The sequence below is a fragment of the Microbulbifer mixtoriginis (SeqCode) genome (genome assembly GCF_052467945.1).
In genome coordinates this window covers 2,537,708-2,768,393 of sequence record NZ_CP174328.1, presented here as the reverse complement: position 1 = coordinate 2,768,393, position 230,686 = coordinate 2,537,708, and the positions used below count along the sequence as shown (strand labels likewise).

Here is a 230,686-nt window from a genome sequence, read left to right as displayed (position 1 = left end):
GCAGATAATGAGTTCTTCACTGCCTTGGGTTTTCAAGAAAATGATGTATTACTGAGAGTGAATGATAGTTGGGTACATAGCGGTCAAAATAAATTGTGGGATGCGCTTTCTAGTGGCCAGCTTATTGATGTGGTCTTTATGAGAAAGGGACTACCACAACGTATACAGTATGTAGTTGAAGAGCTTAGCTACTTTGAGAAAAATTCAAATACAGAAAGAGAATAGTTTAGGCTGTGAGATAAACTTGGGCTCTCATGAAAGCTCTAGTCAGAGAGCCCAATGTTCACCGATTAGGGAAGTTATTTACTTATCGGGATTACCCTGCCAAAAGATATCGGCAACGATATTTTGGCCTTGTACGCTGGGATGGAAACAGTCTCCACCACCCACATCATCCTTTCCAAACTGGAAAGTCCCAGCATTTACCTCATCTTCACCAGTGTATTCCGCTATAACCTCAACACCATTAACACCATTGTAACTTTCGGCTTCTTCGGCAAGAATCTCGTTGTAACGCCGCTGGGCTGCAGTAATCGCATTATAGCGGGTGGTGAAATCCTCTCCGTTCATGATACCGCCGTTGGTTGCAATTCGGCAGATACCAAATGTTGACCAAACATTTTCACAGTCTACTCGGGAGTTTTCCGCCTGCTTCTCCAGGCCTGCTCCACGAAGATCCTGTACCCTAGGTACAGATCCGAGCAGAATGGTGGAACCATTGGGAAGGCCGTCGACGAGTTTATCCAAGCCGGCTTGAACAGCTGAGCGCCATTCATTGTCGGTATATAGTGGGTTATTGCAGTTGGCTGGATCGGCACAATCTCGGTTGCAGATGTCATTCCCGCCAAGAACGATTTCAACATGATCTGCCACATTGGTTTGAGCCAAAATTCGATCGGCCTGTACTGCAAAATTCTTATTACCTCCACGCATCTCGGCACCGGATTCAGCCGCTTTTTTATTTGCAGCGATATTGGGTGAAATAATTTTATATCTATCGTAAATACTTTCTACAGAATAATTGTCACCATCAAACCAAGAGTGTTCCGGTTGATCTCCACCCAGAAGACAAAATAGGTCCCAAAAATACTTATTGCGTGTACAGTCTGCACCGAATGCCATGGTAATACTGTCTCCTGCAGCGACGGATTTTGAAGGGGCTGCCACCACTGATGGCAGCGACATAACACTTAAAAAAAAGACTGCTATAACTCCGTATCTTTTCCACATTGTGATTTCTCCCACACCGACTTTCGTCGTAGATAGTTATTGTTTTAAAGCTATATCGGTGAACCTGAGGAGTTTAGGTTGGTGGGTGAGAGGTGCTACTGTGAATGCGCTAGACTAGCTGGTCAGATTTTAATAAGTTGAAGCATGTTGAAATTCTGTCGTCGAGAACATTAAGTGATTTTGGTTTCACTTCAAATGATGATTGTTGTCAGACCTAGATACGCCTCTTTGATAGACCACCTATTCATATTCGATGGCTTCCTCTATACTGCGCATTACTTGTCGGAGTGCCTGTGGGCTGAGATCGCTGTTGCGAGATCCGTTGAACCTGATCGGGGTAACCCCCGCGTAGGGAACAAGATCTGAAGTCGCCTGTTTTTTTACATTTTGGCGTCTTTTCTCTTTGTATGTGCCCTGGATGCTGCGACCTTTAAATTCCCAAGTTTTAAGGTTACGCATGTCTGAGATCATTGAACAATCCGGTAAAGCCGGAAAGTCCTCCCGCGCTGCCAGTCGCGATTCCGCTAAAGAATTTCTTGAGAATCTCACGGTTCAGTCTTTTCCCAATTCGCGCAAGGTGTTTTTGCCTAGTGAAACCCCTGGTATCCAGGTTGGCGCTCGCCAGATTTGTCTTGGGGATAGTGTGGTAGGTGGGGATGCCGATAATCCTATTCTAGAACCCAACGCGCCTCTCACCGTATACGATACCTCCGGGCCATATTCAGAGCCCAATTTTAAAGTCGATGTACGCCAAGGTCTGCCCAAGCTACGCAAAGGCTGGATAGAGACACGAGGAGATACTGAACAGCTGGACTCCCGCCAAGCGGCCTACAGTCAACAGCGTATGGCGGCCCAGGGGCTGGACCACATTCGCTTCGAAAAGCTTCCCAGTCCGCGCCGAGCCAAGCAGGGACGTAATGTATCGCAAATGCACTATGCCCGCCGTGGCGTTATCACGCCGGAGATGGAGTTTGTTGCAGTCCGTGAAAATATGGGACGCATAAAGTTAGCGGCGGAGATGAGTGAGAGTGAATACCAAAAAGCGCGTGATGGTATTTACATTCCGGAACAAATCACGCCGGAATTTGTTCGTAGGGAAGTTGCAGAAGGACGCGCAATTATCCCAACGAATATCAATCACCCGGAAGTGGAGCCGATGATTATCGGGCGCAACTTTCTGTGTAAGGTGAATGCAAATATCGGCAATTCCGCTGTGACCTCTTCCATTGAAGAGGAAGTGGAAAAACTGGTTTGGTCTACCAAGTGGGGGGCAGATACGGTGATGGATCTGTCTACCGGAGCCAATATCCACGAAACTCGCGAGTGGATTCTGCGCAACTCACCAGTCCCCATTGGTACCGTACCCATTTACCAAGCATTGGAAAAAGTAAATGGAATTGCCGAAGACCTCAACTGGGATGTTTTCCGAGATACCTTGATTGAGCAAGCGGAACAGGGAGTGGATTATTTCACTATTCATGCCGGCGTGCTCTTGCGCTATGTACCACTCACAGCCAAAAGAATGACCGGGATAGTGTCTCGTGGTGGTTCCATCATGGCGAAGTGGTGTCTCGCTCATCACAAGGAGAATTTCCTCTATACCCACTTTGAGGAAATCTGCGAGATTATGAAAGCTTATGATGTGAGCTTTAGCCTTGGTGATGGCCTGCGTCCGGGCTCTATTGCCGATGCCAATGATGAAGCTCAGTTCGGTGAGCTGTATACGCTTGGTGAATTAACCGAAGTTGCCTGGAAGCACGATATACAAACTATGATCGAAGGCCCTGGTCATGTGGCTATCCATAAGATCAAAGAAAATATGGATGAGCAGTTGAAGCACTGCCACGGTGCTCCCTTCTATACTCTTGGCCCATTAACGACAGATATTGCTCCCGGTTATGACCACATCACTTCCGGCATCGGTGCAGCGCTTATCGGCACCTATGGTTGCGCCATGCTCTGCTATGTGACACCCAAAGAGCACCTGGGCCTACCCAATAAAGAGGATGTTAAAGAGGGTCTGATGGCTTATAAGATTGCGGCCCATGCCGCAGACCTGGCCAAGGGGCATCCATGGGCACAGAAGCGCGATGACGCTCTGTCAAAAGCCCGCTTTGAATTTCGCTGGGAAGACCAATTCAATCTCGGTTTGGACCCGGAGCGCGCACGCTCTTATCACGATGAAACCCTGCCGAAGGAATCCGGCAAGGTAGCGCATTTCTGCTCCATGTGTGGGCCTAAATTCTGTTCTATGAAGATTACTCAGGACGTGCGTGATTACGCAGCCAAACAGGAGGCGGAACGCGGGATGGAAGAGATGGCAGTTAAATTTAAGGATATGGGCAGCGAGATTTATCACAAGGGCTGATAGGGTGTTGGGGGAGGGTAACTCCCCCAGCATATTAGAAATACAGTGATGTAAAAGGAGCTTGCTATCGCTGGTATCCAATTGGAATTGTGAAGATAGGTAAGCTGTGTCAAACGAAACCAAAGCCAAAGTGGCTATTGCCGGTGGCGGCCTGTTGGGGCGATTACTCGCCTGGAGGCTCTGTCAGCTTGATGTAGATATTACCCTGTTTGAGGCCGGTAACTTATCGGAATCAAAAGGTGGAGCCTGTTGGACAGCTGCGGGAATGATCTCGCCTTTATCGGAGCTGGTACATAGTAATAAACACATTTATAGCCTGGGGTTAAAAAGCCTTGAGCTTTGGTCTGAGTGGGTCCGGCAGTTGGAGGAGCAGAGCGGGCAGGACGTGGAATACCGCCGAGCGGGCTCAGTCCTGGTGGCGCATGGCAAGGATAAAAGCGAGCTGCTGCAATTTCTGCGGGAACTACAGGGTAAGCTTGGCGAGTCTGCCAGGGGGCAGCTGGAGCCACTAGATAGCAATACTTTAGCGAAATTAGAGCCCTCCTTACATGGCTTTGAGCAGGGGCTTTACCTGCGGGGTGAGGCGGATATCAATAATCACCGCCTATTGCCTGCGTTACTCAGGGTGTTGCACCGAGGTGCTGTCACTCTGCGAGAGCACAGCAAGGTAAATTGCGAAGCCGGGTATATCTCTGTGAACTCGGAGCGCGAACAATTTGATTGCGTGATCGACTGCCGTGGTCTCGGTGCCAAGGGACAGATTGAAGGCTTGCGCGGTGTCCGTGGTGAGGTGATGGTGGTGGAATCCCGGGAAGTGGTTTTGCAGCGTCCAGTGCGCCTGCTCCACCCACGCTATAAGCTCTACGCTGTACCCCGTAGCGATGGACGCACCGTGATTGGTGCCACGGAAATTGAGAGCGAAGACCAGTCGCCCATTTCCGTGCGCTCCAGTATGGAATTGTCTTCTGCGCTTTACTCCCTCAACCCGGCTTTTGCCGAGGCTCGTATTGTTGAGACCCGCGTAAATTGTCGCCCCGCCACTATGGATAATATGCCTTATATCCACAGCGAGGATGGGCTGATTAGGGTGAATGGCCTTTACCGTCACGGTTATCTTTTAGCGCCGGCAGTCGTGGAGCAAGTGGAGAATCAAGTGGCACAACAACTGTTACAGGTGGCTTGATGCAGGTACTAATTAATGGGGAAACACAGAGCCTTGAATCCCCGCTAAAACTCTCTGCGCTTTTACAGCAGCTCGGCTATCGCGGAGAAACGTTTGCCGTTGCGATCAACGGTGGATTTATTCCCCGTACGGAATATAGCAATACACAGATAAATAACGGCGATAGCCTGGATATTGTTGCTCCGGTAGTGGGGGGGTAAAGGTGAGCGATCTATTAACACTTTACGGAAAAACATTTAACAGCCGGCTTTTGGTGGGCACCGCTCTGTATCCCTCCCCAGCGATTATGCGCGAATCCGTGCAAGCCTCAGCTTCGGAAATTATTACTTTGTCTCTTCGCCGGCAAAATCCGGCACAGCAGCAGGACAATCGATTTTGGGATTATATTCGCGAGTCCGGTTGTCAGTTGTTGCCCAATACCGCCGGTTGTAAATCGCCGCGAGAAGCGGTGGAGCTGGCAAAAATGTCCCAGGAAATTTTCCAGACCGATTGGCTCAAGCTGGAAGTGATTGGTGATGATTACAATTTGCAGCCAGACCCCTTTGGTCTGGTAGAAACTGCGCGGGAATTAATTCAGTTAGGCTTCAAGGTTTTGCCTTATTGCACAGATGACCTGGTTCTGTGTCGAAAACTTTTGGATGTGGGTTGCGAGGTATTAATGCCCTGGGGGGCTCCCATCGGTACTGGGCAGGGACTACTCAATAAATATAACCTGCAAACACTGCGCGAGCGCCTGAGTGATGTACCGCTTATTATTGACGCGGGAATCGGTGCGCCATCACAGGCGGCAGAAGCACTGGAGATGGGCTTTGATGCGGTGTTATTGAATACCGCGATTGCAAAAGCCCAGGATCCGGTACTGATGGCTAATGCTTTTAAACTGGCTGTGGAATCCGGGCGCGCCGCCTTTAATGCCGGCTTGATGCTCAGGCGTCAAACTGCCAGCCCCAGCACCCCCACCCTTGATATGCCTTTCTGGCAGCAGGCAGAGAGCATATTGCAGGATTAGTATTTTTATGCGCGATCAACTCCAATTGAAAAAGCCAATTGTCTGGACCATTGCCGGCAGTGACTCCGGCGGTGGCGCCGGCATTCAGGCGGACCTGCTGACTTTTGCCGACCTCGGCTGCTATGGTTGCAGTGCTATCACGGCCAATACTGCACAGAATACGGTGGAAGTTACTGCAATTAATGCAGTTTCCCTAGAGGTCTTGGGTTCTCAGTTACAGGCTTTACGGCGGGATCTATTTCCTGCCGCAATTAAAATCGGTCTGCTAGCGAATGCTGAACAAGTTGTTGCGGTGGCAGATTTCCTGCGCCAGCTGCAAGCGGTGCAGCCGGTTCCGGTTATTTACGACCCGGTTGCTGTTGCTACCAATGGAGCCGGGCTCACTGAAGGAAGTATTACCGCAACGGTGTTGGCTCAGTTGATGCCACAGTGTGATCTGGTCACTCCCAATTTACATGAATTGGAATGGCTTACCGGAGCCAGTGTCACGGGTGCGGAATCTATTGTGCAGGCTGCGCGTCAGTTGCACGCCCACGGCGGTACCGCAATTTTAGTTACCGGCGGCCATACGCAATTGCGTGCGGGAGAAGTTGCCGACTTACTGTGGGATGGTGAAAAAGCCGATTGGTTTATTGGCCGGGAAGTGTCCAGTACAGGCACACATGGCACTGGCTGCACCCTGTCCTCCGCTATTGCCGCTTGCCGCGCTTTGGGCTACCCGTTGAGAGATGCCTGCGTTGTGGGTAAAGCCTATGTTCAGCGGGGTTTGCGCCGGGGAAATAATGCACACATCGGCGCTGGTGCCGGCCCTGTAGGCCACTGTGGCTGGCCCCTGGATTTAATCGACTTCCCGGAAATTTTGGTGCCGGGAGAAGAGCGTGCGCTGGATTATGGTTTTGGTGTGGCCCAGCCTCTTGTTCAAGGGTTTGCCCAAACAGACTCTCAAGCATTGGGTTTATATCCGGTAGTGGATACAGTGGAGTGGTTGCAGCGCCTGGCTGAGCTGGGGGTGCGTACTTTACAGCTGCGAATAAAGAATCCGGGTGGGGACCTGCGCGCACAGATTGAGCGGGCAGTGGCTATTGGCAGGACGTATAACCTGCGCCTGTTTATCAATGATTACTGGCAGTTGGCGATTGAGTGCGGTGCCTATGGCGTGCATTTGGGCCAGGAGGATTTGCAGTCTGCTGATCTGAGGGCAATTCAAGCGGCAGGATTGAAGTTGGGTATCAGTACCCACGGCTTCTATGAATTACTGTTGGCCTACCGTTATCGCCCCAGTTACCTGGCGATTGGTGCAATTTATGCGACCAACACCAAGGATATGTCGGATCAGTTGCAGGGTGTGCAGAAACTTGCGCGAATGGCCGCGCTATTGCCCGAATATCCACTCGTGGCAATTGGTGGTATTAATATGCAACGGGCCAGTGAGGTTATCGCTAGTGGCGTTGGTAGTATCGCCCTGGTCAGCGCTATTACTAAAGCAAAAGATTACAAGCAGGCGGTTGCCGATTTTAATGTCCTGTTTAAAGGTAAGCATGCGGAAGTAGAGCCATGTTAAGTAGTAAGGAATTACAGCGTTACAGTCGCCAGATAATGTTGCCCCAGGTGGGTGAAGATGGGCAGAAAAAACTGTCTTCTGCTCGAATTATGATTGTTGGTCTAGGTGGGCTCGGCAGCCCGGCAGCGATGTATCTGGCCGCAGCCGGTATTGGAGAGCTGCACCTGGTAGACGGTGATCATATCGATCTCTCCAATTTACAGCGCCAGGTTTTGTACAAAACCAATCACCAGGGAAAATCCAAAGCCATGGTGGCTGCACAACAATTGGCTGCAGCCAATCCAACTATTCGCATTCACCCCCACAACCAAATGGCGAATGAATCCTGGCTGCGTGAGCAGGTAAAACAGGTGGATCTGGTGTTGGACTGCACCGATAACCTGGAAATCCGCCATACGATCAACCGGGTTTGTTATCAGGCCGGGTGTCCGGTGGTAATGGCATCGGTGCAGGGTTTTTCCGGCCAGCTGATTAGTTTTGATTTTTCTGAAGGAAAAGGTCCCTGTTATGCCTGCCTGTTTCCGCCCCAGGAGCAGGCTGAAGTGCAGAACTGCTCTACAGCAGGTGTGATCGGTCCGGCGCTGGGTGTAGTCGGTAGCATGCAGGCTCTGGAGGCCATGAAATACCTGATGGATTTGCCGGTATCGAGCTTGAATAAATTGCACTTAATCGAGACAGAAAGCTTAGCCCTGCAAACTTTGCAGCTGCCGAGCCATAGTAATTGCCCGGTTTGTAATACCTAGCTAACTTTGTTTTCTCTTAAATTTTTCTTTCCGTAGATTGATACAGTGTTAGCACTATAAGTGTATGCATAACCAACATGTTTTATTTATTTTTCTTTTTTGGCGGATTAATTAACTTTTCAGTTTGGACACACAGTTGTTCCAGGGCAGGATACCGCTAGATTCAAGGCATGTTCCGAGTTAGTTGCCAGGATAAATATGTTTGTCTTTTTAGTGTCTTATAAACTTGGCTCGGCTATATAGATAAGCTATCAACCCGATAGCTTGTGGTAAAACCATAAAACTATCAGAATGGCAGTGAAACCATTTCGGTGGCAAAGTCTTGGAAGAAGGATTTGTTTAATGAAAAAAATTGATATTGGTATTAGTGAAAAGGATAGGGAAAAGATTGCTGGCGGCCTCAAGCACTTGCTGGCGGATAGCTACACTCTATACCTGCAAACGCACAACTTCCATTGGAATGTTACCGGGCCATTTTTTCGTGAACTGCACCTGATGTTTGAGGAGCAGTACAACGAACTGGCTACGGCGGTAGATGACATTGCAGAGCGAATTCGCACTTTGGGTGTTTCTGCACCGGGCACCTATCAGGCTTTTGGACAGCTGAGTTCTATTGAAGAAGTTGTAGAAGTTCCCGCAGCAGAAGATATGGTGAAAATTCTCACCAAGGGCCATGAGCAGGTAATAAAAACTTGTCGTGATGTATTAAAGGCCGCGCAAAAGGGCGAGGATGAATCGACTATTGCCCTGGTATCTGATCGTATGCGTGTGCATGAAAAAACTGCCTGGATGCTGCGCGCTACCAGTAGTAAATAGTTACTGGCACTCTGGGTAAATTACTATTCCTGTAGTGACTACTGCCCGGTGAGTAACTCCAGGAAAGCGCTGGCGGGTGCAGAGAGGTTACCGCGGCTTTTAAATAGTGCGCCAACTTCTTGCATTACCGCCGGCGCGGTAAGAGGCAAGCAGATTAAACCGTACTCTCGCATTTGTGCCTCACAAAGGCTTGGTACAGCACTGATTCCCAAGCCCGCTCTGACCAGCTGCCCGATAGTACTGAGCTGATTAGCTTCACAAATATATTGAGCAGCTTGTCCACACTGGTCAAAGGCAGTATCCGTCCAGCGTCGCACTGCCGATCCACGGTTCATCGATATAAAAGGATGAGCGGCCAAGTCGCGCCAGCGTACGGCCTTCTTTTCCGCCAATATGTGGTCTTCGGGCATTATTGCGATAAAACGGTCGTGTTCAATGGGTGCGAACTCCATTCCACCCAGTTCGTCCGGGCGAAAGCTAATGCCCAGCTCCGCGCGTCCCTCCTGTACAGATTCTACAACCCGCTCCATAACCACATCTTCCAGCACAACATTGATTTGTGGATATGTCAGGTGAAAGTTAGCTAATAGAGCGGGTACTCGGTTTAAGGCGAAAGCGGGGATAACTGCCAGTTGCAGTTGTCCACGTTCCAGGCGGAAGCGCTGCTGTATAGCATCCAGTGATTGATCCCAGCTGTTAAGTAGTTGCTCCGCACGAACCAGGAACTCACGCCCTTCTGGGGTCAAGACCAGTTGGCGGCTATCGCGACTAAATAGAGGCCCTCCAGCGGCCTCTTCCAGATTGCGGATAGCCACGGAGAGCGCCGGCTGGGAAGTGTGTAACTGGGCACTGGCCTGCGCCAGACTGTGGCTTCGGGCTACAACAACGAAGGCGCGAAGCTGTTTAATGGTGGCGCTCACTATGGCTCCGGATGCATTCTATGAATGTTAAGTTTTATTTAATAAACCATCGAAAGATTAAAATAGTTTAAAGTTGTCGGGCAAGGCATGATTGCCGCTTTCGCCCTGGCGAAGGTCAAACAATCACCGAGAATAATGAACCTAAAAGGTCTGCTGAGATGAAGGACAACGCACAAGCCCTTTGGCAACCGAGCCCCAAGGCCGTAGCCGCCACCCAGATGGATGAGTTCCGTCGCCTGGTTAATGTGAAACACCAGCTGCAGCTTGAAGACTACAGTGCGCTTTACCAGTGGTCTGTAGAAGAGCGTGAGGTCTTCTGGAGCGACTTATGGGATTTCTGTGAAGTGCGGGCCAGTGCGCGTGGAGAAGAGATCTTGGGCCGCGACAACATGCCGGGTGCTGAGTGGTTCCCCGATGCACGACTCAATTTTGCCGAAAACCTGCTGCGCTACCGCGACGATAAGACGGCTTTGGTTGAGCGCCTGGAGAATGGCAGCCGTCGCCAGCTCAGCTACGCGCAGCTATATGGTCGGGTAGAACGCTTGGCTTCAGCCCTGGCCAATCAGGGCATATCCGAAGGGGATCGTGTAGCTGGCTTTATGCCGAATGTGATGGATACCGTAGTGGCCATGCTGGCAACCACCAGTCTTGGCGCTATATGGACTTCCTGTTCGCCGGATTTTGGTATCAATGGCGTGTTTGATCGTTTCGGCCAGGTAGAACCGAAGGTGCTGATCGCCTGCGAGGGTTACTTCTACAACGGCAAAGTGATCGATTCCCTGCCGCGATTGCGCGAGATAGTGGCCCGTATCGACTCGATCGAGAAACTGGTGGTAGTGCCAGTTGCCCGCTCGCAGGAGAAAGTGGCTCAGGTACTAGCAGCAGAGCCGCTGGATAAAGCGGTGTTGCTACAGGAGTTCGAAGCCACAGCACCTGAGCGCGAGCTTACCTTTGTTCAGACCGCTTTCGATCACCCCCTATACATCATGTACTCCTCAGGAACTACTGGGGTGCCGAAGTGCATTGTGCATGGGGTGGGTGGCACCTTGCTTCAACACCTGAAGGAGCATCGCCTGCATTGCGACTTGCGTCGTGAGGATTCCTTATTCTACTTCACTACTTGCGGCTGGATGATGTGGAACTGGCTGGTAAGTGGCTTGGCTTGTGGTGCAACCCTGGTGTTGTTCGATGGCTCTCCCTTCTATCCAGAGGCTAGGAGCTTGTGGGATATGGCGGATGAGGAGGGTATCAGCGTATTTGGCACCAGTGCCAAGTATATCGCCGCCTTGGAAAAGAGCGGCTGTAAGCCCCGCGAAAGCCACAAATTGGAGAAGCTGCGCGCGGTACTGTCTACAGGCTCGCCACTGGCTCATGAGGGCTTTCTATATGTCTACCGAGATATAAAGGAGGATCTGTGCCTGTCTTCTATTTCTGGAGGCACGGATATTATTTCCTGCTTTGCCTTGGGTAACCCTGCGTTGCCAGTTTATGCGGGAGAACTTCAGTGTCGAGGATTGGGCATGGCTGTGGAAGTCTGGAATGACGATGGCAAGCCGGTAACTTCAGAGAAGGGGGAGCTCGTGTGTGCCAAATCTTTCCCTTGTATGCCGATCGGTTTCTGGAATGATCCCAATGGGGCGAAATATAACAGCGCCTACTTCGAAAATTGGCCGGGAGTTTGGGCACACGGCGACTATGCAGAAATTACTACCCATGGAGGAGTGATTATTTACGGTCGTTCCGATGCGGTACTGAATCCCGGTGGCGTGCGTATTGGTACTGCCGAGATCTATCGCCAGGTAGAGAAAGTTGAGGAGGTGCTTGATAGCATCTGTATCGGTCAGCAGTGGCAAGACGATGTGCGGGTTGTACTGTTTGTGGTGTTGCGCGAGGGCGTAGAGCTGAATGATGATCTGGTGCAGAGAATCCGCTCTACCATTCGCGCTAATACGACCCCGCGCCACGTACCCGCCAAGGTGATTCAGGTGGCCGATGTTCCGCGTACTATTAGTGGAAAAATTGTTGAGTTGGCGGTTCGCAATGTCGTGCACGGTAAGGCGGTTAAGAATAAAGAAGCCCTCGCCAACCCAGAGGCTCTGGCACTCTATGAAAATTTGCCAGCCTTGGCGGAAGACTAAAGAGATTAAGGGGGGAGGGTGCGTAGACGGACGTCATTTTGTTTGACTCGGTTCTGCGCTACCCTTGCCCTGTAGTAATACCAATAAATTCAAGGCAGAAGAGCAAGTATGGTTACCTATCTCTACTGGGCAGCGGTTATCGCTCTGGTTATTCTCTCCCTCTTTGCTGGCAGCCGCATGGGCAGCTTGAAAATTGGCGCCATTGTGGCTGCAGTTTTCTTCTTTGCAGGCTGGCTGGCTTATTACTTCCACTATGAACAGGTCTTTGTAAAACGCTTCGGTGGTGTGATGCGTATTTCTGTACCTGACGGTTACCGGCATATTGGCGCCACCTGGAAAGAGGATAACCTCTGGATCGAGAACTACGACCCCAAAACCAATCAATGTATTTTTACTGAATACTCCAAGGGCAATATTCTCGAGGGGCGGGTGATTATCAAAGACTGTAATCCGTTACTTGGCAGCCCGAGCACTAGCAGCCAGCCATAAACCATTTGCTTTCTCTCCGCCGGCGATTAAAACGGGACTATTAGCTATATCGTCTCTCGTCGGCAAACTCTACCCGGGCAATATCTGTACCGGGTCATTATCAGGTGTGAAGGGATGGATACCCGGGAGTATACGGACTAGCCGCCGTAGTCAACGGATTAATATTTTGCGAGTTCTCTTTGCCTTCCTGCTTGTCGGTTTTGTATTACTGCCCTTCCAGCAGGCTGTAGCCATTCCTTTTTTTTCCAAACTTCCAGCTTTTTCACTGTATGTGCAGGGCGACCCGCAATTGCAGGAAAAATTGACTAAAGAGCTCAATGAGTTGCGTAAGAATAGTAGCGCCCTTGAGAGTTATGAAAACCTGCGGGATATCGCTCATTATGAGCGTGGAAATCTGGAAAAATTACTGCGCGCTGAGGGGTATTACGATGCTACTGTACGGGAATCGGTGCAGGGTAGTGAAATTATTTACCAAGTATTTCCCGGTCCTCAGTATTTGATTAAGAGCCTGGATATTGAAATGCCCGCGAATCTGCGGGCGGGCTTTCCCGGCTTGCCTATTTCTATCGGCGATCCATTACAGGCAGATGAGGTACTCGAAGGTGTGCAAACCATCACCAGATACCTTAATGAAAATGCCTGTCTGCTCAATGTCGATGTTACCTATCAAGCTACAGTGATTCACCAGGAGGCAGCTGCACGTTTGGTGTACCGTGTGGCACCCAGTCCAGAGGTGTTGGTGGGTGAGGTAGAAATCCTTGGTGCCACTTCTGTTGAAGATGACTATTTGCGCAGTAAGTTGAATATTAGCCCTGGAGATTGTTTCAGCCGCAGTAAGCTGGATGCGGCTCAATTGCGTTTATTGCGCACTAATTTAATTTCCAATGTAACTCACCAGATATCAGAGCCCTATAACGGGTTGGTTGATGTCATCTTTATTGTGCAGGAGCGCAACCACCGCACTATTACTTTGGGGGTGGGGTACACCTCTGATGAGGGTCCCGGTGTATCTGCCAGCTGGGAACATCGCAATATTTTTCACCGTGGCGAAAAGCTGGAAGTGGAGAGTAAAGTGAATAAGGTCAAGCAAACTCTGGAGAGTAAGTTGACCATACCGCGTTTTTTTAGGGATAAACAGCGCTTTACTGCGAGTGTGGCCTTAACCGGTGAGGATGTAGACTCCTACAGTTCCAAGGCCTTGACCCTTAAGGGGCTGGTATCGCGCAAGCTGAGTAAGCACCGTACCATCAGTGGCGGGGCTGAACTGAAGTTCAGCCGTGTGGATGAAAAAGTAGATGGTGCTGTGGAGGATGGGGACCCGGATGAGAATTATCATTTATTGGCGTTCCCGTTGGGATTTAAGTTAAACACAACAGATAAGCCCCTGGATGCCCGTCGTGGCGCTACCACAGCACTGGAGATTAAGCCCTATGTGGATCTTAAAAATAACAGTACTTCTTTTGTCAAAAATATCCTGCAGTTGACCGCTTATAAAACGGTGCAATCGGCGCGCTACGAACCAACTTTAGCATTGCGTATCAAGGCCGGCGCCATTACTGGCGCACCCAATTTGGAACTGCCGGCGGATGAACGCTTTTATGCAGGTGGGGGTGGTTCAGTACGAGGCTATGGGTACCAGGAGTTGGGTCCTCGTATTGTTGAAATTAATGAGGACGGCCAGGAATCCCTGTCTGATGCGATCGGTGGGCGCGGCCTCAGCGAAATATCAATCGAAGGGCGTTTCCGCTTTAGTAAAACTTGGGGCGGAGTCCTGTTTCTCGATGGAGGAAATGCCTATGAGAATCCACGCCCTAACTTCTCTAACCTCTTCTGGGGGGCGGGATTTGGTGTTCGCTACAATACCTCCTTCGCTCCTATCCGCTTTGACTTAGCCTTTCCTCTGGATAGGCGCGACGGAGTAGATGATCACTACCAGGTCTATGTCAGCCTGGGGCAGGCATTTTGATGTCCAGATGGAGTGTATTGGCTCTGGGCTTTGCTGGCGCACTGCTAGGTTTTTTGCGAAGCTTTTTGCGGGGGTTGTGGCGTTCCCTCGGAGCCGGGGGCTACCTGATCACGGGTCTGTTGCTATTTATTCTGCTTTCATTAATTTACTTTCTAGGCACAGAGCAGGGGCGGGTTAATTTGACCCGCACGGCTTTTTACGGTGCAGAACAGGTAATCGACGGCCTTACGATTGAAGCTGAAGGGATTGGCAGCGAGCGCCTCGGGGCCTGGTTTTTCGAACGTCTTCGGGTCGATTTTGAGAGCAATACCCTGGCAGAGGGAAGCCAGCTGGAGTTTCAGCTACAGAGTTTTTCCAGTAATCCGGTCAATATTGAGCGTATCGCTGCCAAAGATTTTCTGCTGAATCTCGATGTGCTGGATGAATTACTTAAATCCTTGACTGAAGCTGAACAAGAAACTGCACAAGTAGTAGAGGATGAGACGGACACAGTAAAAACTTCCAGCTGGGAAGCCCTGTTGCCGAGTTTTCGCTTAGGAGAGTTAAAGCTTGAGCGATTGCAGTTAATTAGCAGCAAAGTCAGCGATATTCCAGCGCTCTCTGTATCCGCTAATAGCCTGTATCGCTGGGAGGGGCAGCCCACTCAGTTGCAGCTGGAAGTTCGCGAGTTAAAAGGTGGTGATCTGCAGTTTATTGCCGAGGGGCGGGAGCAGCAGCCGGGGCGGTTTGTTCTGGACTTTTCGGCCAGTGAAACAGCTCAGGGCTTTGTGGGTCGCCAGCTACACCTGCCGAAAGGGCAGGCGTTGGATGCACGTGGCAAAATTGCTCTGCGCCGTCGCGATGAGCAGGTACAGATCGATATAGAGTCTATTTCCATTCCACTTTCCCAGCATCAATTGGCATTGACCGGTAGCTTGCTAATTGACCTTTTTCCCTGGCGCATTCACTCCGAAGGTATTTGGTTGCAGGTGGATGGGCGGCGCAGCACTGTTTCAGGCAGTATTGGTGCAAATGAGATCAGTGCTGAGCTTCACCTCAACCGCCTGCCAATTACCCTCTCCCGCCCTTGGCAAGATCTATTACACAGCGGCTGGTTTAGTGCTGATTTAACCCTATCCGGTACACTGCCACTACCCAGTATCTCTGGTCAGATTGAGCTGAATAGTCACTATCGGGAGCAGCCACTGAGTCTGCTGGGTGAGGTGAATACTGATCAGGGGGTTATTCTGTTGGAGTCCCTTCGACTGGCGTTTGCCGGTGCGCAAATTCGTACGGCGGGCGCTATTGATACCGACAACAAGTCCCTGGACATCAATGTAGCGGCGCAAGAGCTGGGGGTTGAAGAGATTCGTCGATTGCTATCTGCTTTACCGCAAACAGAAGCACTAAAAATCCCCGATGACTTCTCTGGGACTCTGCATCAACTTCAGCTACAGATAAAAGGGCCCTGGGATAAACCGGTTTTTGATGGGGATGTGAGTGCTGTTACCGCTTACCGAGGCCTACAAAATGAGTTGACGGGCAAGGTGAAGGGTAATTTACAGGGGCTGACAATTACTGATCTGAGCTTGGTGGGGGAAAAGCTGAATGTATTCGGTGGCGGCTCGGTGGATATCGAGGCAAAAACACTGAATTTGCAGCTGCATTTGGATATTCGCAACCTCAGCCCTTACGAAGATCTCGGATTTGTCTCTGCACAGGGGGTTAGCCTGGGTTTAAAGGGGCTGCTGGGTGTCGAGGGCCCTTGGTCTAATCCCTACTTGAATGCCAGCCTGGAATCCGATGGTCTGGTTCAAGAATACCGCTATAACCTGAAAGGTGATGCCAGCGGAAACCTGGAAAAAATTGACCTGCAAGGCTTGCGACTGGAACTCTTTGCCAACGGCACCATGAACTACTTTGGTTCACGACAGTTTCAGGGCCCGCAATCGCCAGTGATTATCCCCGGTATCGCCAAGGGCGCGGTACAGCCTGAGCAGAGCGCGAGTCGCCTGACAGCCCTGGCCGAGGAAGCACAGCGTCTGGGGAAGCAGGGCGTCGTATTGGTGGAGGCGCAGGGAGTAATTGAGCCTAAACGGGACCAGCTCCAGGTGGGAGTGAATGTGCGTAACTTACCCTTGAGCTTGGTGGAAGTGTTTGGAGCAGTATTGCCCAGTACTATGGAGGGTGAGCTGAGCCTGGATGGAGAAATTAGTGGATCGCTTACTAACCCGGAGGTAAGGGCCAGTGTGCTGGCGCAGGGTGGTTACCGCTATGAGCCCTGGGTGCTGCAGGGCGCTCTGGATTATGCCGATAAGAGTTTGATTGTTGAAGGACTGGAGTTTTTGTGGGCGGGACGCAACCAATTGTCGGTCCATGGCAGCCTCAATGAACAACGTCTGGACCTGCAAGTTTTAGGTAGGGCTTCCCTGGAGGATCTCTCCCGTGAGGTAGCTTTTAATATCCCCGATCAAGGGGATATCTCCCTGCATGCGAGTATTACCGGTAGCCCACGTCAGCCACAGTTTGAGGGCGATCTGCGTCTCAGCGGCTATATGCCAGGCAGGGAAAAAGGGCGGGTTCAGGTACAGCCGCTCTCTATGGCCCTGGAGTGGTATACCGAGGGCGGTGAGTTGCAAGTGTCTCTGGTAGCTGATCATGGCAATCGACGCGCAGTAGATAGCAGCGCAAGTCTGCTTATTACACCCATAATGGAGCGATTGTTCGCAGATAACCCATCTGGACCAATAAGTGATGTTCCCCTGCAGTTGGTCAGTGATGGTACTGCAGACTTGTCTGTGGTTGCGGAGTTTATGGACCCGAGGGTGAATGTTATGCGGGGCCTGTTGAGTTTCTCTGCTGATGGTGCAGGCACGCTTGGCGAGCCCCGGCTCAATGGTGCGATAGAACTCAGCGGGGCCAGCTATGAGCACCGGCCCAGTCACACGCGCATTGCCGATATCGATTTTTATATGCGCCTTACACCAGAGGAATGGCGTATTGAGCGTGGCAGTGCCACTGTTGTGGATGGCGGTACGATTAACCTGGGAGGAGCGGTGTTCTTCCCTGAGCAGTCGCCACTACAGATGAGCCTCAATTTAAACCTGAATAGAGCACACTTGTTAAATACTCCGGGGGTGCGCGGTGCCATCTCGGGAGAGGCAATTCTGTCCGGCTCCAGCCAGGATGCGGAAATTACTGGGCGCTTTACTTTACGTCCATTAGCGGTACAGATTGAACAATGGATCGGTAGCAGTGTTCCGGAAATCCAGGTGGTAGAAGTCCAGGTGGATGGCCCACAAGTGGAGCGCGCTCCACCGCTACTCAGTAAGATTAGCCTGGGAGTGGAAATGGTTTTAGACCAGCAATCTTATGTGCGTGGTCTGGGGCTCAACTCCCAGCTGCGTGGTCAGGTGGATATTCGTGGAACTGCGGCTAAACCCGAGGCTTCAGGAAAGCTGACCATTGTGAGAGGTAGCTTTGATTTACTAGGTAAGAAATTTAATTTACAGGAAGGGGAGATACGCTTTGAAAATAACGAAGTGGCTGTATTTGTCGAAGGCGTTTACAAATATAGCGACGGTGAAATCACAGCAAATATTTCTGGTTCTGCAACAGATATGGATATTACTTTCAGCTCTGATCCCTCAGCTTCCCAGGATGAAATCTTAGCTCAGCTGCTGTTTGGTAAGTCCTTGTCAGATATTTCTCCGTTGCAGGCGGTACGTTTAGTGAGTGTGGTTCGCAGCTTGCAAACCGGACGCGCTGTGTTAGACCCGGTAGCCAAAACCCGGGAATTGTTGCGGCTGGATACTCTGAATATTGAGCAAGAGGAGGGTGATGAGGGGGATGAGTATGCTCTGAGCCTGGGAAAATATATTACCAACCGTATCTATGTAGAGTTGCAACGTAGTACTGATCCCCTAAGCCCCTGGCAGGCAGAAATGCAGATAGAGATAGGCGAAGACCTTAATCTGGAGTTTAAAACAGCGGACGAGGGCGATAGTGGCTCCGGAAGTGTGGAATTGCAGTGGAAGAAGGATTATTAATTTGCAATTATTAAAAGTTATCAATAAGAATGAAAAGGCTTGCTTTCGACTTGGCAGCTGATAACTCGCTTTATTTAATTCATTTCGTTAAAAGAACTTTTGGCTGGATCATAGATTTATTCAATTATTTAATCAGTTTTTTGAGATTTTGATATTCTCAAAGACTATATATAAGTAAATGGCTGAATTACTCTCTTTTTTTTGGAAAATGGTAAGAGTGTTCAGAATTTTGCCTACTCTTTAGATGACCTCAAGTGTTTAGTGATTAGCATATTTGTAACCTCTAAAGTGCAGCCCTCTTTTGGTGGGTGATCAACTCCCCAGTTGTCAATAACGATCATCATCGACTCATCAAAAATAGTTGGGCCTTTCTCACGGTAAGCATGCCAGAGTTGATTAGTGTTTTCACACTTTGTCGCCGAAGGGGCACACACTCGAATGTCCCATTGATAAGTGCCGCTTTTGGGTCCTGAGAGAACTTGGCTGGAAGTAAAAGTGATATGCTGGCTAGTGCCACTATCGACCCTGATGGCGCCATGTTGGTTAATCCACTCTGCCTGCTTGGGATGGCCTCCCCAATTGGAGGCTAGGTCACCGGGGCCATTGAGGCCCATTGTTTCTACAAAGTCCACTTCTCGTTCCCCGCCGCTCCAACATCCCCCAGATTCTCCACACCAGGGGAACATGTAAACAGCAATCCACTCGGTTGGGTTACATTTGCCCGCAGGAATAGAGATCTTGAAATCTATCGCAGCAATTTCCTCCATCTGTAGGTTTTTATTGCCACATTGGACAGCTGTGGTATAGGCACAAGCCCCTTTGCTATTGCGCCGCATTATGATCGTTGCCGATCCGTCGATACTACTGGGTTGGAAGTCAATTTGGGTGCACCTATTGTATTGAGCAACCTTATCATCCTGATGGTTAAATAAGGGTTGGCACTTAATAGGCGAATTGGCTGATGCGGTGTGAAGCAAAAAAAGAATAAAGGCTCCGAGGATTGGCAGGGCTACTTTTGGCACGATTTATATTCCAGAAGGAGTTGGAAACTATTCAGATATTGGTAGCAATCAAGGGAAGCTATACAAGAATGGTATTGATTGTAGAACAGACTAAGGTGGTTGAGCATTATCCTGTGGGAAGTTCATGGCTCAAATTTATATGCTTGATTCTATTCAAGTAAGCCCTTACTTGAGGATGCCATCTTTGATTGCTCCCTCTAGCATGCTGCTAATCTCAGACCAAAGTTCTTCACTACCCTTTCCAATACGTGCGTTTAAAGAAAATATTTGATCCTTGGTGATGCCGTATTGTTTCCAACTGTGTCCCTCACCATAAATGTTATGTAGTAGGGGAGGGATTCGGTCAATGGCCTTGGCAAATCGGGCGTCAGCCGTTTCTCCAGACTCGAATTCCTCCCATAATTTCATCAATTCTATATTCATACTTCCAGGTAATAATGATAATAATCGTTCTAACCCTTTCTTTTCTTTAGTCTTTACCTCGTTTGTTTCACTTGAGTAGATTATGGTATCCCCTGCATCAATTTCCCCAAGATCATGTATTAGTAGCATTTTTAAAACCCGGTTTATATTAATTGGGTCATTTGAATAATCCTTCAAAATTAGCGCGCATAGACAGACATGCCAGCTGTGCTCTGCGGAGTTTTCGAAGCGATTCAATCCCACTGGTTTTGTTTTCCGTTGAACGTCTTTGAGCTTCTCTATTTCGATAATAAAGCTAAGCGCTTTCTCAATTGCTTCCATTGATACTTCCTGGTATTAGTTTTCTGGAATTATGTTCGATATCATTTTTCTTTTATAAGCTGCCATTAGCTTATTGTATTTCTATGTTGATTTTAAAGAGAAAGAGTTATAGCCCTGGAGAACTATCTGCTTTTCCTCCGACCAGTGTTGCTGGGTCCAGTCGATAGAAGCGGCTCAGTTCCCTGTAGAGCTCTGGATGTAGGGAGCGCATAGCAATGGGGATGGTGTAAAAGCTCTCAGTGGCTACAGCAAAAAATTCAGCGGGCGATTGGGCTCCATATAAATCCAGCACGGAAGGGCTGTCACCGGGGAGCTGGCCAAATTCAGCTTTTTGGCGCAAGCGATGGAATTCCTGGCTCATTACTGCAGCCCAGTTGTCGCCATCGTTGGACTTCTCAAAGAGTGGGCGGCCATCAAAGTAGCCATCTTCCTCATCTACTTTATGGGCAAATTCATGTAGAGCGACATTGTGTCCTCGCTGAGGGAACTCTAAATCTTCCTCCAAATCACCCCAGGAGAGTACTACGGGGCCGCGATAGTGTGCCTCGCCTTCCCGTGCGCTGTGCTTGTGGGTCTCTATATAACCCTCTCGGTGAGTTTCCTGGGCAACGTAAGTGTCCGGATAGAGTAGTAAGGTGTAGAGGTTGGGGTAACACTCGTTTTTACGACCTAGCAGTAGAAGGCATGCATGGGCGGCGATCGTGACTTTCATTTTTTCATTCACTTGTAAGCCTTCGCAGCCGACAAATTCTTTGTCATGAAGAAAAAGTGCGATATTCCCACGTAGTTCTTTCTGCTGGCCACTATTTAGATCGTGATATAGAGGAAGCGCTTCCTTGAGAAGCTGTAACTGCTCCTGAGTCAGTACTTGTGCACGTCGATAGTTGATGCGCCAGCGGCGATAAAGAATCGGTATTAACCAAATTGCCAGGGCGAGCAGGATAATTGCAATAAAAGCGCTCATAGATTATGTGCCTGCTGTTTGGCTGAATTATTCTCGTCTATTGAAAAAGTTTCACAGGTCGTACCTTGGTGGTACTTTATTTGTTTCTGCCGTTTATTGAATATCCAAATAGAGGGTAGCTTGCAGAACTGATAGGGGTTTTCCTGCTGATCGTTGTGTGCGGTCCGAAAAAGACGTAACCGAAATGGTTCAGAGAGTGTTATGTATTTATGATCTTGACTGTGAGCTATCCACTTGCTGTTTTTCTCCATCTGCACCATTGAGGCTATCGAGTTAACATTAAAGCTGCGACCAGGCTTTCTTACTTCTCGAAACTCAGTGCTCAATAGTGAGTCTAGGATTGTCAGATTATTGCGATTATCTGTATTGTGTAGAGTTCTTTTATATTTAGTGAGTTGTTTCTGAATCGATACCATACTGGCTGGCCTTTGCTTCAGTCTCTTTGGAATTCTAGCGGGGTGTATAAACCTGGTTGAGCAAAATACAAGTTTGACTTTGCAGTTCTCAGGAAAAAGATTGATGTTGAGAGTTTTCCAATAGGGGTCTATAGCCATACCGCTTTACTATTTTCTGAGTTGGGGGGATTACGTGCCGTTTTCAAGTTCTTTGGCTAGAAAATATGTCTGGCATAGGGGGTGGCTGAGTATAAGTCTGTTTCTATGGTGGAAAGATGCGACTTGATAAATAGCTATTCGGTGTCAACACTTAGGGCGTCTGGGTGATTTTTCTGTCGCTTTGGAGATGGTTATGCGTATGCGCTCCGTTGTTGTTTTTCTCGGGTTGATGTTCGGTGTTCTTGTTCAGGCGGTTGCCCAATCGGGCGGCACACCCTTAAAGGTGGCAATAGCTGGCGATGCTCCCCCCTATGTGATCAACAATGCTACCAGTGGCCTGGAGGTCGATATTGTACGGGAAGCGCTGCCTGGGTATTCGGTGCAGTTTGAACAGATGGGTTTTGCAGAGACAGCCCCAGCACTTGAGCAGGGTAAAGTACAGGCAGCTGTTAATGTGATGAAGAAAGATGATGGTCTTTTTTACTCTAATAACATGATCAGTTTTGCCAATTACGCGATTACCAAAGCTACCGATAAAATGAAAATTGATAGCATTGCTGATTTGGCCGGTAAGAAGGTGATTACTTGGCAGGGAGGGCCTATGGATTTAGGGCCGGAATTTGAAAAGATGTATGGACCCAATGGTACGCAGCGCCAGAATATTATTCAGGCTCCAACAGCCCCCGATCTTGTCGCTCAATTTTGGAAAATGAAAGACGTGGTGGCGGTTGTAGATATGGAGCTGTTTAAGCATTTGAGTAATAAAATGGGACATAAAATGGATCAGGTTAATCTTTTCCCGATCTTCGTTCCAATGACCGATTTCCGTGTAGGGTTCCGTGATCAGAAGGTGCGCGATGATTTCAATAGTGGGCTTGCCAAGCTGTGCAGCAGTGGCCGCTATCAGGAGTTGTTGAAGAAATATGATGTTGTACAGAAGGAGAACATCTGCAAGTAAGCAGGTGTGAGAATCTCCGTATTGTACGGCGAGTGAAGAGGCCTCGGTTGTTATCAAGGCCTTTTCAATTTTTCAGGGACTAACCAAGCTTGGCTATCTTGCCAGCTAACTTAGCTGAAGGTTGTTAGCTATAAGGTAGGTAAAAAGTCAGAAAAATAAAAAGGGCCTGTAACTTGCGTTACAGGCCCTTTTTGTATGGCGCGCTCGGGAGGATTCGAACCTCCGACCGCCTGGTTCGTAGCCAGGTACTCTATCCAGCTGAGCTACGAGCGCGTTATGGGTGCGAACTATAGTCAGTTGATTTGCTTAAGTCAACTGCTTTTAAGGAAAATCCTTTAAAAATCCGCAACTTATCGAACTTTTTCGTCCCTTGGCGCAGGGCCAGAGAGTTCGATAGGGCGCGAATTTTGCCGCGTGGAACGAGAGTTTGCAAGTTCTTTTTAACAATAGTTGCCACAGGCCTTTAGGTGGGGTTGATTGGGACCGCAGAGCGTCGCCCTCATTCGTTAGCCCGAGGCTTTATGAGCCTATACATATGCCGGCTCTGCATAGTTGGCGGAGAACTATACTGATTGTTCCAGCATAAAGGGATTGCGCTTCAATTTGTGGATAGTAGGCTCCCCCAATATCAGTGAGATCTTATGGCAATGGCGGATGACGATGAGAAGGGGAAGAAGTTACCTGCCGAGGAACCAGGTTCCCCTCTCTCTGGCCAGTCTCAGCAGAGCCCACTTGGTTGGCTGCAGTATGTCGTACTCCTTTTCCTGGTGATCCTCACTCTTCAATACTGTTCGAATGGGCAGTTTGGTTCAGAAAGAGAGGTTTTATCTTACAGTGACTTTAAGAGTGCGCTAAGCAAGGGGGAAATTGCCAGTGTACTTTTTGAAGGACAACGTATCACCGGAGTCTTCAAACAAGTAGCCAGTAAGCAGCCCGAGGGAAAGAGTGAGACTAAAGATAAAGCCCAGAAGCCAGAAGAAAAACGCTTTGAGACGACCATACCCCCGGTGCAGGACCCAGAGTTAATGCCCTTACTGGAAAAGCAGCAGGTAATAATTGAAGCGGAATCATCCCAGGGCGGATTTTGGCAAAGGATGGCGATCTTGCTGTTGCCGTGGGTTTTGATAATTGCCTTGCTGGTTTGGTTGGGGCGCCGGATGCAGGCCCGAATGGGCGCCATGACCCCAGGCAATCCATTCAGTTTTGCCCGGTCACCGGCCAAACGCTATGAACGCAGTGAATCCGAAGTGACTTTTGCTGATGTGGCTGGCCTTGCCAATGCCAAGAGGGACTTGCAAGAAATAGCCGGCTACCTAAAAGACCCTGAACACTACCGTAAACTCGGGGCAAAGATTCCTCGCGGTATTCTGCTGATGGGCCCCCCAGGTACAGGCAAAACATTGATGGCCAAGGCTTTGGCAGGAGAGAGTGATGCTCCCTTCTTCAGTATCAGTGGTTCGGAGTTTATAGAGATGTTTGTCGGTGTCGGGGCATCGCGGGTGCGGGATATGTTTGCTGAAGCCAAGAAAGAGGCTCCAGCGATCATTTTTATCGATGAAATTGATTCAGTAGGGCGGGCGCGGGGCACGGGTCTGGGAGGGGGACACGATGAGCGTGAGCAAACCCTGAATCAGATTCTCGGCGAGATGGACGGCTTTGATCCCCAGGAGGCGGTGGTTGTGATAGCGGCAACCAACCGTCCCGATGTGTTGGATGCGGCACTGCTTCGCCCTGGACGCTTTGATCGCAAAATCACCCTGGATTTACCGGATAGGCCTGCTCGAAGGGACATCCTAAGTATTCACACTAAGAATGTCCCACTACATGGGGAAGTCGATCTGGAGCGCTTGGCTGCCTTAACGGCGGGTTTCGCCGGGGCGGACTTGGAAAACCTGATTAATGAAGCCGCGTTGTTGGCGGGCAGGCAAAATAGGACAGCCGTGGATATGGATTGTCTGCTACAGGCCAGGGACAAAGTAGTACTTGGTGGCGAGCGGGAAGTGATAATGGGTGAGGAAGATCGAAAGACGGTTGCCTATCACGAGGCTGGCCACGCCCTCACTGCGATGCTACTACCCCATGCCGATCCGTTGGAGAAAGCCACTATTATTCCCAGGGGACACAGCCTCGGGGCAACAGAACAGATTCCACTAGAAAATCACCACAACATGAAAGTGAGCTACCTGCGTGATCGCATCGGTGTGATGTTGGGGGGTAGGGTGGCTGAGCAGGTCGTGTTTAATGAAGTCAGCAGTGGGGCAGAGTCCGATTTGAAGCAGGCCACCCGCTTGGCCCAGCATATGGTAACGCACTGGGGTATGAGTCAGAAACTTGGACCCGTGGCCTTTCGCCGAGGGGAGGAGCATATCTTTCTTGGTAAGGAAATGGCGCAGCAAAAAGATTTCAGTGAGCATACTTCTGAGATTATTGATGACGAAGTCATCGCCCTGGTCAGCGCAATAGAGGCGGAAGTCCAGAATCTTCTACAGGGCCATCGCAAGGAACTCGATGCCCTGGCACAAGCGCTACTAGAAAAAGAAACCCTCGATGCTTCTGAGATGCATCAAGTAATCACACTTGGGGGCAAAGCAGACTCTTGATCTGCAAGCGGTTAAGGGATCGGATGCATCCTAGCGCTGAATTTGCAGTTGACGAATTGATAAGGAATTGCTCGGCCAGCTTACCGGTGAGTCGTTTGCTATGTACTAATAAGGTGAAAATAATTTGTTACTTCTGGCAATAAAGTGGCTGGACTTAATGGTCAAATCTATTTTTTTATCAAGTGGAGAAATTTGTAATTAGTGTCACACCTTTTTAACAGAATATTCATAAGTACCATTTCTCAGTATCCACACCCAGAAAAATCTAGTCTATTAACCGAGTAATTTTGCTGACTGCTAGGTCTTTTATGTTGAAGATAACGAAGTTTGAGCCTGTATTTCGCCGTTACTGCATTTTTTAAATTCATCAAGCTAGATTTAACTCACGTCTTGGCTGCTCTTAACAAAAATAAATTTTGATTCCTTACTTTTTAAAGGGAATATTGGGTGTGGGCGAGTAAAAAGTTCGCACTCAAATAGTGCATGTTTAGTTCTATTTTTTTAGTCAGGATTTAGTTTTTCCTCTTCCAACGAACTTTCCAGACTAATTGAGTTATTTTTATCGTTATCCGCGATAAATAGACTTCCACCGGGCGTGGCTAGCCTGTAATCTGTTTGAGTCACAGAAAACATGCGAATTCTGTGCCTCTTTATCAGCGCGGTCTTGGATCGGAATCCCGCAAAGTCGGAACCTCCACAGAGAGAGTAGAGCGGCGGGATAAGGCAGTACCGATTGCGATAAGTCCGTTGTTGTAGATAAAAACAATAAAACAATGGAGAGAAAACATGGGAAGTCCGTCAAAACTTAAGCAGCACTCCGCTCTGCTTTCCGCCTGTTCTGTAGCGACTCTTTGGTTGGCCAGTGGTGCGATCCCCAGCTTTGCCGCTGAGGGTTCGGTAGGTACTCTAATGGAGGAGGTGCAAGTCACCGCCCGCAAACGTGCCGATGCAGAAATCCTGCAGGAGGTTCCCGTAGCGGCCACCGCCTATTCTGGCGATCAGTTAGAGGCTCTGCACACCAAGGATCTGCAAAGCCTTTCCTTCAAAATGCCCAATGTTCAATTGGAAGATGTGGGCACGGTAAAAAATACCGCAAACTTCACGGTACGCGGCCTGGGTATCAATAGTTCTATTCCCTCTATTGATCCTACCGTCGGTGTGTTTGTGGACGGTATGTATCTGGGTGTGAACGCCGGTGTGGTGACCGACCTGTTCGACCTGGAAGGTGTTGAAGTCTTGCGGGGTCCACAGGGCCTGCTATTTGGCCGCAATGTAACTGGTGGTGCAGTGGTCATAAAGACTGCCCGCCCCACGGATGAATTTTCTACACGCTTTAAAATATCCACCACTGACAATCTCGATACTGTCGCAGCCGGCTCCATTAACGGCGCCATTTCCGATACGGTCAACGGCCGTTTAACGGTTTATTACAACGATGACCGCGGATGGTTCGAAAACGTTGCCACTAACAACGACAATGCCGGTGCTTCCGACAGCTGGTTTATTCGGCCAAGCTTTAGTATCCAGCTGAGCGATACAGCGGAGCTATTGGTGCGTATGGAGCACGGCCGCATGGATTCTGATGGTGTGGTGGCTCAGAACCGCGGTTATGAATCGACTTATGTTCAGACTAGGGAAGGTTTGCAATTTGCTCCAAGTGCCCCACTGATTGCTGCGTCAATTGGCATTGATGATTGGGATAACGGCAGAGATTCTTTTGAGGTGGCACAAAATGAGGAAGGCTACCAGAAAGATGAGTGGAGCCAGATTATTACCGAGTTCAATAAAGATGTTGCCTTTGGTGATGGCACCATCACCAATATTCTCGCCTGGAGGGAATATGAGGCTCACGGGCTGGGTGATATCGACTCTCTACCGGTTACGCTGTTCCATGCTGATTCCAGTGTGGATCAGAGCCAGCTTAGTAATGAGCTGCGCTACTCTGGGCGTTTTGGTCGCACTGCTCTGACTACTGGTGTTTACTGGTTTAGCCAGGATGTCACCTACTTGGAGAATCGTCTTTTAAGTTTCGGGACAATTGACTGGACGGGAGGCGGTGAACAGGATCACAGCACTTATGGCGTATTTGCCCAGGCGGATATTGACTTAAATGAAGCTTGGGTTTTGACCTTGGGGGGGCGCTACTCCAGTGAGAAAAAAGATGCCAAGATAGCCTCTATTCCCCTGAATCTCTGCTCTTTAGACGGCTGTGCAGGCTACGACTATAAAGATAGCGAGAGTTGGAATGCCTTTACGCCCAAGGTGGGCCTGCAGTGGTCCGTCTCCGATGATACTCAGTTGTATACCTTCTGGACCAAGGGCTTCCGCAGCGGCGGTTACAATTTCCGCAATGCAGGAATTAATCCTTTAACTGAAAGGCCCTATTCTCCACAGGTTACCGATCAAGAGGAGCAGAGCAGCTTCGAGATTGGCGCCAAAGTGGATTGGCTGGATGGGCGTCTACGCACCAATATGGCGGTATTCCACAATACTATCGATGATATGCAACGTGAGGAAAACCTTCCTGATGCGGTAACAGGGGTTGCACAAATCATCCGCAATACTGCCGATGCCACCATCCGCGGGGCCGAGTTGGAGGCTATGGCGGCCCTTAGTGAAAATCTGCTGTTTACCTTTAATGTTGGCTATGTTGACGGTGACTACGATAAGGTGCTGGGTGATCTAAATGGCGATGGACTTGTAGATAGTACCGATCTCGGTCTTGAGATTCCGCGTCTGGCCCCCTGGACCTACGGCATGGGCTTTATCCACGACTTGCAGTTAGGCGCCTTCGGCACCCTAACTTCTCGTGTGAATTTTAATCATAGAGATGAAGCTCCTTACACCGATGACAATCGCGGCATGTTGTCAGAAGTGGATATGCTGGATTTCAGCATCGGCTATACACCGGATAATGGAAGCTATACGGTTTCGTTGTTCGGCAAGAATATGCTGGATGAAATGGCGGAGGGTAACAATACCCAGTTACCTCCTGTTATGGGAGGAATTGGCGCCAGTTTCACACCACTGAATAAAGGCCGTGTAATGGGAGTGGAGTTCTTATACGAGCTTTAAATCGTAACTCACTTTTGGAATTAATTGAGATATTGGTTCTCAGTTAATGCATTTCTTGGCCGGGCCACTTGCTTACAGGATCTTTCGGTGATTTGTGCAAGTGTTCCCGGCCACATTGCTTTTACCCTCCTGTAATTCCCTCCTATTAGCGGTACAGTAGTGCTCAATATCTCTCTGATGGTTTCAGGGTTTGTCGCCATCACTGAATAGTGTCGTGAAGAATTTAAAGGATAAAGGAGCGAATAATGCGTGCTGTTGATCTACCGGAATATGGAGGCCCCGAGGTCATGCAGTTGGCGGACTTGCCCAGACCGGAGGTCGCCCCAGGTGAAGTGTTGGTTGAGGTAGCTGCCGCTGGTGTCAATCGTCCCGATATCGTTCAGCGCAATGGTCATTACCCACCGCCTCCAGGTGCCTCCCCTATTCTTGGGCTTGAAGTTTCCGGTCGGGTGGCCGCTGTGGGTGAAGGCGTTGAACGCTGGCAAGTTGACGATAGGATCTGTGCCCTAACTAATGGTGGCGGATATGCGGATTTTGTGGCGGTTCCAGAAGGGCAGTGCCTACCAATACCCGGTTCTTTATCTATGGTGGAGGCTGCGACATTACCGGAGACTTTCTTCACGGTTTGGGCCAATGTATTTGATCGGGCTCGTTTGAAAAGTGGAGAGATTTTCTTAGTACATGGCGGTAGCTCGGGTATTGGCACTACCGCTATTCAGTTGGCACACCAGCTGGGGGCCAGGGTTTTCGTCACAGCTGGTTCCGCAGAAAAATGTGCGGCTTGTGTGCAACTCGGCGCCGAGCGAGCAATAAATTACCGGGAAGAAGATTTTGTACAGGCAGTAAAAGAAGCTACTTCAGGACATGGAGCGGATGTGATTCTGGATATGGTGGGTGGTAGCTATATTGATCGTAATATTCAAGTGGCTGCGAATGATGGCCGTATCGTGAATATCGCCTATCTGCAGGGAGCCAGAGTCGAAGTGAATATGTTACCGGTGATGTTAAAGCGGCTTTCCCTTACCGGATCGACCTTAAGGCCAAGATCCACACAGGTTAAGGCCAGTATTGCACACTCTTTGGAATCACAAGTTTGGCCATTAATAAAAACTGGTAAAATCCACCCTCAGATTGCTGCACGTTTCCCTTTGGAGGAGGTTGCCGAAGCACATCGGCTTCTTGAGTCTGGCAAGATCGTTGGGAAAATTGTGCTCACCTTGTGATCTTTGGAGAATCTACGTTGGTAGCCTACGGAGCGGAGTAATTGGGTATCTGCTGGATAACCCCCTCTGGGGTGTGGAGTGGTGAGCAATAGCTGATACCCGGTGCTTTCTGTAGGGGCACAGCTACACTGGCATCGTCGCTCATCATTTCTACATAGGCCTTGTAGAGATTGCTGATGTTACGCACATATTGCACGGGCTCCGATCCCCGTACATAGCCATAACGCGCACGCTTAAAATACTGGGGCTGGGCCAGCTTTAACATCGCTACTTCTACATTGTCGAACCAGACGTTGGGGTCTAGGCCCAACTGTTTGGCGAGGCGCTGTGCATCGAGAAGGTGGCCATAACCAGCGTTGTATGAGGCTAGAGTGAACCAGAGCTTGTTTACCGTGGGCAGGGAGGGGTTAAACCGGTCTCTGACCCAGTCCATATATTTTACACCGGCTTTAATGGCGCGCTCAGGTTCAAACAGCGGGGGTGGAAAGCCCATTTCCTCTGCGGTTGCCGGCATTACCTGCATCAAACCTTGCGCACCAACCGGTGAAACCGCTTTCGGATTGAAATTACTTTCCTGCCACATTTGTGCAACGATCATGCGCCAGTCAAAATCATATTTATAAGCCGATTCTTTTACCAGGTCATCATAAGGGGAGAGGTTTTCCCCTGGTATTATTCGGGTGCTAACCCTCTGCATAAAGCGTTTGTTGGGCTCAAAGTAGGCCGCATACTGTTTTTTATACTTCGCAGTTTTTCTATAGCCCTCGATAAATTTATTGAGGTTCTTCAGTAGATGCCAGTTCTGGCGTAGAACCAGCCAGCCTTGGGGCTGGGGGTCTCCGAGTAACGTACCTAGTACCAAATTGGGCTGTACTGAAGCCTCAATTTTTGCGCGCCCAGAATTTGAAATGGTGGCATCGATTAGACCGTCCGAGATCAAAGAGAAAATTTGTGATTGGGACATATCCGGCGGTGCAACCTGAACTTCTACGTCAATACCTGCGTCTCGCAGAGTTTTAGCTGTGTCAATAAAAGAAGAGTAGGCACGTAGAGTGAGTTTTCGGCCGCTCAAGTCCTGAATTTTTTCGATTGGGGGTTTATTTTTGCTACTTATGATTTGCTCTGCCGACTCTACATAGGGCTTGGTGAATACCATCCCTTGTGGCTCATAGGATGGGGTGATATTGAGTTCCGATCCGGCAAAATCCCCGCGTCCGGCCCTGAGCCAGTCCGCTAAGCTCTCTTCATACGGCACCACAATAATTTGTAACTGCAGTTTGTGTTTGTCTGCGAAGGCTTTTGCCAACTCATAGTCAAACCCCATTAACAGACCTTTCCAAATAAAGTAGGTCGTGGGGCCGTTATAAGTAAGCAAGCGAATAACGCCAGATTTTTTAATGCCCTTCCAGTCGGTGATGCGCTCTTCCTGGGCTTTCACCAGATTGCGAGTAATAAAGTTATCCACGGTGGAGTTGAGTCGCTTAGTGTCTTTGCGCATTCCCCAGGCGATATTCTGCATCTCGCTAACATAAGCCCCTAGGCGTAAGTCGTCCCTATAGTTGCGTAAATCCTCCGCAGAAAAGTTTTCGAGAATCGCGACCCGATTATTTTTCATATTGAGCATATCAATCAAACCATCGCGATTACCGTGAATAACAAATTCACGCACAGAAAGTTTTGCATCAGGATATTTGGCAATTAATTGCTGCGCAGCTTCTATATTGGCAGAGCCCTGCGGAACAATTAATTCAACATCGTTAAGTTTGCTCGGGTCGCTAATATCTGGTCCGGAAGGGCCTGTAACTAGCTGCAGGCGGGATTGACGCATGGGGACGCTGAAATCAATGATTTTCTTGCGCGCATCGGTCACTGTTAGGTTATAGGCAATGACATCAGCTTCACCGGCAATTAGCATTTCTACTGCTTTGTCGGGGGTTGGGGCCTTAATCCACTTGGCCTCCAGCTTTAATTGGTCGGCGAGTTTATTTCCCAGCTCGAAGTGACGTAGGCTGACTACTCCGTCTCTAGGTAATAGGTTTTCCGCTGCTCCGGTCAAGTTCACGAAGCGGATGGTGCCGTGTTTTTTTATTTCCCTGAGGTCCCCGGTTTCAATGTAATTGACCTGTTGTTCTTTTGCAGGAATAACAGTAGGACTTTTTTTCTCCCCGGTTGGGGTATTTGCCTGAGGGCTACTTTCTGAAGGGGCCGTAGGTTGTAAAGTACCTGACTTCTCTGAATCTTCGGGTACTTTGGGGGAGCATCCGGCAAGTGCGAGAATTAGTATAAAAAAGTATAAAAAAATCCAGCAATAGGGGCTGATAGCTTTATAACGACACCTCATAGATAGCTCCAAAAGCTCTCTATGTGTGGATTATAGTGTCGTGCCTCTTCAGCCCATTTTCTGGTTTTAGTGACTGATGTTCTCTACCTTGGCGGAAAAGTGACCCCGGGCCAATTGAACTTCAATTTCCTGGTTTATTTCGAGCGTGTGGCTGTCTTTTAGAGGTTTACCTTGGGAATCCTTGGCAATAGCATAGCCGCGCTGTAAAACAGCCAGTGGGCTCACATTGTGAAGTAACTGTGCTTGGTGGTTGAGCCTGTCCGCTTTTTGCTGCAAAAGGCGCTCAGCCGCGCGTTGCAAAGTGCTTTGCGCAAATTTCAGCTGTTCTCCTTTTTTCTGTAATTGCCTCTGGGGTTGGTAGTGGGTAAAGGCCCGCTGAGCTGCTGCCAATTGGTTGCGGCGCTGCTGAATTTGCTGCTGGCCTGCGGCCAATAGGCGCATCTCCAGGTGGTCCAGGCGTTGCGAGCGGTTTTGCAGTTGTTCGCGAGGGTGGCGTAAACGATTACGGCTCAACATAATTTTCTGCTGTAAGTGGCGAACCTGCTGCTGTATGGCCCTATATAATCGAAGCCTGCTATTTTCCAGCTGTTGATATAACTCAGCGGCATTTGCACTGGCAATTTCCGCTGCTGCTGAGGGGGTGGGTGCGCGTAGATCGGCAGCCAGATCGGAAACGGTCGTGTCTGTTTCGTGGCCTACCGCAGAAATTGTGGGAATGGGGCAGGTGGCCAAGGCTCGCGCAACAACCTCCTCATTGAAAGGCCAGAGATCCTCCAAAGAGCCGCCGCCACGCCCCACGATAAGTAGGTCGTGGCGACCGCTGCGGCCAGCTTTTTCAATAGCGCCGGCGATTTGTTGCGCCGCTCCCTGGCCTTGTACAGCCACTGGCCAGAGTTCAATTCGCGCTCCAGGGTGGCGTCGACCCAATACATGGATCATATCGCGAATCGCGGCACCAGTCGGGGAAGTGATAATGCCAATATTGGTGGGCAAATAGGGCAGGGCGCGTTTTCGGGCGCTGTCGAATAGCCCTTCGGCCTGTAATTTGGCTTTGAGTTGTTCCAGTTGGCGCATCAGGGCACCGAAGCCGGCTTCCTCCATATGTTCCACGATCAACTGGAATTCACCGCGGCCCTCATAGAGGCTAACCCGTGCGCGGATCAGCACTTCTCGGCCGTTTTGTGGGCGAAAAGCCACACTGCGGTTGCGCCCGCGAAACATGGCACAGCGCACCTGAGCGCGGGCATCTTTCAAACTAAAATACCAGTGGCCGGAGCTGGGCACAGTAAAATTGGAGATTTCCCCGCTGATCCACAGTAGTGGAATGCTGCCCTCCAGCAGCTGTTTCACCTCCCGGTTCAAATCGCTTACCGACAGGACACTGCGTTTGCTGTTGGGAGTTGCTGGGCTGGATTGCATCTGTGCCTCTCAAGTGAAAACTGGCGGAGCAATATTGCAGTATCCCCCTTATAGGTAAAGTGCTTTACTCGTTAAATCCGATTTTCTATGAAATGCCATTTGCGCTTTTATTCCTGAGAGGTATAATCGCGCCGATACCCAATCCCGCCTATTCGAGGTTTGAGTGTCAACAATGTCTGAATCCAATCTGCGCATCGCGCGCGAAGCCCTCACTTTCGACGACGTCCTACTTGTGCCCGGTTATTCCGAGGTGACCGCCAAGGATGTCAGCCTTAAAACCCAGCTGTCCCGCAATATCACCCTGAATATTCCCATTGTCTCCGCTGCTATGGATACAGTAACGGAAGCGCGCCTGGCAATTGCCCTGGCGCAGGAAGGTGGTATCGGCATTATCCACAAGAGCATGTCCATTGAAGAGCAGGCTCTTGCGGTGCGTGCGGTGAAGAAATTTGAAGCCGGTGTGGTAAAAGACCCGATTACGATCGAGTCGGATGCCACCGTGCGTGAATTGATCGCCCTGACAACCCATCACAATATTTCCGGTGTTCCGGTAATGGATAAAGGAGATCTGGTGGGTATTGTTACCAGCCGCGATGTTCGCTTCCTTACCGATCTGGATGTGAGTGTTGCCAGTGTCATGACGCCAAAGGAGCGCCTGGTAACTGCACACGAAGATGCTTCTTCTGATCATGTGCGCGAATTGCTGCACAAGCACCGCATCGAGAAAGTACTCGTTGTGAACGATGATTTTGAGTTGCGCGGCCTGATTACCGTTAAAGACTTTAATAAGGCAGAGCAGTACCCGAACTCCTGTAAAGATTCCGATGGCCGCCTGCGTGTTGGCGCATCAGTGGGCACCAGTCCTGACACCGATGACCGCGTAGCGGCTCTGGTAGAGGCCGGTGTGGATGTGTTGGTTGTGGATACTGCCCACGGCCATTCCCGCAACGTAATTGATCGCGTGCGTCGCATTAAGGAAATGCATCCTCAAGTGGATGTAATTGGCGGCAATATTGCCACTGGCGACGCCGCGCGCGCATTGGTTGAAGCTGGTGCGGATGCGGTGAAGGTAGGTATTGGCCCCGGCTCTATTTGCACCACCCGAATCGTGACGGGTATCGGTGTGCCCCAGGTAACGGCAATTGCTGAGGTTTCCACTGCGCTTAAAGGAACAGGGGTACCTATGATCGCCGATGGTGGTATCCGCTACTCCGGTGATATTTCCAAGGCAATTGTTGCGGGTGCATCTTCCGTAATGATGGGCTCTATGTTTGCCGGTACCGAAGAGGCGCCGGGTGAGGTGGAGCTATACCAGGGGCGTACTTACAAGTCCTATCGCGGTATGGGCTCCCTCGGTGCCATGGCGCGGACCCAGGGCTCCTCCGATCGCTACTTCCAGGATGCCAGCAAGGGCGCTGAAAAACTGGTCCCGGAAGGTATTGAAGGGCGCGTCCCTTATAAAGGCCCTCTGTCTGCCATTGTGCACCAGATGCTTGGTGGCCTGCGCTCTGCTATGGGGTATACCGGTAGTGTGGATATTGAAACCATGCGCACCCGTCCAGAATTTGTGCGGGTAACTGCCGCCGGCATGGGTGAGTCCCATGTACACGATGTGCAGATTACCAAAGAGGCGCCCAACTACCCGGTGGGCGGACGCTAAGCCTCTCGGTGAACAACTTTCAGTACCAAGCCGCAAACGGACCTTTCAGGTCCGTTTGCCGTTATTTATTCTGTTAATGAGTCAATCATGAGCCAAGATATCCACTCCAGTCGAATTCTGATCCTCGACTTTGGGTCCCAGTACACTCAATTGATCGCCCGCCGAGTGCGCGAGCTGGGTGTTTTTTCCGAAATTCGCGCCTTCGACATGAGCGAGGAAGAGATCCGCGAATATAACCCGAAAGGTATTATCCTGGCCGGTGGGCCCGAATCTGTACCGGAAGAGGGCTCTCCCCGCGCGCCAGAAGTGGTTTACAGCTTGGGCGTGCCTGTTCTGGGGATTTGCTATGGCATGCAGACCATGGCACACCAGCTAGGTGGTGCCGTACAGGGAAGTAACGTCCGCGAGTTTGGCTACGCCCAGGTAAAAGTAGAGGGCACTTCCAATCTGCTGCGCGATATCAAAGATCACCTCAACGATGAAGGTGAGGCGCTGCTGGATGTATGGATGAGCCACGGCGACAAAGTCGTGCAAATGCCGGAAGGCTTTGAGCTGATGGCCTCCACCGATTCCTGCCCCATTGCTGGTATGTACTCCGCCGACAAGAACTTCTTTGGGGTACAGTTCCACCCGGAAGTGACACATACCCTGCAGGGTATGCGCATCTATGAACACTTTGTCATCGACATCTGCGGTTGTGAAAAGCTCTGGACCCCGGCCAATATTATCGAGGACTCCATTGCCAAAGTGCGCGAACAGGTAGGTGATGGCAAAGTGTTGCTGGGTCTCTCCGGGGGAGTCGACAGCTCTGTGGTGGCGGCACTGCTGCACAAGGCTATTGGCGATCAGCTGACCTGTGTTTTTGTGGACAACGGCCTGTTGCGCAAAAATGAGGGCGATCAGGTGATGCAAATGTTTGCCGACAATATGGGCGTGCGGGTTGTTCGCGCCGATGCGGAAGAGGATTTCCTCTCACGTCTGGCAGGTGTGGATGAGCCTGAAGCCAAGCGCAAAATTATCGGCAATACCTTTATCGAGATTTTCGATCGAGAAGCGTCCAAATTGCAGGATGTGAGGTTCCTGGCTCAGGGTACTATTTATCCAGATGTGATTGAGTCTGCCGCCGCCAAAACGGGCAAAGCCCATGTAATCAAGTCTCACCACAACGTGGGCGGCTTGCCGGAAGATATGCAGTTTGAACTGGTGGAACCACTGCGTGAGCTGTTTAAAGATGAAGTGCGCAAAATCGGCCTGGAGTTGGGCCTGCCTTACGATATGGTTTACCGCCACCCCTTCCCGGGACCGGGCCTGGGCGTTCGCATTCTCGGCGAGGTAAAGAGAGAGTACGCCGATATCTTACGCGAGGCAGACGCCATCTTTATCGAGGAGTTGCACAAGGCTGATTGGTACCACAAAACCAGTCAGGCATTTGTGGTATTCCTGCCGGTGAAATCGGTTGGTGTGGTGGGCGATGGCCGCCGCTATGAATATGTAGTGGCGCTTCGAGCCGTGGAAACCGTGGACTTTATGACGGCGCGTTGGGCGCATTTGCCCTACGAGTTGATTGAGAAAGTCTCCAACCGCATTATTAATGAGATAGAGCATATCTCCCGCGTGGCTTACGATGTATCGAGCAAGCCACCGGCTACCATCGAGTGGGAGTAAGCGCTTAATCTCACTTCTTTAATGGGGCGCTTGGCGCCCCATTTCTCTATTTTCCCCGCCAAGCGTGCCACTTTCCACAGCTGAGCCCTTTACTTCAAATGGCGCTTAACTGGTGCGCACGTCTCTTGCTTTTATCTTGTAATTCACTGTAACTCGTTGATTTTTTGGGCGTTTCAAAAGCTGGTCATTTTTTCTTCAGATTGTCACATTGGCGCAACCATGGGCCTTTGCGACAGGGAAAGAATAGTTATCCTCAGAGATATCCACAGAATCTGTGGGTAGCCAATCTTCGAGAGGGGTGTAGTTGGTAATTAGGGAGCTGAAAGTGAAAGAAGGGGCACCTTTTGCACAGAGATGCCCTGGGCGGATTAAACTTGGCGCCGGAAGCTGATCAGTGCCGCAGTAACCGCTACGTTGAGGCTCTCCACACCATTTTGCATGGGGATACGCACTAGCTCGTTACACTGCTTGGTGACCGCATCGCTAACCCCGCGGGTTTCATTGCCCAGAACAAAAATAGTTGGTTTGTTACCGGGAACCTCTGCAAGGGTCATTGAGGCATGGGAGGACAGGCCACAGATACGTGCGCCGGAATCGCGAAAATCGCTTAGTGCATCGGCCAGGGTGTCGCACCGTAGTATCTGGGTTTTAAACAGAGTGCCGGTGCTGGCTTTGATCACCAGTGGGTCAATCTGTGCGCAGCCCTTTCTCGGCAGGAGAATACCATCCACACCGCCGGCACAGGCTGATCGGATAATCATGCCGAGATTTTGTGGATTGGTAATACCGTCCAGCGCTAAAAGTTCGTAGGTCTTAGCCTCATTCTTGGGCAGGAAGGCTTTGTAGTTGCCGTAGTTGGGTAGGGCCAGATCCAGCGCTACACCCTGGTCCTGGCGAGAATTTTTCGAGATGCGGGAGAGTTCTTTCCGATCCAAGTAGGAGATTTCTATCTGGCGCTCCTCGGCCAGAGACTCCATTCGACTGATCAGCTGGTCGCGTCGGTTGCTGCTAGCCAGGTGCAGCTTGTGTACCGGAAGTTCAGGGTCTTCCAGTGCTTCGAGCACCGGCTTGCGTCCATAAATAGTCAGAAGGCTGTCGAAAAAGGCCCTTTTTTTTAGGTATTCAGAGGAGTCTTTCACCGCATTGGCTCGCTCAGTAGTTCGATTAATTTGGCCGCGCTCTCATCGGATAGCTGGCCCCGCCGCGCCAACTCTACACAGGCGAGGCCCAGTTGGCGATAGTGGTGCGCGAGTTCCGGGGCTGTCGAGGTTAAGTCTTTCAGCTGGTTGGCTACCGTTTCCAGGTCGCCCCGGGCGATCGGGCCGGTGAGAGAATTCTCCGGTCCAAGAGCCATATTATTCTGTGCAGTCTGCAGAACAATTGGCTCCAGTAACTTGAGGGCACTATCGCGGTCGATACCCGCCGCAGCGAAACTGCTCAGGCTGAGATCTATGAGTACGGTGAGATAGTTGCACGCGATCACCGAACCGGCATGGTATAGAGACTTGTGCTGGGCTTCGATGTTGAGTATTTCACAGCCTATGGTAGTGAAAGCTTCTGCTAAAGCCTTTGTTGCAGAGCTTTCGCCCTCTAGGGCGACGCTACAGCCGGCGAAACTGTCGAGGGAGCGCAGCGGGTCGGCAAAGCTGTGCACCGGGTGGGCGCTGGCGATAGCGGCAGGGCGCAGCACTTCGAGCACTTGTGAGCTCAGGGCGCCACTGCAGTGGAAGGCAGCTATGTTTTCGCGTTCGCCAAGGTGGTTGGCGAGGCGTTCAGCTGTTGCGGCAATCTCGCTATCGCTGCAAGCGATTAGCCAGAAGTCTGCGGGCTTCATCAATTCCAGCGCGGCTACTGCGTGCCCGGCGCCGATAAACTCGGCGGCAGCCTGTGCGCTTTCCAGGCTGCGGTTAAAAATCGATTGAACTTGAAAAAAACCGGTCTGTTGCCACAAGCGCCCGAGAGTTTTCCCCAGGCGCCCGGCACCAATAATGTTGAGTGTCTTCATCAGTTGCCGGCGAGGCAGTCCAGGTAAGCTTTAACAGCATTCTCCAGCCCCATACCGATGGCGTCTACGGTGAGGGCGTGGCCGATTGAGACTTCCTGTAATTCTGGCAGGGTGCGGTAGCGGGGCAGGTTGACCAGGTTCAGGTCGTGGCCCGCATTTACCCCCAGTCCCAATTGGCGTGCATGCTCGGCGGCGGCGCAGTGAGCGCTGAAGATTTCTTCCAGCTCCGCGCTCTGTTTTGCGGCTGCATCTGCATAGGGGCCTGTATACAGCTCAATGCGATCAGCACCCACATCTTTGGCCAGGCTGATCTGCTCTAGATCTGGATCCATAAACAAGCTAACTCGGACACCGGCGCCCTTGAGTCTGGCGATCAGGGGGACCAGGCGCGGGCCATCGAGCTTGAGGTTGAAGCCGTGATCGGAGGTTAGCTGGTCGTTGCTATCGGGGACCAGGGTGCACTGATCTGGTTGGGTTTCCAGTACTAACGGCATCAGGCCGGGATAGTCCCCCTGGTGCAGGGCAAAGGGATTGCCCTCAATATTGAACTCAATACCCTGGCGATCGCGGCACAGTGCAGCCAATTCGCGTACGTCATTGGGGCGGATATGGCGCTGATCTGGGCGTGGGTGTACGGTGATACCCTGCGCACCAGCGTCTAGGCATATCCGACCGTGGGCAGTGACATCGGGGAAGTTACCCTCGCGGGAATTGCGGATCAGGGCGATCTTGTTGAGATTAACACTGAGAGCGATCACAGCTTATTCTCCCTTGCTGTTGGTGGCGACGGCGTTGTCACCGGTGTCTATACGTTTGGCCTCAAGGATGCGGATGGGCGTGTTGGGGGCACTTGGGTGCTGTCGATAGAGGCCCCTTGGCTGCTCTACCATCTTTTCCACAATATCCATGCCGGCAATCACCCGGCCAAAAACGGCGTAGCCGGGCTTGTCTTCTTGGGCGTCGAGCCTGGTGTTATCGACCAGATTGATAAAAAACTGAGAGGTAGCGCTGTCTGGGTCGTTGGTTCTTGCCATGGAGAGGGTGCCGCGCAGGTTTTGCAGGCCGTTGGCGGATTCGTTGACGATGGGGTCTTGGGTTTCCTTTCTCTGGAAATCGAAAGTAAATCCGCCACCCTGAACAACGAAGCCCGGTACTATCCGGTGGAAGATGATCCCATTGTAAAAGCCGTTATCGGTATAAGTAAGGAAGTTCTGTACGGTGACCGGAGCTTCTTTGGCGAAGAGTTCGATCTGAATAATGCCCAAGTCGGTTTTAAGTTCCACGCGCGGGTTTTTGGCCAATGCGGGAAGGGCAAGGGTTGCACAGAGTAGCATTGCAAATAGTTTACGCATCATCCTAAGTCCTTTAGGTTTTACGGCAGTGTTTCGACACAGCCGCTTTTGAGTTGGATGTAGGGCCTGGGGGGATATCACTTCCCCCGGGGCTCAATAGTATGCGATTTCGACGAGAGTGGGCGAAATCAGTTCGCCCACTCTGAGTGGCGCTTGCGCGGGCGTAGGTGCGGGGCAATCATTGCAAGGAGGGCGCCCAGTAGTACAGACAGAGCGCCATACATATACCACTTGTGGCTTTCACTGCCGGATAAGCGCTGAATTTCCGCTTCTGCCATGGTCTTCTCCTGCTTGAGTAGTTCGTGCTGGTGCAAGAGTTTTTGGTGGCGCTCATTGAGTGCTAGGGCATCTGCTGATAACGCCTTTAGGGTTTTCAGCTCGGCTGCGAGCGTCTGGCTCTGTTGCTGGGCGGACTCCAGGGAGCTACTCAGCTTGCTATTTTCTTCCTCCAGGCGGCGGACTTCCCCACCGAGGTTGCCTTCCATTTTCTCAAAGCGTGCCAGGTTCGCTTCCGCTTGTTCCAGCTTGAGTTTGGCCACTGGGTCGGAGACCAGGTATTGGCGCCTCACCCACCCCTCTGTGCCACCCTCGGTGCGCACACGGGTCCACCCCTCTTGCGGGGCATCTTCGAGAACACTGAGCTGGGTGCCGCTGGGCAAGCCGCGGTGCAGGATACGAAATCCATTGCCTTTACCGGCGCGCATGGGCACATGTAGCTGGTCGGTGATATAGCGAGTTTCGGCGGCGGCAGTTGCCGGGACTGCGTTGAGCAGTGTGGCGGCGATCAGGCCGCACAATAATTTCTTCATTGCGATACAGCTTGTGCTTGTTGTTATTAGGGCAGTACTAACTTGAATGGCTTGACAGAAGTTGAAGCGTAGACACCAGCAGCCACATAGGGGTCGCTGTCGGCCCAGGCCTGAGCCTCCTCAAACGAGGGAAACTCGGCAACCACTAGGCTGCCGCTAAAGCCAGCCTCACCGGGTTCTTCGCTATCAACGGCAGGGTGTGGGCCTGCAACCAGCAGGCGCCCCTCGTCTTTAAGGCGGTTGAGTCGGGCTAAATGGTCTGGACGCGCTTTTTTGCGCAAGGGGAGACTATCGCTAACATCTTCACTGATGATTGCGTACCACATTGTGAATTTTGCTCTTGTTAGTTGATCAGGAAATTTTGTTATTGGGCAACCATGACTTCTTCCAGCTTCAGCCCGGTAAGCTTGCCGATACGGGAAAAGAGGAAAAAGAGAACCAGCATTAAAATAATGGTGGCCGGCAGGGCGATCACCGGATAGCTGAGTGCGGTCATTTTACCCAGCTCCTCATTGAAGGCTTCCGTACCCGGAGGGCTCTGTAAAATAACTTTCGCCAGTACGTAGTTGAGTACTGAGGAGAGGAAAAAAGAGGCGGCGATCATCCAGGACGCCTGTTGCAAGGTGCGCTCAAAGGCACCCTGGTTGCCTTTGTTGGCGAGACTTTGGGCGATCTTGGCGGTATCCAGTATCTGGTCGTTGTACAAAAGCGTCTTTACCAGTGGCCAGCGGGTGTAGAGGGAGGCAACGGTGGCGATACCCAGCAGGCCTGGAATGGCGGCTTCTTTAATGGCGATATACTGCGGATCCAATTCCAGCAGGCTGATGCCACCGGTGAGCAGGATGCTGATAGTTCCCAGGGCGGAGAAGAAGTTGACCTTGCCAGAGCGAATGAGGTCGCGCAGTCCGTAGCCGAGAGGGAAAGCCAGTGCGACCACTAGGGCCCATTTGGTGCCGAGCCATTCGTCCCCGGAGAGTTTGGTCAGGACCAGGGTGGGGATAACGATGTTGAGAAGTAGGTTGCCGAGCAGGCCCTCTTTCTTCTTGGGCTTCTGTTGGGCTACTGGGGTGGTCGAATTCGTTTCGGTCATACTCAATTCCGGTGATAATGCCCGCGGGAAGCTGGTTGAGAGGTCATATTGCTATGGCCCTCAAGGAAAATCGCTTCCCCACTGACAATACTGCTGTCAGACTCCGGTTCCTCGTGGCCGCCAAGGGAGACCTATGGTCCGGGCCCTATCCTTGAAAACACCGGTTGCGAGTAGGACAGCGCCACCGGATGATTGTTCCAAATAATAGATACTGCGACTTTTAACCCCTAGAGAGAGTGAGAGCCTGCTGTTGAGTTTCCTGCCAGAAGATCTGAATACAGACCTTGTAGACCTTCACTGCCACAGTACCGCTTCCGACGGTATTTTAAGTCCTGCTGAGCTGGTGTCGAGGGCGAAATCTCAAGGTGTGACACTGATGGCACTCACTGACCACGATACGGTGGATGGTGTAGCTGAGGCACAGGCGGTTGGTGACCAATTAGGCATCACCGTGATGACGGGGATCGAATTCTCCAGCCTTTGGGGGCGGCGCTCCGTCCATGTAGTTGGATTGAATGTTGACCCGGCAGCCGAGTGCTTGCGGCAGGCAATTGCCCTGCGCGAGCGATTGCGCCAAGAGCGCGCCGAGCGGATTGCCGAACGTCTAGAGAAGCGCGGTTTTCAGGGTGCTTTGCAGGGGGGGCGTGCGATTGCCGGTGATTCCGTACTGGGGCGGCCGCACTTCGCCCGTTGGCTGGTGCAAGCCGGGCACGTTGAGGACACAGCGCGGGCATTCAAACGTTATCTGGGCGCCGGCAAGATCGGCGATGTGCGCGTGGAGTGGCCACAATTGCAAGAGACAGTAGAAACTATACAGTCTGCTGGTGGTGCGGCAGTGTTGGCACACCCTCTCAAGTACAGTCTCACTCGAACCCAATTACTGCGTCTGATGACAGAGTTCTACCGCAGTGGCGGGAATGCTATAGAGCTGCTCTGCGGTCGGCAGAACCCCACGCAGACCAGAGAACTGCGCACCCTCATGGCGTTGGCCGTTGGCGATTCCTGCAAAGCTCCATTGTTGAGCTCTTTGGGGAGTGATTTCCACCAGCCGGAGCAGCCCTGGAGGGAACTGGGCTGTGTGCGTTTACCCGAAGACGTCGAGCCGGTGTGGAATCTGTGGCACACTCTGCACCGGGATCGACCCGGGGAAGCAGTATCTGCCTGACGGTGTGAATTTTCACATCACACCAGAGGGGGAGTCGGTATTGGTCGAACCCTAATCCCCGGCGGGTATCAGAGCCCGCCGCAAGAGGTTTCAATTGATTAAAGCTTGGGGGCTTTGTGGCGCAGTTCTTTCAAATTCATCCGGACAATCCTCAAGGGCGGCTGATCAGTCAGGCCGCAGATATAGTGACTAGTGGGGGGGTGATTGTTTATCCCACTGATTCTGCCTACGCGATAGGCTGCCGGTTAGGGGAAAAGCTAGCGGTTGAGCGGATTCGCGCCCTGCGTCAGCTGGATAAAAATCACAACTTTACCCTGATGTGTCGCGATCTTTCCGAGTTAGCCACTTACGCCAAGGTGGATAACCAGATGTTCCGCCTGCTAAAGAACCACACCCCAGGCTCCTATACCTTTATTATGCCGGCCACCTCAGAGGTGCCTCGCCGTCTAATCCACCCCAAGCGCAAAACCATTGGCATTCGCGTGCCCGACAACCCCATTGCTTTGGAGTTGATTGAGGCGGTGGGTGAGCCGTTGATGAGCTGCAGCCTGATTATGCCTGGCGATACGCAGCCGCTGACCGACCCCTATGATATTCGCGACACCCTCGAGCACCAGGTGGAGCTGGTGATTGATGGTGGCTTTTGTGGAATGGAAGCGACTACGGTAATTGACCTGACAGGCGATGAGCCTGAGCTAATTCGCCAGGGCTGTGGCGCCACAGATGAAATACTGGGCTGATTAGCGCCTCACTGGTGTATAATCGGCCGTTTGCGATTTTGAGGGTGGGGCAGGGTGTCCAGTGAAGAACTAATAGCCGAGGTGGAGGAACAGGTACTCGCCGATGTTGCAGCTACCGAATCTGCCGCCCCTGCTGATTCGCCCACGGAAAACCCGCTCACCGAGGAGAGCGAAGAGAGCGAAGAGGGCGAAGGCCCTCTCGCACTCGTGTTGGGGGAGGCATTTACCGACCTGCCCCCAGATCTCTTTATTCCACCAGATGCTCTGGAAGTTATCCTGGAAGCCTTCGAAGGCCCACTGGATCTGCTGCTTTACTTAATCCGCCGCCAGAACCTGGATATTTTGGAAATTAACGTCTCGGACATCACCCGCCAGTATATGGCTTATGTGGAGATGATGACGTCGATGCGTTTTGAGTTGGCGGCGGAATACTTGGTGATGGCGGCAATGCTCGCCGAGATCAAGTCGCGCATGCTGTTGCCGCGCCCGCCAGCAGCGGAAGAAGAAGAGGGTGAGGACCCTCGCGCTGCACTGATTCGCCGTCTGCAGGAATACGAGCGCTTCAAAACTGCCGCCGAGGATCTCGATGAAATACCGCGCATGGGCCGCGATATCCATCAGGCCAGTGCCGAAGGACCGGACCGTAATATTACCCGGCCCGACCCAGAGGTGGATCTCAAGGAGGTATTGGTTGCGCTGGCGGATGTGTTGCGCCGCGCCGATATGTTTGAGAGCCACCAAGTGGAACGCGAAAAGCTCTCTACCCGCGAGCGTATGACTCAGGTGCTAGATCAGATCCGCCACGGTCAGTTTGTGCCGTTCGTGAGTCTGTTCACTGCGGAAGAGGGGCGCCTTGGCGTGGTGGTGACTTTCCTAGCGGTGATGGAGCTGGTCAAGGAGTCCCTGGTCGAGCTGGTGCAAAATGAAGCTTTTGGGCCCATTCATGTGCGTGCAGCTAGCCAGGGTAATGAAGCCGGTGATGATGAACTTGACGAAAGTACAGATGACTCCTACGCAGAAGAGCCGGGGGAAGCACCCCAGTTTTCCGATGCCGAGAGTGCCTTGAGTCAAGACTTGAGAGATCAGGAGTCACATTCTGAAGGGCAGGTGGAGCCCAGAGAAGAAGAGTTGGAACAATAAGATGACAATCGCTCCGGAATTACTGCGCAGAATCCTGGAGGGTGCCTTGTTAGCTTCGGCTCAGCCCCTCAGTGAGGAAAAATTGTTGTCCTTGTTGGACGAGGAGGAGCGCCCCTCCGCCACAACCCTACGGGATGTGCTCGGTGAGATTGCCGAGAGTTGTGCTGGGCGCGGTTTTGAGCTGAAAAAAGTTGCCAGTGGTTGGCGCTTCCAGGTGCCGGAAGATCTGGCCCCCTGGGTGAACCGCCTATGGGAGGAAAAAGCGCAAAGGTATTCCCGCGCAACTCTGGAAACATTGGCGATTATTGCCTACCGTCAGCCGGTCACCCGTGGGGATATTGAGGAGATCCGCGGGGTTGCGGTCAGCTCCCAGATAGTGAGAACCCTGTTGGATAGAGGTTGGATCAAGGTGGTTGGTCACCGAGATGTGCCCGGTAAGCCCTCCCTCTACGCGACCACCAGGGATTTCCTAGATTATTTCAATCTGTCCTCCCTGGATGACTTGCCCACTTTGGCTGAAATCCGTGATATCGAGAGCTTGAATAAGATTCTCGAATCAGAGGGGCTCCCCCCCGAGGAAATCGCGGCTGCACTCGCCGCTGAGGGAGAGGAACTTTCAGAGGGCGAGCAGGCGAGTGTGGAAACGGAAGAGGAGGCCGGCGCACTGGAAAGTGAGGAGCAGCAGGAATCTGAAGATACGGAAACGGATACCGATGCTGAGGAGGACGCCCGGGTCGCTGCAGCGCTTGAGGAAATCGCTGCGGAGGCCAATATACAGCTAGAGAACGATGCCGAGAAGCCCGAGATAGAGACCGAAGCTGCCGAAAGTGATGATGTGGCAGTAGCTGAGTTATCCACAGAGGCGCAAGAAGAGATCAAGGATGAGGCGCCGGAAGATGAATGGGAGTTGGCGCAGACGCAGTCTGAAAGCCCAGAGGCTTGTGAGCCTTTGAGTGTTGACGCCGAGGAGGAGTCAACTCCGGAAAAAGAACATGAAAGCGAAATTGAACAGGACGACGACGTTGGGGAGCCACAAGCCCCTATCGCGGCAACACTGCCCAAAAGCAGCCTGTTTGGTGATATCGACAATGAGGCTGCAATCGATCAAGAGGAGCCGGGAAGTAGCGATGTCGATGAAGATTCCCAAGAAGTAGTGCAAGCGGAAAACACCACCCCATGAGTGATGGCACCTCGCCAGCAGGCGAAAAATTGCAAAAAGTATTAGCGCGCAGCGGCCTGGGGTCGCGGCGTGAGATGGAGCGCGCGATCGATGCGGGTCGCGTGACCGTTAACGGAAAAGTAGCGGAACTCGGCGAACGGGTGACCGGCGCGGATCATATTGAATTTGATGGCCAGGGCTTGCCCTCCAGCGGGGAAAACCGCTGCCGGGTAATCCTATACAACAAACCCGTCGGCGAAATTTGTTCGCGACACGATCCGGAAGGGCGCCCCACGGTTTACGATCGCCTGCCCCGGCTGAAAACCGGCCGCTGGATATCCGTTGGCCGCCTGGATTTCAACACCAGTGGTCTGCTGCTGTTTACCAATAGTGGCGAGCTGGCCAATAAGTTGATGCACCCCTCATCGGTGATCGATCGCGAATACCTTGTGCGCATCCAGGGAGATGTGGATGAGGAGATGAAGCGACGCCTGCTTAAAGGGGTGCTATTGGATGACGGCTCAGCGCGCTTTACCGATATTGTCGAAAGCGGCGGCGAGGGTAGAAACCGCTGGTTTTACTGCGTGGTGATGGAGGGGCGCAATCGCGAGGTGCGCCGTTTGTGGGAGTCCCAGGGGGTGCGCGTGAGCCGCCTGAAGCGGGTGCGCTATGGCAGTGTATTTATTCCATCCCACGTGCGTGTGGGCCAGTGGATTGAGATGGAGCCCAGGGAAATTGACGACCTCTGTATCACCGCCGGTCTGCCCAAGCTGGGCCAGCGACCGCTAACCCAGGGGGAGAAACAGAACCTGGAGCGCCAGAGGCGCAAACTGCGTAAGTCACCGGTACCGGCGCAGCGTCGTAATAAGTCCTGATACAGTTACGTTTTTTTACGAAAAAGCCCGCATCCTGCGGGCTTTTTCGTGCTTGGGTGCTAGCTTTAGCCTACGGCTGGTTCTCCTTTTGCTCTTCATTTTCAGGAGTTTCTCCAGCCTCTTCCTGCTGTTGATTCTGCATCTCAGCCTGTACGCCCTGCGGGCCACCACCCATGGCGTCGTCGACATCGGAGGGAATATCGGACACCGAATTACTGGTGTCTTTAGTCTCCTCCTTATTGGCTCCCTCGGTTTTGGTACTGGACTCCATCAGTTGCTTGAGCTTTGCCAGTCCTTGTTCGTAGGACTCCCCCACCATTTTCTTGATAGCCAGCCCCATCCAGCGCTCCCTTGGGCCGCCACCGGTGTCGGTATTAAAGCTCCAGACAACCTGGGTGCCGCCGTTTTGGGGCATTAACCTGAACTCCGCGGAGGCTTCACTGCCGTCACCAAAATTAAGCTTGTTGAGTACTGTTGAGTCCGGCGTGCTGGCGATGATGGTCTGGGTTCCGCTGCCCTCATTGGAGTTTTCGCCATGCCAACTCATGGTTGCCCCCACCCCCGTTTCTGGACCGCTGTATTTATATTCCATGGCGGGATCTATATGCCGCCAGGGGGACCAGCTGTTGAATTTTCGATAGTCGTTGACGTAGGGGAATATGGTTTGGGGTGGTTTGTCGATGTAGATACTGCGCTCCAAGGAGACTTCACGGGGAAACAGATAACCGGCTAGGAGCAGTAATATTAGAAATACGAAGATATAGAGTATCCAGCGCATAGCGGGGCCCTTTGCTATTTTCGGGATCGCTGACCCCGATTGCCGGCGAATAGCCGGCACTAGTCAAGGTTATAGCAGTTCCTCTGCGGTTTAATCGTCGCTGAGATGGATAAGTGGCAGCTTGATCTCGACACAGAGGCCGGCACCGGGGTGATTGCGTGCGGTAATGCTGCCACCGTGATGCAATATCGTGCGCTGCGCGATAGCCAGCCCCAGGCCAAAACCACCACTTTCACGAGTTCGGGCGCTGTCCGTGCGGTAGAAGGGACGGAAAATGGCTTCTAGGTCGGATTCTTCCACGCCGGAGCCAGAGTCGATTACAGAGATACTGCAATTGTCTGTGGACTCCTGCACCAGTACCCGCACCAGTCCGTGGCTGGGGCTGTATTTGATCGCATTGCGCAAGATATTCTCCAGCGCTGCGGTCAGGGAGCTGCCGCGAGTAGCGACTAGCAGTTCTTCGCCACTGGCGCTCATATCAAAGCCGAGATGTTTATCCGTCGCTTCGATCTGTAGGTCGTCGATCAGCGCTGAGAGCAAACTGTTGAGCTCGACCACATCATCCAGTGGGCGCTGCTCCTGGTTGCTGACCGGCAGGGAGAGAACGTCGGCGATAATATCTTCGAGATAGTCCGCCGCTTTGCCGATTTTATCTAGTTCAGTATCGAGCCCTACAACTTGCTTCTGGCGGGCGATGGCAAGGGCTACCTGCAGTCGCGCCAGGGGCGAGCGCAATTCGTGGGACACATCTTTAATCAGGCGGCGCTGTTCGGACATGGACTCCTGAAGCTGGGCGGTCATGGAGTCAAAGTCCAGTGCCAAGTCGGTCAATTCATCGTTGCGGGTGCGCAGGCTGGGGGCGACCCGGTAATCCAATCCTCCGGCGGCAACACGCTTGGTAGCGGCGCGCAGTTGTTCTAAAGGTCGGCTCAGGTAGCTGGCCAGCCAATAACAGGCAATGCCTGAGGCAATCATCGAGAGCAGCAGCATGGGCCAGAAGTTGCGCCAAAGGAATCGCAGTAGCAGCCCCTCTTTACTATCTCCGGCAACCAGGGCAATACGCAGAGGGTCGCCTGTGCGCAGTGGCAGGAAGAAGCCCACGGTAGGTTTGTTATCCACCAGCATATGGGCCTCGCGATTGCGGTAGTCGAGGCTGTTGATCAGCGGCGCCATGTTCTGCGGCAACGGTCGCCCCAGCAGGTCGTTGCCTTCGCTATCTATTGCGTAAACCCGCCGCTTAACCTTCTTCGGCGCGCGTTCCAGCCAGTGCTGAAATTGCTCGGGCCCGTGGCGGCGAGCGATACGCATATTGCGCATGACCTCTCGAAACAGTGCGGGCCCCTCCCAGCGCTCTTCCTGGCGGGGGTCACCAAACTCGCCAAAATGGGTAATGTAAATGGCGGCAACCACCATCACCATGGCGGTGATCCATGCGCCAAAAAACATTTTCCAGAAGAGGCTGCGCATTTTGATACTACCTACTGCTTGGCCTGGGTGAGCATATAACCGGCGCCGCGTATATTGATAATCAGATCACGGCTGGCGCCTTTGTCCGCGAGCTTCTTGCGAATGTTGCTGACATGTACATCAATGGAGCGGTCGTAGGGCATCAGTTTACGCCCCAGGGCATTCTCGGTGAGTACCTCTTTGCCCACTACATCCCCAGCACTTTGCACTAACACCTTGAGCACAGAAAATTCGGCCCCTGTCAGGGATAGGGCTTGGTCACTCCAATAGGCCTGATGCTCGGTTGGTAGCAGGCGCAACGGGCCGCTGCTAAGGCTGTCGTCGTTATTTTCTACCTCAACCCGACCGCGACGCAAGATTGCGCGCAGGCGCGCTGCCAACTCGCGGGGATTACAGGGTTTGGGTAAGTAGTCGTCGGCACCCATTTCCAGGCCCACGATTCGGTCTACGGTGTCCCCTTTGGCGGTCAGCATAATAACCGGCAGGGAGCGGCTGGTGGGAGAGGCCTCCTCGCGCAGCTTGCGCAGTACATCAAAGCCATTGTGCACCGGTAGCATCACATCTAACACCAGGGCATCAAAGTGCTGGCTTTGGGCCAATTCCAATCCGCGGCCACCGTCGTTGGCGGCAGTTACATCAAAGCCCTCTCCGGTGAGGTACTCCCTCAGCAGATCAGTTAATTCTGTGTCGTCGTCGATTAGAAGGATGCGGCTCATGATGTTCTCTCAATTGCTGTGGGGCCATTATATGCAAAGCGTTGGCGCTAGTTATCACAGCTCTGCGGCCTTTTTACCGTTCTTAACAAATGTTTACCGGGGTTTGCCCCTGTTTACACAGGCCCGACTTACTATGAAATCACTGAATACAAACGTGAGGACGGAGTGATGAAAAACTGGAAGCTGGTGCTGAGTAGCCTGGCCTTGGCCGGAGTAATGGCTGCCCCTGTAGCTACTATGGCGTTTGGCGCTGAGGACGGCCATCACAAGCGCGGATTTGAGTATATGGCGCGCAAGCTGGAACTGACTGAGGGCCAGAAAGCGCAGTTGAAGGCTAACAGAGATAGCAATAGCGAAAGCAGGAATGCCCAGCGGCAGCAGTTACAAGAGCTGCGCAAGCAAATCCATACGGCTCTGGAGACTGGTGCAGACCAAGCCACCCTAGACCAGCTCGGGGCAGAATTAGGCAAGTTGCAGGTGCAAAAAATGCAGAGCCACTTCCAACTGCGCCAGCAGTTCGAGGCGTTACTCACAGATGAGCAGAAAGCAAAATTTGAAGAGTTGAAAGAGCAGCGCAAAGAGCGCCGCATGAAGTGGCGTGAAGAGCGCCTTGAGCGCCCCGCTACCGAGAGCTGATATCCCCAAATCGCAGACTCCTTGTGCGATCCACCGGGCGCACCCTTCCCCAGAGGCCCGGTCGGTTCATAACCCTTTGCCCCCACAATTATGGGGGCTTTTTTGTGCCGAGGTACAGCCTTGGTCAGCTTGCCGTGCCCCGCCTTTGCTGGGAGAATACGCCGCCCCGCCAATAGGTATCTAGTGTGGCCCGGATTGGGCGAAGAGGAATGACTGTGAGCAAAATCGGCTTGTTTTATGGCAGTGACGAAGGCAATACCGAATCTATAGCCCTGCGCATCCGTGCCCGCCTGGGTGAGGAGCGGGTAGACCTGTTTGATATAGCCGATGTCACACAGTTGGACATTGCCAACTACGAGCAGCTGATTTTTGGTATTCCCACCTGGGATTTCGGCCAGATCCAATCCGACTGGGAGGAGTTCTGGGAGGATGTGCAGGAAATCGACTTCAGCGGCAAGACGGTGGCCCTGTTTGGCCTGGGCGACCAGTTTGGTTATGGCGATTATTTCTTAGACGCTATGGGCATGTTGCACGATGTGATTGTCGGTCGGGGAGCGGCCATTGTCGGTTTGTGGTCGATCGAAGGCTATGAGTTTGAGGCCTCCAAAGCGGAGATCGAGGGCGAGGGCAAATTTATGGGGCTCGCTATTGATGAAGACCAACAGGAAGAGATGACTGCTGAGCGTCTCAACCTCTGGTGCAAACAAATCGCTGATGAGTTCACTCTCGCTGGCGGTGCCGCCAGTGTCGTCGAGCTGGATGACTAAATCTTCATGCCACAGACGATCCCCTTTAAAGATTTCTGGCCCTGGCTGGCCGAGCATCCCAACTGCATTCTCCGAGCTGGTACTCCAGAGAGCGTTGTTTACGATGATGATGACTACTACTGGCGCTTTGCAGAGGAGGATACCCGCACACTGCTTGTACAAGTGATGCGCGGCAAACGCCCGGTAGCGGAGTTCTTTATTGAGCCCTCACATATTGCTTCTGTACAGGTGGGCCCAGGGGAAAGGGGAGAGTATAACTTCGACCTGATGACAGAAATCCATGGGCAGATGCAGGTGATTTATTATTTTGTACTGTCACATGGCTTAGACGAGCCAGTGAGTCCCGTCGAGGAGCCCTCCCAGGCTTCAGGACAGCTCCACTAAAAGGTCGTTTCTTTGTGAAAGCACCAGTTGATAGCTCAACTGGTGCTGGAAAGTCCGGGGTGGTATTAGCTTACTACTAGTTTACAGCCGGCTGTTTTTCTACTGACCCAACACCGATATGCTTATCAATAAAGGCTAAAAGATCTGTATAAGATTTCATATTCTTCTCCTCAATGTAAAAGCTATGGCCTTGTTATCATAAGCGGAAATAAGGTTTTTCTAGCTTTTCTTTTCTCTCAAGTGGTACCAAGTTTAAATCGGAGAGTGATTCTTCCAGTTTATTCGAGACCCCCGACCTCTTGAGGTTGCTTCTTTGTGGGTCGTCTAATGGGTAATTTTAAATTTTATTTAACTTTAATAAGGCCTTTAAGGGATCTAAATGAGCGCCAAAATATTTCACAAGTTCTTATTTTTTAAACCTTTCCCTGTATTTCTTTTCTTTCTTGTTTGGAGGGTGTTCTGCTTCTCAAAAATTAATAAGCTCGAATTGGTATGAGGTGGAGACCGAGCATTTTCGCATTGTCACCAATGGGAAGCCGGACAAGGTAGAGAAGTTGGCTGATGATCTTGAAAGACTTAGAGTAGCAGCTACAAAGCATATTAATTTTATTCCAGATCAGCAAAAGTTAACTGTATATGCTCTTTCAGATAGATTGAGTTTTAAAGGAGTTACTGGTAGGGATGATACCCAGAGAGTTGTAGGTTTATTTCAAAATACCTCTCATGGTAGCTTTGCTTTAGTGAACCTATCTGGAAACCAATATTACCCTGGTAACCCGGCACGCCAGATTTTATTTCACGAATATATACATTTCCTTACTTATGGGCGTAACTCATCGAATCTTCCTTATTGGTTTAGTGAGGGTGTGGCGGAAGTCTTTTCAACTGTTAGTTTTCATGGGGAAGAATATGAGCTGGGGATGATACCAGTAAGTCGAGCAATTACTTTAAGTCATTTGGATGAGTTATCTTTAAAGGAACTCCTTACAGCAAAGAATGGCTCTTTAAGTAATAATGAGAGAGAAGCCTTATATGCTAACGGTTGGATGCTGGCGCATTGGCTGCTTTTTGATCCGCATCGTGTTAAAGCTTTGCAGCGGTATTTAGAAGGATATAGTAAGAGCTCAGATGAGGCGCGACCACTTTGGGATGAGTTGGGTATGAGTTTTGAAGAGTTAGAATCCCAATATCTTCGATTATCAAAGTCTGATTTTGGGTACTATACAATGCGCATGCCTAAAATGAATATGGCTAATTTTGCTAAGAGCGTAAGGCAGCTTTCCCAAGAAGATGCAATTTTAGAGATTGCGCAATTTATGGCGGTTTCAGGGCAGAAGTCTAACAAATTAAAAGAATTCATTGATTATGCCAAAGAGCAGGGTGTTCATAGTTATCAGTTAAATTCAGCGATGGCTTCTGCAGAGTTTCAGAGTGGAGATTATCTTCGGGCAAGAGAGTGGTTAAGCTCTATTCCCGCTGAATTTCACGATGAAAAATGGTTCCTGGAAGTTCAGACACGCATAAGGCTAGCTGAAGAACTCTCGAAAGCAGAGGGTCTCAATTTAAGCGTAGTAGCCGATATACGAGATGAGTATATTAAGCTTGTTAATTCCCATGATGATGTGCCTGTTTATTGGTATGAACTTGCAATTGCAATGCAGGTACTAGGGTATCCAAGAGAAAGTTATCTAGAAATGCTGGAGCAGGCTTATTTACGTGCGCCAAGGCACACAGGTATAGCATGGTGGTATGCCCATGAGCTTTATATTAGCCGTGAGAAAGAATATTTCTCTCAGGTTGTCAGCCCCCTAATGGTACAGCTATCCAATTTGGAAAGGGAGGCTCGCCTAAGTTCAATGCGCAGGGAAATTGAAAATGTTAGCAGCCCTCGTTTATCCGCTAAACCTGTGAAAGAAGGTCTGGGAGAAGGCATTACTAAATACCAGGGTATGTCAGGGGAAAAAGCCTTCGCGTTGGCTTTAGATTTTAGGGGGGCTTTTGTTGTGGGCTTTTCTGAGAAGAATGTTAATCAGGAATCTGCAAATGATGATGCCCTTAATCTCTGCGAGAAATCTCGGCAGCGTTATAAGGTTTATGGAAAATGCCGCCTTTATGCAGAGGGGAATAAAATTGTAGACTCAGGGGTGGCTAATAGGCAACTTTGATTCACCCTTAATTTTGTATTAGATGCATTGGTAGGAAAAGTGTGGGCTTTTAGCCCACACTTTTAGTTTAAGAATATTGGCTATTTACTAGCTAAGTTCTCATTTACTCTTTCTCTATCCGACTTATGCTGATCAAACCAGTACAAAATAGAAGCCACTTTCGCAATCATCTGGCTGGGTCTTGCGGCAATACTGTGAGAGGCGCCTGGAATTCGTACCATTGCAGCTTCCACATCGTTCAACTTCAGTGCCTGGTAAAACTGCTCTGTTTCAGACATGGGTGTGCGGTAGTCCTCCTCTCCGGTAAGCAGCATAGTTGGCGTAGTGACATTGCCCACATAAGTCAGCGGTGAGCGGCGGCGATACTCCTCCGGTTTTTCCCAGGGCATACCCGAGAACCAGTATTTGGTAAAGAACCTGGAGTAATCTGCAGTTAAAACGAAGCTCTCCCAGTTGATTACCGGTTTGGCAACTACTGCTGCACGGAATCGGTCAGTTTTACCGATAATCCAGGCTGTTAGGGTGCCGCCGCCGCTGCCGCCGGTAACGAATAATTGCCCCTCATCGATATAACCCTGGTCGATTACTGCATCGACGCCGGCCATTAAATCGTCGTAATCCTGGCTCGGGTAATTGTGATGAATCAGGTTGGCAAATTCATGCCCGTAGCTGGTGGAGCCCCGTGGGTTTGTGTAGAGAACTACATAGCCGGCGGCAGCAAAAAGTTGCACCTCGGCGGCAAACCGGGGGCCATAGTTAGAGAAGGGCCCGCCGTGAATTTCCAACAGCAGGGGATATTTTTTCTTCGGGTCGAAATTGGGCGGGTAGGCGACCCAGCCTTGTATATCACGGCCATCAAAACTGGACTTGTAATTGATCTCCTCCACGCGGGCCATATTGCGCAGCGGCATCACATCGTTATTGAGGCTGGTCAGCGCTTTTACTTTGCCGTTGTGAGCCAAAGCCAGCTCTGCCGGATGTTGCGGATTGGTTTGCGTGTAAGCAATAGCTCCGCGTTTGGATGTGGCAAAGTGAGTGCCCGAGTAGGGTCGCCCAAGCGATAGACCGCCAGCATCACTGGCGACTACAGTATCACTGCCACCAATTTTTTTAATGGCAATTTTTGTGGAGCCCCGATCGTCGTAGCTGTAAGCGATACGTTTGCTGTCGCCGAGCCAGTCGAAGCTGGAGATGCTGCGGTCTTTAGCGGTTTGGACTTTGCGGGACTTGCCGCTGTCGAGATCGATGATACGCAGGCTGTGTTGTTGGTACCCGAGCCGTTGATCCTCGAATCCCAGGTAGGCGAGCTTTTTACCATCGGGGGAAATCTGCGGATGGTGATCGGGCCCGAATCTTTCGGTGATCTGCTCGATGTTGCCATCCTTGAGATTTACTCTATAAATTTCAGAGTTCATCAATTCGATCTCGTGATCGGGGTGGCGGTTTGCAGAAAAGTAAATAGCGTCGTTGTTTTTACTCCAGGCGAGACTACTGCCGTGATCGAACTCACCGCTGGTAAGCTGACGCGGCGTGCCGCCCTCACGGGGGATGACAAATACCTGGGTGTGCCCCTGCTTGAGATAACCCATGCCGTCCGCACGATAAATACTGCGGTCGATAAACTGGGGTGGTTTTGCCCACTCTGCGCCCTCGGGGGCACCGGGTAGTTCAACCGGGAGCGGTTTGCTCTCGGGCACAAACATGGTGAAGGCAATTTGTTTGCCGTCTCGTGACCACTGAATATTTGAAGGAGATTTTGGCAGGTGGGAGATCTGCAGATTTTGGCCGTTTTCGAGCCACAATAGGTGTATCTGGGGGCTGCCACTGCGGGAACTGATAAAGGCAATTGTTTTACCGTCCGGGGATAGGCGTGGCGAAGAATCAGAGTAATCTCCTGAGGTCAGTGGACGGTGGTCCTTGCCGTCGGCACTGATGCGCCACAGGTTTGCCCGCTTGTTGTCCGCCATTTTGTTCATGGAGTTGCGGACGTAGTAAATACTCTTTCCGTCGTTACTGAACTGAGGGTCGCTGGCATACTCGAGATTGAATACATCCTCATAGCTGAAGTTAGTGGGTTGCTCTTCAGCGAGGGCAGGACTGGCGATTAATATCGCCGCGGCTATTTTCAATAGTCTGTTCATTATCTGCGGACTCCTCCATTTTGTTATCGGAAGGAGCATACCGCAGAGGCAGTTGGTTAGGAGGCGAATAAGCCGATCCGTGTATTTAGTGGGATAGTCCGTGCAATTAATAAATAATTATCGTCTGGGGCAGTAAGCTCAGGTTAGAAGCTCCCTAAGTACTTCCCGATAGATTTCCTTAAGTATATCCAAATCGTCGGCTTTGACTCTCTCATCAACTTTGTGAATAGTGGCATTGACCGGCCCCAGTTCCACTACCTGCGCTCCTGTTGGAGCGATAAAACGGCCATCGGAAGTGCCCCCGGCCGTCGATAATTCTGTTTCCTTTCCTGTGATTTTTTGAATCGCTTGCTCTACAGCGTGGACCAGTGGGCCCTCGGCAGTGAGGAAGGGGTGCCCGGACAAAATAAAGTTCGCTTCATATTTTAAGTTGTACTTATCCAGGGTTGCTCGGGCACGGGCCTCCAGTTCTTCGGCGGTGGATTCTGTAGAAAAGCGCCAGTTACAGAGTAGACCCACCTCACCGGGAATCACATTGGTTGCTCCTGTACCTCCGCTGATGTTGGAAACTTGGAAGCTGGTGGCTGGGAAAAATTGGTTGCCCTGATCCCACTCTTCTGCGGCCAGTTCAGCGAGAGCTGGGGCCAAATTATGAATTGGGTTTTCCGCCAGATGTGGATAGGCCACATGTCCCTGTACACCGAAGACTTTTAATTCAAGGCCCAGGGAGCCGCGTCTTCCATTCTTGATAATATCGCCGACGCGCTCGCTGCTGGAGGGCTCACCGACAATACAGCAGTCTATTTTTTCTCCCTGCTCCTCAAGCCACTCAACGACTTTGACTGTGCCGTTGATTGCCGGCCCCTCTTCGTCGCTGGTGATCAAAAAGGCGATGCGACCTCTGTGATCAGAGTGTTGCTGGATAAGCTCCTCGCAGGCCACCACCATTGCTGCCAGTGAACCCTTCATATCGGCCGCGCCGCGACCATACAGAAAGCCATCGCGGATTTCGGGTTCGAAGGGTGGGCTGCTCCAGTTTTCCTCCGGCCCGCTCGGCACGACATCGGTGTGACCGGCAAAGGCAAGTAGAGGGCCTTTGCTTTGCCCGTTGCGCACCGCCCAAAAATTATCGGTATCGCCACGGCGCAACTTTGTCACCTTGAACCCAATTTTTTCCAGCCGCTCAATCATCTGATCCATACAGCCTGCGTCCTCGGGGGTTACGGAGCGACGGCGGATAAGGTCAAAGGCCAGTTGCAGTGTAGGGGTCACGGAATAATCCTTTTAGTTGATCAGGTGCGTTGTTATCGGAATTTATGCAGATGGAGAGCGGGCGGGGCCGGGGCCCCGCAGGGTCAGGTTTTAATTGCTGTGCAGAGCTGCATTCAACTCAATGGCACTCTTATTCGTTAAACATTCAACGGCGCCATTGGTGGAATTTCTGCGGAACAGGAGGTCGGATTTTCCGGCCAATTCGCGTGCTTTGATGTATTCGACCAGTTTGCCGCTGTCGTCCAGTAGGGCCACTTTGGTCCCAGCGGTGATATATAAACCCGCTTCCACGGTGCAGCGATTCCCCAGGGGGATGCCGATACCGGCGTTGGCACCCAGCAGGCAGTTGTCGCCCACGGAAATCACTATGTTTCCGCCGCCGGAGAGAGTACCCATGGTGGAGCTGCTGCCACCCAGATCGGAGCCAGCACCGACAAAAACGCCGGCCGAGATGCGGCCTTCGATCATGCCTGGTCCCTCGGTGCCCGCGTTAAAGTTGACGAAGCCCTCGTGCATGATCGTGGTGCCCTCACCGAGATAGGCGCCGAGGCGCACACGTGCGGTGTGGGCGATGCGCACGCCCGTGGGCACCACGTAATTGGTCATCTTGGGAAATTTGTCGACACAGGCAACTTCCAGATGCTCTCCGTTCAGGCGCGCTTCCAGTTGGCGCTGTGGCAGTTCTTCCAGGTCGATCGCGCCCTGATTGGTCCAGGCCACATTCACCAGTTTGCCGAAGATACCTTCGAGATTCGTTTCGTGGGGTTTCACCAGCCGGTGGGAAAGCAAATGTAATTTTAAATAGGCTTCAGGTACTGTCTGTGGCGCCTCGTCGCTGGAAAGTACGGCCACTACCAGAGGTCGGTGGCTGTTGGCGAACTGCTGTAGGATCTCCGCCTGTTCGCCCGCCCCGGCGCTGTGCAGTTTTTCAGTGAGGCTGTGGAGCAGGGTCGCGTCGAGAGGCAGGCTGTGGTTGCCGCTTTCGATATGTAGGGTCTCGGTCACCGCTTTGGCTATTTCTGCGCTGGGTTTGAACAGCGGTTTTGGATAGAAGACTTCAAGCCAGTCGCCCTTGCTATTACAGGTGCCAACGCCGAATCCAATGCTATAGATATCGCTCATATTTTTCTCCTAGTTGGCTTGGCCGGTAAGTGCGGCGAATTCTTGCTCTTTAAAACCGAAGTGGGTAGTGCCGCCTGAGCTGGTCACTGGACGCTTGATCAGGGTGGGGGTCTCGATGGCCAGGGTCAAAGCGCTAGCGTTGTCCATTGTGTTTTTCTGCGCTTCGCTTAGGGCGCGCCAACTGGTGGAGCGGCGATTCAGCACTTCCTGCCAGCCAAATTTATTCAGCCAGGCTTTTAGGGGCACATTGTCCATGCCGTCTTCACGGAAATCGTGAAACTGATAGTCGACCCCATTCTTTTCCAGCCATTTGCGGGCTTTTTTTACGGTGTCGCAGTTTTTAATGCCGTACAGAGTAATCACAGTTACGCCTTTTTGGTTTTCTTGGGGTTTTTGCGGTTGGGATAGCAGGTGGTGCAGATTTCGCAAACTGTGCCGTCGCAGCCGCGTGCCGAGCAGTACTCGCGGCCATAAAAAATAATCTGCAGGTGCAATTTATTCCACTTTTCTCTGGGGAATAGCCTTTTTAGATCTTTCTCGGTCTGGGTGACATTTTTACCGCTGGTGAGTCCCCAGCGCTGCGCCAGGCGGTGAATATGGGTGTCCACAGGGAAGGCTGGGTGACCAAATGCCTGGGACATTACCACACTTGCGGTCTTGTGGCCGACGCCGGGCAGGGTTTCCAGGGCGGCCATATTTTCCGGCACTTTACTGTGGTATTCGTTGACGAGAATTTGTGACAGCTTGCTGATGGCTTTGGATTTTTGCGGTGATAAACCGCAGGGGCGGATAACCGCTTGAATTTCCTCCACGGGTACTAGAGCCATATCCTCCGGGTTGTCGGCCAACTGCCAGAGGGCGGGGGTGATCTGGTTTACGCGCTCATCGGTACACTGCGCTGAGAGTAGTACGGCGACTAACAAGGTGTAGGAGTCTTTGTGATCGAGCGGAATCGGGGTCTGCGGATAGAGTTCTTCCAGGCGCTGTAGAATAAAATCCACGCGCTCTTGCTTGAGTAAATTTTTTACTGCCATTCTCGTCTGTGCCTGGGTGGGGCTCCTGGGTTACGGTGTCTGTTGGATTAGTTCGCCTGTCAGGTTTGCCGGCAAAATTCCTTGATGCGCTCTGCAGCCTCTATGCATTTTTCCAATGTGGCCACTAGGGCCATGCGTACATACTCGCTGCCTGGATTTACTCCCTCGCTATTGCGGGCGAGGAAAGAGCCCGGCAAAACCGTGATGTTTTGCTGGCGGTATAGCTCTCTGGCGAACTCCTCCCCGTTGCCGACTCGCGGCCACAGGTAAAAGCTGGCCTGTGGTTTTTGTACTTCTAAGCAGCCGTCGAGAATATCGAGCACCGCGTCGAACTTTTGTCGGTAGAGTGCGCGATTTTCGCGTACGTGCTCTTCATCCTGCCAGGCGGCAATAGAGGCGTATTGGTTGGGTAGCGGCATTGCGCAGCCGTGGTAGGTGCGATAGAGGAGGAATTTCTCCAGCAGCTGAGCGTCGCCGGCAACAAACCCGGAGCGCAGCCCAGCCAAATTGGAGCGCTTCGACAGGCTGTGAAAAACCACACAGCGGTGATAGTTGCTGCGGCCCATTTGCTCGCAGGCTTGCAGCAGCCCGGCCGGCGGCGCGCTCTCATCGAAATAGAGTTCCGAGTAGCACTCATCTGAGGCGATGGTGAAGTTGAAGCGGTCTGCAAGCTTGATGAGTGATTGCAAATCGTCGATCCCTAGCAGGGCGCCTGTGGGATTGCCCGGTGAGCACAGGTAGAGCAGTTCACACTGCTGCCACACCGATTCGGATACCGAGCTGAAGTCTGGCTTAAAACTATTGTCGGCGAGACAGTTGATAAAGTGCGGCTCGGCGCCGGCGAGCAGGGCCGCCCCCTCGTAAATCTGGTAGAAGGGGTTGGGCATCAGTACTTTACTGCCCGGCGTGACTGTGGCCTGTGCGAAGGCGAATAACGCTTCGCGGGTGCCGTTTACTGGCAGCACCTGGGAATCGGCACTCACCTGTTTGAGTTGGAAGCGGGCGCCCAGCCAGTCGGCAATCGCCTGGCGCAGGGGTTCGAGGCCTATGGTGAGCGGGTAGGCAGCGATCTTGTCCAGGTGCGCGACCAGCGCTCTCTGTGCGAATTTGGGCGGCTCGTGTTTCGGTTCGCCGATGGAGAGGGCGATATGGGGTTTGTTCGCCGGCTGCAGGCCCGCTTTCAGTGCCTGTAACTTGGAAAAAGGGTAGGGCTGCAGCTTGTCCAGGTTTGGATTCATGGCGTTCTTATCCGCTCGTCATTGGTGATATTACGGCGCTGTGTGGTCATCCAGCTCCCGGCAAATGGCCTGCTCCAGAGCGCGGTTGGTCTCGGCATTGCAGAGCGCGCGCCCCTCGGCGTCGGTGATATGGAAAATATCCTCCACCCTCTCCCCAAGAGTGGAGATCTTGGCATTGTGCAGGCGCAGATCGTGTGTGACAAAGGTGCGTGCAATCAGGGCCAGCAGGCCCGGTCTATCAGCACTGGTGATTTCCAGCGTGCTGTACTGATCTCCCGGTTCTGTGGATAGGTGCGCGCGGCTCTCCAGTGAAAACATCTTTAGGCGCCTCGGGGTGCGCCGTTGGATCACCTTGGAGTAATCCTCCACCAGTTGCAGCTCCTCTTGTAGGGTTTCGCGAATTTGCTGCAGGCGCTGGGGTTCGTCGAGCAGGGGTTGTCCAGATTCATCCAGTACATAAAAAGTATCCAGGGTATAACCTGAGGCCGAACTGTAAAGGCGCGCGTCGTGCACGTTCAGGTTGAGCATATCGAGTCCGGTGACTGCGGCGGCGAACACATTGGCGCGGTCGGGGGTATAGACGAAAACCTGGGTGGCGCCATCGTGCTCACCGGGGCCCGAGTTGCGCGTTAGTACCAGGGTGTCGCTCGGCAGCAGCGGGCTGTTGCTGTGCAGCTCATGGATGGCTGCTGTGTGCCAAACGATGTTGTCGGCGCTCTCGCGCACAAAGTAGTCCTCGCCCATTTGCGCCCAGATATTTTCTATGGAGGCCTCTGGCAGACCGAGGGCGCTCAGCTTTTCCAGTGCCAGGCTGCGGGTCTCCTCGATGATTTCCTCCCGATCGACGGGATTCTCCAAACCACGGCGCAGGGCGTGTTGGGTGGCCTGGTAGAGTTGGCGCATCAGGCTGGCGCGCCAGCTGTTCCAAAGCTCTGGGTTGGTGGCGTTGATATCGGCTACTGTGAGGGCGTAGAGGTAATCCAGGTGTTCGCGGTCGCCTACCTCGCGGGCGAAGGCGTGCACCACCTCCGGGTCGCTGATGTCCTGTTTTTGAGATACCTGGCTCATCAATAGATGCTTTTCCACCAGCCAGCACACCAGGCGGCGGTCGCGTGCCGGCAGTTGGTGGCGCAGGCAGAATTCGGCGGCGTCCACCACGCCCAGCTTCGAGTGGTCGCCGCCGCGACCCTTGGCGATATCGTGGTAGAGACCGGCAATATACAGCAGCTCGGGCTGGCGCAACCGCTCGAGGATCTCCGCGGCGATCGGGAATTTCTCGCGTGCTTCGGGGCCGCGAAAACTGCGCATATTGCGCACCACCTGCAGGGTGTGGGCGTCCACAGTGTAGATATGGAAGAGATCGTGCTGCATTTGCCCGGTAACGCGGCCGAATTCTGGCAGGTAGCGCCCGAGAATACCGTAGCGGGTCATGCGCGACAGCTGTGTGGAGAGTCCGCGTGCAGAACGCAGCAGTTCCATAAACAGCTCGCTGTTGGCGGAGTCCGCGCGAAAGCGCTCATCGATCAAGTGGCGGTGTTCCCGGATCAGGCGGATAGTTGAGGCACGTACCCGGGTAATCTGCGGGTGCCTGGCCATCAGCACAAAGATTTCCAATAGCGCAGAGGGGTGCTGATTAAACACCTGCGGATAGGCGGCTTCAATCGCGCCGCCGCGCAGTTGGAAGCGCTCATTGATGGGGGTGATAGCCTGTTCACCCCCCTGTTGGATCACCTCGCCCAAATACTGCAGCAATACATCGTTAAGCTCGCGTAGGGCCATTACGATGCGATAGTAGTTGTGCATAAATTGCTCAACTGCCAGCTGGGTGTCGCTGTCTTCATAGCCAAATTGTTTGGCTAGCTCCCTCTGGTAGTCGAACAGCAGTCGCTCCTCGGCGCGTCCGGCGAGGAGGTGAAGGCCGAAGCGCACACGCCAAAGGAAACTTTCGCCGGATTGTAGGATGGCGAATTCTTCCTCAGTGAAGAAGGCCTTGCCCTGCAATTGTCTGAGCGTGCGTACGCGAAAAAAGTACTTCGCGACCCAAGAGATAGTCTGGATATCGCGCAGCCCGCCGGGTGCGTTTTTGATATTGGGCTCGAGAATATATTCCGCTGCCTGCTGGCGGTTGTGGCGCTCATCCTGTTCCGCCAGTTTGGCCTTGAAGAAGTCCTCGGTGGACCAGAGCTTGCCCCCCTCCATTCCGGCCGCAAGCCGTTCGCCGGGTTTGCTATCACCCACCACAGTACGGGACTCGGTGAGATTGGTGATGACAGTGATGTCCTCGGCGGCCAGCGCCAGGCACTCTTTTACGTTGCGCACTGAGTGACCGATCTCCAAGCCCAAATCCCAGAGGAAAGTAATGAGGCGCTCTATGTTGTCGACTGTTTCATCATCGGCGCGTTCCTCGGTGAGGATCAGCAGGTCGATATCGGAATGGGGGTGCAGCTCCCCGCGCCCATAGCCTCCGACGGCCAGCAAGCTGGCGCCCGGTCTCCAGCTGTACTGATGCCAGGCGTAGTGCAACAGGCAGTCGATGAATAAGGCGCGCTCATGCACGAGGGTGGCCACATCTTCCCCCTCGCGAAAACGTTCAGCCATCTGGTGCTCGGCAGCGCCAATCGCATCTTTAAATACTTGCAAGGGCGGTTTTTCACGGGAAGCCAAGTCCCGGCGAAAGCGGGTTTGATCGAAGAAGAACAGGGGGCGCTCGAAGTAAGGGATATTGGCCGGCTGCATGACTGAAGTCCGTTTGGCAGTGTCCCGCCGCGCGGCAGCGGGACTGTGCATCTTTAATTGGAGCGGGGAGAGTTTGCGATTAAAACTTTTCCTCACCGCGTGCGGTCAGTACCTCAACCCCGTTGCTGGTGACCACCATGGTGTGCTCCCACTGCGCCGATAGGCGGCGGTCCTTGGTGACTGCCGTCCAGCCGTCGCCGAGAACGCGGGTTGCGGCTTTGCCGGCATTGATCATCGGCTCAATAGTGAAGGTCATGCCCTCCTGCAAAACTTCGCCAGTTCCGGGCTGGCCGTAGTGCAATATCTGAGGTTCTTCGTGGAAGACATCGCCGATACCGTGACCGCAGAAGTCGCGTACGACGGAGTAGTAATTCTTTTCGGCATGCTGCTGGATCACATGGCCAATATCACCGAGGCTGGTACCCGGGCGCACTATCTCAATAGCCTTGTACATGCATTCTTGGGTTACGCGCACCAGTCGCTCGGCGTGTGCAGCGGGCTTGCCGACAAAGAACATCTTGCTGGTGTCGCCGTACCATCCATCCTTGATCACGGTGACGTCAATATTAATGATGTCACCCTTTTTGAGGACTTTGCTTTCAGAGGGTATTCCGTGGCAGACCACTTCATTGACCGAGGTGCAAATGGACTTTGGGAAGCCTCGATAGCCGAGGCAGGCGGGAATGGCTTTCTGCACATTGACAATATGGTCGTGGCAGCGGCGGTCCAGTTCTTCCGTTGTGACACCAGGGACCACATATTCGCCAATCATTTCCAGGACCTCTGCGGCGAGGCGGCCCGCGGTGCGCATTTTGGCAATTTGTTCCGGCGTCTTTATGGCTGAGGTCATGCGTGTCCTTAAGTCTATCTGTGAAGGCGGGCATTGTAGCGGATTGCCGGTGGTGGGGCATAGCGTCAGGGCTTGACACTATTCAGCGAGCGAATCGGCGCACTCATTCGCACCATATTTGTCCGCGTCCTTCACTCAGCTGTGCGATTGTGGTATAAAGCGCGCCGCTCCGGAATGCTTCCGGGGTGAAAATGCCGCACACGCATCGACACATGTGTCTGGGTGCCTCGATAGGGGTTGACGCATGGGATGTGTGGAGGACTAACCCGTATATATAGAGGTTTATTATGCCGCAAGTAAGCATGCGCGATATGCTGCAGGCTGGTGTTCACTTTGGTCACCAGACCCGCTACTGGAACCCGAAGATGGGTCAATTCATCTTTGGTGCCCGCAACAAGATTCACATCATCAACCTGGAGCACACTGTACCGGCCTTCAACGAAGCCCTGCAGGTGATCAAGGGGATGGCTGCTCAAAAGAAAAAGATTCTGTTCGTTGGCACCAAGCGTGCTGCACAGAAATCTATCAAAGAGCAGGCTGAGCGCTGTGGCCAGCCCTTCGTCAGCAACCGCTGGCTGGGCGGTATGCTCACCAACTACAAAACCATCCGCGCGTCCATCAAGCGTTTCCGTGAGCTGGAAGCCCAGTCTCAAGATGGTACTTTCGAAAAGCTGACCAAAAAAGAAGCTCTGATGCGCACCCGTATGATGGAAAAGCTTGACCGCTCCATCGGTGGTATCAAAGACATGGGCGGCCTGCCCGACGCGATTTTCGTAATCGACGTTGAGCACGAGCGCATCGCCATCCAGGAAGCTAACAAGCTTGGTATTCCGGTAATCGGTGTTGTCGATACTAATAGCGATCCCGCTGGTGTTGACTATGTAATTCCCGGTAACGACGACGCTATCCGTGCAATCAAGCTGTACACCACTGTTGCAGCTGACGCGGTGCTCGCCGGTGCAGCGGAAGCTGGCAGCGCGGTGAACAAAGACGAGTACGTCGAAGCTAGCGATGACGAAGCTGCTGCAGAGTAATTTGCAGGGCTAAGTGGTGTGACGGAGTAGCGTTACATTGCGAACTTAAAAAGGGGCCCGAATTACGGCCCCTTTTTTCTAATTTTTAGTGACAGAACCCCGAGGAAAAAATCATGGCGATTACCGCGTCAATGGTAAAAGAACTGCGCGAGCGTACTGGCCTGCCGATGATGGAGTGTAAGAAAGCACTTACCGCAGCGGATGGCGATATCGAGAAAGCGATCGAAGACCTGCGCAAAGCCTCCGGCCTGAAGGCTGCTAAAAAAGCTGGCCGCACCGCTGCAGACGGCGTTGTCGCTGCAAAAGTAGCCGAGGACGGCAGCTACGGTGTGTTGGTTGAAGTGAACTCTGAGACTGACTTCGTTGCCCGCGATGAAAACTTCCAGGCTTTTGTTGCCAAGGTTGTCGATAAGGCATTTGCTGAGCGACAGCAGGACGTAGCCGCCCTGATGGAAGGTGATCTGGAAACTGCTCGCGAAGCACTGGTTCAGAAAATCGGTGAGAACATCGGCGTGCGTCGAATCCAGCTGGTTGAGGCTCCGGTTGTAGGTGCCTACGTACACTCCAATAATCGTATCGCCGCCCTGGTAGCTCTGAGCGCTGGTGAGGTTGAGCTGGCGAAAGACGTTGCTATGCACGTAACCGCGGTAAATCCCCAGGTGAATAAGCCTGAAGATATGCCTGCTGATGTTCTGGAAAAAGAGAAGGACATCATCAAGGCGCAGCCGGATATGGAAGGCAAGCCCGCTGAGATCGTTGAGAAAATGATGGGTGGCCGTATCAAGAAGTTCCTGAAAGAGAACAGCTTGGTCGAGCAGCCTTTCGTTAAGAATCCTGACGTGAGCATTGGCAAGCTGGTTAAAGATGCCGGCGCTGACGTAACTTCTTTCGTTCGTTTTGAAGTGGGCGAAGGTATCGAGAAAGAAGAGGTGGACTTCGCTGCAGAAGTGGCTGCACAGGTTAAGTCCTCTTCTTAATTGATAATAGTGGGTGCCCTGTGCGCTCACTCGCGGTGGGGTGCCTTCGCTGGAGCCTATGTGCTTACAGCGGGGCACCCCTCTGTGTAAATGACTGAAAGTGTTGTAATGTTCGGCGGCAATACTTGGCCACTAAACAGGTACATTTGAGAGGACCGAAGAATGCCCGGTATTAAAGACCGCAAATATAAAAGAATTCTGTTGAAACTCAGCGGCGAAGAGCTGATGGGTGATCAGGGTTTTGGTATCAGCCCTAAAGTGCTGGACAAAATGGCCCTGGAGATTGGCCAGCTGGTAGGTATCGGCGTTCAGGTTGGATTAGTTGTGGGCGGCGGCAATTTGTTTCGCGGCGCGGCCCTGAGTGCAGCTGGACTCGATCGCGTGACCGGCGATCATATGGGAATGCTGGCTACGGTAATGAATGCCCTGGCCCTGCGAGATGCGCTGGAAAGGTCCAATATCTCCTCGCGGGTCATGTCCTCTATTCAGATGAGCGGAATTGTGGACCACTATGACCGCCGCGCGGCCATTCGCTACTTGGAGCGCGGTGAGGTACTGATTTTTGCCGCGGGTACCGGCAACCCATTTTTTACCACAGATTCTGCAGCCTGCCTGCGCGGTATTGAAATTGAGGCTGAGTTGGTGCTAAAAGCCACCAAGGTAGACGGTGTTTACTCGGCTGATCCGGTACTGGACCCTACCGCAACCCGCTATGACCAGCTGACTTATGACGAAGTGCTCGATAAAAAACTTGGCGTGATGGATTTGACTGCGATCTGCCTCTGCCGCGAGCACAATATGCCCGTTCGGGTGTTCCGTATGGATAAAACCGGTGCGCTGCTCAATATTGTCGTGGGCGGCGAGGAAGGCACGCTAATCGAAGAGGAAGTGAAATCGTGATTGAAGATATCAAAAAAGACGCTAAGACTCGCATGAGCAAGGCGCTCGACGCACTGGCCAATAATTTCAATAAAATTCGCACCGGCCGTGCGCATCCGAGTATTCTCGACGGTATTCATGTTTCCTATTACGGTTCAGATACTCCACTATCTCAGGTTGCCAATGTCACAGTTGAGGATGCGCGCACCTTATCGGTGACTCCCTGGGAGAAAAACCTGGTTCCAGACATCGAAAAGGCGATTATGAAATCGGATCTAGGCCTCAACCCAAGCACAGCGGGTGCGGTTATTCGTATACCGATGCCCATGCTGACCGAAGAGACTCGCAAGAACTTTATTCGTCAGGCTCGCGGTGAGGCTGAGACTGCGCGTGTGTCTATCCGAAATATTCGTCGCGATGCGCTGGCTGAGGTGAAATCTTTGGTCAAGGACAAGGAGATCTCCGAGGACGATGAGCGTCGTGCAGGTGATGATGTTCAGAAAATTACAGATCAGTTTGTAGCGGATGTCGATAAGGCGCTCACAGCTAAAGAAAAAGATCTGATGGAAATTTAATGGGTAATAGTGGTACCAGCTTGAGCTCCCCAGTCCCCCGACATATCGCCATTATTATGGATGGTAATGGGCGCTGGGCCGCCCGCAGAGGGCTCTCGCCCTCGGCTGGGCACAAGGCTGGAGTTGAGCGCATACGCGATCTCCTGTCTGCGTGTAGGAGTCGCGGTGTAGAGGTGCTGACATTGTTCGCTTTTTCTAGCGAAAATTGGCAGCGCCCTCCTAAGGAAGTGGAGCTGCTAATGACGCTGTTTCACTCCTATCTGCGCAAAGAAGCTAGGCGTATGCGTGATGAAGGCGTGCGCCTGAGAGTGGTAGGGCGCAGGGATCGTTTTTCGCCTCGCTTGCAGCGTGCCATTGCGGAAGCGGAAGAGATTACCCGAGGCTGTACTCAGGGCGACCTGGTTATTGCTGCGGACTATGGAGGTCGCTGGGATATTGCCCAGGCGGCAAAGCAGCTTGCCGAAGAGGTGGTCAATGGCCAGCGGTCCCTCGACTCCATTGATGAGGATGCGGTTGAAAGCCATATACAGCTCGCGGATTTGCCATCGGTGGATCTATTGATAAGATCCAGTGGCGAGCAGCGTATAAGTAACTTTATTCTCTGGCAGGCCGCCTATAGCGAGTTATTTTTTACCGATACGCTCTGGCCGGATTTTGATGAAAGCGCCCTTGATGAGGCGATAAAAGCATTTCAACAGCGCGACCGGCGATTCGGTGGGCGCGCTGAAGGTGATGGCACGGCTGTGCAGGCCTGACGGGGATCGGGCCAAATGCGCGGCCATTTTTTTGTCCGCGAATAATTTTTAGGAATATTACACCGGGGCGTTCAGGCTTGCTGTGCGATAGTAGGCTGAGTGTAGGTCCAGATGAAAGGGGTTTTCGGTGCTTAAACAAAGAATAATTACTGCGCTGGTATTGCTGGTACTTTTCGCTGGAGTTTTGTTCCTGCTACCAATTCAATGGTACACACTGATTTTCGTAGCCGTGATTTTGCTCGGTGGTTGGGAGTGGGCCAATCTTTCCAACCTCAATCGCGCACTGCGTTTTGTCTTTCTCGCCGCACTGGGCGGAACCCTGGTATTCACCGCGGAATATGTTTTTTCCATGGATTTCGGATCCCCGGATATTGATCGGGCCCGTCAAATCCTAGCAGTAGCCTGCGGTTGGTGGGCGCTCGCTTTTCACTGGGTCCAGAGCTACCCCGCCAGTGCCTCGCTGTGGGGCAATCGTTGGGTACGTGGACTGATTGGGCTAGTGGTTCTGGTACCCAGCTGGTTGTCGCTGGTGGTTTTGCGTGGGCTCGATCACGGGGCCTGGCTGGTATTGTATGTCGTCGCTATTGTTGTCGCTGCCGATGTGGGCGCTTATTTTGTCGGGCGCAAGTTCGGAAAGCGCAAGTTGGCCCGCGAAGTGAGTCCCGGCAAATCCTGGGAGGGTTTTTTTGGCGGTTTGGGAGCCTGCTTGATACTCGCACTGGTTACTTCCTATCTGTTTGATCTTCCTCTGAAAAATACTGTGCTGTTCTCTTTTGGTGTACTGGTAACTGCGCTTGCTTCAGTCATTGGCGACCTGCTGGAGAGTATGTTCAAGCGGCACCGGGGTATCAAAGACAGTAGTCATATTCTGCCAGGGCATGGCGGTGTTATGGATCGGCTGGATAGTCTCACTGCGGCTTTACCGGTTTTCACCATGGCGGCCCTCGCTAGTGAGCTGCCTAAGTACTTATAACGGGTACGCCACACTCCACTTTATATCCAGTGCTTGTGACCAGCGCCGCCATTGTCTGTCGGTGCTTTGGTCGAGGTACAAGAAGTTTCGTAGGTAAGTCGAGCACTTATGCAAAGGCAATCTCCACAAGTCGTCACTGTCCTAGGTTCTACGGGCTCTATTGGTGTAAGCACTCTCGATGTGCTTGCCCGCCACCCCCAGCGCTATACCATCTATGCCCTGACAGCTCGCGAGCGTATCGCTGAGCTGGCCCAGCAGTGTCGTCAATATAACCCTCGCTTTGCGGTGGTGGCTGGTGAAGAGGGGGCCGATCAATTGCGCAGTATGCTGGGGGAGGAAGTTTCTACTGAAGTCCTTTGGGGTTTGGAAGGGCTATGCCAAGTTGCTTCTGCGAATGAAGTGGATGTGGTTATGGCAGCAATTGTCGGTGCAGCTGGGCTGCGTCCAACTTTAGCAGCAGTTGAAGCTGGGAAGAAAGTGTTGCTTGCGAATAAAGAGGCTCTGGTGATGGCCGGCCCAGTTTTCCTGCAAGCTTTGCGTGCAGGAGGTGCCCAATTATTGCCAATTGACAGCGAGCACAATGCCATTTTCCAGTGTCTGCCCCAGCCGTTTGGCAGCTTGGAGGGGGCGGGAGTGGAAAAAATCTTGCTAACCGGTTCCGGCGGCCCTTTCCGCACACGCCTAGCCGGTGATTTACATCGAGTGACCCCCGAGGAAGCTTGCGCACACCCCAATTGGTCGATGGGACGGAAAATTTCAGTAGATTCGGCCACCATGATGAATAAGGGGTTGGAGTTTATTGAGGCCTGTTATTTGTTCAGCGCCAGCCCAGAGCAAATAGAAGTGGTCGTGCACCCACAGAGTATTGTGCATTCCATGGTGCAATATCGGGATGGCTCCCTGTTGGCACAGATGGGTAATCCAGATATGCGCACCCCCATCGCTCACGCACTGGCCTTTCCCACCCGCATAGATGCTGGGGTTCCTGCACTCGACCTGATAGCGCAGGGCCGCCTGGATTTTGAAGCGCCAAATTATCAGCGATTCCCCTGCCTGCGTCTGGCACGCGAAGCTATGAATGCCGGCGGCAGTGCTCCCACGGTATTGAATGCGGCCAATGAGGTGGCTGTAGAGGCGTTTTTACAAGGACGGTTGGCATTTACTAGTATTGCTGCGGCTATAGAAAAAGTAATGAATAGCACTCCCACCGTTGAACTGACAGGGCTGGACGTAGTCGAAGCCATTGATCTCAATGCGCGGGAGCTGGCCCAACAAGCTGTTGGGGCCCTTTAATTTTGCTGCTGGGCATATAATGCCGGTGTTTGCGCATGAAAAGAGACTGTAACTGAGTATGGATCTGATTCAGACGGTAATCTGGGCCTTGGTAGCCCTCGGTATACTGGTTTCCTTCCACGAGTTTGGACACTTTCTCGTAGCACGGCTCTGTGGGGTCAAGGTGCTGCGCTTTTCTGTCGGCTTTGGCCGCCGCCTTTTCTCTCGCTATGACCGGCACGGCACTGAGTTTGCTATCTCGGCAATTCCCCTTGGTGGCTATGTCAAAATGCTAGATGAGCGGGAGGGACCTGTCGCCGCTCACGAGCTGAATCAGGCATTTAACCGAAAGAGTGTTTGGGCGCGTATGGCGATTGCTGCAGCGGGTCCCGCAGCTAACTTCCTGTTGGCAATTGTACTGTTTTGGATTGTCTTTATGGGGGGCACGGCGGGTCCGGTGCCTGTCGTAGATTCCGTCAAGCCTGGAAGTATTGCTGAAGCTGCGGGATTGGAGTCCGGGCAGGAAATTATCGCGGTGGATGGCGAAGCTACACCCACTTGGCAAGCCCTCAACTGGCGCTTGGCTAACCGTTTGGGGGACAGTGGCTCTATAGAATTCTCAGTGCGCTACCCGGACTCTAACCTCGAATATCATATGGCGGCTGATATCGACCGTTGGCTCGCAGGGCAGGAAGTCCCTGACCCATTGGGGGAGATTGGCCTCGGTCTCTGGACGCCGCCCATTAGTATGACGTTGCATAAGGTTGTGGAGGGTAGCGCTGCTAGTGCAGCGGGGCTGCGTGCGGGCGATAAGATTGTGGCTACCGACGGGCGAATTTTTTCCGGTTGGGAAGAGTGGAGTCAGTATGTGCGCGCTCGTGCAGGCGAGCCCCTTCAGGTGGAAGTTGAACGACAGGGGCAACGGTTGACCCTGCCGGTTACGCCGGCGCAGGTGACGCTCGACAGTGGTGAGCGTGTCGGCCAGATCGGCGTACAGCCCGTCACCGAGCGCTGGCCCGAGGATCGCGTACGAGTTTTCCACTACGGTGTAGCTGGCGCTCTTTCTCAGGGGGTGCAAGAGACTTGGGACAAAACACTGTTCACTCTGAACAGCTTGAAGAAATTGATTTTTGGTCAACTTTCGACCAAAAACTTGAGTGGCCCCATCACCATTGCTAAAGTGGCGGGTACTTCCGCAGAGAGGGGGTGGCAGTCTTTCCTGTCGCTTTTAGCTCTGCTTAGTATCAGTCTCGGTGTACTCAATCTGTTACCCATTCCGGTACTCGATGGTGGTCACCTTCTCTACTACGGTATTGAGGCGGTCAAGGGTTCTCCTGTGTCTGAGAGAGTGCAGGTGATCGGTTTACAAGTAGGTATGGCCTTAGTGCTTTGTATTATGGGGTTGGCGCTTTATAACGATATTTTACGTTTGTAGCCTCCTGGAGTGCATTTTCCTATGGCGTTTGGGGTGAGTAGATTTTAAGAGTGAGCGCGGTGCCGGTTACCTTGGGAACCTCTGCTCTTATCAGAAGCGGTTCGGAATTAGTATGAAGTATTGGCTGTTAGCGATATCCCTGGGCTTGGTGCTGCCTCTCAGCGCTTTAGCTCAGTCATTCGTTCTCAGCGATATTCGTGTAGAAGGTTTGCAGCGTGTTTCTGCAGGCACCGTTTTTTCAGCTCTTCCGGTGCGGGTTGGCGATGAAATTGAGCTTGCGGATATTCAGGGGGCGACCCGAGAACTGTTTCAAACCGGTTATTTTGAGGATATTCAGATCGGTCGTGAAAGTAGCGTTTTAGTTGTTAACGTGAGAGAGCGGCCAGCCATATCTAAGATAGATATATCAGGAAACAAGGCGATTGCCTCGGAAGATCTGCTAAAGGCGCTGAAGGATTACGGTCTGGCCGAGGGACAGATTTTAAAGCGCTCGACCCTCAAAGGGTTGACCCGGGAGTTTGAGCGCCAGTATGTGGCACAGGGGCGCTATGGCGCTAGCGTCCAAGCAGAAGTTAAAGAGTTACCACGCAATCAGGTTGAATTGAAGGTTATTGTCGAGGAAGGGACCGTTGCTGCGATTAAACATATCAACATCGTAGGGAATCGCGTCTTTTCAGATCAAGAGCTCGGAGAAATTTTTGAGCTTAAAACCACTGGCTGGCTCTCTTGGTTGCGCAGTGATGATAAGTACTCCCGTGAGAAGCTCACTGGTGACCTGGAGCGTCTTGAATCTTATTATCTCGATCGCGGATATCTCGACTTCCAGATCGACTCTACCCAAGTATCTCTTGGGCCGGACAAGAAGAGCGTTTTCATCACTGTTAACGTGATTGAGGGTGATGTTTACACTGTTAGTGAAGTAGAACTTGCTGGAGACCCAGTCGTTCCAGAGGAAGAAATTAAGCGCTTGCTGCTAGTGCGTGAAGGGCAGACGTTCTCCCAGGTCAGGATGACAACGACTTCAGACTATATTTCCAAGCGTTTGGGCAATAAGGGTTACGCTTTTGCCGAAGTAAACGGTATTCCAGAAGCCAATAAAGAAGAGAACACGGTAAAAATCACTTTCTTTATTGACCCTGGCAAGCGCACCTACGTTAGGCGTATTACTTTTCGTGGAAACACTCGCACGGCAGATGAAGTTTTGCGGCGAGAGTTGCGCCAAATGGAGTCCGCTTTAGCTTCTTCGGCTCTTATTGAGCAATCTAAAGTTCGCCTTGAGCGACTTGGTTACTTGAAGGTGGTGAAAGTTGAAACGGTCAAGGTACCCGGGAACTCAGAACGGGTTGATGTCGATTACAAGGTAGAGGGGCAACCCTCAGGTTCCGGGGGAGCTGGGCGCTGAATAAAGCGCTGTAACTCCTGGATTGCGAATAAAAACACTCGGAATTAGTAGATGAAAGATTTCCTCAAAGCGGCCTCCCTCGGCCTGATGTTGCCTTTAAGTGCAATAGCGCAGTCGTTCGTGGTCAATGATATTCGCGTGGAAGGATTGCAACGCGTCTCTGCCGGTACAGTCTTCTCTGCCCTTCCCGTGCGAGTGGGTGATGAAATTGAATCCGTGGAAATCCAGAGCGCTACCCGGGCACTGTTCCGCACCGGCTACTTTGAAGATATCCAAATCGGCCGTGAAAATGGTGTTCTGGTGGTCACTGTTCGCGAGCGTCCAGCAATTTCCAAGATTGAGATCAGCGGTAATAAGGCCATCGCCACCGAAGATTTGCTCAAGGGCATGAAGGATAACGGTTTATCCGAGGGGCAGATCTTTAAGCGTGCAACCCTGGAGGGGCTCGCCCAGGAGCTTGAGCGGCAATATGTGGCACAGGGGCGCTATGGTGCAAGTGTTAAGACCGAAGTGAAAGAATTGCCACGCAACCAGGTCGAGCTGCGGGTTATCGTCGACGAGGGCTCTGTTGCGGCTATCAAGCACATCAATGTTGTGGGTAACGAGGCATTTTCCGACGAAGAATTGGCAGAAATTTTCGAGCTGCAGACCACAGGTTGGTTGTCCTGGCTGCGCAGCGATGACAAATATTCCCGTGAGAAACTCACTGGTGACCTGGAGCGCCTAGAGTCCTACTATCTCGACCGCGGCTATCTGGATTTTCAAATAGAATCCACTCAGGTTTCCCTTAGCCCAGACAAGCAGAGTGTTTTTATCACAGTCAATGTGAGAGAGGGGAATGTTTACACCGTCAGTGAGGTGGATCTCGCCGGCGACCCGGTGGTTTCGGAAGAGGAAATCAAGCGCTTACTGTTGGTGCGTGAAGGGCAGACTTTCTCCCAGATTCGGATGACCACCACGTCTGACTATATTACTAAGCGTCTGGGCAATGAAGGTTATACCTTTGCCGAGGTGAATGGCATTCCCGAACCCAATAAAGAAGAGAATACGGTAAAAATTACCTTCTTTATCAACCCGGGTAAGCGCGCCTATGTGCGCCGAATCAATTTCCGTGGTAACACCCGTACTGCCGATGAGGTGTTGCGCCGTGAAATGCGTCAGATGGAATCTGCCTCGGCCTCCTCCGCAAGAATTGAGCAATCCAAGGTGCGCCTGGAACGCCTCGGTTACTTTAAAGAGGTGGAAGTAGAAACTGCAGAGGTACCTGGTACTTCCGACCAGATCGATGTGGAATATACCGTAGAGGAGCAACCTTCAGGCTCTATTGGTGGCACTATCGGCTGGGCACAGAGTAGCGGTTTGGTACTCGGCGGTAATATCCAGGAAAATAACTGGCTGGGTACCGGCAAGCAGGTAGGTATAGGTTTAAACGTGTCTACCTACCAGACCGCACTGAACTTTTCCTATCTTGACCCTTACTTTACCCCTGACGGTGTGAGCCGCGGGTTTAACGTTTTTTATAGGGAAAATGACTACTCTGAGGTTAACCTGTCGGACTACAACACGACTAGTTATGGTGGTGGTGTTAGCTTTGGCTACCCGGTTTCAGAAATTTCCCGTGTGGGACTGAATGTTAATTTCAGTCATTTGGAGCTCTCGGCCTCGAGTGGTTCTGTACAGGAAATCCAATCCAGCCCATCTCTTTTGGATGACACCGCTCGTGAGGGGGTGACACTCATTGATGCCGAGACGATTGTTGCAGATCTCAATAATGACGTGGCCAATGATCTTGCAATGATGATTGATCAGAACCAGTTTAATACTTCGGCAGATGGTTTTATCGATCGTTACGGTGATGCGTTTAATAACTTGGCTTTGACAGCTTCTTATGCCCGCTCCACTTTGAACCGCGGTATATTGGCGACTCGCGGGGCATCCCAGAATTTCTCCGCAGAATTTACCGTGCCCGGCAGTGATCTTGAATACTACAAATTTATTTATACTGGTCAGTATTTCCGCCCCCTAACGAAGAGTTTGACGCTACGTCTGCGTACGCGCCTGGGTTACGGGGATGGCTACGGTGATCTCGATCAACTGCCTTTCTTTGAAAATTTCTATGCCGGTGGTTTTGGCTCTGTGCGCGGTTTCAAGCGTAATACACTGGGCCCCCGTTCCACTCCTGCAGAGTTTTATACTCAACTTCCTTGTGCAACCGATGGTGAAAGCATTACAAAAAACTGCTATCAGATAGATGAGAATGGGAACCTGGATATCCGTCAGAACGGTGATGCCGATCCATTTGGTGGAAACATCCTAGTCGAGGGTAGTGCCGAGGTTATTTTCCCGTTGCCGTTTATCAAAGATCAGCGCTCTCTGCAGTCTGCCTTCTTTGTTGATGCAGGTAACGTCTTTGATACCAGTTGTGATGAAACCCAGATCAACTGTTACGATGTGGACTTCGGTAAAATGAATGTTTCCGCGGGCATTGGCTTGACATGGGTTACCGGTTTTGGACCATTGACTTTCAGTTTGGCTAAAGCCTTGAAGGAAAACGAGGATGATGAGACGGAAGTGTTCCAGTTTACCCTGGGTAATAGCTTTTAACTTTATCGAATATAAATGGATTGAGTGCAGCTGCTGCGCATAAAAAATAAAACCAATTGGAGAGACTAAAGTGCTTAAGAATGTAAAGATTTTCGCAATCCTGCTGGCTGGCATAACCCTGTCTGGCGCCGCGCTGGCGCAGACCAAGGTTGCGGTATTTAACCTGCAGGCTGCGATTATGAGCACCGATGTGGCCAAGACCAAGGTCAATTCATTGAAGACCAGTTCCGAGTACTCCAAGCTGCAAAGTAGTGCCGAGTCTATTCGTTCAGAACTACAAAAAATGGCAGAAGATGCGCAGAAAAATAGCGTTACCTGGTCCGATGAGCAGAAAACAGAATATCAGCGTAAGATGAACTTCAAGCGTTCAGACTTTGAAACTACCGTTAAAAAACTGCGCGCAATGGAGGCTCAGGTAGGCCAGGAAATTCAAACTTCTCTGGGGCCCAAGGCTAAAACAGCGCTGGAAGCGATCATTAAAGAGCAAAACCTGGACTTAGTGTTGGATGCTTCTACTGCTTACTTTGCAAATCCTTCGGTCAATCTGACTGAGGCTGTCGTAAAGCGTATGAATGCTGATAAGTAATCGATAGCCTGTATGAGTGACAATTTGTCGTTAACCCAGCTTGCGAATGCTCTGGGTGCTGAGCTGCGTCTGGCCCCCGGGGTAGACGCAGACTATGTAATTTCTGGTCTTAGCACTTTGCAAGATGCTGGGCCCGAGCAGTTGACCTTCCTGGCAAACCCTAATTATCGCCGCTTCCTCAAGACCACGTCAGCGGGCGCTGTATTGGTGACTGCCGAGTTTGTTGAGGAGACACCTGTTAGCGCACTTTGTGTGGATAACCCTTACTTGGCTTTTGCCAGGGCGAGTGCTTTGTTCAATACGGCTCCAACGATTGAGGCGGGTATTCACCCGAGCGCTGTAGTTCATCCAGACGCAGAAGTGGCCTCTAGTGCCTCTATTGCAGCTGGTGCGGTGATAGAGGCGTTTGCGAAAATTGGACCTCGGGCATCGGTTGGCGCCAACTGCTTTGTGGGAGAGGGCAGTACCCTTGGAGAAGGGAGCTGCCTTTATGCGGGTGCAATACTGCATCACGGTTGTCAGGTCGGGCGCGATGTTATCATCCACAGTCACGCGGTTATTGGTGCAGACGGCTTTGGTTTTGCGCTGCATCAGCGTGAATGGATTAAGATTTACCAGCTGGGTGGCGTGCAGGTTGGCGATGAGGTTGAAATAGGCGCCAATACTTGTGTGGATCGTGGGGCACTTGGTGACACTGTGATTGGTCGTGGTGTCAAGATCGACAATTTGGTCCAAATCGCGCACAATGTGCAGATTGGTGACTACTCAGCCATTGCTGCATGCACAGGAATTGCGGGCAGCGCAGTAATCGGTAAGCACTGTGCTTTGGGTGGCAGCTCCCGTATTGCCGGGCATGTAACCATTGCCGATGGCTGCCAAGTTACCGCTAATACTTTTGTGACCAAATCTATCGACAAGCCGGGAATTTACTCCGGCGCTTTACCCTTTGCCGATAGCCAGTCCTGGCGTCGCAACGCGGTGCGTTTCGGGCAGTTGGATAAGGTGGCGCGAAGGGTGAAAGATTTGGAGAAGCAACTTAAAGCCCTGTCCCTCGATCGGGATAAATAGCTCACAGCTGCTTTAAGAAAAACAATTTTGATTTGATGTTTTCGGGGCGTTTAACGCCCCGAAGTGGTTTCTGGGGGCATTTGGAATGATGGATGTAACTGAGATTCGCGAGTACCTGCCACATCGCTATCCGTTTTTATTGGTCGATCGTGTCGTTGAACTCGAGGAAGGGAAGTTTATTAAGGGGTATAAAAATATCTCTATTAATGAGGAGCTGTTTAACGGTCACTTTCCACAGATGCCGATTTTCCCCGGTGTTATGATCGTTGAGGCTCTGGCCCAGGTTTCAGGAATTCTCGGCTTCAAAACATTTGGAAAGAAGCCTGAGGATGGCTACCTGTACCTGTTTGGTGGTGTCGACAAGGCGCGCTTTAAGCGTCAGGTGGTCCCTGGGGACAGGCTGGACCTGATGTCTGAAGCAGTTTCAGTGCGCCGTAATATCTGGAAGTTTTCCTGTAAAGCCAGTGTCGATGGTGAGCTTGCGGCCTCTGCAGATCTTCTGTGTGCGGTGAAGCAGGTTTAATGCGCTTATTCGTCACTTGATGTGGCTGCTAAGGTGCTTTTGATAACTCTTCCAGTTGTTGTTTATTTGAAGTTGTAGTGTCCGAAGTGTCGCTACCTGAGGAGTAGATTCCAGAATGCAGACAAATATCCACCCCACAGCTATTATCGATCCGACGGCGGTTATCGGTTCCGGGGTGAGTATCGGAGCCTATTCCATAGTTGGCGCCGATGTGGAACTCGGTGATGGCTGTGAAATTGCTTCACATGTTGTATTGAGTGGGCCCACTAAGCTCGGAAAAAATAACCGTATTTACCAGTTTGCCTCGATAGGTCAAGATACGCCGGACAAAAAATATCAAGGCGAGCAGACCACCCTGGTAATTGGCGATAACAATGTTATTCGTGAGGGCGTAACCATCCACCGGGGCACTGTGCAGGATCGTGGGGAAACCACTATCGGCAGTGATAACCTGATTATGGCCTATGCCCATATTGGTCATGATAGTGTTGTCGGTAATCACACCATTCTCGTTAATAATGTGGGACTCGCCGGCCACGTAATAGTAAAAGATTGGGCGATCCTCAGCGGGTACAGTCTTGTACATCAGCATTGCACCATTGGTGAGCACGCTTTCCTGGGGATGGGCGCAGCGATTGGCAAAGATGTGCCGGCTTATGTCATGGTGGCTGGGAATCCGGCAGAGGCCAAGACTATTAATGCGGAGGGGTTGCGTCGTAGAGGTTTTTCCCGCGAGGATATCTCTCTAATCAACAAGGCATACAAAACGGTCTACCGGCGTGGCCTCACTCTGCAAGAGGCTGTCCAGGCCCTTACGGAACTGCGTGAGCAGTCCCCTGTAATTCAGCCTTGGATTGATTCCCTGCAGACTTCCTCTCGCGGAATTGTCCGCTAAGCACAACCATTTGCGGGAAGTGCTGTTATTGTGCACTTCCTGATTTAGTCTTTTCATATCTTAATCGGTATCTATGAAAATTGAGCCATTTCCACTCTGGGGGAATTGTTAGGCGTGTCAGAAAATAATAAGCCGGTTCGTATTGGTATTGTTGTCGGTGAGGCCTCTGGAGATATCCTCGGTGCAGGTCTTATTGACTCCCTGCAAAAGCGCCTCCCGGGAATTCAGTTTGAAGGGATTGCCGGTCCGCGTATGCAGGCTTTGGGGGCGAAATCCCTTTTTCCAATGGAGCGCCTCTCGGTGATGGGATTGGTTGAGCCGCTAAAACGATTGCCAGAATTATTAAAAATTCGCCGCACTCTGCGCGAGCACTTCACTGAAAATCCGCCGGACCTTTTTATCGGCATCGACTCACCAGATTTTAACTTGTCTTTGGAGGAGTCCCTCAAGGCCGAAGGGGTTCGCACTGTGCACTATGTCAGCCCTTCAGTGTGGGCGTGGCGGCAGGGGCGAATAAAAAAGATTGCTCGTGCTATTGACCATATGCTCACCTTGCTGCCTTTTGAGGCTGCTTTTTATCGTGAAAACCACGTGCCGGTGACTTTTGTGGGGCATCCGTTAGCGGATGATATTCCTCTGCAGGTTAGCAATGTTGCAGAGCGCAAAGAGCTGGGTCTCACAGTTGATGACCGTGTTATTGCGCTGTTACCGGGTAGCCGAGGTGGGGAAGTGCGTTTGCTTGGGCCACTATTTTTGCAGACGGCTCGCTGGTGTTACCAACGCCATCCCGATCTCAAATTTGTATTGCCGGCAGCAAATGAGCAGCGTTTAGCCGAATTGCGGGAGCAGCTAAAGGATTTTCCGGAACTGCCTGTCACGATATTAGAGGGAGATTCACACAAGGCGCTCAGTGTGTCGGATGCTGTGTTAATTGCTTCAGGAACGGCAACGTTAGAAACCATGCTATTGAAAAAGCCTATGGTGGTTGCCTATAAACTGGGCAAAATTACTTACGCTATCGTCTCTCGTATGCTGCACACGCCCTGGGTTTCTCTGCCCAACTTGCTGGCACAAAGGGAGCTGGTGCCGGAAATTCTGCAGAGTGATGCGACCCCGGAGAATCTCGGAGCGGCGTTGATGCGCTATTTTGAAGATCCACTACTGGGTGATCAGTTGCAGCGCGAATTTGACGATCTTCACCAGCAATTGCGTCGAAATGCCTCTGAGCGGGCAGCCGATGCTATCTGTGCTCTTTTGAAGTAATCGGGTTTTATAAACCATGAGTGTTAAAAAAGAATTACCTCCGTACATCTGTCCTTATAAAGGTGATCTTCTCGCTGGAGTCGATGAAGTTGGCCGTGGCCCATTGGCTGGAGATGTAGTGGCGGCTGCAGTAATTCTCGATCCAGCAGAGCCCATTTTGGGGCTGGCTGACTCCAAAAAACTTAGTGAGAAAAAACGAGAGTCGCTCTTTGAGGAAATTTGTGAGCGTGCGTTGAGTTTTTCTATTGCTCGTGCAACCGTCGAAGAAATTGATCAGATCAATATTCTGCAGGCGAGTTTATTAGCAATGCGCCGTGCAGTGGAGCAGTTGCCACTACAGCCTGAGTTTGTGTTAGTAGATGGTAATAAAAGACCGGACTGGTCTTATCCCTGCGATACTGTGATTAAGGGGGATGGTCGCGTTGCCGCCATTGCTGCGGCCTCAATTTTGGCCAAAGTGACCCGTGATCGAGAGATGGTGGAGTTGGATGCACGCTACCCAGGTTATGGATTGGCTGGCCACAAAGGTTATCCCACTAAAGCTCATATGCAGGCCCTGGAAGAATTGGGTCCCAGCCCACTGCACCGGGTGAGTTTTGCCCCGGTAAGGAAACTCTTAGAGGATATTGCTTAAACCCAAGGTTGTAGAGCGCTTGACTAGCGCTCAATTTTTTTGATCCTGGCTCTGATAATCATTTTGTCGGACACCTCTTCAATTTCCACTTGGTAATTATTGAGGATGAATAAACTGATATTGCCATCTGGGATGCTTTCAAGATGCTCCATAAGGAGACCGTTGAAGGTCTTTGGTCCGTCGGTGGTCAGGTCCCAATTTAGCGTGCGGTTGATATCCCGGATAGAGGTTCCACCCTCAATCATATACCAGCCGCCTTCCATGGCGACAATTTCCTCATCGTCGCTGGGAACTGGGCTCGCGGTGAAGTCGCCGACAATTTCCTCCAGTAGATCTTCTAAAGTTACGATCCCCATAACCTCCCCGTATTCGTCCACAACCAAGCCCATGCGGCGCTTGGTTTTCTGGAAGTTCATTAGCAGGGTGGGCAGTGGGGTCGCCTCGGGTACAAAGTAAGGTTCACCGGTAAAGGACTTGAGACGTTCAGCTGTGAGCTTGTCTGGGCCGTCTCGCAGTATCTGTGCGGCGCGACGCAGGTGCAAAATACCCACTACCTGATTGATATCTCCCCGGTATACCGGCAGGCGGGTGTAAGTACTCTCTGCCAGTTGTTGGAGAATCTGATCGGCGCTGTTTTCCAGGTCGATTCCCATGACCTCGTTGCGCGGGATCATAATGTCTTCCACTGTGGCCTGGTCCAGGTCCAGCACATTGAGAAGCATGCCTTTGTGCTTGCTGGGAAGCAGGGCGCCAGATTCGAACACCACTGTTCTAAGTTCCTCGGGCGCTAGGTGTTCTGCCTCGTTGCCAGCAGTTGCTTCAACGCCTACCAGGCGCGCAAGTCCATTGGATATGCTGCCGACGAGTAATACAAACGGTGTCAGAAGCCATTGCAGTGGGCGTAAAATTAGCGATGCAGGAAATGCCACTCTCTCCGGGTGAAGAGCGGCAATGGTTTTTGGGGTGACTTCCGCAAAAATAAGAATAACGATTGTGAGAGCGCCGGTAGCGTAGAAGAGGCCGGCATCGCCGTACAGTTGAGTAAAGACAGCACCGGCAATTACTGAGGCCAGGATATTGACCAGATTATTGCCAATCAGGATAACGCCGATCAGCTTGTCCGGTCGGGCAAGCAGTTCCATGGCCCGCTTGGCGCCGCGGTGACCGCTCTTGGCCTGGTGGCGCAGGCGGTAGCGGTTCAGCGCCATCATGCTGGTTTCGGAGCTGGAAAAGAAAGCCGATATCACAATCAGCAGGGCAAGCAGGCTAAACAGCAGGCCCGGGGGCATCTCGTTCAAGGGAGAACTCTTTTTATTTCTGAGCGGAGATATTGAAACAGAACGGCTACCTCCGCAAGTTTTCCGGTCACTTATAAACCTAAATAAACCCGGTAAAGGCTATAGGGGCGGTTGAGGAGATCAAGGGGTGTTTGGTCTCCTCCCTGAAAATGGCACTTGTGAGCGAATGTCAGTGCCGTTTGCTTATACTCGACTTTAAACGGCTCCTCTTTAGTATTCTTAGCCGCGCTGAAGGATAACCTCAATAACCAACTTACTACCAAAGTAGGCCAGCATTAGTGCAGCAAAGGCACACAGAGTCCAACGCACGGCAGTGTTACCGCGCCAACCCCACTGCCAATGCCCCCAAAGAAGAATACTGTAAAGCACCCAGGCGAGCAGGGAGAGCACTGTCTTGTGTAGGGGGCCCTGCTCAAAAAGGTTACCCACAAAGATAAATCCGGTAATCAGGGAGGCAGTTAACAGTAATTGGCCGAAAGCAATTAACCCAAAGAGTAATGACTCCATGCTTTGCAGGGGGGGGAGCAGGCGCATGGCACCCACTGGCCGATGGTTGTGTAGCTGCTGGTTCAGGTAATAAAGGTAGATGGCCTGTAGGGTTGCAAGAGTAAGTAGGGAGTAGGCGGAGATTGATAGCAGCGCGTGTATGGCAATCCCAGAAGATAACTGTTGGTGTGGTGCAACGCCTCCCCAGGTGTGGGACACGGTCAGTTCGGTGAGTGCTCCTAACGGGGCAAAAATCAGTATCAACAAGGTTAGTGGTCGATTCACCGCTAGGATAAGCAGCAATAAGTTCACCACCCAGGTGATTAATGACAGCATTGCTAACAGATCAAAGCGATAGCCTGCTGAGGAAAACAGTGTCTGCGCAAGGGATATTGCGTGGGTGGCCAGGGCTCCGGCGAGCAGGCCCAGGAGCAGTTTACGATCGGGCTGTTGGGCGCGGGCAAGGGCCCTGGCCGCGACAATGGTGGTAGCTATATATAGCGCGATGGCCGTCCAGTGGGCGAATGCCGCCATTGGTTAGATCCGTATCTTCTAAGCAGTGGAGGAGGAGTGTGTCACAGCACGCTTTAACAGGGAAGATCTGGTGATATTTCGGCTGTGACGGGACCTGAGCTATACTGCCGCGCCTCAGAGTGGGAGTTTGGAGATACTCCCCAAAAAAATTTCGCGGCCCTCCGCACCGGGGTCCTGTCCGCAATCGGAGAAATCGAGACGAATTTATGTTCGATAACCTGAGTGACCGCTTATCGGCGGCCCTAAAAAAAGTCACCGGCAAGGCCCGTCTGACCGATGACAATATCCGCGATACCCTGCGTGAAGTGCGCAAAGCGCTGCTTGAGGCGGATGTCGCTCTGCCAGTCGTGAAGGCCTTTGTACAGCAAGTGCGCACAGCCGCTGTTGGGCAGAAGGTTAGCAAGGCCCTGAACCCAGGGCAGCAGTTCGTCAAGATTGTTCAGGATGAGCTGGTTAAGGTGATGGGTGCTGCTGCAGAGCCGCTCAACCTTGCAGTTCAGCCCCCCGCTGTGATTTTGATGGCGGGCCTTCAGGGGGCCGGTAAAACCACCAGTGTTGCCAAGCTAGCCAAATACCTGCAGGAGCGGGAAAAGAAGAAAGTTATGGTGGTGAGTGCGGACGTGTATCGCCCCGCAGCCATCAAGCAGCTGGAAACTCTGGCAGGTGAAGTGGGCGCACTGTTCCATGCTTCAACTCCTGATCAGAAGCCCCTGGATATTGCCAAGGGTGCAGTGGATGCGGCGCGAAAGCAATTTGCCGATGTACTGATTGTCGATACCGCGGGTCGTCTGCATATTGACAGTCAGCTGATGGATGAAATCCGCGAGCTGCACAGTGAGTTGGATCCCGCAGAAACCCTGTTTGTTATCGACGCAATGATCGGTCAGGATGCGGTAAATACCGCCAGCGCCTTCAATGAGGCCCTGCCACTGACCGGGGTTATTCTGACTAAGGCAGATGGTGATGCACGCGGTGGTGCGGCACTCTCTGTGCGCCATGTTACTGGCAAGCCGATCAAGTTTATCGGTGTTGGTGAAAAGACCGACGCCCTGGAAACCTTCCACCCGGACCGTATCGCCTCCCGTATCCTGGGTATGGGCGACATTCTGTCTCTGATTGAAGAAGCAGAGCAGAAGATCGATAAAGAGAAAGCCGAAAAGCTGGTTAAGAAGGTCCAGAAAGGTAAAGGCTTTGACCTGGAAGACTTGCGCGACCAGTTGCAGCAAATGCAAAACATGGGTGGCTTTGGCTCCCTGTTGGAGAAAATGCCCGGCATGGGTGGTGTGGCGCAGGCCGCACAACAGGCCGACATGGGTAAAGAATTTAAGCGTATGGACGCCCTGATTTCCTCCATGACGCCGGCCGAACGCCGCAATCCTGACCTTCTTAACGGTTCGCGCAAGCGCCGTATCGTCGCCGGCTCCGGCACCCAGCTGCAAGACCTCAATCGCTTGCTTAAACAGCATAAGCAGATGGGCAAGATGATGAAAAAGCTCAAGGGCGGCGGTATGGGCAAGATGATGCGCGGCCTCGGTGGAATGACCGGGGGTGGTGGTCTGCCCGGAGGTCTCGGCGGAATGGGCGGTATGCCCGGTGGTCTGCCCCCCGGATTCAAGAAAAAGTAAGGGTTTTCGGGGCTCTGAGGGCCCTAGGAATCGCTATACAAATCTCTGGCGGTACATTAGAATACGCCGCCTTTCAGCCGGGTGAGCTGCCGGCAGAGATGTTTGGGTGACAGCTTATTGCTGTCGCCAAGTGTTAAAAAATACAGGAAAGTTACATGGTAACCATTCGTTTGGCTCGTGGCGGTGCTAAAAAACGCCCGTTCTATCACCTGACCGTAACCGACAGCCGCAAGTCTCGCGACGGTCGATTCATTGAGCGTGTTGGCTTCTTCAACCCGGTTGCCCGTGGCCAGGAAGAGCGTCTGCGCATTGATCGTGAGCGTGTTGACTACTGGCTGGGTCACGGTGCTCAGGTTTCTGATCGCGTCAGCAAGCTGCTGAAAGAATCTGCTTAATTTGCGCGTAAGTGGTGCTCCTGTGACAGATAACGGAAAACCTTCCGAAGAGTTGGTCACGGTTGGGCGCGTTACTACCGTTTATGGTGTGCGCGGCTGGGTCAAGGTTCACTCCTATACCGAGCCGATGGACAACATCCTGCAGTTCCCTAATTGGCGCTTGCAGGGGCCGAAAGGTTGGGAAGCTCTCGAAATTGACGCTGGTAAGCGTCACGGTAAGGGCTTAATAGTACATGTGAAAGGCATTGATGACCGCGATTTGGCGGCTCGACTTTGCCAGCGCGATATAGCTGTAGCTCGTGAACTGATGCCTGAGCTTGAGCGGGGTGAGTATTACTGGCACCAGCTCGAGGGATTAAAGGTTGTCAGCCATTTCGATGGCGAAGATCACGACTTTGGTATCGTCGCTCGCATGATGGAAACTGGCGCCAACGATGTAATGGTGGTGCGCGGTGGAGCGGATAAGCGCGAGCGCTTGATTCCCTATCTGCCGGATCAGTTTATAACCAATATTGACCTGGAAGCCGGTGTAATAACCGTCGACTGGGACCCAGCTTTTTAAGGCGCTGAGCGATGACTAAAAAAATCGCTCTGGTAAGCATTTTTCCGGAGATGTTTGCTGCATTGACCGAGTATGGTGTCAGCGGTCGGGCCGTCAAAGATGGCCTGTTGGAAGTACGCTGCTGGAACCCTCGGGATTTCACCAGTGACAAGCATCGCACTGTGGATGATCGCCCTTATGGCGGTGGTCCCGGAATGGTGATGATGGCTGAACCCCTTTATCAGTCCCTGCAGGCCGCGCGCGCCTGGGCTGGGGAAGAGGGCGAAGCTGTACGCACTATCTACCTGTCTCCGCAGGGACAGCAACTGGATCAGCGCGGGGTCGAAAACCTCTCTGGCGCTGGCAATCTGGTTTTGTTGGCCGGGCGTTACGAAGGGGTAGATGAGCGTATCGTCGAATCAATGATCGACGAGGAGTGGTCCATTGGTGACTATGTCCTAAGTGGTGGTGAACTGGCTGCTATGGTGTTGGTGGATACCATTACACGGCTGATTCCCGGCGCGCTAGGGCACGACCAGTCGGCGGTTGAGGATTCATTCTCCTCGGGTTTGCTCGACTGTCCCCACTATACCCGGCCCGAACAGTACCGGGGTGTGGCGGTACCGGAAGTGTTGCTCTCGGGCAACCACGAAAGAATACGCCGCTGGCGCCTGAAGCAGGCACTGGCGCGCACACAGCAGCGTCGACCCGACCTTTTGGATGGGCTGGAGCTGAACAAGGAGCAGAAGCAACTGTTGGAAGAAATTCGACAGGAGTGGAAATCCGATAAAACTTGATGCCGGATTCGCCGGGAGGCGGGAGTAGTTCGGTGAACTAGCTGAGAAGCTACATAAACTCTATTTGGGAGCAAATCCAAATGACTAACAAAATTATCCAGCAGCTGGAGCAGGAACAGCTGAAGAGCGAAGTACCTCCCTTCGCGCCGGGCGACACTGTAATCGTTCAAGTGAAAGTAAAAGAAGGTAACCGCGAGCGTCTGCAGGCGTTCGAAGGTGTGGTAATCGGCAAGCGCAACCGCGGCCTGAACTCCTCCTTTACCGTGCGTAAAATCTCCCACGGTGTTGGTGTTGAGCGTACTTTCCAGACTCACAGCCCGCTGGTTGACAGCATCAAGGTTAAGCGTCGTGGTGACGTACGCCAGGCTAAACTCTACTACCTGCGCAGCCTGACTGGTAAAGCCGCACGTATTAAAGAGAAGCTTAACTAAGCACCTCTCATACAGCTCGCAGAAAAGCCGGGGTTATTCTCCGGCTTTTTTGTATCCGTAGTCTTCCCTTTATGGCCAGTCATGTGCCAAGCCCGAAAGGCTGAATCGCTCATGGAAGTGCATTTGAACTTCTGGCATCACGCTTCTCCCTTTGTCCCCGACAGTTACGCTATCTACCCCTGTATCCTTTAGATCAGCGCACAACTTGGGAGTTTGTACGTAGTGTCCAGTGCCTGAATATGTTAAAACGCGCCATGTGGATCTGAAATGGCATATAGCTGCCATACTGGCTGGAACTGAAGGCCGACGTTTGAGTCGAACCTCATTGAGAATTTAAGGAGCAATCGGTAATGATGCTTATCAAGAAGCCGCTGGCGCTCGCTGGAGTGCTGCTCGGTCTGCTTGGCCCAGCGGCCCTTGCAGAGGTCGACGCAAACGTTGCGAAGACAATCAAAGCCCGCCTTGAGGCAAGTAACCCCAAGCCTACTTATGGTGAAGTGCGTGAGACCCCGATCGAGGGGCTCTACGAAGTAGAGCTTGACGGTGGTAGCAGTACTCTGTTTGTCTCAGCCGATGGCAACCATTTTATTCTGGGGGACCTGTTCCAGGCTAAGACTGGCGGAGGTTTTGCGAACCTCTCTGAGGGGCGCCGGGCAACTCGCCGGGCCAAGGTGATGGAAACCCAAAGCATCGACGATATGATCGTCTTCTCGCCCAAAGGCGAGACCAAAGCGCGTATCTATGTTTTCACCGATGTCGACTGTGGCTATTGCCGCAAGTTGCACCAGGATGTTCCTGAGCTGAACAAGCGCGGGATCGAAGTAAGATATTTGGCATTCCCGCGCGGCGGCCTGCAATCTCTGGGTTATCGCAAGCTCGCTACTGCCTGGTGTGCCGATGACACCAATAAAACGCTCACCGCATTGAAGAACCGCGAAAACGTGCCTTTGCAGGTCTGCAATAACAACCCGGTTGCCGCCCAATATAAATTGGGTAACGAGGTGATCGATGTACGCGGCACGCCCACTATTGTGATGGAGGATGGCAGGGTTGTGCCCGGTTATCTGCCTCCAGCCACTCTAATTAAAGAGCTGGGTATTTAAGATCAGCGGAAGAAAGCGGCCTCTCTAAAGCGGCCGCTTTTTTATCTAAGTCGGGCTCTTCAATGCTACTTTACGTGGCTGAGTCATATTCTCTGGAGCGAGAATATCATTTAACTCCTCCTCACTTAGTAACCCCTCATCCAAAATCAACTGCTTGACGCTCGCGCCCGTCATCAATGCTTGCTGGGCAATACGAGTGGCATTTTCGTAGCCGATAAACGGATTTACCGCGGTGATCAGGCCGATACTGTTTTCTACCAACTGCCGGGAATGCTCTTCATTCGCGCTGATGCCATTGACACAGCGTTGAGCCAAGGTATGCATGGCTTGGGTCATTAAGCGCATAGACTGTAGCAAGTTGAAGGCGATAACTGGTTCCATGACATTTAACTGCAGCTGGCCCGATTCCGCTGCCAAGGTGATTGTCAGGTCGTTACCGATTACTTGGTAGGCCACCTGGTTGACCACCTCGGGAATTACTGGATTTACCTTACCAGGCATAATGGAGGAGCCTGGCTGCATCGGTGGCAGATTGATTTCATTGAGACCTGCGCGAGGGCCGCTGGAGAGAAGGCGTAGGTCGCTGCAGATCTTTGAAATTTTTACTGCGATACGTTTCATTACCCCGGAAAACATGACGAAGGCACCCATATCAGAAGTGGCCTCTACTAGATTTTCCGCGCAGACAAAGTCGATGCTGGAAATTTCAGACAGTGCCGATACAACCAGTTGACGATATTGCGGGTCGGTATTAATACCTGTACCGATTGCGGTGCCGCCCATATTGATTTCTTTAAACAGGGCTACTAGCTCTTTAACCCGAGCGACATCTTCACGAATGGTTGCAGCAAAAGCGGCAAACTCCTGCCCCAGGGTCATGGGTACTGCATCCTGTAGCTGGGTGCGGCCCATTTTAATAACCTGTGCAAATTCCTTGGCTTTGCCATCAAATTCGATACACAGCTCCTCCATAGACTGCACCAGGTCGTTGTAGCTGAGCAGGACTGCTAGGTTGATGGAGGAGGGGTAAACATCGTTGGTGGATTGCGATAGGTTTACATGGTTGTTGGGGTGAGCGTTTTTGTATTCACCCTTATTGTGGCCGAGCAATTCCAGCGCGCGATTGGCAATTACTTCATTGGCGTTCATATTGGTGGAGGTGCCGGCACCGCCTTGAATCATGTCCACCAGGAATTGATCGTGCAGCTTGCCTTCAATAATTTCATCGCAGGCTTTGGCAATTGCCACTTCCAGGTTCTTTTCTAAGTAGCCGAGTTCGCAGTTGGCATGAGCCGCAGCCTTCTTCACCATGGCCAGCGCTTTGACCAAGTTAGGGAAGTGGTTGAGGGTGATACCAGTAATTTGGAAGTTTTCCAGGGCGCGCAGGGTTTGAATGCCAAAATAGACATCGGCCGGTACTTCGCGCTCTCCGAGCAAATCTTTTTCGATGCGGTATTCACTACTGGTAGTGAATACCGGCATGGGTTTTAGGGTGTGGAAATCGTTTGTCATGGTACTTCTGCTTTCTCTTCATCTGCATAGGGGCAAGTGCACCAATAACCAGGATTAACCTGGGTTACGGGGTGCCCGTGGTTGTTATCATTTGGGCCTCTTGGTTGGGCCTTAATAGAAATTCATGCTTAAAGTGGAGTGGCAAAAAAACTCTGTGGACCTTCAGTGTTTGAGGCTCGGATATTTTCGCGAATACTGCGATTGATCTCATCGGAATCCGGGCCAAATACCCCGCACAGTTTTAATGCGTTTTTGATGCTGATATTACGTCCAAGAGATTCCAGCAATACTTTTGTACATACGGGTTCGCGCCGGTCACTGGCAGAGGCGCCCAGCTTGAGGCCGGATAAATAACTCACTCGGCTTTTATAGGTGGGATAGAGGATTGTCTGGGCGATTTCGTTGCGTGTCAGCGCTTCGTAGCCAATCAAAAATATACGCTCCGAGAGAAAAAGCAGCATGCCTTTGTAGCGGGACTTGTACCACTCCTCCCTATCTGGATAGCGCATGCGCTCGAAGCGCTGGAAGTAATATCCTTCCCCATCGGACTCGATATGCAGCAGGCTGCGAATAATATGATCGGGAAAAGTCATCGAGTAGTGATATTCAAAGTAAAAGCCCAGGTATTTATCAGCGCGCCCCTGTGACTCCCGCATTAGCAAGTCAATATCCATAGAGTAGGGGCGGGAGGGTTCGACAGTCGTAGCGGTGCGGCGTACCCGAACAATTTGCTCAAACTGTTCGGCGGGCATCAGAATTTCATGGGGTTCAACACCAAAGAAGTGGCAGATTTTACTGAGAGTGTACTGTGAGGGCTGAGTATTACCGCTGAGGTATTTATTAAATTGTGCTCGGTTCACACCCATGCGCCGACACACCTCGGCGATGGAGCGATAGAAACTGCACAGCAGGCGTAAGTTTTGTGAAAAATTATTGCTCATCAAGGAGTATCTGCTTCTGGTCTAAATGCCCAGTATTTTCCTATAAACTAATACCTGGCCACATTTGGTCGCCCGATAAAAAACCGTCGGGATTTATATCTGAAACGATAGGCTGGCAGAATTTCTTCTGCGCATTGCTCAATAAATCCCGTTTGATTTTGTTAGGGGGTGCATTCCCCGCATAAGGGTGTTTCCATTAAGTCTTTAACTTCACTGTTGGTATAGTTCATGGCTAGCAGATGATTCAATTTGGCATAGCAGGCTTCGCTGGTCATATCCAGGCCACCGATCACACCGGCGCGCAGTAGTGCCGAGCCGGCAGCGTACTTACCGAGATCCACATGGTTTTCCAGGCATTGTGATACCGCCACACAAATAATTCCCAGCTCTGTAGCTCTGGTAAGCTGCTCGGTAAATGCCTGATTGTCGGTGGGGGCATTGCCGGTACCGTAGGTTTCAATCACTATACCGCGTGGGCGTGCTTCAATAACTTTACTGAGAAACAGCGGAGTAATTCCGGGGAATAGTTTCACCAATACAACGCTGCCATCGGCGTTATCGGGGATTTCAAACTGCGGTGTGTCTCCGTGCATCAATAAAGCATTAGGATCGATATGCACCTGGATGCCCACTTCGCCGAGGCTCGGATAATTGGGGCTGGAGAAGGCATCCAGTGAGCCGGAGCTAACTTTTACCGCACGGTTGCCGCGTAACAGCTTGCCGTTAAAGTAGAGGCAGACCTCTCCGATACTATCGGAACCGCTCAACAGCAAGGCGGCGATTAAATTGTTATAAGCGTCGCTGCGCATTTCCCGCAAGGGGATCTGAGAGCCGGTTACCACTACCGGTTTGGCCAGTCCCTGTAGGGCGAAGGACAGCGCGGAGGCGGTATAAGCCATAGTATCGGTGCCGTGCAGCACAACGAAGCCTGTGTAGTGGCTATAGTTGTCGCGTATCAGGGCGGCGATGCGGTACCAGTCCTGGGGTTGCATATTGGCGCTGTCGAGGAGCGGGTCGAGGGCCTGGAAGTCATAGCTCGGTAGTTGGCCGATCACATCCTGTAGCAGGCGCTGCAGGGCACCTTCAAGATCGGCGTCCGGCACATAGCCGGATTCACTGCGGCGCATTCCCAGGGTTCCGCCAGTATAAAGGATAAGGGTTTTTTTCATCACTCGACCGCTATCTGAGTCCGTTTTTCAGTGCGCCCATTTTTTGGAAAAGGCGCGGTGGATGCAATTTCGCAGGTTGCTGGTACCTGATGCTAGTAGATGCACTTATAGCATCTACTGAGGATGGCTCCTATTTCAAGGAGTTCTTTTGGGTGACAAAAGTTTCGTTTACCCCATCGTTGAGGGTGGAGTCTAGCTGGCGCAATTTTATTGACTTTTTTGCTTTCAGCTCGGTAAGGTTGTCGATATTTTGTTAATTTTATTTGTTTTTATTGCGTCTTCTCCTGGTGTGGCATTTTAGGTTGGGATGCATTGCCGGGGGCCTACGCGCGGAGGGAATTTGTGAGCGCAACAATTGAAGACGTCGCAGAGGCGGCGGATCAGATGCCTGCGGTAGAGCCGCAGCGTGCAGTGCGTATTGGTGTTTGCGGTTTGGGCACGGTGGGCAGCGGAACAATCAATGTCCTGGCGCGCAATGGAAACGAAGTGGCCGCGCGTTGTGGCCGTTCGGTAGTGATTGAGCAGGTCGGGGCCCGCCGCGACAACCCTGATTGCGATACCAGCGAGCTGGATGTTACCCGCGATATCTTCGATGTCGCCAACAACCCCAATGTTGATATTTTGGTGGAGCTGATTGGCGGCACCACGGTAGCGCGCGAGCTGGTCCTGGTGGCAATTGAAAACGGCAAGCATGTGGTGACCGCGAACAAGGCACTGATCGCCGAGCACGGTAATGAGCTGTTTGAACTGGCCGCACAAAAGGGGGTCACCATTGCCTATGAAGCGGCTGTGGCCGGTGGCATCCCTATTATTAAATCTCTGCGCGAGGGCCTGGTAGGCAACCGTATCGAGTGGCTCGCCGGTATTATTAATGGCACCGGAAATTATATCCTCACTGAAATGCGCGAGAAGGGGCGCAGTTTTGATGAGGCTCTGGTTCAGGCACAGGCTCTGGGATATGCAGAAGCAGACCCGACCTTCGATGTAGAAGGCATCGATGCTGCGCACAAGCTGGTAATTATGGCCTCCCTGGCTTTCACTATCCCGCTTGCCTTCGACAAGGTATATACCGAGGGTATCAGCCGCATTTGTCCGGAGGATATCCGCTATGCCGATGAACTCGGCTATCGCATTAAACATCTGGGCATCGCGCGCCGCACAGAGCAGGGGGTGGAACTGCGGGTACATCCAACCTTGATTCCCCAGCGTCGCCTGATCGCGAATGTAAATGGTGTGATGAATGCGGTGCTGGTCAACGGCGATGCGGTAGGCCCAACGCTGTATTACGGCGCAGGCGCCGGTGCCGAAGCTACAGCCTCGGCAGTGATTGCCGATATTGCCGATGTGGCGCGCACCCTGGATGCCAAACCGGATCAGCGGGTACCGGCTGCCGGGGTTGCCTTGGCAGAGCAGGGCGATACCCTGGTGTTGCCGGAGGAAGAAGTGGTCACCAGCTATTACCTGCGTATTTCCGCTCACGACAAGCCCGGAGTTATGTCCAAAGTGGCAACCATTTGCAGCGATCAGGGCATCAGCATTGAGGCCCTGATTCAGCACGAACCGGTGGATGGGGAAGAGCTGGTTCCTGTGGTTATCCTCACCAGCCGTGCTAGGGAGGCCTGCCTCCGCGAGGCGGTTGCGCAAATTGAGGCCCTGGATACGGTTGAAGGGGAAGTGGTGCGTATTCGCGTGGAGAGCCTCGGCTGACGCCTTCCCCCTATTGCTACATGGCGCCACTCTCTAATTGAATTGGCGCCAATTTTCTTTATTGCCCACGAGATCCAAGAGCGAAACAACACCGTGAAATTTGTCAGCACCCGCGGCCGCGCGCCGTCTCTTTCTTTTGCCGATACCGTCCTCACCGGGCTTGCCAGCGATGGCGGTCTCTATGTGCCCGAGTCACTGCCGCAATTTTCCCGTGAGGAAATCGCGGCTATGGCGGGTATGGATTACCAGCAGTTGGCTTTTGAAATTATCCGGCCGTTTGTGGGAGAGGATCTTAGTGAGCGGGAGCTGCGCAATATTATTGAGCGCTCCTATGGTCTGGGGCAGGGTCAGTTTCGTCACAGGGCGGTGGCGCCCTTGGTACAGACCGATACCAACGAATGGATTCTGGAGCTTTTCCACGGCCCGACTCTGGCCTTTAAAGATTTTGCCCTGCAGTTTCTCGGTCAGTTGTTCGACCACCTGCTGAAAAAGCGCGGTGAGCGCGTAGTGGTGATGGGGGCTACTTCCGGGGATACCGGTTCGGCGGCGATTGAAGGCTGCCGCCACTGCGACAATATCGATATTTTTATTTTGCACCCCCACAACCGGGTCTCAGAGGTGCAGCGCCGGCAGATGACCACGGTGCTGTCAGACAATGTGTTCAATATCGCCATGGAAGGTAATTTCGACGATTGCCAGAATATGGTGAAGGCCAGCTTTGCCAACCAGTCCTTTTTGCCCGATGGGCGCCGCTTGGTGGCGGTGAACTCCATTAATTGGGCGCGTATTATGGCGCAGATTGTCTACTACTTTTACGCGGCCTTGCGCCTGGGCGCACCAGATAAAACGGTAAATTTCTCCGTGCCCACCGGCAACTTCGGCGATATTTTTGCCGGTTACCTGGCGAAGCAGATGGGTTTGCCAATCGACCAATTGGTGATCGCTACCAATGCCAACGATATTCTGCACCGCTGCATCAGTGATAACGACCACACGCCCAAACCACTGATACACAGCCTGTCGCCCAGCATGGATATCATGGTGTCGAGCAATTTTGAGCGCCTGCTGTTTGATCTCTACGGCCGCGATGGTGCCGCAGTGGCGAAGTTGCTGGCAGATCGCAGTGTACCTATGCACTTGAGCGAATCGGCCCTGGCGCAGGCCCAAAAGACATTTTCCAGCTGCCGGGTCGATGATGCGCGTACTATTGAGGTGATTCGTGAGCAGTACCAGGCGACCGGCTATCTGCTCGATCCCCATACCGCTATTGGTGTCGAGGCCGCAAGAAGGGTGCGCCGCTCTGCTGAGCAGCCAATGGTTTGCTTATCCACTGCACACCCGGCAAAATTCCCCGATGCTGTGGCGCAAGCACTGCCACAAACTAAAATTCCCTTACCGGCCCATATGCAGGACCTCTGGCAACGCGAAGAGCGATTCAAGGTGCTGCCCAACGACTTGTCCCAGGTGCACGACTATATGGCGACCATGCTGTCCGAAGGGCACTAGCTGGCGCAGCGAGGGACTTGGCGGCCGGATTAAAAATAGCTGAGAGAGAATGAATACAACAATTCAGCGGCGGCCAGTGGATTTTTCCACTGGCCGTTTTGCTTCTGAAACCCCAAAAATTTTGCAGAGAGTGTTGCTCGGTCGCGGGATCGTCAGCGAGGAGGCCCTGGACCACAGTCTCGCCAAGTTGCAGCAACCCCAGTCGATGCGGGGGCTGGATACAGCGGTGACACTGCTGGTGGAAGCCGTGCGAGTGCAACAGAAGATCTTGATCGTCGGTGACTTCGATGCCGATGGTGCCACGAGCAGCACGCTTGCCGTACTGGCACTGGGGGCCATGGGAGCGCCGGGCGTGGACTTCCTGGTGCCGAACCGCTTCGATTTTGGTTACGGCCTCACCCCGGAAATCGTAGAGGTAGCCAAGGATTACGCCCCGGATATGCTGATTACCGTGGATAACGGCATCAGTAGTATTGATGGGGTGGCGGCGGCCAAGGCCGCAGGTATGACAGTGATCGTAACCGATCACCACCTGCCCGGCAGCGAGCTGCCGGATGCCGATGCCATTGTGAACCCGAACCAGCCGAACTGTGATTTCCCCAGTAAGAATCTCGCCGGTGTGGGAGTTATCTTTTACCTTTTGAGTCGTCTACGCAGTGCCCTGCAGGAATGCGGTTGGTTTGCGCAGAGCGGTATCGCTCCGCCGAATATGGCTGAATATCTCGATTTGGTAGCGCTCGGCACTGTCGCTGACCTGGTGCCGCTGGATCACAACAACCGCATTCTGGTGCACCAGGGTATCGCCCGTATTCGTTCCGGGCGCTGCCGACCCGGTATTTCCGCTTTATTAGAGGTGGCCGGGCGAGACCAACGCAGGCTTTCCACCACCGATATTGGTTTTATCCTGGGGCCGCGTATCAATGCGGCCGGGCGCCTGGATGATATTGGCACAGGCATCCGCTGCCTCCTGACCCGCGATCCCAGTGAAGCCCGTGAGTTGGCGGGGGAGCTGGATATGCTCAACCGGGACCGCAAGGCCATAGAGCAGGGTATGCAGCGGGAAGCTCTAGCGGCGTTGGAAGAACTGCAGCTGGAGGGGGAAATTCCCTGGAGCCTGTGTCTCTACGATGCCAATTGGCATCAAGGGGTGGTGGGTATTCTTGCCAGTCGTATCAAGGAGAAATTCCACCGCCCGGTAATTGCCTTTGCCGAAGGGGATAACGACCTGGTAAAAGGCTCGGCGCGTTCCATACCCGGCTTGCATATCCGCGATGCCCTGAGCGATGTGGCCGCAGCCAATCCTGAGCTGATCAGTAAATTCGGCGGTCATGCCATGGCCGCAGGGTTGAGTCTGCCTGCACAAAACCTCGATGCTTTCCGGGCGGAGTTTGAACGAGTGGTGCGCAAGCGCCTGGATGAGAATCAATTGCAGGCCGTGATCGATTCCGATGGTGAATTGGATATTGCAGACTACACCCTGCAAATCGCGGCCCTGTTGCGTGCCTGTGCCCCCTGGGGGCAGGCGTTTCCCGAGCCGGTCTTCGATGGCGAGTTTCTATTGCTTCAGCAACGCATTGTCGGCGAGCGGCACCTGAAAATGGTGGTCGCTCCGCTGCAGGCGCCACAGCTGGCCCTTGATGCCATTGCTTTTAATATAGATACAGACCAGTGGCCGCAGCCCACCGAGCGAGTGCGCCTGGCTTACAAGTTAGACGTCAATGAATTTCGTGGGCGCGAATCCCTGCAATTAATGGTGAGCCTGCTGGAGGCTATATAGGAGCACCTTTCGGAAAGTTGTGAATTGCTTGGAGCTTGTTCACAGCAGTAATAAAACGTGGTTGGAAGTAAAAAGTAGTGAAACGTAAACAAGTCCAGGCCGAAGTCCTGCTGTTATTAGCCGCTCTTTTCTGGGGCGTCGCCTTTGTGCCACAAAAGATCGCCATGGCAGATATTGAGCCGTTGGCGTTCAATGCCTGGCGCTTTATCCTCGGCGGCCTTATTTTAGTGCCCATCGTTTATTGGCTATCTTCGCGCAGAGATGCCCAACCTGGCGAGGCGAACGGGCATACCGTTAGCCACCGCTGGAGAGCCTGTTTACCCGGCGGTGCTCTACTCGGTTTTTGGTTGTTCCTAGGTGCGGCGCTGCAACAGATCAGCCTGCTCTACACCACTGCTGGCCGCGCTGGTTTTATCACCGGGTTTTACCTCTTGTTGGTGCCGGTTATCGGTTTGTCCCTCGGGCATAAAACCAATCGCTGGACTTGGGGCGGTATTGGCCTGGCTTTATTTGGCCTCTACTGGCTGGCGGACTTCAGTGAAGAATCTCAGTTAGTTGGCGACCTGATGGTATTTGCCAGTGCTTTTGTCTTTGCCATTCAGGTGCTCTCTGCGGATCGCTTGGTGAAACGCTACGATGCACTGCGTCTGGCCTGTATTCAGTTTCTGGTCTGTGGTCTGTTGTCGGCCCTGGCGTCGCTCTTCACCGAGCAGGCAACGATACAGTCCGCTATGGATGCGGCCTGGCCGATCGCCTACATGATGATTTTCTCCACTGCGCTGGCATTTACTTTCCAGTTGTTGGCTCAGCGCCATGCGGCACCATCCCACGCCACGGTGATTATGAGCCTGGAGGCGGTGTTTGCTCTAGCGGCAGGCTGGTTATTCCTTAATGAGATGCTTAACACCACAGAATTGATTGGCTGTGGCCTGATGCTGGCTGGGATGCTGGTAAGCCATTATGGGAACCACAGTGGTACCCATCACTAGGAAAATACAATGGAATTGTCTGTACTCGCGCTTTTTGTCCCCGCCAGCTTTTTTGCCTCGGTAACCCCGGGACTGTGCATGATGCTGGCCCTAAGCCTTGGTATTACGGTGGGGGTGCGCCACACTCTGTGGATGATGGTTGGCGAGCTGGTAGGAGTAGCGCTAGTGGCCTTGGCTACGGTGCTCGGTGCGGCGGTGGTAATGGTGCAGTATCCCACTGTATTTCAGCTATTTAAATACTGCGGCGGTGCCTACCTCGCCTGGATGGGCATACAGATGTGGCGTTCCCGGGGGCAGCTGGCTTCTCTTGATGCGGCACAGGGGCGCGCCCGGCCCTCCGCAAAAGCGCTGATTGTTCAGGGGTTTATTACTGCGGTTGCAAATCCTAAGGGGTGGGCCTTCTTTATTGCTCTGTTGCCGCCCTTCATCAACCAAAGCAAGCCCTTGGCACCGCAGCTCTCTGTGTTGATCGCCACCATACTGTTGCTGGAAACCTTGTGTTTGCTGATTTACGCTGGGGGTGGTCAGGCCCTCAGTCGCCTGCTGGAACGCGCTGAAAATGTACGTTTAATTAACCGTATTTCCGGTACTTTGTTGTTATTGGTGGGAGCCTGGCTGGCGCTGTCTTAAGCTGGGTGGCCATTGCTTTATGGAGGAAGTGTAATGGTGAAAATAAAATTGTCTGCTCTGCTGGTGCTGACTTTACTGGCTGTGGCGGCCTGCGGTGGAGCCAAGGAGGAAAAGGCTATGGAAAATCAGGTAGAGAATACCCCGGGCTCCAGTCAGCCAGAGGTGACGTCCAACCCTCCCGCAGCTAGGTCGGGTGAACTGGTTTGGGTCTATCGCAAGAGTGGCCGCAAGCAGTGTGAGGGCGGTGGCATGACTTTACAGCAGAGTCAGGCCAAGTTACGGGAAAATGGTTTGATGGTGCAGGAATCCCGCTGCGGTGTGCGCACAGATCGAATGTTTCCGGCTGTCTGTGGTGCGCCCACAGGGGATATATTGTTGCACTTGATCAGTATGGATGCTCTGGATGCCGCCCTGGAGCTGGGTTACGACCCCGCCGAAAAGATGCAGTATCAATTTTCCCAGTGCCGGGATAACAGCGCTTAAGGGTAAACTCTAGTGGTCAATAGGTTGGGAGTTGGCAGTGAATATTTCTCAGGCGGCACAGCATTCGGGGCTCAGTAGTAAGGCCCTGCGCCACTATGAATCGATCGGTTTGGTGTCTCCCGCGCGCAAGGCCAATGGCTACCGCCATTACACCGAGGACAATCTGGAGACCTTGCGCTTTATCCAGCGCGCTCGCGCCTGCGGCTTCTCCATAGAGGAGGTACGCACTCTGTTGGGGCTTAAGGGTAATCCCGAGCGACACAGCCGTGAAACCAAGCAGTTGGTGCACGAAAAACTCTCCATGCTAGAAACCCAGTTGCGCGATATGCTGGCGATGCGTGAAACCCTACATTCGTTTGTCGACAGTTGTGCCGGTGATGACTCACCGGACTGCGCGATTTTGCAGCAGTTATCCGGCCAGTTTGGCAAATAGGGATTTTGCGCAATTTACAGCGGCTGGCTGACTGGAAGGACCCCCGCGCGCTGCGGTAGAATGCGCGCCGCTTTTTATTTTGTCCGGACACCGAAAGTTCATGGAAATCAATCCCCTCCTCAATCAATTAAAAGACCTCGAAGAGCGCACTGACGTTCTTAGGGGGTATCTTTGACTACGCCAGCAAGAAAGAACGCCTTACCGAAGTAGAGTTGGAGCTGGCCGAGCCGAGCGTTTGGGACGACCCCAACCGCGCACAGGAACTTGGGCGCGAGCGTTCCTCCCTGGAAACGGTGGTGAACACCATCGAAAACCTCGACTCCGGCATCGCCGATTGCCGCGAACTACTGGAAATGGCGGTCGAGGAAAATGACGAGGACTCCGTAGGGGAGGTCTCCACCGAGATCGAAGGTCTCCAGCAGCAGTTGGGAGTTCTGGAATTCCGCCGTATGTTCTCCGGCGAGAACGACGAGAATAATGCCTACCTGGATATTCAGGCCGGCTCCGGTGGCACCGAAGCCCAGGATTGGGCGGAAATGATTTTACGTATGTACCTGCGCTGGGGTGAAGCCCACGGCTTCAAGACCACCCTGGAAGAGGTCTCCGCAGGGGAAGTGGCCGGCATCAAGAGTGCCACCATACATTTTGCCGGCGACCACGCTTTCGGCTGGTTGCGCACAGAAACCGGCGTACACCGCCTGGTGCGCAAGTCGCCGTTTGATTCCGGCAACCGCCGTCACACTTCTTTCAGCTCGGTATTTGTGTCGCCGGAGATCGATGACAATATCGAGATTGAAATCGACAAATCCCAGGTGCGTGAAGATACCTACCGCGCCTCCGGCGCCGGTGGTCAGCACGTGAACAAAACCGATTCTGCCGTGCGTTTGACCCACACAGAATCCGGCATCGTCGTGCAGTGCCAGAGCGAGCGCTCCCAGCACCAGAACCGCGATAAAGCCTGGAAAATGCTGCGCGCAAAAATGTACGAGCAGGAAATGCTCAAGCGCAACGCAGAGAAGCAGGCCATGGAAGATAGCAAGGCCGACATTGGCTGGGGCAGCCAGATCCGCTCCTACGTGTTGGACGACCAGCGTATCAAGGACCTGCGCACCAGCGTCCAGACCAGCAACTGCCAGGCAGTACTGGACGGAGACCTGGACCAGTTTATCGAAGCCAGCCTCAAAGCCGGCCTCTGATTTAAAGTCTCCACGCTCATCGCGCCCCTCGTCTCTCACTAATGGGACGAGGGGCAATATCACTCACAAAACTGATAGATCACCATGACTGATATCCAGCAAGACGAAAACAAACTGATCGCCGAGCGCCGCACCAAGCTTTCCGCTCTGCGCGAGAAGGGCAATGCTTTCCCCAACAGTTTTCGCCGCGAGAACCTCGCTGCCGACCTGCAAGCTGAGTTCGGCGATAAACAGAAAGAGGAGCTGGAAGAACTGGGTAAACGGGCGTGCGTAGCGGGGCGAATCCTGGCGAAACGCGGCCCCTTTATGGTGATCCAGGATGTGTCTGACCGAATCCAGCTCTATGCTGATAAAGCCGCGCAAAAAGATATTAAAGAACGCTTCGGTGCCTGGGATATCGGCGATATCGTCGGCGTAAAAGGTACACTGCACAAATCCGGCAAGGGTGACCTCTACGTAAATTGTGAAGAGTACAGCCTGCTGACCAAAGCGCTGCGTCCGTTGCCGGAAAAATTCCACGGCATCGCCGACCAGGAAATGCGTTATCGCCAGCGCTACGTGGACCTGATCGCCACGCCGGAAGCCCGCGAAGTGTTCCGTGTGCGCTCCAAGGTTATCGAGTACATCCGCAACTTCCTCAACGGCCAGCAGTTTATGGAAGTGGAAACGCCCATGCTGCAGGTGATTCCCGGTGGTGCCAGCGCGCGTCCGTTCGTCACCCACCACAATGCGCTGGATATTGATATGTATCTGCGTATTGCCCCGGAGCTGTACCTGAAGCGTTTGGTTGTGGGAGGTTTTGAGCGGGTTTACGAGATCAACCGCAACTTCCGCAACGAGGGCCTGTCCACGCGCCACAACCCCGAGTTCACCATGCTCGAGTTCTACCAGGCGTACGCGGACTACAACGATCTGATGGATCTCACCGAGAAGATGCTGCGTGGTATCTGTGAAGATGTGCTGGGCTCCACCACTGTGGATTACCAGGAAAGCAGCTACGACTTCTCCAAGCCGTTCGCCCGTTTGTCTGTGTTCGACTCCATCCTGCACTACAACCCGGAACTGACTGCGGCCGATATCGACAACATCGAATCCGCCCGCGCCGTTGCCGAGAAACTGGACATCCCGCTGAAAGACAGCTGGGGCCTGGGTAAGGTACAGATCGAGATCTTCGAAAAGACCGTAGAGCACCGCCTCGACCAGCCGACTTTTATCACTGAGTACCCAACCGAAGTGTCACCGCTGGCTCGCCGCAACGATAACAACCCGTTTGTCACCGACCGCTTCGAATTCTTCGTTGGCGGCCGCGAGATTGCCAATGGTTTCTCCGAGTTGAACGACGCAGAAGACCAGGCCGAGCGCTTTAAAGCCCAGGTTGCCGAGAAAGATGCCGGTGACGACGAAGCCATGCACTACGACGCTGACTATATCCGTGCACTGGAATACGGCCTGCCGCCCACCGCTGGTGAAGGTATCGGCATCGACCGCCTGGTAATGCTGTTCACCAATTCTCCCTCGATTCGCGACGTACTGCTGTTCCCGCATATGCGCCCGGAAGCGAACGACTAAGCGAACAAAAACGTAAACCCTGCGTACTATCCCAAGTGCCTACAGCTGCCGCGCCATTTCCGGCGCGGTGCTTTCCCTTCGGTCAATTCCCCGCCTGACTGTCGCTATCTATTCTTAATGGATGCTTATTGAGATTGAACCTCGGTAAAACCATTAAATGGAGATGCTCTTGTCAGTAATAAGGGCGGTGGCAATTATTTCTGGATTAATAGCGCTTTTTTTTTCGTGTGCAATTTCAGCCCAATATGCGCCTCAGAGCCGCCCCCCTGCGACAACCGTAGATGACTGGCGCTTTGCGGCCACCCCCTACATTTTTCTGCCACTTCGCACCAAAGGAAAGGCCACAGTGGCGGATACCACTGTGGATGTAGATCTGAACTTAAGAAAAACCCTAGAGCTCCTGAATGCGGCTTTTTCTGTACGTCTGGAAGCTTGGAGAGGACGCTTTGGCCTGGTTTCGGACCTCTATTATGTACACCTCAATTTAAATGAGGGCACAACGATTGCGCCACCCCAAAATCCCCAGTTGGATATAGATGTTGATATCGATGTGAATGTGGATGTTCATCAGGCGTGGGTGGCTGCATTTGGCGCTTACCGGGTACTGCAAGGCTATTTTGGCGAAAGCGAGCGGCGCTATTTTTGGGATATGGGCGTGGGTGTACGTTGGAATCGCCTGAGGCAGGAAGTGAAAGCCCGCGTGGGTATTGATATCGGCAGAATGCCAGAAATCCAAAATCGTTTGGGCGGCCGCAAAAGTTGGTGGGAGCCGACTATTGGTACCCGTGTGGGCTTTGCTGTGAATGACTGCCTGACCCTGGGGGCGCGTACCGAAATCGGCGGTTTTGGAGCTGGTGGTGATGATTTGCAGTGGAATCTATTGGCAGGATTAGACTGGCGCGCCTGGAAAACTACCTCATTGCGCCTGGGCTACCAATATTACAGTATTAATTATTCCGATCGACTTTCTGATGGTCGCTTTGCCTATGATATTACCCAGCATGGACCCTATCTGGCGGTGACTTGGCGCTGGTAAATGGAATAGTTTTTTGTTTCTGCGCTGAGCTTGGTTTCCCTTTATAAATACCTCTTATTAGTGATTAATATCTGTTAAAAAATTTTTCTGTGATCAATTTTTTAAGGTGGGCGCTGGTAAGGAGGTGAAAATATAATAATGATTCTATTTGGTTCTAATGTTCTATTTTTGTGGTTTGTTGTCTTGCTGGAAAGTTTGAGTCAGGAGCGAATTTCCATTTTAAATGGCAGTTATGATAATGATGGTTGAAGTTATCACTTTATGAGTTTGCAGAGATATATGGAATCATAGTGCGTAAGGCTATTAGAGATAATGCAGACGCGTTTTTTATGTTGTGGCAGTTCTATCAATATTATCAGAGCTCCTTTAATGTGGAAGATATTGATAGTAGAGGTCGGTACGATGTAGATGAAGAGCATCCAAGTGATGTGATATCTGGTAATGAAGAATGTGATGCATATATATTCTGTTTGAAAGCGGGTTGCTGGTTTTGTAGCTATGGAGCAAGCCGAAATTATTGGTGTCGAAATGCCGAAATTAACTGATATCTTTATTCTTCCAAAATATCGCAGTCAAGGGGTGGCAGGTAAAATAGCTAGGGGTTTTATGCTTAAAGAAATCGGTCAGTTGTATGCGGAAATCTATCAGGGGGATACTCTTGCTCTTCAGTTTTGGCAGGGTGTTTTATAAAGAATTAATGTAGCAGAAATCAGTAAAGTTGATTCTCCTGAAAATCTAGCATTTCATGATTATGTGGTAGCAAATATCTAGTAGATGGAGGTATTTTTAAATGTAAGTTTTTGTTGCAGTAATATTTTGATAAAGTTTATTTTCTGTGCGTGATAAATGGAGTTGGGGGTTTGGTTTCTGTGGGGTAAGTGATAGGATTATTGAGGTGTTGCTTATTGCGCTTGAGTTGAGAGTGGGTGAGGCCGGTACCCTTGCTGTTAGATATTCGATAAAAGTTAGGCGTAACAGAAAAATAACGATGAATATAGAGGTCAATCCCTGGGTTTTTAAGAAGGTTAGACGTTACTGTTGTTGAATCGCAGTTGGATGGTTGAGGGAATCCGTATCTGCTATTGCATGTTGAGTTAGATTAAGTTTGAAAGCTTTGGCTTGGTGGGTGAGGTGATATAATTTAATCTTCGTAATTTTGCTTCCCTAAAGGTTCAGTGCATTATTGGAAAATTAAAATTTAACTATTGGAAATAAGATGAATTCAACGGTTCAATTAATTCAGCCGGTGGTGGCTTTGCTGGTTTGGTCAATGGTTATGTGGTTTTGGATGTATGCAACAAGATTGCCGGCGATTGCATCTATGAAAATGAAGTTGGACTCTGAAGTGCCATCCGGAGTCCAAATGTCACAGCTTCCGGCAAGGGTTAGATGGAAGGCGGATAATTATAATCATTTAATGGAGCAGCCTACTCTATTTTACGCAGCAGTTTTCTCATTGGCTTTTCTAGGCACAGTCACGGAGCTTATCGTTTATACTGCTTGGGTATATGTGGGTTTAAGAGTGATTCATAGTCTTGTTCAGGCTTTAGTGAATAAAATAGAATTTCGCTTTGTTGTCTTCGCTTTATCCAATATTCCCTTGGCAATCTTAATATATAAAGCAGCGATTCAAGCTTTTAAATAGTGGTTAAATAAAAGTAAAACTATTCGTTATATTTTGGTGCTTGTTATTGGTTAAGGTGATATTACCTTGGCAAAGCTAATCTGACTTGGTATGTGGCCACTGGCCCAGTTTTGCCGTCGTAGAAAGAGTACTTTACCAACCCATCTGCTAAGGATGATCATGTCCTCCGAGATTGAATGTATGTAAGTTGTAAATGGAGGGGAAGCATCTTTTTGGCTGCTAGTATTTGTTCTAGATTGACCTGGCCTAAGAGCAGGCCCTCTTGTTTGTGGGGTAGGTGGTCTTAATTCTGAGTAACTAGGGGGGGTAGAATCCCCATTTTTTCTGTGTAAGTTTCCTGTTATTTGTTTTTAGTCCGTTTAATGAAAGCAGTATTGTCGATTAATGGATGGGTAGATAATACAAGGAGCTGCTCTTCTAGGGTATAGATTTGGTAGTCATGCATACTAAGAGACCTCCAGTGGGGCTGTAGCGAAGTGGATTTATTTATCCCGGCTTATGCAGTGCAAAATACATGAAAGGCTGTAAGTGATTCCAGTATTAGAGGGCATTCAGGTGTCCGTGCATAACCCCTGATTCAATTGGGTAAATGCAATCTGTCTCGAAAAATGCGCAAAGTTATTTATGGGGGGTTAATTTATGATGATATCGGTGATTTTCTCCTTTAGGCTTAAAGATACCATTCGTTCTGATATGACTATATGTTATATGGATGCTGTTTTTATTCTGCTCTAAGCAGGGTGTGGTCGAATTTGTTTTTGGCTATTAGGCAGGGGGAAGGTGGCTAATAGTGTGTAGAATACACTTCGCTGGTGAGTTTAATAAGATCCCTTGTGGGCGAATAGCGATGGTTATAAAAAATAATACCTTTTTGTTCGCCTGTTCCATTGAATCTATAGGGGTGGTTGTCTTTTCGGTTTCTGATTGCAAAACCAGTAAATAGAGTGCTGCTTGATTTGTGACTGTCTTTAACTTTAAATCGTTAGATTTATTGTTCGATATAATGAAGTTTATAACTTCCTCTTTGGTAAAATCATGAATTAGATTTTACTGTTGTTGATTGTAATATTGGTTCTGGGTTGGTTTTCTTGCTGTATGGCGTTCACCAATTCATGCCCCCTCTCAAAAGTCCAGAGTAAGGCAATGGCGCAGCATATAGTGGCAATTGTGTAGCGTAGGTTAGGCTCCCAGTTTTTCTGTCGACGTCTGGCCAAATAAAGTAGAGGCCAGATTGCTAAAATTATTAAAATTTGACCAGCCTCTACGCCGAGATTAAATGCTAACAAGCTCTGCCAAATATTAGGTGAGTTGATGTTGAGTATTTCGTGTAGTACAAAGGAAAATCCTAGTCCATGCAGTAAGCCCAACATCAAGGAAGTCAAAAGAATTGTACGCTCGGTGGATATAGAGGCGATCGATTTTTGTCTCATTGAAAGCCAAGCAATATAGATTATGGAAATGGCGATTCCGGTTTCAATCAGTGGGACAAACCAGACAGTGCTAGGAATAAAACCAAAGAAACCTACGGATAGGGTAATACTGTGGCCGATAGTGAAGGCCGTGACACGCCAGAATAATAAGGGGAGAGCGAGGGCACCAAGACTAAGACAAAGTACAAAAAGGACATGATCTAGCCCCTGAATAATATGTACCATGCCCTCCTTTAGAAAGGTATTGATGACATCTATACTGGAATAACGGATTTGAACAGGCTCTCGCATTAGCCCCCTAGAGCGGAAAATCTGGATTTTCCCAGGGTTATAACTGAGGATTAAATTTGCAGTATTTTCTTGATCGGGAAGCCCTGGATTCAGGGAACTAAAGAGTTGATATTCTTCCAGCTGTTGCTGAGTAGGGTAATGGATGTGGATATCAACCAGTGTGTCACTGACATGGAGCGAGTTGTTAAGTGCCATCTGTGCAAAGTTATTAGAAAGGGCTCGTTTTGCCTCTGCAAGTGTGGCAAAAGCAGGCTCGTTGCCAATAGGATAAAGGCGTACTGACTTTACATACCCTTTAAGCTCCTGATCAGTAGAGAGGATATGTGTCGCTGCTGCGGCAATATTGCCCAGCCCCTCAGGGTGGATCGTGATCTCTTCGACATCCACATAGTGAACCAGTCGATCATTTTCCAGGCTGTTACGAGTATATGGTACTTGATATGGAATTTTCCCCGAGTAGGGATCAATACCATGTTGCGCCTTATCCGCCAGTAAATAGGAAAGAGGCAGTCTCATATAGAGGCTGGCTCCATTGACGCTGTGCTCAATATGTAGAATTCTTATATTTAGGTTTAGTGAAAAGTGGGCTTCAGAGATTTGAGATATTACAGATAGGTGGAGAGCCAGAGCAAAAGAAAGAAAATTAATTAAATTTGAGTTACTTTTTTTCATAGCACTTGGTTACCAACTCTAGTGGCAAGCTTATCGTATAGATAGTGGTGTAAAGGCGGATATCTTCCAATACTTGTCTGATTGGGTTATTTCTATACTTGCACGAGTTTCTCGCGGTAATTGCTCCATATGTCCCCAGCTGTAATCTTCAATCATTGAATGCCACTTCCCAACAATTCTAAAAGTTTTATTTCCGTTCAGGATCATTTGATCTGCATGCTCAATTTCCAGGTCACGGATAGATCTAATAGAACCCTTATTTCCGCTGTTGGTTAGAGGTTGGTAAACTTGTGACAAGTTTGCGACGGTAAAATCAAATTTTTCGCTGCTTACTAGATTGGCAAGCTGGTCGTTTAATTTTTCACTTTGAGGTTCTTCATAGGCAGCGGAAAGGCGATCAAGTATTGTCTCGGTAATTTCTTTTATTTCTTGCTTGTTTATGGTGCCGGGCAGGGGGATGCGCAGTTCACTTGGAAGGGTGTAATAAATGGGTACGGCACAAATAATCACAATGCCGTAAAAGAGTATCGGATGTTTGTTTTTTGTCTCAACCTTTTTGCTTCGCAAGGTGAGAATGAAAAATACTGCAAAGCAGAAGGAGAAAAGCACCGCCATGGGTATGGCCGCTATGGTATTCTCAATGGGGATTGGATCACTATTGGGAGCACGGTAATCATATAAATAATTGCGCCATTGAATGTCGGGAAAGTCCGGCATAACATGTGTTGGGAAAGGACCAGCCGGATCTTGTATGAGTGTGGGAACTGATTTGATAGACTCTGTAAAGAGGTTCCAGTCGATAGTAACACTTTGTGGTAGCTCCTTAACATGATATTTTTCCCGGTAACCGATCAGTAATGAACCTATCTCGATCCGCTCATGCTCTCCTATTGTGGTAAAGCCTGTATCGTTTGCCTTGAGAAAAACTGTTTCCGTGCTGATAGGTTCAACCAGCGTTTGGTTGATGCTAGTGGGATTTTTTTTCTGTAGGAATTCCTCTGTAGTTACTCTTAACTCTTTTCTTCGCTTGGCTGTAAGGGGCTTCCAGGCATCAAAGGGTTGGTCGGTCCATTGTAATAAATCTCTTGGGCGCAATAAAATTTCGTGGCGAACCTGACGAGGTTCCACATAGAGGAAAGATCTAAGGGGATAGCGATTGTGCCGATTTATAGCTTGGTTTTCAAAGCGAGTATTCCAAGGATCTCCCCAATCAATTTTCAGCTTTTCTATTTGAGACAAATATTGAAAACTGCTTACTGATGTGTGGCCGTGTTGACTAGTAAATCCTATTGTGGCTAAGACAGCCCCATCGGAATCCAGTGGTGGACGTATTTCCAGATTGCTCAAGCCTTTAATTGGAAACTCGATATCTGCCAACAGTATGGTTTTGTCGGCTGGAAAATTCGGCCTTAGCAGGCCTGTCCTTGGATCTATTCTTCCCGCAAAAGGTGAGTTTCTCGGTTTTCTCTCGGCAATTCTGACAGAGGTTATAGTCGGCTCAATTTTACCCTCTGGGGAGTGCACCTCAATGGCGATCTCTTTTTGTGCAAGAGCAAGTCTAGCTATTTCATAAATACTCTTTGTAGGTGGTATTCCCGGCCAAAACGCGTTCGCATCAGCTGCAGAAACCTCTAGGCTGATGTAAAGATTGTTATTGAGTATCTCTATTTCTGCAATATTTGGTGCAGTCTCCGCACCGGTGAGATTGATATAATCGGCGCAGATAGTGGAGGACAGTGAAGCCGATATGAATAGCCAAATTGTAATTAAGATCTTTCTCATTAGGTTTTCTAGTTTTTTGGTTGCGAGGGATCACCGTAGTTACAGGCGTAACTAGTATTTGGCGCTGGACTTTTTTGTGAGCTGGATGCTTTCATGCGGATATTGAGGTTTTTATTTGGCATTCTTTAAGCTTAATATTAATTGCCAAGCCCTGTTAAATTGGCGTGGCTGACTTTGTTTTTATCTGGTTTAGTTTTCACTTTTAATGGTTTTTATACGTGCATAATCACCATAAGCTTTAATTTTTCATGGGGATTATTACTCCTTTACAGCAGCTTAGTAGAAGGAGTTGTTAAAGCGTAGGTATAGAAGTATTGTGGCGTTAAAATCACGTCTGAAGGGTAAGTAGGGCAGTAAATTAGGTTAGTTAATTAGAATCAGGTGGTTGGGTAACTCATCTTTCACAGCACTACAGGGGGCTGCATCTTTTAATAAGTCTCCACATTGGGAAATACAGAGTAACAGTGCTTCCCCAGCCTTACCGCGCTTAATTTCCCGTACAAATTGCTCGATAATAACCTGCCAGTTGTCGTTGGATACATGCTGAGCCAAGCCGCGATCTGCCAGAATTTCTACATAGTGCTCCGCTTCACAAATAAAAATCAACAGACCCAGTCGATCTTTGGTGCTATGCAGCTCTTGTTCAAGAAATTGACGGCGGGCTAGGTTTGAGGCGCGCCAGTATTTGATCTTTTTGGGTACAAGGCGCATGGTTATCGGCCGCCAGCGAAACAGTAATGCCAGCGCGATAAAGAGAACCCACTGTAGCAGAAAGGCTTGCTGAAAGCTGAGCCACCAGGGTAGGAATTGGAATAGTGGCGATAACAGCAGGGTCAAGAAGGCAGCCCAAAGGGTGGAGATATACAAATAGTTATCGGCTTCCCGCGCGATAATAGCTACCAACTCCGCGTCGGTTTGGGTCTCCACTTCTTTGATGGCCTCCGCCACCTGGCGTTGATAGCTATTACTAAGCATTACCATCCTCCCGAAGCACCTCCTCCGCCAAATCCGCCACCTCCTCCACTAAATCCACCGCCTGTGCCAGTCCCGGATAAGCCTCCTCTAGGGTGCCCCGCACCAAAGCCTCCGCTACCATAGTAGCCGCCAAAGCGACCGCGTTTATAATTACGCCCATGAATTGGTGAGCTGAGGACCGAGCTACCAAACAGATGCAGCATTACCAGTAAGAGAAATAGCCCAACTACAAAGGCCAGGCGTCGGCCCTCCTTGGTCTCGATCGGTTCGGCCACATATTCGTTCTTGGTGGCGGCAATAATTGAGTTCACGCCGGCATTAATTCCACCGGCATAACTCCCTTTCTGGAATTCCGGCAGAACCTTGGTTTGAATAATATTGGCAGATAGCGCATCGGTGAGAGCACCTTCGAGGCCGTAGCCAACCTCAATTCGGAGCTTGCGCTCTTTGGGAGCTATCAAGAAGAGAATTCCATTGTTTTTCTTCTTGTGGCCCAGCTTCCACTCCCTTGCCAGTTGATTGGCGTATTCCTCTATGGTGATACCCTGGAGCTCTGGGAGGGTGGCCACCACCAGTTGGTTACTGCTCTCAGATTCGTATTGCTGAATCAATTCTGTAAGTTTGTATCTCTCTTCAGCAGTTAGTAGCTCAGCTTTATCCACCACCCTCCCGGATAGAGGAGGGAGCTGTACCTCGGCCCATAGAGCCAAAGCCAGTAATGCTGTAATGAGCGTCAACAAGGTCAGAAGGGAGCGTGTCATAAGGGTTTCCCGGCGGCCTACTGGAAATTGACTTCCGGAGCCTTCTCGGCCTCTTCGCTGGTGGCCTGGAAGGTCTCCCTCAAAGACATATCTCGATATAGGAGTGCGTGCCAAATACGACCGGGAAAAGTGCGAATCTCACGGTTGTAGCGCTGCACTGCCTGGATATAATCCCGGCGCGAGACACTGATGCGGTTTTCGGTGCCTTCTAGCTGGGATTGCAAGCTGAGAAAGTTTTGATTGGCTTTGAGGTTGGGGTAGCGCTCGACCACAAGCAGCAGCCGTGACAAGGCGCTGGAGAGTTGTGCCTGTGCGGCTTCGAACTGTTGTAATTTGACCGGATCGTTGAGCAGGTTGCTGTCCAGCTGAAGTGAGTTCACCTTGGCGCGCGCCTCGGTTACGGCCTGAAGGGTTTCCCGTTCATGCCCGGCATAGGCTTGAACGGTTTTCACCAGGTTAGGCACTAGGTCTGCGCGACGCTGGTACTGGTTTTCCACCTGAGCCCAGGCGGCTTTTACCTGTTCGTCATAGGTGGGGATATTGTTTACGCCGCAGCCACTGATGAGACTTGCCATCAGACACAGCATGGTGCAGCGCCAAATTGGCAGGCTGTTGCCGGTAGCAGAGGTCATGCGGAATATCCTTATTCTTCCGTAAACCAACCAAGAATAGTCCGCCTCAGTTGTAGTGCTGAAGGTGGCGTAGAGATGGAGCCGAAATGGCACTAAAAGCAACAATTTTCAAAGCCAAGGTGCAAATAGCCGATATGGACCGTGACTACTACGGGGAACATCAGCTGACCTTGGCGCGCCACCCTTCAGAAACAGATGAGCGTATGATGGTGCGCTTATTGGCGTTTGCACACAATGCATCCGATTTATTGGAGTTTACCCGAGGCCTCTCATCTGATGAGGAGGCGGATTTATGGCAAAAGAGCCTCAGTGGAGAAATCGACCTATGGATAGAAGTGGGTCTTCCAGCCGAGGAGCGCTTGCGCAAGGCCTGTAACCGTGCCGGGCGGGTTTTGGTATACAGTTACGGGCGTCGTGCCGCACCGATCTGGTGGCAAAAGCTGGAGAATCAGCTCGAACGTTTTGACAACCTTAGGATTTTCCATCTCGCTGCGGACACCACTGAGCAATTGGCACAGATGGTTGAGCGCAATATGGATTTCAGTATCACCATTCAAGACGGCCATATTTGGTTGGCCGATAACGATCACAATACGGAGATTACTCCGCAAATCTGGAAATAGGAGCCGAGAATTTAATGCCTTCTTTTGACATTGTATCTGAAGTAGACAAGCACCAGCTGACTAACGCAGTGGATCAGGTAAACCGCACTGTTACCAATCGCTTTGACTTTAAAGGCGTGGATGCGGAAGTGGAGATGAGTGATTTCTCTCTGGTAGTCCGTGCCGAGGTGGATATGCAAGTAGATCAAATGGTGGATATGCTGCGTGGTGCCTTGATCAAGTGTGATATCGATCCGCTGGCTATGGATGTAGGTGAAAAAGAGCAGTCTGGTAAGCTGGTTAAAGTGGGAGTGACCCTAAAGAATGGCCTGGACAAAGAATTGTCAAAAAAAATCGTTAAGCTGATCAAAGATGAAAAGCTCAAGGTGCAAGCGGCTATTCAGGGTGAACAGGTGCGGGTTACCGGGAAAAAGCGCGATGATCTGCAACAGGTAATAGCCTTACTTCGTGGTAAGGAACTGGAACAGCCACTGCAATTTAATAACTTCCGCGATTAAATGGTTACACAGTGATCAAAAATTATCTCTCTGGCATTGCTATCGTGCTGTTCTCCCCCTTGCTGGCGGCAGTGGAGATTTCTCCCGCCAAGCTGCAAGCCAGCTATTGGGTGGATAATAGCGAAGGTCTGGATATTTCTGGCCTAAGCTTTTGTGCTGGCAAGTTGCTGGCAGTTTCCGATAAGAATTCTGGAGAGATTTACTCATTAGAGCTCAGCGAAGGTTCCGCCGATCTGGTGTCCTTTTTGCGTTTGAGTGGTCTAGGAGTGCCGGAACGTGACGAGCCTGTTAATGTCTGGGAGAGCTTTAAAGCGTTTTTCCGCCCCGCGGAAGATCTGGACTTTGAGGGCGTTAGTTGTGGTGAGAATCAGATCTTTCTGGTCAGTGAGCATTACAATCGCATTGCCGTGGTGGACCCAAAGGGGAATGCGCGCTGGCAAGAGCATATCTGGTCGGGTGAAGCCAAATCTCAAGGTTTCTTACAAAAGAGCAACGCTTCCAGTGAGGGCCTGGTAAAAGCTGGTGATACTTTCTGGGTGGCGATGGAGCGTGAGCCAAGGGGCCTGTTGAAGCTGGATTCAGATGGAGAAGCCAGCGCATTCACTTTGCCACAGGTAGAGGGTTTAAATTTTGCTGATCGCTCTGAGGATTTAGCCGGCCTGGACTTCTTTAACGGCGCCCTCTATACCTTGGAGCGCAATGCGCACGCAGTTTGTCGCAGAGTATTGCCCAGTCTACGGGCGGAGTGGTGTCTGGATTATCGCTCGCTTGAAGAGTCTCCAGAGCGTGTTTATGAGGAAACGCGCTATGGAAAAGGTGAGGGATTGGCTGTGGGCGAGAAGGGCATTTTTGTGGTGTTGGACAATAACAATGTTGGCCGTGCGCAAGAGCCTGAAGATAAGCGCGCGTTACTGCTACACCTTGCAATGCCGGAAATGGCAAATTAATTGCAGCTCTATTGGCACTATGCCGATAAATTTCGGCGTCACGTTTATTGCGCTCGGCGTCGAACTCTTTTCATTTCCTCTCCTTTTATTTGCCAACTTTTGGCTTGGGTTTAGTCTGCCTCCTAAATCGGGTATCGTATTATCCTCCTTGTAGCGCAAAAATTGTCGATGGGTATTATGGTGGCTATGCTATTTCCTAGTGATTAGCGATCTAGAGTATGTTGGCAGCGGCTTTATGGAGAGAGACTTTTCCATTTCTCTGAAAGGTAAACGGTGAATTAGAAGATCTAAGAATGCGCCAAATCACTAATTATCCTTTTAGTTCATTCATTTCTCGATGGATTGGAAAAATCGTGATCAAGCGAATTTTATTTTTCTTTATCAGTTTGTTGGTGCCTTCAGCGATGGCTGCTGACATTATTCCCGCTAAAAAAGTACAGCATTATTGGGTAAATGCCAGCGCAGGATTGAGCCTCTCTGGTTTAACTTTTTGTGATGGCAGACTTCTTACTATCTCAGATAAAAAGTCAGAGAAAGTTTATCAGATCGTTTTAAAGGGTGTTCATGCCAAGCTGGAGCCCTTTGTCACACTCTCTGGTTTGAATGTTCCAAAGAAAGATCGGCCGACAAACGTATGGTACTTTTTATTGGATCTTACCCGACCGGCAGCGGCAATGGATTTTGAAGCCATCAGCTGTGTAGATAATAATTTGTATTTATTGAGTGAGCGCTACAACCGCATTGCCGAAGTTGATATGCAGGGGCAGGGCCGTTGGCTGGAAAATATGTGGTCGACCACAGCTAAGGCTCAGGGCTATATGCAGGGGTACAATCTATCAGGCGTAGGCTTACAGAAAGTTGGCGATGATTTTTGGATGGTGCTAGAGCGTGATCCCCGTGCTTTAGTTAAGCTTGGCCCTAAGGGGGGAGTGCAAATTTTTACACCGCCGGCTGTAGAGGGGCTAAATTTTCGCGGACAATCAGAGAACCTGGCGGGTTTGTCCTATTATGATGGCGCGCTGTTTACTCTGGAGCCCAATGCGTCTGCGGTATGTCGGAGAGAATTACCTAGCTTGAAGGCGCAGTGGTGCCTGGATTATTGGGAGCAAGAGAACTCCTCTGAATTGGGCTATGAAGTATCCCGCACTGGGGGCAAAGGCGATGGGTTGGCAGTGGGCGATACGGGCATTTTTATAGTATTTGACAACGACAATATCAGTCGTATACATGACCCTCAAGATCGCAGGGCGCTTCTGTTACATCTAGCTTATCCCGAAGGGGCGCAATAGGTGGTCGTCGAGAAGTTACCAACCTTATTGGAGGAGATACGCGCTTGTCGTCTATGTGAGGATCACCTGCCACTGGGAGCTAATCCGGTGCTGCGAGCGGCAGAATCTGCTCGTTTGTTGATCATTGGTCAGGCGCCGGGAACTAAGGTTCATGCCACTAGTATCCCATGGAATGACCCCTCTGGTGATCGTCTGCGCGAGTGGCTGTCGATCGATAGGGATATCTTTTACGATGAATCCCAGATTGCCATTATTCCCATGGGCTTCTGTTATCCGGGGCGAGGTAAAGGAGGTGATTTGCCTCCGCGCCCGGAGTGTGCTGTCACCTGGCATAAGCGCTTGCTGCAACAGCTACCTCACTTGCAACTCACGCTGTTGGTGGGACAATACGCCCAGCGACACTACCTGCCGCATTGGTATGGCAATATTACAGAGAATGTGCGCCATTACCGCGATGCCCTGCCCGCAGGGTATTTCCCTTTGCCCCACCCGAGCCCGCGAAACACACTTTGGCTGCGGCGAAGACCTTGGTTTGAAGAGGCTGTGGTGCCCGAGTTGCAAAAGTACGTAAAAAAGATTCTGAAGGTTTGATAATGCCGGTTCCGGAAAAAGTTAAGATTCACCCCTCCTGGTACGATGTGCTGAGCGAGGAGTTCAAGAAGCCTTATATGGCGGAATTACGTCAGTTTCTGCGGGGAGAAAAAGAGGCTGGTAAGCGCATCTATCCACCCGGTGGGCAGATCTTTAACGCTTTCAACTCCACCCCATTTGATCAGGTGAAAGTGGTGATTTTGGGGCAGGACCCCTATCACGGGATAGGCCAGGCGCACGGTTTATGCTTTTCTGTGATGCCCGGCGTACGAATCCCGCCATCGTTACAAAATATTTACAAAGAATTGCACTCTGATATGGGGATACTTCCAGCGCACCACGGTTGCCTACAACCCTGGGCAGAACAAGGAGTGCTGCTACTCAATGCCACCCTCACTGTAGAGGACAGTAAAGCTGGTGCCCATCAGGGGCGCGGTTGGGAGCAGTTTACCGATGCCGCTATCCATAAGCTGGCGGAGCAGCGTGAAGGCCTAGTGTTTATACTCTGGGGTAGTTACGCACAGAAGAAAGGCGGTTTTATTGACCGCAATAAGCACTTGGTACTACGCGCCCCTCATCCATCCCCTCTCTCAGCGCACCGTGGCTTTTTTGGCACTAAGCCGTTCTCTCAAGCTAACCACTGGTTGCAGCAGAGAGGTGAAAAGCCCATTGAATGGGCCCTGCCAGAAGAAAATCAGTTAAAAAGAGTTGCTGTAGAAGTCTAATAGCTGCCCCCCTTCGATAAAAATCATTTCTAAAAATAAAAACCCAGCTTACGATTGTTAAATGTAGGCTGGGCATATTAGGTCAATTAAGTTGAGCAGTATTTGTAAGTGTTTAAGGTTATTCCTAGTAAAACCTTTGCGTTGGTGTATTTAAGTGCCTGAAGGGCTCTCTCGCACAGATGGGGGTTATCTGCTTTTTTATAAACTGTCTATAATGATTTTGGCTGAAATGTTGCAGTTTTTTATCAGGGCTTATGAGAAGTTTAATCTCATATGTATGGCTAGTGCTGCGTGAAAGCTTTATGAATCTGACGACTTAATTGGGGGGAGCCAGTGCCGCTAATGCTGACCGACTTAGTCGATTCTATTTTGGATTTTCTCTCAGCGCCATTTGTGGAGGCCTTCCTCACTACAATTTTTATTGGTTCTGGGGCGGCTCTAAAGAAAACAATTGATACGAGTGCTTTTAGAAAGTTATGGGCTGATTTTTTTGGTGAGTCTGACTCTGAGATTCATGTGGTGCTTCCTCTAATAAAACAAAAAACACTTTTTTCTGATTTTGCCAATAGGCAAAGCCAGATTCCGGATAATGTGTTGTTTTTGCCTTATGATGAGGCTGTTGGGATGCAGCTTCTAAAAGAAGCTATTGAAAAAGCCTTTCCAAGGAAAAAAGTAATATGTCATGACTCTAGAAACTTCACTGGTGATCAAAAAAGTTTTATTTGTATCGGGGGGCCAGCTGTAAATTCTGTGAGTCGTGATTTGTTGCTTACCAGGAAGTTAGATGCAAAATTCAAGATGGATTTTTTGGGTCGATCTGCTTTTGATGAGGTTGATGAGAGTGTTTATAGGTCGAATACATTAAAAGGATCAATTACCGAAGATTACGGATTTATCTTTTTTGCAGAAAATCCTTACCATAAAAATAGCTGTATATGCTTAGTTTTTGGTATATGGTCTCATGGGACTTATTCGGCTGTGCAGGCTTTGTGCCAGAAGGGGAAACCTTTAAAAGAGTTAGTCAGACACCTTAAAAACAATAAATCTTTATTTGCTGTCACAAAATCTACGGTTAGGGGGTTGGTGACAGGCTTTCCAACTGTGGAGAAGGTGAGAAGGATAGAGTCTTCCTGTCAGATCTAGGTATGTTGTATTTGGTTGATTTTGTTACTTGTTTTTAGAGAGGTAGGGTTACTGGGTATTTCCCTGAAAAATCCTAAATGCAAAGAATTTTGCCTATTGGGATTATGATTTTGGGCGGAGCCCTTTGAGGACTTTTGTTGTTGTAATGTTGTTTGAGATAAGGTTAAAAATTCAGCCCAAAATACTCTTAGGGAATACTCTGGTGGCGATAAAGGTGAGGGGCGATTGGTGGTTGACCGTATAGGTTTCCCTTCATGCTGCTAGATACTCCAATTAAATAAATTTTTTTCCTCTTTAAGAAAGTCTAACAATGCAGCGAGTTTCTTGGGTTTATTGAGTCCCTGGCGGTAAACGGCATGAATGTCCATTGGTGGAACATGCCAGTCTGGAAGAATATTAACGAGTGAGCCTTTGCCTAACTCTTCCATAATATTGTTGATTGGTAATTGCGCAATTCCCAGCCCATTGACTGCCGCATTTTTCAGGGCTGAAATATTAGCACAAAAGAAATTCCCATTAACGGGTAAAGTCATTGTCGATTGTTTAGAGGTTAGCGCCCACTCGGTATCTCCAGGGTTAAATTGAAATCTCAGGCAGTTATGGCTTATTAGGTCGCTGGGCTGCTGTGGTTTTCCCTGTGTGGTGAGATATTCAGGGCTGGCTACGAGAATTCGCGTTGAACTGCCAAGCTTTCTGGAAATCAGGCGCTCATCATGTATGTCGCCAACACGAAACGCGAGGTCAATGCCTTGGGAGAAGAGGTCTTCAAAGTCGTAAGTGAGGTTTAGGGAGACGGTAATTTTTGGCCAGCGCTTCAAAAAAGTGGGTAAAACTCTCTTGGAGAGAAATTCACCCAGGGCTGGCGGGGCTGAGATTCGCAATAAGCCTTGGACCTGCTGATCCATTACCAGCACATCATTTTGCATGGTTTTAAAGTCTTCTATCAAATGCAGAGCCCGGTCATAGGCAATAGCCCCCACTTCTGTCAGTGCAACACGCCGGGTGGTACGATCCAATAGTTTGGCTTTCAGGTGGGATTCCAGTCTTGAAACCTCCTTACTAACTGTTGACTTAGGAAGTTCTAGCTGATCTGCAGCCAGCGATAGGTTTAATGTCCTACAGACATGGACAAAAACAGATAAAGTTCTAAGGCTGATTGTTTCCAATTCGCGAACATTCATTTTCTTTTTATATAATTGTTTCTATTTGCTCGAATAATAGAATGCTCCTGTGTTTGAAGCAACCTAACTCACAGGAGATTTACCATGTCTAACGATCGAATTGCATTGATCACCGGTTCAAATCGAGGAATTGGTCTTGAGGCTGCCAAGCAGCTTTCTAACCAGGGAGTCAAAGTAATCCTGTCTGGTCGAGATAAAGCGAAATTAGAGGCCGTTCAAGCTACTTGGAATGGTGAGGTGGCACCAATTGATATTATTGAGCTGGATATTACCAAAGCTGAAGATAGGGCACGAGCTGCTCAAAAGATTGCGGAACAATATGGTCGGCTGGATATTCTGGTGAATAATGCCGGTGTTATCGTTGAGGGGGAGTGGGGCCAGAACAATAGTGAAACAGTTTCGCAGGAGGATCTGAACACCACTTTTAGCATTAACGTATTCGCTCAAATTGGTCTAACGCAAGATCTTCTGTCACTGCTAAAGAAGAGTAAAGCTGGCCGTATCGTGAATGTGAGTAGTATTCTGGGTTCTTTAGCTGTGAATGCTGACCAGAACTCTGGTTGGAGTGCAGTGAAGCCCTTCGCTTACAATGCGTCAAAGGCTGCGCTTAATATGTTTACAGTTTCTTTGAGCCAAAGTCTTGCAGATACTGGTATTAAGGTAAACAGCGCACACCCGGGTTGGGTTAAAACCGATTTGGGTACCAGCGCGGCGCCAATGGATGTGACCGAAGGGGCGAGAACTGTTGTGGAGCTTGCCTTGATTGATAGTGACGGCCCTAACGGTCAGTTTATTCACCTTGGTGAAGAGCAGCCCTGGTAAATAGTTGAAGTTACAGCTGGGTAGTTCCCATAGATCCCGTATCTATCAATTGAAAAGTAGGTATGGGGTCCTTGGTTCTTCAAATAGCTGTTGATTTTACTGTGAAGCAGATTCCTTAAGATCTTGGATCTACTAAAAAATATTTTTTCATGAATTATTCAGAGGCTTCCCGGTGTGGTTAACGGCGCCTCCTTGCACGCTCGCTATGAGGCTGGCTGGCTTCTTTCTTTTCAACGGACTTCCATAAAGGCCGCATTAAGAGCCTGGCAAAGGCGAAGCCGACAAAAAACAAATTACATATGTAAGCAAGAAAATACGGCCCAAACTCTCTTTCAAAAACTATCCCGGCTGCATTTAGAGTGCTTATGATGACAATGGAAGAAGCTATGCCAAAAAGTCCGTAGTAGGTGAATTTCATTATGGGGGAGACAAACTTAAAATGTCTTTTCTTCCACAAATAAGCAATAAACCCCATGGTGGCTATTCCCATAAGGCTGCTGCTGATAGACCAGACATGCTTAGCCTCGACATGAAAATTTAAAAGGATAAGTGAAAAAGCGGAGAGTAAGGCGCTACACAAGCTGATATAGACAATCATGGCGAGAGAGACGACATGCCCTCTGGAGATACTTTCCATTTTTCTTGACTGAAAAGTTGCAACCATAGCTGCAAAACCTGCCAGGATAATGGAGACTTCGATAATATGTAGCAGTTGTTCAATTTGTCCCGGCAGTGTATCCATCTTCCGCTGTTGCCCTGGGCAGAGATGTTATGTTGTGAGGGGGGTATCGGTGTGTAAAGGATAGTTTATGTTTTTTAGTAGCTTGCAGACTTTATAGGGTTTCATTCGTTTCTGTTACATGCCGAAACTTTCTATTGAGGGCTCTTGGTAAGGTAGGTACTTCTCGGTGGATGAAGTACGCTTGGTTGTTAAGGGCAATTTATATGCCCTTGAGAGTCGGGTGTGATTCTTATCTGTTTTGGTAGAGCTACCTTGTGCCGGCTTGACTCTTTCTTGCATGTTGTTGTTCGTTTTCTATTACTACTGCCCAAAGAGGTCGCATAAGCAGTCTAGTGAAGGCATAACCAACAATAAACAAATTAAAAACAAATGATAGGAAGTAGGGTCCGTATTCTTTGTTAAAGCCAAGTCCAAAGGCATTTAAGAGGTTGATAATTACCATGCACCCTGCGCCTCCAAAGAGCGCAAAGTAAATAATTTTCGCTACTTTGGAAACTGTCCTAAGGCGCTTTTTTATCCATAAATAAGTAATGGAGAAAGCGGTAGCCAAACTCATGGCAAAGCTGCTTGCAGACCATAAGGTTTGATCACTAATGCCAAAGTTTGCAAGTATTAGGGTGAAAGCGGCGAGGAGAGCATTAACTAGACTGATATAAATTATCATGGCGAGGGAGACAATTCTTCCCTTGGTGATTCTCCTGGTTTTTTTTGGCTGAAGGGTGCCTACGATTGCCGCGAAACCTGCCAGCACAACACAGGATTCAAGAGTAACGATAATCTGGCTCATCTCTTTCAGTGGAGTCATCCCTTTGCCTGTGTAAGTTTTGGGTATAGCAGAATAAGATTAGCGGAAAAAGGCAAAATATTTTTGTGGAAATAGCTGTAATTATTTGGTGTAAAAGTTACATGTCGTATTAGGAAAGCGCTTATTAATTAGTGGCCTGAATGTGGAAGCGGCGACGGGGAATATCACTTTGTGAATATTTCGCCTAATATCTGAGTGGATTATCAGGCCTATGGAGGCAATGGTTATCAATATTGCCTAAAGGCAGTGTGGGAAGGTGTTTCCTGCCTGAGACCGGTATGAACTGTATACCGGTCTATCTGCCAAAAGTGTATCAGCTGGGTAATTAGCTTTATGCTAAGGGGTCGGCATCAGCATCGTAGGGTAAATCTTGAATCTCCAGGGCGCGGCCATCTTTCAACTTTAAGGTTTCGCCAGCGGCAATTTTGGCGATTGTCAGTACGGCGAGCAATTCTATGCCTTCTTCGCTGTGGCAGGCTTCAAGCAGATTGCCGATGCTTTGTTGTCCGTCGGCAAAAATTTCCAGTCCACTGGCTGGAAGATCACCACCTTCACATTTTGCACGGTATAGGCGACGCTTGGCGGCGCCACGGAACTGCATGCGGGCAACAACTTCCTGGCCGGTATAACATCCCTTTTTAAAGCTCACACCGCCAAGTAGGTGCAGGTTAGTCATCTGTGGGATAAACATCTCAGAAGTGGTGGCATCAACCTGGGGGATGCCGGCTTCGATCTGCCCCTTTTGCCACTGGTCGTAACCTGTGGCTTCACTATGGGGAGAGAGTTTTTGCCAGAGTTGTTGTGTTTTATCGCTGGGGCTAAGCAGAGCCAATTGGAACTCATTGACCGATTGGGCGATACAGCGCTCGCCACTGAAATCGAAAGTCACTACCTGGCCTGGAGAAGGGGCCTCGAAGCCCAGTAGTTGTGCCGCCTGCTCCGCAACACCCTCTCCCTGTAGGCCTAGCCAATGGGAGTTATCGCTAGTGTCGCTAAGTTCCGCCTTGAAAAATACGGCATACTTCGCCAGCGCCTGCTGGGCGATTGGGGCGAGATTGCGGGGTAGGCGGAGTATAAATTCGCTCTGGGAGAGTTTAAGGGCACTAAAGGCACTGATCATGCGTCCCTTGGGGTTGCAGTGAGCACCCAGTGTGCTATGCCCGTCGGGTAGATTTACAAGGTCGCAAGTGAGCTGGCCTTGCAGAAACTTCTGACTATCGGGGCCTACTACTGAAACGGCGCCCACGGGGCCGAGGTCGATAAGATGTAAGCCCTGGCGGTCATCATTGCTGGTAAGGGGGAAGTGGGCCCTGCCGCCTTCCCAAATGGCGCCTTCGCTACTGAGAAAATCCTGCCACTGTTGCTGGTCCATAGTGTTGCCACCTCCGGTTGTCTTGGTGGCATTAATTGGGGATTACAGCGCCCCTTTTCAAGTTTGCTCAGCTAGCAGGTATACTGCGCACTTTAATCTGGTTGGAAATGAAGTATGGATCGCAACCGCCTGTTTTGGGCCAGCCGCCGCGGCATGTTGGAGTTAGATCTGGTGCTGCTGCCGTTTCTGGACAATATCTACGAGACCCTGGAGCCCGAAGATCAACAGCGTTATGTGCGACTGATGGACGAGCAGGACCAGGATCTGTTTGCCTGGTTCATGCGCCGTGAAGATCCGGCCGACCCGGAGCTATTGCGCATAGTACAGATCATCCGTGACAACACCGGTTTACAGCAGTAGACCGCCGCCTCAAATTTTTGAGCGCAGCGCACGCTTGAGCTGCGTGGTTGCGCGATCGCCTCTCCTTCTTCTCTTTTTATTACTTGCCACAGGGCAGGCGGTAATGCTGTTGTGGTTGAGTGACCTCCCTTCCTGGCTTTTCTGGTCGGCAGTGCTGCTTGTGTGCCTCTATGCCTTTGTCGAAAAGCGTCGTCTGGAGCGGATGAGCGGAATCTTATCAACCCGAGACCGCCGCTGGTTTTGGCGTACTGAAAGTGGAGTGGAACGAGAATTTGAGTTTTGTGGTGAGCTGGTAGTGTGGCAGTGGTTGCTGGTAATCCGTGGGCGTGATCAGATGGGCGCCTCTCTTTGCTTGGTTTTGGCGCGGGACGCGCTCAATCGGGACGACTGGCGCAGATTGCAGGTGGCTTTGCGCTATTCGCGCTAGGGTGGGCTCTGCCCACCCATACCCCTGTGTTCAGATAAATTGCCTCTGATTGGCGTAGTTTTCCGGTACCAGCACCGTATCCATGGCAAGCTCTCTGAGATCTGGATAGTCGAGAGAGTAGTGCAGGCCCCGACTCTCGCGGCGGTCCAGAGCCGAGCGGATGATCAAATCGGAAACCAAGGCCAGATTGCGTAGTTCCACTAGATCATTCGTGATGCGGTAATTGGCATAAAACTCGCGAATTTCCCGCTGCAGGAGTTTTACTCTGTGCTGAGCGCGCAGAAGGCGCTTGCGGGTGCGCACGATTCCCACGTAGTCCCACATAAAGCGCCGCAGCTCATCCCAGTTGTGGGATATCACAACGTCTTCATCGGAGTCCGTAACTCGCGAGGCGTCCCACTCCGGCGCCTTGCGCGGTGCTTGCACCGAGTCGAGATGTTCGTCGATATGCAGGGCGGCAGAACGGGCGTATACCAGGCATTCCAATAGGGAGTTACTAGCTAGGCGATTGGCGCCATGAAGGCCGGTAAAAGTGGTTTCCCCGATGGCATAGAGTTGGTCCAGGTCGGTGCAACCGTGTTGATCTACCATAATTCCACCGCAGGTATAGTGGGCGGCAGGCACCACCGGGATGGGCTCTTTGGTGATATCAATGCCGTACTTCAGGCAGTTGCTATACACGGTGGGGAAGTGCTCACGTACAAAGGTGGAATCTTTGTGGGAGATATCCAAATAGAGGCAGTCGGCACCAAGGCGTTTCATTTCATGGTCAATGGCACGGGCGACGATGTCCCTGGGGGCTAGTTCACCGCGCTTATCAAAGCGTTCCATAAAGCGGCTGCCATCGGGCAGTTTCAACTGTGCTCCCTCGCCGCGCAGGGCTTCTGTAACCAGCAGGGCTTTAGCCTTGGGGTGGTAGAGGCAGGTGGGGTGGAATTGGTTGAATTCCATATTGGCCACCCGGCAGCCGGCGCGCCAAGCCATGGCAATGCCGTCGCCGCTGGCACCATCTGGATTACTGGTATACAGATAGGCCTTGCTGGCACCACCGGTGGCGAGGATCACCGCCTTGGCCTGCAATAGCTCGACTTCTTCAGTATTTTTATTCAGCACATAGGCGCCAGCACAGCGAAAACGCCCTTTCTCGGGGTCCGGTTGGCGGATTAAATCAATGGCGACGTGATGTTCAAAGCAGTCAATATTGGGGCTGTTGAGTACTTTCACCAGCAAGGTGCTATGTACGGCTTTGCCCGTGGCGTCGGCGCTGTGAATGATACGGCGATGGCTGTGCCCACCTTCTTTTGTCAGGTGGTAGTCCTCGCCCTCGCGGGTGAAACTCACGCCCTGGTCAATCAGCCAGCGAATGGCTGCGGTGCTCTCTTCTACCGTAAAGCGGACAGACGATGGGTGGCAGAGTCCGGCACCCGCGTCTAATGTGTCTGCAATATGTGACTCCACCGAATCCATATCGTCTAACACTGCCGCGATGCCCCCCTGGGCGAACCAGGTGGAACCGTCCTGCAGACGCTGCTTGGAAAGCAAGGCTACGCGGTATTTGGCGGAGAGATGCAGGGCCAGGGTGAGGCCAGCGGCGCCGCTGCCGATGACGAGAACGTCGTAGTTTACCGGGGCATTCATAGATTTCATTTATCTTTAAGGGTCGCGTAGTATAGCGCCTCCTGATTATTCGTCGATTTGACGTGGAACTTATGTCCTATTGTCAGTGTCTTCAACACAGTAAAAGAAACGCCTGCGCCGGCAGCCCCTCATTAAATCGTTGTGGTGCCCGCAGTGTGGCTGGATATGGGAGTTGGGGATGACAGCGCATCAGGCGTCAACGAGTGACCGTGAGCTGGTGGAGCGGGTTCAAAAGGGAGATAAACGCGCTTTTGACCTGTTAGTACTCAAGTATCAACACAAAATTGTTGCTGTGGTCAGCAGATTTATCAAGGACCACAGTGAGGTACAGGATGTCACTCAGGAGGCTTTTATTAAGGCCTACAGGGCGCTCGCCAATTTCCGTGGCGACAGCGCTTTTTACACATGGATGTACCGGATTGCGATTAATACCGCTAAAAATCATTTGGTTTCCCGTAGCCGCAGGCCCCCGTCTTCCGATGTGGATCTTGAGGATGCCGAGTTCTACTCCGGCGCCGATCTGTTGCGGGATAACGAAACACCTGAGAACCAGATGTTTCGTGACCAGCTTGAATCTGCGGTGCATCGCGCCATTCGCGCACTGCCAGAGGATCTGCGTTCAGCGGTTACGCTGAGAGAGCTTGAGGGACTGAGCTATGAGGAGATCGCCGAGGTCATGGGATGCCCGGTAGGCACAGTGCGTTCGAGAATTTTTCGTGCACGGGAAGCTATTGACCGGACAGTCCAGGCCGTGATGGCCGGTGAGCCGGAAACACTGGGTGACCGGGGTTAAAATTGCGGAAAATTTTCCCAACTGGGGAAACCAACCGCCGAGAGCCCGGTCTTATCTCATACCAACTATGGTGCGTGTGGGCACCGAATAAATGATTGCACAAGAGGGTTAACCCCTATGTCCCACGGGAATCATCAGGAACGTCTCAACGAGTCGCTCTCGGCGCTTATGGATGGCGAAGTCAGCGAGTTGGAGTTGCAGCGGCTGTTAAAAGCCTCTTCGGCTTCTGAAGAGTTGGGTGAGCGCTGGTCACGCTACCAACTTGCGGCGAGTGTAATGCGCCGCGAACAGGTTGCCCCTGTGAACAGCAGTCTCGCTGCGAACATCTCTGCGGCAATTGATCTCGAAGAGCCCTTGTCGCAAACGGGGAGTGGTGGTGCCGTGGCGGCCAATGGGTTGATCAATAACCGTTGGTGGCGTCCGCTTTCACGCGGTGCGGTAGCGGCCACTGTAGCATTTGCTGCAATTCTTGGGGTTCAACAGATTACCGATACACAGCAGAGCCCAGTGCAGGGCCAGGGTGTGGAATTGATGGCGGAGGTTGAGCGCCCGGCACAGCCGGTAGTGCAATCTGCCCCGCAGCCATCCGGTTTTTATGTGCCGGCACCATCTACTCGCTCAGTGAGCACAGCCACTCCGAGCTTTGTACCCGAGCAGCGCGGTGTGGTTGGCCAGCAGGTGATTCAGCAGGTGCCTACGCCGGAGCTGATGCGCCATCTGAACCGCGTAATGATGCAACACTCAGAACAGGCCGCGCATGTCGGCAGCCAGGGCATGGTGCCTTTTGCCCGCGCGACCTACGGCGAACAAGTTGGTATGTAGCGTGACGAAAGCTGTTTTCAGGGGGAGTCTTATCCGTATTGGAATTCGCAGGGCCAGTAATCTCTTACTGGCCACCTCACTGCTGGCGCCACTGGCGATCGCTCAGGAGACAGCCAGCACCGATAATGCTATCCAACCCAGTGCGCCGAGTATCGTAAACCTCGATATGGCCAGCACCCAGGCGGCAGCTTCTGCTGCTGAGGTGACAAACCCGAGCAGTGAACAGGATGCCCTGACTACCGCCAACTCGGAGCCTCCGGCTGTCGACCCCACAGTGCTCTCTGCAGAAGCTCTGGCCAGTCCTGGTGCTGTGTCGGTAGCGGTTGCCGGTAATGAGGTAGAGCAGTGGCTGGCCAAGCTTGCCAAGGCGGTTGCCGAGCTGGAATACAGCGGGCTGGTCACCTTTGAGCACGCCGGCATGCTTGAAACCCTGCAGGTGGTACACGCGGTCCGCGACGGAGAACAGGTAGAGCGTGTGCGCTACCTCAGTGGCGAGCCGCGAGAATTGATTAGCCACGGTAGCAGCAGCAATTGTGACTACGGTGTTTCGCCCAGTGCTCGGGCTACCCTATGGAATGCGGTGGGACAGCAGCAAGTTCAGCGCGCCTACCAGTTTATTTTGCGTGGCGAGGAGCGTATTGCCGATCGCGATGCAGTAGTGATCGAGGCCAGGCCGCGGGATCGCTACCGGCTCGGGCTGGTGGTCAGCTTAGACCGGGAAACCGGCCTGCCCCTTAAAACTATGTTGGTGAGCACCCAGGGTCGAGTGTTGGAGCGCTACCAGTTTGTACAGCTAGACTTGTCGCCGGTAGAGGATGGTGCCCTGGAGGCGGTCTCCAATAATGCGCGACGGGTTGATAATCGAACTAGCTGCGAATCCTCCCAGAGTCGCTGGCAAGTACGCTGGCTGCCGGAAGGTTTCAAGGTGGTATCGGTAAAACCCCTTTCCGATGGCGATATGATGGTCTTTAGTGATGGGCTAGGCGTATTTACCGTGTTTGTGCAACGCCTTGGACCTGAGCTAAAGGATTTTAAAGGCCGAGCCATACGCGGTGCGACAGTGGCCTATATGGACCGAATGGAAGTCAATGGCGTCGCTTATACCGTTACTGTCGTTGGGGAAATCCCCGATGCCACGGCGCGCAGAGTAGCCAGTTCTATTGCTGAAAAAGGCTGAGTGCCGTGCTTGAAGAGCGCGGCCGTATTGTCGCCATAGAATCCGACGCTGTCTGGGTTGAAACAATCCAGCGCAGCGCCTGCAATGGCTGTGAGGCCAAGTCTGGCTGCGGCACTGGTCTACTTGGTGACTTTTTTTCTTCTTCCACGCGAGTGAGAGCAGTTCTGAACGGCTACCCGGCCGATAAAATTTCCCTGAATGATACCGCCGTAATCGGCATTACTGAGAGTGCCCTTACCAGCAGTACCCTGCTGGTTTATTTGTTACCCCTGGTTTCCCTGGTGCTTGTCGCACTATTGGGGGACTATTTTTTCGCTGAGGCTGGCGCCGTTATAGGCGCGCTAATGGGCCTGCTGGGCGGTGCTCTCGGCGTGCGTTGGTACAGTCGCCGCCAAGCTGCCAATCCCACTTTTACCCCGGTGCTGTTGCGCATAGAGCCCAGCAGCGGGCATTCATAACAGAACCTAAACTGATAACTCCAAGGTTTAATCGGAGTCTTTCCATGTTGGCCCGCTGCTATATAGAGCGCTGGCCCCTGCGCACGGCCTTTGTTATCTCCCGCGGAGCTCGCACTGAAGCAGAAGTCGTCGTTGTAGAGGTAAAGCTGGAAGGCCGCGTGGGTATTGGAGAGTGCACCCCTTATGCCCGCTATGGCGAAAGCCCTGAATCGGTTGTGCAGCAGCTGGAACCCTTGCTTTCCGAGCTGGCTGCCGGTTTGAAGCGGAGTGCTTTGGCGTCGCGATTGCCCGCTGGTGCCGCGCGCAATGCCCTCGACTGCGCGCTGGCTGACTGGGAGGCGAAGTACAATAATGTGCCCTTTGCCGGTCCCGATTCCCTGCCCACCGTACAGACTTTGGGGATCGATAGCCCGGAGGCCATGGCTATGGCCGCGGACAATGCGGTATCCCATGGAGTGCAAGTGTTAAAGCTCAAGCTGGATGATCATCTGGTCTGTGAGCGGGTGGCGGCCGTACGTGCCGCTGCGCCCAGTGCCCAGTTGGTGATTGATGCCAATGAAGCCTGGCAGAGCATCACTCTGATCGAACGCTGTCAGCAGTTGGCGGAGTTGGGAGTTGCCATGCTGGAGCAACCCTTGCCTGCGGACGACGATAAATTTCTCTCCACATTTCCCCATCCACTTCCTATCTGTGCCGATGAGAGCTGCCATACCCGAGCTGACCTGCCGCGCCTGAAGGGGCGCTATGAGATGGTCAATATTAAGCTCGATAAGACCGGGGGGATTCGTGAGGCTGAGGCTCTGGCGAAGGAGGCATCCGCGCAGGGTTTTGAGCTGATGCTCGGTTGTATGTTGTGTACCTCGCGGGCAATACGTGCAGCTTGGCCTCTGGGGTCAAAGGCGCGCTACCTGGATTTGGATGGCCCCACCTGGCTGGCGAGGGATGCCGAGCCCCCACTGCGCTTTACTGCTGGCAGGGTTTATTGGTCGTAAGTAATCAGGTCGATCAGTATATCCAGATATTCTTCACTGGCTGCATCAGCGGAGATTGGTGGAAACTCCACGGTGATACAGGGCAGGGCGCGCTCGGCGCACCAGGTACCGAAAGAGCCCGGTGTTTGGTAGCCTAGCTGTTCGACCAGTGGCAGCTGCATACCTTCGGCCAACCAGGCTCCCAGAGCAGTTTTGTCGGGGTCTTCCACGCAGCCCAGGGGCTCGTGGATGGATACCGTCCAAGGGGGCGCCAGTTTGGTAATCAACTGGGATAACGCGGAAGTTTCGCTCTCGGAGGCGGGCCTGTTGCCGGTACCGAGTTGGACATCGCGGGCATCTGCTGTGCTATTCCAGCGGTAAACATTGCCGCCGCCGTCCCAGTTCTCTGTGGCAAAGTTGCGATTCAGATCCACGCCGTGTGCATTGCAGCGGGTACCCAACTGGCAACCATCGGGATTTACCGCCAGTATCACATGGTGTTTGAGCTGGTTCGTCGCGAGTGAGCGCAATGCACAAGAGAGTGCTACCACTGCTGCGACTTCATCGCCGTGGGTGCCGGCCATCACCAGGCCCGGTTTGTGGCCGGATTGAGCGGGAAAATAAAAAAGTGGTGCGCCCAGGGCACTGTATCCGTACAGTTCTTTGGGGAGGTGGAATTGGCCTCGCTGTGGGCGTGGGCGCAGTTTGGACATCGCTGGCCTTTACACAGATTTACATTAGGCGGCAGAACTTTCGTGGCTATACAGCCACTAAATCGTTACTGAATGTCCCTAAAGGGGCCGGAGCCATTCCGTCGAGGCATGCCCTGGAAGGGATTCAAATTCCAATGGTTTCATATTAGAAGGGAACACTAGGGGTAACAAACCTATGGTTAAACGCTGTACACAATATCTCTTGGTACTCTGTCTCTTGGTTTCCGGCGCTGCTAGTGCGCGCGGACTGCCAGAACTTACCGAACTGATAGAGGAAAACTCTCCTGCGGTGGTTAAGATCAACACGGTGGATCGCAGCCGAGTGGCTCGCGGCAACAACTCGCCGCAGTATCAGCAGGAAATCCCCGATATTTTCCGTCACCTGATCGAGCCACGCCGTCGTCAGCGCCCAGTGGCCAGCATGGGCTCAGGTTTCATCATTTCTGAAGATGGTTATATCGTGACCAACAACCATGTGGTCGATGGTGCAGATGAGGTGAGAGTTACGCTAACCGATCGCCGCGAATACGAGGCGAAGGTGATAGGCACCGATGAGCGCTCGGATCTTGCCCTGCTCAAGATCGAAGCCGATGACCTGTCGGCAGTGCGCTGGGGGGACTCAGAGGAGCTGCAGGTGGGTGAATGGGTGGTCGCGATCGGCTCGCCATTCGGCCTCGACTACTCCGCCAGTGCCGGTATCGTGAGTGCTATGGGGCGCAGTATCCCCAATGAAAGTCGCGAAAACTATGTGCCATTCATTCAGACCGATGTAGCGATCAACCCTGGCAACTCCGGTGGGCCGTTGTTTAATCTCGATGGGCGGGTAGTGGGGATCAACTCCCAGATTTATACCCGTAGCGGCGGATCTATAGGCCTGTCTTTCGCTATCCCAGCGAGTCTGGCCCAGGATGTGGTTGCCCAGTTGAAAGAGAAGGGCCGTGTGGATCGCGGCTGGCTCGGCGTTGGTATCCGCAATGTGGACCGTGATATGGCTGAAGCCATGGGGCTCGGTAAACCTTCTGGTGCGCTAGTGGAGCAGGTGAGTCCAGGTACTCCTGCGGCTGAGGCCGGTATTAAACCTGGAGATGTAATTATCCGTTTTGATGGTCGCAAGATTGGTGTACATGGAGACCTGCCACATGTAGTAGGTCAGGTTCGCCCCGGCACCGAGGTGCCCGTGGAGCTGATGCGCAAGGGCAGAACCGAAAAGCTACAAGTGGTTGTCGGTTCTCTTCCTGGTTCTGATGAAGGGCGCAGCCAGGCGTCCAATCAGCCAGTATCCAGGATGGGTGGCCCCCTCGGTGTGGTTGTCGAGGAAATCCCGGAGGGTATGAAGCAGCGCTGGAATGTAGATACTGGCGTGCTTGTGCGCCAGGTTATTCCCGGCAAGCCAGGTGCTAAGGCGGGTCTGCGTAGCGGTGATATCATCGCCCAGCTGGGCTTTGAGGAAGTGACTGATATCAGCGACTACGAAACGGTGGTCGATGACCTCCCCAAAGATGAGCTGTTGCCGATCCGCTTTTTCCGAGCTGGCCAGTCAACTTTCCGCACAATTAAGATCGAAAGCTAAGTACAAGAGGCAAATGGTGGCCCATTGGGTCACCTGCCTCTCACCTCTGCTCGGGAGTTCTGTTAGACTTGCGCCACACAGCTGGCAGCTCCGCCAGCTAATCATTTGATTTTTCAAGGGTTTTTATTCCGCAGTGGCCACAGATCTCTCACATATCCGCAATTTCTCCATTATTGCCCATATCGACCACGGGAAATCTACCCTGGCGGACCGCTTTATTCAGGATTGCGGTGGGCTCTCAGACCGCGAAATGGAAGCCCAGGTGCTCGACAGCATGGAGTTGGAGCGCGAGCGCGGTATTACCATCAAGGCGCAGAGTGTAACGCTCGACTACAAAGCGCGGGATGGTAAGACCTACCAGTTGAACTTTATCGATACCCCGGGACACGTGGACTTCTCCTACGAGGTATCCCGCTCCCTGGCAGCCTGTGAAGGGGCGCTGTTGGTAGTGGATGCCGCACAAGGTGTCGAGGCCCAGTCAGTGGCCAACTGTTATACGGCGATTGAGCAGGGCCTGGAGGTTATCCCGGTACTAAACAAGATGGACTTGCCCCAAGCGGACCCGGATAAAGTCGCTGAGGAAATTGAGGAAATCATCGGCATCGATGCAGCTGATGCGACCCGTTGCAGCGCCAAGTCCGGTCTGGGTGTAGAGGATGTCCTTGAGGATCTGGTGCGTCAGGTTCCACCACCCGAGGGTGATGTGGATGCGCCGCTACAGGCCCTGATCATCGACTCCTGGTTCGATAGCTATTTGGGCGTTGTGTCCCTGGTACGAGTGGTGCAGGGCACCCTGAAAACCAAAGACAAGATTGTCACCAAGTCGATTGGTCGCCCCCATGTGGTGGATAACGTCGGTATCTTTACCCCCAAGCGCAAAGAAACTGGCGTGCTGCGTGCCGGTGAAGTGGGTTTTGTTGTGGCTGGCATCAAGGATATCCATGGCGCGCCAGTGGGCGATACCCTGACCCACGCTAAGGGTGCCGATGAAATCGAAATGCTGCCGGGCTTCCAGAAGGTCAAACCACAGGTTTACGCGGGTTTGTTCCCGGTTAGCTCCGACGATTACGAAGGCTTCCGCGATGCGCTGGAGAAGCTTTCTCTTAACGATGCCTCTTTGTTCTATGAGCCTGAGACCTCTGATGCGCTCGGCTTTGGTTTCCGCTGCGGCTTCCTCGGTATGCTGCACATGGAGATTATCCAGGAGCGTTTGGAGCGCGAGTATGATCTCGACTTGATCACCACCGCGCCAACCGTGGTGTATGAGGTTGAGCAGACCGACGGCGAAGTGGTGATGGTGGATAACCCATCGCGCCTGCCGGATGTGGGTAACATTGAGGAGATGCGTGAGCCTATTGCCGAGGTGAATATCCTGGTACCGCAGGAATATCTGGGCAACGTGATTACTCTCTGCGTGGAGAAGCGCGGTATTCAGAAAGATATGCAGTACGTGGGCTCCCAGGTATCCCTGCGCTATGAGCTACCCATGAGTGAAGTGGTGATGGATTTCTTCGACCGCCTCAAGTCGGTGAGCCGTGGCTTTGCTTCCCTGGATTACAGCTTTGTACGCTTCGAAGCGGCAAAACTGGTGCGTCTGGATATCCTCATTAACGGGGATCGAGTCGATGCCCTGGCGCTGATCGTGCACCGTGAGAATGCCCAGCAGAAGGGGCGTGCCATGGCGGAAAAAATGAAAGAATTGATTCCCCGGCAGATGTTCGATGTGGCAATTCAGGCGGCTATTGGTGGTCAAGTGGTGGCCCGTACCACCGTAAAGGCTCTGCGTAAGAATGTGACTGCAAAATGTTATGGTGGCGATGTCACCCGTAAGAAAAAACTGCTTGAAAAGCAGAAAGCGGGTAAGCGCCGTATGAAACAGCTCGGTCGAGTGGAAGTGCCACAAGAGGCCTTCCTGGCCGTGCTGAAGGTGGATCAATAGCGGCTAGGTCCGCTATTGGCTTCAAGGAAAATAGAGATACATAATGGATATTAATTTACCTCTGATTCTGCTCTGGTTAGTCGTTATCAGTGGCGGTATCTGGCTGGTAGACAGCCTGTTTTTTGCCCGTCGCCGCAAAAAAGAAGGCGGGGGCAAGCAAGAGGATCCAGTGGTTGTGGAGTACGCAAAGTCGTTCTTCCCAATCCTGGCAATCGTTTTTGTGTTGCGCTCTTTTATTGTCGAGCCTTTCCAGATTCCCTCTGGCTCCATGATCCCAACCCTTCAGGTTGGTGATTTTATTCTGGTCAATAAGTATGAGTACGGCTTGCGCTTGCCGGTCTCCCGTAAAAAAGTAGTAGATGTCGGCGAGCCTCAGCGCGGCGACGTGATGGTGTTTTTCCCACCGCACATGAATGATACCTACTTTATCAAGCGGGTTATTGGCCTTCCCGGTGACAAAATTGAGCTGAAAAACAATGTGCTCTATGTCAACGGTGAGCTGGCACCGCAGGAGCTGATTCAGGCGATGCCCCCGGTAAATCCGAGACAGGAAATATTGTGGGAAAATCTCTATGGCAAGCGCCATTTAATGCAAAAAAATATCCCTGCCAGTCAGTACGGTAACTTTAGTGGTGTAGTTCCGGAAGGCCATTACTTTATGATGGGTGACAACCGCGATAACAGCCTCGACAGCCGTGCATGGGGCTTTGTACCTGAGCGTGACGTAGTGGGTAAAGCCTTTGCTATTTGGATGCACTGGGACAACTGGCTCAGTTTGCCCAGCTTTAAACGTGTAGGCTCTATCCAATAACGAAAATGGCCGGCGTTGTGCCGGCGATATGGATTGAGGGCAAAGGTAATGAGTAGTGTTATCCGGGTTTCACTAAAGCGTCAGCGCGGCATGAGTTACTGGGGTTGGTTGTTGGTTATTGCGGTGTTGGGCTTTGCCCTTACCTGTGTTTCTAAAATGGCCCCAGCCTACGTGGATGCGCGTTATGTGAGTGAGGCCCTGAGAACTCTGGGTGAGAACCCGGAGCTGGAAAATATGTCGACCGGCCAGATCAAGAAAGAGCTGGGCCGTTTCTTTCTGATCAATAATGTGCGTGGAGAGCCCACTAAAGCATTGCAGGTGGTGCGTGGCGCGAAAAGTACTGTGGTCAGTATTAATTACGAGTTGCGCCAGCCGCTGATTTATAACGTGGATGTCGTGATGAAATTTAACAAACAGCTCAATACGGCCAAGCCTGAGCTTTGTTGTGATCCTTTGATAGATCTGGAGCAATTCCGCAAACGTGACTGACCTTTTACTGGAGCGCCTCTGCCAGCGCCTTGGCCACAAATTTGAACAAGGCACTCTTTTGGAGTTGGCGCTTACACACCGATCCCACGGTAGCCGTAACAACGAGCGTTTGGAATTTCTCGGCGATTCCATTCTCGGCTTTACTATTGGTGCCGCACTCTATGAGCAATTTCCCCAGGGCCGCGAGGGCCAGCTGAGCCGTTTGCGCGCGCAACTGGTCAGTGGTGAAACCCTAGCCAAGCTGGCGCGAGAGCTGGATATTGGCGACTGCTTACGCCTGGGCGAGGGGGAGATGAAAAGCGGCGGCTTTCGCCGTGCCTCTATCCTGGCTGATGCGGTGGAGGCCCTGATCGGTGCTATCTACCTTGATGCCGGTCTGGAGGCAGCGCGCGCTAGAGTGCTGGCATGGTTTGCACCACGGCTGCAGGAGCTGTCACTGGAGACGGTGAAAGACCCCAAAACCCGCTTGCAGGAATGGCTCCAGGCCCGTAAAAAGCCACTGCCTGAGTATTCAGTCGTGGATGTGTCCGGTGCTGAGCACGCCCAGCACTTTATCGTAGAATGCCGGGTTAGTGGTTTGGCCCAGCCGGTTCGCGGCGAGGCCAATAGTCGCCGCGCCGCAGAGAAAACTGCTGCGATAGAGGCTTATAAGCGCCTCACTGGGCAGGACTAACCTTACAATTAGAGCGCAGCGGTTTATCGCCCGGCTCGGACAGATAGCCCCTGTGTGCGGGGGCGAGCACAGCCCGGTTTCGCTGGGCACTTCAACCCTTTCGGAGAAACTTCTTGAGCGAACAACCCTCTCGCTGCGGCTATGTAGCGATCGTCGGCCGCCCCAATGTGGGAAAGTCCACGCTGCTTAACCATTTGCTGGGCCAGAAGCTGGCGATTACTTCACGCAAGCCCCAGACAACCCGCCACAACATGCTCGGTATTAAAACCGATGGCCCCAATCAGGTTATTTTTGTGGACACACCCGGCCTGCATTCGGATCAGGAAAAGGCCATCAACCGCTATATGAACCGCGCCGCTTCCAGTGCAGCGCGGGATGTAGATGTGGTGGTGTTTGTCGTGGAGCGCACCCGCTGGAGTGAGGGTGACCAGCTGGTGGCCGACAAGTTGCGCGGTCTCAAGTGTCCGCTGATTATCGCCGTCAATAAAGTCGATCAGCTGGAGGATAAGAGTGATCTGCTGCCTCAGCTGCAGGCTTTGGCGGAACAGCACCCTAAGGCTGAAATTGTGCCGATCTCGGCACTGCGCAACGTCAACCTCGATTCCTTAGAAGAGGTAATCCTCAAGCATTTGCCAGAGGGGCAACACTTCTTCCCAGAGGATCAAGTTACTGATCGCAGTTCACGCTTCCTCGCCGCAGAGATTGTGCGTGAAAAAATTATGCGTCAGCTGGGTGCGGAAGTGCCCTACCAAGTCACTGTTGAGGTTGAGGAGTTCAAACAGGAAGGGAAGATTCTGCATATCAGTGCGGCGATCCTGGTGGAGAGATCTGGGCAGAAGCGCATTATCATCGGCAACAAGGGTGAGCGTATCAAGCAGATTGGCAGCCAGGCTCGTGAAGATATGGAGCGCCTGTTCGATTGCAAGATAATGCTGAATTTGTGGGTTAAGGTGAAGTCCGGCTGGTCTGATGACGAGCGTGCCCTACGCAGTCTCGGTTATCGGGACGAGTAACCCTCTTCCCCTGACTCGTCCGCCATGAAGACACCACCGCCGGCGCAGCCGGCGTACATTCTCCACGCCCGGCCCTATCGCGACTCCAGCCTGATTCTTGAGTTATTCACTCCAAACCATGGCCGTATTGGTTGTGTTGCCCGCGGTGCGCGGAGGGACAAGCAGCGGCGCCAGCAGGCGCTGCAACCTTTTACGCCTCTATTAGTTACTCTGCTCGGTGCTGGATCTCTGAAAACCCTCGGGCCCGTGGAGAATGTTGGAGTTCCACTCTGGCTTAAGGGACGTGCTGTCTATGGCGGGCTCTACGCCAATGAGTTGATGGTGCGCTTGCTACCGGAGGGCGAGGCGCACATAGGTCTTTTTGCCACCTATCAGCGTCTATTGCAGGAGCTATCAGATCTGGGAGGTACGGACAGTGCAGAGTTGGAAGGACCACTGCGCAGTTTCGAATTACAGCTGCTCGCGGAGTTGGGTAGTTGCCCACCGTTGGATTATTGTGTGCAGAGTCAGGGCGTTGTGAGTGAGGCCGGCAGCTACAGGTTGGAATTGGAGGTGGGCTTTGTGCCGGTGCACAGGCAGGGTGCCACTGCTCTGCGTGAGTGGGAGTTTTTTGGTTCAGAGCTGCTGGGGATACTGCGGGCTAAAGAGTCTGGCAAGTGGCCGGCAGAAGTATTGGGCCCGGCAAAGCGTTTAACCCGTATTTTGTTGCGCACATTACTGGGGGAGAAGCCCTTGCAGAGCCGCGAGTTATTTAAACAGGTTTACGGGAAATGATTGTTAGCATCGGTACCGACATTTGCAATTACAGCCGTATCGAGTCAGTTTGGCGCCGCCATGGTGATCGTTTCGTGGAGCGTATATTGAGTGGTGGCGAACGCTGTGATTTTGCCGATCTTGCCGAGGCCAATAGAGCGGCCTATTTGTGCAAACGCTTTGCAGCTAAAGAAGCGGTGGGTAAAGCCCTAGGTACTGGTATTGGAGAAGGTGTTTCCTGGCAGGATATTGAAGTGCGCCGGCGCCAGGGTGCAGCTCCGCAGGTGCTGCTGCGGGGTGGAGCGCAGAGGCGGGCTCAGGCGATGGGAGTGGAGGTGATACACCTCTCCCTTTCCGATGAAAAGGATGCAGCCCTGGCGTTCGTGATTTTTGAAGCTCGCAGTTAGGCCGGAGCATCTCCCCGGCCTTAATTCACTGCGAGTCAGGCAACCTCCAACCCAAACAGTGTGTCGAGATCCTGCTCGGAGGCCCATTCTCGCAGGGCGCGAATTTCCCTGAGTGCCCTATCCAATTTGCGGCGGTCGAGCTGGGGATTCTCCTGATTTTGCTGGATACGTAACTCCTCCTGTAACACACAAGTGGCCTCTCGTAGGCGTGATACGCCACAATAACAACAGCCGCCGTGCATGCGGTGGGTCAACTCAAACATGCCTTTTATGTCGCCTAGACCCTGTAGTCGCTCCAGTTCCCGTTCATCGGTTATCAACCCATCCACGAGCATTTGCAGCATATCCCTGGCCAGTTTTGCATCGCCATTTGCCAGGTTGAGACTCTCTCCGATATCCACCAGGCGCATCTGGTTTGGGTTCAATTTTTCTACCACTTGTGGAGTGATAATTTTGAGCCAGCGTTTGATCATATGGGACAACTGGGCTTCGCTTACTGGTTTGCTCAGGTAGTCGTCTAGCCCTGCGGACAGTAGCCTCGCCTTCTCCTCGGCTCCCACATGGGCAGTGAGTGCAATAATGGGCGTGCGGCGGCCGGTCTCTCGTTCGCGGATGCAGCGGGTGACTTCAATACCGTCCATACCGGGCATCTGGATATCCATAAAGACCAAGTCGAACGTGCTTTGCTGCCAATGTAGTAAGGCTTCTTCACCACTGGCGGCGATCACCACCTCTACACCCTGGGCGCGCAGTAACTCGCCGACCAGGCGCCGGTTAGCGGCGTGATCATCCACGGCCAGGACACGCGGTGGCGCGGGCCAGGGGAGGGCGGGTACGGCACCATTACTGGGGCGAGGCTGGCTCTGTTGGGGGACGGCTCTTTTCAGGGCGCGAAGCAGGTTCTCGCGGGTTACCGGCTTGCCAAGGAAAGTTAAGGTGCGGGTGCGCAACTGCTCATAGCAGCGGCGCAGCTCTGCTGGGGCACCGAGTACGATTACCCGGCATTGATAGGCATCGACCAGGGACTGTACCTTCATGCTGAAGCTGTCAAAGTCTCCCTTGGCGATGGCGGTATCGATAATCACTGCATCTGGCAGCGCATCGTGCCGCCACATTTGTTCAATTGCTGGCTGCAGAGTATCGGTATCGGCAAGTTCAATGGGTTCAACCTGCCACTGTTTAAGCAGTTGAGCAACCTGGGAGCGGGTCAATTCGTTGGGGTCGGCAATCAGTATGCGGCAGTCTGGGAAAAGCACCCGTGGCGGGATGCCGCGGTTGCGTTCCGGTACCAGGGTCAGTTCCACCCAGCAGGTGCTGGCACCATTTGCAGCTACTTCCATACCCGTGCAACCGCGCATGCGCTCGACGAGGCTGCGAGCGATAGAGATTCCGAGCCCGTTGGCGCTGATCTGCTGCGAATGTTGTGGTGTTTTGGCGTTGAGAATTTGTTCCAGCTCGCGGCGACCGGGCTCATCAATGCGATTGCCAAGGTCGGTAACACTGATTCGCAATACCAGTTCAGAGTCCTTATTGCTCTGTACAGTGAGGCGTACCGGGATATTACCATTCTCGGAACTGCGCACGGCGTTACCGAGCAGGTTGGTAAATATTTGCTTTGTACGTAGAGGATCGCCCACCAGGGTGACAGGCAGTTGTGGGTCAATCAGTGGCACCAGTTCCAGGTGATGCTCATAGGCATAAGGGGCAAGAATTTGCAGGGTCTCCTCAAGCAGCTGCCCCAGGTCCATAGGGATATGGTCGAGCACCAAATTGCCGGACTCGATTCGAGAAAAATCCAGGATATCGTTAATTGTGGTGAGCAGGTTTTCTGAGGAGCGTAGAATGGTTTGCAGGTAGTCCTGTTGTAGCTCATCGATCTCGGTTTTAAGCAATAAATTAGTAAACCCGATAATGCCGTTTAATGGTGTGCGGATTTCATGGCTGGTATTGGCAAGGAAGGTCGACTTGATACGGCTCGCCTCCTGGGCCCTTTTGCGTGCCAGGTCCAACTCGATATTTTGCTCTTCCATACTGTCGAGAGACTGACGTAGATCGTCCATGCTCTGCAGCATGTTCGATTTATAGTCCCGCTGGTAATTGGCAAGACTTTCACCCATCTCGTTAATCTGATCGGCCAGTTGTGCGAGTTCGCGGTTCTCTATCTCGTGAATGCGGCGGTCAAACTCACCGCGCCCCATGGCTTGTAATACCTGTCCCATACGTACCAGGCTGTGAGCAAAACGCTCAGATAAAATCACCGACCAAGCTAGGGCGGCCAAGGTGCAAATAATTAAGCCCACCAAGCCCACGAGTAATACTTGGTAGGTGCCCACAAGAAAATAGGGCCGGTGTAGCTCGATACTAATCCAGCAGGTGGTGATGTCCCCCTTTAATGGCTGTAATACCTGTAGGGTTTCATCATCTTCAAAAATAAAAGCTTCGCGCTGATTGAGTTGGTGGTTTGTAAGCGGAGTGCGTGGTCGTGGGCCCACACTGGCCAGAAGCCCCAGCCCAGTGGATCTATCCAGTGAGATTTTTTTACTTTCCTCAGTGGAATAAATATGTACCGAGCGCACCATGTCCTTTTCCAGCATCAGTGCCAACAGGCTCTTGCGTAACCATTCCATACGCAGATCGAAAGGGTGACCGCCACTCATTTCAATTAACTCGGCCAGTTGCTCGGCACTTGCCCGTCCGTGGCTGAGTAAGAGCTGACGGCGATCATGCATTTGTTGCAGTGTGAACACCAGGGCCAGAGTCATGGCCAAAATCAGCGCTGGTGCAACCGTGAAGCGAAACATAGTTGAACGCAACGAGCGGAGCTCTGAAGGAGCCGGCATGGAAGGGTCGGTATTATTTGGGGCCATGAGAAATCAAGGGTCTTGTGCGATTATTTTTTCCCCATTTTACCCCTATGCGAGAGGAGGCGCACTCCTATACGGGCTGCTCTGGGTAAATGTTTCTGCTTTGCGATTTTTTGATATTTGTAATAACTCGACTATATAGTCCACCAAAATAGTCGGTATTTAGCCCGGGAGGGAGCATCGGGTACACTGTGCGGCCGCAATATGTCTGGACTCAAGGTACTATGGATTACCCAACGATTGCTGACTGCGTAGGTAATACGCCACTGATCAAGCTGCAACGCCTCCCCGGTAATACCAGCAATACGATTTTGCTTAAGCTGGAAGGTAATAATCCGGCCGGTTCTGTAAAAGATCGCCCGGCGCTATCAATGATCAACCGCGCCGAGGCAAGAGGACAGATTAAACCAGGGGATACCTTGATAGAAGCTACCAGCGGCAATACGGGTATCGCACTGGCAATGGCAGCTGCCATTAAAGGTTATCGTATGATCCTGATTATGCCGGACAGTGCTACCGCAGAACGTAAGGCCTCTATGACAGCATACGGTGCCGAGCTGATTTTGGTCAGCGCGGAGGAGGGAATGGAAGGTGCTCGGGATCTGGCTCTTCAAATGCAGACCGAAGGTCGTGGCCTTGTGCTCAATCAGTTTGCCAATACGGATAACCCTCTGGCCCATTACGAGGGTACCGGACCCGAAATTTGGCAGCAGACCGCTGGGGAAATTACTCATTTTGTCTCTTCTATGGGGACCACAGGTACCATAATGGGCTGCGGCCGCTTTCTGAAAGAGCAGAAGCCGGAGGTTCAGGTTGTGGGTCTGCAGCCAACCGATGGTTCCAGTATTCCCGGAATTCGCCGATGGCCACAGGCTTACCTACCAAAAATTTTTGTCCCAGAGGAAGTGGATCTCGTTATCGATATGGATCAGCGGGAAGCGGAGGAAATGACACGTAGGCTGGCGCGTGAAGAGGGCATCTTCTGTGGTGTTTCTTCCGGCGGAGCGGTTGCCGGAGCACTGCGCCTTTCCAGTCAAGTGGAGAATGCCATAATTGTGGCAATCATCTGTGACCGCGGTGATCGCTATTTATCCTCTGGATTGTTCAATCAGTAAGGCTGGGAAAAAAGGCACAGTCGGGTGTGCAGATTTTTTGTTGCCCCCGACTTTAGTGTGAATTTTTATATGCCTGCTAATCTATCTGCGTATATTTGATATTTTTTCTCTCCGACTTTTATTTTTATTTTTTTGATGCTCTGATTTTAAGCGTGTCCTCAGTTTAAGATTGTCAGTGCGTAGATTGTTCTATTAAAACAAAGACTATTACTTAGCTGTGGGCGGCAGGTGAGGGCTTAAAACTCTCTTTATGTGGCTAATGAATAGGCTTTCACTAAAAAGGCTGTAATAGAAGCTGATTTTCTCAGTTTTCCAGTGTCACCGCAGAGATGTCGAAAATGAGCGGGTCTCTTTGTAAAAGCCCTTCAACCCGGCAAGCCTTCCTTTAGTCGCATTCTCCTTGGTAAAAATCCTCGCTACTCAATGTGGTTGACCAATTGGTATTGTCGTTTGCAGTTTCCAGTATCAAGCCATATCCACTGGGGTGAGTTATCGCTAAATTTCACGCAGCTTGTTGAAAACATAAAGAAAATCGTGGACTTTAGTCTGACCAAACCTATGATAGAAGCGTCCCTAATTTGGGAAGTTATTCTTTTTGCTTGGTTTTGCCATCATGCAAGCCACTGAGCAATGCTAGTAAGCTTACAAATTCCTGTTTCGGCCCGGTTAAAACATGGTTCAAGTCAGAAAACATCATTCCTTTGGAGGTGAGAGAGAGCACGACCTGGAAGCCTGGTTGCGCCATGTGCAAAAACTGGCTGGGCTGGATGGGGCTGCCATAGTGACCTTGCGCCGTGCAGCAGAAGTAAGTGCTGAAGCCGAACAACAGGCTATTGCCGCGGAAAATATTTGGGCAGAGGGTGCCAGCAGTTTTGCCACCGGCCTTGAAATGGCGGAAATCCTGGCGGACTTGCAAATTGATTCTGAAGCACTGGTGGCTGCAGTGCTCTACCGAGCAGTACGAGAGAAGCGCCTCGCGCTAAAAAGCGTTGAAGAGGAGTTTGGGTCGGTTGTAGCCAAGCTTATTCGCGGGGTACTGCGGATGGCGGCGATTCGCAGTCGCAGTGCCGATACTGGTGAGGAAAGCAAAAGCGGTGCGGTAGAGGAACACTCGGAAAATATTCGCCGTATGTTGGTGGCGCTCGTTGATGATGTTCGCGTTGCGCTGATCAAACTTGCCGAGCGGACCTGTGCAATTCGTGCGGCCAAGAATGCTGAGCCCACAAAGCGCCAGCGGGTCGCTCGCGAGGTGGCCGATGTCTATGCACCACTGGCGCATCGCCTCGGTATAGGGCATATCAAGTGGGAGTTGGAGGACTTGTCCTTCCGTTACCTCGAGCCTGAAGACTACAAGCAGATAGCGCGCCTTTTAGATGAAAAGCGGATGGCGCGACAAGAATATATCGATGAGGTGCTGGAGCTTCTTCGCACTGAACTGGCGCGGGCGGATATAGAGGGTGATGTCTATGGCCGTGCAAAGCATATCTACAGTATCTGGCGCAAGATGCGCCGCAAGAATATCGGCTTTTCCCAGGTTTATGACATTCGTGCTGTACGCATACTGGTGCCTACCGTGCGGGATTGTTACGCGGTGCTGGGGATTGTACATAACCTCTGGCGCAATATTCCCAACGAGTTTGATGACTATATTGCCTCTCCGAAGGAGAATGGCTACCGCTCCCTACACACTGCGGTGATCGGCCCCGAACGCAAGGTGCTGGAAGTGCAAATCCGTACTTTTGCCATGCACGAGGAGGCTGAATATGGGGTCTGTGCTCACTGGCGGTATAAGGGCACCGACCTGAAAACAGAGAGCCAAGATAGCTATGAGCAAAAGATCTCCTGGCTGCGGCAAGTGCTCGACTGGCATGAAGAAGTGGGTGGTAATCCCTTACAAGAAGATCTTCAAACCGGGGAAGGGGACTCCCGTATCTATGTTTTTACTCCCGATGGCCATGTAGTCGATTTGCCCCGCGGAGCCACACCGCTGGATTTTGCCTATAAAATCCACACCGAGATTGGTCATCGCTGTCGCGGCGCTAAGGTGGATGGCCGCATAGTGCCATTAAACCACGAGCTGGAAACCGCCAATCAGGTGGAGATTCTCACTGGTAAACGTGAAGCCCCCAGTCGCGATTGGCTTTCGTCCGGTATGGGCTATATAACAACCTCGCGGGCGCGGGCCAAGATTATCCACTGGTTTAAGCAGCAGGCCCGAGATCAAAATATTGCCGATGGTCGCAGTATTTTAGATGGTGAGTTCAAACAGCTTGCTCTGAGTGATTTTAATTTTGAACAGCTTGCCGCCAAGCTGAATATGCACTCGTTGGATGATCTCTATGCGGCAGTGGGAGCTGGGGATATCGGTGTGGGGCAGGTGCTGAACACCGCCCAGCGTATGGTAAAGGTCGACAACGCGGAGCGTGTGCCTTCACTTACTGCCCCGGTGGCCACGGGAGCGGGCAAAGCCGATGTTTATATCGAAGGGGTTGGCAATTTACTGACGCATATTGCGGGTTGTTGTAACCCTGTTCCCGGTGATGAAATTATGGGTTACATCACTCTTGGTCGCGGGGTATCGATACATCGTAAAGACTGCACGAATATGCTGCGTATGCAGGCAGAGGAGTCTGAGCGAGTACTAGAAGTTAATTGGGCGGCAAAACCGAGGGAGCTCTATGCGGTGGAAATCGTTATCGAAGCCTATGACCGCCTGGGGCTGTTGCGCGATGTCACCGCTATGCTCGATAGTCAGAAAATCAATATTACGGCGATGCAGACGCACAGTAATAAGCATAAGCATACTGTAGAGATGGTACTTACCGCCGAGATTCATAATTTTGAAGAGTTGAGTTACGTGTTGCACCGCATTAATCGCCTGCCCAATGTCGCATCGGCGAAGCGGCGTATGCTGCGCTGAGGGGGACCCTTGCAAGACCAATACTCGGTGGAGGACTTACTCCACCTAATGTCCCAGTTGCGTAACCCAAACGGTGGTTGCCCCTGGGATTTGAAACAGACATTTTCCAGTATTGTTCCTTCAACGATTGAAGAGGCCTATGAAGTGGCCGAGGCAATTGAGCTTGAAGATTTCGAACATCTACATGAAGAGCTTGGGGACTTATTGTTCCAGGTGATCTTCTATTCCCAGCTCGGCCGTGAGCAGGGGCATTTCGACTTTTCCCGTATTGTGGACACCCTGGTACGCAAGTTGGTGCGACGCCATCCTCATGTATTCCCCAGCGGAAAGCTCTATGGCGAGAATGGCTCCTCTGCAGTGGATGAAGCGCAAGTAAAGCAAAACTGGGAAGCCATTAAAGCTGAAGAGCGCAACGCAAAGGGTGAGAGTGGAGTCCTGGCTGGTGTTACCGCGGGCTTACCCGCGCTGACGCGTGCGGCCAAATTGCAAAAGCGTGCCTCACAGGTGGGTTTTGATTGGCCAGATATTACCGGTGTGCTGGACAAAATAGAGGAAGAGGTAGCCGAATTGCGCGAGGCTATTGCAACCGGTGATCGTGAGCATGCTGGGGAGGAGCTCGGCGACCTGTTGTTCTCCTGTGTAAACGCGGCCAGGCATTTGAAAGTTGATCCTGAGTCTGCACTGCGACAGTGTAATCGTAAGTTCGAGCGTCGTTTTGGCGCTGTTGAGGCAGCCCTCAGGACAGATGGACGTGGGCCAGAAGATGCCAGCCTGCAAGAGCTTGATCGACTCTGGGAACGCGCGAAAGACATAGAAAGACAGGATTCAGACAGATAAGTAGCCGTATTGGCCGCAGTTTATTCTGCGGTAATAGCGGTACCACAGTCATAATCTTGCCCAATTTGGGGTGGACGTGTAAGGTAGCGCTCTTTTGGCGCGGCGGCTCTTAGTGCGTCGATAGTTTTGGAGGCTTACTGAACATGCGAATTATTCTCTTGGGGGCACCGGGGGCCGGTAAAGGCACTCAGGCACAATTCATAACAGAGAAGTTCGGCATTCCGCAGATCTCCACCGGCGATATGCTTCGCGCTGCGGTGAAAGCGGGCACACCTCTCGGCTTGCAGGCAAAAGACATCATGGAGGCCGGCAAACTGGTTTCCGACGACCTGATTATTGCCCTGGTGAAAGAGCGCATCGCAGAGGCAGATTGTGCAAATGGATTCCTTTTCGATGGTTTCCCCCGCACTATTCCCCAAGCGCAAGCACTGCTGGATGCCGATGTGCATATCGATCATGTGCTGGAAATTGCTGTGGACGATGAAGAAATCGTCAAGCGCTTGTCTGGGCGTCGCGTGCACGAGGGTTCAGGCCGCGTCTATCACGTTGTGTACAACCCGCCCAAGAGCGAAGGTGTGGATGATGTGACTGGTGAGGCACTGGTACAGCGCAGTGATGATACCGAAGAGACCGTGCGCAAGCGTTTGGCGGTTTATCACGAGCAGACAGCGCCGCTGGTTGGCTTCTACCGAGAGCTGGAAGTGCGCTCCCCTGAAGCAGCTCCGAAATACAGTAAAGTGATGGGAGTTGGCAGCATGGATGAGATCCGCGATAAGGTCATCGAAGCATTGAGCTGATCGCACTGAACATTGTTAAAAAAAGCCCCCGTTTGGGGGCTTTTTTGTATCTTCTCCGATGGGTTCCTTTTTAGTTTCGCAAGCGCTTACCTTGTAGTTGACTGACCAATCATTAAGATGGCCGGCAGGTTATTCCTGGCAAAATTGTATTTCAGACGGGTCTTTGTATGTCCACAGCGATAGTTTTGATGAATCTGGGTACCCCTGCGCAGCCCACGCCGTCCGCCGTAAGAGATTTCTTGCGAGACTTTCTCTCCGACCCCAGGGTAGTGGAAATACCCCGACCACTGTGGCTTACAATACTAAACGGTTTGATATTACCTTTTCGCCCCAAGAGAATTGCTCCGGCTTATGCGGAAATCTGGAATTGCAGCGCGGACGATGCGCAAGTTGAAGGTTCACCACTTCTCTACTATACCCGCCATCAAGCGCAGCTACTGCAAAAGCATTTAAAGGATAAAGGGCGGAATATCGCGGTAGAGTATGCCATGACTTACGGTGAACCGCGCCTCGATAAAGTTATTGAAAGCTTGCGATCAAAAGGCTATGAGTCCTTTGTTGTTTTCCCTTTATATCCGCAGTATTCGGCTACCACTACTGCTGCAATATATGATCAAGTGGCGCAAATTTTCCGAAAGAGTCGTGATATTCCGGATATTTCCCTGGTTCGTGATTATTACCACAACCCTCTATATATTAAATCTCTCGCCAACTCTGTCAGGGAACACTGGCAGAAACACGGTCAAGCTGAAAAATTAATGCTTTCTTTTCACGGTATCCCCAAAGCAAATGTTGATAAAGGGGACCCCTATTTACGCCACTGTCAGGAAACCGCGAGGCTGCTTGCGGAAGAATTACAAATTTCCCCGGAGCGTTGGCAAGTTACTTTTCAGTCACGCTTTGGTAAGGCTGAGTGGTTGCAACCTTATACCGATAAAACTCTGATTGAATGGGGCAAAGGCGGTATCAAGAGTGTTGATGTGATTTGCCCAGCATTTTCGGCCGATTGTTTAGAGACATTGGAAGAAATTTCGGTAGAGAATCGCGCTAATTTTATCGAAGCGGGTGGAAGTGAATACCATTATATTCCCGCGCTAAATTTACGTGCGGATCATATCGAAGCTCTTGCTGCGGTTGTTGAAGATAAGTTGCCAGGCCCAAAATAATTTTTACTTTTAGGTGTTTTGCCTCTTCAAAAGGCAATTTGTTAAGGAAAAGAGACTTATTTGCTGAAAAATTTCTCATTTTTCGCTTTTTTACTTGCAATGCCGTGTATTTTTATTAACTTTGATAAAGTTGTATTGAAATAGGCAGCGCACCGCTCTGTATAAGCAATAAAATAACCCCCGGGTTTTATTCGATAGCTAACAGGCCGCGTTGCCAGCACACTTTTGGAAGTACTTCTTCTTTTTAATGAGGAGACAAGGGATGGCAAGAGTAGTAAAAAAGAGTACACGTGCTAAAAAGGCAACTACATCGACCAAAGCGTCGCCGGTAGTCGTAAAAGCACAGAAAGCCGTGGATGCAGCAAGTAAGTCGCTGGATGCACAAATGGATCGTGTGGCAAAGGCAAAAGCGCGGGCACAAAAAAGTAGTACGGCAGCGGCCAAGGCTTCCTTGACCAGCGCCAATGGTAAAGCAAAAGATTTACGCGCCAAGCTGGCGATGGCAAAAATGGAGCTTGCCAAGGCCAAGACCATGGATGCCGTGCGTCATGCAGAAGAAGCGGCTAAGGAGAAGGTGGCCACCCTTTCTGAAAGCCTTTCTGCCAAGGCAGATAAAGACCTGGCGGCGGCATTGAAGGCGTTCGAAGCGCGCTGGATGAAGTCTCGTGTTAAGGCTCATGCCAAGAAGATCAAAGCCGCCGAGAAAAAAGCTGAGGCTAAGATAAAAGCTGCAGCAAAGAAGGCTGCGACAAAAGCCAAGGAGCTAGAGAAGAAAGCAGCTGCGAAGCTAAAAGCTGATGCTCAAAAAGCTAAAAAGGCGGCGACTAAAAAGACTACTACGGCCAAGAAAGTAGGCCGCCCCAAAAAGGCTGCTTCTGAAACTAAAGCCACCAAGCGTGTAGGGCGCCCCAAGAAGGCCACCTCCGCAGCAAAGCCAGCGAAAAGAGTAGGGCGTCCGAAGAAGTCTGCTAGCAAAGCGGAGGCGGCCAAGAAAACGCCAACTCGTCGAGGGCGCCCACCTAAGGCCGGTACCGCTCGCCGTGGTCGACCACCCAAGAGTGCGGCTTAATTAAACCTCCTCTAGTTCACAGCATGCCTTAGTGGCATGACTAACTCTTCATTAACCCCGGTTAATACCGGGGTTTTCTCTTTCCTCAATATCGCTAATCTACATGACTAGACCTTGTGACCGTGCCACAATTCACTCCCTTCGATAACCCGGTTTGAAATAGTTGTGAAGATTCTTGCCCTGGATACCACGTCAGGTGCCTGCTCAGTGGCACTTTATAGTAATGGCCAGATTACCGAACGCTTTGTGCAAGCAGAGCGAGACCATACACGGCGCCTGCTACCAATGGTGGATGAGGTATTGGCTGAGGCCCAGTTGAGCCTTCCCGACCTGGATGCCTTTGCTGTAAGCAGGGGGCCCGGTTCATTTACGGGCCTGCGTATCGCTATCAGTTGTGTACAGGGGCTGGCCTTTTCCGCCGATAAGCCAGTAGTGCCGGTTTCCAGCCTAGCCGCTTTGGCCCTAGGTGCCAGAAGGGCGCACCCGCAGTGGGGGGGAGATTCTATTGTCGCTATGCTCGACGCTCGTATGCAGCAGGTGTACTGGGGTATTTACGGCACCGAGATGCCTAATGACAGCTTGATACCTGAGGCAGTACAGAATCCAGAGCAGGTTCTACTGTCATTGAGTGAGGCTAAGCTGACAAACACATATTACGGTGCCGGTCCCGGTTGGCACTATGAGGCTTTTGGCAAGGCTCGGGCGGCAGAGCTAGATCTGAATGCCTTAATCCATGCACGGGATATTGCTGAGCTGGCGGTTCCTCTCTACCGAGCTGGTGAAATGGTATCTGCTGAAGCTTTGGAGCCCGTTTATCTTCGCAATGAAGTTACCTGGCAAAAACGTCAAAAAATTCGATCCTGATAATTCATGGAAATATTTCAGATTGTTGTACTGGCCCTGATCCAGGGCTTGACTGAATTTCTCCCTATTTCAAGCTCAGCACACCTGATCTTGCCTGCAGAAGTTTTAGGGTGGCAGGATCAAGGGCTTGCTTTCGATGTGGCTGTACATTTTGGATCACTGATCGCGGTAGTCACCTATTTTCGAAAAGATATTTGGCTACTCCTGCGCGATGGTTTAGGGGGACTTAAATCGAGGCAATTTAGCGATGAAGGGCGTTTGGCTTGGCTGATTGTGCTGGCTACGATTCCTGTCGGTTTGGTAGGATTAATTTTTAAAGGCTATATAGAAACGCATTTACGCTCAGCAGCAGTTATAGCGGCCACCACAATCGGTTTTGGTCTGTTGCTTTGGTGGGCTGATGTGCGTGGTGCCAGGGTGCAAACCCTAGCGCAACTTAACTGGAAAAAAGCCCTAGTTATTGGTGGTGCGCAAGTATTGGCGCTTATTCCAGGTACTTCCCGCTCGGGTATCACCATGACCGCAGGGCTGATGCTCGGAATGAAGCGCGAAGCTGCTGCGCGCTTTTCTTTCTTGTTATCCATACCGGCCATAGCCCTGCCGGCCATGTTACTGACCTATGATTTACTCGCCCTAGAGTCGGTACCCTGGGGGGATATTTTATTGGGTACTTTGCTTTCTTTTATTAGTGCCTATCTATGTATTCATTTTTTCCTGCAATTTATTAGTCGCATCGGCATGGCGCCATTTGCGATTTACCGCCTGATTTTAGGGACGGCTCTTATTTGGATGATATGGGGGTAATCAATATGGCAACGGTAGCGTTTATTGGCTTGGGAGTAATGGGTTACCCAATGGCGGGTTACCTGGCAAAAGCGGGTCACTCAGTGCGGGTATATAACCGCACCGCCAGCCGTGCAGAAAAATGGCTGGGCGAGTATGAGGGGGAGAGCTTCGAAACACCCGCTGAGGCCGCAAAAGGTGCAGAGGTGGTGTTTGCCTGTGTGGGTAATGATAACGATTTGCGCCAGGTGGTTGCTGGAGAGCAGGGCGCCTTCGCCACTATGGAAAAGGGCACCCTGTTCGTCGATCATACTACTGCCTCGGCAGATGTCGCGCGTGAACTGGCAGCAAATGGCAAAGAGAAAGGTATCGGCTTTCTCGATGCCCCAGTATCTGGTGGCCAGGCCGGTGCGGAAAATGGGGTTCTCACCGTAATGGTTGGTGGTGAAGAGACAGATTTTGAACGTGTAAAGCCGTTGATAGATACTTTTGCCCGTGCTGTTACCTTATTGGGCCCGGTGGGCAGTGGCCAGCTTTGTAAAATGGTCAACCAAATCTGCATTGCCGGTGTGGTGCAGGGGCTGGCAGAGGGGCTGCATTTTGCTAAAGCGGCAGGGCTGGATGGCGAACAGGTCGTGGATGTAATTTCCAAGGGCGCGGCACAAAGCTGGCAGATGGAAAACCGCTCAAAAACAATGCTGGCCGGTGAATATGATCACGGCTTTGCCGTGGACTGGATGCGGAAGGATTTGGCCATCGTTTTACAGGAAGCCCAGCATAATGGCGCCCTGTTACCGGTGACGGCACTGGTGGATCAATTTTATAGTGAGGTGCAGGCGATCGGCGGTTCTCGCTGGGATACCTCTAGTCTGTTTGCTCGCCTGATGAATATGCGCTCTTTCGACTGATCTTACTCTTCCTTGAGCCCATGGCAGAGTTGGATACTCCTGTTTCCAGCTCTGATTGCCACTCTTTGTTGTTTCAGATTCCCCCATGAAAGTTTTATTGCTCTCGGCCTATGATGCCGACAGTCACAAGCGTTGGCGTAAAGGCCTAGTCGCCGCCTTCCCCGAGTGGCAGTGGACAGTCTTGACACTGCCCCCGCGCTATTTCAGCTGGCGTATACGTGGCAACAGCCTTTCTTGGGCCAGGGGAGAGACGGCGCAAATACTAAAGCAACAGTGGGACCTAATTGTTGCCACGTCTATGACCGATCTCAGTGCGTTGCGCGGCTTAGTGCCTGAGATAGTGGGGGTGCCCACAGTGGTCTACTTCCACGAGAATCAGTTTGCCTATCCAGTAAGTTCAGGTGCGTTCCGGTCTATAGAGCCACAGCTACTCAATATCTATACTGCGCTAGCCGGTGACCTGTTGCTGTTTAATTCGGAATACAACCGCCGCACCCTGATTGAGGGCGCAGCCAAGCTTTTAAAGCGCTTCCCGGACTGTGTACCGATGGGAATTTGTGAAGAAATTACAAGTAAGTCGAAGGTGCTGCCAGTACCACTAGAGGATGCACTCTTTACTCAAGAGTACACACAAGCTGATTTTTGCTGGGATCACCGCTGGGGGCAGGGTTATCAGGGTGAAGTAAGCGAGGATACGCTAATCATCAGTTGGGCCGCCCGCTGGGAATATGACAAAGGCGCTGACCGTCTGCTGCAAATCCTTCGGGGCCTAAAAGAGAAAAAGGTAAAATTCTTACTCAACCTGATGGGGCAATCCTTTCGTAATAGCCCAAAAGAGTTTGAGCAGATACAACGGGAGTTTAGTGAAAATCTGCTAGTGGTGGGGTACGTGGAGAGTGAATCTCTATACCGACAAACCTTGCATAACAGTCATGTATTTCTATCTACCGCATACCACGAATTTCAGGGATTGGCGGTAATGGAGGCTGCCGTAGCAGGTTGTACGCCATTAGTGCCTGATGAACAGTGCTACCCGGAGTTTTATCCTGAGTGGTTTCGTTATTCTGAGGTTGAGGATGCAATTTGCAAGCTAAAAAATTTGGCCGCGATTGCCAATTTTGGTACAAGCAGGCAGGTCGATTTAACAAGGTTATCTTGGGGGAGGATTAAGAACGAGTATTATCATTCGCTTTCTGAAGAAAGACTTTACATAGATAAATGAGAAATCAATCTTCAATATATAGTTGTAGATATTTGAGATAGAGATTACAGCTTTCAAGTAGCGTGATTATCTCGGCGCAATCTGCGCTAATTACTGATTGAGATGCTATGCTTATCGCTTTAGGTTTTGGAGCGCTATAAGGTGACTTCAGGTTTTTTTATCAGGTTAGGATTTTTTTTTATATTCGCAGTAATAGTTGTGGCGAATTCTGTTGCGGAAACTATTGAGAAGAAACGAAGTGGGGCTGAGAAATTAATCCAACGGCTTGAAAATAAATATCTTAGTAATGAAGTTCCTGCCATTCTCCAAAAACTGGAAAAGAATGAGTTGTCAATGTCAGTTATAAACGCTTTTGCACTGGAGCAGCGTTTGATTATTCAATCTGACCTTCGCAATAACGCACTCTCATTGCATCGATTCGGTGATTCTTCAAGTAAGGTGAGTAACAAATTTTTTTATCGTTTAGTTGTTAATGAGATGTCAGCCAGTGAGCAATTACCGGCTCTAATTCAGGCACTTAATATCTCGGAAAGTCAAATTACTAAATATCGTCCGCTAGCTAGGGCACAGGCGTATCCAGCTTATACAACATGGTTGGCAAATTATGCACAACCTGCAGAGATTGCGGCAGCTCTTTTAATCAACTTTCAAAGTTTTGGTAAAAATGTTGGCCGTATGGCAAAAGCACTTAAACAATATAGGGGGTTGTCTGATAGTCAGTTGGAGTTCTTAATCAATTTTAGCACTTTACACTCTGATTTTAGGGAGCAGGCTATAGCTATAGTGGCAAAAGGCTTGGCCTCCGGAGTAAGTGAGTCGGATATTGAAACTCGCGTAAGGCTTATTCAAGCTTATGAGGCTGATTTTTGGGGTGCACTTTCAAGTGTTGATAGACAGTAAATTCTTATTATGTAATGTTGTTTGACGTTGATTTTTGCTAATCTTTAATTTAAAGCGTCAATACTTGGCGGTTAGTCGATTATTCATATGGAATAAATCACTTTGTCTTTATAGATGCTTTATCCTCCTGGAGCGGTGTTTATAGGCTGATGCATTGTCTTGAAGTGAGTTGTTCCAATAATAATATCAGTTGATTCAATATGCCCCGTCCCACCTTTTTGGCGCAATAATCTCTTTTAGGTCTGTTTCTGGACCTTGTCCATATTTATTTCTATGCTTAATGATTGGTATATGTAGAGATAATAAGGAAGGTTGAGCTATCAAGTTTGGCTTTATTGCTAAGATAGCTTGCTTTGTCATACAACACTTACCCTTGAGTGCGATAAAATTTTAAGTCGGATTTTCCTATTAAAGGAATAAATGGAAATGATGAATCGTGTAATAGCTCAGAGAATTTCTTTGGTCATGCTTTTTGCTATGTGGAGCTTTGAGGGGTTAGCTAAAGAGGTGGTCAGCCCCGTAGGCCGTAATTCAATGTCCTTCGAAGAATCACAAAGATTTGGTTGTGTACAGCAGTATCCGGTGGCTGATTCTAGCTGGCATGGCTTTAAACTGCCTAAATTCAAGCAGCATCTTTCTACCATTCCATTTGAGGCTGCAGGGGTAGCTGTTTCCACTTTAGCGATTGGTTTAGTGGATTGGGACTGGGGATCTAGTAGTTTTGGTACAACTAGTGAGGGTTTCTTTGAGGATGATACTGCCAATGGTGGTATGGATAAGCTCGGTCATGTCTATGGGAGCTATCTTCTCAGTGAATTCTTTACAGATGCCATTCACTGCAAGGCTGATAATGCTGTAGGGGCGGAGGCTAGTGCAGTTACTCTAGCTTGGTTGAGTATGTTATTTGTGGAGTTAGGCGATGGTTACTCTAAGGAGCATGGCTTTGCCTGGGAGGACGTTGTTGCCAATACTGCAGGAGTAGGAATCTCTTACCTAAGACGGAATATCCCCGGGCTTAGGGAAAAGCTGGATTTTCGTCTAGAATATCTTCCATCGGGTAATCGCTCTGGCTTTAAGCCACACTCAGATTACTCGGGGCAAAAATATCTACTGGCCTTAAAGTTAAGTGGTTTTGGCTTATCACGGAGAAATCCTCTTAATTATCTGGAGTTACATGGGGGTTACTTTGCTCGGGGTTTCACTTTGAAAGAAAAAGAACGAGACGACCCTTTGCGTAGAGAGCTCTATGTTGGGGTTGGAGTGAATATAGGGGAGCTGCTTTTTGGCAGATCTGGAGTTAGAGAGAGTACTGGAGGCCGATTTGGGCGAAAGTTTTTTGAATATATTCAGCTTCCTCATACTTATGTTGCTAGTGAGAATGATTAAAGCGGATCCGACTTTATAATTACTTACCCAGTAGACTTATGTACCTAATTGCCAGGCCCCCGGAGAAGATTCTCCTGGAGCCTGTAAGCACTTAATCTATCCACACCCTTGTATATATACGTTTTTGCTCGGGTGTGTCTATAAATTCATCGCGATCGTGCAAGACTCTAGTATTGTCAATAAAAATCATATCGCCAGAATTCATATAAAAGCTAACAACATTTTCTTTGTTGTTTAGTTCTCCATCAAGAAGATCCAGTGCTTGAAGTACCTCTGCCGTTAAGGGATTATTGACTCGTTGATGGCCTTTCTCTATCCAGTAGCGCATATAGCGGATAGAAATTTTGCCATTGGCATAGCTGAAAATCGGGAAATGATTGTTCAGAATATTCTGGATATCTTTATCGCTCCCTGGTGTGACAAGATCTCGAATGTAATTCTTGTAGAGCAGCTCTAGCTTTTTAGGTGCCTGTTTCTTGAGATTTTGATGTACCTGGGCTGCAGAAACTACTTTAGATTTACCACCTTGAATCGCGGGGGTAATACAGCAGAGCCCTAAAATATTTGGTTGTATGGCTCGTTGTGAGCTATCTGTATGTACACCAGTTGCTGCGTTAGTTTGTGAAACAGGAATGGCTTCGTCTTTATAGCTTTTGCCCGTATCTAAAATGCCGTAGAGTCTACCGTAGGTATCAATAGTCTGCCCCATTGCCAGGCTGATTTTGAGAAACAGAAGATTTAGTGTTGTTTGATCAAAGCCTTTTACTCCTCGAATCCAAGTAACACCATTGCCTTCATGGATTTCACTTTTGATTTTTTGGGCGAGCTGATCAAACTGAGGAGTGGCAACAGAATCTGCTTGCAAAGCCCGAATAGGGTTGTCCTGCTCTTTAGACCATTCTTGCAGGGCTTTGATTTCATTTGGCCAGTCATTAGGCCAATTAAATTTCCAGTTGGGTTTAGCTTCCAACTCTGCGGCTGTCCATGCCTGTGCACGGATAGTCTCGTCAGGTGCTATATCAATCATTTACCTTCACCTTAAATAACACATGCAATGGATAGCCTTTTAGTGGACCAAAAAATTCAGGGTCAAATGCCAGATGTTCATCCGTTACAGCTAATTCTTTGACTTCGGGTAGGCTGTTAAAGCCGGCTTTAGCAAGGGCTTCGAAGTAGTGTGCAAAGGTTTTATGTACACAGCGAACAGAGACCGGTACACCATCTCTACGCCAGATTTTCCCCTCAAAGGTCTTATTTATACCGTCGAGATAAGATTTTTCACCATGTTCAAAGTAAAACGGTGGGCTTTCTTCCCTCATAAAGGGGAGGCATGGATGGGGTACGGTAAAGACAAAAGTACCACCTGCTACCAGCAAAGAACGTACTTTACTCATTACCTGAGTCATTTCTTCGATAGTCAGGTAATTGAAAAGGAATACGGCAATGGCCTTGTCGAATCTGGTTTGTGGAAATTGATTAAATGAAACTGCATTGCCTACGGTATAAGTTGCATTAGATAGCTTGAGTTCCTTAGCCATCGATTGTGCTTGAGCTATCATTTCAGCAGAAGAGTCAACTCCAAAAATTGACTTGACACCAGCCTCTATCAGCATGCGTGATACATAGCCCTCTCCACAGCCAAAGTCTAGGATATCTTGGTCTTTGATTTTGCCCAGAGCCTCTAAAACACGAGGTCTTGCCGTGAAGTCGCTCAACAGTATTTTTTCTGATCTAAGCCAATTCGTGGCTTGTGCATTATAAATTGATTCAGTTGATATAGGTTGGTTCATCCTGAGCCACTCCTGATACTTGTGTGGTTGTCGAGTTATAATTGTTGTCGATGATTTTTGTATTGTTGTATGCTCGTGCAAGCATGCCATCCCAAAAAGCAGCTCTTAAATTCAGAGCCTTAGTTGCACCCTGGCGAAGACGCCTCCTTCCTTCCTCTGTCTCGGCAAAAGTTAATGCGATCTGCTTGAGACTTTCAGCATGATCATCGTCGATTAGAGTGTGAACGGAAAAGAAGCAGTAGTCCTTGGGCTGAATTTCAGGTAAATGCTTCAACCCCTTTTCAATATATGGATAAATTGTACTCACTACATGCTCTGTTCCTATCCCTAAAGCTCCTATTGCTTCCTCGGTAGAGCCATAAAGTAATACCATTGAAAGCATGTCATACCAGATGATCGCATCATCCGAAAGAGGTGTTTCTTGTTTACCCTGTGTGACCTTTTCTTTAAAGCGGGTAAAAAGATCAGCATGGGGGATATTTTTTATCCACCTTGGATCTATTCCATGGTGATTTAGTATTCGGAGTTCATCCTCCTCATAATTACCAGATTCTTCGTTCAGGTTTTCCAAGAGTATATTTCGGTGCTCCGGAATGGTCAGCTTGGAGATGGCTGCACTTAATAAGTTAATAAATCGGGATGTGTATAGGCTGTATTGTTGTGCAAAATCAGCCACAACATAAGGAAAGTTTGGCAGGGATGCCTCACTAAACCGTATTAAATAGGTATGATTTACAGCCCTATGGTTAAGTGCTTCCTCGGATAGATCTTCCAGCCAAACTCGGCTTGTGTTGCTCGTTTTAATGTTAAAATTCCTTTTCTAGATGTTGACGGTATAGCTTGTTTGCTTTTCAGGTTGTCAATGCACATCCTGTGCCCACTAGCTTTAAGTTTATTGTTTTTTGATAGAATTTCAGTATACGAAGTTGGATTTTTATTGGCAATTGTTAAATTGTAATTGATTTCCCATGGGCGCTTCTTATTTTATGGTTTTTTGTTAGCTGTGATTCTTGGTGGTTAGATCTCTATACCTATTTGGGAGTATTTGATTTTTTTAAGAGAGAGTTGATGCAGGTTTAGTGTTTGTTTTGTTTTCTTTTGAATAGTGAATGATTTTTTTTGTGCTCAAAAATATTTCAGGAGCATGCTTTTTATTTTGTGCTTTATCGTTTTTGATTGATGCAGTTGTAGGCTTTCTGGTTGTTAATGACTTCATTTTTGATATTTTTATATTTTTTGATTCCCTGTCTTGAGATGCGGGTTATTGATCTAAATCAATGATTTCAATATCTTATTGGGTTAAAGGGGGTTGCTCTTGTGTTGGTCGATGTGTGAGAAGGGTATAGTTGTCGCACTTGTAAGTCTCACTGGTAATATTTTTGTGTGATCTAGGTGCTTTAACGTTGTTGTCTTTAGGGTTTCCCAAAAAGGATTTAGTGGCGGCTTGCCCTAGGTGGTTATAGAGTACGTAGTTTATTTTTTCAGTCAGTAACATTAAAGATTATTTAAGAATTTGTGGGTGTTTGTAGTCAGGTTCTTGAGGGGATGTTCTTATAGAACCAATTACACTAATAGGAATGGTTCGACATAACTATAGTAGATTTCATGGATTTTCATGTTTTATATGCCAAAATTATAGTTCCTTGAGCGGTAATTGGACCAATGATGAAATTGGAAGAAGATGTAGTTGATGCAATTGAAAGTGGCCAAATGATTCAAGCTATGAAGCTTCTGCGTGAATACAAGAATATTAATCTTAAAGAAGCAAGAATAATTGTTAACACCTATGTACGTGAAAAAAACATACAGTCATCACCTGCAGAATTACCTGGTCGTGCGGGATTAATTGGGCTTCTGCTCCTGTTAGCTATTACCGGATACTTAGCATTTGGCCTAGGTGCTGGTTAGCGCCGAATATCTCAACTTTGCTTCAATTTGATTACATAGTTTCTTAATTTGACCCGGTTAAGTTTACCAGCTATGGATCATACCAATGTCTCTGAAAGTTGGGACTATTGTCTACTCTTTAAAGAAAATGTGGCATATGCACACTGATGCTTGTATTTGCCTCATTTTATGCTCTTCTTGATTATTACACTTTGCTTTAAAGCGCTGCTGTTACCTGTTATTTGGGAGGTTAACAATGGCTGCAACTCTTATAGACTCGCAGGTCTTTTCTGGTCTCTTTAGTACTCCTGCCATGAGTGAGATCTTTTCTGACCGGCAAAGAGTTCAGTACTACTTGGATGTAGAGGCTGCCTTGGCCAGGGTACAGGCGAGACTTGATATCATTCCCAAAGAGGCAGCAGATGAGATTTGCCAACATTGTCGTGTTGAAGAAATTGACCTTGAGCAGTTGAGATCCCAGACAGAGTTAATTGGCTATCCGGTATTTGGAGTTGTACAGCAGTTAGTTGAGCGTTGTAAGGGGGGGCTAGGGCAGTGGTGCCACTGGGGCACAACAACTCAGGACATTACCGACACCGCTACTATATTGCAGATTCGTGCAGCATTAAAGCTTGTGGAGACGGAAGTAGATGAAATCGCCGGTGCGCTGGCCGCTCTAGCCGAGGATTACCGGGATACGCCAATGGTTGCGAGAAGTAACCTTCAACAAGCTGTACCAATTACCTTTGGCTATAAAGCAGCTGTGTGGTTAGCGGGTTTTCATCGGCACCAGCAACGGCTTGCAGAAATTAAGAAACGAGTCCTAGTCGGGGAATTTGGTGGTGCTGCGGGAAACCTAGCCTCCTTGGGAGATAAAGGCCTAGCGGTGCAGGCTGGACTTATGAAGGAGCTTAATCTCGCTATACCTGTTATCGCCTGGCATACCATGCGTGATCGGATAGCTGAAGTCGCCTGTCTATTGGGGTTAATCACCGGCACTCTGAGTAAGATAGCCCTAGATATCAAACTGATGGCACAGACAGAAGTCGGGGAGGTCACGGAGCCCTTCACTGCGGGGCGCGGTGCTTCTAGCACTATGCCGCAAAAGCACAACCCAGTTTCCTCAGTATATATGAGTGGAATAGTGCCCATTGTGCGACAACAGGTGGCGGCGTTACTCAATGCTATGGAGGAAGATCACGAGCGTGCGACGGGAACCTGGGAGATTGAGTGGGTGGTTCTTCCTGAAATCTTTTGTTTATCCGCTGCGGCATTGGCACAGGCGAAGTTCGCGTTGCGGGGTCTCAATGTACACCCAGATAATATGATGCGAAATTTACAGATGACTGGAGGTTTGGTTTCTTCTGAAGCGGTGATGATGGGGCTAGGCCCAAAGATTGGCCGTGAGAAAGCTCATGATCTTGTTTACAAAATTTGCTGTCAAGCAATGGAAACTGATCGACCATTTGCGGATCTATTAAAGGAGAATAATGAGGTTTCTAAGGCCTTAACCGATAATGAAGTGGATAAGCTGCTTGATCCCAATAATTACCTTGGGCTTTGTGGTGAGATGGTGGATCGAACTTTGGCTAGGCAAGATAAATGATGAAGAAATCTGTAGATATTAAAGAGACCGAGCAGCTCTGTTACCAATATCTATCTGCCTTGGAGCGGGGGGACTTGGATACACTTCTTTCATTGTTTTCAGAAAATGCTTTGGTCTATTCGCCAATTTTTGGGAAATGCTCAGTAGAGAGTTTTTATTCCTATATTTTTCAGTCAATTAGTGATCGTGCTATGAAACTGAATAATATACTTTCGGGTGTGTTAAAGACTAACCAAGTTGCATTACATCTTAGCTATACCCGGTCAGTAGAAGGAAGAGGTCCGGCCACAATTGATGTGGTAGACCTCTTCGATTTAACGGAAGATTTCAGTACTTTTATGGCTGTAACAATTATTTATGATACCGCACCAATCCATGGGGACTTTATATCTTGCAAAAATGCTCCGCAATAAATCACTTCTATTTTTTAATGGATACTAGAATTTTTAGAACACCTTTCTAATAGCTAATAGAGGCTATTTTACTGATACAGCAGAAAAAGCATGCAGTAAACCAGTTTTTGGTGTGCTATTGGGGGTAGGACAGTTAAAATTTTCTGAGTGCCCATAGTTATAGCCATACAGCAAGTTGCAGGCCATAACTTTATGTCCGGCTGTTGTTGGGTGTACAGAATCACCTGTCGGTACAATATTGCCCTGATCAACAAGAAGAATCTTTACCGGAGGAGTGATACTAGCAATAGTACTTTTGATTTTCGTGTTGTAATAGTCTGTGCAATGGTTGGAAGGGTCCTGACCATCCAAGTTCGTTCTACGGGGAATGGTGGAAATTACAAAGGCAATTTTATTATCCGGTATACCCATTGCACTTAGGTGGCTGTATATTTTGCCCACCAACGTTGTTTTATCTCGAGTATTATTGCTAGAGATAATGCTTTCCACTACTTCGTCTAGGCGCTTAGCCGTTAGGCTCCCAGCCTTCGGAGCCGCACCACATTGGGTAGCGCCATTCCGATTGAGATGGGTGATATCGTTTGTGCCCAGCTGGATAGGCACAATAATAGCATCTGATGCCGCCAGATTTAGGTTTAATGGGCAGGCTTGGTTGTCTAACCACCCTGCGCTGTTACCACTTTCACGACACATTTCAGTAACGACAGAATTAAAGTAGGCAATAGCATCTGCGCAGCTGGCAGAGCTATAACCTGCTGGGATTTGATGGCCTGTAGGATTAAGAAAGCACTGCATATCGCTCGTACTTGCTCCAGGAATTCCGGTATGCCAGTAATTTCCAGTCTTCTTCTCTACTCCATCGGGTCCGGTTGGGCCACTCACAGTACCAATAGTTTCTACGGGCTGACCATTATAGCTAATGGTCAGGCTGCCGTTATTATCGCTACTGCTTAGGGGAAAGCTGGATTTCCCATCAGAGGCCTCGACGATTTGCTGCCAGATTTGTGAGCGGAACCCCATTGAGTTGTAGGGCAGGGTGGTCATACCATAGGTGATTGAATCCCCGATAAACCAAAGTTTGATTTTACCGGTACCATCCTGAGAGGAGCTTCCGCTATCGCCGGGTTGGTTTCCGGCTACGGGGGGAGTTGCTGGATTGCCGGTGCCAACCTGGGATGAACCGCTGGCTTGGCAGGTGGCATTAAGAGTTGGCTGACTATTGGTTCCGCTATACTCGCCATTAAATCCAAAGGCACGTGCCTCTCCTGGTGGAATAACATCCTGGCCGCTAGCGGTTACTGAGCCAGAGTGGTCAACCACCTCAGCATTCCAAAAATGGGTTACTTTTTGGTTGCCCGGCCATTGCCATTTTATTTGCCAAGCATCCAGTGGCTGATCCCCGGTATTGCGTATGACAACATTGGCCATAAATCCATTACCCCAGTCATTTTGAATGGCGTATTCCACCGTACATTGACCTGAGGCTTGGGGTTGCTCTGTGGGTGTTGTGGGTATTGCGGGTGTTGGCTCAGTTCCAGTATTAGTGCCGTTCCCAGTGTTCGTACCTGATGTGGGCTCAGTGGTGTTGTCAGGTTTAGTAGCAGTAGAGGATTCAAACCATTTTAGGGCAAAAGCGCGGAATTCAGACTCTGAGGGTAAAGCCCCCTGCTTGGTGTGATAGTTATTTAGATAGCTCTTGGCATCAGTGTAAAAATTCTTGTGGGTTTGATAAATCTCCTTTTTATTGCCATTGTTATCAATCAACCAGTAACCGACAAATTCTTTAATCCAGCTATCGTATTCGTTCCCGTACATCTGCCAGTAAAGAATAAAGGGAGAGCCCCACTCAAGAGAGGTTTTAATTACATTGCGAGACAACATATCTTGCGCTTCACCAGAGCGGGTGCCCCAGTCTTTAAACCAAGATTCACCGTAACCGTATTCACCGATAAACACCCGCTTTTCGAAGGGCAGGCCAGTTTTTTGCGGCAGTTTTGACTCAATAAAGTCCAGTGCTTTGGTTAGCTCGGCGTGTAGGGTGGCAAAATCAGAGTGTTTCTCTTTGGTAGTCAGATCATAGGCTGAGTAGGAAACGAGGTCGACATTGGTGTGTGGTAACACGGCGTTGGTGATGCGCTCTTTACCCTGCATTGCGGATTCAACCCGATTCACCTCTACATAGTGATACAAGTTGACGTTGGAGTGGGGAATATTGGCCTTGGCATCTTCAATGGCTTTTTGGCGAATATTGAGCCAGTCGATCAATCCCTGAATACGCAGCGGATCAATCTTCACTTGGTTGTCGTCCCGTGTTCCATCGGCTTTTTGCACGAGGTTCCAGTCGCCCTCCCAATGACCGATCATAAACGTTTTACCTGAGCCGCTGTATTTCGTTAACAGATACTCGGCCATCGCATAAATCTTATCGTACTGCCAGGTGAGTTCTTCCTGAGACATGCCTTTATTGTCCATCCAAGATCCGGAGTCCTCCACCCAGAACATATAGTGGGAGAAGTCCATATCAAGCACCTCTCGGTAAGCGGGTACTTCTTCCAGCATACGTTTGAACTGGTAGTCAAGGCCCAAGCCGTTAAGCTCATCGTACAAGCCGGTAGACAGGGCGATCTTAAGTAGGTTGGACCCCATTGCGCGGATGGCTTTAGCGGATTCCACTAGAGAGCCTTCGCCTGTGAAGCTGTACTTAGGGCTGATAGTCTGGGTGCCCAAAATATAGTTGTAGCTCTCTATTGCCGATAAGGGCGGGCTGGTTTTCGGTGGCTCTGATGTTGTCGGTGGAGGGGTTTGCTGATTGTGACAACTGGCATTGATTTTGGAGGGGACTTGTGTTCCTCCAGAGTAGGCGATATTAAAGCCAAAAGAGCGAGCCTCACCCACAGGAATATTGGCAAAGTCACCTGTACCTTCCGCTGTTGCAGTATTGCCATTTTGGGAAATTTTGGCATTCCAGGAGCCGTCAATTACCTGGTCTCCGGGCCATTGCCAATTAAGGTTCCATCCATTAATAGGCTCTGTGCCAGTATTGCGGACCACTACAGAGGCCATATAGCCCTTATCCCATTGACTTTGGACAACCATATTGACCTTACAGTTGGTTGCGGCCATGGAGAGAGGTGTGATGCCGAGTAAGAATAGGGAGGTGAAACCCGCTTTGAGTAATTTAATACGCATTTGCTAACCACTGCTTATTCATTATTTGCAACTCATCTTAGGGCCCTTTCTGGGCAATAAAGTTTCTTTCTGGAATATCTGGATTTTCGTGACTAAATAGCCAAGGTATATTTTTCTCTATTTTATCCCATTTGTAGGTCATTTTATCCGGAAAAGACCTGGCCATACTTTGATCCCCTTCCCAGCATTGCTCAGTGATTGTTTACTGGAAGCCTATGAGTTTTATCGGTCTTTTTTTTCATTACGTCCTTTATCGCCATGGTAGATGAGCGGCTGATCAAGTGTTTGTTAGAACGCGCGAGTCATCTTTTTATTGTTGTGCTTTATAAGATGAATAATGCTGTCAGTTGGCGCAAACAGAAATAATTAATTGTTATTTCTGTTTTTTATTGGGTTGGTATTACTTTGAAATTTACCATGTCAGATTTATTTTGGCGGCCGTTGAGTTCTGTTAACCACACTGACTGGGATAATTAGAGTATGCTGGCACCCGCGTGCCTTTACAGAATAATAAACGCCTGGTGCGATCAAGGACATCGACCCTGCCGATCATTCTTCGCGGTTTCTAGAATGCTAAGGCAGCGGTATCAGGAAGAGAAAACCGTTGTGAGTAGTTGGTAATTACTCACAGGTATCCACTGGTTCGGCCAGTTTTTATTACACAATATCAAGCTGATTTTTTCGGAAGGGACTGGCTTCTTGGCGCCTTGAAATCAAGGATAGAGGGCCTTTGAAAGGACTTTTCGTATAAAAATTATGGAGAAAAAATGAAGACAAAAATAATTCGATGGTATACCACATTTTTTATACTGCTTGGATTCTCCCCCCTGGCTCTCAGTGCAGAGTGGCTGTTAGGTACGGGTAAATACGATATCACTGGGCCAGCCGCCGATGTTGGTATGGTTGGTTATGGAGAAACCAGTCAGACAACCAAAGGAATTCATAGCCGCTTGTGGTCCCGTGCTTTTGTAATTGCCAATCCTCAGGATAGTCAGCGTCTGGTATTTGTTTCCGCCGATTTACAGAGTATTACTCAAGGTGTTAAACAGGGTGTGGTTGCCAAGCTCAAGAGTAGGTATGGCAACGACCGCTTTACAGATGAAAATGTGATGCTCACGGCCACCCACACCCACGTAGGCCCTGGAGGTTATGATCACTATGTGATGCTCAATATGAGTGCACTGGGTTATGCGGAAGATAACTATAACGCGATCGTAGAAGGTATCTACCAATCTATTGTTATGGCAAATAGCAGTTTGGCAGAGGGCGACATTTACCTGGAGCAAGGTACCTTGCTCAACACGAGTATCAACCGCAACCCGGAGCCCTACGCGCAAAATCCGGATACGGGCAATTACCAATACGATACCAACAAAACTATGACGCAGCTCAAGCTGGTTAATGCGAATAATAAAGCATTGGGTATTATTAACTGGTTTGCGCTACACAATGTTTCACTTGGTACCGGTCAACGTCAGTTGAGTAGTGATCACAAGGGAGCTGCCAGTTATTTATTTGAGCAATGGGCTTCAAATCAGACAGATTCGACAGGAAATCTTGTTGCGGCCTTTGCCAATAGCAATCTAGGTGATGCTTCTCCCAATATTTGTGGCCCAGGGAATGGTTGTGGCTCCAGTGAATATGAGAGTCTTGAGTTGGCTGCAGAAAAACAGGCAAACAAAGCGAAGTCTCTTTACAGCACCTCGAACAATAAATTATTGAACAATCTTGATTATCGCCATCAATACATATATTTCCCCGGTTATACCGTAGCCGGGGAATATACTGGCGAAGGGCAGCAAAACATTTGCGAAGGTGCCGTGGGCTGGTCATTCACAGCTGGCTCTTCCTGGGATGGTCCCAGTGGGATTGATGGTATTTTCGAGGGGATGTCAGTTGAAAACGAAGGCACTGAGTGGGATCGCAGCGAAAGCCTATTCGAATCAGTGATCAGAGGTTTCCCGCTCTTTGGGTTAATGAATGCTTTCTCTGCGGCTGCCGTTTATAAGGATACACAGGATGATCCTTGCCAATATCCCAAACCCACTTTTGTTGAGCGTAAAGTAGTAGGGCAGCAGTTGTATACTCCTTATCTGCCATTTCAGATGTTTCGCATTGGATCACTGGTCCTAGTGGCTGCGCCGAGTGAAATGACCACTATGGCTGGTCGCCGCCTGGAAGAAAAGGTATTGGCCTCAATGCAGGGGCACGGTGTTACCAGGGTAGTTATTGCCGGTTTGGCCAATGCTTATACCGGTTATGTGACCACTCATGAAGAATTTGACAGGCAACACTATGAGGGGGGGCACACGATCTATGGGCCCAACACCCTGGCGGCTTATCAACAGATTTATACAGGTATGGCCAACGCCATGAATAATAATCTGGCGGTGGATCCAGGGCCGACACCAACAGATTTATCGAATGACCAAATAATTCATGTCATTGGTGTCGTCTACGATGATAAGCGCCTATGGGAATCCTTCGGCCAGGTTTGGAATGATGTACGTAGCAACTATTCTGTTGGTGATACTGTCTCCGCGAGTTTTCGCTCCGGTCATCCCCGTAACGATTTCAGAACGGGAGATACCTTTATAGAGATTCAACGTAAGGTAAATGGCAACTGGGAAACCTATCTTACTGACAATGACTTGGATACTCGCTTTATCTGGACACGGGATACGGCGGTAGACTGCCTGGCCTGCTCCTTTGCTGAAGGGCAGTGGGTAATTGGTGAGGATACTCCTGCGGGTACTTATCGCATAAAACACAAGGGAAACTGGAAAAGTGGCTGGACAGGGAAGGTTAGCAGCTACTCAGGCAAGTCGAGCAGTTTTACTGTCAATAACTGAGTTGTGTTGATCAAATTATTCGATTAGTAAATCAGGCCGTTAATTCGGCCTGATTTAGATGCAATAAACACTAATTTTTTAACTCTTATCTATTGGGCAGGTTTTTTTAGCTGAAAATGAGATAGGGCTTTTTCAGCAATTTCCTTGCCATATTCCTGTACGAAGTGACCAGCCTCTTCAAGCTTGAGAGGCGGAGGACAATTTTTGATAATCCCCCTAAGCATTTCCATTACTTTTTCACCAAGTACGGCATCCCTCATTCCAATTGCCATAAAGCTATCGCCTTCCCAGGTCTTGGACCAGAAATTTCTGGCCTCTAGCCCAAGTTCTACACCCTCCATGTCGGGATCAACGGGAACAATTGAGGGGAAGCGACGAACACCGGCCTTATAGCGGTTATCGGGAAAGGGAGCATCATAAGCTACTATATCAAATAGATTGATTTCCGATCTGGCATCGGTGGCAATTAAGCCGCCTACCGGTATCTCTGGAACACTGACAGAAAAATTTCTCCATTGATAAAAACCTTCCGAAGCGCCATCCCCCGCTGCAATCGCAGTATTCATTACCAGTAATCGTGTAAATCTTTCCGGCATATCCATTGGCAGAGTGAGGCCTAGAAGTCCACCCCAGTCCTGGCATACCAAAGTGATATTTTTTAGGTCTAGGTGTTCAATAAGTTGTATCAGGCTGTTGCGATGAAAATTAAAGGTGTAAGTATTGTCATCTGTTGGTTTATCGGAACGACCAAAACCAAAGAGATCAGGAGCAATAACCCGGTGCCCAGCTTCTACGAATACTGGAATCATTTTTCGGTACAGATAGCTCCAGGTTGGTTCCCCATGTAGGCAAAGAAATGTTGTTTCTGCATCAGAGGTGCCTTCATCAATGTAGGCCATACGCATTGAATCGTATCCATCCAGAGTATCGATGTATTTTGGTTGATAGGGAAAGCCTGGCAGAAGGGAAAAGCGCTCTTCGGGAGTTCTTAATCGCTCAATAGGCATTGGCAAGCCTCTTTTATTAAATGTTAGTATTTAGACTTTTATGATTTTAACTTACGAAATTAAACAATAACCAGCATACAAGTTAAAGGTGGTTTTTAGGTTTTTTTGATTTTGCTGTAGATTCATAGGTAAAATTTCTTCAAGTATTACATGTTGTCGATAAGAAATGGTTCTCACAATTCACAAGCTATAGATAGATATTTAAGTTCCGGTGAATGTGTTTTTAGATTTTCGACTTTTACTTTCTATTTAAATGCTAATTTCAGTGCAGGGTTGGCATGCATGGTTAAACTGTGAATGAGAGCCTACACAGGCTTGAGTACAGGTCATCTTCCGCTTCCTTTGTCTTTGGGTAACCCCTAGGCGCACTTGAGGGTCAATTACCCTGATAGTTCTGATTACCTGATTTAGAGAAGAGATGTTGTATAGTGCCCCCGTTAACAAGCCCCTTAGCAAAGGGCTTATCAGTAAACGGTTAAGGTAGTGAGACAAGATGGAGTATCAGTCCTCGAAGAGTGCAGTTTTGCAGCTTTGGAAGAAGTTTGGTGGTTCGGCGTTTGGGCGTTGGACAGTTTCGAAGGTGGTCGCTTTCAAAGCACCTTACTTTAGGTCTATTAAGCCCTGCTTTGCTGAGGTATCACCGGGGCGTGTAGAAGTATTGCTGAAGAAACGTTGGGGAGTGACAAACCATATAGGCACAGTGCATGCGATTGCGATGTGTAATGCTGCCGAACTAGCCGGCGGGGTCTGCTTGGATGTTTCTCTGGATCGCCGCTTTCGTTGGATACCCGTGGGGATGGAAGTTAAGTACCTGAAAATGGCAAAAACCAACCTGCGTGCGGTTTGTGAGTATCCAGATTTTGCATCTATTCAGGTTGGTGATGTGGTTATGCCCGTGGGTGTCTTCGATGCTAACGGTGAGGAAGTGTTTCACGCGGACATCACCATGCGTGTATCTCAGCGCCCCACAAACAAGTAAAGGCTGCGGTTGGCAAATGGGGTTAGGTTTTTAGACTGTCACAAGTCGCGGAAATTGACCGAAATTGAGGGCAGGTAGTCCTCATAGTCCTTTTCTGAGTATCTGAAATATAACAGTCTTGGCCTAGATCACTGCTTATAATCTATACAGTCAATTGAGCCTCGTAAGTGGATGTACGGAGGCCGTGAACGTCGTAAAATAGTTCACTTCTAAGAGTAATCGATCGACTGGCTGGAGGAGTTATGGGTTTAATTTGGGATATGAGTCATTCGATATCCGCCTTTGAAGCGGTAGAGGGGGATAATACTGAGTATGAAATATATAATGCGGAAAGTCAGGCATTAAGCAGTGAGGGTATTTATCAGGATCTTGCCGAAAGCCTTGAGCTGGCTATTTCCAAGCTAAGTAAAAATGTAAATGATAGTTCTCGTTATTTTCTTATTCAGTGGGAACCCATCAGCTCGCAATTAACCCTGACCGTCACGGATGACCAAAGAAAGAATGATGCCCAGGCTGTTGTTCGCTGTCACTTCACTGCGCTGGAAAAGCAATTTCAAGAATCTCAGTTTAAAACTGATGACGACAAACAATCCGCTATAGCTGCATTTTCTGAAGTTTTACACTTTTGGTGCAAGGAGTTTCTTTCAACGGACCAAGGGTTTAGCCAGTTTTCTTTAGTCGCTCTTTTTACCTCTGGCTCGAGGGATAGCGCTGTTATTCTGTAGATTGCAGTACCTTTTAATATTCAGGGCTACTTTCATTAAAAACCAGTGAAAATAGCCTTGAAATGTACCCGAGTGGTCCACTCTAAGTGAAACTTGTTTTGCTATCACTATCCACCATTTTAATTACAGATCTACAGAGAACTCTGTATACCAATTGTTGGTTTCCCAGACTTTGATCTTTTCGAAATTAATATCTAGGTCTGAGCTATTGGCGGCAACTCTTTGATGAATGGCACCATGCCAAGCTTTAGCGAGGTTTTCGGAGCTTGGTTTAAAGGGTGTTATACACAATTTCCCAATTTTGGAGTTCGCTTGAATAAATTGTGCATTTTTTTGTTGTTGATGGATTATGCCCATGTATTCTATGGAGTTAATAATTTCCTTTAAAAAGGGGTCTTGATAATCAATAATCGTAGCATGATCGCAGAGATCCTGAATCTCAGCTTTAAATATTTTTTTCAGGAATGACATGTCGGTGGGAGGATCTTGGTATTTTGCTCTGCATGTACATTCCACTCGATACCTGTAACCAACAAAGCCTTCTTCCAGCTTATTATCCTCTATATAGGCGTAATTTACTTTCTTGGTGATATTGAGGTCAAGGCAGTAAGTGATATTGAAGTATTGAGGCATTGGAGTGATCCTGATTTACTCAGATTACTATTGCTTGCTGCTGAGTATAATAGATATTTTGAGATATCTTGGGAGGGTTGATCAATATGGGGAGAAGAGCTGAGCAGAAAGCTTGATAAAAGAATTCCTAACAGCCTATTTTGAGATACAGGTCGCCGATAATAGTTTGGTATCCAATGAAAGATGTCCTCACTCTTAGCCTTAATTGGATTGTGGAAAGAATAAATTCAAAGGTGCCAAGGATAAGAAAATACATTATAGAGATGTTTCAGGCTCTGTTCCCACTTTGTCCAGTCATTACTGCTGCGCCTATCATATGCGCTAAACGCAGGGCTTCAGGCACATTGCCGTTATCAGTAGCTTGCTCAAGTATCTGGGCGGCAATGTTCGGGACACAGCCCTGTACCTGAAAGTAAAAATTACGGTGAGAATAAACCTTGCCTGCTTTAAGTAGAATCTCCCTGCGCAGTGAATAATCAGGGAAGTTTTTCAGGGCTTTATTAATGGCTGACATATCCGGTGGTTTACGCATTACCGCGATACAGGGGCGCTTCAAGGATTCAGCCAGTTTGGGGAGATCTATGATATTAAAGCCTCCAACGGCGACGCCATCAATCAGTACCACGTTAATCTGGGGGTAAAACTTGCTGCTTTGCAATATTTGCGTGATAACTTCAGTAGCATCCATGCCGTCTTTTTGTACCTCACCCCAGAGCATGCCTTCAAAGCGGGTATCGGTACATATTATCCCGCTGATGTTTACAGGTGAGCCCCGCTCTTTTTGGAAAGGGGCATCGTCAAAGCCAATAATGCGGAGTTTCTTCTTCAAGCGAAGAAGTTCTGCGATGGGCTTCATCGTTTATTTTTTCAGCTGCTGGAAAAGGTAAGGAAAGAGTTTTAGCTTCTCCTCCTGAGTAAGAGACTCTACCCGTTGGATATTATTTTCCGGAATAGCTTCCGGGTTTGGGTAAAGATCAATCATTTTGGCTAGGTTTTCTTCCCGCAGCAGGTGCAAAATCGGGTAGGGTGCCCGATTGGTGAGGTTCTCGGCATCCTCTGGGGCAGTACCTGCGAATTGATAGTCCGGGTGGAAGCTGGCCAGCTGATAGATACCTTCGTAATGGTTGCGCTTCAGTAGCCATTCGGCCTGATCGAGGAATTGATTGTAGTCAGCAAAATCCTTTAGGTAATTTGGAATAATCAGCAGGGTAGTCAGGAGTTCGTTTTCCGGCGTACTGTCGAGTCGTTGAAGCTCAGCAAGGAGGTCTGCCAGTAAAGCATCCTCGTTGTTTGCCTTACAGACCTTATAACGAATCTGGCCTGCGCGTAGTGGTTTGCGCGCAAAAGGGCAGAGGTTTAGGCCCACCACAACATCGGTGAGCCATTGTTCCACTGTCTGTGTAACTTGTTGCTCCATGTACCGGCTTACCACATCAGGTCGTCGGGGATCTGGAAGTCGGCGTAGGGGTCGTCTTCGTCCACCGAGGTCGAAGTTTCGGTAGGTTTGACAATGATTTCGGTATTGCGCTCGGCAATTTTGTCGGCGATCACTCTGGGTACCAGTTCAAACTGTTCACCCTGGGCGACAATCACCAACCGGCCGGCAATGAGATGATCCCGCAGGATTTCACTGACATAGATAGTTTTGATTTTTTTATCAAAGGTAAAGTTATAGGCGGTTTCACCTGAGTAGGGCTGGCGGTTGTTGTTCACCAGCTGCTTGATTTGTGCTGCGATGGCCTTTTGTTGAGCCGCAGCGTCACGTTCGGCATTCAGGGCGCGATCCCGTGCAGCCTTATCCGCACGCGCTTGCTGCGCGGCTAACTTTGTTTCATCTACCTGTGGTTGTGAAGATTTCTTTGCAACTTTCTGTTGCTTGCGCTTTTCCTTACCGATCTGTTTGGCTTTTTTCTTGTCGACGAGTCCTGCTTGTAACAGCTGGTCTTGCAGTGAGGCCATAGTATGTTTCCTGCAATAGTAATTGGATTGTGCCGCCAGTAAGTTTGGTGGCTACTTGGTCAAAGTGTAATTGGGGACTTACCCCTTTCATAGATGTGGGGCATTTTACCTGAAGATAGCCGCGGTGCTGGCAGGGAATTTGATTTAAGGGGTCCAGGGCTTACCAGAGGTAGCGGTAGCAATGATCTCATCGGGCTCTTTACCATCGCTCAACATTTGTGCACCCCCTGGAATCATTAGTGCTGAGCCCGTGGCAATTGCCACGCGTTTGCCGCTGGGGGTATCGATATTACAAGAGGAAACCCGTAGCTGGCGGCCGCGGTGAAGAACTTGCGCCTCGAGGATCAGGTCCCCACTGTTGAGCTTGGCCGGTCTGGCAAAGCGGATATGCATATCTAAGGTGGCAAATATACTGCCCGCCGGTAAGGTGGAATATACGGCCGCCCCCATAGTGAAGTCCGCCGCCCAGGCCAGCAGTCCTCCGTAGATAGACAGGGTGCCGTTAGAGAACCAGGGGGATGAGGGCATGGTAGAAATACAGCGGCCGTTCTCGATTTCGATGGCGCGGTAACCGGTGAGCAACCATACGGGGTGAATGCGACCCTCATTGATGGTAGTTCGCTGAAGCTCAATAGGTACCTGTTCCGGCAGATGCCCCATATCACAGAAATAGGGTTTGGGTGGCGGTCTGAGATAGGGGTCTGGGGGATCGGTTGGTCCCAGGTCTGGCAGAGGTAGCTCCTGATCAGGATTGACTGGGAAGTCTGCAATCAGGCAGCGAGTACTTCCATAGGCGAGGGTTCTGCCATCTTGATCGTTGATCTGAATGCTGGAGAGCCCCACTTGGCTGCCGGAATGCACAGTCGTGGCCCGGCCAACAATATTCTGAGTATTGCTGGTAATTGGCCGGATAAAACACATATTCAACTCAGAAGTGCTAAGTACTTTACCGGCCGGGAGAGTCGTCCAAATTGCAGAGGCGAGGGGCGCGTCGGCGAACATCGCGTAAATACCACCCCAGTAGACCCCGGTGCCGTCTGCCAGCCAGGGAGTGATGGGCATTGAGTAAGTGGCTTTGCCCAACCCTGCTTCCGTTGGCTGCATACCTGTGAGCCGCCAAAAGGGCGGTCCCGGCAAGCTTCCACGAATATATCGTTTGAAAGTCTGTAGACCGGGTTGTTGCAACGCTCGCAGGTCGCAGATGGCACCACGATGAACTTCGTCGGTGATATTGGTCATCCCCCGCCTCCAATTTCATCTATTGAAAGATTAATGTGCAAGGGCTGGGTAAACGAGGGAATGTGGGCTGGATATGGCAGCAGGCACTATTGACCTGCCGCTATCTGGGTGGGCAAGCCTTATTGTGGTGAAAAATCTGGTAAATCCACCGTAAGAGTGGTTTTTTCGATTGGGCGCCCCTCCATGAACGAGTTGATGGTGTCTTGTATCTCTGGGGATGCCATAAATAAATTGTGACCGGCATTTTCTACTGTTACCAGTGTGGCATTACTAAGTCCTGCCATTGCCTCTTGCTGGCTCTCTATGTAAGTTCTGCCATCAAGAGTGCCACTGAATAGCAAAATGGGAATATTGCTATGGGGGTTGCTGCGAAAAGCATCACCCAGGTCCAACTGTTCAGCCAAACCATCGTAGTGATAGGAAAAGTTGAGGTAGTCACTTAACAGGGCGGTTTTTGCTTGCTCCTTCACTTCAGACTTTCGCTGTCTGCTTATACCTGAGGCTATATCTATTGCCGTTGGCATGGCACTCAGGGAAATTGGAGAGCCTGGACTCAAGAATCCATCGGGAAAGTAGCGTCGGGGAACTCGGTCGAAAGCCGGAACATGCCCCAAATCAAGAGCTCGATAGAAGCCTAACAAGTGGGCGACACTTTTGGGGTCGGCAATAAAAGCGGAGGCAATTTGTTGCATGTCTCTACGCTGAAGCAGGTACTCCAGAGTGTGGCCTTCCCGCTGAGGGATCTGGATTTTGACTGGGGCTCGCTCCAGCTTTGTGTGCACTCTATCGATAAGAACCTTGATGTCAGGGTAGGCCACTTTGGCTGCGGGTTGCTGGTCCAGGGCGAGTTGCAGTCGATCTAAATAAGAACCCGTTCGCGCGGGTAATTTAACAGTTTGATCCAGGCCTTCAGCACTGGAAAGGATCACTCTGTCTATGGAGTCTTCTATCTCACTTATTGCCGCTAGAGCAAGGTGGCTGCCGTAAGAAGTGCCCCATAACACAATCTTCTCTACCCCCAGATGTTGTTTCAGCGCCTCCAGGTCGCGAGCGTTTTCCAGGGTGTTGTAACCGGCTAGATCGACCCCCTTTTGATGCCAGAATGCTAGGCATTCACGCAGAGCTTCGCGATGATATTCGATGTATTGGCTATCAGTTGTTTTTTTCAGGGCGGGAACAACCTGCCGAGATTCACAGTGAGGCAGATCGTTGGAGCGGCCGGTGCCACGCTGGTCCAGGGCGATCACATCGCCGTACTCCCGCAAAGCCATAAACATATCAAAACGATAGTTGACGGCCATGATGCCCGATCCACCAGGGCCACCGGCAAGATAAATAATCGGCGGGCCCGACTTTTTTCCGGTTGCCGGAAAGCGTACATAGTGAAGTTTCAGCGAGCGGCTCTCCGGATTACTACGATTCTCTATTGCCTCAAAGAAGCCCTTATAGCCGTCTGCAGTCTGCTTATTCCAAGTCGTGAAAGTAAACGCCTCTTCATTAACAGGAGATTTGGCATGGGTGGTTGTTGTACCAACAAAGAGACTTAAAAGTAGAAAGACCTTTAAAAAATGGAGATTGAAAATAAAACTCATTGACTACAATCCTTCCCTAGAGTGAATTTTTTGTATTTTTATACTTGAAAAATCTTGATTGAGCCAGCTGATGGTAAAAGAGGTGAGTCTCTTACCTTTGCTGAAATAATTGAAACCCTTTCATATTCGTAAGCTTGGAGCTTTCAGTCTTGAATGTTATTGAGATTATGAATTGTCATTCAATTCAACCTCTTACTTCAATCGATGGTCCTATGGCTTGATTTCATAACTCTTTACTCTCCGAAGGGTATGCATTTGTACCATCTTGTGATTTGTTTGGTTGGCGCTATCTATATGTGAGGACGGCTTTGCATAGAATGATTGGCAATTCTGAGTTGATGAGCATTGGGAATCTATCGTTGGAACAAGGTGGGGGCGGCACAGTTTGCTTGAAAGGTCCTCGATTGGTAGATTAACTTCGATTAATTTTGTTGATACTCAGGTTGAGGATGAGAAGTGGGAAAATAGTTTTGGAGATTATTTGATTTTTTGCTCTCAGTTATAAAAAGGCGTTTCATTTTGCTCAAATAGTCCTTTCAAGCATTTATCAAAAAATTTTGTGAGGTTATTCTGTTAACTCTCCTTAACGTGGTTGTTTTTAATCTTCTTTCGCTGTGACCAAGTAGTTTTTATGTTTTGCTTGGCCTGATTTTTAGGGGGGAGTTGTTACAGATAAATAACAAGAATAAATTTCTGGATTTCGTGGATTTTGCATTGGTTGTTTGTCTAATCTTTTCTGTGTCTGGGGAGCACTAAATATCATTTGAATCACATGTGTGTTTCACTATGGATAATTTTTATCAAAAAGATATTTCAGCTTGGGTGGATAAGTATCGCCCAGGATTAAAACGATACTTTTCTTCTCGAGTAGCTTCAGCTGATGTTGATGACTTAGTGCAAGAGGTTTTTGCTCAATTACACTGGCACCTTAATCAGTCCGATATAGAGATAGAAAATCCAAGAAACTATATCTATACGGTAGCTAAAAATCTGTTGGTTAGTCACAGTCGGTACCACAAGTCTCGATGTCGAGCCTTCCATGAGTCACTTTCCCTTGATTATGAAATTCCCGATGTTATTACACCGGAGCGTACAGTAATAGGTATGCAGGATTGTCGGTGCGTCTTAAAAGCAATTCTGGGGCTGCCACCACGTGCAGGGGCGGCATTTAAATTTCACCGTTTTGAGGGGTTGACTTACCAGGATATTGCCGAACGCATGGGGATCTCCAAGGAATCTGTAAAGGAACTTATCCAGCGCGCATTAATTAGGGTTAGGCGGGCAGTGGAGGAGGTTTCATAACCTGTTTTTCTTGGATATTTAATCAGGCTATCATCCAATTAAAGATTGGTTAAGTACAAGTATTTTAAATTGCAGGTTAAGTCTATCTGTGCAAATTTTAGAATCTAGTACTTGAATTTACGCCTATTCACCTAAGCATATTGATGTTTGCCTCTCAAATAGAAAACTTCTCTACTTTTATTGTCTCCTTCATCTTCAGATGGTTTTTGCAGATTTAAAGATTTTCTAAAAAGCTATATTTATCCCCAATTGTAATTCCGCTTGCACTTACTTGAACTACACTCGAAAAGACCTTTTGGAGGCTAGTCTTTTTTATTTATGAAAGGTGAGAGCTTCCTGCTTGAAATAAGTTGCCCTTTTTAGTGAGTGTAACGCTGAGAAGGTGGAGTTTGTAACTTTTGGTCACCGCTATTGTTTGGTTGTGTTAATTGTTATTTTATTTAATCTCCTTGATTTCTGGGGGCGAATATTTAGTAAATGTGGATCTGAAAAATCTGGGGTTAGATCCCCCCGACTGTGCTGTAAATGCGTCTTAAACCTAGTTAGGCCTGAGATAAGGTGGTGTTTGGCTGACAGAAAAACAGAGAAAATATAATAGAGAGAATCAGAATGATGATGAGCCTGCGTAAGCAAAAAAATTTGATTGCACAAGCGATTCGTGCCACCAATCCGCTCAATCAAACAACGCCCTGGTACAGCGCTGCAATAGCCTGTCTGGTGATGTCTACCGTTTCCACTGCGGCCCTAGCCCAGGAGGAACAGGATACGGAAAGAAGTAGCCGCTCCAAACAGCCGATCGAGGAAGTGACGGTAACGGCCCAGAAAATTGAGGAGAGTATCCAAGATGTTCCTATTGCAGTTTCGGCACTCTCTGGGGATAGCATGGATGCCTTGAAGATCGAACGTGGTGAGGAACTACTACGGGCGATACCGAATGTAAACTTCTCCAAATCAAATTTTAGTACCTATAACTTTTCCATTCGCGGTGTTGGCACCAAGGCAGTTTCTGCCGCCACAGATCCTGCAGTGGCCGTGAGTTTTAATAATGCTCCATTGATTCGTAACAGGTTGTTTGAGCAGGAGTTTTTTGATGTTGAGCGGGTGGAAGTGCTACGCGGACCACAAGGCACATTGTATGGTCGTAATGCCACAGCTGGTGTGGTTAATATGTTGCCGGTTATGCCAGAGGATGAGTTTTCCTCTGAAATTAAAGCGGAGATAGGTAGTTATAATTCGAAGCGTACTAGCGGTATGTTTAATTTACCCATTGGGGAGACCATGGGGTTACGCCTCTCCGGTGCTATGACTAAGCGCGATGGATTTGATACTAATACCTATACAGACAATGACGTTAATGATCGTGATCTTTATTCCACTCGGGCAATTTTTGAGTGGGAGCCTTCAGAAACATTTAGCGCCAATCTAATTTGGCAGCATTTTGAGGAGGATGATAAGCGTTCACGTACAGGGAAGCAGCTCTGTACGACAGATCCAGGCGTTTCAATGATTGGAGATGTTGAAGTACCAGAAAATTTCACAGGTTTTTTTAGTCAAGGTTGTTTACCCGGCTCAATCTATAGTGATGAAGCATATGGTACAACCAATGCTAAGGGGCTTGCATTTGTTGTTGCTCCACAAGCACTTCTTCAAGGCTATTATCCGGTAATGAAGGAATTTCTTCCAAATCCTTATGCCAATGCTGAGCAGTCCAGGGATTTGCGTGAAATTGCTACCAGTTTTGATCCTGTGTTTCGCGCTGAGAATGACTTGGTACAGTTAAATTTTGCATGGGAAATGAGTGATACTCTTACATTTTATTCCCAGTCGACTTATGCCAAGGACGACTATTACTCTTCCCAAGATTACAACCGGTATGTGTCAGACTCGATTTTTAGTGATTCTACTGAATATGGATTGGATCCAGGCCCTACGCCCGGTGGGATCTATACCGATCCACAGTTAGGTCCTTCGGATGGCGTCTTGGCAGTGGATATCAGCCGATCTGATAACAAACAGTGGAGTCAAGAATTCAGATTGCAAACATCCTTTGATGGCCCTTGGAATTTTGTTGTGGGAGCTAATTACCTAGATTTTAAGACTCAGGATGATTATTTTGTATTTAATAATATGTTCTCCCTGATTGCCGAGCATGTATACAATGGCGTTGATGATCCTGAGGCTGGTTTGGGTACAGAGAATTGCACGGATCCTCAGAACATTGAGGGTTTTCAAGATTGTATGTATGTGGATTACAACTCATTAGAGAATATTGATGAGGAAGGTCATAATTATTTCCTCAGTCGAAATCTAGTGGAAACACGATCCTGGGCTATTTTTGGTGAAACCTACTGGCAAATTAATAATGATGTAAAGCTTACCACTGGTCTACGCTACACGAATGATCGCAAGCGTTCCACACCGGTGCCCAGTCAGTTATTACTTGGAACTGAAACTGATAATAATACCGGTGAGATCGTTCCTGGCCCTGCCTCTGGAGGGCTGGTTTATAAAGGGTATCCGGAGGGTGATGCCGTTACTCAAAGCTGGAAGGAGTACACTGGGCGCGCTGTACTAGACTGGCGTACAGATACGCCCTTTACCGATGAAACGATGCTTTATCTCTCCTTTGCCCATGGTTACAAAGGGGGCGGCACCAATCCCCCTCGCGCAGATATTGATCCCAACGTTGTGCAATACCAACCTTTAGATGAAACTTTTAAGCCTGAATTTGTTAATGCAATTGAAATTGGAACAAAGAATGTTTTACTTGATGGCAGCTTAACTCTCAACGCTAATGCTTTTTACTATGACTATAGCGACTATCAAGTTTCCCAAATTGTTGACCGTATTTCGTTAAACGAAAACTTTGATGCAGAGAGTATGGGGATTGAGCTGGAACTAGCATGGCAGCTTACAGATAACACTCGGCTAGATATGAATATGGGTTACCTAAAGACCCGTATTGCAGATGGTGAAGAGTCTATTGATGTAATGAACCGTACTCAAGGACATGAGGATTGGTTAGTTGTTCGTCCAAGTCTTCAAGTTCCTTCTAACTGTGTTGCGCCGAAAGATGTAGTGGAGGCGACATTTGCAATACCATACCCATTAATGCTTTGGGCTTTATGTGATACTACGGGTAGATGGGGTTCTTTCACACCGGAAATAGAGTCTAGCCAGTATTTCCATGAGTGGCTAAATATCGACCCCTATAACCCGCTCACTGATGCACCGAATGGAGCGAGAGGCTTTGCCGCCGATTTAAGTGGCAATGAACTGCCAAATGCCCCACGGTTCACAGTAAATTTGGGAGTGGAGCATACAATTCCTATCGAAGATTGGGACCTAACTTTGCGAACTGACTATTATCGTCAATCAGAGAGTTACGCAAGGGTTTACAATACAGAGTATGACCGTTTAAAGGCCTGGAGTAACCTCAATGCTTCAGTCAGTTTGAGTCATCCTAACTCAGAATTGTATATGCAGCTCTATGTGAAGAATATATTTGATGATGCACCGATCACAGACATGTTTACTAATAGTGATGACTCAGGTCTCACCACAAATGTATTTACTTTAGAACCTCGTATTGTTGGGTTCAGTATAAGTAAAGGGTTTTAAACTCTGAGATTATGGCTGATTGACAGGTTTAAATGTTAATTGCCTCTTTAAGAGCACCTTGATCTGTTGGATAGGTTCTTCTGACAAATTGAGGTGCGTTTTTAAATGTAAACTTGCTATTTGATAATTTGCCAGTTTTTTGAATATTTCTTTATGAATTTTTAGCCGATTGCTAAAGCTTAGGTTCTTTGGTTGGTGATGGGTGAGTTGAGGATAGTTAGGTTAGGTGGGTGTTTTGTTATAAGTCAATTAATTGTATAAGGGGCACCATCATGATTGCTGATAGTACCCCGTGCGTCTAAATTATAGGGGCTATCTAGGGTACAGTGAATGATGATTGTGGATTGGTAGATACAACGCCATTTATAACACAGGGAGATCCTGATCCAGTACTAGGTATTTGGGCATCATTAAAGGTAATTTTGCCTGTTGACTGGTCGAAACTTCCATTCAAATCTCCCGCGCAATTACCTGATACAGCTGCTACGTTTACATTTTTTAGGGTTACAGTATTGTTTGCATGTCCTACAAGGGCATATGGTAGCCCGCTAAAAGAAATAGTGCCGCAAATGTTAAGGAAACCTCCCGAGAGGGCCAGGCTTCCAACTGAGGCATCTGCTCCTGTAGAGTCGACACTTCCAGAAAGTTTACATTGAAGCAGGATACCTTTCTCTACTTCGAGGTTACCATCACTCGCTAGGGCGATTGCACCTGGGGGAGACCAGGTTTCTGCATTCGCCAGCCCGGCTACCCCAAAAGAGGCCAAACAGATAGAAGCAGCGGTAAGGATCTTTTTCATAATAATGGTGTTCCTAATATTTCTGTTAATTATTAATGCAGGCACATTACTTGATGCTTGGTCAATTTATATGCGCTACCTTTTGAAGCGTTCATCATCGCTGGAAAGTGATGAAACTTAGTTGACCTCAATAATAGGAGCCGACCCAGTTCCAACCCCTTCCATTTATAAAGACGAGTTGGGACGACCGTTGGGGGGATGTCTAGCCCAAATAGACGCAGATTTATTTGTGGGGCGTATTTCCTATCCTCAAACTCAATCTATTAATAGGTTGGTTTTATTTATGAATCGTGTGGGGGGGTAGGTTGGCGTACATAAGAAAAAGGTATTATATTGTTGATACTGACATTCGCAGATTTATATTATTTTTGTTCTGGGGATCTTTATTAAGGTTTTTGATGTGTTTTGAGTTGTGCAAAGATATAGGAATTTAGGATTTGTTCTCTCATTAAATTCAACGATTTAAAAGTGCTTATATAGCTTTTAGTTTGTCAGTTTTCTTAACTTTATTTCAATTCTTATTTCATGGTTTTTTATGAAATGGTTCCTCGGGGGTGTTATGACCGCTAATAACAAATCACTATTGGTGGCTGGGTCCCTAGTTCTGGGAAGGTTTTATTGATTGTAATTTTTCCATTGGGTCGATTTAAGCTACCGGTGTATTTCCAGTCCTGAGCAAATTAGGCAATATCGACTATTTATAGACTATCGTTAGTCTAATTTTCACTTGAGTTGGGAATTAAAGAAAATATATTTGAACATATCTAAATAGTTAGAAACCCGATGAAAAGTGTGAGGCTTCCAGTAAATGTCTTGTTGTAGATTGAATTAGCATCAACGGACAGCGTGTAATTTTGCATAGGTCTTTTTGTAGTGCTTTAAATATCTAAATTAACTCGGGCAGGCTTTTGTGGGGCTTAATGAGCGTGTATTTGGCATTAAAGGATAAAAGCTATCACGTTACTGGCTAATTTGAGGAAGTCCTTGGTGAAGGGCTACGCTGTACCAGTTTCTACTTCATAAGCCGTTTTTACTATGGCTGGGGACGGTTTTGTTTGGTTTTTGCTCTCCCTGCCCCGGACTCATATTGTTATACTCCGCGCCCTTGAAAGCCCCCCTATCTTATGACGGAGAATTTGATGTCTGATTCACAGTGCGACATTGGCTTTATTGGCGCTGGTGTGATGGGTAAGAACCTGATCTTGAACTTGGCTGATAATGGCTATCGGGTCTGTGCCTTCGATTTGGATCACAACCGGCTCAATGCACTGCTAGAACAGGATAAAAAGGAACGTGGTGATCGGCCTGCGCGTGTGGAAACCTGTAATTCATACACTGAGTTATTGGCTAAGGTCAAAGCGCCGCACTTGATCATTCTTTCTGTACCTGCAGGGGCGCCAGTAGATGATGTTTGTTGCAAACTGTTGGATGCTGGCCTCAAGGCTGATGATATTGTTGTGGACACGGGTAACAGCCTTTGGACTGACTCCGTAGAGCGTGCCAAGCGCTATGAAGGTAAGCTGATCTTCTTTACAACGGCAGTATCCGGTGGTGAGGTTGGTGCGCGATTTGGGCCGTCGCTGATGCCCAGTGGCGATCGCTACGCCTGGAGCCGTATCGAGCCCGTTTGGCACGCGATTTCGGCCAAAGTGGACAAGGCCAGTGGCCAGCCTATAGAGCGCTTTGAGCCGGGTAATCCGGTGAAAGAGGGTGAGCCCTGCGCGGCTTATATCGGCCCTATTGGTTCTGGGCACTATGTAAAAATGGTGCATAACGGCATCGAGTACGCGGATATGCAAATGATCTGCGAGGCTTACCATGTGATGCGCAGTGCCTTGGCGATGTCACCGGCGGAGATTGCCGAAGTGTTCCGTGAGTGGAATCGAGGCCCGTTAAACAGCTACCTGATTAATATCAGTGCTGAAGTGCTGTCCACCCTGGATTCTGTTACCGAACAACCGCTGGTGGATGTGATTTTGGATCGTGCGGGTCAGAAGGGGACCGGCCTTTGGACGGCTATCAGCAGTCTTGAAGTAGGCTGCCCTGCGCCGAGCATTGCCGAAGCGGTTTACGCCCGCTCCCTATCTACTCGCAAAATTTTGCGTACCCGCGCCGCGCAGAAACTCAAGGGCCCAGTTCTCACCCAGGTAGCGGCAGAGCAGCGTGAGGAAGTGATCCAGCAGCTGCACGATGCCCTTTACTGCGCCAAGATCTGTGTTTACGCCCAAGGTTTTGACCTGATGAAACTGGCTGCGCGGGAGCAGGGCTGGCAGCTGAACTTCTCGGAAATTGCGAGAATCTGGCGTGCCGGCTGTATAATCCGTGCGGTATTCCTGCAATCGATTAGTGACGCCTACGATCGAGACTCCAAACTCTCTAATTTGTTATTAGATGACTTCTTTACCCAGCAGATCGCCGACCACCAGGCTAACTGGCGCCAGGCAGTGGCGAGTGCAACTCTCAATGGCATTCCGGTGCCGGCGCTGTCTTCAGCTCTGAGCTATTATGACGCTTTCCGTTCAGAGTCCCTACCAGCCAACTTGCTGCAAGGGCAGCGGGACTTCTTCGGTGCGCACACCTTTTCACGGGTAGATCAGCCCGAGCAGCGCAAATACCATGTGTTGTGGGGTGAGCCGGGCCGACCAGTCGTGGAGATCTGAGCTTCAGAAAGCGACACTTTGACCTTGGGCGGGGCTTTCGTCCCGCTCAGGGTCAGGTTATTGTTCACTGCTCCATTCATTTCTTTTGCAGTAAAACAGGGCTATCAGAAGACCACTTCTTCTACTTCTCGCGCCAGCTCTTCAGCTTCAGAGTGGGAGGCTTTAGCGACCATCTCCTCTACGCTGGCAGATTCGGTATTAACGCCACCAAAGGCATTGAGTAGATCCTTGATTAGGGCTGAAATTTCCAGTGCCATTACTGCAAAATCTGCATCGAAGCGCTGCGCCGCACTTTCGGCATCGGTGTTATCTGCCTTTTCCAGCAGCTCATCGCTGAACTTTACCCGTTTCACGGAGAGTTGGTCGTCCACCAGGAAATCGACCCCGCCGCGCCAAACCAACCCTAATTTATGTACCTGCAGGCCAGCAACCAAGTGGTTGTGAATTTCCTCGGCGCATAGGTCTTGGTTTTTGCAGCGGATCACACTGCCGCTGTCCTTTGGGTCGCGCAGTTCGCATTCGTGCCCGAAATCAAATTGAGTGGGTGCCTCGGGAGCGGTGAGCCAGTGGGTCATTGTTTGTTGTGGCAGGTTTTTGGCTGATAGAGGGACTACCGCGAGGCTGCTAATGGCTTCGCGCAGATTTTCCAATAACTCTTCAGCGGCGGAGGCAGAGGAAGCATCAACCACTACCCAGCCCTCCTGCGGGGCGATATAAGCAAAGTGCAAGCGGGACTTGGCAAAAGCCTTGGGCCGCATTTCTAGCAGTACCTCATCTTTGAGGTTTTGACGTTCCTTGCGGCCCACCTGTCGGGCCTCTTTTTCTGAAATGGCCTGGGCCATTTCTTCTACTTTCTCATTGATAACGGCTGCTGGTAGAACTTTTTCTTGCTTCTTGGCGCAGACCATCAGGTAGCCATTGGTGGCATGTACCAATTGACTGCCGTGTCTGCCTAGGGGGGAGACCCAACCGTAGCGGACACTGTCCTGGCTACCGCAAGGCACAAATGCCTGGGCTTCCAGTAACTCGTTTAGTTTTTCGGCATCCAGAGAGAATTCTTTGGTTAAGCGGTAAATACGAAGGTTCTTAAACCACATACATCAGGCCATTTGGTGTTCAGTTGCGTGTGCGGACGTTAATTATGCGGAAACTGGGGCGCGGCAGCTAGTGAGCTGTTTCCAAATGACGAATTGGTTGTTTTTTGTCCGAAAATTTGGTGGGGCAGGATAGAATGTTCAGCATCAATGCCTGCAGAGATTGTAGGTTATTGTTCTTTCAGCAGGATGGTCGTAACGGGGCCGTTTTCTCTGTGAAAGCCTTTGTGGCTGAGCTGCAATAGTTTGAGTGCAGTCGCAGACACCTGGTTCTGTTAAAGGGTAGGGTCATCGGAGAACTCCCCTAACCGTTTAAAAGTAGGGGGCAGGGCTGCTGGCCAGATTTATCTGAGCCGGCCACACCACGCCAGTAGTCCAACCTTAATCCCATATTTCAGCAAGGCCAATTATTATTCTCTGTTTGCTAATGTGTTTTTAAGCCGCTGGGCGCTTATCGATATTAACCTTGAAGAGAAAGAGGTAAGCGGATTGACTTATATTTAGCAAGGGATTGCTTCGATATTTCCCGGATGGCTACTTGAATTGTTCGCGGAATCTGAAGCTGATTTAGAGGAGCAGTGTGTCGGTAATGAAGAATGCTATTTCCGTAAAACTGCTTGAAATATAAAAACAATTACATCATGGCATTCCCCACAGTCAGTCCGTGACATTTGTGGGGCTATATAATTACTGAATGCTCAGGAAGCGATTTTTAATGAAATACCTGTGCAGGCTTCCAATGCGGTCCAAATTACTCCCACGACGGCATTCCAGATTTTTTCTATGGTTACAGCGAGAAGGCCGCGGAGGGTTCTGGCAAAATTCAATGCCATATCCTCGATAGAATCAAGAAAGTAATCTCTCAAGTCCTCACCGATTTCGTTTTCCGCGATGGCTTTGGCAATCAATTTTGCCTGAAGGGCTAGAGCGGATAACTGGCGCTCTGAGAAGCCACGGATTTCTGTGATGTCATGTTCAATAACGGTAGAGGCTGCATCTTTAATATCTGAGATCAATTGGGTTACATCCAGTGACATGGCAAAGTCCTCAGCGGTTTAAGAAGGATTCGTAAGTTAAAGCCTGGTCCATAGAGATTACAACTTCATTCTTGAAAAGCGCCACAATGGTAGAGCGAAGCCCCTTATCTTCGTCTTCTTTGCGCATTCGATTAAGACTGCTAGAGATTTTTTTAAGTGAATTGACACTGGGTGGCTGCTCATTGAAAACGATATCTGCTCCTGTAGAACTCAAATAGTTGTTGATTTTCTTGAGTGTATCTTTATTGGGCATTGGCCGGGTGTTGGACTGCATCGCCAAGGCGTCAATCCTGCCAATTAATGCATGGTAGTTTTGGTCTCTTTTAGCATAGGAGTCTTTATCAGTACCATGAGAAACTGAGGAAAAGAACTGCATGAGTTCTGCATTTACCTCAGTGAGATCTGAATAGAGTTCCGCATCATATCTTGGAGCTAGCTGGGAGCAACTGCTAATGGCTAGAGCCAGAACTATGTATAACAGAGCGGATGCTACCTTGGGTGGGGTGGACAACATCTGTACTCTCCTTGCTGTTGACGTTTATGGATATTCTGATTGTTACTTCAAGTAAGCGATAGATGGATGGCTACTAACGCTCAACTTTCATTAAGCTGGTTCTAAGGCTTCTTCATTTTTACAAACTTTAGCTGAGTCCTGCCGTTCAAAATATGACAATAGAAATCTGACTGCTTCCTGATTGTCGAAATAGCGGGAATGTACTTTGGCCGCGATTTTATCTGGAAAAGTGCCATAAGAACCGATTACCCTCTCATAGCAATTACGGGCTTCAGGTACGGCTGAGCCGCTGGCAAACCAGTCGGAGTGGGATTTGATATCAATCCATTCAATCAGATCATCGCGCTGGGATAACTCTAGAACTTCGTTTTGTAGCCATCGGGCCTGTTTACCCAGAACCTCGATTAGTGAGCCCATGGTTAAAATACGCACTGGCGTGCCAAAGGAGGGAAGGTCTGCAAAGAGATCCACAGTAACTACGCTACCAAAGCTATGCCCGACTATTGTAACTGATTCATAGTTTTCTAAGTCTAGGCTGCTTTGCAGTTGCTCGCGCACACGTCTGATAATCTCAAAGCGCACAGCGGGTTTACCTCTGGCCGCGGGCTCATTGGTTAGGTAGCGCTTACAAAAATCTGAGATATCAACCAGTAGCGATACGGGCATGAGAGCGACAATCGCTGTTGCCACTGCCCAAATACGCCAGCCACCAATATATTCAACAGATCTTTTCAATTCCTCTACCAGAGGGAAGAATGGATTATCAGCGGCAGGTTCAATAGCTTCAACAAATAGTATAATGGTACCCAGGTACCAAACTATAAAGGCTAGTGCTGACAGGGTTAGCCCAAAGGTGAGGTATTTGCGCCGCAGTACCCCTTTCCAAATATGTAAATTAGCGAGCCAGAACCAGATAAGTGAAAAGCCCCTGGCGAGGCGAGTTTTTAATGTCTGTTGGGTAATACTGGGTACCAGGTCGTTCCAATAAGCTTCAACCAGGTCCAGTTCCATCTCCTGCCCTGCGGTGGTGGCTCGTAAACGCTGAACGCCCGGGGGAATAGTGGGCGCCGCAATGGGGGTGAGTGGTATACGCTCACTCGCGGCAATAAGTCCCTCTGTAAACTCGGACAATTGTGCAGTACTGGTGACACGGGTAAGTCCTGGTACCAGCATTATCAAGTTTCTTTTCATGGTACTTCCAAATGATAGTGTTGAGCCTCGGGCTGCTTCATTCTTTGAGTTAGTGCCCGTAGTTCAATGGCCTGAAGGGCCCTATATGTTTTGAGTGTTATTATGTTAAGAAACAAACTTCCTTTTATTCTTTGACGCACCAGTTTTGGACTGGTTATGCATACTCCGATGCTGAAAATTTGACCTGTAATTAGCTCGGGTTAGATCAAGAGGTATAAAAGTATGGGAATTGGTACATGTAAAGCGAGTCTTGCCCGATTTATATGTGATAGAGAAAGAGAAGTAAACAGGAAATTTTACAATAGTATGGCTTCTATACTAACGAATGAATGAGGCGCAGTTAGTGAGTTCGGAGAGATTTAAATTGAACCCCTGCCACCGTAGTTGAGTGCTAGCAGTGGCAAGTTTGGTAGAAAAAGTAGTTTAATCAACCACTTCTGTTTGCAGCTGGACAAGTATAAACTCATTGCCATACAGGTCTTCAAAATGGGCAAACTCAGCGTTGGAATCTGAGGTTCTTGGCTTAGTAAATTTTACTCCATTATTTATTAGGCGCTTATATTCATTATCAAAATCCTCTGTATAAATAACTGCACAGGGCTGACCCGCCGTCTGTCTGCCAACCTGATCCAATTGACTATTGGAGGAGGCTTGTAAGAGCCAAATACCCATGTCTTTTTGTTCGGGTAGGCGAAGGTGAACGAATCTTAATGGCGGAGCCTCTGAATCAATAAATACTTCGAAACCAAGTTTGTCACGGTAAAAAGTAATAGCTTCTTCGTAGTCACAAACAAGAATAACCAATCTTCCTATAGTGTTCATAAAATCCCGTCTTTGCTGATTGAATGTTGATAGAAGGGCTTGATATTAACTGGCTTTATTGTACTGAATACTACTGCAGTCAGAATTTGATTAAATCACAGCGTAGAATTATATGACAGAAATACTCCTGTCGTGCCTAAACACAAGGGGTTCTAATTAGATGTATCAAACGGTTGCTGTTCACGTTATCAGATAGTGAGATTCAGGATCGCTTTAAGGCTTGTGGGCGATCTTCATAATGAATCTTTAAGCGTCTTTTTATGGGGTTAGAGTTAGGTGGAAATATTCAGTTAAATCGTTTTCGTCTCTTTCCACATGTTGTCGTTTATTGTTGGCAGCTAAAGCTAGACTTGGCCATTAAAGATAGATGACTTGATCGTTATTGAAATAGAATTGATTAGCGGCTGATCGGTGTGGCTTTAAAAATTTAAAAGGAAATTAATGGCATGTATATCAGGGAAAAGATGATGGACAATAAATTTGTTCGCGGTTTACTTGGTACAGCTCTGATCTTGTTTGTTGGGTTGAGCCAAAGCAATGCCAGTGCCTGCACTAGAATTTTTTATGAGGCTGGTGATGGTTCTTATATTACAGGGAGAAGTATGGACTGGAGTGATACCACAGCTGCAATGGACTTTTGGTTGTTCCCAAAAGGGATGCAGAGAAATGGAGGTGTCGGTCAACAGTCGATAACTTGGACTTCGAAGTACGGTTCGGTAGTAATAAGTATTTATGAGGCGGCAACTTCTGATGGCCTTAATGAGGCAGGCTTGGCTGGGAATCTACTTTATCTGGCCGAGGCTGAATATGGGAACCCTCAAAAGCGCGGAAAACCGACCATTTCAGTTGGAGCCTGGCTTCAATATATGCTGGACAATTATGCAACTGTTGAAGAAGTGGTTACAGCGATGGAGGCAGATCCATTTACTGTGATAGGAGCTGATTTGCCTGATGGTAAGCCCGCTACTGCGCATATTTCAATCTCCGATCCCAGTGGGGATTCTGCGATATTCGAGTATATCAATGGAGCACTACAGGTCCATCATGGCAAACAATATAAGGTCATGACCAACTCTCCGATATATAGCCAACAACTGGCGATTAATACTTATTGGAGCCAGATTGGTGGTGAGAATTTTCTGCCAGGTACCATAACTGCAGCAGATCGTTTTGTCCGTGCTAGCTTTGCCCTTGAGTCATCACCAAATTTTAAAGATCATCGAAAGGCAATTGCCTCAGTCTTCTCACAAATACGCGCTGTGAGTGTGCCACTGGGTATGAGTGATCCAGGGAAACCTAATATTGCCTCGACCCTGTGGCGTTCAGTGATAGATCAAAAGAGAATGCGATATTACTTTGACTCAGTGATTAATCCTTCGGTGGTTTGGTTGGATTTTAGTAATTTAGATTTTAAAAGTGGGGCGAAGGTTTTATCTATGAAACTGGATACCCCGAGTGATATTGGTGGTGAAATATCTTCGCAGCTTAAGCCGGCAACTCCCTTTAAATTTCTTGCGCCAAAGAGTTAACCGGAGTTAAAAAGTCACATTTAACTAGGTTATAAATGGAGTTGATCTCAGTCTCTTTATAAATAGGGGTGGATATGAAAGATACAATGACTATACGTAATATGCAGCGCCCTGAAGTCGATGTCTTGGTACATTGGGCAGCTCAAGAGGGCTGGAATCCAGGATTGCATGATGCTGAAACTTTTTGGCAAACGGACTCTAAAGCATTTATCGCTGCACTGGTTCAGGACAAAATGATAGGTGGTGGTGCTATTACCTCGTATGAGGGAATATATGGCTTTATGGGCTTCTTTATTGTGAAGCCAGAGTACCGAGGATTGGGGCTTGGTCGTAAACTTTGGTATTTCCGTCGTCAACGAATGCTTGAAAGGTTAAGCCCAGGAGCTTCAGTGGGGCTGGATGCTGCATTCCAGATGCAGGATTTCTATGGGGAAGGCGGCTTTAAATTCTCTCATCGCAACTTGCGTTTTAGTATGGCCGTGCCTTTAAAAGTGGCTTCAAATAGTAGTGGAAATTTTGAAATATTACCTCTTGCAGAGATTCCTTTCGATCAGCTTCTTCAATATGACATGACCTGCTTCCCTGCAGGAAGGGAAAAATTCTTGCGTACTTGGCTGAATCAAGAAGGGGCTCAGGCTTTGGGGGTATTGCAATCGGGAACGTTGAAAGGTTATGGGGTAATTCGCCGCTGTGGTGAAGGTTGTAAAGTGGGCCCTTTATTTGCCAATAACGGTCAGTTGGCTGAAGCGCTATTGATTGAATTGACAAAGTTTTCTTCAGGAGGGGCTGTATTTTTGGATGTGCCGGAAAATAATCAAGAAGCCATGGCTTTAGTTAAAAAATATAATATGAAAGAGGTATTTGGTTGTGCGCGTATGTACCTAGGCTCTAAGCCCAATATTGCTCATGAGCGTATTTTCGGTGTAACAACCTTTGAGCTGGGTTGATGATTGTGCGTGACTTAGAAGGCTATGCAGGGCAGCCTCCGGATCCAAAATGGCCGAATGGGGCCAGGATAGCCGTTCAATTTGTACTGAATATAGAGGAAGGCGCTGAATCTTGTGTTTTAAACGGGGATGATCAATCGGAAGCTTACTTACATGAACTCTTTGGTAGGGAGCCGCGTTTAGGGGAAAGAGACCTCAGTGTTGAGAGTATGTATGAGTATGGTAGCCGGGCTGGCGTGTGGCGTATCCTCAATATCTTCAACTCGAACCAACTCCCACTAACGGCCTTCGCCTGTGGGTTGGCACTGGAATTGAACCCAAGTGTGGCACAGGCATTGGTAGCCGCAGGTCATGAAATAGCAGGGCATGGATATCGCTGGTTAGATTATCGCCATATTGATGAAGCCGTTGAGCGAGAGCATATACGAACAACCCATAAATGCATTGAAAGACTAACTGGAGAGAGAGAAGTTGGTTGGTATATTGGTCGCACGAGTGCTAATACCCGCAAACTTCTAGGGGAAGTTTCCCAGGTCCTCTATAGTTCTGACTCCTACAGCGATGACTTGCCATACTGGAGTTACACCCCAAAGCCTAGGCTAATCATTCCCTATAGCCTTGTGAATAATGATGTTCGATATCTTTTCCCAAATGGCTGCGCTTCGGCAGAAGATTTTTTTCAAATTTTAAAAGATGCTTTTGATCTTCTCTGGCTAGAAGGGGAGAGTCAGGCGAAAATGTTAACGGTTGGCTTACATGGCCGAATCAGTGGCCACCCCGCTCGTGCAATGGCTTTACTCCAATTTATTGACTATATCCAAAATCATGAAAAAGTTTGGATTTGTAGAAGGTCAGATATTGCCAAACATTGGATTTCTCAGCACCCTTCAGCGGGGGGGAGTAGTTAACCTTATTAAGCTCTTTGTGTTGTCGAGGTCAATAGGGTTTTTCAACTGTCATAGGAAATGTTGTTAATTTATAAGAGGCTGGCAGCAATTGATACTTCATAGATCTGCCAGCGGCTTTTATTCTCTGTTTTTACTTAAATACCGTTGTTAATACTGACTGCTGGAGACTGAAATATTTCCGTTTTTCCTCTGCTCAATCATGGTAAATGGAAGCACTATTGTGTCAGTTGCGGTGGAAAAGAGGCTGTCTACGAGGTACACGCCGAGAAGTAAGTCGACATTTATTGATTCACTGTCTGAATGCATTTTACATATATTGTAGGAGAGACCGCTGTAGACTCTCGGGATGGATTCACAGTTGGATTTTTGCCGTTTTAAATTTGCAGAAATTTCACGGTCTGTGCTGGAGAGGGTGGTGAAAGTCCCACAGCCCGTTAACATAAGAGAGCAAATTGCTAGACTGATAGTTTTCATTAATATCGTTCCCTGTGAATGTTTAGAATTGATAGCCGAAATGTAGTTTTAGCTCGGTCCCATCTCTGAATGAGCCATCTTTATTAGTTTTTAGGTAGGATTTTCCCAAACTGATACCACCTAAGAGGCTGGCCTCGTCATATCTATTGAAGAAGTAAGTGTAAGATCCTGCGATATAGCTTTCATAACGTCCTTTATATTTGATTCCAGATGATGGTTGATTATTCGGCGATGCGCTGAGAAGGTTTGAATTTTCATAAATATAATGTTCCCAATCTAGCTCTTTTGTTCTTATAAGTAAGCCGAGGGAGTGTTTCGGGTTCAAGCTTCTTTCCCATCCAAGGGTTATTCCATACTCTTCATCAAGGTTGTCGGCCAGCCCTCCTCCGATATAAAAAGTGTCGGCCCCATAGGTGTTTGAGTACTTGATACCTAAAAGGCCTCCATATTGTGTACCTACACCAAAGCTAAAGTGGTTATTCAGATTTGCAGAGGCGAATGCGAAGGAAGGGAAAAGAATACCGGCAAAAATCACACTTTTCATAGTTCTTCCATGTTGTGTTAAAGCGATTCTATTGACCTAAGGTATTCAAGGGAAGTTCCATGGTGGTTTCTAGAGTAAGAATTTTTATAAAGGCGCTGAGCACTCTTTGGAAAATGAAAAATATTTTATTAATTGATGGGGTAAAAAAGTAAATCAGATTGAGAAAGAAGACTGCTGACTAGATTTTTTCTTGTTGGGGGTCGCCTGCCCACTTAGATGATTTGTAGTGGGCAGGCAATAAAAAAGGATGATACTGTTAAAGATAGCTCTATAGGTTGATCGTTAAGCTAGCTACGGGCAGGAATGGCCTGCACAACTTTAATAAAATAATCCCAGAAGTTAGCCACACTCTGGATATGCACTCGCTCTTCGGGTGAGTGGGCGCGTCGGATAGTGGGGCCGAATGAGACCATGTCCCAGTTGGGGTATGGCTTGGCTAAAAGACCGCATTCCAGGCCGGCGTGGATGACTTTTACTTCTGCATGTTCCCCAGTCATTACCTTGTACACTTCCCGCATCATGGCAAGTAGTGGTGATGCTGGGTTTGGCGTCCAGCCGGGATAGGCATTGCCCAGTTTGGTTTTTGCACCGGTCAGCTCGAATATGGCGGCTACGTCGAGTCCATGGTGGTCTCGGGCGCTGTCGGAGAGGCTGCGTACCAGGCATTGCATCTTTACTTGATGTTGGCCGTTTTCTTCAACAGTTACCACACGAGCCAAGTTGTTGGATGTATCGGCAATACCATCCAGTGCGGTGCTCATGCGTTCTACACCGTTGGGGCAGGCGCGAATAGCACGGATTAATTTCAGCTGGCTCGCTTCATCCATAACGCTGCTCGGTGCTTCGGCTGCTTCTAAGCAAATCTCCAGCGCTGCTTCATTGTCGAATTCGCGTGTAATTTGCGCGCTCTCTTGCTCAACAATTTCCTGTAACTGTTTCTGTGCGTTATTCGGTACAACCAGAGTGCTGAAAGATTCCCGAGGGATGGCATTGCGCAAGCTGCCACCATCGAGGCTGGCAATGCGCAATTGGGGAATGCTTCGCTGAGCGGTATCAATAACACGATTGGCAATTTTATTGGCGTTACCGCGACCTTTGTCAATGTCCAGGCCGGAGTGCCCACCGCGTAGACCGCGTACAGTGAGTTTGAAAGCCTGAGCATCAGCCATCAGAGGCTCGGCGGTGTAGGGTAAGGCGGCATTAACGTCCACTCCACCGGCACAGCCGATGTAGAGTTCTCCCTCATCTTCGGTATCGAGATTTAACAGCAGGTCTGCTTCGAAATAACCTGGCTTAAGATTTTTCGCTCCGGTCATACCCGCTTCTTCATCAATAGTCAGCAGTGCTTCCAGGGCTGGGTGCGGGATATCTGTAGATTCCATCAGGGCGAGGATGGCAGCTACACCGATGCCGTTATCGGCCCCCAGGGTGGTGCCTTCTGCGGTTACCCACTCACCATCGATATAGGGTTTGATGGGGTCCGTCAGAAAATCGTGATCAGTATCGGCATTTTTCTGCGGCACCATATCCACATGGCTTTGCAGTGCCAGTGTCTGGCGGTTTTCCATGCCGGGGGTAGCCGGCTTCTTGATAATGACATTGCCAATTTCGTCGAGCTGAACTTCTAAGCCGCGATTCTTGGCAAATTCCACAATGTGTTCGACAACGCGGTCTTCATGCTTGGATGGGCGGGGAATTTCACAGAGTTTGGCGAAGTGTTGCCATAGCGGTTTAGGGTTCAGCTCAGCAATATTGCTCATTGGTGGCCTCGGGCATTGTTATGGGTTGGTTTTATGCTCTGCGTTTAAATTGGCGCAGCTAGGGCATAACAGTAAAGAGCCCGGCGGGTGCCGGGCTCTTTGGGGTTCTACTTGGCTTATTTCTCTATAGCCATTTCGTTTGCTGAAGTTTCAGGTAAGAGCTCCAGGGAGATGCGGCGTTTATCGACATCTACAGAGGAAACTTTAACGCTGATAGTTTGTTCCAGCTGGTAGCTCTGTTCGTTGTAGGTAAGGGTAAGGTGCTTGCCGTCAAAATTCGGCAGGTTCCTTTTATCCCCATTTAGGCGAACAAATCCATCAATACCAAATTCGTCCAGGCGCACACCGAGACCGGCGCCATTGACCAGGGTGATCTTGCCGCTGAACGCCTGTCCAACCTTGTCCTGCATAAATTGGGCATAAAGCCATTGCTCGAGCGCACGATTGGCCTGGCGGCCGCGGGTCAGGCTGTCCTGCAGGGCTTCGATCTGTTCGTCACCAAGCGCCGCAGCAGGGCCGTCTTGTTGGGCGGCACGCAGTACCCGATGGTTATGCAGGTCGTTGTATTTGCGAATGGGGGAGGTCGCAGTGGCGTAGGCTTCAAGGCCTAGACCTAGGTGCGCTCCCGCTTTGTTGTCGAGTTGGCCGGGGCGCAGCATGCGCTTCAGAACCGACAACAGGTTTTGCATCTGTGCATCGCCATGGCTTTCCAGATACTTAACCAGGGCTAGGTAATGTGGCAATTCGCCGAGGTCTTGCTCTGCATGCTCCGGTAGTAACTCTTTGAGTAGGCTGCGTACCTCACCCATGCGCTCCTCGCGAAAACCCAGGTGTACCGAGAAGCAGCCCTGTTGCAGCTCAGCCAGTTTGCCGCCAATGCTGATATTTGTGGCGAGCATGGCTTCTTCCACCATGCGCTGTGCAATATTGCGCTCCTGCTTTTCGATACGAGCGATCTTGCGCTTGTCGTCGAGGTGAATCTCGTAATCGGGGCGGTCTTCCATCGCCAGGGAGTGATTTGCACGATAGGCAGAGCGAGCTTCAAAAACGGCAGCCAGGTTGTGCAGACTTTGTTTTTGCTCTTCTGGTACGGCGGATTCGTCGCCCTCAATGAACTGGCTCACTTGGATGTAGCTCAGCTTGTGCTGGGAGCGAATCGCAGCAAATTCATAGCGGCTCTCGCCCAGGCTGCCATCAGTGTTGATATCAATATGAACCACCAGGGCCGGGCGCAGTTCTCCAGGTACCAGGGAGAACAGGTTTTCACACAGGTTACGCGGCAGCATGGGTAGGGTTTCACCGGGCAGGTATTGGCTGTGAGCGCGCTCGAACGCCTCTTTGTCCAAGGGGCTGCCGGTTTCTATCACACTGGAGGGGTCGGCGATGGCGATATGCAGGGTCCAGCCTTCGTTGCGGGTGGTGACGGCGAGGGCGTCGTCCATATCGCGGGTACTTTCCGCATCAATTGTGGCAAAGCCCAGTTCAGACAGATCCTGGCGCTCGGAGATCACTTCGGCGAGTTGAGCGCTGATTTCTTGCGCCTGGGCCTCCGCAGGTTGGCCAAACTGCTCAGGCAATTTGAATTGCGCTACTACATAAGCATGCTCAATACCGGGGATATCGGGCTTGCCAATGACCGTCTCCACTTTTGCCTGGGCGCGGCCATCTTTGAATGGGTGTCGATTGATTTTACAGGCGATAAACTCTCCCGGCTGTGCTTTACCGCGGGCCTTGGGAGGCAGGAAAATCCAGCGCGACAAGCCGTTCTGGCTGGGCTGGATAAAATGCCCCTGGCCCCGTTGGACATATTGCCCAACCAGATAGTCGAGTTGGCTTTCGATCAGTGTATCCAGCTCAGCGCTGAGCTTGCCTTTTTTCTCTTCCGTGAGGCTGACGCGGACACGATCACCTGGGAAAACCCGTTCCATCTCATTGGGAGGTAAAAAAGCCTCGCGTCCATCTTCTAGCTCCACAAAGCCAAATTTGCCGTTGCTGCCGCGAACCCGGCCCTCGGCAAACTCCTTACTGGAGCGAATATCTGTTTTCAGTTGTGAAAGTTGTTTCAGAGCGTCGGCATTCAGCATCGAGTTGATCTCTCGGGGGTCGATTTAGGCGCGGATTCTACCAGACCAGAATGAAGCGGGTAACAGGGGGCTAAAGAAGGAGAAATCATATCCGTTTGATTAAGCGCAAAGATGCCGGGTTGAAGGGGCAGTCAAGATCGATGACTGTATGGCCCAGTATATTTCCGTAGGGGTCGCTGTCCTAAAAAAAAATAATTCGTGTGAGGATTTAGCTATTACAGCGCTGTTCTGTGCAAAATATGCAAACTTTATCTGCCGAAGCTAGATATAATCTTACCCCTAAATAAAAACAGATAAGGGCTGTGGTTGTTCCCCAGCTGTAGAACCGGCCTTCCGGAGAGGAACAGTTAATGAGTATTTTTTCCCATTCCGCCTACGATAAGCACGAACAAGTGGCGTTTTACCAAGATGCTAAGAGTGGTCTCAAAGCAATTATCGCGGTACACAATACGAATTTAGGTCCCTCCCTGGGTGGTTGCCGCATGTGGCCATACGCCGATGACGGCGAGGCTCTGAATGATGTTCTGCGTCTTTCACGAGGCATGACCTACAAGTCTGCTATGGCTGGCTTGAAGCTGGGTGGCGGCAAATCCGTCATTATTGGCGATCCGCGTAAGGAAAAGACTCCCGAGCTGCTGCGCGCCATGGGTGAGTTCATCAATACCCTGGGCGGCCGCTATATTACCGCAGAGGATTCCGGCACCAGTGTTGCCGACATGAGCGTAATTGGCGAGACCACCGAGTATGTGTCCGGTCTGTTCGCGGGTTCTGAATTCGGCGGTGACCCCTCTCCCTCCACTGCATATGGGGTGTTTGTCGGCCTTAAGGCTGCTGTCGAACACCGCTGGGGCAAAACCGACCTTACGGGTCTGAAGGTCTCTATCCAGGGGGTGGGCAACGTGGGCTTCCGCCTGGGTAAACTACTGAAAGATGCTGGTGCAGAACTGTTTGTGACCGATATCTTCCAGGACAATATCGACCGTGCGGTAACTGAGCTGGGTGCTATTGCCGTGACCGCAGATGAGATCTTTGATCTGGATGTTGATCTGTTTGCTCCCTGCGCTATGGGTGCCATCCTCAATGACGACACCATTTCCCGCCTGAAGGTGGGTGCTGTGGCCGGTGCAGCCAATAACCAGCTGGCCGAGGAGCGCCATGCAGCGGCTCTGCGCGAGAAAGGTATTCTGTATGCGCCAGACTATGTGATCAACGCCGGCGGCATTATTGATGTTTACTATCAGCAAAAAGGTGACTACGACGCCGCAGAGGTGAAGGCCCATATCGAAGAAATCGGTAGCACCATGAAAGAAGTGTTTGTGCGTGCAGACGAGACTGGCGAGACCACAGCGCATGTGGCCGACCGTATTGCTGAAGAACGCTTCGGACACCACTCTGTGACCGGTGATACGGAGAACAAATCCGGCACCGTGGCAGCATAACCTAATTCGGCACGGGAGATGTGCCGATGACCTGATCCCTGGCGATTGGCATCATCGCTTCTCTCTGTGATGTATTTATTTGGGCACTTTAGTGCCCATTTTTTTGTCTCAAGATTGATGTAGTGACCTGGTGCCTCATTCTGGTGCCAGGTTTTTGGTTCGTTACTGCGGAGGGCGAGCCGGTAAATGGATTGGATACTGGCCTAAACTTGCCATCCTGAATCCGCGGTTATTACTAGGGAGTGACAATATGGACTTGCGTCCAGTGTTCTTCAGTGTCGTTATCGCTACTGCCGGTCTTGCCGGCTGTAATCAGTCTACCGATGATACCCCCCACGCTCTTTCCGTGGACAAGGAAGCCGCAGCCAGCAGTAAAGATGCGGCTACGGATCAGAAAGCATTCGTACCGCCTCCTCAACTGGATATTCCCTTTCACAAGGAAGTTTTGCCTAACGGACTGACCGTTATTGTGCACGAGGATCGCAAGGCCCCGGTTGTCTCTACCAACATCTGGTACAAGGTGGGCTCCAAGGATGAGCCGAAGGGTAAAACCGGCTTTGCGCACTTATTTGAACACCTTATGTTCAATGGCAGTGAGAACTTTCCCGGCGAATACTTTGAACCCTTTCAGCGCTCCGGTGCTACCGATATGAACGGCACCACGAGTAACGATCGCACCAATTACTTTGCCACAGTTCCCAAGGGGGCTCTGGATATGGCTCTGTGGATGGAGTCTGACCGGATGGGCCACTTCCAAGGCGCTATTACCCAGGAGGTGCTGGATGAGCAGCGCGGAGTGGTGAAAAACGAGAAGCGCCAGGGAGAGAATGCGCCCTACGGCAAGGCTTTTGACATTATTGCCAAAAGTACCTTCCCTGCGGATCACCCCTATTCATGGACACCTATAGGTTCCATGGAAGACCTGGATAATGCCAGCCTTGAAGATGTAAAGAAGTGGTTTGCAGATCACTATCAACCCGCCAACGCTACCCTGGTTATTGCCGGTGATATCAGTGTTGATGAGGCGATGGCCAAGGCGCGCAAATATTTTGCTGATATTCCCAGTACTAAAGTGCAACCTCGAATCAAAAACTGGGAGTTACCCACCCAGGTGAAAAAGCGCGAAGTTGTTCACGACCAAGTACCGCAAACCCGTATTTACAAGGTTTGGAATGTCCCCGCCATTGGTAGTGAGGAAGAGCATGCCCTGGAGCTGATGACTTCGCTGCTGGCAAATCGTAAAAATTCCTTGTTATATCGCCGATTGGTTCGGGATGAAAAAGTAGCAACCAGTGTGAGTGCTTTTTATTACGGTCGCCAGTTGGCAGGTCAGCTGATTATTGTGGTGGATGTAAAGCCGGGGCAGCCTGTCGATAAAGTGGAAAAGCTTTTAGATAAAGAGTTGCAGCAGTTTGCTAAAAATGGCGTCAGCGCAGAAGAGCTGCGCCGGGTTAAGCAGGGTGAATTCGCCAGCCTGGTAAAAGGATTGGAAAAAACCGGTGGCTTTGGTGGTAAGAGCGATATCCTCGCCCGTTCGGAATTTTACTATGACGATCCCGGCGCACTTCTGAAAGGTGTTGAAGAGTATGCCAAGGTTTCCGCTCGTGAGGTGCAGGATGTTGCAGAGCAGTGGCTGAAAGATGACTCTTACACTTTGATTATCCAGCCTCAGCAGCAGTTCACCGCAGCCACCGAGGGGGCAGACCGCAGTAAGCTGCCGGAGGTGGATAAAAATGTAGAGCTGGAATTACCTAAGCAGCAGAACTTTACCCTGAAAAATGGTCTTCGGGTTGTTTTGGCTGAGCGCCACGATACGCCGGTTGTGTTAATGAATCTGCAATTTCGCAGTGGCGCCTCAGCAGACAAAAGTAAACCCGGGCTCGCTTCAGTCGCGGCACAAATGTTGAATGAGGGCGCCGGCAATCTTGATAGCCTGGAGTTTAGCGCCAGAGCTGAGGAGCTAGGGGTAAGTATTGGTGGTGGCAGTGGTTTGGATTACAACTCCATCAGTATGAGTGCCCTTAAGTCACAGTTGAAACCCTCACTGGAGTTATTTTCCAAGGTAGTAACCGAGCCCCGTTTCCCCGAGTCTGATCTCGAGCGGGTAAAGTCCAATCGCCTGGATGCCATCGCCCAGGAAAAGGCACAACCCCAGGGATTGGCACTGCGTGAGTTGCCGCCACTGCTCTTTGGTAACGAGCATCCCTATGGCGCCCCCTTGACCGGCTCTGGCACACCTGAAGGCATTAAGTCGATCACTCGCGAAGATCTGGTGAACTTCCAGAATACCTGGGTCCGTCCCGATAACGCCACTCTCACCATTGTTGGTGATGTAACAGAAAAAGAGATTGAACCGCTGCTGAATGAAACTCTGGGTGGCTGGAAAGCGCCTAAAGAGGAGTTGCCACAAATTGATGTGGCCAAGGTGGCGCGCCCGGAAAAGGCCAGGGTTTACCTCCTGGATCGTCCAGGCGCCCAGCAAAGTTTCATTATGGCTGGATTGGTGATGCCGCCTTGGCAGCCGCAGGGTGCTGAAGCTTTTGATGCGATGGCCAATACGATCGCTGGTAAGTTTACCTCGCGGGTTAATATGAACCTGCGTGAAGACAAGCATTGGTCCTACGGCGCCCGAGCGGTTTCCATGGATACGGAAGGTCAGCGGCCTTACATTCTGTTTGCCCCAGTGCAGACCGATAAAACAGCCCCGGCCATCAAGGAATTAATCAAAGAGTATCAGGAGTATTTGACTAACCGCCCAATTACCGAGAAGGAGTTGGAGGACTATCGAAACGATGAGGTGCTAAAACAGAGTGCACGCTTCCAAACCAAAGGCCAGTTATTGTCTAGTATCAACTGGCAGGTGGAAAAAGGCTTGCCGGAGGATTACATTGCCGATTATCCCCAAAGGGTGGCCGAGTTGAATAAGGAGCAGGTAGAGTCCTCTGCGCAAGAGTTTCTTGCCCCAGATCAATTTACCTGGGTCATTGTTGGCGATCTGGAAAAAATTAAGGGAGAGGTTGAGGCCCTGGATATTGGTCCTGTAGAGGTACTACCCGCAAAAGATCAATAAAAAAATTGATTTCATACTAAAAGCGCCCCGGTTTCTTATAAACCAGGGCGTTTTTTTATGAGCATTTAGTGGTTTTTTTCAAAACCTGATGACCTCCGCTGGGCAGTCTATTCCGAATAGTGTTTCAGAAATTTACCTTAGGCCTTGAAGCTTGGGCGCTGCTTGAGCTGCTCGCGCCAGCGGATCAGGTGGGGGTGTTTTTCGGCATCCGGGCGCAGATTCTGTACTTTGCCAAAATCGAGACTGCACACCATGCTGATATCGGCTACTGAGAAATAATTTCCAACCAGAAATTCATGATCAGAGAGGTGGTCGTTTAGAGCCCCCATAAATTTTATCGCGCGTTTACCCGAATCCTCGCCGAATTCAGGATAGACATTCATGCGGTCCTTGAAAAAGCCAGAAACGTGTTGGAAGCACATTCCTACTGGAAACATTAAGTTGAGATCAGCACGGCGATTCCACATTTCCACTAGGGCTTTTTCTTTTGCATCGCGGCCAAAGAGTGCCGGCTCCGGGTGTAGTTCTTCGAAGTATCGTTGAATCGCTACGGACTCAGAGATATAAGCGCCATCATCCAGTTCCAATACGGGAACTTTCTTGTTGATATCTTTACTGCGATATTCGGGGCTGAGGTTTTCGCCCTTGGTAATATCTACATGGGTAAATTCAACTTCGATGCCTTTTTCCGCAAGATACATGCGAACTCGACGACAATTGGGGGCGCTTGCAAACTCATAGATCTTCATAGGGCTTCCTCTCGCCTCGGCGATTGCGTTAAATTGAGCAGCTGTCCATAAAAACATTACAAATCTAAAAGAGATTTACTGGTGACGACAATGACCACAAGTTCCAAGAGAGGCTGCTTCTTTCGCCGCACAGTCACGGCGCTGGCTGTTTTTGCCGGTCTGTTTTGCCAGCAGGCTACTGCTGAAGAGCTCGCTATTTATGCGGGGAAACTCTTCAATAGCAGCAATGGAAAACTGCTAGAGAATCGCACCATTCATATTGTGGATGGCCGTATTGAGTCGGTACAAAAAGGGTTTGCCAAGCGGGAGCGGGAAATTCTTGTCGACTTGCGCAATTACACTGTGCTTCCAGGATTGATGGATATGCACAGCCACCTCACTTATGAGTTTGGTCCTCGTGCTTATACGGAATCTTATACCTGGAATCCGGCAGACTTCACTCTGCGCGGTGTCGATGCGGCCAGCCGTACCTTGCAGGCGGGCTTTACCACCATCCGCAATCTGGGTGATCACGATAATGTCACCGTTAGTCTGCGGCGAGCGATTGAAGCAGGCACTATTGAGGGACCGAGGATCTACACTGCGGGAAAATCTATCGCAACCACCGGTGGTCACGCCGACCCCACGAATGGTCGCCGCCATGACTTAGTAGGGAATCCTAGCCCGGCCGATGGTGTTGTGGATGGACCTATTTCCGCGCGCAAGGCGATTCGGCAGCGCTATAAGGATGGTGCCGACCTCATCAAAATCACAGCTACTGGCGGGGTGCTAAGCGTTGCAAAAAGTGGGCAAAATCCACAATTTATGCAGGATGAGTTGGAGGCAATTGTTGCCACTGCCAAAGATTATGGCTTTACCGTGGCGGTACATGCCCATGGTAAGGAAGGCATGATTCGAGCTATTCGCGCCGGTGTAAACTCCATTGAGCACGGCACTTACATGGATGAAGAGGTGATGGATCTCATGCGTAGGAACAATACTTGGTTTGTTCCGACTTTGATGGCCGGAGAGTGGGTAACTGAGAAATCTGCGATCGATGGTTTTTTACCTGAAATTGTTCGTCCCAAGGCCACCACTATGGGGCCTCTAATGCAAGAGACTTTTTCCAAGGCTTATAAACGCGGAGTTAAAATTGCCTTTGGGACCGATACCGGTGTGACCCGGCATGGAGAGAATGCGCGGGAATTTGTCTTGATGGTACAGGGGGGAATGACTCCTGCCGACGCCATCCGCTCTGCAACCTGGAATGCCGCACAATTACTGCAGATTCAAGACGAGCTTGGCAGTATCAGCGAGGGCAAACTCGCGGACATCATTGCGGTTGCAGGAAATCCTCTGGAGGATATCTCCGAATTGCAACGGGTGCAGTTTGTCATGAAGGAAGGGAAGGTTTTCAAATACCCCAGCGAGCCGGCAGTGGAGGTATTTCTGGAGCATGAGGGGGATGGTTGACAGCTGTGAGTAGAATACCGGCACCGCATAGAGTTGCGGGGCCGGTATAGAAGTAATTGATTATTTCAGCTCGAAGACCAGGTCCAAATTGACAGCTACGGTAGTCTCACCGGGGGCAATAGGGGTTGAAGCACTGTCTTTCATTGACTCCATCTGGCCCCTTAACATCATAGGTCGGGGCATACCGCCGCTACCCTGTTCAGAAATACTCACGATTCGACGAACCTTCATACCCAGTGCTTTAGCGTAAATAGTCGCGCGCTCCTGGGCATCCAATAGGGCTTTTTCGCGGGCCTCAGCTTTTACTGGTTCTGGCTCGCCAATCTCAAAGCTGGGACCGTTAATTTGGTTGGCCCCGGCGGCGGTGAGGTCATCCAGTACACCTCCCAGCTCACCCAATTTGCGCACTTTGATGTTGAGGGTATTTCGCGCAGTATAGCCGACGATTTTGGGCTTCTGATCTCTCTGATAATGGTAGCGGGGAGAAAGATTGACGCCGCTGGTTTGAATATCTTTCTTGGCAATACCGGCTTTCTTAATGGCTTTCATTAGAGTAGCCATTTGTTCGGCATTATCTTGCATGGCTTGCTTACTGTCGTCTGCCTCAGTTACCACGCCTACAGACAAATTGGCAACATCGGGAGCCTGACTTGCCTCACCTTGAGCCGCAATAGAGACCAGGGTTCCCCGTTCGGAGGGAGCCTGCCCATTTCCGCAAGCGGCGATAAGCAGAGTAAGCACTGTGATTGTCGAGAATTTTACTAACTTCATGATTTTTCCTTATCAATCGCTATGGATTTGGCATCACTCCGATGCATTAGGCGCCAAATACTATCAGTGCCTTTCTGAACCGCAGCTGAGCAAGAAGGTCAGCATAACGGATCATCGGGGAGCTGTAGACAAGCTGCTTAGTAATATTGGCTTGCCACTTGGTCGGGAAAGTGCTGCCAACTTAATCAGAGCTAAATTTCTTCTGATAAGTTTCATCTTTCTTGGTAGAAAACAAAACTCAGGAGAAGAAGGTAACGACGTCTGTTAGAAACACGTGGCTGCATTCGTTTTTAGGATGCTTAATCGCAGGCTGTATCGGGCTGTCTAAATCCAACCTCCGTAATTCTTTGAGCCAGAGCTATCGGGAGAGTAGAGATTATAAGGAAGGCTTGGAAGAAGCTCAGTCAGTGTGCTCTATTCGCCTGGAGAGGCTATCGGGGAGGCCCAATGTGTCTTTCGCGGGCGGACGGGCGAAACCACCTGCGCGGGCGATACCTGGGTTGAGCCGTACAAGACCCTCTGCCTGCACGACAGCGGCAGGGACTGGATCGACCACAGGAATCGGCAGTCTGCCAGAAATCTTTGTGGCAAGACCGGCGAGCGGTCCTCCAGCGAGGATGGCGACATCTGCCCGGTCAGTATATGCAGCTTCTTCTACGAGCTGAACTAAGCTCTCGCTAAGCTCTTCCTGTACAGTTTCGATTGATTGGAAACGCTCGCTAGGTAGGCGAATGCTGGTGAAGCGATTTTCGAGACCGGCACGCAGCACACCATCACGAAACCAGTCCGCCAAACTATCGCTAAATGTGACTATCGAGAAGCGCTGGCCAAGTGCACAAGCGGTCAGCATTGCCGCCTCGGCAACACCGATCACGGGAATGTCGAATAACTGACGCGCACCAATGAGGCCTGGGTCCCCGAATGCAGAGATGATGACTGCGTCTACCTGTGTGTGGTGTTCAGCAATTGTCTCGAGGATATCACTAGCGATAATTTCGGCCTCGACCCGGCTTGAAATATAAGGAAAGCCGATCTTGGCGGTGGTCGCTACGATTTTGGTGCGCGGAGATGCAACCCTTTGTGCGGCGCCCGCCATTAGTGACGTCATAGATTCTGTGGTATTTGGGTTGAGGAGAAGCAGCTTCATGATTAGGTCCGGACTCTCCCGTTTTTAAGATTACATCGTCCGCAAAAGTATGGATCAAAGTATTGATCAATAGAGACTGCCGGCTGGCTTAGCCTGTTAATCAGCATAACAGCGCCTCCGAATTTATTTGGGGAGAGTCAAAAACCTGCTGATAAGTTTCATTTTCATCATGGTAGATAGCAAAGCCCAGGCGCAGCAGATGTTGGCGCCTGTCGCAAAGGACTGCTCGGGCTTTCAGCTCTTTTTGTAGCTTTTCTGAGTTTTCTGTTGTGCCGCAATCGAACGTGAAAAAGTGGCCATGGCCCTCCTTCAGGTCGTGGTGAATTAGGCGCTCCCGGTTGAGTAGCGGGTGGCTGTTTTTGTTCATTGTGTTCAGGAAGCGGCTTTGGGCATTGAGGACATAGCGGTGGATTTTATCTACGGTAATACCTTCGCGTCGGAATAGATCGAAAATGGCAAGACCCTTGTACAGGCAGGAATAATCCATAGTTGCCCCGGCAAATCTCAGCCAGTTGTCCGCATAGCTGACATGGCCACGGCGATTTTCAGGCTCCGCAATTTCGGCAAACCAGCCGGTATTTAGTGGTCGTAGGGAGCAGTTGCGAGGAATGCTCATAAAACACAGCCCTTCGCCGGCACCCAGGTACTTATACGAGCCGGCAGTAAAAAATGCTTTGTCAGCAATACCGCTCAGGTCGATTGGGCGGGCAAAAAATCCATGATAACCGTCGACTACAAACTGGGTTTGGATTGGCTTCTGCTCGACGATTCGCAATAGGTCGGGGAATAGCACGCCAGAATCGAAAAATACCAGGCTGGCATAAGCCAGTTGGTAGTCTCCCGTATGCAGTTCCTGCTCAAAGCGCTCTGCCAGGGTGGAGAAGGGGTGTTTGGGTATACGGGTTACTTGTATGTTGGGCAATTCTTCCAGCCGCTGCAGCTGGCGGGTGAAGCTGTAAAATTCTCCATCTGTAGTGAGGATATGCAGGGGTTCAGTGATGGGAAAGGCACTAAGTAGCCGGTAGACAAGCTCGTGGGTATTGGGGGCAATAGCTATTTGAGAAGCGTCGGGGAGGTTTAGTGTTCGCGCGACGGCACTTTGCCAGGCGGGTATTTTTTCCTGGAAAATAGGTCCCCACTTGTCATCGGCGAGCAGTGCCGCATCCTGCCAGTATTGTTGGACTGCCTCCAATGTCACATCGGGCCAGTAATGATGGGAGTGACAGGCCATGTGCAGCATGGAGGATGGGCTGCCGCTGGGTGCTTGAGAAAATGCACGATAGAATTTTTTATACATTTGCTTTTCGCCAGGCGAAGCTGAATTATTTATTATTCCGCGATTGTAGATCCTGGCAACAGGAAGGAGTAGAGGGTGAGATACCTGCACACAATGGTCCGCGTGGCCAACCTGGAAGAATCCTTAAAGTTTTACTGTGAGAAGTTGGGCTTGCAATTGGTGCATCGCAAAGATTATGACAAAGGGCGTTTCACCCTGGTATATCTTGCGGCCCCTGAGGATGTCGATAGTGCTCGCCAGCATAAAGCGCCCACGCTGGAACTCACTTACAACTGGGATTCGGAGTCCTATAGTGGCGGGCGAAACTTCGGCCACCTGGCTTATGGAGTGAATGATATCTACGCCGTCTGCCAGAGAATGATGGATGCGGGGGTTACTATCAATCGCCCCCCTCGCGATGGCCATATGGCCTTTTTCCGTTCGCCGGACGGTATCTCAATTGAACTGTTACAAAATGGCGAGCCCCTGGAACCGAGGGAACCCTGGAAGTCGATGGAGAACAGCGGCGAGTGGTAATTGGCCCTGGCAAGGCTCTCATTTGACTTTGGCTTTTAGGTAAATTGATAAGGAATTTATGTGAAGAACCGCAGTTGCATTTTACTGGCCGGCGCCAAAGCGGCGCGTAGGGTTCGCGAGGAGGGATTACATCAAGGGCAGTTCTCAACCTTGGTGGGAGCTTCTGGGGGCCCCAAGTGGCTGGTTATCAGTCAGCTGGATCGGGTTCTTATGGGGGCTTTTTTCAAAGGTCGTAGTGAGCCTATTGCGACGCTGGGTTCATCAATCGGCAGTTTTCGTAATATGTGCTACGCCATGGAGAATCCTTTGGCGGCGCTGGAACGTCTGGAATATGGATATATTCACCAGAGCTACGGCGATACCAAGCCCACCCCGGCTGAGATTACGGCGACGGGTGGCGCGATTCTACAGGAAGTGTTAAGGGAAAGTGGTGCGCGCGAGGTGGTGGAGAATCCCTTGTGGCAGAGTCACTTCGTGACAGCGCGTGGGCGTGGCCCCTTGGCAAGTGAAAAGCGAGCCATTCTGGCCCCGGCGCTCTTTACGTCTGCGTTGGTCAATGCGGTTTCCAGACATAGCCTTAAAGCCTTCTGGGAGCGCGTAGTGTTCCACTCCCGGGCCCAGGCCACTGTGAAGTTTGGCAATCTGAGTACGGCGAATGCCCCCCTCACTCCGGAGAATGTCCGTGAGGTGGTGCTCGCCAGTGGTTCTATACCACTGGTAATGGCGGGTGTGCGCAACCCCGCTGGCGCACCCTTGGGAAATTATCGCGATGGCGGGATTACAGACTACCACTTTGATTTGCGCTTCAGTCATCCACGTGGATTAGTGCTCTACCCGCATTTCTTCCCGTTTATGGTGCCCGGTTGGTTCGACAAGGGGTTGTCCTGGCGACGTGTGCGTGGCGATGCCATGATGTCGACACTACTGATCGCACCGTCGCCGGGATTTGTTGAGCAGTTACCATTTGGCAAAATCCCGGATCGTAACGACTTTTATAAGATGCCCTCGGATGAGCGTGTGCGCTATTGGAAAAAAGTGGTGGAAATGAGCCGGCAGGTGGCAGACGACTTTTATGAAATCTGGCAGACCGGCCGGGTAGCAGATCATCTTATCGAAGTGGGTTCCGATGATTTGCCCCACAAGTTGCAACAGGTTGGGGCCGCATGAAGATGGCACCGGAATTTAGCCCTCCGCAGGAGGAATTTCGCACTACCCAGGAGCGTGTGTATTTTCAGGTGCGAGATGCCATTTTGCGCGGCAAGTTTTTGCCGGGGCACCCGGTCACTATCCGGGGTTTGGCGGCGGACTTGAATTGCAGCCCGATGCCTGTTCGTGAGGCCTTGCGGCGCCTGACCTCGGAGCGAGCGCTAGAGCTGTCTGATACCCGCCGTGTCACTGTGCCCACCATGACGCCAGAAAAGCTCGCAGAGATTTGTGCGGCACGGGTTGCGCTGGAGTGTCAGGCCGCAGAGCAGGCGCTGCCCTTTGTAGGACGGGGGGCCCTCGAGCGGTTACGACAGCTAGATGCTCGAGTCACTAAAGCGCTCAGAGAGAAGGATATCGAGGAGTATGTAACGGCCAATCTCGATTTCCACTTTACCCTCTATCGCCTGGGGCATCCCCATATCATCCTCTCGCTGATAGAGAGCCTATGGCTGCAAACAGCTCCCCTGCAGCACCTGGTGTTCCAGCGCTTCGGTGTACAAGAGTTGCCGGACCGCCACGAGGACCTGCTTGGTGCGATTGCCGATGGCGATGTGGCGCGAGTGCGCCTTGCTATTCGTCAGGATATTGAGGAGGGGCTCGGCTCAATTCCCGCCGAAGAATTACTCTAGGGCTTGGGCCAGCGCTTTTACAGTCATATTTATAGAAGCCCAGGCCAACAAGCCTGACCTCTTTACTCCTCCTGATAGGTCACTGTGAGAGTCTTCACGTATCCCTGTTGTAAAGGTTCTTGTTGCCGCAATTTCAGTTCAGGATTTTCTCCTAACTAAGGGTAACTGCGGTTCTGGACCCTATTGTTACCCTGAGGCATAGATAGATCTTGCGCTTCCGTCAGTCTCGCCACTAGAATGTGATCACAAATTTTGGAAGCAATACCCTGTCCGGCAAGACACGTTAATGGGCTCCGGAGGGTAGGTGATCAATTGCGGGATGACTCATTCGATGCATGCGGGCTCTCGTCCGGTGCTGTGGAGAGCCCCCAGAGCAAAGCCAGGAGCGAAATATGAACAAAAGTGAGCTGCAACAACACGACCGCGAGCACCTGCTGCACCCCTTTACCGACTTCAATGACTTGGGGCAACAGGGCACCCGGGTGATCACCAGTGCTGAAGGCGCTTATATCACCGATATCGATGGTAATCGTCTACTGGATGGTATGTCTGGTTTGTGGTGCTGCAACCTGGGTTATAGCCGTAAGGAAATTAGCGATGCAATCTATGAGCAGCTGAATACCCTGCCGTTCTATAACAGTTTCTTCCAGTGCACTACCGTGCCATCTATCGAGCTGGCAGATGCACTGGCAGAAGTAACTCCCGCCAGTATGAGCAATGTGTTCTTCACCGGCTCCGGTTCTGAGGCGAATGACACTAATTTGCGCCTGATTCGCCGTTTCTGGGATCTGCAGGACAAGCCCGAGAAGCGCATTGTGATTTCCCGCAAAAATGGTTATCACGGTTCCACCATCGCCGGTGCCAGCCTGGGTGGCATGAGCGGTATGCACAAACAGTTCCAGCCGCTGGATTACATTGAACACGTACAGCAGCCTTACTGGTTTGCCGAGGGCGGGGAAATGTCCCCAGAGGAGTTCGGTATTCAAGCCGCGCGCAGCCTCGACGAAAAAATCCAGGAGCTGGGCCCTGAGAAAGTGGCCGCCTTTATTGCCGAACCTATCCAGGGTGCAGGTGGTGTGGTCATTCCGCCGGAAACCTACTGGCCAGAAGTGAAGAAAGTATTGGATCAATACGACATTCTGTTGGTGATGGATGAGGTGATATTCGGCTTCGGGCGTACTGGTGAATGGTTTGGTGCAGATTATTACGGCCTCAAGCCGGACCTGATGACTTTCGCCAAAGCGGTGACCAATGGTTATTTCCCTCTCGGCGGTACCATGGTAGGTGATCGCGTTGCTGATGTGATCAAGAGCAAGGGCGGGGAATTTACTCACGGCTACACCTATTCTGCGCACCCTGCGGCCTGTATGGCAGGCCTGGCCACTATTAATATCCTGCGCAATGAGAAGATTATCGAGAATGTGCGCGATGTGACTGGCCCTTACCTTGCCAAACGTTGGGCAGAGTTGGCAGAGCACCCCATCGTTGGTGAGGCGCGCAGCCTGGGTATGGTCGGCGCTTTGGAGTTGGTCAAAGACAAGGCCAGCCGCGCCCGCTTTGATGATGACTGCACTGCCGGTGGCGTATGTCGTGATCTGAGTATCAAGCACGGTTTGGTCATGCGTGCCGTGGGTGATGCCATGGTGATTGCGCCGCCACTGATTATTACCACTGAGCAGGTGGATGAGCTTGTGGAAAAAGCGCATCGCGCACTTGACGACACCGCTAAAGCTCTAGCGTAAACTCGGGGTCTAGCCCCTTTTTGGAAGCGGCGCAAGGCTGTCACCCACTATCCGTCAACGGAGAATGTAGGTGACTGCTCTGGGCCGCTTCTGCGGTTTGACAGGATTACCTCAGGCAACTTATGTCACAAGAAAAAGAATTTACTGCCCAACCAGAACTGTTGGAGCAGTCGCGCAAATTCCTGGCAGAACACACGGACCTAAAGTGGATTGAAGGCTTTATGTTCGATATCAATGGTGTCCCCCGCGGCAAATGGCTACCAGCAGAAGCGGCGGAGAAGCTGCTGAAGGGAAGCCTGCAAATGCCGCGTAGCGCTGTCAGCCTGGATATCTGGGGGCGGGATATTGAAGATAGCCCTCTGGTATTTGCCAGTGGTGACAGTGATGGCGTTTGTCTGCCGGTATCGCCGATCAGTTTGGCGCCCTGGCACCGGGAGGTAACAGCCCAGCTGCATATGCAGTTGCACGAGGCGGATGGCTCTCCGCTCTATGCCGATCCACGTGCCCAGCTGCAGCGGGTGGTGGATCGCCTGCAGAAGCTCGGTTATACCGCAGTCTGTGCCACCGAATTGGAATTCTATTTGTTGCGCGATGACGTTGATCACTTGGCGCGCCCGCGCCCAGTCAGCGATAACGATGCCGAACTGGTGCCCTCTACCGATGTATACGATTTGTCTGAGCTGAACGCGCAGCGTCACTTTTTTGCTGATGTGCGTGCCGCTTGTGAGGAGCAGGGTATTCCAGCTGATTCAGTGCTCTCAGAGTGCGCGCCCGGTCAGTTTGAAATCAATCTGTTGCACAGTGCCGATCCTGTCAAGGTGGCGGATCAAACTCTGTTATTCAAGCGCTTGCTGAAAGGCGTGGCGCGCAGCCATGGCTTCCGTGTAAGCACTATGGCTAAACCCTTTGGGGATCAGGCTGGCAACGGTATGCACGTGCATATGAGTTTGGTTGATAGCCATGGTAAAAATATTTTTGATGATGGCAGTGAAGAGGGCTCCGAGCTGCTGCGTCAGGCAGCGGCAGGTATGTTGGCAACCGCCAATGATGCGATGGCTTTCTTTGCGCCACACAGCAATTCCTACCGCCGCTTCCAAGAGAGTTCTCACGCGCCGCTGAATCTGTGCTGGGGCTACGACAACCGCACCACCACTTTGCGAGTACCAGCCAGTAATCCCGAGGCTCGTCGTATCGAACACCGCATTGCCGGTGCTGATGTGAATCCCTACTTGGTCTTGGCGGGTATTTTGGCCGGTGTCTGCCACGGAATTGAGAACCAGTTACAGGCTCCCGATCCAGTTGAAGGCGATGCCTATCAGGTGCAAAGCGAGCAACTGATTAATACCTGGAGTGGGGCATTGAAGCGCTTTGATAAGAGTGCGTTGTGGAGAGAATATCTCGATCCTCGGTTTGTCGAACTTTTCCTTATGCTGAAGCGTCAGGAGATGGCGGAGATTGGCGCTCGAGTTACCGATGTGGAATACCAAAGTTATTTGCATCGGGTTTAATCACGGTTTCTTGTGTACCGGCGGCATAAATACTGAACGGCTTTTACGACAGGAATGCAGGCAGGAATACAGGAGAGAACGATACTCTGCTATACCTAAATTTAAGTGCGTAACGTACTTGAAACTCTCCTCCTGAAAGTGTGTTCGAGAAACCTGGCCCGCCTTTTGGCGGGCATTTTTTTTTGCAGGTCAAAAATAAATACATAGGCTATTTTCTCAGCTCTTTTGCTAAAAAACTCTTGTCACACTTTTCTTTCTATTCATCCTGCCTCTGATGACTGGGCTGAGAGTAAACCTGGCGCAGGCAAAAATATTTTTAAATGGGGGATGTGCAGCGCAGAGATCTGGTGTAGTTCATCGGCTGATAATGTATTTGATAGAAGTTCGCTGCGTACTTTATTTGGCTTCAGAAGCCACGCGGAAGGGCAGACTGGCCAAGAGAGTGGATTACTTCTGCCTAGCAGTCATTTCCCCGCCAGTGTATTCTTCCGCTTTATCAGCGTAGGGCCCCGGATTGGTCGATTGCTTTAGCCAGGCTTCACAGCAGGGCGCTGCCTTTTTGATTAATGAGTGTGGGTCTCAGAACAAGCAGATGGGGAATCTATGACCGCCTTGGGAAATTGTGCAGACGGTCCAATGGCTAGCGAGACACGGCCACTAAAAATATGTCTACTGGGATATCGCAGTCATCCGCACAGTGGTGGCCAGGGAATTTATCTCCGTTACTTGAGTAAGGCTCTGGTTGATGCCGGCCATTCGGTCGATGTGATATCCGGCCAGCCCTACCCAGAGCTGGATGAGCGGGTGAACTTGATCAAGATGCCCGGACTCAATCTCTATGAAGTAGAAAAGCCCAGCCGTGCCCTTAGACCAAAACATCTGCTCTCTTGGGCAGACTTCTTTGAATGGCTGAGTAAACTGACCGGCGGTTTTGCCGAGCCATATACTTTTGGTCGTCGCGTGCGTAAATACTTACGTCAGCATGGTCCCCAATACGACATAGTTCACGATAACCAATCGCTTTGCTATGGGCTGTTGGATATCGAGCGCAGCGGCCTCCCAGTTGTTGCCACTATTCACCATCCCATTACCCGCGATCGCCAGCTAGCCCTAGATGCGGCGCCGGACTGGCGCTTTCGTTTGTTGGTGCGACGCTGGCACAACTTCCTGAATATGCAAATCAAGGTTTCGAGGAAGTTGCGCCATATTGTCACGGTATCGCGCCAGTCAGAGCGAGACATCATCGAACAATTCGGGGTGGCGCCGGAGCAAATACACCTGATCTATAACGGTATCGACACAGAGATCTTCAGCCCCGATAACAAGGTGGATCGCCAACCCTTGCGTATTATGACGACCTCTTCGGCGGACCAGCCGCTCAAAGGGCTTGGAGTCTTACTGCAGGCCATGGCCGGATTGCGTGAGCGCTTTCCTGAGCTGGAGCTATTGGTGGTTGGCCGTTTGCGCAAAGGCGGCGCTACCGAAAAGCTGTTGCAGAAGTTGAAACTGCAAGATGCTGTGCAGTTTGTTTCTGGGATTTCCAATGAAGAACTGGTGAACCACTACCGCAGTGCAACAGTAGTGGCCTGCCCATCACTGTATGAAGGGTTTGGCTTGCCTGCGGGTGAGGCGATGGCCTGTGGGGCCCCGGTGGTTTCCAGTGATGGAGGCGCGCTGCCAGAAGTTGTCGGCGACGCCGGCATCGTCGTCCCGGCCGGTGACAGTAATGCGCTGGCGGAGGCCCTTGGTCGTGTTCTGGCGGATAAATCTTTGCAAGCGGATATGGGCGCTCAAGGCAGGGCGCGTATTGAAAACAAGTTCTGTTGGAGTTTGGCGGCATCGAACCTGGTGGCTTACTACCGGGAAATACTTGGCGAGTCTGTCGTGCAACAGCAGAATGAAACGGGCTTAGTCGATACAGATGTTAGTGGTGCGGAGGCTGCTTAATGATTACTGTAGATCCGCAACACCTGAACCTTCGCCCGGGACAAAAAGTTTTGGACCTGGGCTGTGGCGAGGGGCGTCACTCCATTCATTTGATGATCACTGATGAGGTGGATGTATACGGCATTGATCTGTGCCTAGATGATGTGTGTACCGCCTATGAGCGGGCAGAGCCTTTTAATAATTCTAAACACGCCAAAGGGCGCCTGTTACTTGGGGTTGCCAATGGTTTGCAGCTGCCGTTTGCCGACGCCACATTCGATGTAGTGATCTGCTCCGAGGTATTGGAGCACATTCATGAGTACAAAGCGGTTCTCGCAGAAATTGACCGTGTATTGAAGCCCTCAGGTATCTTTGCCGCTACTGTGCCGGCGTATTTTCCCGAGTGGGTCTGCTGGCAGCTTAGCGATGCGTATCATCAGGTGGAGGGGGGGCATATCCGTATTTTCCGTGAGCGGGAGCTCCGTCAGAGTATTGAAGCCCTGGGACATCGCCATTTCGCTCGGCACAAGGCGCACGCACTGCACGCGCCCTATTGGTGGTTGAAGTGTCTGTTTTGGGATAAGCCAGATAACCGCTTGGTGAAAGCTTACCATCGCTTGTTAGTGTGGGACTTGATGAAGCGGCCCGCACTCACACGTGTGGCTGAAAAGCTGTTGAACCCTCTTTTGGGGAAAAGTGTCGCGCTCTATTTTGTGAAAGCGGAGCAGCGGGCGCCTGAGCCCCTGGGTTTGGCTGGGGAGGTGAACCCATGAGTGAAACGGTATTGCCCCCCAAAAAGAGTACAAGCCTTTTCCCCGTAGGTTTTGTGCGTGATAGCGCAGCCTATATCCTTTCCCAGCAATTACCCGATGGCTCAATCCCCTGGTTTAAAGGGCACTATGCCGATCCTTGGGATCATGTTGAGGCGGCCATGGGATTGGCTATCGCCGGAGAATTTGGTGCCGCGGAGAAAGCCTATCGCTGGTTGGCGGATATTCAATTGCCGGATGGCAGCTGGTGGGCGGCTTATAAAGATGGAGCGATCGATAACGGTGAGCGCCGGGAGACTAATTTTGTCGCCTACGTAGCCACTGGGGTCTGGCACTATTTCCTGATCAGTGGCGACAAAGGATTTCTACAGCAGTACTGGTCGATGGTTGAGCGCGCTATCGATTTTGTCCTGGGTCTTCAGACTGAATACGGTGAAATTCACTGGGCCGTGGATGCCGGGGGACAGCCCAAAGAGGACGCCCTGATTACCGGCTGTGCTTCAGTTTTTAAAAGCCTTGAGTGCGCGATCAATATTGCCAGTGTGTTGGGGGTGGCTCGACCGGAATGGGTGCGGGGGCGCACGGCATTAGGTGTGGCTCTACAAAGTAAACCCGAGCGTTTTGATCGTACCTGGGAGAGCAAGGCGCGTTTTTCCATGGATTGGTTTTACCCTGTGCTCACTGGTGCATTTACAGGCGAAGCTGCGCGTGCACGACTACAGCAGCGCTGGGATGAGTTTGTGGTGGCCGGTTTGGGTTGCCGTTGTGTCAATGATGAGCCCTGGGTGACCGTGGCGGAATCCTGCGAGTTGACTATGGCCCTATTGGCCTCGGGGCAGCGGGCACGTGCGGAGATCATTTATCGCGGCCTGCACCGCTGGCAGGACAGCGATGGTGGCTACTGGACTGGATATGTCTATCGAGACCAGGCGGTTTGGCCTGAGGAGAAAACCACCTGGACCGTGGGTGCGATGCTGCTTGCGGCAGATGCACTCGCCGACCTGACGCCGGCGAGCGGTTTGTTTACCTCGGTATGCCTGCCTTCAGATACGGCGAAGGATGCCCAGGGTGTCGACAGTTTCGACCAGCTCGAATTGAGCGGAAGCTAGAGCGAGCTTGTAAATGTCATAGGGGGCTTGGCCGCCATCGACGGGGTCGGGGAATATATCGTGAATGGCCAAGTAGCCGCCTGGCACGATATGCCTGGACCAGCTGCGATAGTCGGTCAGTGCCGCTTCAAGGGAGTGGCCTCCGTCGATAAATACCAGACCCAGTGGGGTATTCCAGTGGCGCGCGGCCACCGAGGAGGGAGCTACCACGGGAACAACCCAGTCTTCCAGTTCGGCCGCTCTCATATTGGCTCGAAAGGTTCGGAAGCTGTCCATTAGGTTGGCTTTTTGGTCAAACAAATCGGGATCGTGGTATTCCTCACCCGGTTGATGCTCCTCGGAGCCGCGGTGGTGGTCCACGGCAAACACGACACTGTCGGTCAGTTTGCAGGCTGAAGCTAAGTAGATTGTGGACTTACCGCAGTAGCTGCCTACTTCGAGACAGGGGCCGAGGCTGCTGGTCTCAGCGGCAAGATGATAGAGCGCTTCGCCCTCGTGGGCAGCGAGGAATCCCTTGATGGCTCGGATATCGATGGGCAAATGGATGGACATATTTTACTGCTTGCTATTTTACTTGGCTCAAACACTAAACCGGCGCTTGCACAAAAGCAATTGCGATTTTTTGTGGGCAGTTCGCCCCATCAAGTAGATATTTAATTATGCGCAAGGATCATAGGCCTTACTGGTTAAAGCGCCTGCAGTTGCATTGGCGCAATTGGCGCACGCACTATTTTTTACTTCCTCAATTTGATGCGGTAGGTGTTGATCCCGAGGTGATGGACCCTTCTTCAGTACATGTTTTTGGAGGGAATGTTCGCCTGGGTAATTATCCCCATTTAATTTCTAATGCGGAAAAGTGCATTCGCTTTACTACCTTTGGGCACAAGGGGCGCGAGGCTTTTATTACCATTGGGGACTATGTGCTGATCTCTCCCGGAGTGCGGATATCGGCTGCGCAGTCCATAGAAATTGGCGATGCCTGTATGATCGCCGCTAATGTTTATATTTCTGATTCCGATTGGCATGGCCTCTATAATCGTACCAGGCCTTTTCGTTGCACTGCGCCGGTGCGTCTTGGGAATAATGTTTGGATTGGCGATAGTGCGACTATTTGTAAAGGCGTAAGCATTGGTGATAATTCCGTTGTCGGCGCGGGTAGTGTGGTCACCAAGGATGTGCCAGCCAATACAGTGGTAGCAGGGAATCCAGCCAAGCCGATAAAAACCATTAACCCCAAACGAAGAATGATTACCCGCGAGGCGCTTTTTGCCGATGCTTTCCGCCAGGCTCACAATATGGATGAGCTGGATAAATTTATGCTGCAAGGTAATAGCCTATTTGGCTGGCTGCGCGCTGTATTTTTCCCTCGCCGCGGCGATTAACGTTGATTACTGCTTCGCTTTGATTTTTGCGAACAGGTAAAAAGATGAAAAAAAGAAAAAGTATTGTTCTGATTGGCATGCCCGGTGCAGGTAAAAGTACTTTGGGTGTGTTGCTGGCCAAAGAGCTGGCCCTGGATTTTGTTGATACAGATGTTTTGATTCAGGCGCGGGAGGGGAAAACACTACAGGAAATTATGGCGGAGAGTGACTACCTCAATTTACGGGCTATAGAGGGGGAGGTCATAGCCGCAGCGCAGCTGCCCAAGCATGTGGTTTCCACTGGGGGGAGCGCGGTCTACAGTGCTGAGGGAATGGCTAATCTGCGTGCGCAGGGCACAGTCGTGTTTTTGGAATGTTCCGCAGATGAACTTCGCCGGAGAATCCACAATTATGAAAGTCGTGGGATAGCCAAAGCACCGGAGCAAAGTTTTGAAAGTTTATTTGAGGAGCGCCAGATCCTCTACCGCAAATATGCGGATATTACTTTGCGCTGTGATGGTTTGAATCTGCAACAGGCATTGGATCAATTAATGCAAAAGCTGCGGGCGTTGGCTTGATAGGTTTTTTGAGCCCCACAAACTATGGGGCTCATTCATGAGGCTCTGGTATTGCCTCAGCCTCTTATTCTGCTAGAGCGGCAACTGAGTGGTATATTTCACTTGTTTAAGGGCGAAGGTGGAATTCACTGAGGCTACATTGGGCAGGTGCACCAGTGAGCGTTTTAACAGTTGCTCGTAATGTTCAACACTGTCCACTACTACACGCAGAACATAGTCCTTGTCGCCACTGGTTGAATAGCATTCGACCACTTCCTGAACATCCTGTACCGCAGTCTCGAAATTATTCAGGGACTCTTCATCGTGGTTGTGGATGGTCACGTAACAATATACTGTGACTCCCAGGTCCAATTTACGCGGGTCCAGCAGGGTGACTCGGCCGCGAATAATACCCTCCGCCTCCAGCCTTTTGATACGGCGCCAGCAGGGGGTGTGGGAAAGACCGACTTTGTCTCCGAGCTCCGCCATGGAATAATCGGCGTTCTCCTGCAGCGCTCGCAGAATCTTGCGGTCGAAATCATCCAGGTCTGTCGAACGCTTCATAAAGACTCCTATCCTATAAAAAATTGCTCGATCGAGATTTTCATCACAAATTTACGCACATTTACGTAAATAAAGCAATGCTCTGTTGCGCTTAACGCACTAGTATGACCTGACCAATCCGTTTCAGCCTGAGCGCTTTTTGTGATTACCCGCCAGAGAGTTTTGCAGGGTGCCGAAAAATTGATCAGCTAACTACCGAGACGGAGCAATTCGGAAGAATAATGACTTATAGCTCGAACTGGGTTTCGAGAAGAATAAATGACCGGAAACTAGGTGTATGACTGAAAAAGTAGCCAGTCCCCAGCGCGCGGTGGACTCCCAGGGGAAAAAACAAATCTCACTGGATGATCGCTTTACCACCCTCAAAGGCCGTGTGCTTCTTTCGGGGATCCAGGCGCTGGTGCGTCTGCCCATTGACCAGATGCGGATGGACCAAGCTCGCGGTTTAAATACCGCAACTTTTATCTCCGGTTACCGCGGCTCTCCCCTCGGTGGTTATGACTTGCAGCTCTCAAGGGCCAAAAAGTTACTGGATCAGCACAATATTCGATTCCAGCCGGGCGTGAATGAGGAGCTGGCCGCGACGGCCGTGTGGGGCTCCCAGCAGGTTGGCCTATTCGATGGCGCTCAAGTCGATGGCGTTTGTGGTATCTGGTATGGCAAGACTCCGGGCGTGGATCGCTCATGTGATGCCTTCCGTCACGCCAATGCTGCGGGTTCCTCGCCAAAGGGTGGTGCTCTTATTGTCGCTGGGGATGATCACGGCTGTAAGTCCTCTTCCTACCCGGGGCAGTCGGAATTTGCTTTCGTGGATATGCATCTTCCAGTCTTGAATCCTGCAACTGTGCAGGAGGTCTTGGATTACGGCCACTATGGCCTGGAGTTGTCCCGTTTCAGTGGCTGCTGGGTGGCAATGATCACTCTGGCAGAGAATATGGATAGTTCTGCTACCGTGGAAGTCGATCCCCAGCGGGTGCAGTTCAATTATCCTGAGATCGAGCGCCCCGCAGGTGGCCTGAATATCCGCAAGCAGGATAACCCCCTCGAACAGGAAGAGCGCCTGTGGCGCTATAAGCGCCCGGCGGCTCTAGCCTTTGCTCGGGCGAATAAGTTGAACAAGGTAGTGCTGGAAAACTCTAATGCCACTCTTGGTATCGTCACTACCGGTAAGGCTCACCTGGACTTGATGCAGGCCTTCGAGGACATGGGGATTAATGAGGAAAAAGCCCGGCACTTGGGCATTCGTATCCTCAAAGTGGGGATGACCTATCCCCTCGATGTACCTGGAATTCAGGAGTTTGCCCGTGGCTTAGATACTCTACTGGTGCTGGAGGAGAAGCGTAGTCTGATGGAGGTGCAGCTGAAAGAGGAGCTGTACAACGTCCACCTCAAAGACCCCAATTTCCCGCGTATTCTCGGGAAAGTAGATGAACACGATCAACCGCTGATGCCCGCCTATGGTGAGCTATCCCCGGCCATTATTTCCCAGGTGCTTGGTCTGATTTTGGATCAGGATAAGCTGGGTGAACGCGGGCGACATCGCTTGATGCGCCTTAATGCCCTGGCCCAGCGCATCGCGCAACAGGCGGGTTCCAATGTTTCTCGCCTACCCATGTTTTGTGCCGGCTGCCCGCATAACCGTTCCACCAAAGTGCCTGAGGGCAGCCGCGCCCTTGCCGGAATCGGCTGCCACTATATGGCCCAGTGGCTGGACCGCGAGACGTTCACCTTTACCCAGATGGGCGCCGAAGGAGTCAACTGGGTGGGGCAGGCGCCTTTCACCGATGAAAAGCATGTATTTGTGAACCTGGGGGATGGCACCTATTTCCACTCGGGTGTCCTCGCAATTCGCGCTTCTGTTGCCGCTAAGGTAAATATTACCTACAAAATTCTGTTCAACGATGCCGTCGCCATGACAGGTGGCCAGCCCCATGATGGAGAGCTGGCACCGGATATGATTTGCCGCCAAGTGTTGGCCGAGGGTGTGCAGAAGGTTGTTCTGGTGATGGACAACCCAGACAAATATCAGGGGGCCCTGAGCTTCCCTTCCGAGGTAGAGATTCGCCATCGGGATTATATGCCGGCGGTCATGGAGGAGTTGCGTGAGGTGGAAGGGTGTACGGTCATTATTTATGACCAGACCTGTGCCACTGAATTGCGCCGTAAGCGCAAGCGCGGCTTACTACCTCAGGCTGAGGGGCGTCCCTTTATTAATGAGTTGGTGTGTGAAGGCTGTGGCGACTGTGTGCAGCAATCCAGCTGTATTGCCGTGGAAAAGGTTTCTACCGCTTTGGGGGACAAGCGCCGTGTTAACCAGACCGGTTGTAATCAGGATCTCTCCTGTATCAATGGCTTCTGTCCCTCGTTTGTGACGGTAAAAGGTGGGCGCTTGGCTAAAGGTGCGGGCGTTGGCGATGTCTTGCGCACAGAGGCAGAAAAGCTGCCTGCACCAAAGCTGCCGGGTCTGGATGAGCCCTTTAATTTCCTGGTGACAGGAGTGGGTGGTACCGGGGTGGTGACTATTGGTGCTCTGTTGGCGATGGCGGCCCATATAGAAGGCAAAGCCTGCAGTACCCTGGATCAGACCGGCCTCGCGCAAAAAGGCGGCGCGGTGTATTCCCATATTCGTTTTGCAGCCCACCCAGAAGCATTGCAAGCCGTGCGAATCTCCGATGGTCGCGCCGATGCACTGATGGCTTGTGATTTGATCGCTGCGGGAAATCTCGCCGCCTGTTTGGCCAAGCTGGATGAAACCCACAGTCGTGCGGTGGTGAATACCCACCTGAGCCCCACCGCTGCCACCGTTTTGGGGCGTGAGGATGCTCACTCTCCACAAGCGGTTCTCGATACCCTAAGTAACGCGGTTAACGCGCTGGATTCTGTTGAGGCTCACCGTCTGACCAAATCTGCACTTGGAGATACTCTGGCGGCCAATATATTTATGTTGGGCTTTGCTTGGCAAAAAGGCCTATTGCCACTTTCCCAAGCGTCGCTGTTACAGGCAATTGAGCTGAATGGTGTGGCAGTGGAGGGCAATCTGCAGGGTTTTGCTGCCGGGCGCCTTGCTGCCGCAGACCGCAAAGCTCTAAACCGGTTGCTTGCTCACGATCGAGCGCCTGTACAGCTACCCAAAGGTCTGGATGAAATTGTTGCTCACCGGGTTGAGCATCTGACTGGCTATCAAAATGTAGAGTTGGCTAAGCGCTACCAAGTTTTGGTGGATAAAGTTAAAGCGGCGGAAACCCTTAAGGTACCCGGGCGCCAAATGGTCGCCGAAGTGGTTGCGCAAAATTATGCCAAGTTGCTCGCTTACAAGGATGAGTATGAGGTTGCGCGCCTCTACACTGACGGGCGCTTTACTCAATCTTTGCGGGAGAATTTTAGCGGAGACTTTGACCTCGAATTCAACTTGGCACCGCCATTACTGGCCCGTTTCGACAAAGTGTTGGGGCGTCCTCGCAAAATGAAGTTTGGTGGTTGGATGCACAAAGCATTCGGAGCCTTGGCCAAATTAAAGTTCCTGCGCGGTACTGCTCTGGATATTTTCGGCTATACCGCTGAGCGACGTATGGAGCGGTCTTTAATCGCTGAGTATGAGCAACTGGTTGAGAAAGTGGTGGGGCAGTTGAACGAACAAAACCACCAGGCGGCTATTGAATTGCTCAGTTATCCTGAGGTTATTAAAGGTTACGGGCACATCAAAGAGGCTAATGTATTGGAGGCGCAACGCCAAAGAGAGCAGGCGCTAGGTCGTTTTGAAAATCCTGTTGGTAAAACCGGCCAAGCTAGAGAGGTTGAAATTTTCGACCCCACTAAGGCTCAGCAAGTGGGCTAACGTTCCGCTCCTACTAAAGCCCCGGTGGGTTTTCGCCGGGGTTGTTCCGCTTACCAGAATCCCTGCATACGAATAGCAAGCTGCTTGGTTTGATCGCCGGTAAATTTATCATCCCCGAGAGTCACGTTCAGCATCAGGCGCACTTTGGGATTAAAATAGTAATTAAACCCAAAAACAAAATTACTTACCTTCATGCCGGGAATATCCCGGTTTTCGATGGTATCGTAGCGTGCGGTAATCTCGAAGGCGCTCTCTGGTGGAGTAGGTTTGATAGATCTGAAAACTCCATTTTTCTCATCATAGGGTTTGTGCTGACCAGTGATCGCCCAACTTCCCACGATATACCAAGTGCGTACATCTTGGTCTCCGATAAAACAACCGGTATATGGGTCACAAAAAAAACGAGGCGGCGCGCCAAAGAACTCAAAAAATGTAAATTCGGATAAATAGAAATCTCCGGAAAAAATCCCAAAAGCGTATTCAGACTGGGCGTAAAAAGGCCCATAGGCGCCAGCGAGTTCTAATCCCAGAATCCACACATCTCCACCAGGGTCGCCCTGATAAAATTCATCATCGCCAAAATCACCGAAGAAAAATTCACCACCACCGGGGCTCAGTGCAACCAGTTGTTCTGGGCCGCGACGCCCTGCGTATTCGACTAGTGCCTCGCGCGGTGGCGTGTCTTCATTGGCGTCTTCATAGCTGAATGAAGCGCCCAGATGTACAGTGCTGTCGAAGTTACTGATTGGGGCCCAGGTAAATCGGGTGGCGGCACCAATACCCTCGTTGCGTGGATCACCGGGGTTGCGCAGATTAAAAAGGGTGACCCCATAGGTATGACAGCACCAATGGGTATGCCAGCCAATTCCCTGTTGCCTGCCGCGGTTGTCGTAAATACCAGCGGATGAGGCAAAGGATCTCTCCATCATGGTGATTTGATTGGAGGAAGTGAGTTGGTTCATCGAGCGGCTGGGTTTAAAATTTCCTATGCGGAGGCTTCCATCAAAGACTTTAGTGCCCAGGTATACAGTCCTTAATCCTCCAGTTCCAGAGGAGGCAAAGTCTCTTTCCAGTTCGTATTCCCATTTCCACAATTTTCCCCGCATTTTTAGTCGTACTCGACGAAAATCTGTAGTGTTTACGGGTTCTTCAAGTTCTGTATCAAACAAGATGGTGTCATAGTAGTTTTTATCTTTGTCAAAAAAATATGTGTCAAAGTGAATGCGGCCGCCGAGTTCTGCAGAAAAATTTTCATCCTTGGACGTAATTTTTAGTCCCCCTTCAGTTTTGGCCTTATCAGCAGTGGTGAAGGGAGATAAAAGTACACAGGTTAGGGCGAAATACAGGGCGTAGTATTTCATGCAGTGTCCTTAGAGGCGGCTGTATCTTTAGCTGCGTATTGTTGCAGTTTAGCAAGTAGGTTTGATGATTTTTCGGTTTTCTGGGGTAGGGCTTACTTATAAATAGAAGGTCTTGGGGTGTGGCCGAGTAAGGGATGGGGGTTCTTAAGTAAGCCCGTGAAACACCTGTAGCTGTGTATACTTCTACAAGTGTTTCCTGGGTGGAAATGAAGCTGGTTGTAGCTCAATTGTTTTCCTGATAAGTGAAGGTTTAGATACGCTCCAGCTTATAGCCTTTTTGCTTCATCAGCTCAGCAATGCTGCCTTGGCCGACTAAATGACCGGCGCCGACAACCACAAAGAGTTTGCGATAGTTCGGCGCTTTTAAGATTATTTTGTTCGCCATTTTCTCGTTGCGCTGAAAAAACAATTTTTCATAAAGCGGCTGATACTCGGGATTTTCTTCAAGGCCATCGAGAATAATCAGGCGATTGAGAGCTTTGTCGTCTCCGGCTTTCCATGCACTAGTGAGCTTTGGCAAAAAGGTGGAGATATCTTCCAGCTGCTCAAGTGTTTGCTGGAGTAAAAGGGCGGGATTATCCAGGCCATTTAATAGCTGGAATTGCTGTAGAACCCCCTCCAGTTCCAATACCGGTTTGCCGTCCTTTTTAGCCTTACTTAGGAAGTGGCGATCGATACCCAGCTCCGGGTTGAGACCCTGGGCCTGCATTTCGATCATGCTCATGGAAATCATGGCGATGGCTGGGCGCTGGCGAATAAACATAGCCTCCGGCATGTTGCGTTTGTGCATCCAGGCTTGTAATTTCTTGTACAAATCTGCGGGGAGGTCATCACGCAGGCTGCGTTCTCCCTGATAAACAGACTCCATCATAATTTTCTGCTGTATCAACATATCGCTTTCGGCGGCGAGGATATCAGCTTCAACAGCAACGGCATCACTTTGGGCATAGGCACGCTCTATCTGGGAGCGCATTGGGTAATAGTCTTCTGTGGCCAGGTGGATAGATCCCAGCAGGTAGACAGTTTTGTCCTCCTTGGTGGCTTTCCAGAAAATACCTTGATCTGTTTCGGCTGCAGAGGCTGTGCCAACAAATAATATAAGAACAAGAGCGATTGACCGTGTGAAGTAGCGTTGGAACATTACTTTTCCCTGAATGTGTTGAGGCGAATCATGTTAGCACTCGAGAAGCCCGTCTGATACCAAGTGACTGCGTAGGTAAATTGGCCTTGCCAGAGGGGTTTGTTGCAAATCTGTGTGGAATCTACTGGGAAATTACTTCTGTGAGGGTCAAAATACTCCCTTTGTTCCACTTTTGCGGTAGATGTTTTGAGAATTGTACAAATCTGGCCTGAATTGGAGCCTGGAGATAGAGGCAAGGCTGCGCTGGATTTCATTCAGGAGTTGGCTCGTCAGGACGCAAAACCAATTGTGATCTCAGCCGGGGGGGCCTTGGTGGCGCGCCTCGAACTGCATGATGTTCAACATATCCCATTGCCTTTGAACAAGAAGCCTTTTTGGGCTATGGCCCTTGTGCGCCGCTTACGCAGTGTCCTACAGAATTTAAATGCGGATGTGGTCCATGTCCATGGGCGTTTAACCGCCCAGGTGGTCTGGCGAGCTTGGGATGGTATGGATGTCAATACACGCCCCAGTTTGGTTACTCATGTCGATGGTTATTATTCGCCCAGTCGAAGGGATGTAGGGTTGGTTTCCGGGCCATGTGTGATCGCATCATCCGATGGAATTGCCAGCCACCTGAAAGCGCATCTTGGGGAAAAATTGGTTAATCCTACCCATATCGTGCACTGGGGCATTAGCTCTCGGGAGTTCGATCGCAGTAAACCTGTATCAGGCCAATGGCATCTGCGTTTCCTGAATAGCTATCCGCAACTGGAGGGAAAAAATTGGTGGCTGTATTCGGGCCCCTTGTCTGAAAAGGGTGAGCTGAAGGTGTTTTTGCACGCTCTGGCGCGGGCCGTAACTAGCCGGGAGGATTTATTGGGGTTGGTGGTAGGGGCATCAAAGGGTGGTGATTTACACCATATCCGCAAATTGGAGCAATTGGCTCAAGAGTTGGGGCTGGAAGGGAAAGTACTTTTTCTGGGAGAGAGAAAGGATTTACGGGAGCTCTATGCCTCCTCGCAATTGACTTTCAGTTTGGCCAACCCTGGTGAGCCTAGCGGCCAAAGTGCTATGCAGGCTTTGGCGATGGGGTGCTCTGTGGTTGCCTATAAAGATACTTGTGCTGGAGAGGTGCTGGAGGGCTGCTTCCCCAAGGGGGTCGTTGAGCGGGGAGATTCACAAGCTTTATGTGATGTGGGGCTGGCTTTAATGGAGCGGCGGGATAAAGTGGAGTTAAATGGTTTTTTTCATGAAGAAATCGTTAAAAAGACCATAAATATCTATCGGGATTTAGTTGGTTCTTCCAGCCAGGCAGAGGCTGATTAAAAATTAAAGTGCCCATTAAATGAGGCAAAATCGAAACCGGGATTGGGGATATTCGTATAGGCATTGGAAAAGTGGCTATAGCGCAGCGATAGTGTATGGCCACTACTGAAGCGATAGCCCAGAGCAAAATGTAAGGCAAAATTTACCTTGGTGCTGAGTCGAATGTCGCCAAATTCCTGCTGGCTTAAATAAGAAGCCCCGACACCCGCCTCACCAAAGCTACCGAGGGGTTCACTGCGCGGATACCAACGCAGCACCGGTTTGATTTCTAGAATATTTTGCTGCTGGGTTTTATTGAGGTGTTCCAGGCGGATATAGGAATAACTGCCTTGTCCCCACCACTGCCAGGAATTATTGGCATTGTTGAAAGAGGTGAACAGGTAGGAATAGTTGATACCGCCTACTTTGGCGGCTGAAATCGAGTCTCTCTGCATTAGGACATTTCCTAGCCCCTTTCCTGCGCTGATAATAATTTCCTGTTCGGCGATAGTGGCAGGGGCGCCGGGGAGAATCCAAGCGAGCAACAGTGTACAGCCCAATGCTGTGTTGCCGCTTACACCATTTTTGGAATATTTACGCATGGGTTGTGAGGATCATAGTTGCAAGAGCTGTAATTAAGACTAGTGGGAAAGTGATTGAAGGCAAGCACGCTACCTATCGACCGCCACCGGCTTCCTCAAGTTTGGCTGGGGCTGAGATCAGTCCCAGGCCGCGGAGTTTTTGGACGGTTATCGCCACTGACGTTTCAGTTGACGAATGGCATCGGAGTGCAGTTGGCGGGCGCGTTCCTGACTGAGCCCAAGCTGTTCGCCGATAACTCTGAAAGAGCAATCCTTGTCTGAAATCAGTCCATAGCGCAGGTTCAATACCGTCCTTTGCCTAGCTGGTAGGCGGTCGACAGCTTCGCGTAGTCGCTCTGCCAGCTCTTGGTTGGTGACCAATTCATCGGTATTGTAAAGTTCGTCGGCGGGAGCGTAATCCAAGCGGGTACTGCTCTGGTCGTCTGCGACAGGGTCGTCCAGTGAGCCTGTTGGGCCGGGTAGCTTGAGCAAGCTTTGAATTCGTTCCAGGTCAAGCCCCGTGTGCCTGGCTAGATTTTCATCGGATGCGGGCTGGCCTAATGCGCGTACCTCGCCGATGGCACGGTAAATTGTGCGTAAGTCATCCTGCACATTGGCTGGCTGGCGAACCAAATCTTCATTGCGTCGCATAGCCAGTTGTATTTCCTGCTGAATCCACCAGTAGGCGTAGGTTGAAAATCGGTAGCCCATTTGCGGCTTGAAGCGCTCTATTGCTTTCATCAAGCCGACGTTCCCCTCCTGAATCAGATCAATAAAAGGGACTGAGGGATTGCGAAAGCGCTTGGCAATAGCGATTACCAGGCGTAAATTGCACTGAATCAGCTTTTTTCTTTGCTCCTGAAAGCGTCTCAGAAGCCCACCGAGTTTGCTTCTTTCCCGTCGGGTGAGTTCTTCGAGTGAAAGTAACATCTCCGTGCGAGCAATTATCAGGCCGTGGTCATAGGCACCGGTACTGCCCCGCTGCTCCACGCCTTCACTACGCAATTGCACAAGCTCGGTTCCGCACTGCTGTAATTTCTCAATCAGGGTATCTTCGAGATCCCGCAGTAGGCAGGTGGTACTGTGTTCCTCCTCGGGGGTAAGCAGCTCAAGTCTGTACAGGTGCTTGAGATAGCTTTGCATTGGGGTGCTGCCACTTTCGCTGAGCGATTCCCCAACTGAATGGATCTCTTCGATATCGGGTTCGGCATCTTCTGCCTGACCGCGATTTTCCGCATTGGAGCAGGAATCGGAGAGGGCGTTGTCTGTATCCTTCAGCCAGTCTTCATCCCTTGAGTAAAAGTTTTCTCGGGACAAGTGCTTAAACCTTCTGTTGACTGCGTGAACGATATGCTTTGTTCAGTCTCTCCAGGCGCTCTTGGCGCCCTTTTCACCTTAACGATAGATGAAAGTTGAATTTTGCGTCCATTAAAGGTTGACTGATGAGTTTTTGTGGGAGGGGCTGGGCGCAGCAAACGCCCAGTTAATAAAAGATAAATTATTTTAGGCGCTTAACTCGCATTTTCTTTCCGCCATTGGCGGGTTTCATAAAGAAGGAGCCAAACATTGCACGCTCTACGATAATTAGATCGCCGGCCTTCCAGAAAATGCGCCCTGTATCATTCTGCTTCCAAATCTGACCATTCTCCAGAGTGATAATCTTTTTATTGTGAGTGCTCTCTTGAATCTCAGTGATTCTTGCCTCAATAGACTCAGGTGTCTCTACAGTTTGCTTATACTCTTGACCAAAATTTTGTTCGGCTCGCCTTTCAATGGAGTTACTGAGCTTATCGTAGCAGGCCAATCGGTCTGTATTGGATGTCACTTTAGAGCAGTGTTTGAGCTGCTTTCCAAGTGAATCTGCATAAACACTGGAGGTAAGGATCGCTAGAAGGGAGATTATAAAAATTCGAGTCATGACTATTTATTACGCTTTTGCCGGTTGTTGGCTTTATTTTGCCGGAGCAGTTGGTGATGGACAATTGGATTTGTGCGTCTCAGCACGCTTTTAGTGGAACCTACATGGAAAAATAGCTTCCATAAAAATGGGTCACCCTGCCACTCTTTAGTGTTCAGGCCGGCTCATTTGTAAGAGCAGTGCTTACATTAGGAGGTTGTCGAGCGCTTAGCTATTGGTTGGGTTAAAAATATAGGCAAAAACTATCCAGGGGCGGAAAATGAAAGGTCTTATTACTCCCGCAGTTCTATTGGCCACGCTAGGTTACCTTAGTTTTGAGGGGTTGCGACTCTCTTTTGCAGGGGAGGCCTTTGCCGCTACGAGCATGGTTAGCCTGTCTCAGAGCCAGCAGGGGAAAAACATAGAGCAGGACTTTTCTGGAAATGGTGCTCAGAAGGAAATGCTTGATGGCAGTGAGATGATGGAATTTGAAGGGGACATCTTTGCGGATGTACCTGAGCATGCGGCAACCGATAAGGGTGTCGGGCAGAGAGATTCATTGGGAGAGAAATCCCCGAGTAAATGACTCAAAGGTATCCTTTGTTGCTGTCTTAGTAAAAAACCGGGTTTTACCCGGTTTTTTTACTGTTTACATGGGCTCAGCGTTTTTGAGCGCTAAAGTGTTTGCCGCTTTGACTGCGGCTGTCATCGCCCATTAAGTAGAGGTAGGTGGGCATAATTTCTTCTGGTGCCGCCACAGACTTGGGGTTTTCTGCCGGATAGGCTGTTGCGCGCATTGGGGTGCGAGTTGCGCCTGGGTTGAGGCTATTCACCCGTACATTGGATACACCATCCAATTCATCGGCCAATACCTGCATAAGGCCTTCTGTTGCGAACTTTGATACAGAGTAGGCACCCCAATAAGCCCTTCCCTTTAGGCCTACGCTGGAACTGGTGAATACCACTGATCCGGCTTCGGATTTTTCTAGTAATGGCAGTAGTGTTTTAGTGAGTCCAAATACGGCATTAACATTGACCTGCATAACCTGTTGCCAGGCGGAGAAATTGTAATTTGCCAGAGGGGTGCGCTGCCCGAGGAGGCTGGCATTGTGAAGTAGCCCATCGAGACGGCCAAACTCCTGTTCAATGGCCTCGGCAAAACTTTCAAAGTGCTCTATTTTGGCTTCATTGAGGTCCATTGGGAAAATGGCCGGCTGCGGTCCTCCTGCGGCCTCAATCTCGTCATAGACCATTTCGAGTTTTGGAGTGGTGCGTCCCAGTAAGATTACAGTGGCTCCGTGTGCGGCGAAAGTCTTTGCTGCAACTTTGCCAATACCGTCACCAGCGCCGGTAACAAGTATGATTTTATCTTTTAGTAGGTTTGATGGAGCGACATAGTCGCCGGCATATTCAGACATGAAACATCCTGATGCTGGCGCCCAGCATCGGGCCGGGCATGGTTTCGAGGGTTAAATATAATGTTGCTGGAGTAGGGGCCAGATTTCATCCACTGAGCTGACCAGGTGATCGGCACCCCAGTTAGCGGGATCGTCGGAGGCATCAATATATCCGTATGCGCAAGCAATGGTGGGCATGCCCGCACGCTGGCCAGCAATGATATCTCGCTGATGATCCCCTATATAAACGGCATCCGCTGGAGTGCAGCCTATTTTGCTGCAGGCGAGCAGTATGGCTTCAGGGTCCGGCTTGGACTTGCTCACATGATCCGGGCAAATCACAGTGGAGGCTGGCGGCAGGTGTTCGAATGCTCGCATAAGGGGCACAGTAAATGCTTCGGGCTTGTTGGTAACGATACCCCAGGGGATTTCATTTTGTGCCAGCGTATCAAGTAATGGCTCTATGCCGGGAAAAGGTACGGTCTGCTCTGCGAGGTGTGCCAGGTAAAGATCCAGTAGGCGCTGCAAAAGGCTGGAAAATTCAGGATCGCCTTCCTGCTTGCCAAACCCCAGGGTGACCAGTGCCCGCGAGCCGCTAGAGACTGTGCCACGGATAACCTGATCGGGCAGGGGAGGGAGTTGCTCCTGGTGGCGCAACTGATTGAGTACGACAATAAAGTCTGGTGCGGTGTCGAGGAGTGTGCCATCCAGATCAAATAAAACTGCTTTCATTCTATGGTTCGCTTATTCGGGTTTGCTGGCATACATCAGGTAATTGACGTCGACGTCGCGGGGGTTCAGTTTATAGGTGCGGGTTACCGGGTTGTAGGTCATGCCGGTGATATCGCGTAACTCCAGATCCGCCTCGCGCAGCCAGGCACCCATTTCCGAAGGTCGGATAAATTTGCTGTATTCGTGGGTACCTTTGGGTAGTAAGCGTAGGATATATTCCGCTCCCACCACCCCGAAAAGCCAGCCTTTAGGGGTGCGGTTGATCGTCGAAAAAAACAGGTGCCCGCCGGGTTTGACCAAGTTGGCACAGGCGCGGATTACCGAGGCAGGATCGGGTACATGCTCGAGCATTTCCAGGCAGGTGACAACGTCGTAACTTTCAGGGGCTTCCTCGGCAAGTGTTTCCACTGTAATACGTCGATAATCTACCGATACGCCACTTTCCAAGGCGTGTAGCTTGGCGACATTGAGAGGGGCTTCGCCCATATCAATACCGGTTACCGTCGCGCCTCGCTGAGCCATTGCCTCGGCTAGAATGCCACCGCCACAACCGACATCCAACAGTTTTTTACCAGCCACCGAGGCGTATCTATCGATATAATTAGCACGCAATGGGTTAATTTCGTGAAGGGGTTTAAATTCGCCTTCTTTGTCCCACCAGCGGCTGGCAAGTTGTTCGAATTTGGCGATTTCCGCGGGATCTACATTACTCATGAAATTCTCTGCATACTCCGTCGCTATCAACCCGTAAATAAATTTGTGCCGGGTTAGTTCAGCACTGAGGTGCTGTCGCCGGCTATAAGCCGGTCCTAGTCCGCGAATACGAGGAGGGTCGAATGACTACTTCCGTACTTCACGGGCGGCAATAAATGACGAAGAGAGTCAATTTAATTGCCCGGTTAATCGTCAGTTGCTGGCTGCTTATTGCAGTTGAATTACCGTAACCAATAACGCCTAGCGTGAATGGCCGGCGATTCTATCACGCCATAATTGCGCCCGCTGGATTACCTCTGCCTCATTCAAGGTTAACAGCTGGCGATCCTCCAGCAGTTGTTTGCCGGCAACCCAGACATCGCTGACATTGTGTCCACCGCTGGCATAAATTAACTGTGATACAGGGTCATGCACTGGTTGCTGTTCGAGGCCGGATAGATCGATCGCGGCAATATCGGCGCTCTTGCCGATTTCCAGGCTGCCAGTCTTCTCTTCAATTCCCAGGGCGCGGGCACCATTGATGGTGGCCATCGCCAGTGCCTGGTGAGCGGGAAGCGCAGTGGCCTTGCCGCTTACGGCTTTGGCGAGCAGGGCGGCGGTACTGGCCTCGGCAAAAAGGTCCTGACTATTGTTACTCGCGGCTCCATCGGT

Annotated in this window: 200 protein-coding genes, 1 tRNA gene, 2 pseudogenes and 1 riboswitch (2 of these 204 cut by a window edge); of the genes and pseudogenes, 124 read left to right on the top strand and 79 right to left on the bottom strand. The window is 50.5% G+C overall.

The window, feature by feature from the left end; all coding sequences use genetic code 11:
• Positions 1–225: the final stretch of a thioredoxin domain-containing protein gene (locus ACJJIJ_RS12165; RefSeq protein WP_444937518.1), read on the top strand. It extends 1,344 nt beyond the left edge of the window; only the last 225 of its 1,569 coding nucleotides appear in the window; the start codon falls outside the window, past its left edge; it ends in the stop codon at positions 223–225.
• A 78-nt stretch (positions 226–303) separates the two neighbouring features.
• Here the strand turns inward: ACJJIJ_RS12165 and ACJJIJ_RS12160 are convergent, their stop codons facing one another.
• Positions 304–1,230 (bottom strand): SGNH/GDSL hydrolase family protein, encoded by a 927-nt coding sequence (locus ACJJIJ_RS12160; protein ID WP_444937517.1) that lies wholly within the window; start codon positions 1,228–1,230, stop codon positions 304–306.
• A 273-nt stretch (positions 1,231–1,503) separates the two neighbouring features.
• Positions 1,504–1,602, top strand: a riboswitch (TPP riboswitch).
• 85 nt (positions 1,603–1,687) lie between these two features.
• Between ACJJIJ_RS12160 and thiC the strand changes: the two genes are divergently transcribed.
• The 7 genes from thiC (at position 1,688) to ACJJIJ_RS12125 (ending at position 8,910) form a co-directional block, all read left to right on the top strand.
• Complete coding sequence (thiC, locus tag ACJJIJ_RS12155; protein WP_444937516.1) at positions 1,688–3,598, top strand: phosphomethylpyrimidine synthase ThiC; 1,911 nt, start codon at positions 1,688–1,690, stop codon at positions 3,596–3,598.
• 106 nt (positions 3,599–3,704) lie between these two features.
• A complete protein-coding gene (gene thiO / locus ACJJIJ_RS12150) occupies positions 3,705–4,781 on the top strand; it encodes a glycine oxidase ThiO (protein WP_252082747.1) in 1,077 nt (358 codons plus the stop codon).
• Positions 4,781–4,981: a sulfur carrier protein ThiS gene (gene thiS, locus ACJJIJ_RS12145; protein WP_108734077.1), complete on the top strand. Its 201-nt coding sequence runs from the start codon at positions 4,781–4,783 to the stop codon at positions 4,979–4,981. The genes thiO and thiS overlap by 1 nt, the downstream gene beginning before the upstream one ends.
• Positions 4,982–4,983: 2 nt before the next feature.
• Positions 4,984–5,790 (top strand): thiazole synthase, encoded by an 807-nt coding sequence (locus ACJJIJ_RS12140; RefSeq protein ID WP_252082745.1) that lies wholly within the window; start codon positions 4,984–4,986, stop codon positions 5,788–5,790.
• Positions 5,791–5,797: 7 nt separating this feature from the next.
• Positions 5,798–7,351, top strand: coding sequence for a thiamine phosphate synthase (gene thiE, locus ACJJIJ_RS12135; RefSeq protein ID WP_252082744.1), 1,554 nt, complete (start codon positions 5,798–5,800; stop codon positions 7,349–7,351).
• The gene (locus tag ACJJIJ_RS12130) at positions 7,345–8,094 is read left to right on the top strand and encodes a HesA/MoeB/ThiF family protein (protein ID WP_444937515.1); all 750 of its coding nucleotides are present in this window, start codon (positions 7,345–7,347) and stop codon (positions 8,092–8,094) included. Before thiE ends, ACJJIJ_RS12130 begins: the two co-directional genes overlap by 7 nt.
• A gap of 342 nt (positions 8,095–8,436) precedes the next feature.
• Positions 8,437–8,910 (top strand): Dps family protein, encoded by a 474-nt coding sequence (locus tag ACJJIJ_RS12125; RefSeq protein WP_252082742.1) that lies wholly within the window; start codon positions 8,437–8,439, stop codon positions 8,908–8,910.
• A gap of 38 nt (positions 8,911–8,948) precedes the next feature.
• On the opposite strand, the gene ACJJIJ_RS12120 is transcribed toward ACJJIJ_RS12125, so the two are convergent.
• Complete coding sequence (locus tag ACJJIJ_RS12120; protein WP_252082740.1) at positions 8,949–9,830, bottom strand: LysR family transcriptional regulator; 882 nt, start codon at positions 9,828–9,830, stop codon at positions 8,949–8,951.
• A 158-nt stretch (positions 9,831–9,988) separates the two neighbouring features.
• Between ACJJIJ_RS12120 and ACJJIJ_RS12115 the strand changes: the two genes are divergently transcribed.
• From ACJJIJ_RS12115 to ACJJIJ_RS12100, 4 genes are all read left to right on the top strand, one after another.
• On the top strand, positions 9,989–11,968 hold the full coding sequence (locus ACJJIJ_RS12115) for an acetoacetate--CoA ligase (RefSeq protein WP_444937514.1): 1,980 nt from the start codon (positions 9,989–9,991) through the stop codon (positions 11,966–11,968).
• 108 nt (positions 11,969–12,076) lie between these two features.
• Entirely contained in the window at positions 12,077–12,457 is a 381-nt protein-coding gene (locus ACJJIJ_RS12110; RefSeq protein ID WP_252082736.1) for a hypothetical protein, read from the top strand.
• Between the two features lie 166 nt (positions 12,458–12,623).
• The gene (locus ACJJIJ_RS12105; protein ID WP_444937513.1) at positions 12,624–14,423 is read left to right on the top strand and encodes an autotransporter assembly complex protein TamA; all 1,800 of its coding nucleotides are present in this window, start codon (positions 12,624–12,626) and stop codon (positions 14,421–14,423) included.
• Entirely contained in the window at positions 14,423–18,451 is a 4,029-nt protein-coding gene (locus tag ACJJIJ_RS12100) for a translocation/assembly module TamB domain-containing protein (RefSeq protein ID WP_444937512.1), read from the top strand. Before ACJJIJ_RS12105 ends, ACJJIJ_RS12100 begins: the two co-directional genes overlap by 1 nt.
• A gap of 233 nt (positions 18,452–18,684) precedes the next feature.
• Here ACJJIJ_RS12100 and ACJJIJ_RS12095 read toward each other — a convergent pair whose 3' ends face one another.
• From ACJJIJ_RS12095 to ACJJIJ_RS12085, 3 genes are all read right to left on the bottom strand, one after another.
• On the bottom strand, positions 18,685–19,287 hold the full coding sequence (locus ACJJIJ_RS12095; protein ID WP_444937511.1) for a hypothetical protein: 603 nt from the start codon (positions 19,285–19,287) through the stop codon (positions 18,685–18,687).
• Positions 19,288–19,638: 351 nt separating this feature from the next.
• Positions 19,639–20,217 carry an HD domain-containing protein gene (locus tag ACJJIJ_RS12090; protein WP_444889713.1) on the bottom strand — a complete coding sequence of 193 codons (579 nt, stop codon included), beginning with the start codon at positions 20,215–20,217 and terminating at the stop codon, positions 19,639–19,641.
• A gap of 106 nt (positions 20,218–20,323) precedes the next feature.
• Entirely contained in the window at positions 20,324–21,181 is an 858-nt protein-coding gene (locus ACJJIJ_RS12085) for a M90 family metallopeptidase (RefSeq protein WP_444923109.1), read from the bottom strand.
• A gap of 747 nt (positions 21,182–21,928) precedes the next feature.
• On the opposite strand from ACJJIJ_RS12085, the gene ACJJIJ_RS12080 reads away from it, so the two are divergent.
• Positions 21,929–22,693 carry a substrate-binding periplasmic protein gene (locus ACJJIJ_RS12080; protein WP_444889715.1) on the top strand — a complete coding sequence of 255 codons (765 nt, stop codon included), beginning with the start codon at positions 21,929–21,931 and terminating at the stop codon, positions 22,691–22,693.
• A 196-nt stretch (positions 22,694–22,889) separates the two neighbouring features.
• Here ACJJIJ_RS12080 and ACJJIJ_RS12075 read toward each other — a convergent pair.
• Positions 22,890–22,966: transfer RNA gene (locus tag ACJJIJ_RS12075), tRNA-Arg, on the bottom strand.
• Between the two features lie 368 nt (positions 22,967–23,334).
• Between ACJJIJ_RS12075 and ftsH the strand changes: the two genes are divergently transcribed.
• From ftsH to ACJJIJ_RS12060, 3 genes are all read left to right on the top strand, one after another.
• The gene (ftsH, locus tag ACJJIJ_RS12070; protein WP_444889716.1) at positions 23,335–25,293 is read left to right on the top strand and encodes an ATP-dependent zinc metalloprotease FtsH; all 1,959 of its coding nucleotides are present in this window, start codon (positions 23,335–23,337) and stop codon (positions 25,291–25,293) included.
• 786 nt (positions 25,294–26,079) lie between these two features.
• On the top strand, positions 26,080–28,368 hold the full coding sequence (locus tag ACJJIJ_RS12065) for a TonB-dependent receptor (protein ID WP_444937510.1): 2,289 nt from the start codon (positions 26,080–26,082) through the stop codon (positions 28,366–28,368).
• A 245-nt stretch (positions 28,369–28,613) separates the two neighbouring features.
• Positions 28,614–29,591, top strand: a complete 978-nt coding sequence (locus tag ACJJIJ_RS12060; RefSeq protein ID WP_444937509.1) for an NAD(P)H-quinone oxidoreductase — start codon at positions 28,614–28,616, stop codon at positions 29,589–29,591.
• A 25-nt stretch (positions 29,592–29,616) separates the two neighbouring features.
• Here the strand turns inward: ACJJIJ_RS12060 and ACJJIJ_RS12055 are convergent, their stop codons facing one another.
• Both ACJJIJ_RS12055 and xseA read right to left on the bottom strand, forming a co-directional pair.
• Positions 29,617–31,932, bottom strand: a complete 2,316-nt coding sequence (locus tag ACJJIJ_RS12055) for a transporter substrate-binding domain-containing protein (protein WP_444937508.1) — start codon at positions 31,930–31,932, stop codon at positions 29,617–29,619.
• Between the two features lie 66 nt (positions 31,933–31,998).
• Positions 31,999–33,351 (bottom strand): exodeoxyribonuclease VII large subunit, encoded by a 1,353-nt coding sequence (xseA, locus tag ACJJIJ_RS12050; RefSeq protein WP_444937507.1) that lies wholly within the window; start codon positions 33,349–33,351, stop codon positions 31,999–32,001.
• Positions 33,352–33,523: 172 nt separating this feature from the next.
• Between xseA and guaB the strand changes: the two genes are divergently transcribed.
• Both guaB and guaA read left to right on the top strand, forming a co-directional pair.
• The gene (gene guaB / locus ACJJIJ_RS12045; protein WP_444886843.1) at positions 33,524–35,011 is read left to right on the top strand and encodes an IMP dehydrogenase; all 1,488 of its coding nucleotides are present in this window, start codon (positions 33,524–33,526) and stop codon (positions 35,009–35,011) included.
• Between the two features lie 87 nt (positions 35,012–35,098).
• Positions 35,099–36,676, top strand: coding sequence for a glutamine-hydrolyzing GMP synthase (gene guaA, locus ACJJIJ_RS12040; protein WP_444900177.1), 1,578 nt, complete (start codon positions 35,099–35,101; stop codon positions 36,674–36,676).
• 368 nt (positions 36,677–37,044) lie between these two features.
• On the opposite strand, the gene rlmB is transcribed toward guaA, so the two are convergent.
• From rlmB to ACJJIJ_RS12005, 7 genes are all read right to left on the bottom strand, one after another.
• Entirely contained in the window at positions 37,045–37,815 is a 771-nt protein-coding gene (rlmB, locus tag ACJJIJ_RS12035; protein WP_444937506.1) for a 23S rRNA (guanosine(2251)-2'-O)-methyltransferase RlmB, read from the bottom strand.
• On the bottom strand, positions 37,812–38,681 hold the full coding sequence (locus tag ACJJIJ_RS12030; protein ID WP_444937505.1) for a Rossmann-like and DUF2520 domain-containing protein: 870 nt from the start codon (positions 38,679–38,681) through the stop codon (positions 37,812–37,814). The genes rlmB and ACJJIJ_RS12030 overlap by 4 nt, the downstream gene beginning before the upstream one ends.
• Entirely contained in the window at positions 38,681–39,439 is a 759-nt protein-coding gene (locus tag ACJJIJ_RS12025; RefSeq protein WP_444937504.1) for a pyridoxine 5'-phosphate synthase, read from the bottom strand. The genes ACJJIJ_RS12030 and ACJJIJ_RS12025 overlap by 1 nt, the downstream gene beginning before the upstream one ends.
• 3 nt (positions 39,440–39,442) lie before the next feature.
• A complete protein-coding gene (locus ACJJIJ_RS12020) occupies positions 39,443–40,033 on the bottom strand; it encodes a peptidylprolyl isomerase (RefSeq protein ID WP_444884163.1) in 591 nt (196 codons plus the stop codon).
• A gap of 128 nt (positions 40,034–40,161) precedes the next feature.
• Positions 40,162–40,842, bottom strand: a complete 681-nt coding sequence (locus tag ACJJIJ_RS12015; RefSeq protein WP_444937503.1) for a TIGR04211 family SH3 domain-containing protein — start codon at positions 40,840–40,842, stop codon at positions 40,162–40,164.
• A gap of 26 nt (positions 40,843–40,868) precedes the next feature.
• Complete coding sequence (locus ACJJIJ_RS12010) at positions 40,869–41,168, bottom strand: YciI family protein (RefSeq protein WP_444884164.1); 300 nt, start codon at positions 41,166–41,168, stop codon at positions 40,869–40,871.
• Between the two features lie 38 nt (positions 41,169–41,206).
• Positions 41,207–41,932 carry a VC0807 family protein gene (locus ACJJIJ_RS12005; protein ID WP_444937502.1) on the bottom strand — a complete coding sequence of 242 codons (726 nt, stop codon included), beginning with the start codon at positions 41,930–41,932 and terminating at the stop codon, positions 41,207–41,209.
• A 250-nt stretch (positions 41,933–42,182) separates the two neighbouring features.
• On the opposite strand from ACJJIJ_RS12005, the gene ACJJIJ_RS12000 reads away from it, so the two are divergent.
• From ACJJIJ_RS12000 to rluB, 5 genes and pseudogenes are all read left to right on the top strand, one after another.
• The gene (locus tag ACJJIJ_RS12000) at positions 42,183–43,097 is read left to right on the top strand and encodes a PHP domain-containing protein (RefSeq protein WP_444937501.1); all 915 of its coding nucleotides are present in this window, start codon (positions 42,183–42,185) and stop codon (positions 43,095–43,097) included.
• Between the two features lie 116 nt (positions 43,098–43,213).
• The gene (locus ACJJIJ_RS11995; protein WP_444937500.1) at positions 43,214–43,837 is read left to right on the top strand and encodes an L-threonylcarbamoyladenylate synthase; all 624 of its coding nucleotides are present in this window, start codon (positions 43,214–43,216) and stop codon (positions 43,835–43,837) included.
• Between the two features lie 54 nt (positions 43,838–43,891).
• Positions 43,892–44,800, top strand: a pseudogene (locus tag ACJJIJ_RS11990) (segregation and condensation protein A); the annotation flags it as partial.
• A 178-nt stretch (positions 44,801–44,978) separates the two neighbouring features.
• Positions 44,979–46,157: an SMC-Scp complex subunit ScpB gene (gene scpB, locus ACJJIJ_RS11985; RefSeq protein ID WP_444937499.1), complete on the top strand. Its 1,179-nt coding sequence runs from the start codon at positions 44,979–44,981 to the stop codon at positions 46,155–46,157.
• Entirely contained in the window at positions 46,154–47,011 is an 858-nt protein-coding gene (gene rluB, locus ACJJIJ_RS11980) for a 23S rRNA pseudouridine(2605) synthase RluB (RefSeq protein ID WP_252082694.1), read from the top strand. The genes scpB and rluB overlap by 4 nt, the downstream gene beginning before the upstream one ends.
• 70 nt (positions 47,012–47,081) lie before the next feature.
• Here the strand turns inward: rluB and ACJJIJ_RS11975 are convergent, their stop codons facing one another.
• The 3 genes from ACJJIJ_RS11975 to ACJJIJ_RS11965 form a co-directional block, all read right to left on the bottom strand.
• Complete coding sequence (locus ACJJIJ_RS11975; protein WP_444937498.1) at positions 47,082–47,789, bottom strand: SRPBCC family protein; 708 nt, start codon at positions 47,787–47,789, stop codon at positions 47,082–47,084.
• A gap of 90 nt (positions 47,790–47,879) precedes the next feature.
• Positions 47,880–49,256, bottom strand: coding sequence for an ATP-binding protein (locus tag ACJJIJ_RS11970; protein ID WP_444937497.1), 1,377 nt, complete (start codon positions 49,254–49,256; stop codon positions 47,880–47,882).
• An 11-nt stretch (positions 49,257–49,267) separates the two neighbouring features.
• Positions 49,268–49,972: a response regulator gene (locus ACJJIJ_RS11965; RefSeq protein WP_444884168.1), complete on the bottom strand. Its 705-nt coding sequence runs from the start codon at positions 49,970–49,972 to the stop codon at positions 49,268–49,270.
• Between the two features lie 168 nt (positions 49,973–50,140).
• On the opposite strand from ACJJIJ_RS11965, the gene ACJJIJ_RS11960 reads away from it, so the two are divergent.
• The 4 genes from ACJJIJ_RS11960 to ACJJIJ_RS11945 all read left to right on the top strand — a co-directional run bounded on the left by ACJJIJ_RS11960 (position 50,141) and on the right by ACJJIJ_RS11945 (position 53,924).
• The gene (locus tag ACJJIJ_RS11960; protein WP_444937496.1) at positions 50,141–50,608 is read left to right on the top strand and encodes a Spy/CpxP family protein refolding chaperone; all 468 of its coding nucleotides are present in this window, start codon (positions 50,141–50,143) and stop codon (positions 50,606–50,608) included.
• Between the two features lie 215 nt (positions 50,609–50,823).
• Positions 50,824–51,375, top strand: a complete 552-nt coding sequence (locus ACJJIJ_RS11955; RefSeq protein WP_444910972.1) for a flavodoxin — start codon at positions 50,824–50,826, stop codon at positions 51,373–51,375.
• 6 nt (positions 51,376–51,381) lie between these two features.
• Positions 51,382–51,759 (top strand): hypothetical protein, encoded by a 378-nt coding sequence (locus ACJJIJ_RS11950; protein WP_444910178.1) that lies wholly within the window; start codon positions 51,382–51,384, stop codon positions 51,757–51,759.
• Positions 51,760–52,313: 554 nt separating this feature from the next.
• Complete coding sequence (locus ACJJIJ_RS11945; protein ID WP_444937495.1) at positions 52,314–53,924, top strand: hypothetical protein; 1,611 nt, start codon at positions 52,314–52,316, stop codon at positions 53,922–53,924.
• Between the two features lie 80 nt (positions 53,925–54,004).
• On the opposite strand, the gene ACJJIJ_RS11940 is transcribed toward ACJJIJ_RS11945, so the two are convergent.
• From ACJJIJ_RS11940 to map, 8 genes are all read right to left on the bottom strand, one after another.
• Complete coding sequence (locus tag ACJJIJ_RS11940; protein WP_444937494.1) at positions 54,005–56,065, bottom strand: alpha/beta hydrolase family protein; 2,061 nt, start codon at positions 56,063–56,065, stop codon at positions 54,005–54,007.
• Between the two features lie 138 nt (positions 56,066–56,203).
• Entirely contained in the window at positions 56,204–57,337 is a 1,134-nt protein-coding gene (dapE, locus tag ACJJIJ_RS11935) for a succinyl-diaminopimelate desuccinylase (RefSeq protein ID WP_444937493.1), read from the bottom strand.
• Between the two features lie 90 nt (positions 57,338–57,427).
• Positions 57,428–58,459, bottom strand: a complete 1,032-nt coding sequence (gene dapD, locus ACJJIJ_RS11930) for a 2,3,4,5-tetrahydropyridine-2,6-dicarboxylate N-succinyltransferase (protein WP_444937492.1) — start codon at positions 58,457–58,459, stop codon at positions 57,428–57,430.
• A 9-nt stretch (positions 58,460–58,468) separates the two neighbouring features.
• A complete protein-coding gene (locus tag ACJJIJ_RS11925) occupies positions 58,469–58,822 on the bottom strand; it encodes an ArsC family reductase (RefSeq protein ID WP_444884175.1) in 354 nt (117 codons plus the stop codon).
• Positions 58,823–58,824: 2 nt separating this feature from the next.
• Entirely contained in the window at positions 58,825–59,493 is a 669-nt protein-coding gene (gene nth, locus ACJJIJ_RS11920) for an endonuclease III (protein ID WP_444900194.1), read from the bottom strand.
• A 59-nt stretch (positions 59,494–59,552) separates the two neighbouring features.
• Positions 59,553–60,731, bottom strand: a complete 1,179-nt coding sequence (gene dapC, locus ACJJIJ_RS11915; RefSeq protein WP_444937491.1) for a succinyldiaminopimelate transaminase — start codon at positions 60,729–60,731, stop codon at positions 59,553–59,555.
• Positions 60,732–60,761: 30 nt separating this feature from the next.
• Positions 60,762–63,467 (bottom strand): [protein-PII] uridylyltransferase, encoded by a 2,706-nt coding sequence (locus tag ACJJIJ_RS11910; protein ID WP_444937490.1) that lies wholly within the window; start codon positions 63,465–63,467, stop codon positions 60,762–60,764.
• A 79-nt stretch (positions 63,468–63,546) separates the two neighbouring features.
• On the bottom strand, positions 63,547–64,317 hold the full coding sequence (gene map, locus ACJJIJ_RS11905; RefSeq protein ID WP_252082672.1) for a type I methionyl aminopeptidase: 771 nt from the start codon (positions 64,315–64,317) through the stop codon (positions 63,547–63,549).
• Positions 64,318–64,604: 287 nt separating this feature from the next.
• Here map and rpsB point away from each other — a divergent pair, with 287 nt between their 5' ends.
• From rpsB to rnhB, 16 genes and pseudogenes are all read left to right on the top strand, one after another.
• Positions 64,605–65,351: a 30S ribosomal protein S2 gene (rpsB, locus tag ACJJIJ_RS11900; RefSeq protein ID WP_252082670.1), complete on the top strand. Its 747-nt coding sequence runs from the start codon at positions 64,605–64,607 to the stop codon at positions 65,349–65,351.
• 113 nt (positions 65,352–65,464) lie between these two features.
• Positions 65,465–66,328 (top strand): translation elongation factor Ts, encoded by an 864-nt coding sequence (tsf, locus tag ACJJIJ_RS11895; protein WP_444900197.1) that lies wholly within the window; start codon positions 65,465–65,467, stop codon positions 66,326–66,328.
• Between the two features lie 162 nt (positions 66,329–66,490).
• Positions 66,491–67,228 carry a UMP kinase gene (gene pyrH / locus ACJJIJ_RS11890; RefSeq protein ID WP_152452478.1) on the top strand — a complete coding sequence of 246 codons (738 nt, stop codon included), beginning with the start codon at positions 66,491–66,493 and terminating at the stop codon, positions 67,226–67,228.
• Positions 67,225–67,782, top strand: coding sequence for a ribosome recycling factor (gene frr / locus ACJJIJ_RS11885; RefSeq protein WP_444886827.1), 558 nt, complete (start codon positions 67,225–67,227; stop codon positions 67,780–67,782). Before pyrH ends, frr begins: the two co-directional genes overlap by 4 nt.
• Positions 67,782–68,537, top strand: a complete 756-nt coding sequence (gene uppS, locus ACJJIJ_RS11880; protein ID WP_444886826.1) for a polyprenyl diphosphate synthase — start codon at positions 67,782–67,784, stop codon at positions 68,535–68,537. The genes frr and uppS overlap by 1 nt, the downstream gene beginning before the upstream one ends.
• A 127-nt stretch (positions 68,538–68,664) precedes the next feature.
• Positions 68,665–69,510, top strand: a complete 846-nt coding sequence (locus ACJJIJ_RS11875) for a phosphatidate cytidylyltransferase (RefSeq protein ID WP_252082663.1) — start codon at positions 68,665–68,667, stop codon at positions 69,508–69,510.
• Between the two features lie 108 nt (positions 69,511–69,618).
• Positions 69,619–70,803 carry a 1-deoxy-D-xylulose-5-phosphate reductoisomerase gene (gene ispC / locus ACJJIJ_RS11870; RefSeq protein ID WP_444937489.1) on the top strand — a complete coding sequence of 395 codons (1,185 nt, stop codon included), beginning with the start codon at positions 69,619–69,621 and terminating at the stop codon, positions 70,801–70,803.
• 58 nt (positions 70,804–70,861) lie between these two features.
• Positions 70,862–72,217, top strand: a complete 1,356-nt coding sequence (gene rseP, locus ACJJIJ_RS11865) for an RIP metalloprotease RseP (protein ID WP_444884181.1) — start codon at positions 70,862–70,864, stop codon at positions 72,215–72,217.
• A gap of 112 nt (positions 72,218–72,329) precedes the next feature.
• A pseudogene (gene bamA / locus ACJJIJ_RS11860) lies at positions 72,330–73,607 on the top strand (outer membrane protein assembly factor BamA); the annotation flags it as partial.
• Positions 73,608–73,670: 63 nt separating this feature from the next.
• The gene (gene bamA / locus ACJJIJ_RS11855; protein WP_252082656.1) at positions 73,671–76,223 is read left to right on the top strand and encodes an outer membrane protein assembly factor BamA; all 2,553 of its coding nucleotides are present in this window, start codon (positions 73,671–73,673) and stop codon (positions 76,221–76,223) included.
• A gap of 70 nt (positions 76,224–76,293) precedes the next feature.
• Complete coding sequence (locus ACJJIJ_RS11850) at positions 76,294–76,809, top strand: OmpH/Skp family outer membrane protein (protein WP_444889739.1); 516 nt, start codon at positions 76,294–76,296, stop codon at positions 76,807–76,809.
• A 12-nt stretch (positions 76,810–76,821) separates the two neighbouring features.
• Positions 76,822–77,877, top strand: a complete 1,056-nt coding sequence (lpxD, locus tag ACJJIJ_RS11845) for a UDP-3-O-(3-hydroxymyristoyl)glucosamine N-acyltransferase (RefSeq protein WP_444937488.1) — start codon at positions 76,822–76,824, stop codon at positions 77,875–77,877.
• 85 nt (positions 77,878–77,962) lie between these two features.
• Complete coding sequence (fabZ, locus tag ACJJIJ_RS11840) at positions 77,963–78,400, top strand: 3-hydroxyacyl-ACP dehydratase FabZ (protein WP_252082651.1); 438 nt, start codon at positions 77,963–77,965, stop codon at positions 78,398–78,400.
• A gap of 115 nt (positions 78,401–78,515) precedes the next feature.
• Positions 78,516–79,295, top strand: coding sequence for an acyl-ACP--UDP-N-acetylglucosamine O-acyltransferase (gene lpxA / locus ACJJIJ_RS11835; protein WP_444884183.1), 780 nt, complete (start codon positions 78,516–78,518; stop codon positions 79,293–79,295).
• A 114-nt stretch (positions 79,296–79,409) separates the two neighbouring features.
• Positions 79,410–80,558, top strand: coding sequence for a lipid-A-disaccharide synthase (lpxB, locus tag ACJJIJ_RS11830; RefSeq protein ID WP_252082646.1), 1,149 nt, complete (start codon positions 79,410–79,412; stop codon positions 80,556–80,558).
• Between the two features lie 16 nt (positions 80,559–80,574).
• Positions 80,575–81,192 (top strand): ribonuclease HII, encoded by a 618-nt coding sequence (gene rnhB, locus ACJJIJ_RS11825; protein ID WP_444884185.1) that lies wholly within the window; start codon positions 80,575–80,577, stop codon positions 81,190–81,192.
• Positions 81,193–81,215: 23 nt separating this feature from the next.
• Here the strand turns inward: rnhB and ACJJIJ_RS11820 are convergent, their stop codons facing one another.
• A complete protein-coding gene (locus ACJJIJ_RS11820; RefSeq protein WP_444937487.1) occupies positions 81,216–82,490 on the bottom strand; it encodes an HlyC/CorC family transporter in 1,275 nt (424 codons plus the stop codon).
• Positions 82,491–82,709: 219 nt separating this feature from the next.
• Positions 82,710–83,510 (bottom strand): cytochrome C assembly family protein, encoded by an 801-nt coding sequence (locus ACJJIJ_RS11815; RefSeq protein WP_444937486.1) that lies wholly within the window; start codon positions 83,508–83,510, stop codon positions 82,710–82,712.
• 206 nt (positions 83,511–83,716) lie between these two features.
• Between ACJJIJ_RS11815 and ffh the strand changes: the two genes are divergently transcribed.
• The 6 genes from ffh (at position 83,717) to ACJJIJ_RS11785 (ending at position 88,402) form a co-directional block, all read left to right on the top strand.
• On the top strand, positions 83,717–85,135 hold the full coding sequence (gene ffh, locus ACJJIJ_RS11810) for a signal recognition particle protein (protein WP_252082643.1): 1,419 nt from the start codon (positions 83,717–83,719) through the stop codon (positions 85,133–85,135).
• A gap of 155 nt (positions 85,136–85,290) precedes the next feature.
• The gene (gene rpsP, locus ACJJIJ_RS11805; protein WP_226648429.1) at positions 85,291–85,530 is read left to right on the top strand and encodes a 30S ribosomal protein S16; all 240 of its coding nucleotides are present in this window, start codon (positions 85,291–85,293) and stop codon (positions 85,528–85,530) included.
• Between the two features lie 22 nt (positions 85,531–85,552).
• Positions 85,553–86,092 carry a ribosome maturation factor RimM gene (rimM, locus tag ACJJIJ_RS11800; protein WP_444886821.1) on the top strand — a complete coding sequence of 180 codons (540 nt, stop codon included), beginning with the start codon at positions 85,553–85,555 and terminating at the stop codon, positions 86,090–86,092.
• 11 nt (positions 86,093–86,103) lie between these two features.
• Positions 86,104–86,868 (top strand): tRNA (guanosine(37)-N1)-methyltransferase TrmD, encoded by a 765-nt coding sequence (gene trmD / locus ACJJIJ_RS11795; protein ID WP_444910166.1) that lies wholly within the window; start codon positions 86,104–86,106, stop codon positions 86,866–86,868.
• Positions 86,869–86,942: 74 nt separating this feature from the next.
• On the top strand, positions 86,943–87,299 hold the full coding sequence (gene rplS, locus ACJJIJ_RS11790; RefSeq protein WP_286037023.1) for a 50S ribosomal protein L19: 357 nt from the start codon (positions 86,943–86,945) through the stop codon (positions 87,297–87,299).
• A 350-nt stretch (positions 87,300–87,649) separates the two neighbouring features.
• The gene (locus ACJJIJ_RS11785; RefSeq protein WP_252082637.1) at positions 87,650–88,402 is read left to right on the top strand and encodes a DsbC family protein; all 753 of its coding nucleotides are present in this window, start codon (positions 87,650–87,652) and stop codon (positions 88,400–88,402) included.
• A gap of 45 nt (positions 88,403–88,447) precedes the next feature.
• Here the strand turns inward: ACJJIJ_RS11785 and aspA are convergent, their stop codons facing one another.
• From aspA to ACJJIJ_RS11770, 3 genes are all read right to left on the bottom strand, one after another.
• Positions 88,448–89,914: an aspartate ammonia-lyase gene (aspA, locus tag ACJJIJ_RS11780; RefSeq protein ID WP_444937485.1), complete on the bottom strand. Its 1,467-nt coding sequence runs from the start codon at positions 89,912–89,914 to the stop codon at positions 88,448–88,450.
• Between the two features lie 128 nt (positions 89,915–90,042).
• Positions 90,043–90,855 (bottom strand): helix-turn-helix domain-containing protein, encoded by an 813-nt coding sequence (locus ACJJIJ_RS11775; protein WP_444889747.1) that lies wholly within the window; start codon positions 90,853–90,855, stop codon positions 90,043–90,045.
• Positions 90,856–91,016: 161 nt separating this feature from the next.
• Entirely contained in the window at positions 91,017–92,024 is a 1,008-nt protein-coding gene (locus ACJJIJ_RS11770; RefSeq protein WP_252082632.1) for an asparaginase, read from the bottom strand.
• 384 nt (positions 92,025–92,408) lie between these two features.
• Here ACJJIJ_RS11770 and ACJJIJ_RS11765 point away from each other — a divergent pair, with 384 nt between their 5' ends.
• From ACJJIJ_RS11765 to ACJJIJ_RS11710, 12 genes are all read left to right on the top strand, one after another.
• Positions 92,409–93,731: a homoserine dehydrogenase gene (locus ACJJIJ_RS11765; protein WP_444939582.1), complete on the top strand. Its 1,323-nt coding sequence runs from the start codon at positions 92,409–92,411 to the stop codon at positions 93,729–93,731.
• Positions 93,732–93,824: 93 nt separating this feature from the next.
• Positions 93,825–95,237 (top strand): threonine synthase, encoded by a 1,413-nt coding sequence (gene thrC / locus ACJJIJ_RS11760; protein ID WP_444937484.1) that lies wholly within the window; start codon positions 93,825–93,827, stop codon positions 95,235–95,237.
• Positions 95,238–95,286: 49 nt separating this feature from the next.
• Entirely contained in the window at positions 95,287–97,014 is a 1,728-nt protein-coding gene (gene recJ / locus ACJJIJ_RS11755; protein WP_444937483.1) for a single-stranded-DNA-specific exonuclease RecJ, read from the top strand.
• 77 nt (positions 97,015–97,091) lie between these two features.
• Positions 97,092–98,003, top strand: coding sequence for a DMT family transporter (locus ACJJIJ_RS11750; RefSeq protein ID WP_252082623.1), 912 nt, complete (start codon positions 97,092–97,094; stop codon positions 98,001–98,003).
• A 9-nt stretch (positions 98,004–98,012) separates the two neighbouring features.
• Positions 98,013–98,633 (top strand): LysE family translocator, encoded by a 621-nt coding sequence (locus ACJJIJ_RS11745; RefSeq protein ID WP_444889752.1) that lies wholly within the window; start codon positions 98,013–98,015, stop codon positions 98,631–98,633.
• A 33-nt stretch (positions 98,634–98,666) separates the two neighbouring features.
• On the top strand, positions 98,667–99,116 hold the full coding sequence (locus tag ACJJIJ_RS11740; RefSeq protein WP_444937482.1) for a hypothetical protein: 450 nt from the start codon (positions 98,667–98,669) through the stop codon (positions 99,114–99,116).
• Between the two features lie 37 nt (positions 99,117–99,153).
• Positions 99,154–99,549 carry a MerR family transcriptional regulator gene (locus ACJJIJ_RS11735; protein WP_252082617.1) on the top strand — a complete coding sequence of 132 codons (396 nt, stop codon included), beginning with the start codon at positions 99,154–99,156 and terminating at the stop codon, positions 99,547–99,549.
• Positions 99,550–99,649: 100 nt separating this feature from the next.
• A protein-coding gene (prfB, locus tag ACJJIJ_RS11730) for a peptide chain release factor 2 (RefSeq protein ID WP_152452532.1) occupies positions 99,650–100,745 on the top strand; the annotation gives its coding sequence in 2 pieces (ribosomal slippage) (positions 99,650–99,721 and positions 99,723–100,745; 1,095 coding nt in all).
• Positions 100,746–100,829: 84 nt separating this feature from the next.
• Positions 100,830–102,314, top strand: a complete 1,485-nt coding sequence (gene lysS, locus ACJJIJ_RS11725) for a lysine--tRNA ligase (RefSeq protein ID WP_444937481.1) — start codon at positions 100,830–100,832, stop codon at positions 102,312–102,314.
• A gap of 169 nt (positions 102,315–102,483) precedes the next feature.
• A complete protein-coding gene (locus tag ACJJIJ_RS11720) occupies positions 102,484–103,350 on the top strand; it encodes a hypothetical protein (RefSeq protein ID WP_444937480.1) in 867 nt (288 codons plus the stop codon).
• Between the two features lie 498 nt (positions 103,351–103,848).
• Entirely contained in the window at positions 103,849–104,040 is a 192-nt protein-coding gene (locus ACJJIJ_RS11715) for a hypothetical protein (protein WP_444937479.1), read from the top strand.
• 526 nt (positions 104,041–104,566) lie between these two features.
• Positions 104,567–104,995, top strand: a complete 429-nt coding sequence (locus tag ACJJIJ_RS11710; RefSeq protein ID WP_444937478.1) for an MAPEG family protein — start codon at positions 104,567–104,569, stop codon at positions 104,993–104,995.
• 1,040 nt (positions 104,996–106,035) lie between these two features.
• On the opposite strand, the gene ACJJIJ_RS11705 is transcribed toward ACJJIJ_RS11710, so the two are convergent.
• The 5 genes from ACJJIJ_RS11705 to ACJJIJ_RS11685 form a co-directional block, all read right to left on the bottom strand.
• Positions 106,036–107,388 carry a HupE/UreJ family protein gene (locus ACJJIJ_RS11705; RefSeq protein WP_444937477.1) on the bottom strand — a complete coding sequence of 451 codons (1,353 nt, stop codon included), beginning with the start codon at positions 107,386–107,388 and terminating at the stop codon, positions 106,036–106,038.
• Positions 107,389–107,418: 30 nt separating this feature from the next.
• On the bottom strand, positions 107,419–109,170 hold the full coding sequence (locus ACJJIJ_RS11700; RefSeq protein WP_444937476.1) for a hypothetical protein: 1,752 nt from the start codon (positions 109,168–109,170) through the stop codon (positions 107,419–107,421).
• 363 nt (positions 109,171–109,533) lie between these two features.
• Complete coding sequence (locus ACJJIJ_RS11695) at positions 109,534–110,145, bottom strand: TPM domain-containing protein (RefSeq protein ID WP_444937475.1); 612 nt, start codon at positions 110,143–110,145, stop codon at positions 109,534–109,536.
• Entirely contained in the window at positions 110,145–110,906 is a 762-nt protein-coding gene (locus ACJJIJ_RS11690; RefSeq protein WP_444884204.1) for a TPM domain-containing protein, read from the bottom strand. Before ACJJIJ_RS11690 ends, ACJJIJ_RS11695 begins: the two co-directional genes overlap by 1 nt.
• A 17-nt stretch (positions 110,907–110,923) precedes the next feature.
• Positions 110,924–111,538, bottom strand: a complete 615-nt coding sequence (locus tag ACJJIJ_RS11685; RefSeq protein WP_444884205.1) for a LemA family protein — start codon at positions 111,536–111,538, stop codon at positions 110,924–110,926.
• Between the two features lie 86 nt (positions 111,539–111,624).
• On the opposite strand from ACJJIJ_RS11685, the gene ACJJIJ_RS11680 reads away from it, so the two are divergent.
• From ACJJIJ_RS11680 to ACJJIJ_RS11650, 7 genes are all read left to right on the top strand, one after another.
• Positions 111,625–112,161, top strand: coding sequence for a YaeQ family protein (locus tag ACJJIJ_RS11680; protein WP_444937474.1), 537 nt, complete (start codon positions 111,625–111,627; stop codon positions 112,159–112,161).
• Between the two features lie 14 nt (positions 112,162–112,175).
• The gene (locus tag ACJJIJ_RS11675) at positions 112,176–112,658 is read left to right on the top strand and encodes a YajQ family cyclic di-GMP-binding protein (protein ID WP_252082598.1); all 483 of its coding nucleotides are present in this window, start codon (positions 112,176–112,178) and stop codon (positions 112,656–112,658) included.
• A gap of 11 nt (positions 112,659–112,669) precedes the next feature.
• A complete protein-coding gene (locus ACJJIJ_RS11670; RefSeq protein WP_444937473.1) occupies positions 112,670–113,605 on the top strand; it encodes an esterase-like activity of phytase family protein in 936 nt (311 codons plus the stop codon).
• A gap of 353 nt (positions 113,606–113,958) precedes the next feature.
• Positions 113,959–114,894 (top strand): YjiK family protein, encoded by a 936-nt coding sequence (locus tag ACJJIJ_RS11665; RefSeq protein WP_444884208.1) that lies wholly within the window; start codon positions 113,959–113,961, stop codon positions 114,892–114,894.
• The gene (locus ACJJIJ_RS11660; RefSeq protein WP_444902788.1) at positions 114,895–115,485 is read left to right on the top strand and encodes a uracil-DNA glycosylase family protein; all 591 of its coding nucleotides are present in this window, start codon (positions 114,895–114,897) and stop codon (positions 115,483–115,485) included. It begins immediately after the preceding gene.
• Positions 115,486–115,487: 2 nt separating this feature from the next.
• A complete protein-coding gene (ung, locus tag ACJJIJ_RS11655) occupies positions 115,488–116,210 on the top strand; it encodes a uracil-DNA glycosylase (RefSeq protein WP_252082592.1) in 723 nt (240 codons plus the stop codon).
• 342 nt (positions 116,211–116,552) lie between these two features.
• Complete coding sequence (locus tag ACJJIJ_RS11650) at positions 116,553–117,353, top strand: hypothetical protein (RefSeq protein ID WP_444937472.1); 801 nt, start codon at positions 116,553–116,555, stop codon at positions 117,351–117,353.
• 260 nt (positions 117,354–117,613) lie between these two features.
• On the opposite strand, the gene ACJJIJ_RS11645 is transcribed toward ACJJIJ_RS11650, so the two are convergent.
• Positions 117,614–118,534: a LysR family transcriptional regulator gene (locus tag ACJJIJ_RS11645; RefSeq protein ID WP_252082588.1), complete on the bottom strand. Its 921-nt coding sequence runs from the start codon at positions 118,532–118,534 to the stop codon at positions 117,614–117,616.
• A gap of 84 nt (positions 118,535–118,618) precedes the next feature.
• Between ACJJIJ_RS11645 and ACJJIJ_RS11640 the strand changes: the two genes are divergently transcribed.
• Entirely contained in the window at positions 118,619–119,356 is a 738-nt protein-coding gene (locus tag ACJJIJ_RS11640; protein WP_444937471.1) for an SDR family oxidoreductase, read from the top strand.
• Positions 119,357–119,534: 178 nt separating this feature from the next.
• Here ACJJIJ_RS11640 and ACJJIJ_RS11635 read toward each other — a convergent pair whose 3' ends face one another.
• The 3 genes from ACJJIJ_RS11635 to ygfZ all read right to left on the bottom strand — a co-directional run bounded on the left by ACJJIJ_RS11635 (position 119,535) and on the right by ygfZ (position 122,275).
• Positions 119,535–120,098, bottom strand: a complete 564-nt coding sequence (locus tag ACJJIJ_RS11635) for a hypothetical protein (RefSeq protein WP_444900230.1) — start codon at positions 120,096–120,098, stop codon at positions 119,535–119,537.
• 247 nt (positions 120,099–120,345) lie between these two features.
• Positions 120,346–120,903 carry a hypothetical protein gene (locus ACJJIJ_RS11630; protein ID WP_444900231.1) on the bottom strand — a complete coding sequence of 186 codons (558 nt, stop codon included), beginning with the start codon at positions 120,901–120,903 and terminating at the stop codon, positions 120,346–120,348.
• Positions 120,904–121,234: 331 nt separating this feature from the next.
• Entirely contained in the window at positions 121,235–122,275 is a 1,041-nt protein-coding gene (gene ygfZ / locus ACJJIJ_RS11625; protein ID WP_444937470.1) for a CAF17-like 4Fe-4S cluster assembly/insertion protein YgfZ, read from the bottom strand.
• A 114-nt stretch (positions 122,276–122,389) separates the two neighbouring features.
• Here ygfZ and ACJJIJ_RS11620 point away from each other — a divergent pair, with 114 nt between their 5' ends.
• Both ACJJIJ_RS11620 and ACJJIJ_RS11615 read left to right on the top strand, forming a co-directional pair.
• Positions 122,390–122,635, top strand: coding sequence for an FAD assembly factor SdhE (locus ACJJIJ_RS11620; RefSeq protein WP_252082577.1), 246 nt, complete (start codon positions 122,390–122,392; stop codon positions 122,633–122,635).
• Complete coding sequence (locus ACJJIJ_RS11615) at positions 122,610–123,062, top strand: protein YgfX (protein WP_444937469.1); 453 nt, start codon at positions 122,610–122,612, stop codon at positions 123,060–123,062. The genes ACJJIJ_RS11620 and ACJJIJ_RS11615 overlap by 26 nt, the downstream gene beginning before the upstream one ends.
• Before the next feature lie 30 nt (positions 123,063–123,092).
• Here the strand turns inward: ACJJIJ_RS11615 and nadB are convergent, their stop codons facing one another.
• A complete protein-coding gene (gene nadB, locus ACJJIJ_RS11610) occupies positions 123,093–124,700 on the bottom strand; it encodes an L-aspartate oxidase (protein WP_444937468.1) in 1,608 nt (535 codons plus the stop codon).
• Between the two features lie 178 nt (positions 124,701–124,878).
• On the opposite strand from nadB, the gene rpoE reads away from it, so the two are divergent.
• The 5 genes from rpoE (at position 124,879) to ycjG (ending at position 128,942) form a co-directional block, all read left to right on the top strand.
• Entirely contained in the window at positions 124,879–125,493 is a 615-nt protein-coding gene (gene rpoE, locus ACJJIJ_RS11605; RefSeq protein ID WP_226647383.1) for an RNA polymerase sigma factor RpoE, read from the top strand.
• Between the two features lie 117 nt (positions 125,494–125,610).
• Positions 125,611–126,315: a sigma-E factor negative regulatory protein gene (locus tag ACJJIJ_RS11600; protein ID WP_252082571.1), complete on the top strand. Its 705-nt coding sequence runs from the start codon at positions 125,611–125,613 to the stop codon at positions 126,313–126,315.
• A gap of 1 nt (position 126,316) precedes the next feature.
• On the top strand, positions 126,317–127,492 hold the full coding sequence (locus tag ACJJIJ_RS11595; protein ID WP_252082569.1) for a MucB/RseB family sigma factor regulatory protein: 1,176 nt from the start codon (positions 126,317–126,319) through the stop codon (positions 127,490–127,492).
• A 5-nt stretch (positions 127,493–127,497) separates the two neighbouring features.
• Positions 127,498–127,950, top strand: a complete 453-nt coding sequence (locus ACJJIJ_RS11590) for a SoxR reducing system RseC family protein (protein ID WP_252082567.1) — start codon at positions 127,498–127,500, stop codon at positions 127,948–127,950.
• Positions 127,951–127,994: 44 nt separating this feature from the next.
• On the top strand, positions 127,995–128,942 hold the full coding sequence (gene ycjG, locus ACJJIJ_RS11585; protein ID WP_444937467.1) for an L-Ala-D/L-Glu epimerase: 948 nt from the start codon (positions 127,995–127,997) through the stop codon (positions 128,940–128,942).
• Here the strand turns inward: ycjG and mpaA are convergent.
• On the bottom strand, positions 128,930–129,634 hold the full coding sequence (gene mpaA / locus ACJJIJ_RS11580; protein WP_444909102.1) for a murein tripeptide amidase MpaA: 705 nt from the start codon (positions 129,632–129,634) through the stop codon (positions 128,930–128,932). The genes ycjG and mpaA overlap by 13 nt on opposite strands.
• Before the next feature lie 175 nt (positions 129,635–129,809).
• Here mpaA and ACJJIJ_RS11575 point away from each other — a divergent pair, with 175 nt between their 5' ends.
• The 8 genes from ACJJIJ_RS11575 to acpS all read left to right on the top strand — a co-directional run bounded on the left by ACJJIJ_RS11575 (position 129,810) and on the right by acpS (position 137,289).
• A complete protein-coding gene (locus ACJJIJ_RS11575) occupies positions 129,810–131,204 on the top strand; it encodes a Do family serine endopeptidase (RefSeq protein WP_444937466.1) in 1,395 nt (464 codons plus the stop codon).
• A 133-nt stretch (positions 131,205–131,337) separates the two neighbouring features.
• The gene (gene lepA, locus ACJJIJ_RS11570; protein ID WP_252082557.1) at positions 131,338–133,143 is read left to right on the top strand and encodes a translation elongation factor 4; all 1,806 of its coding nucleotides are present in this window, start codon (positions 131,338–131,340) and stop codon (positions 133,141–133,143) included.
• A 43-nt stretch (positions 133,144–133,186) separates the two neighbouring features.
• Complete coding sequence (gene lepB, locus ACJJIJ_RS11565) at positions 133,187–133,954, top strand: signal peptidase I (RefSeq protein ID WP_444937465.1); 768 nt, start codon at positions 133,187–133,189, stop codon at positions 133,952–133,954.
• A gap of 48 nt (positions 133,955–134,002) precedes the next feature.
• Positions 134,003–134,443: a DUF4845 domain-containing protein gene (locus ACJJIJ_RS11560; protein ID WP_252082554.1), complete on the top strand. Its 441-nt coding sequence runs from the start codon at positions 134,003–134,005 to the stop codon at positions 134,441–134,443.
• Positions 134,436–135,116, top strand: coding sequence for a ribonuclease III (gene rnc, locus ACJJIJ_RS11555; protein ID WP_444923050.1), 681 nt, complete (start codon positions 134,436–134,438; stop codon positions 135,114–135,116). Before ACJJIJ_RS11560 ends, rnc begins: the two co-directional genes overlap by 8 nt.
• Before the next feature lie 113 nt (positions 135,117–135,229).
• Positions 135,230–136,129: a GTPase Era gene (era, locus tag ACJJIJ_RS11550; RefSeq protein WP_444937464.1), complete on the top strand. Its 900-nt coding sequence runs from the start codon at positions 135,230–135,232 to the stop codon at positions 136,127–136,129.
• A gap of 24 nt (positions 136,130–136,153) precedes the next feature.
• Complete coding sequence (recO, locus tag ACJJIJ_RS11545; protein ID WP_444937463.1) at positions 136,154–136,903, top strand: DNA repair protein RecO; 750 nt, start codon at positions 136,154–136,156, stop codon at positions 136,901–136,903.
• Positions 136,900–137,289 (top strand): holo-ACP synthase, encoded by a 390-nt coding sequence (gene acpS, locus ACJJIJ_RS11540; protein WP_252082544.1) that lies wholly within the window; start codon positions 136,900–136,902, stop codon positions 137,287–137,289. Before recO ends, acpS begins: the two co-directional genes overlap by 4 nt.
• A 35-nt stretch (positions 137,290–137,324) precedes the next feature.
• Here the strand turns inward: acpS and ACJJIJ_RS11535 are convergent, their stop codons facing one another.
• Positions 137,325–140,090 (bottom strand): response regulator, encoded by a 2,766-nt coding sequence (locus ACJJIJ_RS11535; protein WP_444889773.1) that lies wholly within the window; start codon positions 140,088–140,090, stop codon positions 137,325–137,327.
• A gap of 287 nt (positions 140,091–140,377) precedes the next feature.
• Here ACJJIJ_RS11535 and cysM point away from each other — a divergent pair, with 287 nt between their 5' ends.
• The 12 genes from cysM (at position 140,378) to ACJJIJ_RS11475 (ending at position 154,120) form a co-directional block, all read left to right on the top strand.
• A complete protein-coding gene (cysM, locus tag ACJJIJ_RS11530; RefSeq protein ID WP_444937462.1) occupies positions 140,378–141,268 on the top strand; it encodes a cysteine synthase CysM in 891 nt (296 codons plus the stop codon).
• Between the two features lie 673 nt (positions 141,269–141,941).
• Entirely contained in the window at positions 141,942–144,188 is a 2,247-nt protein-coding gene (gene relA, locus ACJJIJ_RS11525; protein WP_444937461.1) for a GTP diphosphokinase, read from the top strand.
• Between the two features lie 9 nt (positions 144,189–144,197).
• Positions 144,198–145,025: a nucleoside triphosphate pyrophosphohydrolase gene (mazG, locus tag ACJJIJ_RS11520; protein WP_444937460.1), complete on the top strand. Its 828-nt coding sequence runs from the start codon at positions 144,198–144,200 to the stop codon at positions 145,023–145,025.
• A gap of 143 nt (positions 145,026–145,168) precedes the next feature.
• On the top strand, positions 145,169–145,822 hold the full coding sequence (gene adk / locus ACJJIJ_RS11515) for an adenylate kinase (protein WP_444884231.1): 654 nt from the start codon (positions 145,169–145,171) through the stop codon (positions 145,820–145,822).
• Between the two features lie 167 nt (positions 145,823–145,989).
• On the top strand, positions 145,990–146,988 hold the full coding sequence (gene hemH / locus ACJJIJ_RS11510) for a ferrochelatase (RefSeq protein ID WP_444937459.1): 999 nt from the start codon (positions 145,990–145,992) through the stop codon (positions 146,986–146,988).
• Positions 146,989–147,250: 262 nt separating this feature from the next.
• On the top strand, positions 147,251–148,057 hold the full coding sequence (locus ACJJIJ_RS11505) for a hypothetical protein (protein ID WP_444889774.1): 807 nt from the start codon (positions 147,251–147,253) through the stop codon (positions 148,055–148,057).
• A 165-nt stretch (positions 148,058–148,222) separates the two neighbouring features.
• On the top strand, positions 148,223–148,921 hold the full coding sequence (gene tsaB / locus ACJJIJ_RS11500; RefSeq protein WP_444937458.1) for a tRNA (adenosine(37)-N6)-threonylcarbamoyltransferase complex dimerization subunit type 1 TsaB: 699 nt from the start codon (positions 148,223–148,225) through the stop codon (positions 148,919–148,921).
• 6 nt (positions 148,922–148,927) lie between these two features.
• A complete protein-coding gene (locus ACJJIJ_RS11495; protein WP_444937457.1) occupies positions 148,928–149,725 on the top strand; it encodes an undecaprenyl-diphosphate phosphatase in 798 nt (265 codons plus the stop codon).
• 5 nt (positions 149,726–149,730) lie between these two features.
• Complete coding sequence (locus tag ACJJIJ_RS11490; protein WP_444937456.1) at positions 149,731–150,612, top strand: NAD(P)-dependent oxidoreductase; 882 nt, start codon at positions 149,731–149,733, stop codon at positions 150,610–150,612.
• Positions 150,613–150,697: 85 nt separating this feature from the next.
• Positions 150,698–151,834 carry a tRNA-queuosine alpha-mannosyltransferase domain-containing protein gene (locus ACJJIJ_RS11485; protein ID WP_444937455.1) on the top strand — a complete coding sequence of 379 codons (1,137 nt, stop codon included), beginning with the start codon at positions 150,698–150,700 and terminating at the stop codon, positions 151,832–151,834.
• Between the two features lie 141 nt (positions 151,835–151,975).
• Positions 151,976–152,734, top strand: coding sequence for a thiaminase II/PqqC family protein (locus tag ACJJIJ_RS11480; RefSeq protein WP_444937454.1), 759 nt, complete (start codon positions 151,976–151,978; stop codon positions 152,732–152,734).
• A 420-nt stretch (positions 152,735–153,154) separates the two neighbouring features.
• A complete protein-coding gene (locus ACJJIJ_RS11475; protein WP_444937453.1) occupies positions 153,155–154,120 on the top strand; it encodes a DUF2279 domain-containing protein in 966 nt (321 codons plus the stop codon).
• Positions 154,121–154,211: 91 nt separating this feature from the next.
• Here the strand turns inward: ACJJIJ_RS11475 and ACJJIJ_RS11470 are convergent, their stop codons facing one another.
• Genes ACJJIJ_RS11470 through ACJJIJ_RS11460 form a run of 3 tightly spaced genes read right to left on the bottom strand, consistent with a single transcriptional unit; the run spans position 154,212 to position 156,586 of the window.
• Complete coding sequence (locus ACJJIJ_RS11470) at positions 154,212–155,147, bottom strand: TauD/TfdA family dioxygenase (protein ID WP_252082514.1); 936 nt, start codon at positions 155,145–155,147, stop codon at positions 154,212–154,214.
• Positions 155,140–155,910, bottom strand: a complete 771-nt coding sequence (locus ACJJIJ_RS11465; protein ID WP_252082512.1) for a class I SAM-dependent methyltransferase — start codon at positions 155,908–155,910, stop codon at positions 155,140–155,142. The genes ACJJIJ_RS11470 and ACJJIJ_RS11465 overlap by 8 nt, the downstream gene beginning before the upstream one ends.
• Complete coding sequence (locus tag ACJJIJ_RS11460; RefSeq protein ID WP_444937452.1) at positions 155,888–156,586, bottom strand: iron-containing redox enzyme family protein; 699 nt, start codon at positions 156,584–156,586, stop codon at positions 155,888–155,890. The genes ACJJIJ_RS11465 and ACJJIJ_RS11460 overlap by 23 nt, the downstream gene beginning before the upstream one ends.
• 986 nt (positions 156,587–157,572) lie before the next feature.
• On the opposite strand from ACJJIJ_RS11460, the gene ACJJIJ_RS11455 reads away from it, so the two are divergent.
• The 3 genes from ACJJIJ_RS11455 to ACJJIJ_RS11445 all read left to right on the top strand — a co-directional run bounded on the left by ACJJIJ_RS11455 (position 157,573) and on the right by ACJJIJ_RS11445 (position 159,816).
• The gene (locus ACJJIJ_RS11455) at positions 157,573–157,818 is read left to right on the top strand and encodes a hypothetical protein (protein ID WP_444916265.1); all 246 of its coding nucleotides are present in this window, start codon (positions 157,573–157,575) and stop codon (positions 157,816–157,818) included.
• A gap of 235 nt (positions 157,819–158,053) precedes the next feature.
• Positions 158,054–159,403, top strand: a complete 1,350-nt coding sequence (gene pcaB / locus ACJJIJ_RS11450; RefSeq protein ID WP_444937451.1) for a 3-carboxy-cis,cis-muconate cycloisomerase — start codon at positions 158,054–158,056, stop codon at positions 159,401–159,403.
• Positions 159,400–159,816 carry a nuclear transport factor 2 family protein gene (locus ACJJIJ_RS11445; RefSeq protein ID WP_444902759.1) on the top strand — a complete coding sequence of 139 codons (417 nt, stop codon included), beginning with the start codon at positions 159,400–159,402 and terminating at the stop codon, positions 159,814–159,816. Before pcaB ends, ACJJIJ_RS11445 begins: the two co-directional genes overlap by 4 nt.
• 63 nt (positions 159,817–159,879) lie before the next feature.
• On the opposite strand, the gene ACJJIJ_RS11440 is transcribed toward ACJJIJ_RS11445, so the two are convergent.
• Positions 159,880–163,005 carry a cellulose binding domain-containing protein gene (locus ACJJIJ_RS11440; RefSeq protein WP_444937450.1) on the bottom strand — a complete coding sequence of 1,042 codons (3,126 nt, stop codon included), beginning with the start codon at positions 163,003–163,005 and terminating at the stop codon, positions 159,880–159,882.
• A gap of 767 nt (positions 163,006–163,772) precedes the next feature.
• Here ACJJIJ_RS11440 and ACJJIJ_RS11435 point away from each other — a divergent pair.
• Positions 163,773–165,857 (top strand): neutral/alkaline ceramidase, encoded by a 2,085-nt coding sequence (locus ACJJIJ_RS11435; RefSeq protein ID WP_444937449.1) that lies wholly within the window; start codon positions 163,773–163,775, stop codon positions 165,855–165,857.
• An 89-nt stretch (positions 165,858–165,946) separates the two neighbouring features.
• On the opposite strand, the gene ACJJIJ_RS11430 is transcribed toward ACJJIJ_RS11435, so the two are convergent.
• A complete protein-coding gene (locus ACJJIJ_RS11430; protein ID WP_444937448.1) occupies positions 165,947–166,864 on the bottom strand; it encodes a haloalkane dehalogenase in 918 nt (305 codons plus the stop codon).
• Positions 166,865–167,357: 493 nt separating this feature from the next.
• On the opposite strand from ACJJIJ_RS11430, the gene ACJJIJ_RS11425 reads away from it, so the two are divergent.
• Both ACJJIJ_RS11425 and ACJJIJ_RS11420 read left to right on the top strand, forming a co-directional pair.
• Positions 167,358–167,843 carry a hotdog fold domain-containing protein gene (locus ACJJIJ_RS11425; protein ID WP_444886779.1) on the top strand — a complete coding sequence of 162 codons (486 nt, stop codon included), beginning with the start codon at positions 167,358–167,360 and terminating at the stop codon, positions 167,841–167,843.
• 242 nt (positions 167,844–168,085) lie between these two features.
• Positions 168,086–168,568, top strand: a complete 483-nt coding sequence (locus ACJJIJ_RS11420) for a hypothetical protein (protein WP_444937447.1) — start codon at positions 168,086–168,088, stop codon at positions 168,566–168,568.
• A 123-nt stretch (positions 168,569–168,691) separates the two neighbouring features.
• Here ACJJIJ_RS11420 and ACJJIJ_RS11415 read toward each other — a convergent pair whose 3' ends face one another.
• The 6 genes from ACJJIJ_RS11415 to ACJJIJ_RS11390 all read right to left on the bottom strand — a co-directional run bounded on the left by ACJJIJ_RS11415 (position 168,692) and on the right by ACJJIJ_RS11390 (position 173,991).
• Positions 168,692–169,201, bottom strand: coding sequence for a 6-carboxytetrahydropterin synthase (locus ACJJIJ_RS11415; RefSeq protein ID WP_444937446.1), 510 nt, complete (start codon positions 169,199–169,201; stop codon positions 168,692–168,694).
• Between the two features lie 268 nt (positions 169,202–169,469).
• Positions 169,470–170,030, bottom strand: a complete 561-nt coding sequence (locus ACJJIJ_RS11410; protein ID WP_444902755.1) for an endonuclease dU — start codon at positions 170,028–170,030, stop codon at positions 169,470–169,472.
• A gap of 30 nt (positions 170,031–170,060) precedes the next feature.
• Positions 170,061–170,618, bottom strand: coding sequence for a DUF1415 domain-containing protein (locus ACJJIJ_RS11405; RefSeq protein WP_252082491.1), 558 nt, complete (start codon positions 170,616–170,618; stop codon positions 170,061–170,063).
• Between the two features lie 8 nt (positions 170,619–170,626).
• Entirely contained in the window at positions 170,627–171,160 is a 534-nt protein-coding gene (locus tag ACJJIJ_RS11400) for a DUF2058 domain-containing protein (RefSeq protein ID WP_252082489.1), read from the bottom strand.
• 144 nt (positions 171,161–171,304) lie between these two features.
• Complete coding sequence (locus ACJJIJ_RS11395) at positions 171,305–172,399, bottom strand: PaaI family thioesterase (protein ID WP_252082487.1); 1,095 nt, start codon at positions 172,397–172,399, stop codon at positions 171,305–171,307.
• 119 nt (positions 172,400–172,518) lie between these two features.
• The gene (locus ACJJIJ_RS11390) at positions 172,519–173,991 is read right to left on the bottom strand and encodes an alpha/beta hydrolase (RefSeq protein ID WP_444937445.1); all 1,473 of its coding nucleotides are present in this window, start codon (positions 173,989–173,991) and stop codon (positions 172,519–172,521) included.
• 786 nt (positions 173,992–174,777) lie between these two features.
• Between ACJJIJ_RS11390 and ACJJIJ_RS11385 the strand changes: the two genes are divergently transcribed.
• Complete coding sequence (locus ACJJIJ_RS11385) at positions 174,778–175,293, top strand: RNA polymerase sigma factor (RefSeq protein WP_252082484.1); 516 nt, start codon at positions 174,778–174,780, stop codon at positions 175,291–175,293.
• A gap of 609 nt (positions 175,294–175,902) precedes the next feature.
• Entirely contained in the window at positions 175,903–178,914 is a 3,012-nt protein-coding gene (locus ACJJIJ_RS11380; protein ID WP_444937444.1) for a TonB-dependent receptor, read from the top strand.
• 316 nt (positions 178,915–179,230) lie between these two features.
• Here the strand turns inward: ACJJIJ_RS11380 and ACJJIJ_RS11375 are convergent, their stop codons facing one another.
• Positions 179,231–179,713 carry a PraA/PraB family alkane oxidation protein activator gene (locus tag ACJJIJ_RS11375; protein WP_444884255.1) on the bottom strand — a complete coding sequence of 161 codons (483 nt, stop codon included), beginning with the start codon at positions 179,711–179,713 and terminating at the stop codon, positions 179,231–179,233.
• 1,139 nt (positions 179,714–180,852) lie between these two features.
• Here ACJJIJ_RS11375 and gnd point away from each other — a divergent pair.
• On the top strand, positions 180,853–182,373 hold the full coding sequence (gene gnd / locus ACJJIJ_RS11370) for an NADP-dependent phosphogluconate dehydrogenase (protein ID WP_252082477.1): 1,521 nt from the start codon (positions 180,853–180,855) through the stop codon (positions 182,371–182,373).
• Positions 182,374–182,477: 104 nt separating this feature from the next.
• On the opposite strand, the gene rdgC is transcribed toward gnd, so the two are convergent.
• The 5 genes from rdgC to ACJJIJ_RS11345 form a co-directional block, all read right to left on the bottom strand.
• Entirely contained in the window at positions 182,478–183,470 is a 993-nt protein-coding gene (gene rdgC, locus ACJJIJ_RS11365; protein ID WP_444937443.1) for a recombination-associated protein RdgC, read from the bottom strand.
• Positions 183,471–184,165: 695 nt separating this feature from the next.
• Positions 184,166–184,504, bottom strand: coding sequence for a hypothetical protein (locus tag ACJJIJ_RS11360; protein WP_252082473.1), 339 nt, complete (start codon positions 184,502–184,504; stop codon positions 184,166–184,168).
• Between the two features lie 10 nt (positions 184,505–184,514).
• Positions 184,515–185,018: a hypothetical protein gene (locus tag ACJJIJ_RS11355; protein WP_444886769.1), complete on the bottom strand. Its 504-nt coding sequence runs from the start codon at positions 185,016–185,018 to the stop codon at positions 184,515–184,517.
• A gap of 90 nt (positions 185,019–185,108) precedes the next feature.
• A complete protein-coding gene (locus ACJJIJ_RS11350; RefSeq protein ID WP_444937442.1) occupies positions 185,109–186,209 on the bottom strand; it encodes an alpha/beta hydrolase family protein in 1,101 nt (366 codons plus the stop codon).
• 423 nt (positions 186,210–186,632) lie between these two features.
• Positions 186,633–187,031, bottom strand: a complete 399-nt coding sequence (locus ACJJIJ_RS11345) for a VOC family protein (RefSeq protein WP_444937441.1) — start codon at positions 187,029–187,031, stop codon at positions 186,633–186,635.
• 446 nt (positions 187,032–187,477) lie between these two features.
• On the opposite strand from ACJJIJ_RS11345, the gene ACJJIJ_RS11340 reads away from it, so the two are divergent.
• The 3 genes from ACJJIJ_RS11340 to ACJJIJ_RS11330 all read left to right on the top strand — a co-directional run bounded on the left by ACJJIJ_RS11340 (position 187,478) and on the right by ACJJIJ_RS11330 (position 190,415).
• Positions 187,478–188,560, top strand: a complete 1,083-nt coding sequence (locus tag ACJJIJ_RS11340; RefSeq protein ID WP_444937440.1) for a bile salt hydrolase — start codon at positions 187,478–187,480, stop codon at positions 188,558–188,560.
• Between the two features lie 74 nt (positions 188,561–188,634).
• The gene (locus ACJJIJ_RS11335; protein WP_444937439.1) at positions 188,635–189,507 is read left to right on the top strand and encodes a GNAT family N-acetyltransferase; all 873 of its coding nucleotides are present in this window, start codon (positions 188,635–188,637) and stop codon (positions 189,505–189,507) included.
• A gap of 5 nt (positions 189,508–189,512) precedes the next feature.
• Positions 189,513–190,415: a polysaccharide deacetylase family protein gene (locus tag ACJJIJ_RS11330; RefSeq protein WP_444937438.1), complete on the top strand. Its 903-nt coding sequence runs from the start codon at positions 189,513–189,515 to the stop codon at positions 190,413–190,415.
• Between the two features lie 147 nt (positions 190,416–190,562).
• Here the strand turns inward: ACJJIJ_RS11330 and ACJJIJ_RS11325 are convergent, their stop codons facing one another.
• The 4 genes from ACJJIJ_RS11325 to ACJJIJ_RS11310 form a co-directional block, all read right to left on the bottom strand.
• Complete coding sequence (locus ACJJIJ_RS11325; RefSeq protein WP_353505491.1) at positions 190,563–190,856, bottom strand: YceK/YidQ family lipoprotein; 294 nt, start codon at positions 190,854–190,856, stop codon at positions 190,563–190,565.
• A 55-nt stretch (positions 190,857–190,911) separates the two neighbouring features.
• Positions 190,912–191,433, bottom strand: a complete 522-nt coding sequence (locus tag ACJJIJ_RS11320; protein ID WP_444937437.1) for a hypothetical protein — start codon at positions 191,431–191,433, stop codon at positions 190,912–190,914.
• Positions 191,434–191,720: 287 nt separating this feature from the next.
• Entirely contained in the window at positions 191,721–193,193 is a 1,473-nt protein-coding gene (locus ACJJIJ_RS11315; protein ID WP_444937436.1) for an aminoacyl-histidine dipeptidase, read from the bottom strand.
• 116 nt (positions 193,194–193,309) lie between these two features.
• Positions 193,310–195,277 carry a VacB/RNase II family 3'-5' exoribonuclease gene (locus ACJJIJ_RS11310; protein WP_444937435.1) on the bottom strand — a complete coding sequence of 656 codons (1,968 nt, stop codon included), beginning with the start codon at positions 195,275–195,277 and terminating at the stop codon, positions 193,310–193,312.
• Between the two features lie 350 nt (positions 195,278–195,627).
• Between ACJJIJ_RS11310 and ACJJIJ_RS11305 the strand changes: the two genes are divergently transcribed.
• Both ACJJIJ_RS11305 and ACJJIJ_RS11300 read left to right on the top strand, forming a co-directional pair.
• On the top strand, positions 195,628–196,716 hold the full coding sequence (locus ACJJIJ_RS11305; protein WP_252082454.1) for a Glu/Leu/Phe/Val dehydrogenase dimerization domain-containing protein: 1,089 nt from the start codon (positions 195,628–195,630) through the stop codon (positions 196,714–196,716).
• A gap of 250 nt (positions 196,717–196,966) precedes the next feature.
• Positions 196,967–199,786, top strand: a complete 2,820-nt coding sequence (locus tag ACJJIJ_RS11300; protein ID WP_444937434.1) for a M16 family metallopeptidase — start codon at positions 196,967–196,969, stop codon at positions 199,784–199,786.
• 137 nt (positions 199,787–199,923) lie between these two features.
• Here the strand turns inward: ACJJIJ_RS11300 and ACJJIJ_RS11295 are convergent, their stop codons facing one another.
• Entirely contained in the window at positions 199,924–200,535 is a 612-nt protein-coding gene (locus ACJJIJ_RS11295; protein WP_444937433.1) for a glutathione S-transferase family protein, read from the bottom strand.
• Positions 200,536–200,625: 90 nt separating this feature from the next.
• Between ACJJIJ_RS11295 and ACJJIJ_RS11290 the strand changes: the two genes are divergently transcribed.
• Positions 200,626–201,987: a metal-dependent hydrolase family protein gene (locus tag ACJJIJ_RS11290; RefSeq protein WP_252082431.1), complete on the top strand. Its 1,362-nt coding sequence runs from the start codon at positions 200,626–200,628 to the stop codon at positions 201,985–201,987.
• Between the two features lie 60 nt (positions 201,988–202,047).
• Here the strand turns inward: ACJJIJ_RS11290 and ACJJIJ_RS11285 are convergent, their stop codons facing one another.
• The 3 genes from ACJJIJ_RS11285 to ACJJIJ_RS11275 all read right to left on the bottom strand — a co-directional run bounded on the left by ACJJIJ_RS11285 (position 202,048) and on the right by ACJJIJ_RS11275 (position 205,202).
• Entirely contained in the window at positions 202,048–202,758 is a 711-nt protein-coding gene (locus tag ACJJIJ_RS11285) for an SIMPL domain-containing protein (RefSeq protein ID WP_252082428.1), read from the bottom strand.
• A gap of 400 nt (positions 202,759–203,158) precedes the next feature.
• Positions 203,159–203,905, bottom strand: a complete 747-nt coding sequence (locus ACJJIJ_RS11280; RefSeq protein ID WP_252082427.1) for an aspartate/glutamate racemase family protein — start codon at positions 203,903–203,905, stop codon at positions 203,159–203,161.
• 100 nt (positions 203,906–204,005) lie between these two features.
• Complete coding sequence (locus ACJJIJ_RS11275; RefSeq protein ID WP_444937432.1) at positions 204,006–205,202, bottom strand: hypothetical protein; 1,197 nt, start codon at positions 205,200–205,202, stop codon at positions 204,006–204,008.
• Positions 205,203–205,277: 75 nt separating this feature from the next.
• Here ACJJIJ_RS11275 and gloA point away from each other — a divergent pair, with 75 nt between their 5' ends.
• From gloA to ACJJIJ_RS11235, 8 genes are all read left to right on the top strand, one after another.
• Positions 205,278–205,718, top strand: coding sequence for a lactoylglutathione lyase (gloA, locus tag ACJJIJ_RS11270; protein ID WP_252082423.1), 441 nt, complete (start codon positions 205,278–205,280; stop codon positions 205,716–205,718).
• A gap of 60 nt (positions 205,719–205,778) precedes the next feature.
• Positions 205,779–206,885 carry a hypothetical protein gene (locus tag ACJJIJ_RS11265; protein WP_444937431.1) on the top strand — a complete coding sequence of 369 codons (1,107 nt, stop codon included), beginning with the start codon at positions 205,779–205,781 and terminating at the stop codon, positions 206,883–206,885.
• The gene (locus ACJJIJ_RS11260; protein ID WP_252082419.1) at positions 206,882–207,553 is read left to right on the top strand and encodes a GntR family transcriptional regulator; all 672 of its coding nucleotides are present in this window, start codon (positions 206,882–206,884) and stop codon (positions 207,551–207,553) included. The genes ACJJIJ_RS11265 and ACJJIJ_RS11260 overlap by 4 nt, the downstream gene beginning before the upstream one ends.
• Positions 207,554–207,888: 335 nt before the next feature.
• Complete coding sequence (locus tag ACJJIJ_RS11255; protein ID WP_286036970.1) at positions 207,889–209,295, top strand: aspartate aminotransferase family protein; 1,407 nt, start codon at positions 207,889–207,891, stop codon at positions 209,293–209,295.
• Between the two features lie 122 nt (positions 209,296–209,417).
• Complete coding sequence (locus ACJJIJ_RS11250; protein WP_444937430.1) at positions 209,418–210,803, top strand: glutamine synthetase family protein; 1,386 nt, start codon at positions 209,418–209,420, stop codon at positions 210,801–210,803.
• Positions 210,804–211,406: 603 nt separating this feature from the next.
• Positions 211,407–212,750, top strand: coding sequence for a glycosyltransferase family 4 protein (locus ACJJIJ_RS11245; RefSeq protein WP_444889824.1), 1,344 nt, complete (start codon positions 211,407–211,409; stop codon positions 212,748–212,750).
• Positions 212,750–213,502 (top strand): class I SAM-dependent methyltransferase, encoded by a 753-nt coding sequence (locus tag ACJJIJ_RS11240; RefSeq protein ID WP_444937429.1) that lies wholly within the window; start codon positions 212,750–212,752, stop codon positions 213,500–213,502. Before ACJJIJ_RS11245 ends, ACJJIJ_RS11240 begins: the two co-directional genes overlap by 1 nt.
• Positions 213,499–214,608, top strand: a complete 1,110-nt coding sequence (locus ACJJIJ_RS11235; RefSeq protein WP_252082410.1) for a prenyltransferase/squalene oxidase repeat-containing protein — start codon at positions 213,499–213,501, stop codon at positions 214,606–214,608. Before ACJJIJ_RS11240 ends, ACJJIJ_RS11235 begins: the two co-directional genes overlap by 4 nt.
• Here the strand turns inward: ACJJIJ_RS11235 and ACJJIJ_RS11230 are convergent.
• Positions 214,543–215,160, bottom strand: coding sequence for a class I SAM-dependent methyltransferase (locus tag ACJJIJ_RS11230; protein WP_444937428.1), 618 nt, complete (start codon positions 215,158–215,160; stop codon positions 214,543–214,545). The two genes, ACJJIJ_RS11235 and ACJJIJ_RS11230, sit on opposite strands and share 66 nt — an antisense overlap.
• A 107-nt stretch (positions 215,161–215,267) precedes the next feature.
• On the opposite strand from ACJJIJ_RS11230, the gene ACJJIJ_RS11225 reads away from it, so the two are divergent.
• Both ACJJIJ_RS11225 and ACJJIJ_RS11220 read left to right on the top strand, forming a co-directional pair.
• A complete protein-coding gene (locus tag ACJJIJ_RS11225; protein ID WP_444937427.1) occupies positions 215,268–215,990 on the top strand; it encodes an acyltransferase in 723 nt (240 codons plus the stop codon).
• A gap of 44 nt (positions 215,991–216,034) precedes the next feature.
• Entirely contained in the window at positions 216,035–216,547 is a 513-nt protein-coding gene (locus ACJJIJ_RS11220; RefSeq protein ID WP_444884282.1) for a shikimate kinase, read from the top strand.
• A gap of 72 nt (positions 216,548–216,619) precedes the next feature.
• On the opposite strand, the gene ACJJIJ_RS11215 is transcribed toward ACJJIJ_RS11220, so the two are convergent.
• Complete coding sequence (locus ACJJIJ_RS11215; RefSeq protein ID WP_152452743.1) at positions 216,620–217,090, bottom strand: Lrp/AsnC family transcriptional regulator; 471 nt, start codon at positions 217,088–217,090, stop codon at positions 216,620–216,622.
• Between the two features lie 277 nt (positions 217,091–217,367).
• On the opposite strand from ACJJIJ_RS11215, the gene ACJJIJ_RS11210 reads away from it, so the two are divergent.
• On the top strand, positions 217,368–220,925 hold the full coding sequence (locus tag ACJJIJ_RS11210) for an indolepyruvate ferredoxin oxidoreductase family protein (RefSeq protein ID WP_444937426.1): 3,558 nt from the start codon (positions 217,368–217,370) through the stop codon (positions 220,923–220,925).
• Between the two features lie 50 nt (positions 220,926–220,975).
• Here ACJJIJ_RS11210 and ACJJIJ_RS11205 read toward each other — a convergent pair whose 3' ends face one another.
• Together ACJJIJ_RS11205 and ACJJIJ_RS11200 are read right to left on the bottom strand one after the other, a co-directional pair.
• A complete protein-coding gene (locus ACJJIJ_RS11205; RefSeq protein ID WP_444937425.1) occupies positions 220,976–222,286 on the bottom strand; it encodes an OprO/OprP family phosphate-selective porin in 1,311 nt (436 codons plus the stop codon).
• Positions 222,287–222,536: 250 nt separating this feature from the next.
• Complete coding sequence (locus ACJJIJ_RS11200) at positions 222,537–223,427, bottom strand: TraB/GumN family protein (protein ID WP_444937424.1); 891 nt, start codon at positions 223,425–223,427, stop codon at positions 222,537–222,539.
• Between the two features lie 186 nt (positions 223,428–223,613).
• Here ACJJIJ_RS11200 and ACJJIJ_RS11195 point away from each other — a divergent pair, with 186 nt between their 5' ends.
• The gene (locus ACJJIJ_RS11195) at positions 223,614–224,735 is read left to right on the top strand and encodes a glycosyltransferase (RefSeq protein WP_444937423.1); all 1,122 of its coding nucleotides are present in this window, start codon (positions 223,614–223,616) and stop codon (positions 224,733–224,735) included.
• Here ACJJIJ_RS11195 and ACJJIJ_RS11190 read toward each other — a convergent pair.
• The 3 genes from ACJJIJ_RS11190 to ACJJIJ_RS11180 form a co-directional block, all read right to left on the bottom strand.
• The gene (locus ACJJIJ_RS11190) at positions 224,732–225,316 is read right to left on the bottom strand and encodes an acyloxyacyl hydrolase (RefSeq protein WP_252082397.1); all 585 of its coding nucleotides are present in this window, start codon (positions 225,314–225,316) and stop codon (positions 224,732–224,734) included. The two genes, ACJJIJ_RS11195 and ACJJIJ_RS11190, sit on opposite strands and share 4 nt — an antisense overlap.
• A 147-nt stretch (positions 225,317–225,463) precedes the next feature.
• The gene (locus ACJJIJ_RS11185) at positions 225,464–226,612 is read right to left on the bottom strand and encodes a sigma-70 family RNA polymerase sigma factor (protein WP_252082396.1); all 1,149 of its coding nucleotides are present in this window, start codon (positions 226,610–226,612) and stop codon (positions 225,464–225,466) included.
• 181 nt (positions 226,613–226,793) lie between these two features.
• A complete protein-coding gene (locus tag ACJJIJ_RS11180) occupies positions 226,794–227,213 on the bottom strand; it encodes a hypothetical protein (RefSeq protein ID WP_444884288.1) in 420 nt (139 codons plus the stop codon).
• Positions 227,214–227,472: 259 nt separating this feature from the next.
• Between ACJJIJ_RS11180 and ACJJIJ_RS11175 the strand changes: the two genes are divergently transcribed.
• On the top strand, positions 227,473–227,778 hold the full coding sequence (locus tag ACJJIJ_RS11175; RefSeq protein WP_444884289.1) for a hypothetical protein: 306 nt from the start codon (positions 227,473–227,475) through the stop codon (positions 227,776–227,778).
• Between the two features lie 73 nt (positions 227,779–227,851).
• Here the strand turns inward: ACJJIJ_RS11175 and ACJJIJ_RS11170 are convergent, their stop codons facing one another.
• The 4 genes from ACJJIJ_RS11170 to ACJJIJ_RS11155 all read right to left on the bottom strand — a co-directional run.
• Positions 227,852–228,610: a YciK family oxidoreductase gene (locus tag ACJJIJ_RS11170; protein WP_444889836.1), complete on the bottom strand. Its 759-nt coding sequence runs from the start codon at positions 228,608–228,610 to the stop codon at positions 227,852–227,854.
• 51 nt (positions 228,611–228,661) lie between these two features.
• The gene (locus tag ACJJIJ_RS11165) at positions 228,662–229,321 is read right to left on the bottom strand and encodes an HAD family hydrolase (protein ID WP_444902730.1); all 660 of its coding nucleotides are present in this window, start codon (positions 229,319–229,321) and stop codon (positions 228,662–228,664) included.
• 12 nt (positions 229,322–229,333) lie between these two features.
• Positions 229,334–230,035, bottom strand: coding sequence for a bifunctional 2-polyprenyl-6-hydroxyphenol methylase/3-demethylubiquinol 3-O-methyltransferase UbiG (gene ubiG / locus ACJJIJ_RS11160; RefSeq protein ID WP_444937422.1), 702 nt, complete (start codon positions 230,033–230,035; stop codon positions 229,334–229,336).
• A gap of 240 nt (positions 230,036–230,275) precedes the next feature.
• Positions 230,276–230,686, bottom strand: partial view of a TRZ/ATZ family hydrolase gene (locus ACJJIJ_RS11155; RefSeq protein WP_444937421.1) — the 3' end only. It continues 915 nt past the right edge of the window; 411 of the gene's 1,326 nt are visible here — the last part of the coding sequence; its start codon lies beyond the right edge, outside the window; the stop codon is at positions 230,276–230,278.

Excerpts from the sequence above, each read along its gene's own strand:
- ACJJIJ_RS11705 (WP_444937477.1), bottom strand. The coding sequence starts at position 107,388 with ATGAAAAAAAGTAACTCAAATTTAATTAATTTTCTTTCTTTTGCTCTG.
- ACJJIJ_RS11225 (WP_444937427.1), top strand. The coding sequence starts at position 215,268 with ATGCGCAAGGATCATAGGCCTTACTGGTTAAAGCGCCTGCAGTTGCAT.
- ACJJIJ_RS11650 (WP_444937472.1), top strand. The coding sequence starts at position 116,553 with ATGCTGACCGACTTAGTCGATTCTATTTTGGATTTTCTCTCAGCGCCA.
- guaA (WP_444900177.1), top strand. The coding sequence starts at position 35,099 with ATGAGCCAAGATATCCACTCCAGTCGAATTCTGATCCTCGACTTTGGG.
- ACJJIJ_RS11235 (WP_252082410.1), top strand. The coding sequence starts at position 213,499 with ATGAGTGAAACGGTATTGCCCCCCAAAAAGAGTACAAGCCTTTTCCCC.
- ftsH (WP_444889716.1), top strand. The coding sequence starts at position 23,335 with ATGGCAATGGCGGATGACGATGAGAAGGGGAAGAAGTTACCTGCCGAG.
- ACJJIJ_RS12130 (WP_444937515.1), top strand. The coding sequence starts at position 7,345 with ATGTTAAGTAGTAAGGAATTACAGCGTTACAGTCGCCAGATAATGTTG.
- ACJJIJ_RS11535 (WP_444889773.1), bottom strand. The coding sequence starts at position 140,090 with ATGTTTCGCTTCACGGTTGCACCAGCGCTGATTTTGGCCATGACTCTG.
- tsf (WP_444900197.1), top strand. The coding sequence starts at position 65,465 with ATGGCGATTACCGCGTCAATGGTAAAAGAACTGCGCGAGCGTACTGGC.
- ACJJIJ_RS12055 (WP_444937508.1), bottom strand. The coding sequence starts at position 31,932 with ATGAGGTGTCGTTATAAAGCTATCAGCCCCTATTGCTGGATTTTTTTA.
- ACJJIJ_RS11275 (WP_444937432.1), bottom strand. The coding sequence starts at position 205,202 with ATGTATAAAAAATTCTATCGTGCATTTTCTCAAGCACCCAGCGGCAGC.
- ACJJIJ_RS11170 (WP_444889836.1), bottom strand. The coding sequence starts at position 228,610 with ATGTCTGAATATGCCGGCGACTATGTCGCTCCATCAAACCTACTAAAA.
- cysM (WP_444937462.1), top strand. The coding sequence starts at position 140,378 with ATGGATTACCCAACGATTGCTGACTGCGTAGGTAATACGCCACTGATC.
- xseA (WP_444937507.1), bottom strand. The coding sequence starts at position 33,351 with ATGCAATCCAGCCCAGCAACTCCCAACAGCAAACGCAGTGTCCTGTCG.
- nadB (WP_444937468.1), bottom strand. The coding sequence starts at position 124,700 with ATGAATGCCCCGGTAAACTACGACGTTCTCGTCATCGGCAGCGGCGCC.
- ACJJIJ_RS11715 (WP_444937479.1), top strand. The coding sequence starts at position 103,849 with ATGGAGCAAGCCGAAATTATTGGTGTCGAAATGCCGAAATTAACTGAT.
- ACJJIJ_RS11685 (WP_444884205.1), bottom strand. The coding sequence starts at position 111,538 with ATGACCTCTGCTACCGGCAACAGCCTGCCAATTTGGCGCTGCACCATG.
- ACJJIJ_RS11770 (WP_252082632.1), bottom strand. The coding sequence starts at position 92,024 with ATGAAAAAAACCCTTATCCTTTATACTGGCGGAACCCTGGGAATGCGC.
- rluB (WP_252082694.1), top strand. The coding sequence starts at position 46,154 with ATGAGTGATGGCACCTCGCCAGCAGGCGAAAAATTGCAAAAAGTATTA.
- rpoE (WP_226647383.1), top strand. The coding sequence starts at position 124,879 with ATGACAGCGCATCAGGCGTCAACGAGTGACCGTGAGCTGGTGGAGCGG.
- ACJJIJ_RS11645 (WP_252082588.1), bottom strand. The coding sequence starts at position 118,534 with ATGAATGTTCGCGAATTGGAAACAATCAGCCTTAGAACTTTATCTGTT.
- thiS (WP_108734077.1), top strand. The coding sequence starts at position 4,781 with ATGCAGGTACTAATTAATGGGGAAACACAGAGCCTTGAATCCCCGCTA.
- ACJJIJ_RS11710 (WP_444937478.1), top strand. The coding sequence starts at position 104,567 with ATGAATTCAACGGTTCAATTAATTCAGCCGGTGGTGGCTTTGCTGGTT.
- ACJJIJ_RS11190 (WP_252082397.1), bottom strand. The coding sequence starts at position 225,316 with ATGCGTAAATATTCCAAAAATGGTGTAAGCGGCAACACAGCATTGGGC.
- ACJJIJ_RS11210 (WP_444937426.1), top strand. The coding sequence starts at position 217,368 with ATGACTGAAAAAGTAGCCAGTCCCCAGCGCGCGGTGGACTCCCAGGGG.
- ACJJIJ_RS11740 (WP_444937482.1), top strand. The coding sequence starts at position 98,667 with ATGGTGAAAATAAAATTGTCTGCTCTGCTGGTGCTGACTTTACTGGCT.
- rnhB (WP_444884185.1), top strand. The coding sequence starts at position 80,575 with ATGAGTGTTAAAAAAGAATTACCTCCGTACATCTGTCCTTATAAAGGT.
- ACJJIJ_RS12085 (WP_444923109.1), bottom strand. The coding sequence starts at position 21,181 with ATGAGCGCTTTTATTGCAATTATCCTGCTCGCCCTGGCAATTTGGTTA.
- ACJJIJ_RS11295 (WP_444937433.1), bottom strand. The coding sequence starts at position 200,535 with ATGAAGATCTATGAGTTTGCAAGCGCCCCCAATTGTCGTCGAGTTCGC.
- trmD (WP_444910166.1), top strand. The coding sequence starts at position 86,104 with ATGACTAAAAAAATCGCTCTGGTAAGCATTTTTCCGGAGATGTTTGCT.
- ACJJIJ_RS12010 (WP_444884164.1), bottom strand. The coding sequence starts at position 41,168 with ATGTGGTACGCAATCATCAGTGAAGATGTTAGCGATAGTCTCCCCTTG.
- ACJJIJ_RS11455 (WP_444916265.1), top strand. The coding sequence starts at position 157,573 with ATGATGAAATTGGAAGAAGATGTAGTTGATGCAATTGAAAGTGGCCAA.
- ACJJIJ_RS11785 (WP_252082637.1), top strand. The coding sequence starts at position 87,650 with ATGATGCTTATCAAGAAGCCGCTGGCGCTCGCTGGAGTGCTGCTCGGT.
- ACJJIJ_RS11320 (WP_444937437.1), bottom strand. The coding sequence starts at position 191,433 with ATGAAAAGTGTGATTTTTGCCGGTATTCTTTTCCCTTCCTTCGCATTC.
- ACJJIJ_RS12030 (WP_444937505.1), bottom strand. The coding sequence starts at position 38,681 with ATGAAGACACTCAACATTATTGGTGCCGGGCGCCTGGGGAAAACTCTC.
- thiC (WP_444937516.1), top strand. The coding sequence starts at position 1,688 with ATGTCTGAGATCATTGAACAATCCGGTAAAGCCGGAAAGTCCTCCCGC.
- ACJJIJ_RS12110 (WP_252082736.1), top strand. The coding sequence starts at position 12,077 with ATGGTTACCTATCTCTACTGGGCAGCGGTTATCGCTCTGGTTATTCTC.
- ACJJIJ_RS11375 (WP_444884255.1), bottom strand. The coding sequence starts at position 179,713 with ATGAAAAAGATCCTTACCGCTGCTTCTATCTGTTTGGCCTCTTTTGGG.
- scpB (WP_444937499.1), top strand. The coding sequence starts at position 44,979 with ATGACAATCGCTCCGGAATTACTGCGCAGAATCCTGGAGGGTGCCTTG.
- ACJJIJ_RS12015 (WP_444937503.1), bottom strand. The coding sequence starts at position 40,842 with ATGAAGAAATTATTGTGCGGCCTGATCGCCGCCACACTGCTCAACGCA.
- ACJJIJ_RS11360 (WP_252082473.1), bottom strand. The coding sequence starts at position 184,504 with ATGTCACTGGATGTAACCCAATTGATCTCAGATATTAAAGATGCAGCC.
- ACJJIJ_RS11420 (WP_444937447.1), top strand. The coding sequence starts at position 168,086 with ATGGGTTTAATTTGGGATATGAGTCATTCGATATCCGCCTTTGAAGCG.
- ACJJIJ_RS11815 (WP_444937486.1), bottom strand. The coding sequence starts at position 83,510 with ATGGCGGCATTCGCCCACTGGACGGCCATCGCGCTATATATAGCTACC.
- dapD (WP_444937492.1), bottom strand. The coding sequence starts at position 58,459 with ATGAGCGATATCTATAGCATTGGATTCGGCGTTGGCACCTGTAATAGC.
- ACJJIJ_RS11490 (WP_444937456.1), top strand. The coding sequence starts at position 149,731 with ATGGCAACGGTAGCGTTTATTGGCTTGGGAGTAATGGGTTACCCAATG.
- ycjG (WP_444937467.1), top strand. The coding sequence starts at position 127,995 with ATGTTGGCCCGCTGCTATATAGAGCGCTGGCCCCTGCGCACGGCCTTT.
- ACJJIJ_RS11345 (WP_444937441.1), bottom strand. The coding sequence starts at position 187,031 with ATGAACACTATAGGAAGATTGGTTATTCTTGTTTGTGACTACGAAGAA.
- ACJJIJ_RS11300 (WP_444937434.1), top strand. The coding sequence starts at position 196,967 with ATGGACTTGCGTCCAGTGTTCTTCAGTGTCGTTATCGCTACTGCCGGT.
- ACJJIJ_RS11965 (WP_444884168.1), bottom strand. The coding sequence starts at position 49,972 with ATGAGCCGCATCCTTCTAATCGACGACGACACAGAATTAACTGATCTG.
- thiE (WP_252082744.1), top strand. The coding sequence starts at position 5,798 with ATGCGCGATCAACTCCAATTGAAAAAGCCAATTGTCTGGACCATTGCC.
- rpsP (WP_226648429.1), top strand. The coding sequence starts at position 85,291 with ATGGTAACCATTCGTTTGGCTCGTGGCGGTGCTAAAAAACGCCCGTTC.
- ACJJIJ_RS11940 (WP_444937494.1), bottom strand. The coding sequence starts at position 56,065 with ATGAACAGACTATTGAAAATAGCCGCGGCGATATTAATCGCCAGTCCT.
- ACJJIJ_RS11600 (WP_252082571.1), top strand. The coding sequence starts at position 125,611 with ATGTCCCACGGGAATCATCAGGAACGTCTCAACGAGTCGCTCTCGGCG.
- ACJJIJ_RS11250 (WP_444937430.1), top strand. The coding sequence starts at position 209,418 with ATGTCACAAGAAAAAGAATTTACTGCCCAACCAGAACTGTTGGAGCAG.
- ACJJIJ_RS11680 (WP_444937474.1), top strand. The coding sequence starts at position 111,625 with ATGGCACTAAAAGCAACAATTTTCAAAGCCAAGGTGCAAATAGCCGAT.
- mpaA (WP_444909102.1), bottom strand. The coding sequence starts at position 129,634 with ATGTCCAAACTGCGCCCACGCCCACAGCGAGGCCAATTCCACCTCCCC.
- recO (WP_444937463.1), top strand. The coding sequence starts at position 136,154 with ATGAAGACACCACCGCCGGCGCAGCCGGCGTACATTCTCCACGCCCGG.
- ACJJIJ_RS11350 (WP_444937442.1), bottom strand. The coding sequence starts at position 186,209 with ATGAAAAGAAACTTGATAATGCTGGTACCAGGACTTACCCGTGTCACC.
- ung (WP_252082592.1), top strand. The coding sequence starts at position 115,488 with ATGCCGGTTCCGGAAAAAGTTAAGATTCACCCCTCCTGGTACGATGTG.
- ACJJIJ_RS11400 (WP_252082489.1), bottom strand. The coding sequence starts at position 171,160 with ATGGCCTCACTGCAAGACCAGCTGTTACAAGCAGGACTCGTCGACAAG.
- ACJJIJ_RS11385 (WP_252082484.1), top strand. The coding sequence starts at position 174,778 with ATGGATAATTTTTATCAAAAAGATATTTCAGCTTGGGTGGATAAGTAT.
- ACJJIJ_RS12125 (WP_252082742.1), top strand. The coding sequence starts at position 8,437 with ATGAAAAAAATTGATATTGGTATTAGTGAAAAGGATAGGGAAAAGATT.
- bamA (WP_252082656.1), top strand. The coding sequence starts at position 73,671 with ATGAAAGATTTCCTCAAAGCGGCCTCCCTCGGCCTGATGTTGCCTTTA.
- ACJJIJ_RS11355 (WP_444886769.1), bottom strand. The coding sequence starts at position 185,018 with ATGTTGTCCACCCCACCCAAGGTAGCATCCGCTCTGTTATACATAGTT.
- ACJJIJ_RS11445 (WP_444902759.1), top strand. The coding sequence starts at position 159,400 with ATGATGAAGAAATCTGTAGATATTAAAGAGACCGAGCAGCTCTGTTAC.
- ACJJIJ_RS11975 (WP_444937498.1), bottom strand. The coding sequence starts at position 47,789 with ATGCGCTGGATACTCTATATCTTCGTATTTCTAATATTACTGCTCCTA.
- gnd (WP_252082477.1), top strand. The coding sequence starts at position 180,853 with ATGTCTGATTCACAGTGCGACATTGGCTTTATTGGCGCTGGTGTGATG.
- ACJJIJ_RS11260 (WP_252082419.1), top strand. The coding sequence starts at position 206,882 with ATGAAGATGGCACCGGAATTTAGCCCTCCGCAGGAGGAATTTCGCACT.
- guaB (WP_444886843.1), top strand. The coding sequence starts at position 33,524 with ATGTCTGAATCCAATCTGCGCATCGCGCGCGAAGCCCTCACTTTCGAC.
- ACJJIJ_RS12065 (WP_444937510.1), top strand. The coding sequence starts at position 26,080 with ATGGGAAGTCCGTCAAAACTTAAGCAGCACTCCGCTCTGCTTTCCGCC.
- ACJJIJ_RS11290 (WP_252082431.1), top strand. The coding sequence starts at position 200,626 with ATGACCACAAGTTCCAAGAGAGGCTGCTTCTTTCGCCGCACAGTCACG.
- ACJJIJ_RS11405 (WP_252082491.1), bottom strand. The coding sequence starts at position 170,618 with ATGGAGCAACAAGTTACACAGACAGTGGAACAATGGCTCACCGATGTT.
- ACJJIJ_RS11700 (WP_444937476.1), bottom strand. The coding sequence starts at position 109,170 with ATGAGAAAGATCTTAATTACAATTTGGCTATTCATATCGGCTTCACTG.
- ACJJIJ_RS11575 (WP_444937466.1), top strand. The coding sequence starts at position 129,810 with ATGGTTAAACGCTGTACACAATATCTCTTGGTACTCTGTCTCTTGGTT.
- ubiG (WP_444937422.1), bottom strand. The coding sequence starts at position 230,035 with ATGAGTAATGTAGATCCCGCGGAAATCGCCAAATTCGAACAACTTGCC.
- ACJJIJ_RS11240 (WP_444937429.1), top strand. The coding sequence starts at position 212,750 with ATGATTACTGTAGATCCGCAACACCTGAACCTTCGCCCGGGACAAAAA.
- ACJJIJ_RS12020 (WP_444884163.1), bottom strand. The coding sequence starts at position 40,033 with ATGCGTAAACTATTTGCAATGCTACTCTGTGCAACCCTTGCCCTTCCC.
- ACJJIJ_RS11675 (WP_252082598.1), top strand. The coding sequence starts at position 112,176 with ATGCCTTCTTTTGACATTGTATCTGAAGTAGACAAGCACCAGCTGACT.
- ACJJIJ_RS11485 (WP_444937455.1), top strand. The coding sequence starts at position 150,698 with ATGAAAGTTTTATTGCTCTCGGCCTATGATGCCGACAGTCACAAGCGT.
- ACJJIJ_RS11695 (WP_444937475.1), bottom strand. The coding sequence starts at position 110,145 with ATGCTTAGTAATAGCTATCAACGCCAGGTGGCGGAGGCCATCAAAGAA.
- ACJJIJ_RS12060 (WP_444937509.1), top strand. The coding sequence starts at position 28,614 with ATGCGTGCTGTTGATCTACCGGAATATGGAGGCCCCGAGGTCATGCAG.
- ACJJIJ_RS11325 (WP_353505491.1), bottom strand. The coding sequence starts at position 190,856 with ATGTTAACGGGCTGTGGGACTTTCACCACCCTCTCCAGCACAGACCGT.
- ACJJIJ_RS11390 (WP_444937445.1), bottom strand. The coding sequence starts at position 173,991 with ATGAGTTTTATTTTCAATCTCCATTTTTTAAAGGTCTTTCTACTTTTA.
- ACJJIJ_RS11230 (WP_444937428.1), bottom strand. The coding sequence starts at position 215,160 with ATGTCCATCCATTTGCCCATCGATATCCGAGCCATCAAGGGATTCCTC.
- ACJJIJ_RS11430 (WP_444937448.1), bottom strand. The coding sequence starts at position 166,864 with ATGCCTATTGAGCGATTAAGAACTCCCGAAGAGCGCTTTTCCCTTCTG.
- ACJJIJ_RS12100 (WP_444937512.1), top strand. The coding sequence starts at position 14,423 with ATGTCCAGATGGAGTGTATTGGCTCTGGGCTTTGCTGGCGCACTGCTA.
- ACJJIJ_RS11765 (WP_444939582.1), top strand. The coding sequence starts at position 92,409 with ATGCCTGCGGTAGAGCCGCAGCGTGCAGTGCGTATTGGTGTTTGCGGT.
- aspA (WP_444937485.1), bottom strand. The coding sequence starts at position 89,914 with ATGACAAACGATTTCCACACCCTAAAACCCATGCCGGTATTCACTACC.
- uppS (WP_444886826.1), top strand. The coding sequence starts at position 67,782 with ATGGGTAATAGTGGTACCAGCTTGAGCTCCCCAGTCCCCCGACATATC.
- map (WP_252082672.1), bottom strand. The coding sequence starts at position 64,317 with ATGACCTCAGCCATAAAGACGCCGGAACAAATTGCCAAAATGCGCACC.
- ACJJIJ_RS12160 (WP_444937517.1), bottom strand. The coding sequence starts at position 1,230 with ATGTGGAAAAGATACGGAGTTATAGCAGTCTTTTTTTTAAGTGTTATG.
- ACJJIJ_RS11315 (WP_444937436.1), bottom strand. The coding sequence starts at position 193,193 with ATGAGCAATATTGCTGAGCTGAACCCTAAACCGCTATGGCAACACTTC.
- relA (WP_444937461.1), top strand. The coding sequence starts at position 141,942 with ATGGTTCAAGTCAGAAAACATCATTCCTTTGGAGGTGAGAGAGAGCAC.
- lpxD (WP_444937488.1), top strand. The coding sequence starts at position 76,822 with ATGAGTGACAATTTGTCGTTAACCCAGCTTGCGAATGCTCTGGGTGCT.
- ACJJIJ_RS11465 (WP_252082512.1), bottom strand. The coding sequence starts at position 155,910 with ATGAACCAACCTATATCAACTGAATCAATTTATAATGCACAAGCCACG.
- ACJJIJ_RS11950 (WP_444910178.1), top strand. The coding sequence starts at position 51,382 with ATGCCACAGACGATCCCCTTTAAAGATTTCTGGCCCTGGCTGGCCGAG.
- ACJJIJ_RS11910 (WP_444937490.1), bottom strand. The coding sequence starts at position 63,467 with ATGCAGCCGGCCAATATCCCTTACTTCGAGCGCCCCCTGTTCTTCTTC.
- ACJJIJ_RS12090 (WP_444889713.1), bottom strand. The coding sequence starts at position 20,217 with ATGGAAGCAATTGAGAAAGCGCTTAGCTTTATTATCGAAATAGAGAAG.
- ACJJIJ_RS11960 (WP_444937496.1), top strand. The coding sequence starts at position 50,141 with ATGAAAAACTGGAAGCTGGTGCTGAGTAGCCTGGCCTTGGCCGGAGTA.
- hemH (WP_444937459.1), top strand. The coding sequence starts at position 145,990 with ATGTCCACAGCGATAGTTTTGATGAATCTGGGTACCCCTGCGCAGCCC.
- rpsB (WP_252082670.1), top strand. The coding sequence starts at position 64,605 with ATGCCGCAAGTAAGCATGCGCGATATGCTGCAGGCTGGTGTTCACTTT.
- ACJJIJ_RS11495 (WP_444937457.1), top strand. The coding sequence starts at position 148,928 with ATGGAAATATTTCAGATTGTTGTACTGGCCCTGATCCAGGGCTTGACT.
- ACJJIJ_RS11630 (WP_444900231.1), bottom strand. The coding sequence starts at position 120,903 with ATGACTCCACTGAAAGAGATGAGCCAGATTATCGTTACTCTTGAATCC.
- ACJJIJ_RS11180 (WP_444884288.1), bottom strand. The coding sequence starts at position 227,213 with ATGACTCGAATTTTTATAATCTCCCTTCTAGCGATCCTTACCTCCAGT.
- ffh (WP_252082643.1), top strand. The coding sequence starts at position 83,717 with ATGTTCGATAACCTGAGTGACCGCTTATCGGCGGCCCTAAAAAAAGTC.
- ACJJIJ_RS11775 (WP_444889747.1), bottom strand. The coding sequence starts at position 90,855 with ATGAGCAATAATTTTTCACAAAACTTACGCCTGCTGTGCAGTTTCTAT.
- dapC (WP_444937491.1), bottom strand. The coding sequence starts at position 60,731 with ATGAATCCAAACCTGGACAAGCTGCAGCCCTACCCTTTTTCCAAGTTA.
- ACJJIJ_RS11245 (WP_444889824.1), top strand. The coding sequence starts at position 211,407 with ATGACCGCCTTGGGAAATTGTGCAGACGGTCCAATGGCTAGCGAGACA.
- ACJJIJ_RS11335 (WP_444937439.1), top strand. The coding sequence starts at position 188,635 with ATGAAAGATACAATGACTATACGTAATATGCAGCGCCCTGAAGTCGAT.
- ACJJIJ_RS11395 (WP_252082487.1), bottom strand. The coding sequence starts at position 172,399 with ATGACCAATATCACCGACGAAGTTCATCGTGGTGCCATCTGCGACCTG.
- rseP (WP_444884181.1), top strand. The coding sequence starts at position 70,862 with ATGGATCTGATTCAGACGGTAATCTGGGCCTTGGTAGCCCTCGGTATA.
- ACJJIJ_RS11175 (WP_444884289.1), top strand. The coding sequence starts at position 227,473 with ATGAAAGGTCTTATTACTCCCGCAGTTCTATTGGCCACGCTAGGTTAC.
- ACJJIJ_RS11635 (WP_444900230.1), bottom strand. The coding sequence starts at position 120,098 with ATGGATACACTGCCGGGACAAATTGAACAACTGCTACATATTATCGAA.
- ACJJIJ_RS11255 (WP_286036970.1), top strand. The coding sequence starts at position 207,889 with ATGCGGGCTCTCGTCCGGTGCTGTGGAGAGCCCCCAGAGCAAAGCCAG.
- ACJJIJ_RS12115 (WP_444937514.1), top strand. The coding sequence starts at position 9,989 with ATGAAGGACAACGCACAAGCCCTTTGGCAACCGAGCCCCAAGGCCGTA.
- ACJJIJ_RS11215 (WP_152452743.1), bottom strand. The coding sequence starts at position 217,090 with ATGAAGCGTTCGACAGACCTGGATGATTTCGACCGCAAGATTCTGCGA.
- ACJJIJ_RS11560 (WP_252082554.1), top strand. The coding sequence starts at position 134,003 with ATGAGTAGTGTTATCCGGGTTTCACTAAAGCGTCAGCGCGGCATGAGT.
- ACJJIJ_RS12005 (WP_444937502.1), bottom strand. The coding sequence starts at position 41,932 with ATGACCGAAACGAATTCGACCACCCCAGTAGCCCAACAGAAGCCCAAG.
- recJ (WP_444937483.1), top strand. The coding sequence starts at position 95,287 with ATGAATACAACAATTCAGCGGCGGCCAGTGGATTTTTCCACTGGCCGT.
- ACJJIJ_RS12095 (WP_444937511.1), bottom strand. The coding sequence starts at position 19,287 with ATGCGGCGCAATAGCAAAGGGGCTTGTGCCTATACCACAGCTGTCCAA.
- ACJJIJ_RS11280 (WP_252082427.1), bottom strand. The coding sequence starts at position 203,905 with ATGAAGCTGCTTCTCCTCAACCCAAATACCACAGAATCTATGACGTCA.
- ACJJIJ_RS11205 (WP_444937425.1), bottom strand. The coding sequence starts at position 222,286 with ATGAAATACTACGCCCTGTATTTCGCCCTAACCTGTGTACTTTTATCT.
- rdgC (WP_444937443.1), bottom strand. The coding sequence starts at position 183,470 with ATGTGGTTTAAGAACCTTCGTATTTACCGCTTAACCAAAGAATTCTCT.
- ACJJIJ_RS11220 (WP_444884282.1), top strand. The coding sequence starts at position 216,035 with ATGAAAAAAAGAAAAAGTATTGTTCTGATTGGCATGCCCGGTGCAGGT.
- ACJJIJ_RS11285 (WP_252082428.1), bottom strand. The coding sequence starts at position 202,758 with ATGAAGTTAGTAAAATTCTCGACAATCACAGTGCTTACTCTGCTTATC.
- ACJJIJ_RS11340 (WP_444937440.1), top strand. The coding sequence starts at position 187,478 with ATGTATATCAGGGAAAAGATGATGGACAATAAATTTGTTCGCGGTTTA.
- ACJJIJ_RS11745 (WP_444889752.1), top strand. The coding sequence starts at position 98,013 with ATGGAATTGTCTGTACTCGCGCTTTTTGTCCCCGCCAGCTTTTTTGCC.
- ispC (WP_444937489.1), top strand. The coding sequence starts at position 69,619 with ATGCAAAGGCAATCTCCACAAGTCGTCACTGTCCTAGGTTCTACGGGC.
- ACJJIJ_RS11200 (WP_444937424.1), bottom strand. The coding sequence starts at position 223,427 with ATGTTCCAACGCTACTTCACACGGTCAATCGCTCTTGTTCTTATATTA.
- acpS (WP_252082544.1), top strand. The coding sequence starts at position 136,900 with ATGATTGTTAGCATCGGTACCGACATTTGCAATTACAGCCGTATCGAG.
- ACJJIJ_RS12080 (WP_444889715.1), top strand. The coding sequence starts at position 21,929 with ATGCGTATGCGCTCCGTTGTTGTTTTTCTCGGGTTGATGTTCGGTGTT.
- lpxA (WP_444884183.1), top strand. The coding sequence starts at position 78,516 with ATGCAGACAAATATCCACCCCACAGCTATTATCGATCCGACGGCGGTT.
- ACJJIJ_RS11310 (WP_444937435.1), bottom strand. The coding sequence starts at position 195,277 with ATGCTGAATGCCGACGCTCTGAAACAACTTTCACAACTGAAAACAGAT.
- pcaB (WP_444937451.1), top strand. The coding sequence starts at position 158,054 with ATGGCTGCAACTCTTATAGACTCGCAGGTCTTTTCTGGTCTCTTTAGT.
- ACJJIJ_RS11165 (WP_444902730.1), bottom strand. The coding sequence starts at position 229,321 with ATGAAAGCAGTTTTATTTGATCTGGATGGCACACTCCTCGACACCGCA.
- nth (WP_444900194.1), bottom strand. The coding sequence starts at position 59,493 with ATGGCAGTAAAAAATTTACTCAAGCAAGAGCGCGTGGATTTTATTCTA.
- ACJJIJ_RS11425 (WP_444886779.1), top strand. The coding sequence starts at position 167,358 with ATGGAGTATCAGTCCTCGAAGAGTGCAGTTTTGCAGCTTTGGAAGAAG.
- ACJJIJ_RS11640 (WP_444937471.1), top strand. The coding sequence starts at position 118,619 with ATGTCTAACGATCGAATTGCATTGATCACCGGTTCAAATCGAGGAATT.
- ACJJIJ_RS11435 (WP_444937449.1), top strand. The coding sequence starts at position 163,773 with ATGAAGACAAAAATAATTCGATGGTATACCACATTTTTTATACTGCTT.
- adk (WP_444884231.1), top strand. The coding sequence starts at position 145,169 with ATGCGAATTATTCTCTTGGGGGCACCGGGGGCCGGTAAAGGCACTCAG.
- ACJJIJ_RS11690 (WP_444884204.1), bottom strand. The coding sequence starts at position 110,906 with ATGACACGCTCCCTTCTGACCTTGTTGACGCTCATTACAGCATTACTG.
- fabZ (WP_252082651.1), top strand. The coding sequence starts at position 77,963 with ATGATGGATGTAACTGAGATTCGCGAGTACCTGCCACATCGCTATCCG.
- lepB (WP_444937465.1), top strand. The coding sequence starts at position 133,187 with ATGGATATTAATTTACCTCTGATTCTGCTCTGGTTAGTCGTTATCAGT.
- ACJJIJ_RS11475 (WP_444937453.1), top strand. The coding sequence starts at position 153,155 with ATGGAAATGATGAATCGTGTAATAGCTCAGAGAATTTCTTTGGTCATG.
- ACJJIJ_RS11970 (WP_444937497.1), bottom strand. The coding sequence starts at position 49,256 with ATGCGCAGCCTCTTCTGGAAAATGTTTTTTGGCGCATGGATCACCGCC.
- ACJJIJ_RS11620 (WP_252082577.1), top strand. The coding sequence starts at position 122,390 with ATGGATCGCAACCGCCTGTTTTGGGCCAGCCGCCGCGGCATGTTGGAG.
- ACJJIJ_RS11380 (WP_444937444.1), top strand. The coding sequence starts at position 175,903 with ATGATGATGAGCCTGCGTAAGCAAAAAAATTTGATTGCACAAGCGATT.
- ACJJIJ_RS11305 (WP_252082454.1), top strand. The coding sequence starts at position 195,628 with ATGAGTATTTTTTCCCATTCCGCCTACGATAAGCACGAACAAGTGGCG.
- pyrH (WP_152452478.1), top strand. The coding sequence starts at position 66,491 with ATGCCCGGTATTAAAGACCGCAAATATAAAAGAATTCTGTTGAAACTC.
- lysS (WP_444937481.1), top strand. The coding sequence starts at position 100,830 with ATGACTGATATCCAGCAAGACGAAAACAAACTGATCGCCGAGCGCCGC.
- ACJJIJ_RS11505 (WP_444889774.1), top strand. The coding sequence starts at position 147,251 with ATGGCAAGAGTAGTAAAAAAGAGTACACGTGCTAAAAAGGCAACTACA.
- ACJJIJ_RS11415 (WP_444937446.1), bottom strand. The coding sequence starts at position 169,201 with ATGCCTCAATACTTCAATATCACTTACTGCCTTGACCTCAATATCACC.
- ACJJIJ_RS11440 (WP_444937450.1), bottom strand. The coding sequence starts at position 163,005 with ATGCGTATTAAATTACTCAAAGCGGGTTTCACCTCCCTATTCTTACTC.
- ACJJIJ_RS11470 (WP_252082514.1), bottom strand. The coding sequence starts at position 155,147 with ATGATTGATATAGCACCTGACGAGACTATCCGTGCACAGGCATGGACA.
- ygfZ (WP_444937470.1), bottom strand. The coding sequence starts at position 122,275 with ATGGACCAGCAACAGTGGCAGGATTTTCTCAGTAGCGAAGGCGCCATT.